Annotated in this window: 222 protein-coding genes, 5 tRNA genes, 2 rRNA genes, 1 other RNA gene and 1 pseudogene (2 of these 231 cut by a window edge); 150 read left to right on the plus strand and 81 right to left on the minus strand. The window is 67.4% G+C overall.

Annotated features, from left to right (window positions below):
* Both LVB87_RS06780 and rrf read left to right on the plus strand, forming a co-directional pair.
* Positions 1-1,895: ribosomal RNA gene (locus tag LVB87_RS06780) — 23S ribosomal RNA — on the plus strand (it extends 977 nt beyond the left edge of the window).
* Between the two features lie 141 nt (positions 1,896-2,036).
* A 5S ribosomal RNA gene (rrf, locus tag LVB87_RS06785) occupies positions 2,037-2,149 on the plus strand.
* 63 nt (positions 2,150-2,212) lie between these two features.
* On the opposite strand, the gene LVB87_RS06790 is transcribed toward rrf, so the two are convergent.
* The 10 genes from LVB87_RS06790 to LVB87_RS06835 form a co-directional block, all read right to left on the minus strand.
* Entirely contained in the window at positions 2,213-5,320 is a 3,108-nt protein-coding gene (locus tag LVB87_RS06790) for an error-prone DNA polymerase (RefSeq protein WP_232900127.1), read from the minus strand.
* On the minus strand, positions 5,317-6,735 hold the full coding sequence (locus tag LVB87_RS06795; RefSeq protein ID WP_232900128.1) for a DNA polymerase Y family protein: 1,419 nt from the start codon (positions 6,733-6,735) through the stop codon (positions 5,317-5,319). The genes LVB87_RS06790 and LVB87_RS06795 overlap by 4 nt, the downstream gene beginning before the upstream one ends.
* Before the next feature lie 9 nt (positions 6,736-6,744).
* Positions 6,745-7,374, minus strand: a complete 630-nt coding sequence (imuA, locus tag LVB87_RS06800) for a translesion DNA synthesis-associated protein ImuA (protein WP_232900129.1) — start codon at positions 7,372-7,374, stop codon at positions 6,745-6,747.
* Positions 7,375-7,521: 147 nt separating this feature from the next.
* A complete protein-coding gene (rpiA, locus tag LVB87_RS06805; protein WP_232900130.1) occupies positions 7,522-8,169 on the minus strand; it encodes a ribose-5-phosphate isomerase RpiA in 648 nt (215 codons plus the stop codon).
* Positions 8,166-8,642: an EVE domain-containing protein gene (locus LVB87_RS06810; protein ID WP_232900131.1), complete on the minus strand. Its 477-nt coding sequence runs from the start codon at positions 8,640-8,642 to the stop codon at positions 8,166-8,168. The genes rpiA and LVB87_RS06810 overlap by 4 nt, the downstream gene beginning before the upstream one ends.
* Positions 8,639-9,241 carry a 5-formyltetrahydrofolate cyclo-ligase gene (locus LVB87_RS06815; RefSeq protein WP_232900133.1) on the minus strand — a complete coding sequence of 201 codons (603 nt, stop codon included), beginning with the start codon at positions 9,239-9,241 and terminating at the stop codon, positions 8,639-8,641. Before LVB87_RS06815 ends, LVB87_RS06810 begins: the two co-directional genes overlap by 4 nt.
* A 9-nt stretch (positions 9,242-9,250) precedes the next feature.
* Positions 9,251-9,434: non-coding RNA, 6S RNA (ssrS, locus tag LVB87_RS06820), on the minus strand.
* Between the two features lie 119 nt (positions 9,435-9,553).
* The gene (locus LVB87_RS06825) at positions 9,554-9,862 is read right to left on the minus strand and encodes a cell division protein ZapA (RefSeq protein ID WP_232900134.1); all 309 of its coding nucleotides are present in this window, start codon (positions 9,860-9,862) and stop codon (positions 9,554-9,556) included.
* Entirely contained in the window at positions 9,859-10,080 is a 222-nt protein-coding gene (locus LVB87_RS06830; protein ID WP_232900135.1) for a TIGR02449 family protein, read from the minus strand. The genes LVB87_RS06825 and LVB87_RS06830 overlap by 4 nt, the downstream gene beginning before the upstream one ends.
* Positions 10,081-10,124: 44 nt before the next feature.
* A complete protein-coding gene (locus tag LVB87_RS06835) occupies positions 10,125-14,597 on the minus strand; it encodes an EAL domain-containing protein (RefSeq protein WP_232900136.1) in 4,473 nt (1,490 codons plus the stop codon).
* 203 nt (positions 14,598-14,800) lie between these two features.
* On the opposite strand from LVB87_RS06835, the gene LVB87_RS06840 reads away from it, so the two are divergent.
* Both LVB87_RS06840 and LVB87_RS06845 read left to right on the plus strand, forming a co-directional pair.
* Positions 14,801-15,349, plus strand: a complete 549-nt coding sequence (locus LVB87_RS06840) for a UPF0149 family protein (protein ID WP_232900137.1) — start codon at positions 14,801-14,803, stop codon at positions 15,347-15,349.
* Position 15,350: 1 nt separating this feature from the next.
* Complete coding sequence (locus tag LVB87_RS06845) at positions 15,351-16,682, plus strand: aminopeptidase P N-terminal domain-containing protein (RefSeq protein ID WP_232900139.1); 1,332 nt, start codon at positions 15,351-15,353, stop codon at positions 16,680-16,682.
* A gap of 10 nt (positions 16,683-16,692) precedes the next feature.
* On the opposite strand, the gene pepQ is transcribed toward LVB87_RS06845, so the two are convergent.
* The 6 genes from pepQ to rph form a co-directional block, all read right to left on the minus strand.
* Complete coding sequence (pepQ, locus tag LVB87_RS06850; RefSeq protein WP_232900140.1) at positions 16,693-18,012, minus strand: Xaa-Pro dipeptidase; 1,320 nt, start codon at positions 18,010-18,012, stop codon at positions 16,693-16,695.
* 54 nt (positions 18,013-18,066) lie between these two features.
* Complete coding sequence (locus LVB87_RS06855; protein ID WP_232900142.1) at positions 18,067-18,417, minus strand: PilZ domain-containing protein; 351 nt, start codon at positions 18,415-18,417, stop codon at positions 18,067-18,069.
* Entirely contained in the window at positions 18,414-20,882 is a 2,469-nt protein-coding gene (locus tag LVB87_RS06860; protein ID WP_232900143.1) for a DUF1631 domain-containing protein, read from the minus strand. Before LVB87_RS06860 ends, LVB87_RS06855 begins: the two co-directional genes overlap by 4 nt.
* 185 nt (positions 20,883-21,067) lie before the next feature.
* Positions 21,068-22,228, minus strand: coding sequence for a radical SAM family heme chaperone HemW (gene hemW, locus LVB87_RS06865; RefSeq protein ID WP_232900145.1), 1,161 nt, complete (start codon positions 22,226-22,228; stop codon positions 21,068-21,070).
* A gap of 7 nt (positions 22,229-22,235) precedes the next feature.
* Positions 22,236-22,832: an RdgB/HAM1 family non-canonical purine NTP pyrophosphatase gene (gene rdgB / locus LVB87_RS06870; protein WP_232900146.1), complete on the minus strand. Its 597-nt coding sequence runs from the start codon at positions 22,830-22,832 to the stop codon at positions 22,236-22,238.
* Positions 22,832-23,560 carry a ribonuclease PH gene (rph, locus tag LVB87_RS06875; RefSeq protein ID WP_232900147.1) on the minus strand — a complete coding sequence of 243 codons (729 nt, stop codon included), beginning with the start codon at positions 23,558-23,560 and terminating at the stop codon, positions 22,832-22,834. Before rph ends, rdgB begins: the two co-directional genes overlap by 1 nt.
* A 69-nt stretch (positions 23,561-23,629) precedes the next feature.
* Here rph and LVB87_RS06880 point away from each other — a divergent pair, with 69 nt between their 5' ends.
* From LVB87_RS06880 to rpoZ, 3 genes are all read left to right on the plus strand, one after another.
* A complete protein-coding gene (locus LVB87_RS06880; protein ID WP_232900148.1) occupies positions 23,630-24,490 on the plus strand; it encodes a YicC/YloC family endoribonuclease in 861 nt (286 codons plus the stop codon).
* A 25-nt stretch (positions 24,491-24,515) separates the two neighbouring features.
* Positions 24,516-25,130, plus strand: a complete 615-nt coding sequence (gene gmk / locus LVB87_RS06885) for a guanylate kinase (RefSeq protein WP_232900503.1) — start codon at positions 24,516-24,518, stop codon at positions 25,128-25,130.
* A gap of 117 nt (positions 25,131-25,247) precedes the next feature.
* Entirely contained in the window at positions 25,248-25,547 is a 300-nt protein-coding gene (gene rpoZ, locus LVB87_RS06890) for a DNA-directed RNA polymerase subunit omega (protein WP_232900149.1), read from the plus strand.
* A 66-nt stretch (positions 25,548-25,613) separates the two neighbouring features.
* Here the strand turns inward: rpoZ and LVB87_RS06895 are convergent, their stop codons facing one another.
* Complete coding sequence (locus LVB87_RS06895; RefSeq protein WP_232900151.1) at positions 25,614-26,021, minus strand: VOC family protein; 408 nt, start codon at positions 26,019-26,021, stop codon at positions 25,614-25,616.
* Positions 26,022-26,113: 92 nt separating this feature from the next.
* On the opposite strand from LVB87_RS06895, the gene LVB87_RS06900 reads away from it, so the two are divergent.
* The 6 genes from LVB87_RS06900 to LVB87_RS06925 all read left to right on the plus strand — a co-directional run bounded on the left by LVB87_RS06900 (position 26,114) and on the right by LVB87_RS06925 (position 33,794).
* Complete coding sequence (locus LVB87_RS06900; RefSeq protein WP_232900152.1) at positions 26,114-28,306, plus strand: bifunctional (p)ppGpp synthetase/guanosine-3',5'-bis(diphosphate) 3'-pyrophosphohydrolase; 2,193 nt, start codon at positions 26,114-26,116, stop codon at positions 28,304-28,306.
* A 36-nt stretch (positions 28,307-28,342) separates the two neighbouring features.
* Positions 28,343-28,726 carry a RidA family protein gene (locus tag LVB87_RS06905; protein ID WP_232900153.1) on the plus strand — a complete coding sequence of 128 codons (384 nt, stop codon included), beginning with the start codon at positions 28,343-28,345 and terminating at the stop codon, positions 28,724-28,726.
* A gap of 3 nt (positions 28,727-28,729) precedes the next feature.
* Positions 28,730-30,844 carry an ATP-dependent DNA helicase RecG gene (gene recG, locus LVB87_RS06910; protein WP_232900154.1) on the plus strand — a complete coding sequence of 705 codons (2,115 nt, stop codon included), beginning with the start codon at positions 28,730-28,732 and terminating at the stop codon, positions 30,842-30,844.
* Positions 30,845-30,869: 25 nt separating this feature from the next.
* On the plus strand, positions 30,870-31,817 hold the full coding sequence (locus LVB87_RS06915) for a nucleoside hydrolase (RefSeq protein ID WP_232900155.1): 948 nt from the start codon (positions 30,870-30,872) through the stop codon (positions 31,815-31,817).
* A gap of 166 nt (positions 31,818-31,983) precedes the next feature.
* Positions 31,984-32,232: a type B 50S ribosomal protein L31 gene (locus tag LVB87_RS06920; RefSeq protein ID WP_232900156.1), complete on the plus strand. Its 249-nt coding sequence runs from the start codon at positions 31,984-31,986 to the stop codon at positions 32,230-32,232.
* A 272-nt stretch (positions 32,233-32,504) separates the two neighbouring features.
* Positions 32,505-33,794 carry a citrate synthase gene (locus LVB87_RS06925; protein ID WP_232900158.1) on the plus strand — a complete coding sequence of 430 codons (1,290 nt, stop codon included), beginning with the start codon at positions 32,505-32,507 and terminating at the stop codon, positions 33,792-33,794.
* Between the two features lie 641 nt (positions 33,795-34,435).
* On the opposite strand, the gene LVB87_RS06930 is transcribed toward LVB87_RS06925, so the two are convergent.
* Positions 34,436-35,083: a hypothetical protein gene (locus tag LVB87_RS06930; RefSeq protein ID WP_232900164.1), complete on the minus strand. Its 648-nt coding sequence runs from the start codon at positions 35,081-35,083 to the stop codon at positions 34,436-34,438.
* A 70-nt stretch (positions 35,084-35,153) separates the two neighbouring features.
* Positions 35,154-37,649, minus strand: a complete 2,496-nt coding sequence (locus LVB87_RS06935) for a penicillin-binding protein 1A (protein WP_232900165.1) — start codon at positions 37,647-37,649, stop codon at positions 35,154-35,156.
* A 231-nt stretch (positions 37,650-37,880) separates the two neighbouring features.
* On the opposite strand from LVB87_RS06935, the gene LVB87_RS06940 reads away from it, so the two are divergent.
* The 13 genes from LVB87_RS06940 (at position 37,881) to tkt (ending at position 53,247) form a co-directional block, all read left to right on the plus strand.
* Positions 37,881-38,939: a pilus assembly protein PilM gene (locus tag LVB87_RS06940; RefSeq protein WP_232900167.1), complete on the plus strand. Its 1,059-nt coding sequence runs from the start codon at positions 37,881-37,883 to the stop codon at positions 38,937-38,939.
* Positions 38,939-39,670, plus strand: a complete 732-nt coding sequence (locus LVB87_RS06945) for a PilN domain-containing protein (RefSeq protein ID WP_232900168.1) — start codon at positions 38,939-38,941, stop codon at positions 39,668-39,670. Before LVB87_RS06940 ends, LVB87_RS06945 begins: the two co-directional genes overlap by 1 nt.
* On the plus strand, positions 39,667-40,353 hold the full coding sequence (gene pilO, locus LVB87_RS06950) for a type 4a pilus biogenesis protein PilO (RefSeq protein ID WP_232900170.1): 687 nt from the start codon (positions 39,667-39,669) through the stop codon (positions 40,351-40,353). Before LVB87_RS06945 ends, pilO begins: the two co-directional genes overlap by 4 nt.
* Complete coding sequence (locus tag LVB87_RS06955; protein WP_232900171.1) at positions 40,353-40,889, plus strand: pilus assembly protein PilP; 537 nt, start codon at positions 40,353-40,355, stop codon at positions 40,887-40,889. Before pilO ends, LVB87_RS06955 begins: the two co-directional genes overlap by 1 nt.
* 10 nt (positions 40,890-40,899) lie before the next feature.
* The gene (locus tag LVB87_RS06960) at positions 40,900-42,834 is read left to right on the plus strand and encodes a type IV pilus secretin PilQ family protein (RefSeq protein ID WP_232900173.1); all 1,935 of its coding nucleotides are present in this window, start codon (positions 40,900-40,902) and stop codon (positions 42,832-42,834) included.
* Positions 42,835-42,955: 121 nt separating this feature from the next.
* Positions 42,956-43,948 (plus strand): MoxR family ATPase, encoded by a 993-nt coding sequence (locus LVB87_RS06965; protein WP_232900174.1) that lies wholly within the window; start codon positions 42,956-42,958, stop codon positions 43,946-43,948.
* A 2-nt stretch (positions 43,949-43,950) separates the two neighbouring features.
* Positions 43,951-44,844, plus strand: coding sequence for a DUF58 domain-containing protein (locus LVB87_RS06970; RefSeq protein WP_232900176.1), 894 nt, complete (start codon positions 43,951-43,953; stop codon positions 44,842-44,844).
* Position 44,845: 1 nt separating this feature from the next.
* Positions 44,846-45,304 carry a DUF4381 family protein gene (locus LVB87_RS06975; protein ID WP_232900177.1) on the plus strand — a complete coding sequence of 153 codons (459 nt, stop codon included), beginning with the start codon at positions 44,846-44,848 and terminating at the stop codon, positions 45,302-45,304.
* Positions 45,301-46,320: a VWA domain-containing protein gene (locus tag LVB87_RS06980; protein ID WP_232900178.1), complete on the plus strand. Its 1,020-nt coding sequence runs from the start codon at positions 45,301-45,303 to the stop codon at positions 46,318-46,320. The genes LVB87_RS06975 and LVB87_RS06980 overlap by 4 nt, the downstream gene beginning before the upstream one ends.
* A complete protein-coding gene (locus tag LVB87_RS06985; RefSeq protein WP_232900180.1) occupies positions 46,317-48,122 on the plus strand; it encodes a VWA domain-containing protein in 1,806 nt (601 codons plus the stop codon). The genes LVB87_RS06980 and LVB87_RS06985 overlap by 4 nt, the downstream gene beginning before the upstream one ends.
* A complete protein-coding gene (locus LVB87_RS06990; protein ID WP_232900181.1) occupies positions 48,122-49,795 on the plus strand; it encodes a BatD family protein in 1,674 nt (557 codons plus the stop codon). The genes LVB87_RS06985 and LVB87_RS06990 overlap by 1 nt, the downstream gene beginning before the upstream one ends.
* Before the next feature lie 75 nt (positions 49,796-49,870).
* Positions 49,871-51,184: a dicarboxylate/amino acid:cation symporter gene (locus tag LVB87_RS06995; protein ID WP_232900183.1), complete on the plus strand. Its 1,314-nt coding sequence runs from the start codon at positions 49,871-49,873 to the stop codon at positions 51,182-51,184.
* Between the two features lie 71 nt (positions 51,185-51,255).
* Positions 51,256-53,247: a transketolase gene (tkt, locus tag LVB87_RS07000; RefSeq protein ID WP_232900184.1), complete on the plus strand. Its 1,992-nt coding sequence runs from the start codon at positions 51,256-51,258 to the stop codon at positions 53,245-53,247.
* Positions 53,248-53,250: 3 nt separating this feature from the next.
* Here the strand turns inward: tkt and LVB87_RS07005 are convergent, their stop codons facing one another.
* The 6 genes from LVB87_RS07005 to LVB87_RS07030 are packed head-to-tail and all read right to left on the minus strand — an operon-like array spanning position 53,251 to position 57,571.
* On the minus strand, positions 53,251-53,868 hold the full coding sequence (locus LVB87_RS07005) for an ATP-binding cassette domain-containing protein (protein ID WP_232900504.1): 618 nt from the start codon (positions 53,866-53,868) through the stop codon (positions 53,251-53,253).
* 8 nt (positions 53,869-53,876) lie between these two features.
* Positions 53,877-54,569, minus strand: coding sequence for a molybdate ABC transporter permease subunit (gene modB, locus LVB87_RS07010; RefSeq protein WP_232900185.1), 693 nt, complete (start codon positions 54,567-54,569; stop codon positions 53,877-53,879).
* Between the two features lie 3 nt (positions 54,570-54,572).
* Complete coding sequence (gene modA / locus LVB87_RS07015; protein WP_232900187.1) at positions 54,573-55,352, minus strand: molybdate ABC transporter substrate-binding protein; 780 nt, start codon at positions 55,350-55,352, stop codon at positions 54,573-54,575.
* Positions 55,349-55,801, minus strand: coding sequence for a hypothetical protein (locus LVB87_RS07020; RefSeq protein WP_232900189.1), 453 nt, complete (start codon positions 55,799-55,801; stop codon positions 55,349-55,351). The genes modA and LVB87_RS07020 overlap by 4 nt, the downstream gene beginning before the upstream one ends.
* A 1-nt stretch (position 55,802) precedes the next feature.
* Entirely contained in the window at positions 55,803-56,666 is an 864-nt protein-coding gene (locus LVB87_RS07025) for an MBL fold metallo-hydrolase (RefSeq protein ID WP_232900190.1), read from the minus strand.
* Between the two features lie 17 nt (positions 56,667-56,683).
* Positions 56,684-57,571 (minus strand): S1/P1 nuclease, encoded by an 888-nt coding sequence (locus tag LVB87_RS07030; RefSeq protein ID WP_232900191.1) that lies wholly within the window; start codon positions 57,569-57,571, stop codon positions 56,684-56,686.
* Positions 57,572-57,667: 96 nt separating this feature from the next.
* Between LVB87_RS07030 and gap the strand changes: the two genes are divergently transcribed.
* The 5 genes from gap (at position 57,668) to LVB87_RS07055 (ending at position 66,218) form a co-directional block, all read left to right on the plus strand.
* A complete protein-coding gene (gene gap / locus LVB87_RS07035; RefSeq protein WP_232900192.1) occupies positions 57,668-58,669 on the plus strand; it encodes a type I glyceraldehyde-3-phosphate dehydrogenase in 1,002 nt (333 codons plus the stop codon).
* Positions 58,670-58,844: 175 nt separating this feature from the next.
* Positions 58,845-60,551, plus strand: coding sequence for a sensor domain-containing diguanylate cyclase (locus LVB87_RS07040; protein WP_232900193.1), 1,707 nt, complete (start codon positions 58,845-58,847; stop codon positions 60,549-60,551).
* A 59-nt stretch (positions 60,552-60,610) separates the two neighbouring features.
* The gene (locus LVB87_RS07045) at positions 60,611-61,786 is read left to right on the plus strand and encodes a phosphoglycerate kinase (RefSeq protein WP_232900195.1); all 1,176 of its coding nucleotides are present in this window, start codon (positions 60,611-60,613) and stop codon (positions 61,784-61,786) included.
* 86 nt (positions 61,787-61,872) lie between these two features.
* On the plus strand, positions 61,873-63,939 hold the full coding sequence (locus tag LVB87_RS07050) for a DUF3857 domain-containing transglutaminase family protein (RefSeq protein ID WP_232900196.1): 2,067 nt from the start codon (positions 61,873-61,875) through the stop codon (positions 63,937-63,939).
* Complete coding sequence (locus LVB87_RS07055) at positions 63,936-66,218, plus strand: tetratricopeptide repeat protein (RefSeq protein WP_232900198.1); 2,283 nt, start codon at positions 63,936-63,938, stop codon at positions 66,216-66,218. The genes LVB87_RS07050 and LVB87_RS07055 overlap by 4 nt, the downstream gene beginning before the upstream one ends.
* On the opposite strand, the gene LVB87_RS07060 is transcribed toward LVB87_RS07055, so the two are convergent.
* Positions 66,188-66,664 carry a GNAT family N-acetyltransferase gene (locus LVB87_RS07060; protein WP_232900199.1) on the minus strand — a complete coding sequence of 159 codons (477 nt, stop codon included), beginning with the start codon at positions 66,662-66,664 and terminating at the stop codon, positions 66,188-66,190. The two genes, LVB87_RS07055 and LVB87_RS07060, sit on opposite strands and share 31 nt — an antisense overlap.
* A 50-nt stretch (positions 66,665-66,714) precedes the next feature.
* Between LVB87_RS07060 and pyk the strand changes: the two genes are divergently transcribed.
* From pyk to LVB87_RS07080, 4 genes are all read left to right on the plus strand, one after another.
* The gene (pyk, locus tag LVB87_RS07065; protein WP_232900200.1) at positions 66,715-68,193 is read left to right on the plus strand and encodes a pyruvate kinase; all 1,479 of its coding nucleotides are present in this window, start codon (positions 66,715-66,717) and stop codon (positions 68,191-68,193) included.
* A 115-nt stretch (positions 68,194-68,308) separates the two neighbouring features.
* Positions 68,309-68,905: an energy transducer TonB gene (locus LVB87_RS07070; RefSeq protein ID WP_232900201.1), complete on the plus strand. Its 597-nt coding sequence runs from the start codon at positions 68,309-68,311 to the stop codon at positions 68,903-68,905.
* A gap of 77 nt (positions 68,906-68,982) precedes the next feature.
* Entirely contained in the window at positions 68,983-69,594 is a 612-nt protein-coding gene (locus tag LVB87_RS07075; RefSeq protein WP_232900202.1) for a hypothetical protein, read from the plus strand.
* Between the two features lie 69 nt (positions 69,595-69,663).
* Positions 69,664-70,674: a class I fructose-bisphosphate aldolase gene (locus LVB87_RS07080; RefSeq protein WP_232900203.1), complete on the plus strand. Its 1,011-nt coding sequence runs from the start codon at positions 69,664-69,666 to the stop codon at positions 70,672-70,674.
* Positions 70,675-70,729: 55 nt separating this feature from the next.
* Here LVB87_RS07080 and LVB87_RS07085 read toward each other — a convergent pair whose 3' ends face one another.
* Positions 70,730-71,341 (minus strand): DUF6498-containing protein, encoded by a 612-nt coding sequence (locus tag LVB87_RS07085; protein WP_232900204.1) that lies wholly within the window; start codon positions 71,339-71,341, stop codon positions 70,730-70,732.
* Complete coding sequence (locus LVB87_RS07090) at positions 71,338-71,853, minus strand: O-acetyl-ADP-ribose deacetylase (RefSeq protein ID WP_232900205.1); 516 nt, start codon at positions 71,851-71,853, stop codon at positions 71,338-71,340. The genes LVB87_RS07085 and LVB87_RS07090 overlap by 4 nt, the downstream gene beginning before the upstream one ends.
* Before the next feature lie 107 nt (positions 71,854-71,960).
* Here LVB87_RS07090 and LVB87_RS07095 point away from each other — a divergent pair, with 107 nt between their 5' ends.
* Positions 71,961-72,500, plus strand: a complete 540-nt coding sequence (locus LVB87_RS07095) for a hypothetical protein (protein ID WP_232900207.1) — start codon at positions 71,961-71,963, stop codon at positions 72,498-72,500.
* A 17-nt stretch (positions 72,501-72,517) separates the two neighbouring features.
* Here LVB87_RS07095 and cysK read toward each other — a convergent pair whose 3' ends face one another.
* On the minus strand, positions 72,518-73,471 hold the full coding sequence (cysK, locus tag LVB87_RS07100; RefSeq protein ID WP_232900208.1) for a cysteine synthase A: 954 nt from the start codon (positions 73,469-73,471) through the stop codon (positions 72,518-72,520).
* A gap of 176 nt (positions 73,472-73,647) precedes the next feature.
* On the opposite strand from cysK, the gene LVB87_RS07105 reads away from it, so the two are divergent.
* The 6 genes from LVB87_RS07105 to LVB87_RS07130 are packed head-to-tail and all read left to right on the plus strand — an operon-like array spanning position 73,648 to position 79,636.
* Complete coding sequence (locus LVB87_RS07105) at positions 73,648-74,760, plus strand: efflux RND transporter periplasmic adaptor subunit (protein ID WP_232900209.1); 1,113 nt, start codon at positions 73,648-73,650, stop codon at positions 74,758-74,760.
* A gap of 1 nt (position 74,761) precedes the next feature.
* On the plus strand, positions 74,762-77,896 hold the full coding sequence (locus LVB87_RS07110) for an efflux RND transporter permease subunit (RefSeq protein WP_232900210.1): 3,135 nt from the start codon (positions 74,762-74,764) through the stop codon (positions 77,894-77,896).
* Positions 77,893-78,840 (plus strand): TrmH family RNA methyltransferase, encoded by a 948-nt coding sequence (locus tag LVB87_RS07115; protein WP_232900211.1) that lies wholly within the window; start codon positions 77,893-77,895, stop codon positions 78,838-78,840. Before LVB87_RS07110 ends, LVB87_RS07115 begins: the two co-directional genes overlap by 4 nt.
* A 3-nt stretch (positions 78,841-78,843) precedes the next feature.
* Positions 78,844-79,149, plus strand: coding sequence for a hypothetical protein (locus tag LVB87_RS07120; protein WP_232900213.1), 306 nt, complete (start codon positions 78,844-78,846; stop codon positions 79,147-79,149).
* The gene (locus LVB87_RS07125) at positions 79,146-79,433 is read left to right on the plus strand and encodes a hypothetical protein (RefSeq protein WP_232900214.1); all 288 of its coding nucleotides are present in this window, start codon (positions 79,146-79,148) and stop codon (positions 79,431-79,433) included. The genes LVB87_RS07120 and LVB87_RS07125 overlap by 4 nt, the downstream gene beginning before the upstream one ends.
* Positions 79,430-79,636: a hypothetical protein gene (locus LVB87_RS07130; RefSeq protein WP_232900216.1), complete on the plus strand. Its 207-nt coding sequence runs from the start codon at positions 79,430-79,432 to the stop codon at positions 79,634-79,636. Before LVB87_RS07125 ends, LVB87_RS07130 begins: the two co-directional genes overlap by 4 nt.
* Before the next feature lie 184 nt (positions 79,637-79,820).
* On the opposite strand, the gene LVB87_RS07135 is transcribed toward LVB87_RS07130, so the two are convergent.
* Positions 79,821-80,165 carry a DMT family protein gene (locus LVB87_RS07135; RefSeq protein WP_232900218.1) on the minus strand — a complete coding sequence of 115 codons (345 nt, stop codon included), beginning with the start codon at positions 80,163-80,165 and terminating at the stop codon, positions 79,821-79,823.
* 123 nt (positions 80,166-80,288) lie between these two features.
* On the opposite strand from LVB87_RS07135, the gene LVB87_RS07140 reads away from it, so the two are divergent.
* From LVB87_RS07140 to LVB87_RS07170, 7 genes are all read left to right on the plus strand, one after another.
* Positions 80,289-81,002: a response regulator transcription factor gene (locus LVB87_RS07140; RefSeq protein WP_232900219.1), complete on the plus strand. Its 714-nt coding sequence runs from the start codon at positions 80,289-80,291 to the stop codon at positions 81,000-81,002.
* 8 nt (positions 81,003-81,010) lie between these two features.
* On the plus strand, positions 81,011-82,282 hold the full coding sequence (locus LVB87_RS07145) for a HAMP domain-containing sensor histidine kinase (RefSeq protein WP_232900221.1): 1,272 nt from the start codon (positions 81,011-81,013) through the stop codon (positions 82,280-82,282).
* Positions 82,283-82,368: 86 nt separating this feature from the next.
* The gene (locus LVB87_RS07150) at positions 82,369-83,904 is read left to right on the plus strand and encodes an efflux RND transporter periplasmic adaptor subunit (RefSeq protein ID WP_232900223.1); all 1,536 of its coding nucleotides are present in this window, start codon (positions 82,369-82,371) and stop codon (positions 83,902-83,904) included.
* Positions 83,901-84,617 (plus strand): ABC transporter ATP-binding protein, encoded by a 717-nt coding sequence (locus LVB87_RS07155; RefSeq protein ID WP_232900224.1) that lies wholly within the window; start codon positions 83,901-83,903, stop codon positions 84,615-84,617. The genes LVB87_RS07150 and LVB87_RS07155 overlap by 4 nt, the downstream gene beginning before the upstream one ends.
* Positions 84,614-85,849, plus strand: a complete 1,236-nt coding sequence (locus LVB87_RS07160) for an ABC transporter permease (protein WP_232900225.1) — start codon at positions 84,614-84,616, stop codon at positions 85,847-85,849. The genes LVB87_RS07155 and LVB87_RS07160 overlap by 4 nt, the downstream gene beginning before the upstream one ends.
* Positions 85,850-85,997: 148 nt before the next feature.
* Positions 85,998-87,389: a glycosyltransferase family 39 protein gene (locus LVB87_RS07165; protein ID WP_232900226.1), complete on the plus strand. Its 1,392-nt coding sequence runs from the start codon at positions 85,998-86,000 to the stop codon at positions 87,387-87,389.
* Between the two features lie 83 nt (positions 87,390-87,472).
* Entirely contained in the window at positions 87,473-88,450 is a 978-nt protein-coding gene (locus tag LVB87_RS07170) for an isoaspartyl peptidase/L-asparaginase (protein WP_232900505.1), read from the plus strand.
* Between the two features lie 19 nt (positions 88,451-88,469).
* On the opposite strand, the gene LVB87_RS07175 is transcribed toward LVB87_RS07170, so the two are convergent.
* Positions 88,470-88,952 carry a VOC family protein gene (locus LVB87_RS07175; RefSeq protein ID WP_232900227.1) on the minus strand — a complete coding sequence of 161 codons (483 nt, stop codon included), beginning with the start codon at positions 88,950-88,952 and terminating at the stop codon, positions 88,470-88,472.
* A gap of 150 nt (positions 88,953-89,102) precedes the next feature.
* On the opposite strand from LVB87_RS07175, the gene LVB87_RS07180 reads away from it, so the two are divergent.
* The 8 genes from LVB87_RS07180 to LVB87_RS07215 all read left to right on the plus strand — a co-directional run bounded on the left by LVB87_RS07180 (position 89,103) and on the right by LVB87_RS07215 (position 94,965).
* A complete protein-coding gene (locus LVB87_RS07180; RefSeq protein ID WP_232900229.1) occupies positions 89,103-89,483 on the plus strand; it encodes a diacylglycerol kinase in 381 nt (126 codons plus the stop codon).
* A gap of 70 nt (positions 89,484-89,553) precedes the next feature.
* Positions 89,554-90,297: a TerC family protein gene (locus tag LVB87_RS07185; protein WP_232900230.1), complete on the plus strand. Its 744-nt coding sequence runs from the start codon at positions 89,554-89,556 to the stop codon at positions 90,295-90,297.
* Between the two features lie 99 nt (positions 90,298-90,396).
* On the plus strand, positions 90,397-91,068 hold the full coding sequence (locus tag LVB87_RS07190) for a LemA family protein (RefSeq protein WP_232900231.1): 672 nt from the start codon (positions 90,397-90,399) through the stop codon (positions 91,066-91,068).
* Between the two features lie 10 nt (positions 91,069-91,078).
* Complete coding sequence (locus LVB87_RS07195; protein WP_232900232.1) at positions 91,079-91,987, plus strand: TPM domain-containing protein; 909 nt, start codon at positions 91,079-91,081, stop codon at positions 91,985-91,987.
* A gap of 2 nt (positions 91,988-91,989) precedes the next feature.
* Positions 91,990-92,475 carry a TPM domain-containing protein gene (locus LVB87_RS07200; protein ID WP_232900233.1) on the plus strand — a complete coding sequence of 162 codons (486 nt, stop codon included), beginning with the start codon at positions 91,990-91,992 and terminating at the stop codon, positions 92,473-92,475.
* Positions 92,476-92,543: 68 nt separating this feature from the next.
* Positions 92,544-93,413: a prolipoprotein diacylglyceryl transferase gene (lgt, locus tag LVB87_RS07205; RefSeq protein ID WP_232900506.1), complete on the plus strand. Its 870-nt coding sequence runs from the start codon at positions 92,544-92,546 to the stop codon at positions 93,411-93,413.
* A 22-nt stretch (positions 93,414-93,435) separates the two neighbouring features.
* Positions 93,436-94,269 carry a thymidylate synthase gene (gene thyA, locus LVB87_RS07210; protein ID WP_232900235.1) on the plus strand — a complete coding sequence of 278 codons (834 nt, stop codon included), beginning with the start codon at positions 93,436-93,438 and terminating at the stop codon, positions 94,267-94,269.
* Positions 94,270-94,338: 69 nt separating this feature from the next.
* Entirely contained in the window at positions 94,339-94,965 is a 627-nt protein-coding gene (locus tag LVB87_RS07215; RefSeq protein ID WP_232900236.1) for a response regulator transcription factor, read from the plus strand.
* Here the strand turns inward: LVB87_RS07215 and LVB87_RS07220 are convergent.
* On the minus strand, positions 94,950-95,618 hold the full coding sequence (locus tag LVB87_RS07220) for a response regulator (RefSeq protein WP_232900237.1): 669 nt from the start codon (positions 95,616-95,618) through the stop codon (positions 94,950-94,952). The genes LVB87_RS07215 and LVB87_RS07220 overlap by 16 nt on opposite strands.
* A 230-nt stretch (positions 95,619-95,848) precedes the next feature.
* Between LVB87_RS07220 and LVB87_RS07225 the strand changes: the two genes are divergently transcribed.
* Positions 95,849-96,508 (plus strand): response regulator, encoded by a 660-nt coding sequence (locus LVB87_RS07225; RefSeq protein WP_232900239.1) that lies wholly within the window; start codon positions 95,849-95,851, stop codon positions 96,506-96,508.
* A gap of 136 nt (positions 96,509-96,644) precedes the next feature.
* Positions 96,645-97,256, plus strand: a complete 612-nt coding sequence (locus tag LVB87_RS07230) for a response regulator transcription factor (RefSeq protein WP_232900241.1) — start codon at positions 96,645-96,647, stop codon at positions 97,254-97,256.
* Positions 97,257-97,268: 12 nt separating this feature from the next.
* On the opposite strand, the gene LVB87_RS07235 is transcribed toward LVB87_RS07230, so the two are convergent.
* On the minus strand, positions 97,269-99,056 hold the full coding sequence (locus tag LVB87_RS07235; protein ID WP_232900242.1) for a sensor histidine kinase: 1,788 nt from the start codon (positions 99,054-99,056) through the stop codon (positions 97,269-97,271).
* Positions 99,057-99,289: 233 nt separating this feature from the next.
* Between LVB87_RS07235 and LVB87_RS07240 the strand changes: the two genes are divergently transcribed.
* The 5 genes from LVB87_RS07240 to LVB87_RS07260 are packed head-to-tail and all read left to right on the plus strand — an operon-like array spanning position 99,290 to position 104,649.
* Positions 99,290-99,832: a DUF4136 domain-containing protein gene (locus LVB87_RS07240; protein WP_232900243.1), complete on the plus strand. Its 543-nt coding sequence runs from the start codon at positions 99,290-99,292 to the stop codon at positions 99,830-99,832.
* Positions 99,833-99,838: 6 nt separating this feature from the next.
* Positions 99,839-101,023, plus strand: a complete 1,185-nt coding sequence (locus tag LVB87_RS07245) for a hypothetical protein (protein ID WP_232900245.1) — start codon at positions 99,839-99,841, stop codon at positions 101,021-101,023.
* 31 nt (positions 101,024-101,054) lie between these two features.
* Positions 101,055-101,798: a hypothetical protein gene (locus tag LVB87_RS07250; RefSeq protein ID WP_232900247.1), complete on the plus strand. Its 744-nt coding sequence runs from the start codon at positions 101,055-101,057 to the stop codon at positions 101,796-101,798.
* Positions 101,799-101,818: 20 nt separating this feature from the next.
* A complete protein-coding gene (locus LVB87_RS07255) occupies positions 101,819-104,134 on the plus strand; it encodes a patatin-like phospholipase family protein (RefSeq protein ID WP_232900248.1) in 2,316 nt (771 codons plus the stop codon).
* Between the two features lie 17 nt (positions 104,135-104,151).
* On the plus strand, positions 104,152-104,649 hold the full coding sequence (locus tag LVB87_RS07260; RefSeq protein WP_232900250.1) for a dihydrofolate reductase: 498 nt from the start codon (positions 104,152-104,154) through the stop codon (positions 104,647-104,649).
* Here the strand turns inward: LVB87_RS07260 and LVB87_RS07265 are convergent.
* The 6 genes from LVB87_RS07265 to lptD are packed head-to-tail and all read right to left on the minus strand — an operon-like array spanning position 104,636 to position 111,508.
* Positions 104,636-105,529, minus strand: coding sequence for a symmetrical bis(5'-nucleosyl)-tetraphosphatase (locus tag LVB87_RS07265; RefSeq protein ID WP_232900251.1), 894 nt, complete (start codon positions 105,527-105,529; stop codon positions 104,636-104,638). The genes LVB87_RS07260 and LVB87_RS07265 overlap by 14 nt on opposite strands.
* A gap of 12 nt (positions 105,530-105,541) precedes the next feature.
* A complete protein-coding gene (gene apaG, locus LVB87_RS07270; RefSeq protein ID WP_232900253.1) occupies positions 105,542-105,952 on the minus strand; it encodes a Co2+/Mg2+ efflux protein ApaG in 411 nt (136 codons plus the stop codon).
* A gap of 31 nt (positions 105,953-105,983) precedes the next feature.
* On the minus strand, positions 105,984-106,793 hold the full coding sequence (rsmA, locus tag LVB87_RS07275) for a 16S rRNA (adenine(1518)-N(6)/adenine(1519)-N(6))-dimethyltransferase RsmA (RefSeq protein WP_232900254.1): 810 nt from the start codon (positions 106,791-106,793) through the stop codon (positions 105,984-105,986).
* Entirely contained in the window at positions 106,790-107,770 is a 981-nt protein-coding gene (gene pdxA / locus LVB87_RS07280) for a 4-hydroxythreonine-4-phosphate dehydrogenase PdxA (RefSeq protein ID WP_232900255.1), read from the minus strand. Before pdxA ends, rsmA begins: the two co-directional genes overlap by 4 nt.
* A 1-nt stretch (position 107,771) precedes the next feature.
* Entirely contained in the window at positions 107,772-109,166 is a 1,395-nt protein-coding gene (locus tag LVB87_RS07285; protein WP_232900507.1) for a peptidylprolyl isomerase, read from the minus strand.
* A 5-nt stretch (positions 109,167-109,171) separates the two neighbouring features.
* Positions 109,172-111,508, minus strand: coding sequence for an LPS-assembly protein LptD (gene lptD / locus LVB87_RS07290; protein WP_232900256.1), 2,337 nt, complete (start codon positions 111,506-111,508; stop codon positions 109,172-109,174).
* Positions 111,509-111,659: 151 nt separating this feature from the next.
* On the opposite strand from lptD, the gene msrB reads away from it, so the two are divergent.
* The gene (gene msrB, locus LVB87_RS07295) at positions 111,660-112,100 is read left to right on the plus strand and encodes a peptide-methionine (R)-S-oxide reductase MsrB (RefSeq protein ID WP_232900258.1); all 441 of its coding nucleotides are present in this window, start codon (positions 111,660-111,662) and stop codon (positions 112,098-112,100) included.
* Positions 112,101-112,103: 3 nt separating this feature from the next.
* Here the strand turns inward: msrB and LVB87_RS07300 are convergent, their stop codons facing one another.
* The 3 genes from LVB87_RS07300 to LVB87_RS07310 are packed head-to-tail and all read right to left on the minus strand — an operon-like array spanning position 112,104 to position 114,179.
* Positions 112,104-113,018 carry a histone deacetylase family protein gene (locus LVB87_RS07300; RefSeq protein WP_232900260.1) on the minus strand — a complete coding sequence of 305 codons (915 nt, stop codon included), beginning with the start codon at positions 113,016-113,018 and terminating at the stop codon, positions 112,104-112,106.
* A gap of 31 nt (positions 113,019-113,049) precedes the next feature.
* Positions 113,050-113,613, minus strand: a complete 564-nt coding sequence (locus tag LVB87_RS07305) for a cob(I)yrinic acid a,c-diamide adenosyltransferase (protein ID WP_232900261.1) — start codon at positions 113,611-113,613, stop codon at positions 113,050-113,052.
* Positions 113,613-114,179, minus strand: coding sequence for a DUF6580 family putative transport protein (locus LVB87_RS07310; protein ID WP_232900262.1), 567 nt, complete (start codon positions 114,177-114,179; stop codon positions 113,613-113,615). Before LVB87_RS07310 ends, LVB87_RS07305 begins: the two co-directional genes overlap by 1 nt.
* A 73-nt stretch (positions 114,180-114,252) precedes the next feature.
* On the opposite strand from LVB87_RS07310, the gene ubiH reads away from it, so the two are divergent.
* Together ubiH and LVB87_RS07320 are read left to right on the plus strand one after the other, a co-directional pair.
* On the plus strand, positions 114,253-115,461 hold the full coding sequence (ubiH, locus tag LVB87_RS07315; protein WP_232900264.1) for a 2-octaprenyl-6-methoxyphenyl hydroxylase: 1,209 nt from the start codon (positions 114,253-114,255) through the stop codon (positions 115,459-115,461).
* The gene (locus LVB87_RS07320) at positions 115,458-116,651 is read left to right on the plus strand and encodes an FAD-dependent oxidoreductase (RefSeq protein WP_232900265.1); all 1,194 of its coding nucleotides are present in this window, start codon (positions 115,458-115,460) and stop codon (positions 116,649-116,651) included. The genes ubiH and LVB87_RS07320 overlap by 4 nt, the downstream gene beginning before the upstream one ends.
* 51 nt (positions 116,652-116,702) lie before the next feature.
* On the opposite strand, the gene LVB87_RS07325 is transcribed toward LVB87_RS07320, so the two are convergent.
* The 5 genes from LVB87_RS07325 to LVB87_RS07345 all read right to left on the minus strand — a co-directional run bounded on the left by LVB87_RS07325 (position 116,703) and on the right by LVB87_RS07345 (position 120,987).
* Positions 116,703-117,212, minus strand: coding sequence for an EF-hand domain-containing protein (locus LVB87_RS07325; protein ID WP_232900267.1), 510 nt, complete (start codon positions 117,210-117,212; stop codon positions 116,703-116,705).
* A gap of 119 nt (positions 117,213-117,331) precedes the next feature.
* On the minus strand, positions 117,332-118,396 hold the full coding sequence (gene rlmM / locus LVB87_RS07330; RefSeq protein WP_232900269.1) for a 23S rRNA (cytidine(2498)-2'-O)-methyltransferase RlmM: 1,065 nt from the start codon (positions 118,394-118,396) through the stop codon (positions 117,332-117,334).
* A 7-nt stretch (positions 118,397-118,403) separates the two neighbouring features.
* On the minus strand, positions 118,404-118,979 hold the full coding sequence (locus tag LVB87_RS07335) for a nucleoside deaminase (RefSeq protein WP_232900270.1): 576 nt from the start codon (positions 118,977-118,979) through the stop codon (positions 118,404-118,406).
* Entirely contained in the window at positions 118,979-119,275 is a 297-nt protein-coding gene (locus LVB87_RS07340) for a hypothetical protein (protein WP_232900272.1), read from the minus strand. The genes LVB87_RS07335 and LVB87_RS07340 overlap by 1 nt, the downstream gene beginning before the upstream one ends.
* Positions 119,272-120,987, minus strand: a complete 1,716-nt coding sequence (locus tag LVB87_RS07345; protein ID WP_232900508.1) for a glutamine--tRNA ligase/YqeY domain fusion protein — start codon at positions 120,985-120,987, stop codon at positions 119,272-119,274. The genes LVB87_RS07340 and LVB87_RS07345 overlap by 4 nt, the downstream gene beginning before the upstream one ends.
* 392 nt (positions 120,988-121,379) lie before the next feature.
* On the opposite strand from LVB87_RS07345, the gene LVB87_RS07350 reads away from it, so the two are divergent.
* From LVB87_RS07350 to LVB87_RS07360, 3 genes are read left to right on the plus strand one after another with little or no spacing between them, the layout of a single operon-like run.
* Positions 121,380-123,467 carry a diguanylate cyclase gene (locus LVB87_RS07350; RefSeq protein WP_232900273.1) on the plus strand — a complete coding sequence of 696 codons (2,088 nt, stop codon included), beginning with the start codon at positions 121,380-121,382 and terminating at the stop codon, positions 123,465-123,467.
* 33 nt (positions 123,468-123,500) lie between these two features.
* Positions 123,501-124,157, plus strand: a complete 657-nt coding sequence (locus tag LVB87_RS07355; RefSeq protein WP_232900275.1) for a glutathione S-transferase family protein — start codon at positions 123,501-123,503, stop codon at positions 124,155-124,157.
* The gene (locus tag LVB87_RS07360; protein WP_232900276.1) at positions 124,150-125,064 is read left to right on the plus strand and encodes a DMT family transporter; all 915 of its coding nucleotides are present in this window, start codon (positions 124,150-124,152) and stop codon (positions 125,062-125,064) included. Before LVB87_RS07355 ends, LVB87_RS07360 begins: the two co-directional genes overlap by 8 nt.
* 1 nt (position 125,065) lies before the next feature.
* Here LVB87_RS07360 and LVB87_RS07365 read toward each other — a convergent pair whose 3' ends face one another.
* Both LVB87_RS07365 and oxyR read right to left on the minus strand, forming a co-directional pair.
* Positions 125,066-125,698, minus strand: coding sequence for a hypothetical protein (locus tag LVB87_RS07365; protein WP_232900278.1), 633 nt, complete (start codon positions 125,696-125,698; stop codon positions 125,066-125,068).
* Positions 125,695-126,663: a DNA-binding transcriptional regulator OxyR gene (gene oxyR / locus LVB87_RS07370; RefSeq protein ID WP_232900279.1), complete on the minus strand. Its 969-nt coding sequence runs from the start codon at positions 126,661-126,663 to the stop codon at positions 125,695-125,697. Before oxyR ends, LVB87_RS07365 begins: the two co-directional genes overlap by 4 nt.
* A 157-nt stretch (positions 126,664-126,820) precedes the next feature.
* Between oxyR and LVB87_RS07375 the strand changes: the two genes are divergently transcribed.
* The 6 genes from LVB87_RS07375 (at position 126,821) to pip (ending at position 135,938) form a co-directional block, all read left to right on the plus strand.
* Positions 126,821-127,357, plus strand: coding sequence for a peroxiredoxin (locus tag LVB87_RS07375; RefSeq protein WP_232900281.1), 537 nt, complete (start codon positions 126,821-126,823; stop codon positions 127,355-127,357).
* Between the two features lie 128 nt (positions 127,358-127,485).
* Positions 127,486-128,013, plus strand: coding sequence for a carboxymuconolactone decarboxylase family protein (locus LVB87_RS07380; RefSeq protein WP_232900282.1), 528 nt, complete (start codon positions 127,486-127,488; stop codon positions 128,011-128,013).
* Between the two features lie 154 nt (positions 128,014-128,167).
* Positions 128,168-131,041, plus strand: coding sequence for a TonB-dependent receptor (locus LVB87_RS07385; RefSeq protein ID WP_232900284.1), 2,874 nt, complete (start codon positions 128,168-128,170; stop codon positions 131,039-131,041).
* A gap of 283 nt (positions 131,042-131,324) precedes the next feature.
* Positions 131,325-134,027, plus strand: coding sequence for a M1 family metallopeptidase (locus tag LVB87_RS07390; RefSeq protein ID WP_232900286.1), 2,703 nt, complete (start codon positions 131,325-131,327; stop codon positions 134,025-134,027).
* A gap of 38 nt (positions 134,028-134,065) precedes the next feature.
* Positions 134,066-134,911 (plus strand): peptide chain release factor N(5)-glutamine methyltransferase, encoded by an 846-nt coding sequence (prmC, locus tag LVB87_RS07395; protein ID WP_232900287.1) that lies wholly within the window; start codon positions 134,066-134,068, stop codon positions 134,909-134,911.
* Between the two features lie 85 nt (positions 134,912-134,996).
* Entirely contained in the window at positions 134,997-135,938 is a 942-nt protein-coding gene (gene pip, locus LVB87_RS07400; RefSeq protein WP_232900509.1) for a prolyl aminopeptidase, read from the plus strand.
* Positions 135,939-136,523: 585 nt separating this feature from the next.
* Here pip and LVB87_RS07405 read toward each other — a convergent pair.
* From LVB87_RS07405 to LVB87_RS07415, 3 genes are read right to left on the minus strand one after another with little or no spacing between them, the layout of a single operon-like run.
* On the minus strand, positions 136,524-137,078 hold the full coding sequence (locus LVB87_RS07405) for an NUDIX hydrolase (RefSeq protein ID WP_232900288.1): 555 nt from the start codon (positions 137,076-137,078) through the stop codon (positions 136,524-136,526).
* Between the two features lie 10 nt (positions 137,079-137,088).
* On the minus strand, positions 137,089-138,018 hold the full coding sequence (locus LVB87_RS07410) for a 5'-3' exonuclease H3TH domain-containing protein (RefSeq protein ID WP_232900289.1): 930 nt from the start codon (positions 138,016-138,018) through the stop codon (positions 137,089-137,091).
* Positions 138,015-138,608, minus strand: coding sequence for a nitroreductase (locus LVB87_RS07415; protein ID WP_232900290.1), 594 nt, complete (start codon positions 138,606-138,608; stop codon positions 138,015-138,017). Before LVB87_RS07415 ends, LVB87_RS07410 begins: the two co-directional genes overlap by 4 nt.
* A 105-nt stretch (positions 138,609-138,713) precedes the next feature.
* On the opposite strand from LVB87_RS07415, the gene LVB87_RS07420 reads away from it, so the two are divergent.
* Complete coding sequence (locus LVB87_RS07420; RefSeq protein ID WP_232900292.1) at positions 138,714-140,894, plus strand: DUF1631 family protein; 2,181 nt, start codon at positions 138,714-138,716, stop codon at positions 140,892-140,894.
* Between the two features lie 64 nt (positions 140,895-140,958).
* A complete protein-coding gene (locus LVB87_RS07425) occupies positions 140,959-142,056 on the plus strand; it encodes an NAD(P) transhydrogenase subunit alpha (protein ID WP_232900293.1) in 1,098 nt (365 codons plus the stop codon).
* Between the two features lie 10 nt (positions 142,057-142,066).
* Here the strand turns inward: LVB87_RS07425 and LVB87_RS07430 are convergent, their stop codons facing one another.
* Genes LVB87_RS07430 through LVB87_RS07440 form a run of 3 tightly spaced genes read right to left on the minus strand, consistent with a single transcriptional unit; the run spans position 142,067 to position 143,498 of the window.
* Positions 142,067-142,525 (minus strand): DUF3106 domain-containing protein, encoded by a 459-nt coding sequence (locus LVB87_RS07430; RefSeq protein ID WP_232900295.1) that lies wholly within the window; start codon positions 142,523-142,525, stop codon positions 142,067-142,069.
* Positions 142,526-142,530: 5 nt separating this feature from the next.
* Positions 142,531-142,941, minus strand: a complete 411-nt coding sequence (locus LVB87_RS07435) for a hypothetical protein (RefSeq protein ID WP_232900297.1) — start codon at positions 142,939-142,941, stop codon at positions 142,531-142,533.
* On the minus strand, positions 142,938-143,498 hold the full coding sequence (locus LVB87_RS07440; RefSeq protein WP_232900510.1) for an RNA polymerase sigma factor: 561 nt from the start codon (positions 143,496-143,498) through the stop codon (positions 142,938-142,940). The genes LVB87_RS07435 and LVB87_RS07440 overlap by 4 nt, the downstream gene beginning before the upstream one ends.
* Positions 143,499-143,646: 148 nt before the next feature.
* On the opposite strand from LVB87_RS07440, the gene LVB87_RS07445 reads away from it, so the two are divergent.
* The gene (locus LVB87_RS07445; protein ID WP_232900299.1) at positions 143,647-143,946 is read left to right on the plus strand and encodes an NAD(P) transhydrogenase subunit alpha; all 300 of its coding nucleotides are present in this window, start codon (positions 143,647-143,649) and stop codon (positions 143,944-143,946) included.
* A complete protein-coding gene (locus LVB87_RS07450; protein ID WP_232900301.1) occupies positions 143,946-145,376 on the plus strand; it encodes an NAD(P)(+) transhydrogenase (Re/Si-specific) subunit beta in 1,431 nt (476 codons plus the stop codon). The genes LVB87_RS07445 and LVB87_RS07450 overlap by 1 nt, the downstream gene beginning before the upstream one ends.
* Here LVB87_RS07450 and LVB87_RS07455 read toward each other — a convergent pair.
* From LVB87_RS07455 to LVB87_RS07465, 3 genes are all read right to left on the minus strand, one after another.
* Complete coding sequence (locus tag LVB87_RS07455; protein ID WP_232900302.1) at positions 145,370-145,852, minus strand: hypothetical protein; 483 nt, start codon at positions 145,850-145,852, stop codon at positions 145,370-145,372. The genes LVB87_RS07450 and LVB87_RS07455 overlap by 7 nt on opposite strands.
* A complete protein-coding gene (locus LVB87_RS07460; RefSeq protein WP_232900304.1) occupies positions 145,849-146,304 on the minus strand; it encodes a hypothetical protein in 456 nt (151 codons plus the stop codon). The genes LVB87_RS07455 and LVB87_RS07460 overlap by 4 nt, the downstream gene beginning before the upstream one ends.
* Positions 146,305-146,405: 101 nt before the next feature.
* A complete protein-coding gene (locus LVB87_RS07465; protein ID WP_232900305.1) occupies positions 146,406-146,918 on the minus strand; it encodes a hypothetical protein in 513 nt (170 codons plus the stop codon).
* A gap of 116 nt (positions 146,919-147,034) precedes the next feature.
* On the opposite strand from LVB87_RS07465, the gene LVB87_RS07470 reads away from it, so the two are divergent.
* Positions 147,035-148,474, plus strand: a complete 1,440-nt coding sequence (locus LVB87_RS07470) for a PLP-dependent aminotransferase family protein (RefSeq protein WP_232900306.1) — start codon at positions 147,035-147,037, stop codon at positions 148,472-148,474.
* Here LVB87_RS07470 and LVB87_RS07475 read toward each other — a convergent pair.
* Positions 148,471-148,908: a hypothetical protein gene (locus LVB87_RS07475; RefSeq protein WP_232900308.1), complete on the minus strand. Its 438-nt coding sequence runs from the start codon at positions 148,906-148,908 to the stop codon at positions 148,471-148,473. The genes LVB87_RS07470 and LVB87_RS07475 overlap by 4 nt on opposite strands.
* 95 nt (positions 148,909-149,003) lie before the next feature.
* Between LVB87_RS07475 and sufT the strand changes: the two genes are divergently transcribed.
* Positions 149,004-149,555 (plus strand): putative Fe-S cluster assembly protein SufT, encoded by a 552-nt coding sequence (gene sufT, locus LVB87_RS07480; protein WP_232900310.1) that lies wholly within the window; start codon positions 149,004-149,006, stop codon positions 149,553-149,555.
* Here sufT and LVB87_RS07485 read toward each other — a convergent pair.
* Genes LVB87_RS07485 through wrbA form a run of 3 tightly spaced genes read right to left on the minus strand, consistent with a single transcriptional unit; the run spans position 149,552 to position 150,971 of the window.
* Positions 149,552-150,037 (minus strand): asparaginase domain-containing protein, encoded by a 486-nt coding sequence (locus LVB87_RS07485; protein WP_232900311.1) that lies wholly within the window; start codon positions 150,035-150,037, stop codon positions 149,552-149,554. The two genes, sufT and LVB87_RS07485, sit on opposite strands and share 4 nt — an antisense overlap.
* Positions 150,038-150,057: 20 nt before the next feature.
* Positions 150,058-150,384: a DUF2069 domain-containing protein gene (locus LVB87_RS07490; RefSeq protein WP_232900313.1), complete on the minus strand. Its 327-nt coding sequence runs from the start codon at positions 150,382-150,384 to the stop codon at positions 150,058-150,060.
* Positions 150,381-150,971, minus strand: a complete 591-nt coding sequence (gene wrbA / locus LVB87_RS07495; protein ID WP_232900314.1) for an NAD(P)H:quinone oxidoreductase — start codon at positions 150,969-150,971, stop codon at positions 150,381-150,383. The genes LVB87_RS07490 and wrbA overlap by 4 nt, the downstream gene beginning before the upstream one ends.
* 58 nt (positions 150,972-151,029) lie before the next feature.
* Between wrbA and LVB87_RS07500 the strand changes: the two genes are divergently transcribed.
* Genes LVB87_RS07500 through yccX form a run of 3 tightly spaced genes read left to right on the plus strand, consistent with a single transcriptional unit; the run spans position 151,030 to position 153,144 of the window.
* On the plus strand, positions 151,030-152,295 hold the full coding sequence (locus LVB87_RS07500) for a YihY family inner membrane protein (protein WP_232900316.1): 1,266 nt from the start codon (positions 151,030-151,032) through the stop codon (positions 152,293-152,295).
* Positions 152,295-152,873: a redoxin family protein gene (locus tag LVB87_RS07505; protein ID WP_343223420.1), complete on the plus strand. Its 579-nt coding sequence runs from the start codon at positions 152,295-152,297 to the stop codon at positions 152,871-152,873. The genes LVB87_RS07500 and LVB87_RS07505 overlap by 1 nt, the downstream gene beginning before the upstream one ends.
* A 1-nt stretch (position 152,874) precedes the next feature.
* Entirely contained in the window at positions 152,875-153,144 is a 270-nt protein-coding gene (gene yccX, locus LVB87_RS07510) for an acylphosphatase (protein ID WP_232900317.1), read from the plus strand.
* Here yccX and ppk2 read toward each other — a convergent pair.
* The 6 genes from ppk2 to hemA are packed head-to-tail and all read right to left on the minus strand — an operon-like array spanning position 153,141 to position 157,618.
* Positions 153,141-153,917, minus strand: a complete 777-nt coding sequence (gene ppk2 / locus LVB87_RS07515) for a polyphosphate kinase 2 (RefSeq protein WP_232900319.1) — start codon at positions 153,915-153,917, stop codon at positions 153,141-153,143. The genes yccX and ppk2 overlap by 4 nt on opposite strands.
* Entirely contained in the window at positions 153,914-154,264 is a 351-nt protein-coding gene (locus LVB87_RS07520; protein WP_232900321.1) for a helix-turn-helix domain-containing protein, read from the minus strand. Before LVB87_RS07520 ends, ppk2 begins: the two co-directional genes overlap by 4 nt.
* Before the next feature lie 6 nt (positions 154,265-154,270).
* Entirely contained in the window at positions 154,271-154,789 is a 519-nt protein-coding gene (moaB, locus tag LVB87_RS07525) for a molybdenum cofactor biosynthesis protein B (protein ID WP_232900322.1), read from the minus strand.
* Positions 154,790-154,804: 15 nt separating this feature from the next.
* Positions 154,805-155,248, minus strand: coding sequence for a GNAT family N-acetyltransferase (locus LVB87_RS07530; protein ID WP_232900324.1), 444 nt, complete (start codon positions 155,246-155,248; stop codon positions 154,805-154,807).
* 4 nt (positions 155,249-155,252) lie between these two features.
* Complete coding sequence (gene prfA / locus LVB87_RS07535) at positions 155,253-156,338, minus strand: peptide chain release factor 1 (protein WP_232900325.1); 1,086 nt, start codon at positions 156,336-156,338, stop codon at positions 155,253-155,255.
* Positions 156,335-157,618, minus strand: a complete 1,284-nt coding sequence (gene hemA / locus LVB87_RS07540) for a glutamyl-tRNA reductase (RefSeq protein WP_232900327.1) — start codon at positions 157,616-157,618, stop codon at positions 156,335-156,337. The genes prfA and hemA overlap by 4 nt, the downstream gene beginning before the upstream one ends.
* A 68-nt stretch (positions 157,619-157,686) precedes the next feature.
* Between hemA and LVB87_RS07545 the strand changes: the two genes are divergently transcribed.
* From LVB87_RS07545 to LVB87_RS07815, 55 genes are all read left to right on the plus strand, one after another.
* Positions 157,687-159,381, plus strand: a complete 1,695-nt coding sequence (locus tag LVB87_RS07545; RefSeq protein ID WP_232900511.1) for a tetratricopeptide repeat protein — start codon at positions 157,687-157,689, stop codon at positions 159,379-159,381.
* Positions 159,378-159,989 (plus strand): lipoprotein insertase outer membrane protein LolB, encoded by a 612-nt coding sequence (gene lolB / locus LVB87_RS07550; RefSeq protein WP_232900328.1) that lies wholly within the window; start codon positions 159,378-159,380, stop codon positions 159,987-159,989. Before LVB87_RS07545 ends, lolB begins: the two co-directional genes overlap by 4 nt.
* The gene (gene ispE, locus LVB87_RS07555) at positions 159,986-160,864 is read left to right on the plus strand and encodes a 4-(cytidine 5'-diphospho)-2-C-methyl-D-erythritol kinase (protein WP_232900329.1); all 879 of its coding nucleotides are present in this window, start codon (positions 159,986-159,988) and stop codon (positions 160,862-160,864) included. The genes lolB and ispE overlap by 4 nt, the downstream gene beginning before the upstream one ends.
* Positions 160,842-160,919, plus strand: a tRNA-Gln gene (locus tag LVB87_RS07560). Before ispE ends, LVB87_RS07560 begins: the two co-directional genes overlap by 23 nt.
* A gap of 51 nt (positions 160,920-160,970) precedes the next feature.
* Positions 160,971-161,930, plus strand: a complete 960-nt coding sequence (locus tag LVB87_RS07565; RefSeq protein WP_232900331.1) for a ribose-phosphate diphosphokinase — start codon at positions 160,971-160,973, stop codon at positions 161,928-161,930.
* 60 nt (positions 161,931-161,990) lie between these two features.
* On the plus strand, positions 161,991-162,656 hold the full coding sequence (locus LVB87_RS07570; RefSeq protein WP_232900333.1) for a 50S ribosomal protein L25/general stress protein Ctc: 666 nt from the start codon (positions 161,991-161,993) through the stop codon (positions 162,654-162,656).
* Positions 162,657-162,707: 51 nt separating this feature from the next.
* A complete protein-coding gene (gene pth / locus LVB87_RS07575; protein WP_232900512.1) occupies positions 162,708-163,295 on the plus strand; it encodes an aminoacyl-tRNA hydrolase in 588 nt (195 codons plus the stop codon).
* Positions 163,296-163,311: 16 nt separating this feature from the next.
* On the plus strand, positions 163,312-164,403 hold the full coding sequence (ychF, locus tag LVB87_RS07580) for a redox-regulated ATPase YchF (protein WP_232900334.1): 1,092 nt from the start codon (positions 163,312-163,314) through the stop codon (positions 164,401-164,403).
* Positions 164,404-164,461: 58 nt separating this feature from the next.
* Positions 164,462-164,547, plus strand: a tRNA-Tyr gene (locus LVB87_RS07585).
* Between the two features lie 75 nt (positions 164,548-164,622).
* A tRNA-Gly gene (locus LVB87_RS07590) sits at positions 164,623-164,696 on the plus strand.
* Between the two features lie 35 nt (positions 164,697-164,731).
* Positions 164,732-164,807, plus strand: a tRNA-Thr gene (locus LVB87_RS07595).
* Positions 164,808-164,862: 55 nt separating this feature from the next.
* Positions 164,863-166,053: an elongation factor Tu gene (gene tuf / locus LVB87_RS07600; RefSeq protein ID WP_232900336.1), complete on the plus strand. Its 1,191-nt coding sequence runs from the start codon at positions 164,863-164,865 to the stop codon at positions 166,051-166,053.
* 93 nt (positions 166,054-166,146) lie between these two features.
* Positions 166,147-166,222, plus strand: a tRNA-Trp gene (locus LVB87_RS07605).
* 36 nt (positions 166,223-166,258) lie between these two features.
* Positions 166,259-166,636 carry a preprotein translocase subunit SecE gene (secE, locus tag LVB87_RS07610; protein ID WP_232900338.1) on the plus strand — a complete coding sequence of 126 codons (378 nt, stop codon included), beginning with the start codon at positions 166,259-166,261 and terminating at the stop codon, positions 166,634-166,636.
* A 12-nt stretch (positions 166,637-166,648) separates the two neighbouring features.
* Positions 166,649-167,221: a transcription termination/antitermination protein NusG gene (nusG, locus tag LVB87_RS07615; protein WP_232900339.1), complete on the plus strand. Its 573-nt coding sequence runs from the start codon at positions 166,649-166,651 to the stop codon at positions 167,219-167,221.
* 80 nt (positions 167,222-167,301) lie between these two features.
* Complete coding sequence (gene rplK / locus LVB87_RS07620) at positions 167,302-167,730, plus strand: 50S ribosomal protein L11 (RefSeq protein WP_036167791.1); 429 nt, start codon at positions 167,302-167,304, stop codon at positions 167,728-167,730.
* A 3-nt stretch (positions 167,731-167,733) separates the two neighbouring features.
* Complete coding sequence (gene rplA / locus LVB87_RS07625; RefSeq protein WP_232900341.1) at positions 167,734-168,432, plus strand: 50S ribosomal protein L1; 699 nt, start codon at positions 167,734-167,736, stop codon at positions 168,430-168,432.
* A 327-nt stretch (positions 168,433-168,759) separates the two neighbouring features.
* Positions 168,760-169,290: a 50S ribosomal protein L10 gene (gene rplJ, locus LVB87_RS07630; protein WP_232900342.1), complete on the plus strand. Its 531-nt coding sequence runs from the start codon at positions 168,760-168,762 to the stop codon at positions 169,288-169,290.
* Between the two features lie 39 nt (positions 169,291-169,329).
* Positions 169,330-169,704 carry a 50S ribosomal protein L7/L12 gene (gene rplL, locus LVB87_RS07635; RefSeq protein WP_232900344.1) on the plus strand — a complete coding sequence of 125 codons (375 nt, stop codon included), beginning with the start codon at positions 169,330-169,332 and terminating at the stop codon, positions 169,702-169,704.
* Positions 169,705-169,931: 227 nt separating this feature from the next.
* The gene (gene rpoB, locus LVB87_RS07640) at positions 169,932-174,104 is read left to right on the plus strand and encodes a DNA-directed RNA polymerase subunit beta (protein ID WP_232900345.1); all 4,173 of its coding nucleotides are present in this window, start codon (positions 169,932-169,934) and stop codon (positions 174,102-174,104) included.
* Positions 174,105-174,131: 27 nt separating this feature from the next.
* Positions 174,132-178,367: a DNA-directed RNA polymerase subunit beta' gene (gene rpoC / locus LVB87_RS07645; protein WP_232900347.1), complete on the plus strand. Its 4,236-nt coding sequence runs from the start codon at positions 174,132-174,134 to the stop codon at positions 178,365-178,367.
* A 255-nt stretch (positions 178,368-178,622) separates the two neighbouring features.
* Positions 178,623-178,997 carry a 30S ribosomal protein S12 gene (gene rpsL, locus LVB87_RS07650; RefSeq protein WP_230525945.1) on the plus strand — a complete coding sequence of 125 codons (375 nt, stop codon included), beginning with the start codon at positions 178,623-178,625 and terminating at the stop codon, positions 178,995-178,997.
* Positions 178,998-179,014: 17 nt separating this feature from the next.
* Positions 179,015-179,482, plus strand: a complete 468-nt coding sequence (rpsG, locus tag LVB87_RS07655; protein ID WP_232900348.1) for a 30S ribosomal protein S7 — start codon at positions 179,015-179,017, stop codon at positions 179,480-179,482.
* Between the two features lie 119 nt (positions 179,483-179,601).
* Positions 179,602-181,692 carry an elongation factor G gene (fusA, locus tag LVB87_RS07660; RefSeq protein WP_232900350.1) on the plus strand — a complete coding sequence of 697 codons (2,091 nt, stop codon included), beginning with the start codon at positions 179,602-179,604 and terminating at the stop codon, positions 181,690-181,692.
* A 28-nt stretch (positions 181,693-181,720) separates the two neighbouring features.
* On the plus strand, positions 181,721-182,911 hold the full coding sequence (gene tuf / locus LVB87_RS07665) for an elongation factor Tu (RefSeq protein ID WP_232900336.1): 1,191 nt from the start codon (positions 181,721-181,723) through the stop codon (positions 182,909-182,911).
* 358 nt (positions 182,912-183,269) lie between these two features.
* Positions 183,270-183,581, plus strand: a complete 312-nt coding sequence (gene rpsJ / locus LVB87_RS07670; RefSeq protein WP_027082406.1) for a 30S ribosomal protein S10 — start codon at positions 183,270-183,272, stop codon at positions 183,579-183,581.
* 10 nt (positions 183,582-183,591) lie between these two features.
* Positions 183,592-184,248: a 50S ribosomal protein L3 gene (rplC, locus tag LVB87_RS07675; RefSeq protein WP_232900352.1), complete on the plus strand. Its 657-nt coding sequence runs from the start codon at positions 183,592-183,594 to the stop codon at positions 184,246-184,248.
* 5 nt (positions 184,249-184,253) lie between these two features.
* Positions 184,254-184,859: a 50S ribosomal protein L4 gene (gene rplD, locus LVB87_RS07680; RefSeq protein ID WP_232900353.1), complete on the plus strand. Its 606-nt coding sequence runs from the start codon at positions 184,254-184,256 to the stop codon at positions 184,857-184,859.
* Positions 184,856-185,158, plus strand: a complete 303-nt coding sequence (gene rplW / locus LVB87_RS07685) for a 50S ribosomal protein L23 (protein ID WP_232900355.1) — start codon at positions 184,856-184,858, stop codon at positions 185,156-185,158. The genes rplD and rplW overlap by 4 nt, the downstream gene beginning before the upstream one ends.
* A 10-nt stretch (positions 185,159-185,168) precedes the next feature.
* A complete protein-coding gene (gene rplB / locus LVB87_RS07690; protein ID WP_232900356.1) occupies positions 185,169-185,996 on the plus strand; it encodes a 50S ribosomal protein L2 in 828 nt (275 codons plus the stop codon).
* Between the two features lie 6 nt (positions 185,997-186,002).
* Entirely contained in the window at positions 186,003-186,272 is a 270-nt protein-coding gene (rpsS, locus tag LVB87_RS07695; protein ID WP_232900358.1) for a 30S ribosomal protein S19, read from the plus strand.
* 10 nt (positions 186,273-186,282) lie between these two features.
* Positions 186,283-186,618, plus strand: coding sequence for a 50S ribosomal protein L22 (rplV, locus tag LVB87_RS07700; protein ID WP_232900360.1), 336 nt, complete (start codon positions 186,283-186,285; stop codon positions 186,616-186,618).
* Positions 186,619-186,633: 15 nt separating this feature from the next.
* Positions 186,634-187,377, plus strand: a complete 744-nt coding sequence (rpsC, locus tag LVB87_RS07705) for a 30S ribosomal protein S3 (RefSeq protein WP_232900362.1) — start codon at positions 186,634-186,636, stop codon at positions 187,375-187,377.
* A gap of 2 nt (positions 187,378-187,379) precedes the next feature.
* Positions 187,380-187,793 (plus strand): 50S ribosomal protein L16, encoded by a 414-nt coding sequence (gene rplP / locus LVB87_RS07710; RefSeq protein WP_232900364.1) that lies wholly within the window; start codon positions 187,380-187,382, stop codon positions 187,791-187,793.
* Positions 187,793-187,984 (plus strand): 50S ribosomal protein L29, encoded by a 192-nt coding sequence (rpmC, locus tag LVB87_RS07715; protein ID WP_232900365.1) that lies wholly within the window; start codon positions 187,793-187,795, stop codon positions 187,982-187,984. Before rplP ends, rpmC begins: the two co-directional genes overlap by 1 nt.
* 12 nt (positions 187,985-187,996) lie before the next feature.
* Positions 187,997-188,260 (plus strand): 30S ribosomal protein S17, encoded by a 264-nt coding sequence (rpsQ, locus tag LVB87_RS07720; RefSeq protein ID WP_232900367.1) that lies wholly within the window; start codon positions 187,997-187,999, stop codon positions 188,258-188,260.
* A gap of 12 nt (positions 188,261-188,272) precedes the next feature.
* The gene (rplN, locus tag LVB87_RS07725; protein ID WP_036167737.1) at positions 188,273-188,641 is read left to right on the plus strand and encodes a 50S ribosomal protein L14; all 369 of its coding nucleotides are present in this window, start codon (positions 188,273-188,275) and stop codon (positions 188,639-188,641) included.
* A gap of 16 nt (positions 188,642-188,657) precedes the next feature.
* Complete coding sequence (gene rplX, locus LVB87_RS07730; protein WP_232900368.1) at positions 188,658-188,972, plus strand: 50S ribosomal protein L24; 315 nt, start codon at positions 188,658-188,660, stop codon at positions 188,970-188,972.
* Between the two features lie 20 nt (positions 188,973-188,992).
* Positions 188,993-189,532: a 50S ribosomal protein L5 gene (rplE, locus tag LVB87_RS07735; protein ID WP_232900369.1), complete on the plus strand. Its 540-nt coding sequence runs from the start codon at positions 188,993-188,995 to the stop codon at positions 189,530-189,532.
* 11 nt (positions 189,533-189,543) lie between these two features.
* Positions 189,544-189,849 (plus strand): 30S ribosomal protein S14, encoded by a 306-nt coding sequence (gene rpsN / locus LVB87_RS07740; RefSeq protein WP_232900371.1) that lies wholly within the window; start codon positions 189,544-189,546, stop codon positions 189,847-189,849.
* Between the two features lie 72 nt (positions 189,850-189,921).
* Entirely contained in the window at positions 189,922-190,317 is a 396-nt protein-coding gene (gene rpsH, locus LVB87_RS07745; RefSeq protein WP_232900373.1) for a 30S ribosomal protein S8, read from the plus strand.
* Between the two features lie 14 nt (positions 190,318-190,331).
* Positions 190,332-190,859, plus strand: a complete 528-nt coding sequence (gene rplF, locus LVB87_RS07750) for a 50S ribosomal protein L6 (RefSeq protein ID WP_232900374.1) — start codon at positions 190,332-190,334, stop codon at positions 190,857-190,859.
* Positions 190,860-190,887: 28 nt separating this feature from the next.
* Positions 190,888-191,241, plus strand: coding sequence for a 50S ribosomal protein L18 (rplR, locus tag LVB87_RS07755; RefSeq protein WP_232900376.1), 354 nt, complete (start codon positions 190,888-190,890; stop codon positions 191,239-191,241).
* 158 nt (positions 191,242-191,399) lie between these two features.
* Entirely contained in the window at positions 191,400-191,942 is a 543-nt protein-coding gene (gene rpsE, locus LVB87_RS07760; protein WP_232900377.1) for a 30S ribosomal protein S5, read from the plus strand.
* Positions 191,935-192,141: a 50S ribosomal protein L30 gene (rpmD, locus tag LVB87_RS07765; protein WP_232900379.1), complete on the plus strand. Its 207-nt coding sequence runs from the start codon at positions 191,935-191,937 to the stop codon at positions 192,139-192,141. The genes rpsE and rpmD overlap by 8 nt, the downstream gene beginning before the upstream one ends.
* A 4-nt stretch (positions 192,142-192,145) precedes the next feature.
* Positions 192,146-192,583, plus strand: coding sequence for a 50S ribosomal protein L15 (rplO, locus tag LVB87_RS07770; protein WP_232900381.1), 438 nt, complete (start codon positions 192,146-192,148; stop codon positions 192,581-192,583).
* Positions 192,584-192,590: 7 nt separating this feature from the next.
* Entirely contained in the window at positions 192,591-193,955 is a 1,365-nt protein-coding gene (gene secY / locus LVB87_RS07775) for a preprotein translocase subunit SecY (RefSeq protein WP_232900382.1), read from the plus strand.
* A 329-nt stretch (positions 193,956-194,284) separates the two neighbouring features.
* Entirely contained in the window at positions 194,285-194,641 is a 357-nt protein-coding gene (gene rpsM, locus LVB87_RS07780; protein WP_232900384.1) for a 30S ribosomal protein S13, read from the plus strand.
* Positions 194,642-194,653: 12 nt separating this feature from the next.
* A complete protein-coding gene (gene rpsK, locus LVB87_RS07785) occupies positions 194,654-195,049 on the plus strand; it encodes a 30S ribosomal protein S11 (RefSeq protein ID WP_036167714.1) in 396 nt (131 codons plus the stop codon).
* Between the two features lie 14 nt (positions 195,050-195,063).
* Entirely contained in the window at positions 195,064-195,693 is a 630-nt protein-coding gene (gene rpsD / locus LVB87_RS07790) for a 30S ribosomal protein S4 (protein ID WP_036167712.1), read from the plus strand.
* Positions 195,694-195,754: 61 nt separating this feature from the next.
* Entirely contained in the window at positions 195,755-196,753 is a 999-nt protein-coding gene (gene rpoA / locus LVB87_RS07795; protein ID WP_232900386.1) for a DNA-directed RNA polymerase subunit alpha, read from the plus strand.
* A gap of 177 nt (positions 196,754-196,930) precedes the next feature.
* A complete protein-coding gene (gene rplQ, locus LVB87_RS07800; RefSeq protein ID WP_232900387.1) occupies positions 196,931-197,305 on the plus strand; it encodes a 50S ribosomal protein L17 in 375 nt (124 codons plus the stop codon).
* A 120-nt stretch (positions 197,306-197,425) separates the two neighbouring features.
* Positions 197,426-197,932, plus strand: coding sequence for a disulfide bond formation protein B (locus LVB87_RS07805; RefSeq protein WP_232900389.1), 507 nt, complete (start codon positions 197,426-197,428; stop codon positions 197,930-197,932).
* Between the two features lie 78 nt (positions 197,933-198,010).
* Positions 198,011-199,405, plus strand: coding sequence for a 3-deoxy-7-phosphoheptulonate synthase class II (locus tag LVB87_RS07810; RefSeq protein ID WP_232900391.1), 1,395 nt, complete (start codon positions 198,011-198,013; stop codon positions 199,403-199,405).
* Complete coding sequence (locus LVB87_RS07815; protein ID WP_232900392.1) at positions 199,402-200,451, plus strand: hypothetical protein; 1,050 nt, start codon at positions 199,402-199,404, stop codon at positions 200,449-200,451. Before LVB87_RS07810 ends, LVB87_RS07815 begins: the two co-directional genes overlap by 4 nt.
* Positions 200,452-200,575: 124 nt before the next feature.
* Here LVB87_RS07815 and LVB87_RS07820 read toward each other — a convergent pair.
* The 3 genes and pseudogenes from LVB87_RS07820 to typA form a co-directional block, all read right to left on the minus strand.
* Positions 200,576-202,153: pseudogene (locus LVB87_RS07820) on the minus strand (amidase); the annotation flags it as partial.
* A 78-nt stretch (positions 202,154-202,231) separates the two neighbouring features.
* Positions 202,232-202,711: a DUF2127 domain-containing protein gene (locus tag LVB87_RS07825; RefSeq protein ID WP_232897431.1), complete on the minus strand. Its 480-nt coding sequence runs from the start codon at positions 202,709-202,711 to the stop codon at positions 202,232-202,234.
* A 16-nt stretch (positions 202,712-202,727) separates the two neighbouring features.
* Positions 202,728-204,587 (minus strand): translational GTPase TypA, encoded by a 1,860-nt coding sequence (typA, locus tag LVB87_RS07830; RefSeq protein WP_232897432.1) that lies wholly within the window; start codon positions 204,585-204,587, stop codon positions 202,728-202,730.
* A 124-nt stretch (positions 204,588-204,711) separates the two neighbouring features.
* On the opposite strand from typA, the gene LVB87_RS07835 reads away from it, so the two are divergent.
* Complete coding sequence (locus LVB87_RS07835; protein WP_232897433.1) at positions 204,712-205,206, plus strand: peptidylprolyl isomerase; 495 nt, start codon at positions 204,712-204,714, stop codon at positions 205,204-205,206.
* A 6-nt stretch (positions 205,207-205,212) separates the two neighbouring features.
* Here the strand turns inward: LVB87_RS07835 and LVB87_RS07840 are convergent, their stop codons facing one another.
* The 3 genes from LVB87_RS07840 to LVB87_RS07850 are packed head-to-tail and all read right to left on the minus strand — an operon-like array spanning position 205,213 to position 207,607.
* Complete coding sequence (locus tag LVB87_RS07840) at positions 205,213-205,794, minus strand: hypothetical protein (protein ID WP_232897434.1); 582 nt, start codon at positions 205,792-205,794, stop codon at positions 205,213-205,215.
* The gene (locus LVB87_RS07845) at positions 205,794-206,963 is read right to left on the minus strand and encodes a M48 family metallopeptidase (protein ID WP_232897435.1); all 1,170 of its coding nucleotides are present in this window, start codon (positions 206,961-206,963) and stop codon (positions 205,794-205,796) included. Before LVB87_RS07845 ends, LVB87_RS07840 begins: the two co-directional genes overlap by 1 nt.
* Entirely contained in the window at positions 206,960-207,607 is a 648-nt protein-coding gene (locus LVB87_RS07850; protein WP_232897436.1) for a hypothetical protein, read from the minus strand. Before LVB87_RS07850 ends, LVB87_RS07845 begins: the two co-directional genes overlap by 4 nt.
* Before the next feature lie 210 nt (positions 207,608-207,817).
* Here LVB87_RS07850 and LVB87_RS07855 point away from each other — a divergent pair, with 210 nt between their 5' ends.
* Genes LVB87_RS07855 through prpC form a run of 5 tightly spaced genes read left to right on the plus strand, consistent with a single transcriptional unit; the run spans position 207,818 to position 212,662 of the window.
* Complete coding sequence (locus LVB87_RS07855; RefSeq protein ID WP_232897437.1) at positions 207,818-208,975, plus strand: aminotransferase class I/II-fold pyridoxal phosphate-dependent enzyme; 1,158 nt, start codon at positions 207,818-207,820, stop codon at positions 208,973-208,975.
* A 40-nt stretch (positions 208,976-209,015) separates the two neighbouring features.
* The gene (locus tag LVB87_RS07860) at positions 209,016-209,999 is read left to right on the plus strand and encodes a malate dehydrogenase (protein ID WP_232897438.1); all 984 of its coding nucleotides are present in this window, start codon (positions 209,016-209,018) and stop codon (positions 209,997-209,999) included.
* A 52-nt stretch (positions 210,000-210,051) separates the two neighbouring features.
* Positions 210,052-210,936 (plus strand): methylisocitrate lyase, encoded by an 885-nt coding sequence (gene prpB, locus LVB87_RS07865; RefSeq protein ID WP_232897439.1) that lies wholly within the window; start codon positions 210,052-210,054, stop codon positions 210,934-210,936.
* A complete protein-coding gene (locus LVB87_RS07870) occupies positions 210,933-211,484 on the plus strand; it encodes a hypothetical protein (RefSeq protein WP_232897440.1) in 552 nt (183 codons plus the stop codon). The genes prpB and LVB87_RS07870 overlap by 4 nt, the downstream gene beginning before the upstream one ends.
* A gap of 23 nt (positions 211,485-211,507) precedes the next feature.
* Entirely contained in the window at positions 211,508-212,662 is a 1,155-nt protein-coding gene (gene prpC, locus LVB87_RS07875) for a 2-methylcitrate synthase (protein WP_232897441.1), read from the plus strand.
* Between the two features lie 48 nt (positions 212,663-212,710).
* Here the strand turns inward: prpC and LVB87_RS07880 are convergent, their stop codons facing one another.
* From LVB87_RS07880 to LVB87_RS07900, 5 genes are all read right to left on the minus strand, one after another.
* Entirely contained in the window at positions 212,711-213,319 is a 609-nt protein-coding gene (locus tag LVB87_RS07880) for a glutathione S-transferase N-terminal domain-containing protein (protein WP_232897442.1), read from the minus strand.
* An 87-nt stretch (positions 213,320-213,406) separates the two neighbouring features.
* Complete coding sequence (locus tag LVB87_RS07885; protein ID WP_232897443.1) at positions 213,407-213,865, minus strand: cell wall hydrolase; 459 nt, start codon at positions 213,863-213,865, stop codon at positions 213,407-213,409.
* A gap of 238 nt (positions 213,866-214,103) precedes the next feature.
* A complete protein-coding gene (locus LVB87_RS07890; protein WP_232897444.1) occupies positions 214,104-214,463 on the minus strand; it encodes a DUF1428 domain-containing protein in 360 nt (119 codons plus the stop codon).
* A 48-nt stretch (positions 214,464-214,511) separates the two neighbouring features.
* Positions 214,512-216,572: an NADPH-dependent 2,4-dienoyl-CoA reductase gene (locus tag LVB87_RS07895; RefSeq protein WP_232897445.1), complete on the minus strand. Its 2,061-nt coding sequence runs from the start codon at positions 216,570-216,572 to the stop codon at positions 214,512-214,514.
* Positions 216,573-216,649: 77 nt separating this feature from the next.
* The gene (locus LVB87_RS07900) at positions 216,650-217,423 is read right to left on the minus strand and encodes a class III extradiol ring-cleavage dioxygenase (protein ID WP_232897446.1); all 774 of its coding nucleotides are present in this window, start codon (positions 217,421-217,423) and stop codon (positions 216,650-216,652) included.
* A 158-nt stretch (positions 217,424-217,581) separates the two neighbouring features.
* On the opposite strand from LVB87_RS07900, the gene LVB87_RS07905 reads away from it, so the two are divergent.
* The 4 genes from LVB87_RS07905 (at position 217,582) to LVB87_RS07920 (ending at position 221,797) form a co-directional block, all read left to right on the plus strand.
* A complete protein-coding gene (locus LVB87_RS07905) occupies positions 217,582-219,036 on the plus strand; it encodes a bifunctional 2-methylcitrate dehydratase/aconitate hydratase (RefSeq protein WP_232897447.1) in 1,455 nt (484 codons plus the stop codon).
* Between the two features lie 166 nt (positions 219,037-219,202).
* Positions 219,203-220,312: an OmpA family protein gene (locus LVB87_RS07910; RefSeq protein ID WP_232897448.1), complete on the plus strand. Its 1,110-nt coding sequence runs from the start codon at positions 219,203-219,205 to the stop codon at positions 220,310-220,312.
* A gap of 166 nt (positions 220,313-220,478) precedes the next feature.
* On the plus strand, positions 220,479-221,069 hold the full coding sequence (locus tag LVB87_RS07915; RefSeq protein ID WP_232897449.1) for a hypothetical protein: 591 nt from the start codon (positions 220,479-220,481) through the stop codon (positions 221,067-221,069).
* Complete coding sequence (locus LVB87_RS07920) at positions 221,069-221,797, plus strand: pseudouridine synthase (RefSeq protein ID WP_343223425.1); 729 nt, start codon at positions 221,069-221,071, stop codon at positions 221,795-221,797. Before LVB87_RS07915 ends, LVB87_RS07920 begins: the two co-directional genes overlap by 1 nt.
* A gap of 7 nt (positions 221,798-221,804) precedes the next feature.
* On the opposite strand, the gene kbl is transcribed toward LVB87_RS07920, so the two are convergent.
* Together kbl and tdh are read right to left on the minus strand one after the other, a co-directional pair.
* Positions 221,805-223,004: a glycine C-acetyltransferase gene (kbl, locus tag LVB87_RS07925; protein WP_232897450.1), complete on the minus strand. Its 1,200-nt coding sequence runs from the start codon at positions 223,002-223,004 to the stop codon at positions 221,805-221,807.
* Between the two features lie 4 nt (positions 223,005-223,008).
* Positions 223,009-223,776: the 3' portion of an L-threonine 3-dehydrogenase gene (gene tdh / locus LVB87_RS07930; RefSeq protein WP_232900513.1), read on the minus strand. 255 nt of this gene lie beyond the right edge of the window; only the last 768 of its 1,023 coding nucleotides appear in the window; the start codon falls outside the window, past its right edge — the gene reads right to left on this strand; it ends in the stop codon at positions 223,009-223,011.

Raw genomic sequence — 223,776 nt, forward strand, 5'->3', positions numbered from 1 at the left:
TAAGGTCCCAAATTCATCGCTCAGTGGTGAACGATGTGGAAAGGCACAGACAGCCAGGAGGTTGGCTTAGAAGCAGCCACCCTTTAAAGAAAGCGTAATAGCTCACTGGTCGAGTCGGTCTGCGCGGAAGATTTAACGGGGCTAAGCGATGAACCGAAGCTTGGGGTGCACAGCAATGTGCGCGGTAGAGGAGCGTTCCGTAAGCCGATGAAGGTGGATTGAGAAGTCCGCTGGAGGTATCGGAAGTGCGAATGCTGACATGAGTAACGATAATGGGGGTGAAAAGCCTCCACGCCGAAAGCCCAAGGTTTCCTTGCGCAACGTTCATCGGCGCAGGGTGAGTCGGCCCCTAAGGCGAGGCAGAAATGCGTAGTCGATGGGAAGCTGGTTAATATTCCAGCACCTCGCGTCAGTGCGATGGGGGGACGGAGAAGGGTAGGTGTACCGGGCGTTGGTTGTCCCGGGGAAAGCAGGTAGGTGGATCCTCTTGGCAAATCCGGAGGGTCAACACCGAGCAGCGAGACCAGGCCATTTGGCTGAAGTCACTAATCCCACGCTTCCAGGAAAAGCCCCTAAGCTTCAGCTGACGCAGACCGTACCGTAATCCGACACAGGTGGGCAGGATGAGAATTCTCAGGCGCTTGAGAGAACTCGGGTGAAGGAACTAGGCAACATGGCACCGTAACTTCGGGAGAAGGTGCACCGCTTCTGGTGGCCCATGCGGGCTATAGCTGGGAGCGGTCGCAGAAACCAGGCCGCTGCGACTGTTTATCAAAAACACAGCACTCTGCAAACACGAAAGTGGACGTATAGGGTGTGACGCCTGCCCGGTGCTGGAAGGTTAATTGATGGGGTCAGCCGCAAGGCGAAGCTCTTGATCGAAGCCCCAGTAAACGGCGGCCGTAACTATAACGGTCCTAAGGTAGCGAAATTCCTTGTCGGGTAAGTTCCGACCTGCACGAATGGCGTAACGACAGCGGCGCTGTCTCCACCCGAGACTCAGTGAAATTGAAATCGCTGTGAAGATGCAGCGTTCCCGCGGCAAGACGGAAAGACCCCGTGAACCTTTACTACAGCTTTACACTGAACGTTGAGTTCGTCTGTGTAGGATAGGTGGGAGCCTGTGAAACCGAGGCGCTAGCTTCGGTGGAGGCAACCTTGAAATACCACCCTGATGTGCTTGACGTTCTAACCTGGGCCCGTGATCCGGGTCGGGGACCGTGTATGGTGGGTAGTTTGACTGGGGCGGTCTCCTCCCAAAGTGTAACGGAGGAGCACGAAGGTACGCTCAGCGCGGTCGGACATCGCGCACTGTGTGCAAAGGCATAAGCGTGCTTGACTGCAAGATCGACGGATCAAGCAGGTACGAAAGTAGGTCTTAGTGATCCGGTGGTTCTGTATGGAAGGGCCATCGCTCAACGGATAAAAGGTACTCCGGGGATAACAGGCTGATACCGCCCAAGAGTTCATATCGACGGCGGTGTTTGGCACCTCGATGTCGGCTCATCACATCCTGGGGCTGTAGTCGGTCCCAAGGGTATGGCTGTTCGCCATTTAAAGTGGTACGCGAGCTGGGTTCAGAACGTCGTGAGACAGTTCGGTCCCTATCTGTCGTGGGCGTTGGAGATTTGAGAGGGGCTGCTCCTAGTACGAGAGGACCGGAGTGGACGAACCCCTGGTGTTCCGGTTGTCACGCCAGTGGCATTGCCGGGTAGCTACGTTCGGAAGCGATAACCGCTGAAAGCATCTAAGCGGGAAGCGCGCCTCAAGATGAGATCTCCCGGGACTTTAGTCCCCTGAAGGAACCATCAAGACCAGGTGGTTGATAGGCACGGTGTGTAAGCAGGGCAACCTGTTGAGCTAACGTGTACTAATGATCCGTGTGGCTTGACCATATCACCTCAAGTGGCCTTATCCTCGACAACACGTCGATGGCATTCGCCCCAAGCTTCGCAAGAAGCAACTCGCTACTTCCCACCCTCTGAGAGCGTGAGCGCGACCAATCCATCGATTGGACCGCGACCCTCCACCCTCTCCCTGGTGACAATAGCGCTGTGGCACCACCCGATCCCATTCCGAACTCGGAAGTGAAACGCAGCCGCGCCGATGGTAGTGTGCATCCGCATGCGAGAGTAGGTCATCGCCAGGGCCTTACAACAAAACCCCGCCGGACTTCCGGCGGGGTTTTTCTTTGCGCCATGGAATGGGTTAGTCAGCGAAAGTCGCGCGACTCCGCCACCAGCGGCCCGAGCATCGTCGACAGGTTCGACAAGCGTCGCGCGATCAGGTGTTGCACGCCGTCCTTCGATTCCAGCCGGCCTTCCACGGCCAGCAATCGCGACTCGAGCAGGGGGCGCCGTTGTTCGTCGGCCACCTGGCGCCAGACGACCACGTTGACCAATCCGTCCTCGTCTTCGAGCGTGAGGAAAGTGACACCGCTTGCCGTTTGCGGGCGCTGCCGCAAGGTCACGAGCCCTGCGAATGCGACATCGCGCCCATGCGGCATCGCGCGCAATTCCGAAGACCGGCGAAACCGCCGCGCCCGGAGCCGCGATCGCAACAAGTGCAAAGGATGTCGACCGAGCGTCAGCCCTGTCGTCGCGTAATCCGTGCGGACTTCGTCTTCCGCCGTCGGCAGCGGCAACGCCACCGCGTCTTCCACCGTCGCCCCCACCGCATCGAACAACGGTCGCTGCGCTTCGACACCTGCCGCCGCCCATCGTGCCTTGTGTCGATGGCCCGCCAATCCACGCAGCGCACCGGCATCGGCGAGCAACCCGCGTGCACGCGCATCGAGCTGCGCACGAACGCAAACGTCGGTGACATCGACGAACGCATGGGCCGCCCGCGCCGCCGACAACCGCTCCGCATCTCCCTGCCGGAATCCATCCACCAAGCGCAGTCCCATGCGCAACGCAGGCTGACGATCCGCACCCAGCGATTCCAACGTGCAATCCCAATCGCTGAATCGCACATCGACGGGCCGCACCAGCACGCCATGGCGCCGCACGTCCTGCACGATCTGGCTCGGCGCATAGAAGCCCATCGGCTGCGAGTTGATCAACGCCGCCGCGAACGCCGCTGGCTCGTGGCATTTCAGCCAACTGCTCGAATACGCGATCAACGCAAAGCTCGCCGCATGTGACTCCGGGAACCCGTAACTGCCGAATCCTTTGATCTGCTCGAAGATCTGCTCGGCGAATGCCGTCGTATACCCATTGCGCAACATGCCGGCGATGATCTTTTGGCGGTGGTGCTCCATGCCGCCATAGCGCTTCCATGCCGCCATCGAGCGCCGCAACTGATCGGCCTCGCCCGGCGTGTAATCCGCCGCGACGATCGCCAGTTGCATCACCTGCTCCTGGAACAAAGGCACGCCGAGCGTGCGCTTGAAGACCTCGCGCAACGCATCCGAGGGATACGTCACCGGTTCTTCGCCATTCCGGCGGCGCAGGTAGGGATGGACCATGTCGCCCTGGATCGGGCCGGGCCGTACGATCGCCACCTGGACGACCAGGTCGTAGAACACCCGCGGTTTCAATCGCGGCAGCATCGCCATCTGCGCACGCGATTCAATCTGGAACGTGCCGACCGTATCCGCCTTGCGGATCATCGCGTAGGTCGCATCGTCGCCGGGCGGAATATCGTCGAGGCCGATGTCGCGACGCCCGTTGGTGCGCAGCAAGTCGAAGGTCTTGCGCACACACGTCAGCATGCCCAGCGCGAGGCAATCGACCTTCAACAGCTTCATGACATCGAGGTCGTCCTTGTCCCACTGGATCACGGTGCGATCGTCCATCGCCGCGTTCTCCACCGGCACCAGCGTCGACAAGGGATGCTCGGAGATGACAAACCCGCCGGGATGCTGCGACAAATGCCGCGGGAACCCGAGCAATTCGTCCGAGATCGCAAGCACGCGCCGCAACAGCGGCGATTCGGGATCGAAGCCATGCTCGCGCAGGTGGTCGGGCATCGGCACATCGCTGCTCCACCGGTCCATGGTCTTCGCGAGCTCATCCACCTGGTCCGGCGGCAGGCCCAATGCGCGCGCGACGTCGCGCACCGCGCTGCGCCCGCGATACCGGATCACCACCGCCGCCAGTGCCGCCCGCTCGCGTCCATAACGCCCGAACACGTACTGCAGCACTTCCTCGCGCCGCTCATGTTCGAAGTCGACATCGATGTCGGGCGGCTCGTTGCGCTCCTCCGACACGAAACGCTCGAACAACATCTCCATTTCGCCCGGTTGCAGCTCGGTGATGCCCAGCGCATAGCACACCGCCGAATTGGCGGCGGAACCGCGCCCCTGGCACAGGATTGCCTGGCTGCGCGCGAAGCGCACGATGTCGTGCACGGTGAGGAAATACGACTCGTAGCCCAGCCGCGCGATGATCGCCAGTTCCTTCTCGATCAGTTCGCGCGCCTTCGCACGTTCCTTCTCGCCCGACTTCGCCTTCGCCCAGCGCGCGTGGATGCCGTCCTCCACCAGTTGGCGCAGCCATTGCGCCGACGTCATGCCGTCCGGCACGAGCTCGCGCGGATAGGCATACGCGATCTGGCGCAACCCGAATCGACAACGCGCCGCGACCAGCACCGACTCGGCCAGCCATTCGGCCGGATGGATCGCCTGCAAGGCCTGGCGCGTGCGCAGGTGCCGTTCGCCGTTCGGGAACAACGCACGTCCCGCTTCCGACAGCGTGGTATGCAATCGGATCGCCGTCATCGTGTCCTGCAGCGCGCGTCGCTTGCGCACATGCATGTGCACATCGCCGCACGCAACGACGGGAAAACCGAAACGCCCGGATAACGCCGACAACTGCGCCCGTCGCGCCGCATCGTCCGGCCCGCGATGCAGGTGCGCTGCCACCCAGGCGCGTTGCGGGAACGTCGCGCCGATCCAGGCAGCTTCGGCTTCATCGCGTCCCGCATCGCCCCGCGGCATCCACAATGCGAGCAGCCCATCGAGCGGGCGTTCGAAATCCGCGCGCAACGCGCGATACGCCCCCTTGCCTGCGCGCCGCCGTGCCGTCGTGACCAGCTCGCACAACGCGCGATATCCCGCCTGCGTCTCCACCAGCAACACTAGCTTCGGCCCGTCCTCGAGCGCGATCTCGCTGCCTACGATCAAGGGCACGCCCGTGGCTTCCGACGCTTCCAACGCACGCACGATGCCGGCGAGGGAACACTCGTCGGTGATCGCGAGTGCCGAATAGCCTTGCTGCTTCGCGCGTTCGAACAACTCCTGTGCGCTCGAGGCTCCGCGCTGGAAGCTGAAGTTCGACAGGCAGTGCAGTTCCGCGTAGGCAGGCAGGCCGCTCATGCGAACCACCCATGCAACATGAAATACGAAGGCCCCTGCATCGCGACCGGCTCGCCCGCGGGGCAGAAGGCCCACGCCCGTTGCCCCATCGAAGTCTCGACGACGTAGTAATCGCGCCGCACGTCCCCGCCGTCCCACCATCCGCTTTCGATGCGTTCGGGTCCGGCGAGCACGCGCATCGCGTGATCGCGCAGCGGCACCACGTGCGGCAACAACCAACCCGGGCGCGGCCGCGCTTCCGGCACCGGCTTGCCCGCCATTGCCACGCGTTCGGGCCGATGTTCCGGCGCATGTCCGATGCCATGCACCGCCTCGTCGCCCAACCGCGCACGCAGGCGCTCGCGCAATTGAGGCCAAGGCACGTCCTGCTGCGCGCGTGTTTCGAACAGATCCCGCGCCGCCGGCACGAACGGCGGCAACTCGCGCGCCACCAAACGGAAGCCGCGCACCGGCGCTGGCAATCGCGCCTGCTCCAGACGCCCGCGCCCCAGTTCGAACAACATGTTCGCGTCGCGTTGCGGCGTGAGCAGGCCCACTTGCACCTCGCTGTCCTCGCAGCGCTCGTGTTCGAGCACGAGCGTGTAGCGCTGCACGCCGCCATCGCGCCCCGCCAGGAACGCCGCGAGATCCTGCGAAAGCCGACGCAAAGGGAACAGCAATGCCTGGCTGGATTCGACCTCGCCTTCGAACTCGATCCGCCCTTCGAAATGATCCGGCGGCACATAGCAGCGCAGGGGCGGCACCAATCCGCCGCGCAATGCATCCAGATGGTCGAGCACCGCCGGCGGAAACCGGCGCGTCAACGCATCGCGCGGCAACGCGAACACCTGCCGCAACTTGCGCACTCCCATGCGCGAGAGCGCGAAGGCGACCTCGCGCGGCAACCCCGCGCGTTCCAGCGGCAATTGACCGAGCGCATTGCCCAAGGTGTGGTGATCGTAGGCGTACCCGTCGTGCACGTTGGCGAGCACGCGGGCCGCATGCGGATTGGGGGCGGCCACGATGCGATGGCGGAACCCGAGCGCGCGCAACTCCTCGCGCATGCGTGCTTCCAGTCGCGGCCACGGACCGAACAGACGCAGGCTGTGCCCGACTTCGAGCGACAACGCATGCGGCAGGTCGGTGCTCACCTGCGAGCTGAAGCGATACGCCCACGCGGCCAGCAATGCACGCCAGCGTTCGACGTCAGCCGGGTCGAGTTCGACCGCCTTGAATCGCGTACTCAGCGCCTGCGCTGCCGCAAGCGACAAACCGGGACGCAACCCGAGCGCACGCGCCGCGGGCGTCACCGCATGCAACACGCGACGTTGCACCGGGCCTTCCACCAACGCGATCGCCGCATCGGTCGAAGTCTCCAGGCGACGGAGGACACCATCCATCGCCAACTGCGGCAACAACACGCAAGCCCACTGCATGGCAATGCCTCATCCGGGCTGCGCGACGGCAGGGAAGGGCAGCGGCGCAGGCGGGACCAACGCGCCGCGACACTTCAGGACGCGCAGGCGATGCGGCGCGGTGTCGATCGCGATGCGCAAAGGCGCTGGCGAAGGATTCGTCGCCGCCTGCACGGGACGGAATGCGAACCCCGGCGTGCGCCCGGTTTCCGCTGCGACCTGCAGGCGACGCAACGCGCGATCGTCCGCTTTCTGCGGCCAACACAAGACCGCGCTGCACGCACCCGAGCGCAAGCATTGCTCGGTGGCCCACAAGGCATCGCGCGGATTGGCGTCGATCACCTGCAGCGCGGCATGGCGCAAGCCCGCGGCCAGCCACGCCGGCGCATAAGGCCGATAAGGCGGCGCGACCACGGCGATCACGCCCTCGCCCTGCGCCAGGCGTGCGAGCGCAGGCCACACCAGGCGCAGTTCGCCGACACCGTCGGCCGGCAACAGGATTTCGCTCAACGCACCCTGCGGCCACCCGCCACCGGGCAGCACCGCATCGAGCGCTTCCCATCCGGTGGCGATCGCATCGGACGGCGCCTGCCTTGCAGGCTGTCCGCGCCACAGTCGGCGCGTCGCCAGCAGGCCGTCGAGGGCGACGACCGTGCTCATGCGCGAGCCCGCGTTGCGAACGAGGGAAGGAAGACCGGAATGAAAGGGAAGCGTCGCATGTTAGTAGCAATACTAACACCGCGACGGCGAGACGGAAGTGGGGGCTAGCTCAGCCGTTCCCTCAACTGAATCAAGCGCTTGCGCGGATCAGAGCACCAACGGCGGCTCGCCGCCGACGATCACCACATCCGCCGCGCGACGTGCGAACAGCCCCACGCACACCACGCCCGGGATCTGTGCCAGTTCCCGCTCCAGCCCCACCGGATCGACGATCGACAACCCGTGCACGTCGAGGATCCAGTTGCCGTTGTCGGTGGTCACGCCATCGCGCCACACCGGCTGGCCGCCCGTGCGCGCGAGGATCTCGCGCGCCACCAGGCTGCGCGCCATCGGGATCACTTCGACCGGCAGCGGGAACTTGCCCAGCACGTCCACGCGCTTGGCCGGATCGACGATGCAGATGAAGCGCTTGCTCGCCTCGGCGATGATCTTCTCGCGCGTCAGCGCGCCGCCGCCGCCCTTGATCAGGCGCTTGTGCGGATCGCATTCGTCGGCGCCGTCCACGTACAACGACAACGCACCGGTGGCATTGAGGTCGAGCACCTCGATGCCGTGCGCGCGCAGGCGCTGCGAGCTCTGCTCCGAACTGGACACCGTGCCCGCGATGCGGTCGCGGATGCGCGCGAGCGCATCGATGAAGTAGGCGACGGTCGATCCCGTGCCCACGCCCACGATCATTCCATCCTCGACGTAATCGATGGCCTTTTCCGCGGCCAGGCGCTTGGCTTCGCTCATCGCTTCTTTTCCAGCTTCAAGAGGGTCTTCCACTGCGCGGCGGTCACCGGCAGCACGGACAGCCGATTGCCGCGGCGGATGAGCGCGAATTCCTCGCCCAGTGCGTCGGCATGCTGTTTGATCTCATCGAGCGTGATCACGTCCGCGAGCTTGCGATCGAACTTCACGTCGACGAGCGACCAGCGCGGATCCTCGCGATTGCTTTTCTCGTCGTAGTAGTCGGACTTGCGATCGAACTGCGTCGGATCCGGATACGCCTCGCTCGCCACCGTCGCCAGCCCCGCGATGCCGGGCACCGGGCAGCTGGAGTGATAGAGGAACACGCCGTCGCCGGGCTGCATCGCGCGCATGTGGTTGCGCGCCTGGTAGTTGCGCACGCCGTTCCAGGGTTCGGTGCCGACGCGCTCCAGATCGTCGATCGAGAACGTATCCGGCTCGGTCTTCATCAACCAATAGCGTCGCGGGGGGCTCATGGCGTGGCTTCGAACAGGTGCGTGTCGGATTCGGTGCACAGTGCGTCGAGCGGCATGTCCCAGGATTCGGGGAACACCGATTCGACTTGCTGCGCCGCGAAGGCCGCGCCTACGAGCTGTGGCGGCGCCGCGCGGTCGCGGCGGAATGCGAAGGTGCGATCGTACCAGCCGCCCCCCATGCCGAGGCGATGCCCCCGTGCATCGAAGGCGACGAGCGGCGCAACGACGAAGGCCATCGCCTCCGCGGGCAGCAATGCAGAGGCAGGCACGTCGGGTTCGGGAATGCCGAAACGGTTGGTCGCCAACGCTGCGCCCGCGCGCCAGGGCGCGAAACGCAATCGTCCGTCTTCATGCAGCACCGGCAGGCAATACGTGCATTCGCGGGGCAAGCGCATTTGCCAGACATGCAAGGCCATCTCGCCATCCATCGCCCAATAGCCCGCGACCGGCCCGGACACCGGCGCGAACGGCAACGTCAGCAAGCGCGAAGCGAGCGCTTCGGCGGCGGCGATGCGGGTGGCGGCGGGAAGGGCGCGACGCTTCGCGCGGAGCTCGCGTCGCAGTGTGTCGCGTGCGTGCGAGTCGGGGGAGGGATTCATCGAAAAAAAACATCCTCCGCCGTGACGATGCGCGCGAAACGACCTTGAACCCGGGGTTCAAGTGGGAATGCTTGGTGACCATCGGGCTTCCCGCTCATGGCGGACCTGCACACCCGGTTTCCGTCGCATCCCCGTGGTCGTCTGTAAGGGACAAGGCGAATGTTTGCGCGCGCCGTCGGCACAGCAGAGGACGCCGACGAAGTATAGCGCCGCCTTCCGAAAGCGATAGTCCGTTCGTCGGTCGTGGCGCAGGTCCGATTCAGCACTGCATGCATTCCGTGCACGCGCATCGCGCAATGCTTTCGTGCCGCGTCACGCCTGGGGCGTTTCGAAAAGATCGTCGAGTTTGCGCTGCATGGCGCCGACGGTGCGCGCGAGTTCGCGGTCGCGGCGTTCGCCTTCGGTGCGCGCCTGCTGCAATTCATGTGCGAGGTTCAGCGCCGCCAGCACGGCCACGCGGTCGAGCGCGGCCATGCGGTTGCCGCCACGCACTTCACGCATCTTCGAATCGAGCAGCTTCGCCGCCGCCATCAGTCCGTCGCGTTCGTCGGGCTCGCAACCCACGGTGTATTCGCGATCAAGGATGCGGATGTTGACCGGTTCGCTGGCGGGCTTGCTCACGTGTGCTGCTCCAGCGACTTGAGCCGGGTGATCATCGCTTCCACGCGCGAGCGCGCCTGTTCGTTCTTGGCGAGCAACTGCGCGCGTTCGCCGGCCAGCTGTTCCTGCTGCAGGCGCAGGCTGCGGTTTTCTTCGGTCAGGCGCTGCGCAAGCGCAGCGAGCTGGTCGATTCGCGCGGCCAGGGCCTGCAGCTGGGCGAGGGAGTCGGCCGGATCCATGCGCTGAGGTTAGGAGCCGCCCGGGGGGCGGTCAAGGCATGCGTTCATGGTACGACCGCCGCATCGAGGTCCGGCGCCCACGTGCGGATCAGGCTAAGGCAGCGGTGTGCGTCGAGCGGGGGCGAGAGCCAGTAGCCCTGGATCTCATCGCAGCGGTGCGCGCGCAGGAACAGCACCTGCGCCTCTTCCTCCACGCCTTCGGCCACCACGTTCAGGCCGAGGGAGTGCGCCATCGTGATCACCGTGCTGGTGATGGCCTCGTCGTCCGCATCGCGCGTGAGGTCGCCGATGAACTCCTTGTCGATCTTCAGCGTGGTGATCGGCAGGCGCTTGAGGTAGGCCAGCGAGGAGTAGCCGGTGCCGAAGTCGTCGATCGCCAGCTGCACGCCCAATTCGCGGAAGGCCTGCAGCGTCGCGGCGGTCTGGCTGGCGTTGGACATGACCACGCTTTCGGTCAGCTCCAGCTCCAGGTATTCGGCCGGCACGCCGGTTTCCTCCAGCACGCGCGCCACGGTGCCGGGCAGGTCGCCGCGCAGCAGCTGCAGCGCCGAGACATTCACCGCCATCGTCAGGCGATCCAGCCCGTGCGCACGCCAGCGCTGCAAGGTGCGGCACGCCTCGCGCAGCACCCAATCGCCGATCTCGAGGATGAGGCCGCTTTCTTCGGCGAGCGGGATGAACTGCGTCGGCGGGATGTCGCCGTATTCCGGGCTCGTCCAGCGCAGCAAGGCTTCCACGCCCGTGATGCGCGCCTGCGGCAGCGACAGTTTCGGCTGGAACACCAGGCGCAGTTCGTTGCGGTCCAGCACCTTGCGCAGCGCCGCGGAAATCGTGGCGCGGCGGCGGATCGCCACCTCCATCGCATCCGTGTAACGCATGTAGATGCGCCGGCCCGCGGCCTTGGCCTGGTACATCGCGGTATCGGCGTGCTTGAGCAGGTCGGTCGGCACCTGCGCGTTGTCGGGGTAGATGCTGATGCCGATCGAAGGCGTGATCGCGACATCCTGGTGGTCGTCCACGTCCAACGGCGCTTCGAATGCCGTGATGATCTCGCGCGCGATCTTCTCCGCCTCGTCCGCGGTGTCGAGGTTCTCGAGCACCACGGTGAACTCGTCGCCGCCCAGGCGTGCCACGGTGTGCTGCGGCCCCACGGTCTGCTGCAGGCGCGCCGCGGTGGCGCGCAGGATGCGATCGCCCGCCGCGTGGCCAAGCGAATCGTTGATGTCCTTGAAGCGGTCCAGGTCGAGGAAGAGCACGCCGATGCGGCTCTCCTGCCGGCGCGCGCGCACGATGGCGCGCGACAGGCGCTCGGACAGCAGCGCGCGGTTGGGCAGGCTGGTCAGCGTGTCGTAGTTGGCCAGGTAACGCAGTTCCTGCTCGGCGCGCTTCTTGTCGGTGATGTCGGTGAACACCGCGACGTAGTGGCTGCGTTGCCCCACCGCATCGAGCACCGCGCTGCTCTCGATCCAGCACAGGAACTCTTCGCCATCCTTGCGCTGCTGCCACATCTCGCCGGACCAGCGCCCGTTGCGTTCCAGTTCGGCGCGCACCTGCCGATAGAAATCCGGATCGTGCTGCGCGCTGTCGAGCAGGCTCGCCGACTTGCCGATGACCTCGGTGTCGCCGTATCCGCTGATGCGGCTGAAGGCCGGGTTCACGGACACGAAGCGGAAGTCGCGATCGAGCACCGCCACGGCTTCGGCCATGCTGCGCAGCACTTCGCTGGCGATGCGGCGTTCGCGCTCTGCCGTGCGGCTGCCGGAGATGTCGCGCGCCGTGCCGGCCACTCGGATCGCCCGCCCTTCCGTGTTGCGCTCGACCACGCGCCCGCGTGCGCGCACCCACGTCCACGCACCGCGCAACCCGCGCACGCGATGCTCGGAGAGGAACAGCGGCGTCTCGCCACGCACGTGCGCCTTCAGGCGTTCGAGCACGCGCGGCAGGTCGTCCTCGTGGATCTCGTGCGCTTCCTCGACGTCGTTGCGGATCTCGATGTCCGGTCGCGCCTGGTCGCCTTCCTGCGTGCGCATGCTGCGCAATTCGCGACGCGCCAGGTCGTAGTCCCAGAACAACTCGCCGGATGCCCACAGCGCGAGCTTGAGGCGTTCTTCGCGTTCGCGCAGTTGCTCGAAATGATCGCGTTCGCGCCGGCGGCGCTGCACGAACATCCAGGCCAGCGCACAAGCGAGCGCCAGCAGCGCCAGCACGTAGCCTGCGATCGCGAGCGGATGCCGCCACAGCGGCGCCGCGATGTGCACCGGGACGCGCAGCTCTTCCGGATTCCACACGCCATCGCGATTCGTGGCCTGCGCGCGGAACGTGTAGTGGCCCGGCGGCAGGCGCGTGTAGGTCACTTCCGATTGCGTGCCATTGTCGATCCAGTCCGGATCGAAGCCCTCGAGTCGATAGCGGTAACGGATGTCGCCCACGTCGGCGAAATCCAGCGCGCCCACGCGCAGGCGCAGCATGCCGGCGTCGGCGGGCACGTCCACTTGTCCCGGTTCCCACGCCACGCGATCCACGTTCGCGGCGGTGGCGCCGGAGCGCGCGGACAACAGGCGCACCGGTGGCATGTACTGGCTGTCGCGCACGTCGCGCGGGTCGAACACATTGATGCCGCGTACGCCGCCGAGCGCCAGCCGCCCATCGCGCAGGCGCATCGCGGCGCCGCCGTTAAATTCGGGATCCTGCAGGCCATCGCGCATGCCGTAGATGCGGACCTGCGCATGGATGGAATCGAAGCGCATCACGCCCGCGTCGGTGCCCAGCCAGAGCAGGCCCGGCGGCGATTCGGCGATCGAGAACACCACGGGCGCGGGTCGCGTGCCGAGCGCGTTCGCGAGCGGGTGATCGAAATGGACCGCATCGCCGGATTCGCGCACGCGGCTCAGGCCGCTGTGCGTGCCGATCCACAACGTGCCATCCGCCGCTTCGTGGATCGCGCGCACGAGGTTGCCGACGATCGAATGTGCATCGTCGGCCGAGTGTCGGAGGAAGCGCAGGCGGCCGATCGCCGGTTCGTAGAGCTGCAATCCATCGCTCGTGCCGGCCCACACGCGGCCGCGGCGATCGACGGTGATCGCGTGCACGGCCACCGGGTCGCGCGGCGCGATGGCGAGTGCGTGGTTGGTGCGCGGATCGAACATCACCATGCCCATCGCCTGCGTGCCCAGCCATAGGCGGCCATCGGAACCGCGCGCGATGCTGCGCAGGGACACGCCCGGGAATCCGGGCACCGCCACCGGCGTGACCGTGCCTGCCTGCAGGTCCAGCGACGCCAGCCCGCGCGTGGTCGCGATCCACGCATGTCCGGCGTCCGCGGGGGCGAAGGCCATCGCGCGCAACAGGATCGCGCCTTGCGGCAATGCCTCGCGGAATCCTTCGACTTCGTTCCAGTGGTCGCCCTGCGCGTCGGCGCGATACAGCGCGCCTCCGTCGGTGCCGATCCACCACTGGCCCGTGCCGTCCTCCATCAGCGCGCGCACGCTTTCGCCGCCGATGTCGGGGCGCTGCGCTTGTTGCGTTGCGTTGCCGGTGAGGTAATGGAAGCGCGTGCCGATCGGATCGACGATCGACGGCCCGCGGAACAAGCCGCCCACCCACAGCGCGCCGCTGCGGTCGACCAGCAATTCCCCGATCGAGTTTTCCGCCAGGCCGCCCTTCACCGCGGATTCGCGCAGCGCGTCTGCCTCGCCGTTCGCAGGATCGAAACGCCGCAGGCCATCGCCATAGACCGAGAACCACAGGCGGCGATCGGGCGTCTGCGCGATGGCGCGCACGTCGGTGCTCGGTTCGCTCGCACCGTCCGCCGGCCACGCACGCAGCAATGCACGACCATCGTCGCGCAGGCGGAACAGGCCATCGGGGCGCCCGACCCACAACTTGCCGTTGCGATCGAAGGCGAGCGCGCGCACCGGACCGTCCGACATGCGCTCTGCGCCGCCGCCTGCGCCGAATCGATACAAGCCCGCCGCACTCGCGTACCACACTGCATTATCGCGATCGCGCAACAGCGTTTGCTGCGGCGAGGGCACGACCAGGCGCGGATCGATCGACAGCAGCACTTCGCTGTGGCCGGTGCGCGGATCGAACCGCAGCAAGCCGCCCCAGGTGCCGACGTACAACTTGCCATCGACCGGCAACACGGCCGCGACCTGCTTGCGCGGCGACGTCGACGTGCTGCCGTCGTCCGCGCCGGGGAAGCGACGGATGCGGCCGTCGTGCAGGTCCAGGCGGGCGATGAATTCGCCGTAGGTGCCGATCCACAACGCATCCTTGCCTTCGACCGCCAACGCGGTGACATAGCTGTCGGGCAGCGTGTTCGGATCGCCGGGATCGTGGCGGAACAAGTGGTAGCGCTGCCCGTCGTAACGATGCAGCCCGCCCTGCGTGCCGACCCAGACGAAGCCTTGCGGGTCTTCGGCGAACGCCGTCACCGTGTTCTGCGCCAGGCCCCGGTCGCCGCCCAGCGGAAGGAAATAGAAATCGCGTTGCGCCGCCCACGCGCAAGTGGCCATCGAGACGAAGGCCAGGAGCAGGGCGAAAGTCGCGACTGCACCGCGCACCCCAGCGCGGTGGGCCGATCGTGGATCGCGGTCGGAACGCACGGGCTCCGCATCCCATGGCGGTAACCGCAGTGTAGGCCACGGCCGCGACGGCGCAAGCTAAAGTCCGGGGCGGCCACCGGTTACACTTCGACCGTTCGCCGAGGAGCCCCGTCGTGCCGGATGTCGAATTGCCCAGCTGGTCCGCGGTCGAAGATGCCATCGCCCGGCACTCGCTCGCGCTTTCGCCCTCGGAATTGCATGGTGCGCTGAGCGGCTGGTTCGCCGGCGGCGGTGCGGATACCCCGGACTGGTTGGCCCAGGTCATGGCCGATGCGGCACTGCCGCAAATCCCGGCCGGCTCGCCGTTGGATACTTTGCGCGCGGCGAGCCTCGCGCAATTGGGGGATCGCGGTTTCGCGTTCGAGCTGCTGCTTCCCGAAGGCGATGCCTCCCTGGGCGAGCGCAGCGGCGCGCTGTTCGACTGGTGCCGCGGTTTCCTTGGTGCGTTCGGGCTCGCGGCCGGTGCCAACCCGCCGTTGTCGGAGGAGGGCAACGAAGCCCTGCACGACCTGGCCGGGCTCGCGACGGCCACCGCCCAGGACGATGGCGACGAAGAAGACGAAGACGCTTTGGCGGAGATCGAAGAGTTCGTCCGCGTCGCGGTCCTGCTGCTGCACGGCGACTGCGTGCTCGCGCCCGGCCACCGCCGCCAGTTCAACTGACATGCCCGCCGCGCCGCGTCCCCTTTCGCTGCCGACGTCCGCATACGTCCGCCGGCGCAAGCAGCTGATGCGCATGGCCGGCGAGGACGCGATCCTCGTGCTGCCCGCCGCGCCCGAACGCATCCGCAGCCGCGATACGCATTACCCGTTCCGGCAGGATTCGGACTTCTGGTACCTCACCGGTTTCCCGGAACCCGAGGCCGTGCTCGTCCTCGTGCCCGGCCGCGCGCACGGCGAGGCGATCCTGTTCTGCCGCGAGCGCGACCCCGACCGCGAAGCCTGGGACGGCCCGCGCGCCGGCCAGGACGGCGCCGTCGCCGACTTCGGCATGGACGATGCGTACCCCATCGCCGACCTCGACGACATCCTCCCGGGCCTGCTCGAAGGCCGCTCTCGGGTGTACTACCACTTCGGGCGCGACGCGGAATTCGACCTCAAGTTGATCGGCTGGCTCAACCGCGTGCGTGCGCAGGTGCGCATGGGCGCGCAGCCGCCGCACGAATTCCTCGAACTCGGGCACTTGCTCGACGAGATGCGGCTGTTCAAATCGGCCGACGAACTCAAGCTGATGCAGCGCGCCGCCGACATCAGCGTGCACGCGCACCAGGCCGCGATGCGCGCATCGCGCGCGGGCGTGCGCGAGTACGAACTGCAGGCCGAACTCGAACGCGTGTTCCGCGCCAACGACGCCGAAGCCGCGTACGGCAGCATCGTCGGCGCCGGCGCGAACGCCTGCGTGCTGCATTACCGCGCGAACAACGCCACCGCGCGCGCCGGCGACCTCGTGCTGATCGATTCGGGCGCCGAATACCGCAACTACGCCTCCGACATCACGCGCACCTTCCCGGTGGACGGGCGCTTTTCGAAGGAACAACGCGCGCTGCACGACCTGGTCGGCGATGCGCAACGCGCCGCGCTCGCGCAGGCGCGCCCCGGCGTGCCCTACGACGCGGGACACCAGGCCGCGGTGGAAACGCTCACCGAAGGCCTGCTGCGCCTGGGCCTGTTGAAGGGCAAGTTGGAAAAGGCGATCGCCGACGGCGCCTATCGCCGTTTCTATCGCCACAAGACCGGCCACTGGATCGGGCTCGACGTGCACGACGTGGGCGAGTACCGGCTCGATGGCGAATCGCGCCTGCTCGAGCCGGGCATGGTCTTCACCATCGAGCCCGGGCTTTACGTCGCGCCCGACGACACGACCGTCGCGGCAAAGTGGCGCGGCATCGGCATCCGCACGGAAGACGATGTCGCGATCACCGCCGACGGACATCGCGTCCTGACCGACGCGCTGGTGCGCGACGCGGACGCGATCGAAGACTTCATGGGGCGATAGCGCCCCGTCGTTACGCCGCGAACGCCTCGCGCGTCAGGTTCAAGGGCGCATCGTCGGTGCACACCACGTCGTCCTCGATGCGGATGCCGCCGAACGGGCGGAATGCGTCCACGCGCGCCCAATCCACGCTCGGGCCGAGCCCGCGGTCCTTGAGCTGCTCCAGCAGCATGTCGATGAAGTACAGGCCCGGTTCGATGGTCACGGCCATGCCCGGTGCGAGCGTGCGCGTCAGGCGCAGGTAGGGATGGCCTTCGGGCTTGGGCAGCGTGCCGCCGCGATCGGATTCGGCAAAGCCGGCGACGTCGTGCACCTGCAAGCCGATGCCGTGGCCGATGCCGTGCGGGAAGAACGCCGAGCTCACGCCCGTTTCCACCGCCACTTCCGGCGACACGGTGATCAGCCCGAAATCCTTGAGGATGCGCGACAGCGACAGATGCGCATCCAGGTGCAGCTGGCGATAGTCGAAGCCGTTGCGCACCTGGTCGCACATGCGCAGCTGCGCGGCGTCGACGGCGTCGATCAGGGCCTGGAATTCATCGCCGGTGTCCTGCGAATACGTGCGCGTGATGTCGCACGCGTAACCGACATGGCTGGCGCCGGCGTCGATCAGGAAGCTGCGCACCGGCTTGGGCGGCAGGCGGTCGCGATCGGTGTAGTGCAGCACCGCGCCGTGTTCGTTGAGCGCGACGATGTTGTTGTAGGGCAGGTCGTTCGCGTCCTGGCCCGCGGCTTGGCAATAGGCCAGGTGGATGCCGAATTCGCTGGCGCCGGCGCGGAAGGCGCGTTCGGCGGCGCGATGCGCGCGCACGCCGATGCGGCTGGCGGCGCGCATCATCTCGATCTCGTAGGGCGTCTTGAACGCGCGCTGGAATTCCAGGTACGCCACCACCGCCTGCGGATTGTTCGGCACGAAATCGCCGAGCGCACTCTGCGGCTCGCCGAGGATCGCGCACTTCGATGCATCCTTCGGCAGGTGCTGCAGGGCTTCTTCCGGCGTGCGGATGATCGCCACGTCCATGTGCTCGACCCAGTCGCCCGACGGCGCCTTCGGCACCACGTGCCAGTAGTCGAAGGGCTGCAGGTAGACCACCTTCGGTCGCTCGCCGGGCACGTACACGAGCCAGCTGTCGGGCACGCGCGTGAGCGGCACCCACGCCTTGAACTGCGGATTCACCGCGTAGGGGTAATCGCGGTCGTCGAACACCTGGTAATGCAGGCGGCCGCTCGGAACGACGAGCGCATCGAAGCCCCCGCGCGACAGCGCTTCGTCCGCGCGCTGCTTCAGCGTGGCGAGGTGGTCGGCGTAGAGCTGGGACAGGTCGGCGGGCATGGGCGGGCTCGTGGTACTCGGAGACCCTGCATTGTGCCAAACCCGCCGACGGGGTTATTCGAACTGGCCCCCGGGGCCGTCGATCCATTCACGGAGCTGCCGCATCTGCTCATCCGGCACCGTGATGAAGCGGAACCCAGTCCAGCGCTGGCCCGAGGCGTGCGCCGCGTCCTGCCACAGCAGGTGGGCGCCGACTTCGATCGGGTTTTCGCGCCCGTGCGGGTCGTTGAGGTTGAAGCGGAACTGGTACAGCGCGTCCTCGTTCATCGGCACGTTGGCCATCAGCAGCATGCCCGTTTCGGACAGGTTGCCCAGGCGTCCGATGACGCCGTCGATCATCGTGTCGATCACGATCACCGTGTCGGCGACCTTGCGCCGCCGCGCGCGGCGAAATTCGTCGATCATGCCGTGCCCTCCTGCGGGGTGTTGCCGCCGCCGGCGAAACTGCGCAGCGCGTTCAGGGCGCCGTGCCAGGCGCGATCCACCAGGCGGCCCTTGTCGGCCGTGACCACGTGCGCCTGCCCGATCGCCATCATGCGCGCGAGGCTGTCCAGCGATTGCTCGCCGACGCGCTGGCCGCGCTGGTTGACGAACAAGGCGTTGTCGGTGACGGGGCTGAACCACGACAGGCGCCGGCGGACGCGATCGCCCTGCTGGTTGCTGACGAATTCGAACCAGGTGCCGAAGGGCAGGGTGCGCAGGTGTTCGTACGCGGCCTGTTCTTCCTTGTTGCGCGGCGCCAGCTTCGGGCGCGGCGATTCGGTGTCTTCGCCCAGGCGCCCGCGCGCCTTGAGCTTCATCGCAAGTTCGGTGCGCGACGCCGGATCGTCTTCTTCTTCGGCCAGGCCCGTGGTGAGGCGGCGCGCGATCGCCGCCGCTTCATCGATGTGGTAACCGACCTGGACCAGCGAGCCTTCGATCTGTTCGGTGAGCTTCGGATCCGTGGCCGTCGTGCCGCCCTTGCCGGTCGTCGTCGCCACGATGTGGCGCGTGGCTTCGAGCTGGCTTCGCCACTCGTCGGAGTCCTCGCCGTGGCGCAGCAGCGTGAGCGTGAGCACGTCGGCCCAGGCCTGGTTGAGCAGCGCGCGCACGAACTTCGGCAGGCGCTGGTCGCGCACCGACTGCTCGATCACCTCGCCGGCGCGGCGCTTGGCCAGCTCCAGCTTTTCCTTGCCGCGCGCGGCCTCGACATGCCGGCGTTCGGCGACTTCGGCCTTGCGCGCGAGCTGCTGCAGGCTCGTCTGCAGCTCCTGGTTGGCCGACTCGAACGCCGTCGGGTGTTCCTTGAAATTCTGGACGACGTGTTCCACCGCATTGCGCAGCGAATGCACGAGTTGCGGATCGACGTCCTCGTCGCCCAGCCAGTTCGCGCCCGATTCGGCGACGGCATTGAGCAGCTGGCGTGCCGGGTGTTGCTGGCGCACGAAGAACGCACGGTCCTGCAAGGCCACGCGCAGCAGCGGCACCTGCAGGCGGCCGAGCAGGCCGACCGCGGGCGTGTCGCGCCGCACTTCGCGCTCGATCTGGGTGTACAGCATGCCCAGCAATTCGAAGGCATCGCTGTCTTCGCGCGACAACTGCGCGGCCTTGCCGTGCAACTGCCGCGATTGGGCGAGCAGGGTCTGCTTGATGTCGAGCAGGCTGCGCTGGCTGCCGGTGGGCGAGGCCGCCGTGGTCGGCATGCCATCGAGCGCACCGAGCAGATCCGTGGTGCTGAGTTCCTGGCGTTGCTTCTCTTCCCGGCCGGGACGGAGCTTGCCGATCAGGTCGCGTCGGCCGGAGAGCAATTGCTGCAGCAGGGCGAACGCCGCGCCTTCGTCGAAGCCGCCATCGTCGAGATCGGATTCGCCCATCCATGCGGTATGCGGGCGCGGGGCATTGGGTGCGTTGTCGCCCGCCCGGCGTCCACCGGCCTGGGACCTGCCGCCGCCACCATGGCCGCGACCGCTGCTGCCCTCGTCGGTTTGTGCCGTGGCAGCACCACTCCCGCCGCCACTTCCACTCCCGCCGCCGCCACCTGCGCCGCCACCGCCGCCCCCGGCACCGCCGCCGGCATGGCCATCGCCTTGGCCGGTCGTGCCGGCGCCGTGGTGCGACGTGCCACCCGCCGCAAGCCCGAAGCTTTCCGGATCGGCGGCGCGGGCCGTGCCGCGCGTCTCCCGGGTGCGCTGCGGCTTGGCCGCCGGCGCCTTGGGGTTCTGCAACACGGGGCGCACGCGAATGGGCACGTAGGCCAGGCTCGGGAGGATGCCGTCGCGCTCGAGCAGCGCGTTCATCGTCTCGGCCATCTGCGTGTAGTGCGACATCACCACGCGATCGAAGGTGCGGAACAGCAGCAGGCGCGCTTCCAGGCCGATCTGCAGCGAGTTGCACGCATCGCGCAGCACCCGGCCGAGGATCTGCGGGCCCACGGGCAGGCGCTCGGCATCGAAGGCCGGCTGCCCGGCGAGCACGCCGAAGCGCTGGCCGAGCAGGTGCAGCGCCAGGCTGGCGCGCGATTCGTGGCGCAGCGCGATGTCGCGCAGCACCGAGTCCTCGTCCATCGACTCGTCGTCGACCAGGCTGAGGTTGCGGAAAGATGGCGTGTGCGTGCCGGTCACGCCCAGCTTGGTCGGCGTCCTGGGATCGCGGACGACCGCGAGCGCCGATTCCAGGCCGATCAGGTAACGGGGCACCAGGTCCGCGCGGTTCAGGCGCAGCGTGCGCAGCGTTTCCATGTGCTGGGCCTGCAGGCCCGGATTGCGCGCATGGTCGGCGAGGCGGAAGAGCTGTTGTTCCAGCTCGTTGAGCATCTGCGAGAGATGCCGCGCCATCTCGTCGGAGACCAGGCTGAGCAGGTGTTCGAGGACGCGCCGAACCCTCCGCGGCAAATTCGCGGATGCGAGCGTGGGCGGGGGAGTATGGGTACCGGGCAAATCGAACGAGACGGGCATGGTCGCTCGTACGTGGTTTTGTGCTTCTTATCACGCCATACGGATTGCGGCCACCCCTGCGGCCGCTTGGCCGGCCGAGCGGTGCCAAGCGGTGGACGAAGCACCCGCGCCGGGTGGCCCGTTCAGTCCGCCAGGAACAGTTCGACCACGTCGTTGGTGAAGCGTCGCCCGAGTTCGGTCGGCGTTGCGTGGCCGGCGTCGTCGACCTCGATCCAGCCGCGCGCGACTGCCGCATCCAGCTGGGGCGCGATGGCCGCGCGCGGCAGTCCGGTGCGGGCTTCGAAGGACGCGAGCGCGAAGCCTTCGTGCAGTCGCAGCAGATTGAGCATGTAATCGAAGGGGATGCGTTCGGGCGCCAGCGTTTCGTCGCCGCCGATCGCCGCGGGCGTGCCCGCCTTCACCAGGTACTCGGCCGGGTGCTTGACCTTCCAGCGCCGCAGGATGGATTGCGACGCCCCCTGCGTCAGCTTGCCGTGCGCGCCGGCCCCGATCCCCAGGTAATCGCCGAACCGCCAGTAATTGAGGTTGTGCGCGCACTGCCGTCCCGGCTTTGCGTAGGACGAGACTTCGTAGTGCCCGAAGCCCGCTTCGGCGATCCGTGCCTGGCAGGCCTCCTGGATGTCCCAGCTCTGGTCGATGTCCGGGATGCCCTGCGGCGGGCGCGCGGCGAACACCGTGTTGGGTTCGAGCGTGAGCTGGTAATGCGACAGGTGCGCCGGCTGCAGGGCGATCGCGCGCTCGACGTCGCGCACCGCCATCTCCAGCGTCTGGCCGGGCAGGGCGTACATCAGGTCGAGGTTGATGTTGTCGAAGCCGGCGTCCTGCGCGAGCTTCACCGCGGCATCGGCTTCGCGGCTGTCGTGGATGCGGCCCAGGCGCTTGAGGCAATCGTCGTCGAAGCTCTGGATGCCGAAGCTCAGGCGATTCACGCCTGCATCGCGATAGCCCTCGAAGCGCCCATGTTCCGCGGTGCCCGGATTGGTTTCCAGCGTGATCTCCAGCCCCGGCGCGAAACGCAGCCGCGCGCTGGCCTGCTGCAGGAACGCGTCAATAGCGTCGGCCGGGAACAGCGACGGCGTGCCGCCACCGAAGAACACCGAATGCACCACGCGCCCCCAGGCGAGCGGCAGGTCCTGGTCGAGGTCGGCGATCAGCGCATCGACATACGCGGCGAACGGCAGCGCGCCCTTCTGCTCATGCGAATTGAAATCGCAGTACGGGCATTTGCGCACGCACCACGGCAGGTGGACGTACAGCGACAACGGTGGCGTGACCAGGGACATCGGAAGATCAGAGTTCGTGCAGGCGTTCGCGCAGCGCGGCGAGCGCCAGGCCGCGGTGGCTGCGCGCGTGCTTGGTTGCGGCATCCAATTCTGCGGCGGAGCGGTTCAATTGCATGTCGAGGAAGACCGGGTCGTAGCCGAAACCGCCGTTGCCGCGCGGCGCATGAAGGATGCGGCCGGGCCAGCGGCCCTCGGCGATGATCGGCTGCGGGTCGTCCGGCGTGCGCAACAGCACGACGACGGCATGGAAATGCGCGGTGCGCGCGTTGTCGGGCACTTCGCGCAGCGCGTCCAGCAACTTCGCGATGTTGGCCTGCGCATCGCCATGGCCACCCGCGTACCGCGCGGAATACAAACCGGGCGCACCGCCGAGCGCGTCGACGCACAGGCCAGAGTCGTCGCCCAGCGCGGGCAAGCCGGTGGCCTGCGCCGCGTGCCGTGCCTTCAGCAATGCGTTCTCGACGAAGGTCAGCCCGGTCTCGTCGATATCGTGCACGCCGAATTCCGATTGCGCGTGCAGCGCATAACCGGCATCGGCAAGCAGCTCGCGCAATTCGACGAGCTTGCCGGCGTTGCCGCTCGCCAGGACCAGGCGCCTGTCCATCAACCCGCCGCCAACGCCTCGCGCTGCGCAGCGAGCAGTTGCACGATGCCGCCCTCGGCGAGGCCGAGCAACGCATCGAGCTCATCGCGACGGAATGCATGGCCCTCGGCGGTGCCCTGCAGCTCGATGAAGCCGCCGCCGTCGTTCATCACGATGTTCATGTCGGTATCGCAGCCGCTGTCCTCGGCGTAGTCGAGGTCGAGCACCGGCACGCCCTTGAAGATGCCGACGGACACGGCGGCCACGGCGCCGAGGATCGGATCGCGCGTGATTTCCTTGCGCGCCTGCAGCCAGCGCACGGCATCGACCAGCGCAACGTAGGCACCGGTGATGGCGGCGGTGCGCGTGCCGCCGTCGGCCTGCAGCACATCGCAGTCGAGCGTGATGGTGCGTTCGCCCAGTGCGGAACGATTGACGCACGCGCGCAGCGCGCGGCCGATCAGGCGTTGGATTTCGAGCGTGCGGCCGCCTTGCTTGCCGCGCGCGGCCTCGCGGTCGCTGCGCGAATGCGTGGCGCGCGGGAGCATGCCGTATTCGGCCGTCACCCAGCCCTCGCCCTTGCCGCGCAGGAACGGAGGCACCTTGTTGTCGACGCTCGCGGTGCACAGCACGCGCGTGTCGCCGAAGGACACGAGCACCGAGCCCTCCGCGTGGCGGGTGTAGTTCCGCTGGAGGCCGACCGCGCGCAGCTGATCGGGCATGCGGCCGCTGGGGCGCACGAGGCTCATGGGGAGATCCGGAAAATCGGGGGCACGTAGATTACCATCCGCCCTTCCTCGACCCGCCCTGGACCCGACGTGATCCGCAGCATGACCGCCTTCGCCTCCGGCGAACGCTCCACGCCCTGGGGCACGCTGTCGTGCGAGCTGCGCTCGGTGAACCATCGTTTCCTCGAGATCGGCACGCGCCTGCCCGAAGAGTTGCGCGCGCTGGAGCCCGCCATGCGCGAGCGCCTGTCCGCGCGCATCTCGCGCGGCAAGCTCGAACTCGGCATGCGCCTGCGTGTGCCGGAAGGCGGCGACGCGCTGCGCGTGGATCCGGCGATGGTCGACCAGCTCGCCGGCATCGCGCGCGAGTTGCAGTCGCGCTTCCCGACGATGCAGATCGGCTTCACGGACCTGCTGGGCTTCCCCGGCGTGCTCGGCGCACGCGCGGGCGATCCGGCGGCCCTGCAGGCCGAAGCGATGTCGCTGCTGGACGCGGTGCTGGGCGAGTTCGTCGCCTCGCGTGAACGCGAAGGCAAGAACCTCGCCGCCGTCATCAGCGAACGTGTCGATGGCATCGCGCGCATCGCCACGGAAGTACGCACGCTCGTGCCGGAGATCCGCGTGGCGCTGCGCCAGAAACTCCAGGCCCGCCTGGCCGACCTCGCGCAGCCCGTGGACCCGGGCCGCTTCGAACAGGAACTGGTGATCGGCCTGCAGAAGCTCGACGTCGACGAGGAACTCGATCGCCTCGACAGCCACGTCGTCGAAGTGCGTCGCGTACTCACGCAACGCGAACCGGTCGGCCGGCGCCTCGATTTCCTGCTGCAGGAATTCAACCGCGAAGCGAACACGCTGGGCAGCAAGTCGGTCGATGCGCGCACGTCGGCCGCGTCCGTCGAGCTGAAGGTGCTCATCGACCAGATCCGCGAACAGATCAACAACATCGAATGAGCGGGGACATCGCATGACCAGCACGATGCGCGGAACGCTCTTCATCGTCGCGGCCCCGTCGGGCGCCGGCAAATCGAGCATCGTGAACGCGTGCCTGGCACGCGATCCGAACATCGCGCTGTCGATCTCCTTCACCTCGCGCGCCCCGCGCCCGGGCGAACGCCACGCCGAGCACTACCACTTCGTCTCCGCCGACGAATTCCAGCGCATGGTCGCCAACGGCGATTTCTTCGAACACGCGCTCGTGCACGGCGACCTCAAGGGCACGGCCAGGCAATCGGTCGAGCCGCAACTGGCGCAGGGCAAGGACGTGCTGCTGGAAATCGACTGGCAGGGCGCGCTGCAGGTGCGCGACCAGGTGCCGGAGGCGGTGGCGGTCTTCATCCTGCCGCCTTCGAAGGAAGCGCTCGAGCACCGCATGCAGAAGCGCGCGCAGGACAGCGACGAGACGATCCGCCGTCGCCTCGCGGCCGCGCGCGAGGAGATGTCGCACTACGCCGACTTCGACTACGTGATCGTCAACGAACACTTCGACACGGCGGTCGGGGAGATGTGCGCGATCTTCACGGCCAGCCGCCTGCGGCGGGCCGCCCAGGAGGTCCGCCACGCCGGCCTCATCCGGGCCCTGCTGGCCGAATAGGGCCCCTCGGGCGAAGCTAAACGATTGATTCACAAGGTTTGGCTTGCGCCGCGCACCCACGGCCGCCTACAATCGCGCCCCTTGTTTTCGCAGATCGGCCGAAAGGCCCGGAGCCCCATGGCCCGCATTACCGTTGAAGATTGCCTGGAAGTGGTCGACAACCGCTTCGAACTCGTGATGTTGGCCGCCAAGCGCGCGCGCCAGCTCGCCAACGGCGTCGAGCCGCGCCTGGACAACTCCGAAGCCAACGACAAGCCGACGGTGCTGGCCCTGCGCGAAATCGCCGCACGCCAGATCAATTCGGAATACATCGATGCCGTCGACAAGTCCGAGCGCGAGCGCAAGGAGCGCGAGGCGCTGGAATGGGCCGCCGCGGAAGTGGTCGCCGACGACGACATGACCAAGGGCGACGACTGATCCTTCGTCCCCACGCTGCATACGAAAGGCCTCGCTCACGCGGGGCCTTTCTTTTTTACGGGCGGCTCACTGCACCGGCCACTGGAAGCACAACGCGTAGCCGTCGGGGTCGTGCAGGGTGAGTTGCTTCATGCCGTAGGGCGCGACCTCCGGGGGGTCGAGCGTGAGGCCTTTGGCGCGAAGGGCGGCGTAGGTCCCGTCGACATCCGGGCAGCCGAAGTAGATGCAGGTGTCCCCGTGTGCGGCCATGCGTGCCGGATCCGGCGCGGCGGGGCGATGTTCCGCCTCGTAGGCCGTGTTGAGCATGACGTTCGCACCGCCGAGCCGCAGCCAGCCCCAGTCGAAGGTATCGCCGTCGCGATCCGACGAGGCGTTCACGATCTCGAACCCGAGGACGTCCCGGTAGAAGCGGACCGACGCCGGCATGTCGAACACCTGCAGCAAGGCGCAGGCGTAGTCCAGTTCGATGGCCATTGCGTACCTCCGGTCGATCGCGGCGATGGGCGCAGGCTACGCCCGAATCCCCCATGTTTGCCGCTGTTCCCGCGCGCGCGTAAGGTGATCGCATGACGCCCTCCGAGCCCGCGCATACGTTGCTCGAACCGCCGGTCACCCCGGTGGTGCCCGAGTACGTGCTCGTGCTCGAAAAAGCCGCCGCCTACCTGCCGGCGGACCAGCACGCCCTGTTGCGCCGGGCCTGGATGGTCGGGGCCGCCGCCCACGTGGGCCAGACCCGCAAGTCCGGCGAGCCGTACATCACGCACCCGGTGGCGGTGGCCACGGTCCTGGCCGAAGAACGCCTGGACGTCGAAACACTGATCGCCGCCATCCTCCACGACACCATCGAAGACACGCCGCTCACCCGCGCGGCCATCGCCAAGGAATTCGGCGAAACGGTGGCCGACCTGGTCGACGGCGTCACCAAGCTGGACAAGCTGCACTTCCGCGATCGACAGGAAGCCGCCGCCGAAAGCTTCCGCAAGATGTTGCTGGCGATGGCGCGCGACCTGCGCGTGATCCTGATCAAGCTCGCCGACCGCCTGCACAACATGCGCACGCTCGGCGCGCAGAGCCCGGACGCACGCCGCCGCATCGCGACCGAAACGCTGGAGATCTACGCACCGATTGCGCAGCGCCTCGGCATGAACCTGATAAAGGCCGAGCTGCAGGACCTGGGCTTCCGCAACCTGCATCCGTGGCGCCATGCGGTGATCGAAAAGCGCATCCGCATGCAGCCGGTCGTGCGGCGCGAGGCGCTGACGCAGATCGAAGCGCGCCTGGCGCAGCGACTCACGAAGGAAGGCTTCTCGTATCGCCTCGTGGGCCGGATCAAGTCGCCGTGGAGCATCTACAGCAAGATGCGCGCGGAACAGAAATCGCTCGACCAGGTGATGGACGTGTTCGGTTTCCGCATCGTGGTGCGGACGGTGCCCGAGTGTTACCACGCCCTCGGCGTCGTGCACACGGCGTTCAAGCCGCTCGACGGGCGCTTCCGCGATTTCGTCGCGATCCCCAAAGCGAACGGCTACCAGTCGCTGCACACGGTGTTGTTCGGTCCTTACGGCTCGCCGATCGAAGTGCAGATCCGCACCGAAGAGATGGACCTGGTCGCCGAGCGCGGCATCGCGGCGCACTGGTCGTACAAGCATGGCGGCGATTCGCCGACGAGCGCGCAGAGCCGCGCGCACCAATGGATCGCCAACCTCGTCGAATCGCAGCGCGCCACCGGCTCGTCGCTGGAGTTCCTCGAAAACGTCAAGGTCGACCTGTTCCCGGACGAGGTCTACCTGTTCACGCCGAAGGGCGCGATCCTCTCGCTGCCGCGCAACGCCACCGTGCTCGACTTCGCGTATGCGGTGCATACCGACGTGGGCAACAAGGCCGTCGCCGCGCGCGTGGATCGCACGCTGGTGCCGCTGCGCACCAAGCTGGTGAGCGGCCAGACGGTGGAGATCATCACCGCGAAGTCCTCGGCGCCGAAGCCGCAGTGGCTGGAGTTCGTCGTCTCCGGCAAGGCGCGCACCGCGATCCGCCACCAGCTCAAGCACCTGGAACACGAGGATGCGGTGCAGCTGGGCCATCGCATGCTGGATCGCGCGCTGGAAGGGCTGGGCACTTCGCTGGATCGCTTGCCGCAACAGCACCTGGACAGCTACCTCGCCGAGCATCGCTATCCGCGCCTGGAAGCGCTGCTCGCCGACATCGCGCTCGGCAACCGCATGCCGTCGCACGTGGCCAAGGTGCTGGCGCGCCGCACGCCGGACGTCGCCGATACCGGCATCGACGACCTGCTCGATGCCTCGGGCCTGCGCCCGGCGACCGACAAGATCCTGATCACCGGCAGCGAGCGAGGCGTCATCACCTTCGCCAACTGCTGCCTGCCCATTCCCGGCGACGAGATCATGGGCTACCACACTGCCGGCCGCGGCATCGTGGTGCATCGCATGGAATGTCCCAACGTCGCTGAGCTGCGCAAGTCGCCGGAACGCTGGGTGCCGGTGGACTGGGACCGCGAAGTCACCGGCGATTACCAGGCCGCGCTCAAGATCGAAGTCGACAACCGCCCGGGCGTGCTGGCACAGGTGGCGGCGGCGATCGCGCAGGCCGAGTCGAACATCGACCGCGTGGAATACGTCGAGCGCGACAGCAACGTCAGCGCCATCCGCTTCTCGATCGACGTGCACGACCGCAAGCATCTCGCGGACGTGATCCGCCGCGTGCGCCGCCTGGGCGTCGTGCACGGGGTCGAGCGGCTCTGACGTAAACTCGCGGCATCGCTTTCGAAGGAGCCTTCCATGCCGCGCCAACCCGTCCATACCGATCGTGCGCCCGCCGCCATCGGGCCGTATTCGCAGGCCGTGCAGCGCAACGGCATGGTGTTCCTGTCGGGGCAGATTCCCCTGGACCCCGCGACCGGGCTGATCGTGGAAGGCGACATCGAGGCGCAGGCGCGCCGCGCCTTCGACAACCTGCGCGCGGTGTGCGAAGCCGCGGGCGGCACGCTCGACGACGTGGTCCGCCTCGGGCTCTACCTCACCGACCTCGGCCAGTTCGCGCAGGTGAACCAGGTGATGTCCGAATACTTCGCAGCCCCGTACCCGGCGCGCTCGACGATCGGTGTCGCGTCGCTGCCGCGCGGCGCGCAGTTCGAGGTCGACGCGATTTTGATGCTCGACTGACGCTTGGCTCGCGTCGCACGTCCGCTGCCTGCCTTCGCCGTCGTCGGCGACACGCCGTTGTCGTCGTTGCCCGGCGTCGGTCCGCGCGTGGCGGAAAAGCTCGCGACACGCGGGCTGCTCACGCTGCAGGACCTGTGGTTGCACCTTCCGCGGCAATACGAAGACCGCACGTCGATCACGCACATCCGCGACCTGCGGCCGGGCGTTGCGGCGCAAGTGGAAGGTGTTGTCGAAGCCGTCGATCGCGGCTTCCGTTTCCGGCCTTCCTTGCGCGTGGCCATCGGCGACGAATCGCAGGGAACGCTGGTGCTGCGCTTCTTCCATTTCCGCGCGCAGCAGGCGGCGCAGTTCTCGCCGGGCACGCGCGTGCGTTGCTACGGCATGCCGCGCATGGGCGGGAAGGGCGGCATGGAGATGGTGCATCCGAGTTATCGCGTCGTCGGCGAAGCGGGCGATGAAGCGCTCAACGAACGCCTCGATCCGGTGTATCCGGCCATCGAAGGCATCGGGCCCGCGGCGCTGCGCAAGATGATCGGGCAAGCCCTGGATCGCTTGCCGGAGGCCGAAGCGCTCGAGTTGTTGCCTGAAGCGATGCGCGACGAACTGCAACTGCCGTCCTTGCGCGAGGCCTTGCTGACGATGCATCGTCCGCCGCGCGATGCCGACGTCGCCGCGTTGCTCGCCGGCACGCATCCGGCCCAGCAGCGCCTGGCGCTGGAAGAACTGCTCGCGCACCACCTGAGCCTGCGTCGCCAGCGCATCGCCCTGCAGGCGCATCGCGCACCGGCGTTGGCGGGGAAGGGCGCGTTGGCGCAACGCTTGCGCAAGCAATTGCCCTTCGCGCTGACCGGCGCGCAGGAACGCGTGTATGCGCAGATCCGCCACGACCTCGCACAGCCGCATCCGATGCTGCGCCTGGTGCAGGGCGACGTGGGCAGCGGCAAGACGGTGGTCGCGGCGATGGCGGCGATGCTGGCCGTGGAGTCCGGTCGCCAGGTGGCGCTCATGGCGCCGACCGAACTGCTCGCCGAACAACACCTGGCCAACCTGCGCGCCTGGCTCGAGCCGCTCGGCGTGCGCGTGGCCTGGCTCGCGGGCAAGGTGACGGGTCGGGCGCGCACGCAGGTGCTGGCGGCCGTCGCTTCGGGCGAAGCGCAGATGGTGGTCGGTACGCACGCGCTGATGCAGGAACACGTGGCGTTCGACGATCTCGCCCTGGCCATCGTGGACGAGCAGCATCGCTTCGGCGTGCACCAGCGCCTCGCCCTGCGCGACAAGGGCGCGGGTGGCGATCGCGTGCCGCACCAGTTGGTGATGACCGCCACGCCCATTCCACGCACGCTGGCGATGGCGGCCTACGCGGACCTGGACGTCTCGGCGATCGACGAACTGCCGCCGGGCCGCACGCCGGTGCAGACGGTGGCGATCAGCGCGGACAAGCGGCCCGGATTGGTCGAACGCATTCGCGCGGCGTGTGCGGAGGGTCGCCAGGCGTATTGGGTCTGCACGCTCATCGACGACAGCGACGAAGTCGTCGCGCAGGCCGCGCAGAGCACGTTCGATGCACTCTCCGCCGCGTTGCCGGAAGTGCGGGTGGGCCTCGTGCACGGGCGCATGAAGGCAGCGGAGAAGCAGGCGACGATGCGCGCGTTCAAGGACGGCACGCTGGGCTTGCTGGTCGCCACGACCGTGATCGAAGTCGGCGTCGATGTTCCGAACGCATCGCTCATGGTCGTGGAAAATGCCGAGCGCCTCGGCCTGTCGCAGCTGCACCAGTTGCGCGGGCGCGTGGGGCGGGGCAGTGCCGCCTCCAGTTGCGTGCTGCTCTACCAGTCGCCCTTGTCGCAGATGGCCAAGCAGCGCCTGGAAACCATGCGCGAGACGAACGATGGGTTCGTCATCGCCGAGAAGGACCTGCAATTGCGCGGACCCGGCGAATTGCTCGGCACGCGCCAGACGGGGCTTGCGGCCTTCCGCGTGGCGGACCTGGTCCGCGATGCCGCGCTGCTGCCGCGCGTGCGCACACTCGCCGATCGCCTGCTGGCCGACGATGCTGCGCTCGCCGATCGCGTCGTGCAGCGCTGGGTCGGCGGCGCCGCGCGTTACGCTTCCGCCTGATCCCAATTCGAATCCGGGAATACCCATGGACCGCATTCCGCTGCTCATCGATACCGACCCCGGCGTCGACGACGCCCTCGCGCTGCTGATGGCCTTCAATTCGCCGCACCACCAGGTCGTCGGACTGACGATCCCCGCGGGCAACGTGGGCCTGGTGCACACGGTGCGCAATGCACTGAAGCTGTGCGACGTGGTGGGCAGCAACGCGCCGGTGTTCGCCGGCGCGGATTCGCCCTTGCTGCATCCGGCGCGTGATGCGGCCTACGTCCACGGGCGCGACGGATTCGGCGACACGGAATACGAAACCGCCGCGCGCCTGGCCGAAGGCGAGCACGCCGCGCTCGCACTCCTGCGCCTGTCGCACGCGCACGCCGGGCAATTGGTCGTGGTGGCGCTCGGGCCGCTGACCAACATCGCCCTCGCGTTGAAGCTCGATCCGACCCTGGTGCGCCGCGTCGCGCGGCTGGTGGTCATGGGCGGCGCCGTGACGGCGCACGGCAATATCACGGCGGCAGCGGAGTTCAACATCGCCTTCGATCCGGAAGCGGCGCACATCGTGTTCTCTTCCTTCCCTTGCACCGAACTCGCGGACTGGGAAGTGGTGATGGCGCACGGGTTCCCGCATGCGGAGTTCGAGCGCTGGCTCGCGGCGCCGTCGCGGCGTGCGCGCTTCTACGACGCGATCTCGCGGCGCACGCGCGAGTGGGCGTCGGAACGGCGCGGCGACCACTGGCACTCGGCCGACGCGCTGGCGATGGCGCTCGCGCTGCACCCGACCGGCGCAATCGAAATGGTCGAACGCCCGTTGGTGGTCGAACTCGAAGGACGGCACGCGCGCGGCGCGACCATCGTCGACTGGCGCCGCGAAGAAGGGCGCCCGGACAACGTCCGCATCCTGCGTCGCTACCACCAGCCGACCTTCGAGCACCTCATCGAAGCGGCGCTCGCCTCGGACCGATCCCCCGAGGCCTGAGTCTCGCCCTCCCATCGGCCCCGGCCCGCGCCATCGCCCGATGTCCCCGGGTCGGGCGGTGCCTGGCGGCCACACCCTCCCAAACGCGATGGCTCAGCAGGGTTGCGCCGGACTCAGCTGGCCGGCTAGAATGCCGCTCTTTCCTCGCACAGATTTGGTGGCAGCCATGAAGGCCGGCATCCATCCCGAATATCGTCCCGTCGTCTTCCACGACGTGACCTCCGATTTCAAGATCCTCACCCGCTCGACGCTTTCCTCCAAGGAAACCGTGAAGTGGGAAGACGGGCAGGAGTATCCGCTCGTGAAGGTCGAAATTTCCTCCGCGACGCACCCGTTCTACACGGGCAAGAACAAGGTGATCGACACCAGCGGCCGCGTGGACAAGTTCCGCAAGCGCTACGGCGCGCAGAAGTAAGCATTCCACCGGCAGCGTGCCTCGCACGCATGTCGATGACGAGACGGCCACCCATCGGTGGCCGTTTTCGTTTGCGCGTTCGTTGCTGTCGAGTGAAGAGTTTTAGTGCATTCCTTCAGTTCCGGCACAACGCACCCACCTCGGCCATAGGTCGAAAGTCCGGGCGCTCCATACCGCCGGCCATGCAATAATTCCGGCCCTCCGCGGCACGCCCGCGGCTGTGTTCGCCGCCCCGCGCGCGCTGGGCGCACAGAATTCCCAAGGAGTGCCTTGTGTCCAAACTCGACCAGGTGACGCTGACCGCTGGCGACAAGAACGTCGCGCTTCCGGTGCAGCATCCCGTGCTCGGCCAGCCGTGCATCGACATCGCGAAGCTGCCGAAGGAAACCGGTTGCTTCACCTACGATCCGGGCTTCACCGCCACTGCCGCGTGCAAGTCGGCGATCACCTATATCGACGGCGATGCCGGCGTGCTGCTGTACCGCGGCTACCCGATCGAACAGCTCGCGAAGCATTCGAGCTTCCTCGAAGTCGCGTACCTGCTGATGAACGGCGAGCTGCCGTCGAAGACGCAGTTCGATTCGTTCGAGCACGAAGTCACGCATCACACGATGATGCACGAGGCGTTCCGCACCTTCCTGTACGGCTTCCGCCACGACGCGCATCCGATGGCGATGATGGTCGGCATGCTCGGTTCGATGGCGAGCTTCTACCACGGCTCCCTCGACCTGGACGACGCCGAACAGCGCCGCCTCGCCGCGATCCGCCTGATCGCGAAGGTGCCGACGATCGCGGCCGCGTGCTACCGCTATTCGATCGGCTGGCCGATCCGCTACCCGAAGAACAACCTCGAATACACGACGCGCTTCCTGCACATGATGAAGGAAGTGCCGAGCGAGCCGCTGGAGCTCAGCCCGACCGCCGCGAAGGCGCTGGACCTGCTCTTCATCCTGCACGCCGACCACGAACAGAACGCGTCGACCTCGACCGTCCGCCTCGTCGGTTCCACCGGCGCCAACCCCTACGCGTGCGTCGCCGCCGGCGTCGCCGCGCTGTGGGGGCCCGCGCATGGTGGTGCGAACGAAGCCGTGCTCAAGATGCTCGAGGAAATCGGCCGTCCGGAGAACGTCGGTTCCGCCGTCGCGAAGGCGAAGGACAAGGAATCGGGCTTCCGCCTGATGGGCTTCGGCCATCGCGTGTACAAGAACTTCGACCCGCGCGCGAAGATCATCCGCGAGATGACCTACAAGGTGCTGGACGAGCTGGGCGTGAGCGATCCGCTGCTCGACGTGGCGGTGAAGCTGGAAGAGGCGGCGCTGAAGGACGAGTACTTCGTGCAGCGCAAGCTCTATCCGAACGTCGATTTCTATTCGGGCATCATCTACAAGGCGCTGGGCATTCCGACCGAGATGTTCACCGTGATGTTCGCGATTGCGCGCACGGCGGGTTGGGTGTCGCATTGGCTGGAGCAGCAGACGGATCCGGAATTCAAGATCGGCCGTCCGCGCCAGATCTACACCGGGTACGCGGAACGCGACTACGTGGATCTCGGCAAGCGCTGATTGCGCGACGCTGCTGGAAACAAACGAAGCCCTGCGGAAGCGGGGCTTTCGTTTTTTGGTTCGCCGCTCCACAAGACGGGCGTTCCGCCGCGAGCCGTCGCGTGCTCCTCGCCGCTCACATACAGCAAGCTCCCGTCGAGGAGCACACGGCATCTCACGTCGGCCCGCTTCGCGACTTGATGCCCTCGCGGAGCGTCTGGAGTCGTGGGCGCGCCGCGATTGGATCGCGTGCGCCAACACCGTAGCTTCGGATCGTCGGCCCGTCGCCCACCTCGGCGCTGCGCCGTCGCGTGCGTCACCTTCGGCAGGCAACGTGCCTAGCGAGATTTGTGGGCACGCGCCCCTTCGGACCGAAGGGTGCGTCCCCTGAATTGATATCTAGGCACCTTGCCCTCCGAAGCGGGACGCACATGCCGATGCAGCGAGCGAGGGGGCAAAGTGCCGACCTTCCGCAGCCGGAAGTTGGCGCAGGCGATCGCATCGCGGTGGCACGCGGCTTCCAGACGCTCCGCGCAAACATCGGATCGCGAGCGGGCCGACGTGAGATGTCGTGTGCTCCTCGACGGGAGCTTGCTGTATGTGAGCGGCGAGGAGCACACGGCAGCTCGCGGCGGAACGCCCCTCTTGTGGAGGCGACGGACTCAACCGCCAGCTTCGTACCCAGCGATCTCGTCGTCGAGCATCAACGCCCGCAGCTGCACCGCCGAAGCCCGCTTCATCGGCTTCTCGTCGATCGAAGACAGCGGCGCCTGCCGCAGCGCATCGCGCGGCAAGACCGTGAGATCGAAGGTCAGGTCTTCCGCACTGAAGACCCACACCGTCACGTCCCCCGCGCGCTCCCGATCGAAGCGGACGCGGCGCGAACGCGCCTCCGCGGGAATCGCATGCTGGTCCAGGTGGCGCGCCACCGCATCCACCTCGTCGGTGTACAGATGCAAGGCCACCGGCGAATGACGATCCGCCGTGCCGTCGAGCACCGGCCCGACCAGGCGCGCATCGAAAGCCGCGAAGAACTCCAGCGCACGCAAGGCCGCTTCGCGCCTCTGGCGCAAACCGCTCGCCTGCGCGTCGCCCTGGAACAAGCGCTGGTACTCGCGCAGCGCATCTTCGATTTCGCGATTGCGCGGCAACGACGCATCGTCGTGGATGCCCAGCCGGTCGGCGGCCTTGAGCTTGGCCTGGTGGTAGTCGCGGATGCCGCCTTCGGCCATGAGCCGCGCGGCCTCGTGGGCGAGGCGGCGGCGACGTTCGTTGGTGCGGGTCTGCGCGTGCTGGCGGGCGTGGTGCATGGCGCGCTCCTGAGGCAAGACCCGGGCCGACTGTAACGCATCGGCCCGGCGCCCCGGCGTCACCGGGGCATCAGAAAATGTCGAAGGTCTCTTCGCTCGGCGCCTGGTCCTGCGGGCCGTAGTCCACGTAGGTTTCCATCTTCTCGAGGTCTTCGGTCTTGACCCATTCGACGATGCCGCCGTTCCCTTCCGGGATCAGCTGGCCGCCGGCGCCGACCGACACCTGGACCATGCCCTCCGGCGGATCGTTGGTCATCACCGGGCGGCCCTTGAGCGCCACGCGCATGTAGTCGATCCAGATCGGCAACGCGGCCTTGCCGCCGTATTCCCTGTAGCCGAGCGACTTGAAGTCGTCGCGGCCGACCCAGACGGTGGTGACCACGCCGCCGCCGAAGCCCGAGAACCAGGCGTCGCGATGGTCGTTCGTCGAACCGGTCTTGCCGCCGACGTCTTCACGCTCCAGCACCTTCGCGGGCGTGCCGGTGCCGCGCTGCACGACGTCGCGCATCATCGACACCAGCTGGTAGGCCACGCGCGCATCGATCGCCGGCTGCGCGAGCACCGCGTCGGCGGGCGGCCTGGTCGGCGCGGCGACCTTCTCGGGCGACTTCGCGGTGGAGGCGACCGTCGGCGCGTTGCCGAGGTCGAAGCCGTCGACGACGTTCGACTGGATTTCCTGGCCCACGCGCACACCGCAACCGTGGCACGCGATCGCCGGCTTTTCCTTGAAGATCATCTTGCCGTTGCGGTCCTTCACCTCGTCGACGAACCACGGCGTGATCAGGTAACCCCCGTTGGCGAAGGCGGCGTAACCACGCGCGACCGAGATCGGCGAGAGCGAGGCGGTGCCGAGCGACATCGACAGGTTCGGCGGCAGGTCGGCTTCGTTGAAGCCGAAGTGCGCGATGTACTTGCGCGCGTAATCCACGCCGATTGCATCGAGCAGCCGCACCGACACGAGGTTGCGCGATTGCACGAGCGCCTCGCGCAGGCGCATGGGGCCGGCGAAGTTGCCGGTGTCGTTCTGCGGGCGCCAGATGTGGCCGCGGCGATCCTTGAACACCACCGGGGCGTCGAGCACGATCGAGGCCGGATTGAAGCCGCGTTCGAAGGCCGCGGCATACAGGAACGGCTTGAAGCTCGAACCCGGCTGGCGGCGCGCCTGCGTGGCGCGGTTGAACTTGTTGGCGGCGAAGCTGAAACCACCCGCGAGCGCGCGCAGTGCGCCGGTGTCCGCTTCGAGCGAGACGAGCGCCGACTGCGCGCCCGGCAACTGACCCAGCGTCCACTTCGGCGTTGCGTCGACGACGGGCTTCGGCGCTTCGCCTTCCTTCACCGGCGCCACCTGCGGCAGGTCGCGCCGCACGCGCACGATGTCGCCGCGCTTGAGCAACGCCGCCGGCGTCCGGCCGGTCCACTGGCTCGTGGACGGGCCGAGGTCGACGTGGGTGCCGTCGGCCAGCACGACGTTCGCGTCGCTGCCGCTCGTGTCCGTCACGATCGCCGGCATCAGTGCACCCTGCGTGACCATGCCGCGCATGTGTGCAAGCAGCGCCGCATCGTTTTCATCCGGCTGCAGTTCGAGGTGCTTTTCCGCGCCGCGCCAGCCATGGCGATGGTCGTAGGTTTCCAGGCCGTCGCGGATCGCCTGGTCGGCGGCCGCCTGCAGCGCCGGATCGATCGTCGTGGTGACGTGGTAACCCTTGGTGAGCACGTCGCCGCCGAAGCGCGCCACCATCTCCTGGCGCACCATCTCCGCGACATACGGCGCATACACCTCGATCGGACGTTCGTGCGGCGCGGCGTGCATCGGCGCGGCCACCGCCATCTGTTCGTCGGAGGCGGGGATGAAGCCGAGCTCGCGCATGCGCTGCAGCACGTAATCGCGACGCGCCTTCGCCCGCTCGGGATTGGTGATCGGGTTGCCGCTGGACGGGAACTTCGGGATCGACGCGAGCGAGGCCATCTCGTCGAGCGTGAGCTGGTCGACGGTCTTGCCGTAGTAGAACTCGGCCGCCGCGGCCACGCCGTAGGCGCGATTGCCGAAGAAACTCTTGTTGAGATAGAGCTCGAAGATCTCGTCCTTCGTCAGCTCGTTCTCCATGCGCATCGCCAGCATCATTTCGGCGAGCTTGCGCGTGTAGCTGTACTCGGAGCTCAGGAAGAACTGGCGCGCGACCTGCTGGGTGATCGTCGAACCGCCGGGCACGCGCTTGTCGTTGGTGGTGGCCAGCAGCCACACCGCGCGCGCGACGCCCTTGTAGTCCACGCCGTGGTGCTCGTAGAAGCGCGAGTCCTCGATGGCGATGAAGGCCTGCTTCAGGCGCGGCGGCACCTTTTCGATATCGATGGGGTAGCGGCGCGTCTCCCCGAACAGGGCCATCAGGCGCCCGTCGCGCGAATAGACGTACAGGGGCTCCTGGAGCTCGACGGTCCGGAGCTGGTCGACGTCGGGCAGCTTGGGGGCGATCAGGAAGTAGAGGAAGGCCAGCCCCAGCGCACCCAGGACCGCCACACCGAGGAACGCGAGGAGCCCCCAGCGCAGCAAACGACGAAAACGTGACATCAAACGGGTCCGATTGCGGGTGTCGTGGCCCCGGAGTATAGAGGAGCTGTGCATGCGTCCCGAGACGTCCTGAAAGGGCTCTCCATCACGTTCATGCAGGGGAGTGCCGGGGAAATGCAGGACTTGTGACCGCCGCCCGGGAGAGGGGTGGTTGCCAGAACGTTTAAAGTCCGTTATCTAATGCACTGGGGCACGAAGTGCGCGTAAGCGCCCGTGAATAGGGGAGAAATCGTGGGACTGATCACAAATAGTCAGCCGCCGCTGATTGGCGTCGACATCAGCTCGACCGCCGTAAAGCTGCTGCAGCTCTCCCGTGCCGGGAATCGCTACCGCGTGGAGCATTACGCGGTCGAGCCGCTGCCGCCCAATGCGGTCGTGGAAAAGAACATCGTCGAGGTCGAGGCCGTCGGCGAGGCCATCAAGCGGGCGGTCGCCCGCTCCGGGGCCCGGGCGCGGCATGCCGCGGCGGCCGTGGCGGGGTCGGCGGTGATCACCAAGATCATCCCGATGCCGGCGGACCTGGACGAGGACGACCTGGAATCCCAGGTCGAGCTCGAGGCCGTCAACTACATCCCGTACCCGATCGAGGAAGTGAATCTCGACTTCGAGGTCCTCGGGGCCATGCCCGGCAACGCGGAAATGGTGCAGGTGCTGCTCGCAGCCTCGCGCACCGAGAACGTGGACGCCCGGGTCTCCGCGCTGGAGCTCGGCGGACTGACCGCGAAGGTCATGGACGTCGAAGCCTTCGCCATCGAGAACGCCTTCTCGCTGCTGGCCGACGGGTTGTCGGCGCCGCGCGACGGGATCGTCGCGATGGTCGATACCGGCGCGACCATGACCACGCTCAACATCCTGCGCAACGGTCGCAGCCTGTACAGCCGAGAGCAGGTCTTCGGCGGCAAGCAGCTCACCGACGAAGTCATGCGCCGCTACGGCCTGAGCTACGAAGAAGCCGGCCTTGCCAAGCGCCAGGGCGGCCTGCCTGAAAGCTACGACATCGAAGTCCTCGAGCCCTTCAAGGAAGCGATGGTCCAGCAGGTCAGCCGACTCCTGCAGTTCTTCTACGCGGGCAGTGAATTCAACCGCGTCGACCAGATCGTCCTCGCCGGCGGCTGCGCGTCCATCCCCGGCATCGCCGCGATGGTCGAGGAGCAGCTCGGCGTGCCGACCGTGGTCGCCAACCCGCTGGCGCAGATGACGCTCGGGCCGCGCGTGCAGGCACATGCCCTCGCACAGGACGCCCCCGCGCTGATGATCGCGTGCGGCCTCGCCCTGAGGAGCTTCGACTGATGGCACGGATCAATCTCCTCCCGTGGCGCGCAGAGCGCCGCCGCGTCCGCCAGAAGGAATTCATGGCGATGCTGGGCGCCTCGGCAGTGGCCGCGGCCGTCGTCTCGTTCCTGATCTTCATGTTCTACAACGGCCTGATCAGCGGCGAGAAGGAACGCAACGACTACCTGCGCGAGCAGATCACGCAGGTCGACGCCAAGATCAAGGAAATCGAAGCGCTCGACGAGAAGAAGCAGAAGCTCCTGGCGCGCAAGGAAGTCATCGAGAAGCTGCAGGCGAACCGCTCGCAGATGGTGCACCTGTTCGATTCGCTGGTGCGCACCATCCCCGACGGCGTAACGCTCACGACCATCCAGCAGGATGGCGAGCAGCTCACGCTGAAGGGTCGCTCGCAGTCCAACGCGCGCGTCAGTACCTACATGCGCAACCTGGAAAGCTCGGGCTGGATGACCAACCCGGAGCTGTCGGTCATCGAAGCGCGCGGCACCAACAAGGGGCTGCCCTACGAGTTCGACCTGACCGTCAAGCTCGCGAACCCGAATGCACCGGTGGACACCGACGGTGACGGCGTGCCCGACGCGGCCCCGGCCGTGGCGCCCGCTGCCGCGCCCAACGCCACGGCACCGGCGGCCCCGTCGACCGCCGCCGCACCCGCGGCGCCGGCCACGACCGCCAAGCCGCACAACCCCGCCGACGCCGTTGCCGCCCCTTCGATCGGAGCCGCGCCATGACCCAGAAAAAAATGGCGCTGAAAGACCTCAGCCTGAACAACACCGCGGTCTGGCCGCAGCAGTACAAGATCGCCCTGTGCGCGGTCGTCGCCGCCGCGATCATCGGCCTGGTCTGGTACTTCTTCGTCACCGGCCAGCGCGAGGAACTGCAGAAGCTCGAGTCCGAAGAAGCCGGCCTGCGCCAGGACTTCGAAACCAAGCAGGGTCGCGCCGCGAACCTCGAGCCGCTCAAGCAACAGCTCGCGCAGATGGAACAGCAGCTCCAGCAGATGCTGCGCCAGTTGCCGAGCAAGACCGAGATGCCGGACCTGATCATCGACATCTCGCAGACCGCGCTCGCCACGGGCATCACCAACGAGCTCTTCCAGCCGGGACCGGAAGCGCCGAAGGAGTTCTACGCCGAGAAGCCGATCCAGCTGCGCATGGTGGGCACGTACCACCAGTTCGGCGCGTTCGTCAGCGGCGTGGCCTCGCTGCCCCGCGTGGTGATCATGACGATGCACAACATCGTGCTGACGCCGCGCAACCCGACGCCGGGCGCCAAGATCGGCCCGAACAGCATCCTGCAGCTCGCCGGCACGGTGAAGACCTACCGTTACCTCGACGACAGCGAAACCGCCGCCGCGCAGCCTGGCGCCAAGCCGGCCGCGCCTGCGCCGAATAAGCAGGGAGGGGCAAAGTGATGGCCACCTGGCAATCCATGCGCGCATTCGCCGTCGTCGCAATGGTCCTCGCGCTCGCGGGCTGCGGTCGCAGCATCACGAGCAAATACGACGAGGCGCCCAACCTTGAAACGTGGGTCGCCGAAGTCAAGGCGCGCCCGGCACCTCCGCTCGACCCGCTGCCCGTGATGCAGCAGTTCGAGACTTTCGAATACGCCGCGCAGGCCCTGCGCGACCCCTTCAGCGAGGCCTTCACGGACATCAGCGGGGGCAGTGGCCCCCGCCCGGATCCGAACCGCCCGAAGCAGGTCCTCGAGCAATTCCCGCTCGACAGCCTGGACATGGTGGGGACGCTCGGCCGGGGAGGCGACCTGGTCGCGTTGGTCATGGCACCGGACAAGGTGACCTACCGCGTGCGACCCGGCGTGTACATGGGGCAGAGCGACGGTCGGGTGACCGCCGTCTATGAAGACCGCATCGAACTGGTGGAATTGGTGCCGGATGGCGCGGGTGGCTGGCTGGAGCGACCCGCTTCGGTCGCACTCGAAGATCAATAAGGGGATAGAGATGACCGTACTCAACGCCAAACGGATGCGGCCGGCACGGCGCCCCTACCTCCGGGCCGGGGCCCTCGGGCTCGCCATCGGGCTCATCGCGGCCGTCGGCGCCGTGGATGCCGCCCAGGGCGCGCAGACACCCGCGGCCCAGGCGCCTGCAAGCGCGCCGAAGCCCAACCTCGATCCGTCCAAGCAGGCACCCGGGCAGATCAGCGTTTCCAACATCGACTTCAAGCGTGGCGACGGCGGCTCGGGTCGGCTTGCACTCCGCTTCTCCGGCGGCGGCGCGATGCCCGACATGCGCAACGAAGGCTCGCGCGTGATCATCGACGTGGGTAACGCCAAGCTCCCGTCCACGTTGCAGAAGCCGATCGACGTGGTCGACTTCGCGACGCCCGTCCAGCGCATCGACGCGCGCGCCGACGGTGCAGGCACCAAGCTCGTGCTGGCCACCAACGGCAACTTCGAGTCGATGGCCTACCAGACCGGCAACGAATACGTCGTGGAGATCGTGCCCCGCGCGGTCGCCAAGGGCGTGGGCGCGACGGCGGCGGGACAGTCCACGACGATCGCGGCCCCGGTGCGTGCCTACAGTGGCCGCCCGGTGACCTTCAACTTCCAGGACGTGCCGGTGCGCACCGTCCTGCAGCTGATCGCCGAGGAATCCAACCTCAACGTCGTCGCCTCCGACACCGTCGCGGGCAACGTCACGCTGCGCCTGATCAACGTGCCGTGGGACCAGGCGCTGGACATCGTCCTGCGCGCCAAGGGTCTCGACAAGCGCCGCGACGGCAACGTGGTGTGGGTCGCGCCGCAGGATGAAATCGCCAAGTACGAACAGGCGAAGGAAGACGCGCGCATCGCGATCGAAAACCGCGCCGAGATGATCACCGAGTACATGCCGGTGAACTACGGCAACGCCGAAGACATCGCCAAGGTGCTGACCGAAGAGAGCAAGAACAGCGGCGGCGGCGGTGGTGCCGGTAGTGGCTCGCGCGGCTTCCTCTCGCCTCGCGGCAGCATCAGCTTCGATCGCCGCACCAACACGCTGCTGGTCATCGACATCCCGGCCAAGGTGTCGGAAGTCCGCCGCCTCGTGTCGATGCTCGACAAGCCGGTCGACCAGGTGCTGATCGAAGCGCGCATCGTCATCGCGACCGAATCCTTCGCCCGCGAACTCGGTGCCAAATTCGGCATCGCCGGCAAGCAGGAAAACGTCCTGTACAACGGCAGCGTCGACGCGAACACCGCCACGGCCAACTCGATCTCGGCCGCCGACCGCGCCAACTCCGCCGTGCCGCCGCCGATCCCGGCCGCGGTGCCGACGCTGACCAAGGCCCTCAACGTGAACCTGCCCGCGGTCAACGCCGCCGGCGCGCTCGCGCTGTCGATCATCAACGCCGGCTACGTGCTCGACATGGAACTCTCGGCCCTCCAGCAGGAAGGCCGCGGCGAGGTGATCTCCAACCCGCGCATCGTCACCAGCAACCAGAAGGAAGCGGTGATCCGCCAGGGCCAGGAAGTCGGCTACGTGACGATCTCGCAGCAGCAGGGCGCCGGCGCCGCCGCGATCCCGAACGTCCAGTTCAAGGACGTGCTGCTCGAGCTCAAGGTCACCCCGACCATCACCAACGACGGCCGCGTGTTCCTCAACATGGCCGTGAAGAAGGACGAAATCGAAGGCTTCGTGTCCTCGGGCATCGGTGACGTCCCGCAGATCAACAAGCGCGAGATCAACACCGCGGTGCTGATCGACAACGGCCAGACGGTGGTGATCGGCGGCGTGTACGAGTTCCGCGACCGCGCCGACGTGACCAAGGTGCCGTGGCTCGGTGACCTCCCGGTGATCGGCAACCTCTTCAAGAAGAAGGGCCGCACCAAGGAGAAGGCCGAACTGCTGATCTTCGTGACCCCGAAGGTGATGCAGGTCGCCCAGCGCAATTGATGTTCGCCAGCAATAGATGAATGCAACGGGGCCGAAAGGCCCCGTTGTCGTTTGGGCGGTGAACCAACGCGCGCAAGGTCAGTCAAACTGCGCCCATCCCCCCACCGGGCGCCATCCGCGAATGGATACCCGCAGCGATTCCACCTCACATCTCCACCGCGCGTTCGACGCCCTGCGCGAACAGCTCTCCGCCGAGATCGTCGGCCAGGGCGAGCTGATCGAACGCCTCCTCATCGCCCTGCTCGCCGACGGCCACCTGCTCGTCGAAGGCGCGCCGGGCCTGGCCAAGACCAGCGCCATCCGTGCGCTCGCCGCCCGACTGGACGCCGAGTTCGCGCGCGTGCAGTTCACTCCGGACCTGCTGCCCGCCGACCTCACGGGCACCGAAGTCTGGCGCCCGCAGGACGGCCGATTCGAATTCCAGCCCGGCCCGATCTTCCATCCCCTGCTGCTGGCCGACGAGATCAACCGCGCGCCCGCGAAAGTCCAGTCCGCCTTGCTGGAGGCGATGGGCGAGCGCCAGGTCACCGTGGGCCGCCAGACCTATCCGTTGCCGCCCCTGTTCCTGGTGATGGCCACGCAGAACCCGATCGAACAGGAAGGCACTTTCCCTCTGCCCGAAGCGCAGCTCGATCGCTTCCTGATGTACATCCGCATCGGCTACCCCGCGAGTGCGGCGGAAACCGAAATCCTGCGCCTGGCGCGCGAGCGCGCGCGCAACGTGCTGCAACCGGTCACCGAGGCGATCCAGCGCATGCCGGTGCAGGACGTGTTCGACGCGCGCGCCGCGGTCCTCGACTTGCATGTCGCCCCGCCGGTGGAGCGTTACCTCGTCGAACTGGTCCTCGCCTCGCGCGATGCCGCGCGTTACGACGCCGCGCTCGCCCGCCGCATCGCCTGGGGCGCGAGCCCGCGTGGCTCGATCGCGCTGGAGCGTTGCGCACGCGCGCGTGCCTGGCTCGCGGGCCGCGACTTCGTCACGCCCGAAGACGTCCGCGCCATCGCGCCGGACGTGCTGCGCCATCGCGTGTTGCCGAGTTACGAGGCCACCGCCGAAGGCTGGGACGGCGACCGTCTCGTGCACGCCCTGCTCGACAAGGTGCCGCTGCCCTGAGCATGGACGGCATCACGCCGACGCTGCAGGAACTCGTGGGGCTGCGCGCGCTTGCGTTCGGAAGGCGCGCGGCGAAGCGTGGTCGCCATGGCCTGTCCGGCCATGCGCTCTCACCCTTGCGCGGGCGCGGCATGGAGTACGCGGAGTCGCGCGAATATGCGATCGGCGACGACGCGCGCCACATCGACTGGCGCCTCACCGCGCGCAGCGGCCGCCCGCACACCAAGTTGTTCCAGGCCGAGCGCGAGCGACTCACGCTGGTCGTCGCGGATACATCGCCTGCGTTGTATTTCGGTACGCGCACGCGCTTCAAGTCCGTGCAGGCCGCGCGCGCGGGTGCGATTGCCGCATGGGCGGCCTTGCGCGACGGCGACCGCCTCGCCGCGCTGCGCGGCTCCGCGCGCGAAGCGCCCATTCCTCCCGCGGGCGGCCCGCGCGGTGCGCTGCGCGTACTCGATGCACTCGTGCGTTGGTATGCGAAACGCCCCGAAGACGATGCCGGCCTCGGCGTGGCGCTCGACCACGCAGCACGCGTGCTGCGCCCAGGTTCGCGCCTGCTGATCCTCGCCGACCCCGCGAGCATCGCCGGCATCGATCCGCATCGCTGGCCCGCGTTTTCGCTGCACCACGACACGACGGTGCTGCTGCTCGTGGATCCGCTGGAGCGCAATCCGCCGAAGGCTGCGCTGCCCTTCGCGACGGCGCAGCATCGCGTCGAGCTGGACCTCGCCACGGCCGCGCAACGCCAGCGCTGGCGCAATGAATTCGTCGCGCCGCTCGATGCGGCCTTGCAGGCCTTGCCCGCGCGCGGCGTGCGCGTGCACGTGTTGTCGACCGATGCGCCGAGCGATGCATGGCTCGGTGCCTGGGGAAGGACGCAAGCGAGCGTGGCCTGACATGCACCTGAGCTCACCGCCCGACCTGGTCCTGCGCGATGTCCACGCCGCTGCCGCGACGCCCTGGTGGCCGCCGGCGCCTGGCTGGTGGCTCGTGTTCGCGGCGCTCGCCATCGCGATCGGCGCGTACGCGTTCTTCGCCCGGCGCAGGCGCATGCGTCGACGCGCGATCGCACGCCTGTTCGACGACACACTCGCAGGGGCGCCATCGCCGACGGCGCAGGTCGCCGCGATGTCCGAACTCCTGCGCCGCGCCGCCCGTGTGCGCAATCCCGCGGCCGATCGCTACGCGGGGGATGCGTGGCGCGACTACCTGGACGCGGGCGCGAAGCAGCGCCTGTTCGACGACGACACCGGCGCGCTGCTGATCGACGGCGCGTTCCGTCGCGATGTCGACGAAGTCACCGTCGCCGCACTGCGCGAGCGCGCACGTCGTCGCTACCTGGAGTGGATGCGGTGAACGCGTTGCAGCCCTTGCTCGCGTGGTTCGATGCCTTCGCATGGCCGCTTGCGCTGTGCGCCTTGCCGTTGCCGCTGCTCGCGCGCTGGTTGCTGCCGCGTCGCCGTTCCGCCTCCGCCGCGCTGCGCGTGCCTTACGGTGAACGCATCGACCACGTCGCCGACGCGGGTGCCGGCCATGCCTTGCGCGGTCGCGGCCCGGGCGTGCTCGCCTGGCTCGCGTGGGCCGCGTTGTGCATCGCCGCGGCGCGTCCGCAGGTGCTCGGCCCGCCGATCGCACCGCCGCAGGTCGGGCGCGACCTCATGCTCGCCGTCGATCTGTCCGGCAGCATGAGCGAGGAAGACATGGAGCTCGGCGGGCAACCCGTCGATCGCCTCACGGCAGCGAAAGCCGTGCTCGCGGATTTCCTCGATCGACGCGCGGGCGATCGCGTGGGCCTGCTCGTGTTCGGCCAACGTGCCTATGCGCTGACGCCGCTCACGCTGGACCTGACCACTGTGCGCCAGCAACTCGACGACAGCGTCGTCGGCCTGGCCGGCCGCGAAACCGCACTGGGCGATGCGCTCGCCCTGGCCACCAAGCGCCTGCAATCGCAACCGAGCGACCAGCGCGTGGTGGTGCTGCTCACCGATGGCGTGAACACCGCGGGCGTGCTCGACCCCGACAAGGCTGCCGAACTCGCGCGCGATGCACACGTGCGCGTGCACACGGTGGCCTTCGGCGGCGAAGGCGGCATGTCGGTGTTCGGTTTCCACCTGCCGATGCCGGGCGGCGACGATCCGATCGACGAAGCCGGCCTGCAGCGCATCGCGCAGGCCACGGGCGGCCGCTTCTTCCGCGCGCGCGACACCGAATCGCTCGCCGGCATCTACAGCGAAATCGATCGCATCGAACCCATCCGCCGCCCCGGCCAGGCCGTGCGCCCGCGCCTGGAGCGTTACCCGTGGCCGCTCGGCATCGCGCTTGCACTCGCGACGCTCGCAGCGGCCTCCGTTCCCATGCGGAGGCGCGGATGAGCGCGTTCGCCTTCGAAGGCCTGCATTTCCTGCGCCCGCTGTGGTTGTGGGGCTTGCTCGCGCTACCCGCGATCGCGTGGCTGTGGACGCGCCGCTTGCGTCGCGACGACGCGTGGCGCGCATCTGTCGATGCGCATCTTCTGCCGCATCTGCTCGAACCCGCATCGAACCTGCGCACGCGCGGTTCGCTCGCGGTGGTGCTGCTGGCGTGCACGCTCGCGCTGCTCGCGCTCGCCGGGCCGGCATGGAAGCAGATTCCGCAACCTTCCTGGCAATCCCGCACGCCGCTGGTGATCGCCGTCGACCTGTCCAGCGCCACCGCGGCCGCGGATCTTCCGCCGTCGCGCCTGCTGCAGGCACGCGCGAAGATCGGCACGCTCCTGCACGAGCGCGATGGCGGACAAGTCGGCCTGATTGCCTTCGCCGACGATGCGTACACGGTCGCGCCACTCACCGACGATGCGGCGAACGTCGCCTTGTTCCTCGACAGCCTCGCACCGGACGTGATGCCCGTGGACGGGCACCGCCCGGATCGCGCCATCCGCCGTTCGGTCGCGTTGTTGCAGCAGGCCGGCTTCGACCATGGCGACATCGTGGTGTTGACCGACCACGGCGACGCAGCGGCCAACGCGGCGGCGCAGGAAGCAGCGCGCAAGGGCATGCGGGTGTCCGTCCTCGGCCTGGGCGGCACGCAGCCGGTGAAGGTGCAGGCGGCGGACGGCAGCGTGTCGAGCGTGTCGCTCGATGTCGCGTCGCTGCGTTCACTCGCGTCGGCGGGCGATGGTGCGTTCGCACCGATCGCGATGGACGATGGCGACCTGCGCACGCTCGGCATCCTCAACGCGCGCGGCGCGGAGGCCGTGTCGACGCAAGGCCGCGCCGGACGCAGTTGGAAGGACGAAGGCTATTGGCTGTTGCCGCCGCTGATGTTGCTGGCCTTGTTCGCGTTCCGCCGCGGGTCGGGCGTTGCGGTGTTGTGCCTGGCGATGCTGATGCCCGTTAGTTTTGCGCGTGCGCAAGACGCGCAGGCGCCGCAGGGCACGCTGTGGCGCCGCGCGGACCAGGAGGCGGCGCGGCGCATGGACACGGGGCAGGAGGCGTATCGCGCGGGCGCGTTCGCGCAGGCGGCCAAGCATTACGACGGTCTGCCCGGTGCCGATGCGCACTACAACCTCGGCAATGCGCTCGCGAAGCAGGGCCGCTACGACGAAGCGATCGCCGCTTACGATGCCGCGCTGCGCGCACAGCCCGGCATGCCCGATGCGCTCGCGAACAAGCGCGCCGTCGAAGCTGCGAAGAAGCGCAAGCCGCCGCAGGGCAAGAACAGCAAGAACAACGATCCGCGTGCGCAGGGCCAGCAGGGCGGGAAGTCCACTTCAGATTCGCAGGACGGCGACCTCTCGCCGCAACAGGCGCAACAACAGAGGGGGCAGGGCTCGCCTACCTCCGCGCAGTCGCAATCGCAGGACAAACCCGCGCAGGGTCAGCAACAGCAGCAACAGGGCCAGGGCTCGCAATCGAAACCCGAAGCGCCCAAGCCCGGCGCCGCGCAGTCGCAACAGGCCGCGGACGCCGCGCAACGCGAGCGCATGCAAAAGGCACTCGCAGCGCAGCAGGCGAAGCAGGGCGGCCAGGACAAGAAAGCGGGCCAGGCGCAGAAGCAGAACGAAACGCCGGAGGAACGCGAACGTCGCCTCGCCAACGAAGCCTGGATGCGCCGCGTGCCGGATGATCCGGGCGGGTTGCTGCGCGCCAAGTTCCGCCTCGAATACGAACGTCGCCAAATGGAAGGACAAGACTGATGCGCGTGCGTTCGCTCCGCGTTTTCCTCGGCGCCTGCCTCGCCCTGCTGTGCATGGCGACGACCGCGCAGGCGCAGGTGCGCGCGTGGCTGGACCGCGACCGCATCGAATCGGGCGAATCCACCACGCTCAACATCGCCGCCGAATCGCTCACCACCGCGCCCGACTACGCGCCGCTCCAGCGCGACTTCGAACTCAGCGGACATGCGAGCCAGCGCAGCGCGAGCATCGTCAACGGCACCACGTCGATGCATGTGCAGTACTCCGTCGAACTGACGCCGCGGCGCGACGGCGTCATCACGATCCCGTCGCTGCGCGTCGGCAACCAGACCTCGCCGCCGCTCACGCTCACCGTCGCCCCTGCGAGCCGCGTGCCTGCGCAGGCGGGCGACATCGCGTTCATAGAATCGGTCGTCGACGACGCCAACCCCTACGTGCAGCAAGCCGTCGGCCTCAAGCTGCGCCTGTATTACGCGGTGCCGCTGGTCTCCGGGCAACTCGACCAGCCTTCGCCCGATGGCGCGACCTTGCGCAAGGTCGGCCAGGACGTGCAGTTCCAGCAGGAGTTGCAGGGTCGGCGCTACAACGTCGTGGAGCGCCACTTCCTGCTCATAGGCGAACACAGCGGCCGCATCGTGCTGCCCGGCGCGCGCTTCCGCGGGCAGGGCGTCGGCGGATTCATCGACGACCTGTTCGGCGACGGGCGTCGTCCGCTCGCGGCCGATGCGCCGCCGCGCACCATCGACATCAAGCCGATCCCCGCGAATGCGCCGCAACCCTGGTTGCCGCTCAACGACCTGCGCCTGCGTTACACGACGCTGCCGCAATCCGCGCGCGCGGGGCAGTCGGCGACGGTCGCGATCGAAGCCGTGGCCGATGGCGCAGTCGGATCGCAGCTTCCCGAACTGCAATTGGCCAGCGGCGCGGGCGCACAGGTGTTCCCCGCGGCGTCGCAGTCGGACGAAACCTTCGACGACGGCCGTCCGCGCACGACGCTCACGCGCACGTTCTCGATCGTGCCGACCCGCGCGGGCGGGTTGCGCGTGGAAGCACCGCGGATCGAATGGTGGGATGTGCGCGCAGGCGTCGCACGCACCGCCACCTTGCCGCCGATCGTGTTGCAGGCTGCGCCGGGCACGGCAAGCGCACAGGCACCGAGCGCCGGCAATGCAGTGGCGAGCGCGGTGCCGCAACAGGAGGATCCTGCTGGTGAGGAAGGCCGCATCCGCATCCCGGGCATCCAGGGCCAAATCCTGCCGTGGGCAGCGGCCGCCGCGTTGTTCGCGGTGTTGTGGCTCGTGACCTTGTTGTGGGCGCTGGAACACCGCCACCCGCCGGCGCGCGCCGTGGCCGGCGACACGATGCCGTCGCCGCCCGCGCCGCAGGCGCCCGACCTCAGGCGTGCCTTGCATGACGGCGACCTCGCCGACATCACCGATGCCTTGTGCGCATCGGTGAACCCGCCCGCGCACGACATCGACGCTCTGCACGCACGCCTGGACGATGCCGCGCAGCGCGATGCCCTGCGCCTGCTGCAACGCGCGCGCTGGTCCGACGGCGACCCGCGCGTGGCGCGAGATGCCCTGCGCCGCGCCTTCGCGCACGGCCCGTCGCTGGCGAAGGACACCGCGCCCGTGCGCGCGGTGCTGCCGCCGCTGTATCCCCCGGCCTGAGGTATCCGGCGGTCCGGGATACCGGCTACAGTGCGCCCGTTCCGCGGGTGTCCGCGGTAGTACCGGGACCCCGCGATGACTGACGAGCACAAGGCCGGCAAGGGCCTGCCCCTCCACTGGAAGATGGCGATCGGCTTCGCGGCCGGCCTCCTGCTCGGACTGACGGCGCATTACGTCTCCGGCGCCGATGCCACGTGGGTGCAATGGCTCACGACCTGGGTGACGCAGCCGGCTGCCACCTTGTTCCTGCGCCTGATCTTCATGCTCGTCATCCCGCTGCTGTTCTCCGCGCTCGTCGTGGGCGTGGCGGAAATGGGCGACGTGCGTTCGCTCGGCCGCATCGGCTGGCGCACGCTCGGCTACACGGTGGTGGTCTCGGCGATCGCGGTCGCGCTGGGCCTGTTCCTGGTGAACCTGTTCCGCCCGGGCGACGGCGTGGATCCGGCGCAGGCGCAGCAACTCCTGCAGCAGGGCAGCGCACGCGCGCATGCGATCGTCAGCAGCACGACGGTGCAGCCCAAGGGCCTCGACATGCTCATGTCGATCGTGCCCGACAACGTGATCAAGGCAGCGGCCGAGAACACGATCCTGGCGGTGATGTTCTTCGCGCTGATGCTCGGCATCGGCCTGGTGCTCACGCGCAGCGAGAACGCGTCCATCCTCAAGCGCGGCATCGAAGGCCTGTTCGAGGTCTCGATGACGCTCATCGGCATCGTGATCCGCCTCGCCCCGTACGCGGTGTTCTGCATGATGTTCAACCTGGCCGCGCTGTTCGGCTGGGACCTGATGGCCAAGCTGGGCGCTTACGTGGGCGTGGTCGTGCTCGCACTGGCGATCCACCAGTTCGTCATTTATTCGCTGGTGCTGAAGTTCGTCGGCGGCTATTCGCCGGTGCGCTTCTTCAAGGGCATCCAGGAAGCGATGGTGATGGCCTTCTCCACCGCTTCGAGCAACGCCACGCTGCCGACCTCGCTGCGCGTGGCCGACGAAGAACTCGGCCTGCCGCGCCGCGTTTCGCGCTTCGTGCTCACGGTGGGCGCCACGGCCAACCAGAACGGCACCGCCCTGTTCGAAGGCGTGACGGTGCTCTTCCTCGCGCAGTTCTTCGGCGTGGACCTCAGCCTCACGCAGCAGGCCACGGTGATGTTCGTGTGCATCCTCGGCGGCATCGGCACGGCCGGCGTGCCGGCGGGCTCACTGCCGGTGGTCGCGCTCATCTGCACCATGGTCGGCGTCCCGGCCGAGGGCATCGGCCTGATCCTCGGTGTCGACCGCTTCCTCGACATGTGCCGCACCACGCTCAACGTGACCGGCGACCTCATGCTCGCGACCGTCGTGTCGGCGGGCGAGCCGGCCGACGCCCCCGCTGCAGAGCCCGTCGCGGGCTGATCGGCGTCAAGGGGAACGGAGGGCGCGGGTTACAATCCGCGCCGCCCGCCGCCTTTCCCCCCGATGCCCACATGACGACGCCCAGCCGCCGCGACCTCGCCAACGCCATCCGTTTCCTCGCCATCGATGCAGTGGAGGCCGCGAAGTCCGGCCATCCGGGCATGCCCATGGGCATGGCGGACATCGCCGAGGTGCTCTGGAACGATTACCTGCGGCACAACCCGAACAACCCGAACTGGTTCAACCGCGATCGCTTCGTGCTGTCCAACGGCCACGGTTCGATGCTGCAGTACGCGCTGCTGCACCTGTCGGGTTACGACCTGTCGATCGACGACCTGAAGAATTTCCGCCAGCTCGAGTCGAAGACGCCGGGCCACCCGGAAAACTTCATGACCCCGGGCGTGGAAACCACGACCGGTCCGCTCGGCCAGGGCTTCGCGAACGCAGTGGGCATGGCGCTGGCGGAAAAGCTGCTCGCGCAACGCTTCAACCGCCCCGAATTCGAAGTCGTCGACCACCACACCTGGGTGTTCATGGGCGATGGCTGCCTGATGGAAGGCATCTCGCATGAAGCTGCGTCGCTTGCCGGCACCTGGGGCCTCAACAAGCTGATCGCGCTGTGGGACGACAACCACATCTCGATCGACGGCAATGTGCAGGGCTGGTTCACCGACGACACGCCGAAGCGCTTCGAAGCCTACGGCTGGAACGTGATCCGCAACGTCGACGGCCACGACGCCGACGAGATCAAGCGCGCGATCGACACCGCGCTGTCCTCCACCGACCGCCCCACGTTGATCTGCTGCCGCACGACGATCGGTTTCGGTTCGCCGAACAAGGCGGGCAAGGAGTCCTCGCACGGTGCGCCGCTGGGCAAGGATGAAGTGGCCAACACGCGCGAAGCGCTCGGCTGGTCGTTCGCCCCGTTCGAAATCCCGCAGGCCATCCGCGACGGTTGGCGCGCAGGCAACGCGGGCCTGGTGCGCGAAGACCAGTGGAACCGTTTGTTCGACGGCTATGCCGCGCGCCATCCCGAACTCGCCGACGAACTCGTGCGCCGCGCGCGCAACGAGCTGCCGGAGAACTGGGCGGCCGAGGCCGACGCCTACATCCGCAAGCTGCAGGCCGACGGCCCGGTCGTCGCCTCGCGCAAGGCGTCGCAGATGGCGCTGGAAGCTTACGGCCCGCTGCTGCCGGAACTGATCGGCGGCTCGGCGGACCTGGCGCATTCCAACCTGACCTTGTGGAAGGGCAGCAAGTCCGTCACCAGCGACGACGCGAATGCCAACTACGTGTACTACGGCGTGCGCGAGTTCGCGATGACCGCGATCAGCAACGGCATGGGCCTGCACGAATGCTTCATCCCGTACGACGCCACCTTCCTGGTCTTCAGCGACTACGCACGCAACGCCGTGCGCATGAGCGCGCTGATGGGCGCGCATGCGATCCACGTCTACACGCACGACTCCATCGGCCTCGGTGAAGACGGCCCGACGCACCAGCCCATCGAACACGTCGCCACGCTGCGCTACATCCCGGGCAACGATGTGTGGCGCCCGTGCGATGCCGTTGAATCCGCGGTGGCCTGGCGCGCTGCGATCGAACAGCACGATGGTCCGTCCTGCCTGGTGTTCACGCGCCAGAACCTGGCGCACCAGGCGCGCACCGATGAGCAGGTGCAGGCCATCCGTCGCGGCGGCTACATCCTGCGCGACAGCAAGGGTGCGCCGCAGACGATCCTCATCGCCACGGGTTCGGAAGTGGAACTCGCGATGAAGGCCGCCGACCAGCTCGGCGATGGCGTGCGCGTGGTGTCGATGCCTTCGACCGACGTGTTCGACCGCCAGGACGCGGCTTACCGCGAATCGGTGCTGCCGAATGCCTGTCGCCGCCGCGTGGCGATCGAAGCGGGCGTCACCGATTTCTGGCGCAAGTACGTGGGCCTGGATGGCGCGGTGATCGGCATCGATCGTTTCGGCGCGAGCGCGCCGGCCGAAGCGCTGTTCCCGCATTTCGGCTTCACGGTCGAGAACGTGGTGAAGGCCGCCAAGGCCCTCGCGTAAAACTCAGGCGAGCTCGAACACGGCATCCGCAAGGCGTGCCGTGTCTTCGGGCGAGTGGCTGACCCACACCATCGGCAGCGCGACTTCGTCGCGCACGCGCTGCAGCCAAGGCAGCAGTTCGTCCTTGCGTGCGCGATCGAGCATCGACAAGGGTTCATCGAGCAACAGCAAGGCCGGTTGCGAGAGCAGGGCGCGGGCGATGGCGATGCGTTGCGCTTCGCCGCCGGACAGCCCATCGGTGCGACGGTGGAGCAGGCCACCGATGCCGAGCAGTTCGACGATCGCCTCCATCGCGAAACGCGGTGTCGCCTCGCGACGCGGCGCGCCGTAGAGCAGGTTGGCGCGCACATCCAGGTGCGGGAACAGGCGCGCGTCCTGGAACACGTAGCCGATGTGGCGATGGTGCGCCGGTTCGTCCACGCCGGTGTTGGCATCGAAGAGCGTGCGGCCATCGATCGAAATGCGTCCGCGCGTCGGCCGCACCAGCCCCGCGATGGCATGCAGCACCGAGGTCTTGCCTGCGCCCGATGCGCCCACGAGCGCGATCGCGCGCTGCGTGCTTTCGATGCGCACGCTGCTGCGGAACGCGCCGCGCGCCACGTCGATGTCGATCGAGAACAGCGGGTGCGTCACGACACCTCTCCGCGTCGCTGCCGTTGCACCAGCCACTCCGAGCAGAACACCGCGGCGAAGGAAATCGCGACGGCAACGATCGCCAAGCGCCACAAGCCAGACTCGCCCCCGGGCACCTGCATCATTCCGTACATCAGCGCCGACAGCGTCTGCGTTTCGCCCGGGATGGCGGACACGAAGGTGATCGTTGCGCCGAACTCACCGAGCGCCTTCGCGAAGGCGAGCATCGCGCCGGCGACGATGCCGGGCCACGCGAGCGGCAGGGAGACGGTGAGGAACACGCGCCACGGCGGTGCACCGAGCGTGGAAGCCGCCTGTTCCAGGCGCACGTCGACCGCTTCGATCGCCACGCGGATCGCACGCACCATCAAGGGAAATCCCATGATGCCGCTCGCGAGCGCCGCGCCCGTCCAGCGGAACGCGAACACGATGCCGAAGTTGTCGCGCAGGAACATGCCGATCGGGCCCCGCGTGCCGAAGGCCATCAACAGCACGAAGCCCGTGACGACCGGCGGCATCACCAGCGGCAGCACGAGCAGCGTGTCGAGCAGCAACTTGCCGGGAAAGCGCTTGCGCGCGAGCAACCAACCGAAAGCGATGCCGAAGGGCAGGCTGCACGCCACCGCGGTGAGCGCGACCTTCAGGCTGAGCGCGATGGCCTGGTATTCGGCGGTGCCCAGCCCGGCCATGCGTCAGAGCAGCCGGAAACCATGCCGCGCGAAGATCGCGCGCGCCGCCGGCGTCTGCAGCCAGTGCACGAAGGCCTTCGCCTGCGGATGCGTGCTCGCGGCGATGCGGGCGACGGGATACACGATCGGTGCGTGCGAATCGGCGGGGAACGTGCCGACCACGCGGACTTTCGGTTCGGCCATCGCATCGCTGCCGTACACGATGCCGAGCGGCGCTTCGCCGCGCGAAACCAGCAGCAGCGCCGCGCGCACGTTTTCCGCTTCCGCGGTGCGCGCCTTCACGCCGTCCCATGCGCCGAGCTTCGTGAGCGATTGTTTCGCGTACTTGCCGGCCGGCACGCTGTTGGTGAGTGCGACGGCGAGGCGGCCGTCCGTGCCCAGCAGCGGCACGAGGTCGAGGCCGGGTTTCAGCGCGACGTCTTTCACCGACGAAGTGCTCGGTGCAACGAGCACCAGCGTGTTGCCCAGCAGGTTGCGGCGCGTCGCGGGATCGATGAGCTTCTGCTTCTGGAGTTCGTCCATCCAATCCAGGTCGGCCGAAATGAAGACATCGGCAGGCGCGCCCTGATCGATCTGCCGCGCGAGGGCGGAACTCGCTGCGTACGACACGCGCACCGGTGCGCCGCCTTCGTGTTCGTAGGCCTTGGCCGCTTCGTCCATCGATTCCTTCAGGCTCGCCGCGGCGAAGACCGTGAGCGGCGCAGGCTTGTCCGGGGGCGTTGCACCGGCGATGCAGGCGAAGGCGGCGAGCAGAGTTGCGAGAACGGTCGAACGCCAGGTCATGGCACATCCTCCACGTGGATCGATTGGACCTGGCGCGCCGCTCGGGCAGGGCGCGTGTCATCGGGGACCAACAGGCGCAGCGGGCCTTCCTTGTCGTCGATCGCCTTTCCGTCGCAGCGATCGACGAGGTAGACCGCGCGTCCACCGAGCGATGCATCCAACTCGCCCAGCGAGAACACCACGCGATAACCGTCGCGCGCCGTCACCACTGCGACGCGCGCCAGGTGGGCGCCGCGCAGCGGTGTCGTCGGCATGGCGTTCGCGGCGCGCAGCAGGTCGACCAAGGCCACGCCTTCACAATGCAACGCGCGCTCGTGGATCTTCATCTCCACCGGATGGCGCGGCAGCGGCGCGAGGTGCGCCGCATCCAGTGGCACCTGCACGGGTTCGGCGGCGAAGGCGGGGACGAACGTGAGCGCGCCGAGCAGCGCGCAGGCGAGGGTCCGCATGTCAGATCCTGTCCAGGGGAATGCGCAAGTATCGCGTACCGTCCGCCGCCGGCGCCGGCAGCGCGCCGCCGCGCAGGTTGACCTGCAGCGATTGGAGGATCAGCGCGGGCATCGGCAGGGTGGCGTCGCGCGCCTTCCGCATCGCGACGTAATCGCCTTCGGTGGTGTCGCCGCGCAGGTGCGTGTTCTCGCGCTTCTGCGCGCCGATCGTGGTTTCGCAGGCGGCCTCGCGGCCGTTCGGGCTGTAGTCGTGGCACACGAACACGCGGGTGGTGTCGGGCAGCGTGTAGAAACGCTGGATCGTGCGGTACAGCGTGGCCGCGTCCGCGTTCGGGAAATCGGTGCGCGCGGTGCCCGAGTCGGGCATGAACAAGGTATCGCCGCAGAACAACGCATCGCCCACGAGATACGCGACGCAATCGGCCGTATGCCCGGGTGCCGCGATGACGAGCCCTTCCATGTCGCCGATGGAGAAGCGTTCGTCTGCGTCGAACAGATGGTCGAACTGCGAGCCATCCGAAGGCACGTCGTCGCCGAATCCGAACACCGGCGCGAAGCTGCGCTGCGTCTGGCGGATGCCGTTGCCGATGGCGACCTGCGCACCTGGAAAACATTCGCGCAGCCATTGCGCTGCGGAAAGATGATCCGCGTGCGCGTGCGTTTCCAGCAGCCATTGCACGCGCAGGCCGTTTGCGCGGACGTACTCGAGCAGCTTGCCTGCCGAGTCGTGCGAGGTGCGCGCGGACTTCGCGTCGAAATCCAGCACCGGGTCGAGGATCGCCGCGGCGCGCGTCGCCGGGTCGACGATCACATGGCTCCATGTGCCCGTGGCGGGATCGTGGAAGGACGCGACCTCGGCTGCCATGGCGATGCCCTCGCGGGTCAGGGGGTGGGTGTGCCGAGCGTGTCGTCCAGCAGTTTCGCCAGTCGCCACGCGGCCTGTCGCACGCGTTGTTCGGCGAGCGGGCGCATGGCGTCGAGATAGCTGCGATCCATCACGTGGCCCTGCGGATAAAGCGAACGTGCATCGACGAGGCGGCAGGACTCCGAGGCCCACGCGAGCGGTGCGCTCAGGGCACCGGCTTCCGGCGGCCACGGCAGCGCATCGAGGCGATCGGCGTAGCCCTTCATCCCGAGGCCCGGATGCCCGGGCTTGTCCACGCCGACCTCGCCGAGGATGTAGTAGTCCCAGATGGAATGCAGGTTGGTGCCCATCACGCCGTCGATGTACTTCGAGCGTGCGTAGGCTTCCGGTTCCAGCTTGGTGCGCAGGCTGATCTGGTAATCGTTGCCGCCCTTGTCCGGGTGGTTGCTCGCATGCATCGGCTGGTGCACGTCGCCGACGAAATGGACGAGGAACTTGAGCGCGTCGCGGCGCACCGCCAGCGGCTGCGAACGGTCGGCCAGCAACTTGCGCTGCGCTTCGATCGCGCCCACCACGCACTGGCCGTCCGGGCAGTCGCGTGCCATGACGAAGTGGCAGGTCCCGTCGGTCGTATTCACGTAATGCCAGCGCGAGGTGGCCTTGAAGCGATCCGGGTCGGTGTTGCGCAGGTCGTCGGCCCAGGTGGCCACGCCGCCGAGGGTCGGGTCCGGCTCACCGGCCAGCAGCTTGTCGATCTCCGCGCGGGTGGCCGGCTGCACGTGCCGCGCCGCCAGTTCCCCCACCATCCGGTGCCCCAGGCCGCTCCAGGCATGGGCGGGCGAGGCGGCGAAGAGGGCGGCGAGGGCGCCTGCGAGGTAGGCGAGGGTGGGGCGGAATGCGGGCATCACGGGCGCCGGGGCTGTGGGGTCCGTTAAAATACCGGGCTTTCCCGGGCGCGGGCCACCGCGCCGAACCGTCTCTCCCTCGCTCCAGGAGCTTCCATGGCGATCAAGGTTGGTATCAATGGCTTCGGCCGCATCGGCCGCAATGTGCTGCGCGCCGCCGTGCAGAATTTCAGCGACATCGAAATCGTCGCGATCAACGACCTGCTGGAGCCGGACTACCTGGCCTACATGCTGTCCTACGACTCGGTCCACGGGCGCTTCAAGGGCGACGTGAAGATCGACAACGGCATGCTGGTCGTGAACGGCAAGAAGATCCGCCTCACCCAGGAACGCGACCCCGCCAACCTGAAGTGGAACGAAGTCGGCGCCGACATCGTCATCGAATCCACCGGCCTGTTCCTCGACAAGGCCACTGCGCAGAAGCACCTCGACGCGGGCGCGAAGAAGGTCCTGCTCTCGGCCCCGTCGAAGGACGACACGCCGATGTTCGTCTACGGCGTGAACCACGCCAAGTACAACGGCGAGGCGGTCATCTCCAACGCTTCGTGCACCACCAACTGCCTGGCGCCGATCGCCAAGGTGCTCAACGACAAGTGGGGCATCAAGCGCGGCCTGATGACCACCGTGCACGCCGCTACCGCGACGCAGAAGACCGTCGACGGCCCGTCCAACAAGGACTGGCGCGGCGGTCGCGGCATCCTCGAGAACATCATCCCCTCGAGCACGGGCGCGGCGAAGGCCGTGGGCGTGGTGATCCCCGAGTTGAACAAGAAGCTCACGGGCATGTCTTTCCGCATCCCGACCTCCGACGTCTCGGTGGTCGACCTGACGGTCGAACTCGACAAGCCGGCGACCTACGCCGAGATCTGCGCCGAAATGAAGGCGCAGTCGGAAGGCGCGCTGAAGGGCGTGCTGGGCTACACCGAAGACAAGGTCGTGGCCACGGACTTCCGCGGCGACGCGCGCACGTCGATCTTCGACGCCGACGCCGGCATCGCCCTCGACCCGACCTTCGTCAAGCTGGTGAGCTGGTACGACAACGAATGGGGCTACTCGAACAAGTGCCTGGAGATGGTCCGGGTCATGTCGTCCAAGTAAGTGGCAGGCTGACGCGCCGCAGCAACTTTGCGGACGCGGTCACGGCAGCGACGTCCCTTCGCAACCCCGCTTCGGCGGGGTTGTGTCGTTTTGGGACCCAAGGCTCCGGAGCGTGACGGATTTCCGGTTGTGCGGGCCCCGGGGCCCCGGTAGCGTGCGAAGCATGGCAACGGCGGTGTCCCTCGGTCTCCGGTCGGCAGCGCCCGAGTGGGCCCTGCGGCGCGATTTCGCGCGCCTGCTGGTCGTCGCCGTCGTGTTGCCCGCGCTGATCCTGTGCGCGCTGCTCGCCTGGAGCGAAGCGTCGTCGCAACGCCGCAATGCCTCCACGCAATTGCGTTCGGTGGCCGAGTCCACGGCGCACGGTCTCGAAGAATTCCTGCAGGTGCACACGGCGGTGACCGGCGTGGTCGCCGATCGTCGCAGCGCCGAGCGCACGCTCAACGACCGCGCGCGCTGGAGCGACGATCTCGCGCGCCTGCGCACCAACTACCCTGCGTTCTCCACCATGCGCGTGCTCGATGCGCAGGGCCGCTTGCTCGCCGCCTCGCCCGCGACCGAAGGCGCGGACTTCGCTTCTCCCTGTTTCGCGGAAGTCGCCAAGGCGAATGCGCCGGTCGTGTCCGGTGTCTACGGCCAGGACGCGGCTTTCATCTGCACCGGCGCGCCGCTGAAGGCGAACGGCAACTTCGCGGGGATCGCCGAAGGCGTGCTGCCGGTGGCGTCCTTCGCGCACATGCGTGCGACCTGGTTGCGCGGATACGGCTACGAAGCGGTGCTGCTCGACAACCGCGGCACGGTGGCCTACGCCAGCGAAGGCGTGCCGCTCGCGCCGGGTACCGCGCTGCCCGACGGCGATGCGTCCCTGCGCGGCGTGGCGCTCGGTGCGCCGGAGGGCATGGTGCGCGTGGATGGCGTCCTGCGCGACGCCAAGGACGCCTACGCCGTGGCGATGCCGCTCGAGGAAGGCTGGCGCCTGCTCGTGCTGTTGCCGAAGGAGACGCTCGCCACGCAACTGCTGCGCACCATCGGCATGATGGTCGGGCTGCTCGTCGCCGTCGCCGCCGGCGTGCTGGGCATCGCGTGGTGGCAGATGCGGCGGCTGTCGTTGAGCGTGCACAAGCTGCTCGTGCAGATGCAGCGCTTCGCGCTCGAGCATGCGTCGCAACCGATCGCACCGGAGTCGATGCCGCAGGAACTCGCGCCGCTCGCCGACGCGATGAACCAGCTCAGCGATCGCATGGCCGACGCGTATCGCGCCACCAGCCGCAGCCTGGAAGAACAACGACGCCTGCGCGCATCGCTGGAGCAAGTGGTCGACCAGCGCGAGCGCGAGATCGCGCAGCGCACTGCGGAACTGCGCAATGCGGTGTCCGAGCTGGATCGCCTCAGCCGCACCGACGCGCTCACCGGCTGCCTGAACTATCGCGGCTTCCGCGAAGTCGCCGCGGGCCTGTGGCGCGAGGCGCGCGAGAACGGCACCTTGCTGTCCGCGCTCGCCCTCGACATCGACCACTTCAAGGCCTACAACGACCGTTACGGCCATCCGCGCGGCGACCAGGCGCTCAAGCGTTTCGCGGGCGCGGTGCGCAGCGCGCTCTACCACCGCGAAGACGTCGTGGTCCGCCCCGGCGGCGAAGAATTCATCGTGTTCCTGCCCGACACCACGCTCGAGCAGGCCATCCGCGTCGGCGAGCGCATCTGCGCCAGCGTGCTCCACGCCGACATCGCGCACGCCGGTTCGCCGATGGGCGTGCTCACGGTCAGCATCGGCGTGGCCACCAACCTCCCTGAGGACGGCGACGACCCCGAGGTCATGCTCGCCCGCGCCGACGCGGCCCTGTATCGGGCGAAGAACGCAGGCCGCCACCGGGTTTCGCTGTAGCGCCACGGCGTTTCGGGCGAAAATGGGGGTCCCCAAGACCTCGACCCAAAGGCCCCCTCATGCCCATCGTCCGCATGACCGACCTCGACCTGCACGGCAAGCGCGTGCTCATCCGCGAAGACCTCAACGTGCCGATCAAGGACGGCCAGGTGACCTCGGAGCAGCGCATCCTCGCCGCGCTCCCGACCCTTGCCCACGCCCTCGACCAGGGCGCCGCCGTGATGGTGATGTCGCACCTGGGCCGCCCGACCGAAGGCCACTTCACCGAAGCCGATTCCCTCAAGCCCGTCGCCGAACGCCTCAGCCACCACCTCGGCCGCGACGTGCGCCTGGTGCGCGACTGGCTCAGCGCCGATTTCAGCGTGAAGCCCGGCGAGATCGTCCTGCTCGAGAACTGCCGCATGAACATGGGCGAGGGCAAGGACGACGACTCGCTGTCGCAGAAGTACGCCGCGTTGTGCGACGTGTTCGTCATGGACGCCTTCGGCACCGCGCATCGCGCGCAGGCCTCCACGCATGGCGTCATCAAGTTCGCGAAGGTCGCCGCGGGCGGCCCGCTGCTCATGGCCGAACTCGATGCGCTGGCGCGCGCGCTGGACAACCCGAAGCGCCCGCTGCTCGCGATCGTCGCCGGCAGCAAGGTGTCGACCAAGCTCGAACTGCTCGGCTCGCTCGTCTCCAAGGTGGACCAGCTGATCGTCGGCGGCGGCATCGCCAACACCTTCCTCGCCGCCACGGGCCACCCGGTCGGCAAGTCGCTGTACGAACCGGACCTGGTGGACACGGCGCGCAAGATCCTCGCCGATGCGAAGGCCCGCGGCGCCGACATCCCGCTGCCGAGCGACGTGGTCGTCGCCCCCGCCTTCGCCGCCGATGCGCCCGCCACCGTGAAGCCGGTGGACGCGGTGACCGCCGACGACATGATCCTCGACATCGGCCCCGACACCGCCAAGCGTTACGCCGAGCTCGTCATGCAGGCCGGCACGGTGGTGTGGAACGGCCCCGTCGGCGTGTTCGAGTTCGACGCCTTCGGCAAGGGTACCGAAGCGCTGGCCCGGGCGATCGCGGAGTCCAACGCGTTCTCCATCGCCGGCGGCGGCGACACGCTCGCGGCCGTGGACAAGTACGGCATCGCGAAGAGCGTGGGCTACATCTCCACCGGCGGCGGTGCCTTCCTCGAGTTCCTGGAAGGCAAGACGTTACCGGCGGTAGCGGCCCTGCAGGCACGCGGCTGACCTGCGAAGAATTCCCGGTGCGCGCCCGTTGCGGCGCGCATTGCGTCGTGTAGGCTCTTCCGAAGGGGACGGAGAGAGCAGGACGCATGAAGCGCTGGAGCGCGGTGGGGCTGTGGGTGTGTTTGGGGTGCATGGCGATGGGTTCGGTGGATGCGGCAACGCCCGCATCGCAGGACACCCAATACCAGCGTGGCGAATTCCATTTCTCCGTAGGGCCGCCACGCGCGTTCGTGCAGGTGCGGACGATTCCCGCGCAATGGGATCCGCGCGCGCCGGGTGCGAACGACGATAGCTGGCGTTTCTGGTTGCTCGACAGCCAGATCGATCGGCGCACGGGCGCCGACCACGAATACTTCGACTACGCCTACGAGGCCCGCACCGCTGCGAACCTCGGCGATGCCGGCCGCGTGCAGGTCGAATTCAACCCCGAGTACCAGCAGCTCGTCGTGCATCGCGTCGAACTGCGACGCGACGGCGTGTGGCAGGACCGTCTCGCACCCGATCGCATCACGCTCGCGCGACGCGAGAGCAACTTCGAGAAGGACGTGTCCGACGGACGCGTGACCGCGCTGATCGTGCTCGACGACGTGCGCAAGGACGACGTCGTGCGCGTGTCGTACACGATCACCGGCAGCAATCCGATCCTGGCCGGCCAGTTGTACGACGGCCGCCGCCTGGGCTGGACCAGTCCGATCCTCGATTCCCACCTGCGCGTGCAATACGACCCCGGCACGAAGGTGCGCACGCAGGCCGACAACGGCGCGCAAGCGGCGCAGGTGCGCACGGTGCCCGGCGCGGTGGAAGTCAGCTTCGACGCCCACGCGCAGCGTCCCGTCGTCGACGAACAGAGTTATCCCGCGTGGTATCGCCCGTTCCCGCGCGTGGAGGTCGGTCCCGACCGCAGCTGGGCGGACGTGGTGAATTGGGCGTTGCCCCTGTTCCCGGCCGTGCGCACGTTGCCGCCCGACCTCGAAGCACGCATCGCCGAATGGTCGAAGCTGCCCGATCCGACCGCGCGCCTGAACGCCGCGCTGCGCGTCGTGCAGGACGACATCCGCTACTTCGGCGTCGAAATCGGCGACAGCACGCATCGCCCCGCCGATCCGTCGGTCACGTGGCAACGGCGTTACGGCGACTGCAAGGACAAGGCCTACCTGCTGGCGACGGTGCTCAATCGCATGGGCATCGCCGCGGTGCCCGCGCTGGTGTCGACCGATCGCGGGCGTGGGGTGCGCGACGACTTGCCCGCGGCCTCGGCGTTCAACCACGCAATCGTGCGCGCGACGATCGACGGCGCGGCGCTGTACGTCGACCCGACGATCCCGCAGCAGGGCGGCGATCCGCGCGAGGGCGATCTCGTCGACTACGGCGCGGCACTCCCGGTGGCGCCCGGTACGCGCGCACTGGAGACGATCACGCCCGTTCGCATGCCCAAGGCCGGCATCACCTCGATCGAACGCTTGCAGCCCTCCGACGACGGCAGCGTGCGGATGGACATCGAGACGACCTTCAGCGGTGACTCGGCGGACGACATCCGCAGGATGATCGCGCAGGCGCGCATCGACGACCTGCAGCGCCGCAAGGCCGACTATTACCGGCAGCGCTACGGCCCGGTCGACGTCAACGGCACGATGCAGGTCCGCGACGACCGCGCTTCGAATCGCCTGGCGATCACCGAATCGTACGTGCTGAAGTCGCCCTGGCTCACCGAGAACGGCGCGCGCTCGCTCGATGTGTTCGCCGAAGCGCTCGACGAAGCCAGCGCCCTGCCGCCGTCGATGGCGCGCACCGGTCCGCTGGCGATCGGCACGCCGGGCGAATACCGGCACGAGGTCCACGTGACCCTGCCCGCCGGCTGGAAGTCGCTGCTGGCGAAGGAAAACGAAGCGTTCTCCTCCAGTGCGTTCGGCTACACGCGCGAGCTGTCGCCCTCGGCGGAAAAGCTGGACCTGGTGTACGCGCTGCAGGTGAAGCAACGCGAACTCGACGCCACCGCCGCGACCGCGCACCTGGGCGAATTGCGCCGCATGCGCGACACGCTCGGCGCGCGCCTGCGTTTCGCCGCACCGCCGGTGCGCATCGAATCGCGCGAACGCGATGCGCGACTGAAAGCGCTGCTGCGCGACGTGATGGACAACGGAGGTTCGAAATGAGGTTGACGCTCCTTGCCACGGCGACGCTGATGCTGGGCCATGTCGCGCACGCAGCGACGCCTGCGCCGGATGTCGCGACCGATCCGGCCGGCGCGTGGACCGCATTCCTCGACACGGCCGATTTCGAGAAGGTCTATGCGAGCTTCGGCGTGCTGGACAAGATCGGATACGGCGGCGCCGGCGTGGATGCGGACGCCTGCAAGGCCAACGCGGCCGCGCTCCGCACTGCGGTGGACGTCGTGCCCGTGAGCATCGTGTTGCGACGCGCTTCGATGTTGTGCGCCGAAGCCACCCACGACGATGCACTGGCCGAGCGCGAAACGAAGGCCCTGGGTGCGCTCGCAAAGCATGCGCTTGCGTCCGCCGTCGAATCCGCGAACGCAGCGCCCATCCGCGTCGTGCGCCAGGACGATGCGTACGCGTTGCTGGCCGCGGCTGGCCTGGAGCATCGCTACGAGTATTACCAGGACACCACCAACCGCAGCTTCCCGCTGGTGGTGGCCGCGTGGGATCCCGAACGCAAGCTCGAGCGCCATCTGCGTTTCGACTACCTCGACACCGGCGCGCGCATCACGCGCGAGGGCGAAGGGCACCGCTTCCTGCTGCAACGCGTCGCGCTCGTGCGCGGCATGATGGAAGGCAACGCACAGCAACCTGCGGTCATCGACCTGCAGGCGAAGGCCGAGGCGAACGACATCGCCGATCCGGCGCGGAAGATTGCGAAATTGCGCGCCGGCACCGCCGCCGGCGGCATCCGCTCGGCGCAGGCATGGATCGCGTTCTGCCGATCGAAGGATGCGCCGCGGGGATGTGCCGATGGCATGGTCGATGCCTTGCTCCCCTACGCGGAGAAGCAATGGGCCGAACCGATGGCGCTGCTCGCCTTCGCCTACGACAGCGGACTGGGCGTCAAGCGCGATGCCGCCGCTGCGGACGCATTGCTCGAAGCCGCGGACGCGCGCTGGGCGCACCACGGCGCGACGCTCGAGTTCGTGGATCTCTGGCTCTCCAAGGACAAGGCTTCGACGCTTCCGCGCGAACTTCGCCAGCGCATCGATCGTGCCCTTGCCGACGGCAACGAGAACGCGCGGATGATGGTGATGTACGACGAATTCATGCACCGCCAGCGCGACCTGATGAAGCCCTTGCCGGCGGACGATGTCGCCTTCCTCTCGAGCCCGCAGCAGAACGGCGAGGGGCAGGGCTTCAAGATGCTGGAAGCCTTTGCGAACGTGCGGGGCGACAAGGCCGATGCGCTGCGCTGGCAGAAGCGCGCGGCGGACGCGGGCTCGCCCGATGCGCAGGCGACATTGGGCTTCGCCATGCTCTACGGCCGCGATGGCGTTGCCAAGGACAAGCCGGGCGGTGAGCAGATGCTCGAACAGGCGGCCATTGGTGGCAACACCGAGGCGGCCCAGCACCTGGCCGACGAGGCCATCGGTCGACGCGAGTACGCGCTCGCGGAAAAATTCATCGCAGCGCCGGCGTCCTTCGGCGACCGCAGTGCGGTGATGACGCTTGCCTCGTTGTACGAATACGCGCGCCCCGGCGTCAGTGAAGGGCCCGAGGCAGCGATCCGCATCTATCAATCCCTGGCCGACACCGGGGACGCCTACGGCCGCCGGCGCCTCGCCGACATGGCGTTCGCGGGCCGCGGCATGCCGAAGGACAGCGAAAAGGCAAGGAAGTGGCTGCTCCAGGATGCGGAAACCGGCGACGCCTGGTCCGAAGCACGCCTGTCGCGCGCCTACCTGGGCGGGGAATTCGGTGCCGTCGACGAGCGTGAAGGCATGCGCTGGGGCGAACGCTCAGTGGAGCACGATGTCACCGTCGGCGCGTCCACTTATGGCCACTGGCTGTACTACACGAAGGCGACGCCCGATGCGCGCGGCAAGGCGATCGGCATGTGGCGCAAGGCCGTGGCGCACCGCGACGCGGATGCCGCGAACAACCTTGCCTGGGTGCGTTGCACGTCGAGGTTCGACGACGAGCGTGATCCGAAGGAAGGTTTGAAGGCGCTCGCCGTGATGGGGACCAACACCGATGATCTCGATCCCGCGGAGATCGACACGGCGGCCGCCTGCCAGGCGGCGAACGGACAATTCGACCAGGCAAAGAAGTTGCAGGCGGTGGCGATGCAATCGCTTGCGCGCAACATCTCGCGCAAGGATCCGCCCGGCGTCGTCGCGGAGGATGACGACTACAAGGACTACGGCAGCCGACTGGCCTTGTATTCGAGCGGCAAGGCTTATCGCGAGCCGGAGACGAAGCGCGATTGATCGTCCGGGTGGCGCGCGAAGCCCAGGCGCGCCAGGACCCGTTCGGATGCGTGGTTCCCGGGGTCGACGTCTGCTTCGAACCGGGTCACGCCCAACACGCGCGTCGCCCACGCCATCGCCTGCGCCGCCGCCTCCGTCGCGAAACCCTGCCCGCGCTGCGCCGGATGCAGCGCATATCCGATCTCCGCGCACCGACCGCGCAGGTCGATGTGGTGCAAGGTGCAGGTCCCGATCGCATCGTCGTTGCGACGCGTCGTGACGATCCAGTCGATCCGGTCGCCTTGCGCGAGGAATTCGACGCACTCGGCGAGATAGCCCGCGGGATCGGCGACCACGCCTTCCAGCAACGCGGCATCGCCCTCGCGCGGCGCGCGCAGGCGCGTGCGACGGCCCGTGAGTTCGGGAAACCCTGGCAGCGCTTTCATCGAATACGTATGCAGTGGCATGGCCGCTTCGCCGGCCTGTGGTAGAACAGACCGATCCCGAGCACTTTGCCATGACCAACCCAACGCATCCGCAACGCCGCCGCACCCGCATCGTCGCCACCCTCGGCCCCGCCACCGATCCGCCGGGCGTGCTCGACGCGCTGTTGCAGGCGGGGGTGGACGTGGTGCGCCTGAACTTCTCGCACGGCGATCCCGCCGGGCAGCAGGCGCGCGCGCTCGCGGTGCGCGAAGCCGCCGCACGCCTGGGCGTGGAGGTCGGCATCCTCGCGGACCTGCCGGGCCCGAAGCTGCGCATCGAAAAGTTCGCCGACGGCCGCGTGCAACTGAAGGCCGGCGATCGCTTCGACCTGGTCGCGCGCGCCGACGCCGCACCGGGCACCGTGCGCGAAGTCGGCATCAGCTACCTCGGCCTGCCTTCGGACGTGAAGCCGGGCGACACGCTGTTGCTCGACGACGGCCTGATGCAGTTGCGCGTGGAATCGGTCGAAGGCGACCGCATCGCGACGACCGTGCTCAACGACGGTGCGCTCTCCGATCGCAAGGGCCTGAACCGGCTCGGCGGCGGTTTGTCGCTGGGCGCGCTGACCGATCGCGACCGCGAACTCATCCGCGTCGCCGCCGAGCTCGACGTCGATTTCATCGCCGTCTCCTTCTGCCGCAATGCCGCCGACATGGAAGAAGCGCGCGCACTCGCGCGTGCCGCCGGCAGCGACGCCGCACTCGTGTCGAAGATCGAACGCGCCGAAGCCATCGAGAACCTCGGCGAAATCGTCGATGCGAGCGACGTGGTGATGGTGGCGCGCGGCGACCTGGGCGTGGAGATCGGCGACGCCGAATTGCCCGGCCTGCAGAAGAAGATCATCCGCGAGTCGCTGTTGCGCAACAAAGTGGTGATCACCGCCACGCAGATGCTGCAGTCGATGGTCGACAACCCCATCCCGACGCGCGCCGAAGTCCTCGACGTCGCCAACGCGGTGATCGACGGCACCGACGCGGTGATGCTCTCGCAGGAAACCGCCGCGGGCAGTTATCCCGTGCGCGCGGTGGAAGCGATGGCGCGCATCTGCCTGGGCGCCGAGCGCCAGTTCGAGATGGACACCGATTTCGAGAAGGCGCCGCGCAACCTGGAACGCGTGGACCAGGCGATCGCGATGGCCTCGATGTTCCTCTCCGAGCACATCGGCGTGCGCGCGATCATCGCGATGACCGAATCCGGCGGCACCGCGCGCTTCCTGTCGCGCTTCCGCTCCTCGGTGCCGATCTATGGCCTGTCGCGCTACGCCGGCGCGCGCCGGCGCATGGCGCTGATGCGCGATGTGTTCCCGATCGACTTCGACAGCCGCGGCCTGGCCGCGCGCGATGCGGCGCGCGAAGCCCTCAAGGTGCTCCACGCCAAGCAATGCCTGGACGTCGGCGACCGCGTCATGTTCACCAGCGGCGACCACATGGAGCACCACGGCGCGACCAACACCCTGCGCATCCTCCAGGTCGGGCCGGAAGGGCGTGCCGAGGGCCTGGGCGATCTCTGAATTGGCCCCTGCCTGACCTGCGCGAAACTGCCGACAAGCGGCCGTTGATCGCCACGCGTGCCGGTGCTATTCCGGCATTGCGATTTCTCCGCGCCCACGGCGCGAGGAGGGCGACATGCGATCCCTGCGATCCGGCCTGTGCGCAATGGGCTGGGCCTTGCTGTGCGTGCTCGCGTTCGCGCCGCACGCGCAGGCAGGCCAAGGCATCACCGTGGTGAACGAAGGTGGCATCAAGGACAAGTGGATGCTCGCCGAAGGCGTGCCCCTGGCCGTGCCGCAATACCCGCCGCAATTCGTGCGTCGCCACGACACGGTCTGCATCGGCCTGGGCTACCTGCTCAATCCCGACGGCACGACCTCGGACTTCGCGTTGGTGAAAGCCTGGACCAGCGCAGGCACGTCGGAACCGGAAGAGGGGTACTGGGGCAGCTTCGCCGAATCGGCGGCTTCCGCCCTCAAGCAATGGCGCTTCAAGCCGCGCCCCGAAGTCGCGCAGGCCCAACCCGTCTACACGATCGCCACGTTCGTGTTCGGCGGCACGGGAGCGGCGAACGAGTTCCGCTCCCGCTGCGCCGTGCCCAAGCTCGCCCTGCGCCTGCGCGAGCTGCGCGCCACCAAGGACCGGCGCGTGACGACCAACATCCTCGACCGGCTCGACCTCGAGGACGTCGCCGCGACCAACGCCGCCGACACGCGACGCCCGATGAACTGACGCGTGGCCCATGCGGCCCGGCCGGTTCGGCGCTAGGATCGGCCGGTCGCCAAACCACGTCTCCAAAGGGGAGTCCCATGTCGCGTCGCAATGCCCGCAGTGCCCTCGTCGCCTTGTCGCTGTGCTGCCTCGCCCTGGGTGCGCACGCCGCCGATCGCAGTCGCGTCGTCAACGAAGGTGGCATCCGCGACCAGTGGATGCTCGCCGACGGCGTCAAGCTCGCGGCGCCCGGGTTCACGCCCGAAATGAAGGACGCCGGCAACAGCGTCTGCGTCGCGATCGGCTATTCGATCAGCCCCGAAGGCAAGACCGGCGATTTCACGGTGCTCAGGACCTGGACCAGCCAGCAGGGCAAGATCCCCGAGGGTTACTACGACCAGTACACGGCCTCCGCCGCCGGTGCGCTGTCGCAGTGGGCGTTCAAGCCGCGCCCGGAAGTCGAAAAGGCCCAGCGCACCGTCACCGTCGCCACGATGACGTTCGTCGGCAAGGACGCCATGGACCGCTCGGCGCTCGCCAGCAATTGCAAGATCGCCGACCTGGCGGCCGCGCTCCAGGAGGCCGGCCACAAGAACGTCGACCGCGACCAGCTGCGCCGCGAGCTGGAGCGCTCCAACCGGGCGTCGACCGCCAATAACTCCATGATCTCGAACCCGGCCCAGTCCCTCAGCAGCAGCCCGGTCCGCTGACCGGCCTGGGGGCGTGACGGGGCGAGGGCGGTATAATTCCGCCCTTTCCCCACGCCCTTCAGGACGCCAATGAGCATCGAACAGCTTGCCGAAACCGCCCAGGCCATGGTCGCCGCGGGCAAGGGCATCATCGCGATCGACGAATCCACCGCCACCATCGCCAAGCGCTTCCAGGGCGTGGGCGTCGAGAACTCGGAAGAGAACCGTCGCGCCTATCGCGAAATGCTGCTGACCACGCCCCGCCTCGGCGAGCACATCTCCGGCGCCATCCTTTTCGACGAAACCCTCCGCCAGTCCACCAAGGCCGGCGTGCCCTTCACCAAGGTCATGATGGAGAACGGGATCATCCCGGGCATCAAGGTCGACAAGGGCACCTTCCCGCTCGCCGGCTTCCAGGGCGAAGTCGTCACCGAGGGCCTCGATGGCCTGCGCGCGCGCCTGGAGGAGTACTACAAGCTCGGCGCCCGCTTCGCGAAGTGGCGCGCGGTGATCAACATCGGCGAAGACATCCCGTCGGGCACCTGCATCGAAGCCAACTCGCACGCGCTGGCGCGCTACGCCGCGCTGTGCCAGGAACAGGGCCTGGTGCCGATGGTGGAGCCGGAAGTGATCATGGACGGCGACCACGACATCCAGACCTGCTACGAAGTCACCGAAGTCGTGCTGCGTTCGCTGTTCGACGCGCTGTACAACCAGAACGTCATGCTCGAGGGCACCATCCTGAAGGCCTCGATGGTCGTGCCGGGCAAGACCAGCGGCGAGCGCGTATCCGTTGAAGACGTCGCCGAGAACACCCTGATGTGCCTGAAGACCGCCGTGCCGGCGATCCTGCCGGGCATCGTGTTCCTCTCCGGCGGCCAGAGCGACGAAGACGCCACCGCGCACCTGGACGCGATGAACCGCATGGGCCCGCACCCGTGGCCGCTGTCGTTCTCCTACGGCCGCGCCATGCAGTCGGCCGCGCTGAAGATCTGGGGCCAGGACATCGTGGCCAACATCGCCAAGGCGCAGCAGATGGTGTTCGAGCGTGCGCGCGACAACGGCCTCGCCGCGCTGGGCCAGTGGAAGAAGGCGGCGTAAGTTTCGCTGCGGATCGTTCGACGGAAACGCCGGCCTCGTGCCGGCGTTTTTCGTTTCAGTCGATGGCGGTCGCGGTGCGGTCCGCGTGCTTTTCCGCCATGCGCCGGTCGATCGTATCCAGCGCCACGTCGCTCGCGGTCTTGAGGACGGTGAAGAAGATCATCGCCGCCACGCCCGGCATCGCCGAACCGATGATGATCGCCAGGTGCATCGGCACCACGCGCAGGTAGGGCGTGAACATCATCGCGCCGAGGTTCGGTTTGCCGCGCAGGTCGGCGGCGTGCTGCACCTCGTAGGTTTGCCGCTGCGAGAGCACGAACGACGCACCGCACGCGACGAGGATCAACAGGTCCCAGCGCGCATGCAGCGGATGTTCCGCGCACAGGAAGCCGAAGTAGAACAGGTGGAACAGGCCGTAGTGCAGCGCGAAGAAATTCGCGGTCGAGCGCTTGCCGTCGTCGTTCTCCGGCACGGGCTGGTCGTTGGAGGTGAAGCCTTCGGTGCTGAAGTTGCGCAGGCCCAGCATGCGCTGGCGCGCGTACCAGCCGATCACCACGCTCTGGATCCAGTACGGCCACAGCATCCAACCCGGCGGCCACTGCAGCGCGATCGCTGCGATCAGCGTCGCTGCATTGGAGAGGAGCAGGTGGCGCGTCGAAGGATTCACAGCACGAGCATCGCACGGTAGCGGCTGGCCATCGCGCCATCGAAACAACAGAAGACGACCTTGCCGGGGCGCGTCTTGGACCACGCGCGCACGGTGCGCACGGCGATCGGGACGGCCAGCTCGATCGGATACCCGAACACGCCACAACTGATGGCGGGGAAGGCGACCGACGCCACGCTGTGCGAGGCGGCCAGGGTCAACGCATTCCGATAGCAGGCCTCCAGCAGCTCCGGCTCCCCCTGGCGTCCGCCGTGCCAGACCGGCCCGACGGTGTGGATCACGAAGCGCGCCTTCAGGTCGTAGCCGCCGGTGATGCGGGCCTCGCCGGTCGGGCAGCGGACTCCGGGCGAGGTCTCGGGCAGCGCGCGGCAGGCCTCCAGCAACCGCGGCCCCGCCGCGCGATGGATGGCTCCATCGACGCCGCCCCCGCCCAGCAGGGCGCCGTTGGCCGCATTGACGATCGCGTCCACCGGCAGTGAGGTGATGTCGCCTTCGATGACCTCGATCTTCACGACTGCCATCCCAAAGCCCGCGATCCAAACGCTTTCCCGCCCGCCGCATTCATCGGGGGCGCGTGAAAACATGGTGAAATTGCCTCGTCCATTCCGCTCAGCCGTCCATGAAAGCCCGTATTTCCCTCGGCAACGTCGACCGCCTGCAGAAGAAAGTCGACGCCGCTGCCCGCCTGCATCGCCTCGGTCTCGTTCTCTTCGTCCTCGCCTGCACCTGCGTGACGCTGCCGCACGCGGGCCTGCCTGCGTGGATCCCGCTCGCCGGTCTCGGCGCGACGATCCTCGGCTTCGCCATCAAGGCCGCGGCGACGATGAAGGAAATCCGCATCGCCGATGCGCTGCGCACCGTGATGGGCCTGCCCTATCGCCATGGTTTCCGCGCGCACGGGCTCGACCACAACGCGTGGTCGGCGATCCGCTCCTACATCCTCGTGTCGGTCGCGCTCACCGTGGCCGCCGCGCTCGCGCCGAGCATGCTCGCGCAGACCGGCGAAACGGCGCTCGCGAACCTCACCGTCGCCATCAGCATGGCCGCGCTCGCGATCCAGTCCTTCGACAATCCGCGTCGCATGCGCAATCGCATCATGGCCATCTGCCATGGCCGCATGGACCCGCACGCCAACGACGGCCAGACCCTCGTCGCCTGACCGTCGGCGGGCTCTGCTCAGAGCCCGCCCAGCCAATCGTCGTCCGAGCCTTCGTTGACGCCTTCGAAGAGGATCGTCGAGAAGTAGCGCTCGCCCGTGTCGGGCAGCATCGCCAGGATCACGTCGCCTTCCTTCGCGTTCTTCGCGACTTCCAGCGCGCCGGCCACCGTGCCGCCTGCGGAAAGGCCCACGAAAATGCCTTCTTCGGTCGCGAGCCTGCGCGCGGTGTCGCGTGCGGCGATCTCGTCGATCTTCAGCAGCGTGCCCGCGACATCGCGATTGAGCACTTCGGGGATGAAGTCGGGCGTCCAGCCCTGGATCTTGTGCGGAACGAATTCCGCACCCTGCAGCAGCGCCGCGCCCGCGGGCTCGCACGTGGTGATCTTCACTTCCGGACGCGCGACACGCAGCACTTCGCCCACGCCGGTGAGCGTGCCGCCGGTGCCCCAACCGGTGACGAAATGATCGAGGCGATCGCCTGCGAAGTCGCGCAGGATTTCCGCCGCGGTCGTCTGCCGGTGATAGGCCGGGTTGGCCGGGTTGGTGAACTGGCGCGCGAGGAACCAACCGTGCTCCTTCGCCAGTTCCTCCGCGCGACGCACCATGCCGCTGCCGCGTTCGGCCGCGGGCGTCAGGATCACTTTCGCGCCGTAGGCACGCATCAGCTTGCGGCGTTCGATGGAGAAGGTTTCCGCCATCGTCGCGACGAATTTGTAACCGCGCGCGGCACACACCATGGCAAGCGCGACACCGGTGTTGCCTGACGTGGCTTCGACCACCGTATCGCCGGGCTTCAACAAGCCCTTCTGTTCCGCGTCGAGGATGATGGCGATCGCGAGGCGATCCTTCACCGAACCGCCGGGATTGAAGGACTCGACCTTCGCGTACATCGTCACGTGCTTCGGGGCGATGCGATGCAGGCGGACGACGGGCGTGCCGCCGATGGTGTCGAGGATGCTGTCGTAGCGCATGTGCGGACTCTCCGGGGGAATGGACAGGAGAACGGAGCGACGAGCCTGCGGAGGCCGCGGCCCCCGCCAGCGCCAATGTCATTGGTCATGGCGACCAACGTCAACCGGGGCGCCTGCGGGGGCGTTCCGTGCAGGTGGTAACCGAACCCTCGCGCCGGACGGCCTAGAATCCACGCATGACGTATTTCCCCCGCTCCCAGCCTCTCAAGGCCCTCCTCACCGTCCTCGCGCTCGGCGCCGGCATCGCCGGCTGCAGCCGCGACCAAGCTGCCGCTTCCAACCGCGGCAAGGACGCTTCCAACGCACCCGTCGTGGTGACCACCACGGTGCTGTCGCCCAAGACCTTCGCCGACTCGATCGTCGCCATCGGCACCGCGCACGCACGCGACTCGATCACCGTCACCGCGAAGGTGAGCGAGATCGTGCAGGCGGTGCACTTCGACAGCGGCGATGAAGTCGCCAAGGGCCAGGTGCTCGTCACGCTGAGCGGGCAGCAACAGCAGGCCGCGCTCGTGCAGGCCGAAGCCGCGTCGAACGAAGCGCAGCAGATGTACAAGCGCCAGGAAGAACTCGCGCGGCAGCAACTGATCGCCAGCTCGCAGCTCGACACGCAACGCGCCACGCGCGACCAGACGCAGGCGCAGGTGAACCAGGTGCGCGCGCAGCTGGCCGATCGTTTGATCCGTGCGCCCTTCGGCGGCGTGATGGGCATCCGCCAGATCAGCCCCGGCACGCTGATCACGCCGGGCACGGCGATCGCCACGCTCGACGATCTCTCGCACATGTACGTCGACTTCCCCGTGCCCGAAGGCATGCTCGCGCAACTCGCGAACGGCCAGCACGTCGCCGGCCGGACCGCGGCGTATCCGGACAAGCGCCTGGTCGGCACCGTCGCCACGGTGGATGCGCGCGTGGATCCCAACACGCGCTCGGTCACCGTGCGCGCCGACTTCCCGAATCCCGACCACAAGCTGCGCCCCGGCATGCTGGTCAACGTCGAACTGCAGCAGGCGCAGCGCACCGCGTTGCTGCTGCCCGAGATCGCGGTGGTGCAGGTCGGCGATCGCACGTTCGTGTATCGCGTGAAGCCCGACGGCAGCGTCGAACAGATCGACGTGCAGGTCGGCACGCGCACCGATGGGCAGGCCGAAATCCTCAAGGGCGTGAGTGCGGGCGACCGCATCGTCGTGGACGGCACCGGCAAGTTGCGTCCGGGCCAGAAGATCGCCGACGCGGGCAAGCCCAGCGCGGGCCAGGATACGGCCGCCGCTCCGGTCGCGAAGGACTGACATGCGCCTGTCGGATCTGTCCATCCAGCGCCCGGTCTTCGCGACCGTCCTCAGCCTGCTTCTCATCGTGCTCGGCATCATGGCGTTCACCCGCCTGACGCTGCGCGAGCTGCCTGCCATCGACCCGCCGGTCGTTTCGGTGGAAGTGAACTACACCGGCGCGTCGGCGCAAGTGGTCGAAACGCGCATCACGCAGGTGCTCGAAGACGCCTTGTCGGGCATCGAAGGCGTGGAGACGATCCAGTCCAACAGCGTCAACGGGCGCTCGTCGGTCACCATCGAGTTCACCCTGTCGCGCGACATCGAAGGCGCGGCCAACGACGTGCGCGGCGCCGTGGCGCGCGTGGCCAACCGCCTGCCGGAGGAAGCCGACCCGCCGCAGATCAGCAAGGTGGAAAGCGATTCGGATCCGATCATCTGGCTCAACATGAGCTCGACGGGGATGGATTCGCTGCAGCTCTCCGACTATGCCGAGCGCTATGTCACCGACCGCTTGTCGAGCATCGACGGCGTAGCGGCGGTGCGCATCGGCGGCCAGCAGCGCTATGCGATGCGCATCTGGCTGGATCGCGATGCGCTCGCGGCGCGCGCGATGACGGTCGACGATGTCGAGAACGCCTTGCGCGCCGAGAACGTGGAGCTGCCCGCCGGCCGCATCGAATCGGCCGAACGCGACTTCACGCTGCGCGTGGCGCGTGAGTACCAGACGCCCGAACAGTTCGCGCAGGTGCCGCTGGGCAAGGGCCCGGATGGCTACGTCGTGCGCCTTGGCGACGTAGCGAAGGTGGAACTCGCGTCCGCCGAACGCCGCGCGTACTACCACTCCAACGGCGAGAACAACATCGGCCTGGGCGTGGCGAAGACCTCGACGGCGAACGCGCTGGACGTTGCGCGCGCCGTGCGCGAGGAAGCCGACCGCATCCGTCCCTCGCTGCCCGCGGGCACGAAGATCTTCGTCGCCTTCGACACCACCACCTTCATCGACGCCGCCGTCGAGCGCGTGTACCACACGCTGATCGAAGCGATCGTGCTGGTGCTCATCGTGATCTGGATGTTCCTCGGCAGCGTCCGCGCCGCGCTCATCCCCGCGGTGACGGTGCCGGTGTGCCTCATCGCCGCGTTCCTGCCGCTGTACCTGTTCGGGTATTCGATCAACCTGCTGACGTTGTTGGCGTTGGTCTTGTGTATCGGCCTGGTGGTCGATGACGCGATCGTGGTGCTGGAGAACATCCAGCGTCGCGCGGACCTCGGCGAACCCAAGCTCGTCGCCGCCGCGCGCGGCACGCGCCAGGTGGCCTTCGCGGTGATCGCGACCACGGCCGTGCTCGTCGCCGTGTTCCTGCCGATCGGCTTCATGCAGGGCAACACCGGCCGCCTGTTCCGCGAGTTGTCGGTCGCGCTCGCCGGCGCCGTTGCGTTGTCGGCCTTCGTCGCGCTGACGCTCACGCCGATGCTCTCGTCCAAGCTCGTGCGTCCGCATTCGGAAGACAAGGGCAACCCGGTCCATCGCTTCGTGAACAAGCGGCTGGATGCGATCACCACGCGCTACAAGCGCTTCCTCGAACGCACCGTGGATCGCCCGCTGATGTTCGGCGCGGTGATGCTGGTGGCACTCGGCGCGAGCTTCCTGCTGTTCAAGTTCGTCCCCTCCGAACTCGCACCGCCGGAAGACCGCGGCAACTTCCAGGTCAGCCTCACCGGCCCGGAAGGCGCGGGCTACGACTACACCGTGCAGCAGGTGCAGCAGGCCGAGAAGATCATCGCGCCGGAAATCGGCCATGGCCCGATCGAACGCGCCAACGCGCGCGTGCCCGGCGGCTTCGGCGCGAGCGAGGAAATGCACACCGCGCGCTTCAGCGTGTTCCTGAAGGATTGGACGGAGCGCAAGGAAAACACCGGTGACGTGGCGCAGGAGCTGAAGAAGAAGCTCGACGTGATGCCCGGCATGAAGGTCTCCACGCAGGTCAGCGGTGGCCTGGTGCGCACGCGCGGGCAGCCGGTGCAGATCGTGATCGGCGGCCCCGACTACGCGGAACTCGCCAAGTGGCGCGACCGCCTGCTCGAACGCATCGAAACCAACCCGGGCCTCGTCGGCGCCGACAGCGACTACAAGGAAACGCGTCCGCAGATGCGCGTGCAGATCGACCGCCAGCGCGCCGCCGACCTCGGCGTGAGCGTGGAAGCGATCGGCCATGCGCTGGAAACGATGATGGGCTCGCGCAAGGTCACCACGTTCGTGCGCGGCGGCGAGGAATACGACGTGGTCGTGCAGTCCACGAAGTCCGGCCGCGCCACGCCCGCCGACCTCTCCGCCATCCAGGTGCGCGGCCGCGACAACGCACTGATCCCGCTCTCCAACCTTGTCACCCTGCAGGACGTGGCCGAAGCCGGCAGCCTCAACCGCTTCAACCGCCTGCGCGCGATCACGATCAGCATGGGCCTCGCGCCCGGCTACCGCATGGGCGACGCGATCACCTGGCTCAACAAGACCGTCGCCGAAGAACTGCCCGAGCAGGCGCAGATCGACTGGAAGGGCGAATCGCGCGAATACCAGCAGGCCGGCGGCGCCGTGCTGCTGACCTTCGCACTCGCCTTGCTCGTCGTGTACCTCGTGCTCGCCGCGCAGTTCGAAAGCTTCATCCATCCGTTCGTGATCATGCTGACGGTGCCGTTGGGCGTGCTCGGTGCGTTGATCGGCTTGTGGATCACGGGCGGCACGCTGAACCTCTTCAGCCAGATCGGCATCGTGATGCTGGTGGGCCTGGCGGCGAAGAACGGCATCCTGATCGTCGAATTCGCGAACCAGTTGCGCGACGAAGGCCGCACCGTGCACCAGGCCATCGTCGAATCCGCCGGCGTGCGCTTGCGCCCGATCCTGATGACCTCGATTGCCACGATGGTGGGCGCCGTGCCGCTGGTGCTCGCCGGCGGCCCCGGCTCCGCGAGCCGCGCGACGATCGGTGTCGTGGTGATCTTCGGCGTGGGCTTCTCGACGTTCCTTTCGTTGTTCGTCGTCCCCGCGTTCTACGCGTTGCTCGCCCCCTACACGCGCTCGCCGGAAGCGGTGGCGCATGAGTTGAAGGAACTGGAAGCCACCGTGCGCCCGGCCGGTGATCACGTGGGAGACCACGCGTGAGCGAACGCGACTCGCCTTGGTCGAAGGGCCCGCGCAAGCCACCTGCGCGGACGCCTGATGCGCCGAGGCGTGACACGCGTGCGCCCGACGCGCGGCGGCCGGATACACGCACGCACGAGGCGAAGCCGCACCACCACAAACCCTCGCGCCAACCATCCCCGCGCGACATCGCCACGCAAGACCACCAGCACGTGCGCGAACATCGCGAAACCGAGCTGCGCCTGTATGGCGTCAATGCGGTGAAGGCCGCGTTCCATCGCCGCCCTGATGCGCTGCGCAAGCTATACCTGGTGAACGACCGCATTCCGCAACTGCAACCGATGCTGCGCTGGTGCGTCGCGCATCGCATCGGCTATCGCGTGGTGGAGGACGAAGCGGATCTCCAGCGCCTTGCCGCGAGCACGCATCACGAAGGCGTGGTTGCGGACTTCGCGCGCGAACAACAGGACACACTGACGCATTGGCTGCAGCACCTGCACGAAGGCCCCGCGTGCCTGTTGTGGCTGGACGGCGTGGGCAACCCGCACAACATCGGCGCGATCCTGCGCTCGGCCGCGCACTTCGGCGTGCGCGCGATTTTGTTGCCGAAGCATTCGCAGATTGCGTTGTCGGGTGCAGCGGCGCGCGTGGCGGAGGGCGGCGCGGAAGCCGTCCCGTTCGTACGCCTCGGCCGAGATGACAACGCGATTGCGCAATTGCGCGGAGCGGGGTTCCAGCTTGCGGCGACGGTCGTGCGCGATGGAACGCCGTTGTTCAAAGCGCAGCTTCCGCCGCGCCTGGTCTACGTACTGGGTGCAGAAGGCGAGGGGATGTCGCCCGATCTTGCCGCCGCGTGCGATCAACGCGTCTCTATTCCCGGCAGCGGCAAAGTGGAAAGTCTAAACGTCGCAGCCGCGACGGCAGTGCTACTTGCAGAGTGGGCGCGCGCGAATCAGGGATTTTGAGCTTTGCCCCAGATCACTGAAGAAGCCAAGGAAACGCGCCGCTTCATCCTGCGGACGAATATCTGGGGGTGTTCAGCCCTGATGGCTGTAGCGGCCTTTGTCCCGATCTACGTGCTGATCCACCATGGATTTGCGTACGGCGACATCCATGATCGAGCTGGGCACGTCATCGTGCGAGTTCGACAAATCTATGCCGCCTTGGCCTTCTGTCTTTTCATGTTTGCAATCGGCGGCCTTCTCATCAGCTGGTCGCTTTGGACGCTTCGAAAAGATCGCGAGGCCGCCGATCAAGGGGTAGTAGAGAGATGAGCGTGAAGCGCGCGCTCTTGAGCCTGTCATTGGGCGTTGGGACTTGCCTCGCAATTTCCTGGCTGAGCTATCTGCCTTTCAGTGCCGCAAGGGATGCGGTCAATGACGCGCTGGCGATGCCGGGAGCAGTGATTGCCTCCGTCATCTGGCCGGAAGGCATTCACACGGGAAACGGTGCGCCAGGATGGGCCATCGCCGCTGTACTCGCCAACGTCGTGGTCTACGCATTGGCGTGGTACCTGATCCTTCGCATTAGCCAGTCACGCGGAGGAGGGCGGACTTGAACAACGACCATCACCTTGCATGGGGCTTCAGCTTCGCACTGGAGAGCGGGGACGGTAGGCAGTTGTCCCGCGACACCGCCGATGAACTCTTCGACGTGATCATTGCTTGGGCAGAGGCCCGCGGTCATCAGATTGGCGGCGGATATCGAGGCGTCGATAACGATGCATCGACAGAGGATGTCTTCCCGCTGCGAGAGGAATAGGCCGCCCCCACGTCCCGCGCAGAGGACCGACACGCAGTCCGTTGTCGCGACTGCAGGGCGGCCATGGATGGCCACCCGGGCGGAGCTCCGGTTGCATGGATGCGGCTTGAAGGCGCTCCGACAGGCGCGACAACGGACTGCGTGGCGGTCCGTCGCTCTCGTGTCGCAGCAGCAGCCCCAAGCTCTACGGCTCCATGAAGATCAGCCAAGCCGCCACCACGATCAGCGCAAACCCCGCCCAGTGATTCCACCTCAGCGGCTGCCCCAGGTACCAAAGCGAGAACCCGGCGAAGACCACCAAGGTAATGACCTCCTGCATCCCCTTGAGCTGAGGCGCCGAGTACACCGCGCTCCCCCAGCGATTCGCCGGCACCATCAACATGTACTCGAAGAACGCGATCCCCCAACTGGCCACGATCGCCAGCCACAAGGGCGCCGCCTTGTACTTGAGGTGCCCGTACCAGGCAAAGGTCATGAAAACGTTCGAACACAGCAGCAGCAAAATCGGCACAAAACGGTCGAAAGCCATACGGCACCCCTGATCAGACAAACGGCTGGCCCGAATCTTGACGCCTTCACACGCCTTCACGGAGCCTCCACCCCCGGATCGGCACCTTCACGAAGCTGAAGAACCCCGACAGGAGCAGCCTCCATGCGCAGCAACGAAGAACCCGCCGGCCTTGTCCTCATCGTCGAGGACAACCGGAATATTTCCGAGATGGTCGGCGAGTACCTCGAAGGACGTGGATTCGAGGTCGACTACGCCTCCGATGGCCTCGACGGCTACCGGCTTGCGGCAGAGAACAGCTACGACGTGATCGTCCTCGACCTCATGCTCCCCCGCCTGGACGGCCTGGAAGTCTGCAAGCGCCTCCGCGAGGAAGCCCGCAAGTCGACCCCCGTCCTCATGCTCACCGCCCGGGACACCCTGGACGAGAAGCTCACGGGCCTGGGCGCCGGCGCCGACGACTACCTCACCAAACCCTTCGCCATCCAGGAGCTCGAAGCCCGGCTGCGCGCCCTGATCCGCCGCGAACGCCGCCAGGTGGGCGCCGAGGTCCTCAAGGTCGCCGACCTGGTCCTCGACCCGGCCTCGTTGCGCGCCACCCGCGCCGGCAGCGAACTCCAGCTCTCGCCGATCGGCCTGAAGCTGCTCACCATCCTCATGCGCGAGTCCCCGCGCGTGGTGAGCCGCCAGGAAATCGAGCGCGAGATCTGGGGCAACGGCCTGCCCGACTCCGACACCCTGCGCAGCCATCTCTACAATCTGCGCAAGACCATCGACAAGCCGTTCGAGAAGCCGCTGCTGCACACCGTGCAGAGCGCCGGCTACCGGATCGCCGACATCGAACAACCGCCTGCCTGAGAAACCCGGTGCCCCAAGGGTTGCCCCGCAAGATCCGGATCGCCTTCATCCTGCAGGTGGTGATGGTCGGGCTCGCCGTGATTGCGGCGGGCTGGCTGGTGTCCCTCGTCATCCGGATGGGCCTGATGCGCGCCGCCTCGGAATCCGAGGCGAAGGATTTCTTCGTGCGCCTGTCGCACGACGCGAACTATGGGCTCCCGCACGGACGCAACTTCACCAGTTGGTATGTGCCCGCCGGTCAGCCGGCGACCAATGTGCCCGGGGAATTCGCGCATCTCTCGCCGGGCTACCACGACCTCGACTCGCGCGGCCTGCACGTGCGCGTCGAGCGGCAGCCCGCGGGCACGCTGTACCTGGCCTACGACACGCAGCGCATCGACCGGCTGATGTACGCCTTCGCGGTGTTGCCGATGGCCCTCGGGCTCATCGGTGTGGTGGCGGTGTCCTTCCTCACGTATCGCGTGTCCAAGCGCCTGGTGACGCCGGTGAACTGGCTCGCGCGCCAGGTCGCCGCGTGGGATCCGCGCCGGCCCGATATCGATGTGCTTGCGCCGCATCGCCTGCCGGCCGACATCGGCAGCGGCGAAGCGCGGCAGCTCGCGCAGGCGTTGCATACGCTGGGCGAACGCGTGGAGGCATTCGTTGCAAGAGAACGCAACTTCACCCGCGATGCGAGCCATGAGCTGCGCACACCGCTCACCGTGATCCGCGTAGCGGCCGACCTGCTGGAGTCGGAAGCGCTCAGTGCCCGCGGCCAACGCTCGCTGCAACGCGTCCAACGCGCGAGCCGTGACATGGAAGCGGTGATCGACGCCTTCCTCATCCTCGCCAGGGAGGCCGACATCGAACCGCAGCGCGAGCACTTCGCCGTCTCGGACATCGTGGCCGAGGAAGTGGACAAGGTGGCGCCGCTGCTGGAAGGCAAGCCCGTGGAACTGCGCGTGGTCAAGCGCGCGGAGCCGGAACTGCATGCGCCCTCGCGCGTGCTCGCGGTGATGGTGGGCAACCTGCTCAGCAATGCCTGCCAATACACCGACGAGGGCGACATCGAGGTCCGCATCGAAGAAGACCGCGTCAGCGTGCGCGACACCGGCATCGGCATGACGCGCGAAACCCTGCAGCGGGCATTCGACCCGTTCTATCGCGCCGATCAGGACATCGGCGGCATGGGCTTGGGCCTGTCGGTGGTGCGCCGCTTGGGCGAACGCTTCGGCTGGCCCGTCGTGCTCGAGAGCGTGCCCGGAAGCGGGACCTTGGCCACGATTCAATTCGTTCGCTGAACGAAGTTCCCCGCGGGCGGTCAACGAGGCGACGATGCGCGCGTTTGCGGCATCTTCGTCCCCTTTCCTCGACTCGCTCCCCTCGAATGGCCTCGACCGCACGCAAGTCCCGCCTTCCCATCGCGCCGCGCACCGCCGCGATCGTCCTGGCCCTCGTCGTCCTGGGGGCCGCCGGTTGGTGGTGGTCCGCGCGCAAAGCGGCCGCGGCCGAAGGCGGGTTCCGCACGGCCGCCGTGGAGCGTGGCGATATCCGCGTCGCCATCTCCGCCACGGGCACGCTTGCGGCGATCTCGACGGTCGATGTCGGCAGCCAGATCTCGGGCCAGGTCACCGACGTGCTGGTCGACTTCAACGACCAGGTGCACAAGGGGCAGGTGATCGCGCGCATCGACCCGAGCACCTACCAGGCGCAGATCGCGCAGGGCGATGCGCAGATCGCGACGGCGCGCGCCAACCTCGCCACCGCGCAGGCCACGCTCAAGAACGCCGAAGCCGATTACGACCGCAAGGTGCCGCTCGCCGGCCAGCAGTTGATCGCGAAGGGCGACCTCGACCTGGCGCGCGCCGCGCGCGACCAGGCCCGCGCGCAGGTCAACGCCGCGCAGGCGCAGATCACGCAGCAGCAGGCCTCCACGCAGACCACGCAGCTCAACCTGCAGCGCACGGTGATTCGTTCGCCGGTGGATGGCGTGGTGCTCACGCGCACCATCGAGCCGGGCCAGACGGTCGCGGCCAGCTTGCAGGCGCCTGTGTTGTTCCAGATCGCCGAAGACCTGTCGAAGATGGAAATCCTGCTGCAGATCGACGAGGCCGACATCGGCCAGGTCAAGGCGGGACAGGGCGTGAACTTCACCGTCGATGCGTTCCCCGAGCGCAGCTTCCGCGGCAACGTGCAGCAGGTGCGCTTGTCGGCGACCAACACGAACAACGTGATCACGTATCCGGTGGTCGTCACCGTCGACAACAAGGACGGCGTGTTGCTGCCGGGCATGACGGTGAACGCGGAGATCGAAGTCAGCCGCCGCGATGACGTGCTGAAGATTCCGAATGCGGCCTTGCGCTTCAAGCCGGCGGATGACAACAGCGGTGCGGGCGCGGGTGGGCCGCAACGCGGCGGCATGTCGGGAGAATTGCCGAAGCTCGCGCAGACGCTGGCCTTGAACACCACGCAGCAGGCCGCCTTCGACGACGCGCTCGCGCAGATGAAGCAGCGCATGGCCGCGCGCCAGGCGCCGCAGGGTGCGCAGCAAAGCGGTGGCAGTGCGTTGTTCGGTCGTCCGCCGGGTGGTGGGCAGGGCGGCGGCAATGCGAACGCGGGCGGCGGCAATGCGAGCGGTGCGATGCGCCAGAAAATGCAGGAGCGCTTCAACCAGCAGTTCGCCGCGTTCCGCGCCACGCTCGACGACACGCAGAAGAACAAGTGGGACGCCGGCATCACCGCGCTGGTGAGCGCGCGCCGTGCGCCGATCTACAAGCTCGTCGACGGCAAGCCGCAGCCGGCCATGGTGCGCATCGGCGTGACCGACGGGACGAACACCGAAGTGATGGGCAGCGACGTGAAAGCGGGCGATGCCATCATCGTCGGCGCCGAGCGCTCGTCGAAGGACAAGTCCACGCAATGAACGCCGTCGCCAAGCCGCGGGAAGATCGCGCGGCCGTCATCGAGACGCGCCGGTTGGGCAAGGTCTATTCCGAAGGCAGCGAGGCGGAGGTCGTCGCGCTGCGCGCGGTGGACCTGCGCATCGGGCGCGGCGAATTCGTCGCGATCATGGGGCCGTCGGGCTCGGGCAAGTCGACGCTGATGAACCTGCTCGGCTGCCTGGATACGCCCAGCTCGGGCACGTATCACTGCGATGGTGTCGATGTCGCTTCGCTCGACGCCGAAGGCCGCGCGGAACTGCGCCTGGAGAAGATCGGTTTCGTCTTCCAGGGCTTCAACCTGCTGCCCCGCATGAACGCGCTGGAGAACGTCGCGATGCCGATGGGCTACGCGAACGTGCACCGCGAAGAGCGCATGCGCCGCGCGCGCGAAGCGCTTTCCGCGGTGGGCCTGGGCAATCGCGAATCGCATCGGCCCAGCGAGATGTCCGGCGGCCAGCAGCAGCGCGTCGCCATTGCGCGCGCGCTGATCAATCGCCCGCCGATCCTCCTGGCCGACGAACCCACCGGCGCGCTGGATTCGAAGACCGGCGAGGAAATCCTCGCGCTGTTCAAGCGCCTGCAGCAGGAAGACCACACCGTCGTGCTCATCACCCACGATCCGGACGTCGCGCAGCACTGCGACCGCATCTTCATGATGCGCGACGGCCACCTGAGCGAGGAGGCGAGCGCATGAATCCCATGGAAGTCCTGCACACCGCGTTCTACGCGTTGCGCGGCAACTGGATGCGCAGTGCGTTGACCTCGCTCGGCGTGATCATCGGCATCGCGGCGGTGATCGTCATGGTGTCGGTGGGGCAGGGCACGCAGGCGGAAATCGACAAGCTGGTGTCGGGCCTGGGCTCCAATCGCCTCGACATCAGCCCGGGTTCGGGGCGCGGTTTCGGCGGCATCCGCATCGCCGGCGCCAACAACTTCACGCTGAAGCAGGACGACGCGGACGCGATCCGCGCCGAAATCCCGGAGGTGCAGTACGTCGCCTCCAGCCTGCGCGGCAACAGCCAGGTTGTGTACGCGGAGAACAACTGGTCCACGAGTTGGCAGGGCGTGCAGCCGGATTGGTTCGAGATCAATGGCTGGACGCTGGCCTCGGGCGATGGCTTCGATGCGCGCGCGTATACCGGCGCGGCGAAGACCGTGATCCTGGGCGAAACGGTGCGCCGCGAATTGTTCGGCGACGACGATCCGCTGGGCCAGACGGTCCGCATCGGGCGCGTGCCCTTCACCGTGGTCGGCACGCTCAACCCGAAGGGGCAGGGCGGCTTCGGCCAGGACCAGGACGACATCATGGTGGTGCCGCTGGAAACCGCGCGCCGCCGTTTGATGGGCGCGATGGGCCTGCCGCCGGGTGCGGTGATGCAGATCGCGCTCGGCGTGGCCAACGCCAACGACCTCGATTACGTGCAGGGCGAAGTGGAAGGCCTGCTGCGCCAGCGCCACAAGCTGCAGCCCGGCGCGGAGGACGACTTCAACGTGCGCAACATCGCCGAGATCATCGCCACGCGCACGGCGACGACCAACCTGATGTCCAAGCTGCTCGGCGCGGTAGCGACGATCTGCCTGGTCATCGGCGGCATCGGGATCATGAACATCATGCTGGTGTCGGTGACCGAGCGCATCCGCGAGATCGGCCTGCGCATGGCGGTGGGCGCGGGGCCGCGTGATGTGCGCCGGCAGTTCCTCGCCGAGGCGATGCTGATCTCGATGATCGGTGGCGTCATCGGCATCGCGATCGGCATCGTGGGGGCGCTGCTGGTCGGCAAGTTCAGCGATTTGCCCGTGCAGGTGAACGCGAACGTGGTGGGGCTCGCGGCGACGTTCTCCATCGCGACCGGCTTGTTCTTCGGGTACTACCCGGCGCGCAAGGCCTCGTTGCTGGATCCGATCGAGGCATTGCGTCAGCAATAGAGATTTCGACAGCGCATTGAGGCATTTGCGCGGGGAGTGGACGGCGGCGCTTTTGTAGCGTCGCCGCATGTGCGCACTCCCCTTTTTTTCTTCCCGTGGCCTGGCCGTGGCAGGCCTCGCCGTCTTGCTGGCCTTTGCATTCCTCGGGATGCGCGGGATCTTCGAGCCCGATGAAGGCCGCTACACCAACGTCGCGCTGATGATGCTCGACCGGGGCGATTGGCTCACGCCGATGCGCAACGAGATCACCGGGCATTGGACCAAGCCGCCCATGACGTATTGGCTCATCGCGGCGAGCGTGTGGGCGTTCGGACAGGAGGCGTGGGCGGCGCGCTTGCCGATCGCCTTCTCGTTCCTGGTGTGTGTCGCATGCGTCGGGTGGATCGCGCGGCACTGCGCGCCGGGGCGCGAGGCGAAGGCGATGTTGGTGTTCGCGACCATGCTGGCGCCTTGCCTTGCGGCGCAGTTGGTGACGACCGACTTTCCGTTGTCGGCGGCCGAAGCGGTGGCGATGGCGATGTTCGTGCAGGCGCGGTTCGGCCATGCGCGATGGCGGAGCGCGGCGTGGATCGGCATGTGGGCGGCGTTCGGGGTCGCGTTCCTGATCAAGGGGCCGCCGGGGGTGTTGCCCTTGTTGGCAGTGCTCGCGCATGCAGGGTTCGTGCGCGGGGCGTCCGTGGGTGTGCGGTGGCATGTCGCGGGCCTGGCGGTGTTCTTCGCGATTGCCTTGCCTTGGTACGCGGCGGTCGTCGCGCGCCATGAAGGGTTGCTCGCCTATTTCCTCGGCGCCGAAGTGCTGGACCGAGTGGCGAGCGATCGATTCGACCGCAACGGCGGATGGTTCGGATGGGCGCGGGTCTACGCGCCGATGTTGCTGCTGGGAAGCCTGCCGTGGACGTTCTCGTTCTGGCGCTGGCTGCGCGATGTGGCGGGTCGCATGCGTGCATGGCGCGATGTGCGCGAACGCACGCGCGATGCGTCGCGCCTGCTGCTCGCGTTGTGGTTCACGCTGCCGCTGTTCGTGTTCTGCCTCGCACAGTCGCGCCTGCCGCTGTATGTGCTGCCCTTGTTCGTGCCGATCGCCGTCGCGGTGTCCACCGTCGATGCGCGTTGGCCGAAGTGGCCATCGCTTGCCGCGTGGGCCGCATGCCTGCTTGCGTTGCGCGTGATCGCCGCGCACTGGCCCGCGCCGTTGGACAGCGCGCGTTGGGCGCAGGAGATCGCAGCGCGCGCGGAAGGGCCGGTGCGCAAGGTCGTGTTCGTGCAGGACACGCCGCGCTGGGGCTTGCACCTGCACCTGGATGCGCAGGTGGAACGGCATTCGCACGCGCCGGTGGAGGAGCCGCGCTTCGGTCGCCGCTACGACGCGGATTTCGCGAGCGCGCTCGCCACCGGCAGCATGCCCGGCACCGTGTATGTCGCCCCGGTCGCGTTGTGGCCCGGGTTGCGGGCGATCTCCGTCACCGCGGGCTACGTCGCGCGGCCGCTCGGTGCGGTGCATCACGGTCGGCAGGTGTTCGAACTGCGGCCTTCGCCATGATCGGGCTATGCTCCGCGGCATGACCCTCGGAGATCGCCATGCGCCCGCTCTTGCTCGCCCTCGCGTTGTCCTGCGCCTTCGCCATGCCCGTCCACGCTGCTGATCCGCCGAAGCACAAGACCGCGCTCGTCATCCACGGCGGCGCGGGCGTCATCGAGCGCGGTTCGATGACCGCGGAAGAAGAGAAGGGCGTGCGCGCCGACCTCAACGCGGCGCTCGATGCGGGCAACGCGGTGCTGTCGAAGGGTGGCCCCGCGCTCGACGCCGTCGTCGCCGCGATCCGCGTGCTGGAGGAATCGCCGCGCTTCAACGCCGGCAAGGGCGCGGTGTTCAACGCCGAAGGCAAGCACGAACTCGACGCTTCGATCATGGAAGGGCACACGCAGCGCGCCGGCGCGGTCGCGGGCGTGATGACGGTGCGCAGCCCGATCCTGCTCGCGCGCGCGGTGATGGAGCGCTCCGAGCACGTGATGCTCGCGGGCCAGGGCGCGGAGAAGTTCGCCGATTCGCTGCCCGACATCGAACGCGTGCCGAATTCCTGGTTCGACACCGATCGTCGCCGCAAGCAGCTCGAAGAGGCGCAGGCGAAGGAAAAGGCGCAGGCTGGCGTGCATGTGAAGGGCAGCTATTTCGGCACCGTTGGCGTGGTCGCGCTCGACCAGCAGGGCCACATCGCCGCGGGCACGAGCACCGGCGGCATGACCAACAAGCGTTACGGCCGCGTCGGCGATTCGCCGATCATCGGCGCCGGCACCTGGGCCGATGCGCGTTGCGGCGTGTCGGGCACGGGCTGGGGCGAGTTCTACATCCGCGCCGCGGTCGCGCACGACATCTGCATGCGCGTGGCCTACAAGGGCGACAGCCTGGCGACGGCCGCGGAAGAAGTCGTCGACAAGATCGTCCCGGCGATGGGCGGCGACGGTGGCGCGATCGCGCTCGACAAGGACGGCAACATCGCGATGCCGTTCAACACCGCGGGCATGTACCGGGCATGGATGAAGCCCGACGGCACGCGCGGCACGGCGATCTACAACGACGAGAAGGAAACCCCGGCGCACTGAGTGCGCCCGGGCCGGGCGCTCACACCGTGGTGTCCGGGTTCGCGCGTTTCATGCGATCGGCGAGTTCCTCGGGCCGCACATCCTCGATGTGCGTGCCCAGCGTCCACTTGTGGCCGAAGGGGTCGCGCACCGTGCCCATGCGGTCGCCCCAGAACTGGTCGGCCACCGCCTTCTCGACCGTCGCGCCGGCGCGCACCGCGCGTGCGAAGGCGGCGTCGCAGTCAGGCCCGTAGATGACGAAGCCGACGGTGCTGCCGCCGCGTTTGTTCGGCCCGAGGTAACCCATGTCGGGCCATTCGTCCGAGAGCATGAGGATCGTGTCGCCGATCCGAGTCTCGGCATGCCCGATCCGTTCCTTGCCGTCGGCCCCCTGCATCGGCAGCCGGTAGAGCTCCTTCGCTCCGAACGCCTCCGTATAGAACGCCAATGCCCGGGCCGCGTCCTCCACGACCAGGTAGGAAGTCACGGTGTGGTACCCCTCGGGCACGGGACTGACGGCCATGGCGGGACTCGGGATCGTTGCAAAAAGGAACGCGCAACGTGCGCCGCGAGACGTTAGCCCCCGGTGACCGGGGGCAAGCCGTCGCCGCCCGCCCGCGCGGCGTGGCAGAATCCCGGCTTCTTGCGGCAAGCCGCGCCCTCACCTCGGTCCATGGCGGACGAAACCGGACACCTTCCCCGCCGCCCCGGGCGCATCCTCAAGGCGGCGCAGTGGTCGCTGCAGGGCCTGCGTGCGGCCTGGCTGCACGAATCCTCGTTCCGCCTGGAGGTCTACCTCTTCGTCGTGCTCGGGCCCCTCGGGTTCTGGCTCGGCAAGGACGGCGTGGAGCGCGTGCTGCTGATCGGCAGCTGCCTGCTGGTGCTGTCGATGGAGTTGCTGAACTCCGCGGTCGAGGCGGTGATCGAGCGCTACGGCGCGGAATTCCACGAGCTCGCCGGCCGTGCGAAGGACATGGGTTCGGCTGCGGTGTTCGTGTTGATGCTCAACGTCCTGTTGACGTGGGGCCTGATCGTGGGGCCGCGCTGGTTCTGAACACCCGGTTCTGAACAACGTGTTCTGACCCGGCGCTGCCAACAAAGAACGTAACGAGGAAGTGTTGTCGATGGTTGAAGTGTTCTCCTGGATCGCCGATCCCCAAGCGTGGCTCACCCTGGTGACCCTCAGCGCGATCGAGATCGTGCTCGGCATCGACAACCTGGTGTTCATCTCGATCGCGGTCAGCAAGCTGCCGCACGAGAACCGCGAGCGCGCGCGCAAGTTCGGCATCGCGGTGGCGTGCATCACGCGTATCGGCCTCCTGCTCACGCTGGCCTGGCTCGCGGGCCTGACCTCCGACCTGTTCCGCCTCTTCGGCCAGGGCATCTCGGTGCGCGACCTGGTGCTGATCCTCGGTGGCGTGTTCCTGGTGGTGAAGGGCGTCATGGAGATCCGCGACCTGCTCGCCGGCGAGTCCGAGGAAGAGGACGTCCACACCAAACCTATGGCCTCCTTCGGCATGGTGATCGCGCAGATCGCCATCATCGACATCGTGTTCTCGCTCGACTCGGTGATCGCAGCCGTCGGCATGGCGCAGCACACGACGATCATGGTGTGCGCCATCCTGCTGGCGGTCGGCGTGATGCTGCTGGCGGCCACGCCGCTCGGCCACTTCATCGAGCGCAACCCGACGATCAAGATGCTGGCGCTCGCCTTCATCGTGCTGATCGGCGCCTACCTGCTGCTCGACGGCTTCGAGATCCACATCCCGAAGGGCTACCTCTACGGCGCGATGGGCTTCTCGGCCGGCGTGGAGTGCCTGAACCTCTGGGCCCGCAAGCGGGCCAACGGCCGCCGGCTCGCCCCCTGAGTCGTGGCGGGGCTCGGCCGGGCGTCCGGCCGGGCTTCATTGCGCGCTAGCGCCGCCAATGCTGGAATGCGCCGCGACCCCCATTGCGGAGCCACCGTCATGCGTCCGTCCCTGCGCGCTGCCTTCCTCCTGTTCCTGATCACCCTGCTGTCCGGCTGTGGCTACAACCAGATCCAGCAGAAGGACGAGGCCACCAAGGCGGCCTGGTCGGAAGTGCTCAACCAGTACAAGCGCCGCGCCGACCTCATCCCGAACCTCGTGAACACGGTGAAGGGCTATGCCGCGCAGGAGCGCGACGTGCTCATCCGCGTGACCGAAGCGCGCGCGAAGGTCGGGCAGATCCAGGTGAACGCGAACGACGCGGAATCGCTCGCGAAGTTCCAGGCCGCGCAGGGTGAACTCTCCGGCGCGCTCTCGCGCCTGATGGTCGTCACCGAGAACTACCCGAACCTCAAGTCCGACCAGTCCTTCCGCGACCTGCAGGCGCAACTCGAAGGCACGGAAAACCGCATCACCGTCGCGCGCGGTCGTTACATCACGACGGTGCAGGACTACAACGCGTACATCCGCTCCTTCCCGCAGAACCTGACAGCGATGATGTTCGGCGCCAAGCAGAAGCCGAACTTCACGGTGGAGAACGAGAAGCAGATTTCCGAAGCGCCGTCGGTCGACTTCGGGGCCGCCAATCCGTCGCCGCCGCCGGCCGCACCCGCCGCGCCGACGGCTCCCACCGCGCCGGCTCCGGCGTCGACCGCCGCGCCGGCGTACTGACGGAATCGCGATGGCGCTTCGCCTCGCGCCTCTGCGCCGGGTCGCGTGCGCGCTGCTCGCCTGCGCGTGGCTCGTGTGCGCGACGGCGTTGGCGCAGGACCTGGCGCCGATTCCGAAACTCGACAACCCGGTGGTGGACACCACCGGCACGCTCGATGCCACGCAAAAGAGCACGCTCGAGCAACAGGCCCTTGCGTTGCAGAAGCGCAAGGGCAGCCAACTGCAGGTGCTGATGGTGCCGACGACGCAGCCGGAAACCATCGAGCAGTACACGGTGCGCGCATTCGAGCAGTACAAGCTCGGGCGCAAGAAGGTCGATGACGGCGTGCTCGTGGTCGTGGCGAAGGACGACCATCGCGTGCGCATCGAACCGGGTTACGGCCTGGAAGGCGCGATCCCCGATGCGATCGCCAACCGCATCATCCAGGAATACCTCGTTCCGAAATTCCGCAGCGGCGATTACGGCGGCGGCCTGATCGACGGCACCGCGGCGATCGTGAAACTGATCGACGGCGAACCCTTGCCCGAGCCGATGGCCGACAACACGGGACCCGGCAAGGGCGATGCGGGGCGCAACTGGATCTTCCCGTTGTTCGTCGCGTTCATCGTGGCCAACTTCGCGCGCGGGATCTTCCGTTGGTTGCCGGCGGGGCTGCGCGGATTGGCCGGCGGCGCCGCGGCCGGCGGGATCGCATGGCTGTTGTCGTCGGCGTTGCTGGTCGGCGGGATCGGCGCCTTCCTCGGTCTCGTCATCGGCTTGTCCGCGGCGCCGAGCGGGCGCTTTGCGCGGCACGGCGGATGGGGCGGCGGCGGGTTCGGTGGCGGTGGATTCGGCGGGGGCGGCTTCGGCGGCGGAGGTGGCGGCTGGGGCGGTGGCGGTGGCATGAGCGGGGGCGGCGGCGCCTCGGGGAGCTGGTGACGATGCGCCTGTTGCGCCACTTGTTTGCACCCTCGGCCCACGGATGGTTTCCGCCGGAGGCGATGGCGCGCATTACCGCCGCGATTGACGCCGGCGAGCTGCGCCATTCCGGCGAGATCTGCTTCGCGGTCGACCCGGCGCTGCACTGGCTCGACGTCCTGCGCGGCGAGGAACCCCGAGCGCATGCCGAGGACGCTTTCGCACGCCTGCGCGTGTGGGACACCGAGGGCAACACGGGCGTGCTGCTCTACCTCCTGCTGGCCGACCATCGCATCGAGATCGTCGCCGACCGCGGCCTGCGCGGCGTGGACCCCGCGCGCTGGCGCGCGATCTGCGACGACATCCAGGCCGGCCTGCGCGGCGGCCCGCCCGCCGACGCGATCGTGCGGGGCATCGAGGCGCTGTCGGACCTGCTCGCCGAACACGCACCGCTCGTGCCCGGCCGCGAGGACCGTGACGAACTCCCGAACGCCCCGCGCATCCTCTGAGTCCTTGCGCCCGGCGTGATGCACAATGCGGTTTGGCCGCGCCGACCGGGACGACCCCTTTGCACGACTTGATCTATTTGCACGACATCGACCCGATCGCGCTCGCGTTGGGTCCGCTCAAGATCCACTGGTACGGCCTGATGTACCTGCTCGGCTTCGGCATTGCGTGGTGGCTCGGCCGCCGTCGCATCAATGCCGGACGCCTGCCCGGCGTCGACGAGCATGGTTACGGCGACCTGATGTTCTACGCGATGGTGGGCGTGGTGCTCGGCGGCCGCCTCGGTTACATCCTCTTCTACGACCTGCACACCTACCTGGCGCATCCGCTGCAGATGCTGAAGGTGTGGGAAGGCGGCATGAGCTTCCACGGCGGGCTGCTCGGCGTCGTGGCCGCGGTGTGGTGGTGGTCGCGCCGGCGCGGTTTGCACGTGATGGACACGCTGGAGTTCGTCGCGCCGCTCGTGCCGCCGGGCCTGGGCTTCGGTCGCATCGGCAATTTCATCAACGGCGAACTGTGGGGCAAGGTGACGCACGCCGATTGGGGCGTGGTGTTTCCTGCATCGCTGCCGCAGCCCTACGCGTCGATGGATGCCGCGACCCTGCGCGCGCACTTCCAGAGCGGTGCGCTGGATGCGTTCGCGCGCCATCCCTCGCAGCTGTACCAGGCCTTCCTCGAAGGGCTCGTCCTGTTCACCGTGTTGTGGATCTATTCGCGCAAGCCGCGACCGCGCTATTCGGTGGCGGGGCTGTTCGTGCTGCTCTACGGCGTGTTCCGCTTCCTCGTGGAATTCGTGCGCGTGCCCGACCAGCAGCTCGATTACCTCGCCTTCGGTTGGCTCACGATGGGCCAGTTGCTGAGCGTGCCGCTGATCCTGCTCGGCCTGGCGTGGCTGTGGTGTTCGCGCAGCGCGCCGACGCTGCAGCCGCGCGTCGCCTGATCGATCGCACCGGGAGCCTGCGATGAAGCAATACCTCGACCTGATGCGCGAGATCCTCGAGCAGGGCACGCCCAAGGGCGACCGCACGGGCACGGGGACGCTGAGCGTGTTCGGACGCATGATGCGCTTCGACCTGCAGCAAGGCTTTCCGCTGGTCACGACGAAGAAGCTGCACCTGAAGTCGGTGATCCACGAATTGCTGTGGTTCCTCCAGGGCGACACCAACGTGCGCTACCTGCAGGAGCGCGGCGTCACGATCTGGGACGAATGGGCGACCGAAGATGGCAGCCTCGGCCCGCTCTATGGCGCGCAGTGGCGCAGCTGGCCCACGCGCGACGGCGGCACGATCGACCAGGTGTCCGCGCTGATCGAAGGCCTGAAGAAGAAGCCGAACTCGCGCCGCCATATCGTCAGCGCCTGGAACGTCGAATACCTGCCCGACGAGGCGCTCCGCCCGCAGGAGAACGTGCGCAACGGCCGCATGGCCCTCGCCGCGTGCCACACGCTGTTCCAGTTCTACGTCGCCGACGGCCGACTGTCGTGCATGCTGATGGCGCGCAGCCAGGATTTCCTGCTCGGCACGCCCTTCAACATCGCCAGCTACGCACTGCTGGTGCACATGATCGCGCAGCAGTGCGAGCTGGAAGTCGGCGAGTTCGTCTGGGTGGGCGGCGACGTGCACCTGTACAACAACCACCTGGAACAGGCCCGCCTGCAGCTCACGCGCGAGCCGCGCCCGCTGCCGCGCCTGGTGATCCACCGCCGGCCGGCGTCGATCTTCGAGTACCGCTTCGAGGATTTCGAGATCGTCGGCTACGAGCCGCACGCGGCGATCAAGGCGCCCATCGCGGTCTGATTCCACCGCGATTTGACCGGTCACGCCGCCGGCGTATCCTCGCCCCAAGCGAAGCCGCAGGGGCGCGCCGTGAAGGTCCTCATCGCCGACGACCATCCGATCATCTGCGTTGCGTTGACGGAGCTGCTCAAGACCGCCTTCGCCGGCCGCCTGGCGTCGGTGGAGACGGTGAGCGACAGCAACGCGCTGCTCGCGCACCTGCCGACGGCCGACGTCGATTACCTCGTCCTCGACCTGTTCATGCCGGGCGCATCGAACAGCATCCCCTTGCTCGAACGCGTCGTCGCGCTGCGGCCCGAGGTGCGCGTGGTCACCTACACCGGCGCGGACCAGCCGATGCTGGCGCTGCATGCACTGGACGCCGGCGCGCAGGCCTTCGTATCGAAATCGAGCGGACCCGACGTGGCCATCGAAGCGATCCGCGCGCTGTCCGTCGGTGATCGCTTCATCGACCCGCGCATCGACCTGGATGCCGCACGCCGCCATCCCTGGCAAACGCTCACGCCGGGCGAACGCGCCGTGCTCGTCGCGCTCGCCGGCGGCCAGCACCTGCACGCCATCGCGCTGGACAGCGACCGCAGCTACAAGACGGTGACCGCGCACAAGTACAACGCGCTGCGCAAACTCTCGCTCGGCTCCAAGACCGACCTCAAGCATTACCTCTCGCAACTCGGGCTCGGTTACCTGCTCGCCTGAAAGCGCGCCTGCGCGGCGTCGAGCCGCGCGTGGACTTCGTCGATGGCGGCGGACAGGCGATCGTGTTGCCACGCTGCCACCGCGGCTTCCCCCGCCTTGCACGCATCGGCGATCGCGGTGGCGCCGATCATGGCTGCGGCGCCCTTGATGCGGTGGAAGGCGGTGCGCAGCGCGACGGGATCGCGTTGTGCGAGGGCGACGCGCGCGTCGTGCAGGTCTTCGCGCGATGCGCGCGCGAACAACGGCCAGTGCGCGAGCCGGATCGGGTCTTCGCCGCGCACCGGAAGCAACCGGCGCAGGACTTCGCCCAGCACGTGCGTGGCAGGAGACGTGGGGATGCACGCGCGCATGCCGCATTGCGCCGCGAGCGTGGTGTCGACGGCGACGTTGTCGCTGCATCCCACCACCGCCACCGGCGCGACACCGATGTGCGCGGCGTCGTCGCGCACGCGCGATGCGAGTGCGAAGCCATCCACGCCGGGCATGCGGCACGCGGCGAGGACGAGGTCGAACGGCTCCGCCGCCAGGCGTGCCAACGCGGCATCCGCATCGCCCACGCAGGTGCATGCATGGCCGAGCGTTGCGAGTTGCTGGGCCATCACCACGCGATTGAGCGTGTGCGGTTCGACGACGAGGATGCGGTGCGAGTCCATCGACGGGAGCTTCGTTCCCGCGTGCCGATCGGTGCAAGACCGAAACTGCGGCCAAGGTCGATTCGCGTCCGATCCGGGGACTTTTCCCAATGGATCGTTCCGCTCCCTCGCGCGTAGCTTTCCCACGCCGAACCACGAAGATGCGATCCGCGGGGAATCCAATGCGAAGTGCGAACAACCGCCAACAGCCGGTCCCTCATCGGACGCAAGGCAGGTGCCCAATGAACATGATGAATGCCGTGGCCCTCGTGCCACCCCCCGTCGCGACGAGTCCCGCCGTCGTGCACGTCGTCGATGCCGATGCAGCGGTGCGCGAATCGCTGCGCCTCGTGCTCGAGATCGCGGGACATCCCGTGCGCTGCCACGCATCGGCCGCCGACTTCCTGCTGGCCTGGCCCATCGACGTGCCGGCCTGCGTGCTGCTCGACGTGCGCATGCCCGGCCCGTCGGGCATGGACCTGCAGCTCGCCCTCGCGCAGCGCAACGATGCACCGCCCGTCGTGCTCATGAGCGGGCCGGACGATATCCCGATGAGCGTGCTCGCGATCCGGCGCGGCGCCGTCGATCTCCTCGCCAAGCCCGTCGAGCGCGATCCGTTGCTTGCCGCGGTCGGCAGCGCGATCCAGCGCAGCCACGCGCAGCAGGCCGTGCGCCATCGTCGTCGCGCGGTGCGCGAGCGGTTCGCATTGCTGACCACCCGCGAGCGCACCGTGTTTGAACAGGTGGCCGCGGGCCGCCTCAACAAGCAGATCGCCGCGACGCTCTGCATGTGCGAGCGCACGGTCAAGGCGCATCGCGCCAACGTGATGCACAAGATGCAGGCGCACTCGGTGGCCGAACTGGTGCGCATCGCGATCCAGTTGGAAGCCGACGCCGAAGTCGCGAACTAAGAAATCGCGAACGCACGACGCGCGATTTCCCAAAGTGGATGTGGCGCGATGCCGACGTTGTCGATTGAGTGCACCGAAGTTGCGTGGCTAACCTTCCCGTTGTGCGCGATCCGCGCGCGATGCCACGGGGCAGGCCATGCACCGACTCGTCGTCGCCGACGACCATCCCATCGTGTCACTCGCCTTGCGTCGGGCGATGCCGGCGCGCAACCATCGCATCGTCGCGGTGTGCCACGACGGCCACGCGGCGCTGGAAGCGGTTCGCCGGTTCCGGCCGAACCTGCTGGTCCTCGACCTCCATCTTCCGGGACTCGACGGCATCGCGGTGCTGCGCCAGCTGCGCGCCGAACGCTTCCCCGTCAATGTGCTCGTGCTCTCGTGCGAGGACGATGCCTACGGCGCGGCGCGCGCCCTGCGGGCCGGCGCCGACGGCTATGCCTGCAAGCGCAGTTCGCTCGCCGACCTGCGCCTGGCCATCGCCACGGTGGCGCAGGGACGTCGTTTCTTCCGCACGGCGCTGCCGCCCGCGGGCGTCGTCGTCGACGATGATGCGTTGCTCGGCAGCCTCACCGAGCGCGAGTTCGAGATGCTCAAGGGGCTCGCCGCCGGAAGCACCAACCTGGAGATCGGCGCCGCGCTCGCGCTGTCGCCGAAGGTGGTCAGCGCCTATCGCCGGAAGCTGATGCGCAAGCTTGGCGTGACGAACCTGCGGGACCTGATCGAGTTCGCCCGCGCCAACGGGATCTGAGCTGCGCGGTCGTCATCCCATCGCGGCGGCGGTCTGGCTTGCGCGCGCCACGCCGGCTTGCAGGAGGTCGCGCGCTGTCGCATGCAATCCTCCCCACGCCTCGCTGCGGCCGACACGCGAGGCCACTTCCAGCGCGACCAGTGCTTCGGCGGCTTCGCGCTCTTCGAGGTGGCGCGCGACCGAGAGCAGCCGATGCGCATACAGCGCGATGTCGACGGCGGCGTTCGAACCGATGGCGGTCTCGAGCGACGCGAGGTCGCCCTGCGCCTGTTCGCAGCACGCCCGCAGCAACATGGCCACGCGCGCGGGATCGCCACCGCACGCCTCATGCAGGAAGGGATACGGCGGTGGCGCTGCAGCCACGGGCAGGAGATCGGCGAGCGCTGCGTCCAGGTCCGGCAACTGCAGCGGCTTGGTGAGGTAGGCATCCATGCCGAGCGCGAGGCATCGTTCCCGCTCGCCCTGCAGGGCATTCGCCGTCAGCGCGAGCACGGGAAGCCGCGTGCGGCCGTGCGCGGCTTCATGCGCACGCAGGCGCCGGACAAGGTCGTATCCATCCAGGCGCGGCATGTGGCAATCGGTGATGAGCAGCGCGTAGTCCCCCAGGCGCGCGTCGTCGCGCAGTACGTCCCATGCGGCCTCGCCATCCTCGGTGCAGTCGCACGACCATCCGAGCTTCGCGAGTTGCGCCTGGATCAGTTCGCGGTTGACCGGATGGTCTTCCGCCAGCAACGCGCGCAGGCCGCGCGGCGCGCGGAAGGGCAAGGACGCGGGAAGATCGGCCGGCTCCTCGACGGCGGGATGCCAGGTGTCCATCGGCAGGCGCACTTCGAACGTGCTCCCCACGCCGGGCGTGCTCCGGCACCCGACCTCGCCGCCCATGAGGGTCACCAGGTCCCTGACGATGCTCAGCCCGAGCCCGGTGCCGCCGAACTTGCGCGTCGTCGCCGCATCGGCCTGCTGGAAGGGGCGGAACAACCTGTGCAGCGCCTCCGGCGCGATGCCGACGCCCGTGTCGGTGACGCGCATGCAGAACATCCCACCGTCCTCGAGGCCGACGTGGACGTCGACCTGCCCGTCCTCGGTGAACTTCACCGCGTTGCCCACCAGGTTGGTCAACACCTGTCGCAGCCGCAACGCATCGCCGGCGATGTACGGCGGCACCGCAGGGTCCACGGTCCAGCACAGTTGGACGCGCCGTCGCTGCGCCAGCGGCATGAGCGTGCCGCACACCGCATCCACGAGCCGATGCAGCGACACGGCACGCCGTTCGAGTTCGAGCTTGCCGGCGTCGATCTTCGAAAAGTCGAGCAGGTCGTCCATCAATCGCAGCGTGACGAGCGATGCGTCGCGACTGCGCGCGAGCAGGCGGCGCTGCCCGGCATCCAGCGGCGTGTCGGCCAGCAGGTCGATCATGCCCAGCACGGCATTCATCGGCGTGCGGATCTCGTGGCTCATCGCCGCGAGGAACCGGCTCTCCGCATCGCGCGCCACGCATGCTTCCTCCGCCCGGATGCGCGCCTCCGCGCGCGAGCGCTGCAGGGCGCGCCGGCGCCGCAGGTCGATGACGGAGAAAAGCACGAGGCAGGCCATGCCGATCGAGGTCCAAAGCCGCTCGTGCCAGTGCTGGGAGGTGAACCACAGGGCCACCGCCATGCAGCACAGCATCAGGAGGGAGGGCAGTCCGGAATCGAGCTGCCGGCGCAGCGTGTCGCGAAAGGTGGGCATGCGCGTGAGCATTGCATCGCCGCCCCGCGCCAACGCGCGGAAACGCCGCTGCCCGATGGGGAAAATGTCCACGCCCACCTTCGCTTCGTCTTCACGGCGGCACAGGGCAACCCGGCGGTATGTTCACCGGCAGGGCGGGGCGGCGCTTCGCCGGGCCCGCCTGCGACGGCCGCGTTGCCCCGAAGGCCAATGGCGCGGACGGTCGCGATCACCAGAATCCACCCAAAGCGGGGAGAGGCGCCATGAACACACAAGCGCAAACCAAACGATGTTGGTCCCGATGCCTGGCATTGGCGGCTGCCGTGATGTTGGCAGCCTGCACCACCACGCCCGACGTGCGGGCCACCTATGACCAGGCCGTCAACTTCGCCCAGTACCGCACCTTCGGTTTCTGGCAGGAGCCCAGCACCGACGGCGCAGGCTACGAAAGCCTGACCACCCAACGCCTGAAGGCCGCCACGCGGCGCGAAATGGAAGCGCGCGGCTACGCGTATGCAGCGCAGGACGCCGACCTGCTCGTGAACTTCGGCACCAACGTCGCGCAACGCACGCGCGTGCACTCCTACCCCGGTGGCTATTACGGCTATCCGTGGGGGTGGGGCGGCGGTTGGTACGGCTACGGTTGTTGCGGCTGGGGCGCGTGGGGCGGTTGGCAGACCTACGTGGACCAGTACGACGAAGGCACGCTCAACATCGACGTCGTCGACGCAAAGCGCCGGCAACTCGTGTGGGCCGGCACGGCGACCGCACGCATCTCCGACAAGATGCGCGACAACCAGGCGCAGGCCCTCGACGATGCCGTGCGCGAGATCTTCGTGAAGTATCCCTTCCGCGCCGGCGGCGGCTGATCCGGCGTGGCGCGGCGGGACGCAGCGCAGGACGAAGATTTCTCGCTGATCCTCGGCGGGCCGTTGTACCAGCTCTATCTGCGCACCCGCATGGCGCAGCCGCCGCTGCGCCTGCTGCGCCGTCGCATGATCGTGCTGGCGGCGCTGTTGTGGCTGCCGATGTTCGCGCTCGCCGTGTACGAGGGCGTCGCGTGGAGCGGCACGGCGCTGCCCTTCCTCAACGACATTTCGATGTACGCGAGTTTCCTCGTCGCAGTGCCGCTGCTGGTGCTCGCCGAGCCGACGGTGCATATCGGATTGCGCACGATCGCGCGCAACTTCGTGGACGCCGACCTCGTTCCGGACAACGCGTTGCCCGACTTCCGCGCGTCCATCAACGGCGTGATCCGCCTTCGCAACAGCGCGTGGATCGAAGTGGCGCTGCTGGCGCTCGTCTTCATCGCGGGTCCATGGATCTGGCGGCAAGCCAACGCCTCCGTGGCCATCGATGCCTGGTGGATGGCGAACGACGGCTCGGGGCTCAACACCGCCGGGTGGTGGTTCGAACACATCAGCGCGCCGCTGCTCCAGTTCCTGCTGTTGCGTTGGTACTACCGGATCGGCCTGTGGTGGTACTGGTTGTGGCGCGTGTCGCGCCTGCCGCTGACCTTGCGCGCCACGCATCCGGATCGCGCCGGCGGCATCGGCTTCCTGACGACGAGCGTGGCGAGCTTCGTGCTCGTGCTGCTGGCGCAGGGCGCGGTGGTGGCCGGCAAGATCGCCCGCGAAGTCCTCCGCGGTGCCGCGACGCTGAACGACCACGTGCCGGCGATGGTCGTGATGGGCGCGCTGCTGGTGCTCGCCGTTGTCGGGCCGCTGTTCTTCTTTTCGCCGAGCATGGTGCAGGCGCGCCGCCTGGAGTTGCAGCGCTTCGGCGCGCTCGCCGCCGACTACGTCATGGTCTTCGAGCGCCGCTGGCTGGCGCGGCGCAATGCCGACAAGGATCCCGAGCTGCTCGGCTCCGCGGATTTTTCGGGCCTGGCCGACATCGGCGGTTCGATGGGCGCAGTCACCGACATGCGCCCCGTGCCCCTCGATCGCCGCACCCTGGTGATGCTCGTGATCGCGGTGGCGGCGCCGTTCGCGCCCCTCGTCTTCACCGTGGCGTCGTTCCGCGAGCTCCTGTCGAAGGTGCTCGGCATGTTGTTGTAAGTCCTTCGTCCTCCACTACGAGTATCGAAACATGACATTGCGCGTTCGCTTGCTTGCCTTCGCTTCGTTGTTGTCCCTCGCCGCCACCGCACAGGCCGCGCCGTCATCCGGCGGATGGGACTGGCTGGTCGCTCCCTATGGTTGGGGCGCGAGCGTCGGCACCGACCTGACCACCAACATCCCGCCGTCTTCCTCCAGTTCGGACGTGAAGTTCCAGGACCTCGTCGATCATTTCGACGGCGTGGGCGAGATCCATGTCGAAGGGCAGGGCGATGGCTTCGGATTCTTCGCGGACTTCACCTACCTCGGGCTCGCCGACGAAAGCGAGCAACCGAACTTCCGCGCCACGGCCGACCTCGACACGCGCCTGTTCGAAGCCGCCGCGGTCTACAGCCCGGGCAACGAGCGCTTCACGGGCGTGGAGACCTTCGCCGGCCTGCGCGTGATCGACGTCGACTTCAACACCACGCTCACGCCACGCGACCCGGCCTACCCGCCCGTGATCGTCGACACCGGGGACACCCTGACCGACTTCATGCTCGGCGTGCGTTACACCTTTGCGTTCTCGCACAACTGGGGCCTGACCCTGCGGGGCGATGGCTCCTGGGGCGACACCGAGGGCACGTGGAATGCCAGCGCGATGGGGCAGTACCACACGCAGCACGGGTCCTGGGCCTTCGGTTACCGTTATCTCGACGTCGACCTGAAACCAAACGGCAATCGCGTCAGCATCAACATGAGCGGACCGATCATCGGGTACGCATTCCGCTTCTGAGCTGAGCGTGGGAGGGGCGCATGGACGGTTCCCGGAACAGGCGTGCAGGACGCCGCTACGGCCTGGCCGCAGCGGCGTCTTGCTGCATGGCGCTCTGGGTCGCGGGTGCGCACCCCGCCTTCGCACAAGCGACCGCGCCTACGTCGCCGCCGGGCGTGGTCAACATGCCCGTCGGCGAAAACCATTGCGGCACGCGCCAGCCCGGCGACACCCGCCCGCGCATCGGTCTGGCGCTCGGCGGCGGCGGTGCGCGCGGTGTTGCGCACATCAGCGTACTGCGCGAAATCGAAGCGCTGCACATCCCGATCGACTGCGTCGCGGGCACGAGCATGGGCTCGCTCGTCGGCGGCCTGTACGCCGCCGGCGTGTCGGTGGACGACATGGAGCAGCTCGTGCGCTCCACCGACTGGAAGCAATTGTTCGACGACAAGCTCGCACGCCCCGAGCGTTCGTATCGGCGCAAACAGGACGACCGCGTCGGCCTGGCCACCGTCGGCCTCGGCATCAGCGGCGGCAAGGTGCGCGTGTCACCCGGCCTGCTGCAGGGCGAGCGCATCCTCGGCATGTTCGAAAAGGAAACGCTCGGCGTGAGCGCGATCGACGACTTCAACAAGTTGCCGATTCCCTATCGCGCCGTCGCCACCGACCTCAACACGGGCGAGGCGGTGATCCTCGACCACGGCAGCCTGGCGATGGCGATGCGCGCGAGCATGTCGCTGCCCGGCGTGTTCCAGCCCGCGCAGCTCCAGGGCCGCGTGCTGCTCGACGGTGGCGTCGCCAACCAGGTGCCGATCGATGTCGTGCGCGGGATGGGCGCGGACATCGTCATCGCGGTGGATGTGGGCACGCCGCTCGAAAAACTCGACGCCGATGCCAGCATCCTGCAGGTCGTCTCGCAGATCAGCGGCATGCTCACCGTCGGCAACACCAAGCGCATGTTGGCCACGCTCGGGCCGAACGATGTGCTGATCACGCCGGAGCTCGGTTCGCAGGTCACGACGTCGGATTTCTCCAAGGCGCCCGAAGCGCTGGAGATCGGCCGCGTGGCGGCGGAAAAGGCGCGTCCGGCATTGGCGCGCTTCGGCGAATCGGCCGCGCTGTACGACGCGGCGGTGGCCGCGCGGCCGCAGCCGTCGAAGGAACCGCCGATCATCCACTTCGTCCGCCTGGACAACCAGACCCAGTACGCAGACGACTACATCCTCGGGCGCCTCGACGTGCCCTTGAACGAACCGCTCGACACCGCGCGCGTCGGCGATCGCGTGTTGAAGGTGTACAGCGTCGGCACGTTCGCGAGCGTCACCTACGAGGTCATCGAGGAGCAGGGGCAAACCGGATTGCTCGTGCATGCGCGCGCAAAACCGCACGGCCCGAACTACCTGCAGCTCGGCCTGCTGGTCAGCGCCGACCTCAACGGCAGTTACACCAGCAGCTTGCGCGGCGCGATCCTCATCTCGCCGCTGTCGCCTTACGGCGCGGAAGCGCGCGTCGGTGTGTCGCTGGGCAACGAGCCCTCGCTGTGGGGCGAGTATTACCATCCCTTCGACGTGGCCAACCGCTGGCTCGGCTACCTGCGCCTGGGTTACGACAATCCGAACATCAACGTCTTCGACGACGACGCGCACCTGACGGCCACCTACGACGTGCGGACCTACGGCCTGACGGCGCGTTTCGGCCGCGAGTACGGCAACTACGGCGCGGCGGGCATCGGCTACGACTACGCGATGGGGCACGCGGACGTGCAGGTCGGTGATCCTTCGTTGCCGACCTACGATTTCAACACCGGTCGCCTGTTCCTGTTCGCGGACGTCGATCGCCTCGACAGCCTGTACTTCCCGCGCAACGGTTATGGCGGCACGATCAACTACAAGGTGGCGCGCGAAGCCTTCGGCAGCGACACGGACTATTCGCAGTTCGAGGTCGACTTCATCGGCGCCAGGGCGCTCGGCGACACCCCGCATGCCTTCCAGGTCGGCGGGTCGTACCACATCACGCTGGAAGGCACGCTGCCGGTGCAGGACCGCTACCGCCTGGGCGGGCGCGGGCACCTCGTCGGCTTCCGCCAGAACGAGCTGACGGGGCAGGACTACGCCGTCGTGTTCCTCGGCTACACCTACCAGCTCGCGGAAGTGTTCGGTCGCTCCGCGCTGGTCGGCGGCACGCTGGAATACGGCAACGCGTGGGAAAACCGCAGCGACATGTCCTGGAGCGACGGCATCTGGAACGCCAGCATGTACATCGGCTTCGACTCGTGGGTCGGGCCGATGATGTTCGGCTACGGCTGGCGCGAAGGCGGGGACGGCGTGGTGTTCATCGAGATCGGCAAGACCTTCTGATCGGCGATACTGCGGCGATGACGACGCTCTCGCTCATCGCCGCACTCGACCGCCGCAACGCCATCGGCAAGGGCAACGCCCTGCCTTGGCACCTGCCCGCCGACCTGAAGCGCTTCAAGGCGCTCACGCTGGGCAAGCCCGTGCTGATGGGACGCAAGACAGCCGAATCCATCGGCCGCGCGCTGCCGGGCCGGCGTAACCTGGTGCTGACGCGCAGCGGGAAGGTGCCGTTCGAAGGGATGGACGCGGTGGGATCGATCGACGATGCGCTCGCGTTCGCGCAGGAGGCCGGCGAGCTGTGCGTGATCGGCGGTGGCGAGGTGTACGCGTTGTGCCTGCCGCGCGCCACGCACCTGCACCTCACGCACGTGGACACGATCGTCGACGGGGCCGATGCGTTCTTCCCGGCATTCGATGCGGCGCGGTGGCGCGTCGTGGCGCGCGAAGCGCACGCGCCGGACGCGAAGCATGCGTTCGCGTTCGAGTTCGTGGATTACGCGCTCACGAGTCCGTAGGCGCGCGCTGCTGCCGCACCGGCCGGTGGTACGGCGGCCGCGGCTGCGGCGGATTCGCCGGCACGTCGCGCCCGGCGACCTGCACGATGCGCAGTTCATCCGTATCCAGTTGCAGCGCGGTGAGCTTGCCGCCCCACACTGCACCGGTGTCGATCGCATGCACGCCGTGGCCGATGAACAGGCCGAGCGTGGACCAATGCCCGCACACGATCTTCAGGTCGCGCTCCACGCGGCCCGGCACTTCGTACCAGGGATACAGGCCCGCCTGCTGCGTGCCCGGCGCGCCCTTTTCTTCGAACGCGATGCGACCGCGCGGCGAGCAATACCGCAGGCGCGTGAACACGTTGATGATCGCGCGCTCGCGTTCGATGCCCGTCAGGCGCGGCGACCATGCGGGCTTGTCGCCGTACATGTTCTTGAGCAGCTTGCCGTAGCCCTCGCCACGCAACTTGCGTTCGATTTCGCCGGCGTGCTTTTCCGCGAGCGCCGTCGTCCACTTCGGGGCCAGGCCCGCGTGCACCATCATCCAGCCGAGCGTGCGATCGGCATGCAGCAGCGGTTGCATGCGTAGCCAGTCGAGCAGCGTGCGCGCATCGTCGGCGAGCAGCACGCGCTGCAGGTCCGGGTTGACCTTGCGCTGTTCTTCCGGGCGCCGCTCGCCGATGGCGAGCAGCGACAGGTCATGGTTGCCGAGCACCACGATGCTGTGCTCGCGGAGCGAATGCACGAGCCGCAGCGTTTCCAGCGATTGCCCGCCGCGGTTGACCAGGTCGCCGCAGAACCAGAGCTTGTCCTGCGCAGGGTCGAAGCGGATGCGTTCGAGCAGCCGCTGCAGCGGATCCAAGCACCCTTGCAGATCGCCGATGGCCCAGGTCGCCATGATCGTCGTCCCTTAGTGCAGCGTGCGCGGGACGGTGAGGGTGAAGGCGGGAATCGGTGCGGCGAAACGCGTGCCGTCGTCGGCGAGCATGTCGTAGCTGCCGCGCATCGTCCCGAGGCTCGTTTCCAGGATGGTGCCGGAGGTGTACTCGAAATCCTCGCCGGGGCGCAGCCACGGCTGTTCGCCGACCACGCCTTCGCCGACGACTTCCTCCACCTTGCCGTTCGCATCCGTGATCACCCAATGGCGCCCGAGCAGGCGCGCGGGCACGGTGCCGCGATTGCGGATGTGGATGGTGTAGGCGAACACGAAGCGCCCTTCGTCCGGCGCGGATTCTCCGTCGAGGAAGCGGGTGTCGACATCGATGTCGAACGCGTAATCCCCGGTCCCGTGCCTGCTTTGTTCCTGCGTGCGGTCCTTCATGCCGACAGTGTAGCGGCCCCAAGTGTGAATGCTAGGCGGCTGGAAGGTTGGCCAACCGCACGAATCCGGCCACGTCGATCTGTTCGGCGCGTGCATCCGGCCGTAGGCCCGCAGCCTCGATCATGGTCGAATCCGCCACGCCATTCAGCGCGTTGCGCAAGGTCTTGCGGCGCTGGCCGAACGCCGCGCGCACGACATGCGCGAAGCGCTTCGGGTCCTGGACGCCGATCTCACCGGGCGCGCGCGGCACCATCCGCACCACGGCCGAATCGACCTTCGGCGGCGGCCGGAATGCACCGGGCGGCACCTTGAACAGCGGCACGACGCGGCAGTAGGCCTGCAACATCACGCTCAGGCGCCCGTAGACCTTGCTGCCCGGTTCGGCCGCCATGCGGTCCACCACTTCCTTCTGCAGCATGAAGTGCATGTCGCGGATCGCCGCGGCGTGGTCGAGGGCGTGGAAAAGAATCGGCGAGGACAGGTTGTACGGCAGGTTGCCGACCAGGCGGATCTTGCCGTCCTGCGCATGCATGCCTGCGGCCAGGGCCGTGAAATCCACTTCGAGCACGTCGCTGTGCACGATGGTGAGTGCGCCATGCGCCTTCGACGCCGCGGTGAGCGGCGCGATGAGGTCGCGGTCGAATTCGATGACGGTGAGCGCGCCGTGGCGATCGAGCAGCGGGAAGGTGATCGCGCCCTGGCCGGGGCCGATCTCCACGAGCCGATCGCCGGGCTTCGGATCCACCGCCTGCACGATCTTCCCGATGATGCCCTTCTCGTGCAGGAAGTGCTGGCCGAGGTGTTTCTTCGCCCCGGACTGGAAGTGCTCGTCGTCGCTCATGCCGCAATCTCGCTGCGTGCCAATCGCGCGCACGTCGCAACGGCGGCGAACAAACTCGAGGGATCCGCGATGCCTTTCCCCGCGATATCCAGCGCCGTGCCGTGGTCCACCGCCACGCGCGGATAGGGCAGGCCGAGCGTGAGGTTCACCGCATGTTCGAAGCCGCTGAACTTGAGCACCGGCAGTCCCTGGTCGTGGTACATCGCGAGCACGGCGTCGACCTCGCGCAGCTTCGCCGGCAGGAAGGCCGTGTCCGCCGGCAGCGGGCCGCGCAGGTCCATGCCTTGCGCACGCAGCACTTCGAGCACCGGCGTGATCACGTCGATCTCTTCGCGCCCCATGTGGCCGTCTTCGCCGGCATGCGGGTTCAGGCCGAGCACGGCGATGCGCGGTGCATCGATGCCGAAGGGGCCGCGCATGGCCTCGTGCAGGATGCGCAGCGTGCGTTCGAGCGACGCGGGTTGGATCGCATCGGCGACCGCGCGCAAGGGCAGGTGCGTGGTGGCGAGCGCGACGCGTACGGTCTCGTTCGCCAGCATCATCACCACGTCCGTGCCGGCCTGCGTGGCGAGCAGTTCCGTCGTGCCGGTGTAGGCGATGCCGCCGGCGTTGATGGTGGCCTTGTGTACGGGGCCGGTGACCAGGCCGTCGAACGCGCCGTCGAGGCAGGCGCGCGCCGCCGTTTGCAGGGCGTCGACGACCGGCTGCGCGTTGCGCGGATCGGTGCGTCCGAAATGCACGGGCGCCGCGTTGCGCACCACATGCACGCACAAGTCGCCGGCGGCATGTGCGCGCGCATCTTCAGGAAGGATGCGCAGCGGCAGGCCAAGCGTGGCGGCCGCCGTGGTCAGTGTGTCGGGGTCGGCGAAGGCGACGAGCGTGCAGTCCTCGCGCGGCTTCTGTGCGAGCCGCGCGACGAGTTCGGGGCCGATGCCGGCCGGTTCACCCGGCACCAGCGCCAGCCGCGGATGTTGCATGTCAGCCGCCGGATTTCGCGGGCGGCGGCGGAGGCGCGGGCTGTTCGGCGGCCGGCGCGGCCGGGGCCGCCGCAGGTTCCGCCTTGCCCGACGCATCGCGAAGTTCGACGAACGCCTCGCCACGCATTTCGCGCAGGAAGCGGTTGTATTCGTCTTCGAGCTTGCGGCGGCCGATGGCTTCGCGCATCGCCGTGCGGCGGCTGCTGTCGCCTTCGGCCTGGCGTGCACCGAGACGCTGCACGATGTGCCAGCCCGCGTCGGTACGGAAGGGCTTGGAGATGCCGTTGTCGGCGAGCGCAGCGACCTGGCTGCCGAAGTTGGTGCCGAAGCGATCCGACGGGAACCAGCCGAGGTCGCCGCCTTCGGACTGCGTGTTCTCGTCTTCCGAGTCGGACTTGGCGAGCGCTTCGAAATCCGCGCCGCCGGCCAGACGGGCGGCCAGCGTGTCGATCTTGGCGCGCGCTGCGGCTTCGGGATGCTTGTCGTCGACGCGCGCGAGGATGTGGCGCGCGTGGAATTCGGTGATCTGCGCCGCTTCGGCGCCGGCTTCGCGCATTTCGATCAGCTTCACCAGCTGGAAACCGCTCGGGCCGCGGATCGGGCCGATCACCTGGCCGGCTTCCATCGTGCGGATCACGTTGGCGAAGGTCGGCGGGATTTCGTCGAGGCCGCGCCAGCCCAGGTCGCCGCCTTCCAGCGCGTTCTGCGCGTCGGAATAACGCACGGCCGCGGCGGCGAAATCCATCTCGCCCTTGTCGATCAGCGCCTTCACGCCTTCGATCTTCTTTTCGCCGGTCGCGATCTGGTCCGCGGTGGCGCCGTCGGGCAGGCCGACGAGCAGGTTGGCGAGGTGGTACTGCGTGTTGTTGGCCTGCGAGGCGAGGGCAGCGTCGACTTCCGAGTCGCTGACCTGGATGCGGCCCTGCGCGTAGCTCTGGCGCATCTGCTGGATCATCATTTCGTCGCGGATCGAGCGACGGAAGCTGTCCCAGCTCTGGCCGGTCTGGGCGACCTGCGCGCGCAGCTGGTCCTGCGTGAGGTTGTTGCCCTGCGCGATGCGGTCGATCGCGGCGTCGACGTCCTGGTCGGTGGCCTTGATGCCGCTGGATTCGGCGCGCGCGACCTGCAGCTTGTTGAGGATCAGGCGCTCGAGCACCTGCTTCTTCAGCACGTCTTCCGGCGGCAGCTGGTCGGGGCGGCTGGCGTACTGGCCGCGGATGTTGGCGATCGCCGCATCCAGCTCGCTCTGCAGCACCACGTCTTCGTCGACGATGGCGACCGGACGGTCGATCGGGGTGAGGGCCTGCGCGATCGCCGCCAGCGGCGCGGCGAGCGACGCGATGAGGAGGACGGCAGCGAGTCCGCCGGCAGCGCGGCGGCCGGCATTGCGAAACATTGGGGTCATAGCTGGGTATCCGGATCCGTTGGGGGCTGGCCCGTGGTCTGTTCCGGCGGCACCAGGTAAAGATCGCCACGATTGTAGCCAAGGATGGACCGCCGCAGCGTCTTGCGCGTGTCCTGGCCGGCGGAGCCGAGCCCCTTGAGTTCGATTTCGAGCAGGATGCCGCGACTCAAGTTCCCCTCGCGATTCTCCACGTACCGGCGCCCGACAAGCCGAATGGCGATGCAACAGCTGTCCCACTGGACGCCCAGGATCTGCTCGAGGGGCTTGGAGTCCATGATCGAGTAGTAGTGCCGGCCGACCACGCTCCAGGAGTCGTTGACCGGATACAGGAAACTGAAGTCCGCCTGTTCGGACACATCGCGGCGGAAACGGTAGGTGAGGTTGACGATGCCGTCGTTGGGCATCAGGTACCGGCCGCGCAGGCTGACCAGGTCCTTTTCGCGCAGCTTGGGGTTCCACTGGTAGGAGGCGCCGACGGTCCAGCGGTCGCTCGGTGCCCAGGAAGCGTCGGCCACCCACGCCGAGCGGCCCTGTTCGATCGGCAACTCGCGCGGCAGGGTCACCAGCGAATCGTCGAAATAGCGGATCTGGCCGATGCTGGCCGACAGGCGTTCGCGGCCGTCGGACTCGCGCAGCAGGCGCGTGGTGAGCGCCAGCGTGAGCTGGTTGGCGTCGGCCTGGCGGTCGGCGCCGGAATAGCGGTTGTCGCGGAACAGCTGGCCCCAGCTGAACGTGAGGGCGCTGGTGTCGAAGACCGGGAACCGGCTCTGGTCGCGGTACGGCGAGTACAGGTAGAACACGCGCGGCTCGAGCGTCTGCAGGTAGGACCTGCCGCCCAACGACGCGGCGCGGTCGAAATACAGGCCGGCATCGACGCTGGCGATGGGCACGGCGCGCGTGGGCGATTTCTCCACGCCCGCGAGCCGCACGAGTTCCTGGTCGACCTGGTAGGTCGTGTAGCGGTAGGCCAGCGTGGGTCGCAGGAACCAGCTCGCGCCTTCCAGCGGCATCGAGATCCACGGCTTGATGTCCAGGCGGTTGCCGCCGGAGGCCAGGGTCTGGCGCGTCACCGGATCGACGACCGCTTCGTTCTTGTGGAACCGCACCGCTTCGCCGTCCACGCCGGCGGCGAACCACTTGCCCCACGCGCCTTCCCAGCTCGCGGCGGCGCGCGGGACGCGGTCGAAGGGCAGGCTGCGCTCGGTCAGCGTGTAGTCGGCGAGCTGGTTGTGGTCGGCGCTGAAGATCGCGCTCCAGCCGTGGCCTCGTCCGTTGAGGCTCGCGATGCTGTACGCGTTGTACATCGCGATGCCGTTGATGCTGTTGTTGAAGTCTTCGAAGTAGCGCGTGTCGCTGATGTGGATCAGGTTCGCGCGCGCCTGCCAGTTGCGGCTGAGGTTCTGGAATGCGTTGTACGAGAAGTGCCCGCGCGAGCCGTAGCCGGGCTCGTCGGCGCGCAGGTCGTCGTGCGGCATGTACGCGGCGGTGAACGTGCCGCGGCCGCGCAAGTTGAGGTACCGGAACTCGCCGCCGAGCATCTCGCCGCGGTCCGTCATGATGCGCGGGTGCAGCGTCATGTCGTAGTTCGGCGCCAGGTTGAGGTAGATCGGCTGCCGGTAGTCGATGCCGTTGCGGCTGGACGACGCCAGCGACGGGAACAGCAGGCCGGTGCGGCGGCGATCGTCGATGGGGAACATGAACCACGGCACGTACAACACCGGCACCTTGCCGATGTGGAGCACCGCGTTGTGCGCCACCGCCATGCCCTCGGCGGAATCCACGTCGATCCGCTTGGCCCGCAGTTCCCAGCGGCGATCGTTGGGATCGCATGTGGAATACGTCGAGCCGTGCAGCTCGCCCTGCGCGCCGTGCAGTTCGATGCGGTCGGACTCGCCGTTGCCGCGTCGCGAGACGAGCTGGTACTTGAGGTCGTCGATCTCGTGTTCGTCCGTGCCCTGGTTGCCCTGCGCATGCTTGGCGATCAGCCGCATGCTGGTGTCCTGGTAACGGATGTTGCCGTCGGCGACGTAGGTCTGCTTCTCGCTGTCGTAGACGAGCTTGTCCGCGCCGAGGAACTGGTCGCCGCGATTGAGCGCGACGTTGCCTTCGAACTGCGGCGCGACGTCCGTGCCCGAGAGCGTGTCGCCTTCGATGTCGGTCGGCTGCGTCGCGCGGTCGCCGGGGTGCAGGCCGTTGGCGGGGGCGTCGTGGAAAGGCGGGATCGCGTCCGTGACGGGGCACAGGCTGAAGTCGTCCGGCATGCTCTGCGCGTGCGCCGAGAGCGACAGACCGATGCACAAGGCCAGGGGGGTGAGGCGGAGTGCTGTGCGCACGCGGACGTCCGGGTCGGCAATCAATGGCCGGCAGGATGCCGGAAAGGGGCCCGCACCGGCAACGCGAGCGCGCGTTTCACCGGGCCTGAACACTCCTTTCGCGCGGGACGGCCACACTAGGCGCCTGGGTTGGAAAGCGAAGAGGCCCCCCATGCGCGAAACCCCCATGCCGACGCCCGAGGGCAATCCCGCGGGGAAGAGCGACGCCGAATGGCGCGCGCACCTGACGCCCGAGCAGTACGCGATCTGCCGTTGCTCGGCCACCGAACGTGCGTTCACCGGCAAGTACTGGGACCACAAGGCCGACGGCGTGTACACCTGCATCGCCTGCGGGACGCCGCTGTTCCTGTCGGACGCCAAGTACGACTCGGGCAGCGGGTGGCCGAGTTACTTCGAACCGGTCTCGCCCAGCGCCGTGACCGAGCACGTCGACGAAAGCCACGGCATGCGGCGCGTCGAGATCCGCTGCGCCAGTTGCGACTCGCACCTGGGGCACGTCTTCCCCGATGGTCCGCCGCCGACCGGCCTGCGCTACTGCATCAATTCGGCGGCGCTGGACTTCCACCCGGTGGCGGAAGTCGGGGGCGGCTGACCGTCAGTCCGCGATCAGCGCCGCGACATGCGCGACGCTGGATTCGCGCAACGCGTCCAGGTCGTAGCCGCCTTCGAGCATCGACACGATCCGTCCCCGGGCGTGGCGCTCGGCGATGGCGACGATTTCGTCGGTGACCCACGCGTAGTCCTCGGCCTGCAGCTGCAGTTGCGCCAGCGGGTCGCGCCAATGCGCATCGAACCCGGCGGAGACCAGCACGAGCTGCGGGCGGAAGGCGTCGAGTTCGGGCAGCAGCACGTCGCGCCACGTGGCACGGAAGGCGTCGCCGCCGGCGCCGGGCCGCAGCATCGCGTTGTGGATGTTCCCGTCGCCGCGTTCCTCGGGATAGCCCGTGTCGGGATACAGCGGCGACTGGTGCGAACTGAGGAACAGCACGCGCGGGTCGTGTTCGAAGATCGCCTGCGTGCCGTTGCCGTGGTGCACGTCGAAATCGACGATGGCCACGCGTTCGAGCCCGCCTTCGTCGCAGGCGTGCGCGGCCGCGACCGCGATGCTGTCGAACAGGCAGAAGCCCATCGCGATGTCGCGCGTGGCGTGGTGCCCCGGCGGGCGCACCGCGCAGAAGGCGCGCTGCGTGCGCCCGTGCAGCACCGCTTCGGTCGCTGCGACCGCGGCGCCTGCGGCGCGCAGGGCGGCTTCGGCCGAGGCAGGCGAGAGCACCGTGTCGGCATCCACGTGCACGCGGTTCGGCGAGTGCGTGTCGAGCACGGTGGCGAGCAGGCTTGCATCGTGCACGCGCAGCAACTGGCCGCGCGTGGCGCGCGGGGCTTCGCGCCAAGGCACGTCGGGGAAGGCGTCGCGCAAGGCTTCGCAGACGGCGATCAGGCGCTCGGGACGTTCGGGATGGCCGGGGCCGGTGTCGTGCAGGAGGCAGGCGTCGTGGGACCAGAATTCCATGCGGGCCTGCTCCTTGTGTCTCTCCGACGGATTACTTGCGCCGCTCGTGCTTCCACAACACTTCGCCGTTGCCCGAATCGCGGGCGAGCACGCGCGCGAGCACGAACAACAGGTCGGAGAGGCGGTTGAGGTAGCGGATCGCTTCGGGGCGCACCGAGTCGTGGTGCGAGAGCGTCACCGTTTCGCGTTCGGCGCGGCGCACGATGGTGCGCGCCAGGTGGCAGCGCGCCGCGGCCTCGCCACCGCCGGGGAGGATGAAATCCTTCAGCGGCGGCAACGGATCGTTGAACGCGTCCAGCTGCGCTTCGAGCGCGGTGACGTCGGTGTCCTGGATCGCGGCATGGCCGGGGATGCAGAGCTCCCCGCCAAGGTCGAACAACTGGTGCTGGATCGTCGTCAGCAGCGTCGCGATCGCGTCGGCCTGCGGGCCGGGCAGCGGGGTGGCGAGCAACAGGCCGATCGCGGAGTTCGCCTCGTCGACGGTGCCGTAGGCCGACACGCGCGCCGAATCCTTCGCCACGCGCGTCCCGTCGCCGAGACCTGTCGTCCCGTCGTCGCCGGTCTTCGTATAGATCCGGCTGAGGCGGTTGCCCATCAGACCGTCTGGGCGCGCAGGGCCGGCACGTTGCGACGGAGCAGCGCGAAGCCGCCGAACAGCACCGCCGAATAGAACAGCGTGCCCAGCACCGTCCACTGGAAGAACGGGATGCCCGCCACGTACGCCGCCATCAGGCCCTGCGCGTTGTGCGGATACATCGTGCCGGTCGCCCAGGTGCCGAAGTTGGTGACCAGGAAGAACAGCACCGAGCCTGCGAGCGAGTAACCCAGCACGCGCGCGCCGGTGACGCGGCCGCGCAGGTTGAAGCCCAGCAGCGTCGACAGCGCGATGCACGCGTAGACCAGCCAGAAGCTGGCGTGCGTGAAGTACTCGAAGTAGGTGCCGCCGTTGACGACCCCGAGCACCATGTCCGAAACGAACATGCCGACCAGCGGGACGACCAGCGCCCAGGCGCGCGAGGCGAAATACGCGCCGCCGAACAGCGCGATGGCCTCCACCGGCGAGAAATTCGGCGGATGCGGCAACAGGCGCGTGAGCGCGGCGAGGACGATGAGGCCGGCGAGGGCCAGCGGACCGGGCGCGAAGGGCGAGGCGGGCTTCATGTGGGCAAAAGGGGCATCAGGTCGAGCGGGCCGCTAGCATACTCCACCCGTCTCCCCGGCCTGGTCATCACGCATGCAGCAGCCACGACACGACGTCGCGATCATCGGGGGCGGCCTCGTCGGCGCCAGCCTTGCGATCGCGCTCGACCGCATCGGGCGGGACGTCGCGCTGATCGAGGCCGCGCCGCCCGGCGCGTTGCCCGCGGTGTTCGACGAGCGCAACCTCAGCTTCGCCGAAGCCACCGTGCACGGCTTGCGTGCCCTGGGCGTGCTGCAGAAGCTACGCGCCCCCGCCGGGCCGATCCGTCGCATCCATGTCACCCGTGCCGGCGACTTCGGCCGCGTCGTGCTCGATGCGGCCGAGCATGGGCGTGAACAGTTCGGCCAGGTCGTGGTCGCGCGCGATTTCGGCGAAGCGCTCGAAGCGCGCCTGTCCGAATGCACGCGCGTGACGCGCTATCGGCCGATGCGCTTCGAAGGCGCGACGCAGGGCGACGGCGTTCGCACGCTGCAGTTGCGTGATGGGCAAGGTGCCGAACACAGGATCGATGCGCGCCTGCTCGTCGGCGCCGACGGCACCCGCAGTGGCGTGCGCGATGCGCTGGGCATCGGCGCGGACGAACACGACTTCGGGCAGACGCTCTTCGTCGCGCGCCTGCGCGCCGAGCGCGCGCCGGACGGCACCGCATACGAACGTTTCGGCCCGCACGGCCCCACGGCTTTGCTGCCGCGCGGCGATGGGCATTTCGGCATCGTGCATGGCGTGGCGCGAGACGAGGCCGACGCAGTGGCGGCGCTCGACGAGCGTGGTTTCCTCGCGCGCGTGCAGGACGCCTTCGGTTGGCGCGTGGGCCGTTTCGTGGCCTGCGGGCCGCGCAGCGCGTATCCGATCGTCCAGGTCGTGGCGCGCGCGCTGGTCGGCGAACGCGCGGCGCTCGTGGGCAATGCCGCGCAGACGCTGCATCCGATCGGCGCGCAGGGTTTCAACCTCGGGCTGCGCGATGCGTTGACGCTCGCGGAGTTGATCGAAGCCGCAGACGACCCGGGCGACGCGGCACTGCTCGCCGAACACGCACGGCGACGCCGCGACGATCGCGACGCCACGCTGCAATTCTCCGGCGGCCTCGCGCGCCTGACGGCCAACGCCGGCGAAGGCCTGCGGCCCTTGCGCAGCCTGGGATTCGCCGCGATCGAACGCTTGCCGGCCTTGCGCGCGCAACTCGTCGGCGGCGCGCTGGGCTATCGCGGCGAAGTGCCGCGCCTATGCCGGGGGAACGCATGAGCCGCCGCAAGCCGCTGGACGTGCTGGTCGTCGGAGGCGGCGTCGTCGGTTGCGCCGCGGCGCTTGCGTTGGCGAAGGAAGGGTTGGAGGTCGCGCTGCTCGAAGCGCAGGTGCCGCCGCCGTGGAATGCGGAAAAACGTGACCTGCGCGTGTATGCCTTCGCGCCCGACAACGCGGCGCTGCTGGATCGCATCGGTGCGTGGCCTTCGATCCGCGATGCGCGCGCGCAACCCTATCGCCACATGCGCGTGTGGGACGCCGCCGGCGGCGACGAACTGCGTTTCGACGCCGACACGCTCGCGCGCCGCGAACTCGGTTGGATCGTCGAACACGGCTTGCTCGTCGATCGCCTCTGGCATGCGCTGCCGCGCGCCGGCGTGCGCGTGCATGCACCGGTGCGTGCCGAAGCGATCGAGCACACCGACGATGGCGTCCGCGTGCGCTTGTCGGACGGCGTGTCGCTCGACGCGCGCCTGGTGCTCGCGGCCGATGGCGCGGAATCGGCCGTGCGCGCACTCGCGGGCATCGAAGTCGACCGCACGGATTACGAACAGAAGGGCGTGGTCGCCTACATCGCGAGCGAACGTCCGCACGAAGACACGACGTGGCAACGCTTCCTGCCGACCGGCCCGCTCGCCTTCCTGCCGTGCACGGCAGGGGCGAGCGGCGAACACCTCAACTCGATCGTGTGGACCTTGCCAAATGCGGAGGCCGATCGCGTGCTGGCGTTGCCGGCCGCGGAATTCGAAGGCGAACTGACGCGCGCGTTCGAGTCGCGCCTGGGCGCGCTGACGCTGCAGTCCAATCGCGTCGCGTTCCCGCTGCGCCGGCAACTCGCGCGCGAATATGCCAAGGGCCGCGTGCTGCTGCTCGGCGACGCGGCGCACGTCGTGCATCCGCTGGCGGGGCAGGGCGTGAACCTGGGCTTGCGCGATGTCGCTGCGTTGGTGGCTTCGGTGACGCAGGCGCAGGCCAGGCGCGCCGATTTCGCGAGCGCGCAACGCATCGCGCGCTGGGCGCGCACGCAACGCAGCGAGAACGCCACGAACGCACACGCCTTCAGCGCGATCAATGCATTGTTCTCGAACGATGCGGTCGCGCCGACCTTGTTGCGAGGGCCCTTGCTCGGCTTGGCCGGCAAGCTGCCGCCGCTCGCGCATGCACTCTGGCGGCATGCGGCTGGCCGATAGAACGATGGGGCCGGCGCCAGGCACCGACCCCATCGGGTGACACCCGGGCGATCAGTCCATCCAGCCCTTCAATTCGTCCTTGGACAGCCGGCCGTTGTGGTTGTTGTCCACGGCCTTGAACTCGCGCATCAGGTCGTCGTTGCCGCTGGCCTTCACTTCGGCGCGGCTGAGGCTGCCGTCGTGGTTCTTGTCCAGGGCATCGAAATCGATGTGGTAGTTGGACGAGATCGAATCCGGCGGCACCGAACGCACGGTGGCACCCGTCGGCGCGCTCGCGGGCATCGCACTCGTCGCGGGCGCGGCTTCCGGCGCCGGCATGGGGGCCATCGGTGCCATCGGTGCCATCGGTGCCATCGGTTCCGGCGGCATCGGCGTCGGCGGTTCCGGCGGAACGGGGGGCGTCGGCGGGGTCGGAGGCGTCGGTGGCATCTGCGCCTGCGGTGCCTGCTGTGGTGTCGCCGAATACGGATCCTGCGCGAACGCAGCACTCATCGCGAACAACGCGCCGGTCGCGACCAGCGCGCGCATGAGCGGTGAAACCGTGGGGAAACGATGGGTCATGTCAGGGCACTCCCTCCATTGGAGGTCCCGACCGTAGGAGCGCCGGCATCAACCAACCGTCAATTCACGGTGCCGTCCGTCGTCGCCGATTTGCGCGATTCAAGGAAGTGAGCGTCACGTCAGTGCGGCGCGACCATGGCGAACACCGTGATCTCTTCGCGATCGTGATAGAGCTGCTTGGCGCGGATGCGCAGCGGCCGCTGCGATTGTGCTTCGAACAAGGCCAGGCAGTCGCGCGTTTCGTCCCAGCGCTTCTTCATCGGCAGCTTGAGGTTGAAGATCGCGTGGCGGCACCAGCCTTCGCGGAACCATTCCGCCATGCGCGATGCGACGCGCTTGGGCGACTCGACCATGTCGCACACCATCCAGTCGAGCGGTTTGGCCGGCGACCAGCGGAAACCATCGGCGCGCAGGTGTTCGACCAGGCCCGTATCGAGCACGTGTTCGCGCAGCGGCCCGTTGTCGATCGCGGTGACGTGCAAGCCGTTGCGTGCGAGCACCCACGTCCAACCGCCCGGTGCGGCGCCGAGGTCCGCCGCGCGCATGCCGGGTTGCAGCCAGCGCGCACGCTCGTCTGGCGTGAGCAGCACGAGCAGCGCTTCGTCGAGTTTCAGCGCGGAACGCGAGGGCGCATCGGGCGGGGTGCGCAGGCGCGGAATGCCGGCAGGCCAAGGTGAGGCATCGCGCGGATGGCCCGTGGCGAGCAAGGCGTGGTCGCCGGTGAGGAAGCACACGTGCAGGCGTGGCTGGTCCGCGTCGACCGTCGGCGTGAGCAGGCCGGCCTTGCGCAGCGCCGGGCGCAACGCGTTGCCGAAACTGCGCGCGAGGCCCGCGAGCGGTCGCGCTTCATCCGAATCGGGATGTTCGACCACCAGGTCGCCGAATGCAGCGCGCTCGAACAAGGCCGCAATGATCGGCGTGATCCGGTCCTTCGCATCGAGCCCGCGCAGCTCCGCGAGCAGGCGGAGTTTCTGGCGCGCGAAAATCAGATCGCGCAAGGGCAGGGCTTGTGCAAGCGCATGCCCTTGGCCGGTGAAGAACTGGACGAAGCCGGTGTTGCGCTCGGCGCGCGCCCAGCCGGCGTCGCCCGCGTTCGCCGCGCGTTCGCCGAGTTCGGCGGCGAGCTCGGGTTCGAATCCCGGGCGGCAATAGCACAGCAATCCGTTGGCGCGTGCGTCTTCCAAGCGGGGCTCAGTAGAACGTGCCGCCGGCGGCGCCGTATTCGCGCAACACCTCGCAGGCGGCGTCGCGGTGCAGGTCGCGCGTGACGGCGATGCCGCGGCGTTCGAGTTCGCCCACCCAGTCCTGCGGCAGCGGGCCTTCGTCGAATTCGGTCAGGCGCATCACGTCTTCCGAGCGCGCGCCGATCAGCAACGCATCGACGCCCGCCCAGAACGTGGCGCCGTAGCACTGGCAGCACGGTTGCGCCGACGTGGCGATCACGATCGGACCGACGCGTTCGCCGGGTGCCGATTCGTTGAGGCGCGGACGCTGCGTGCGTTGCTGCGCGAGCATGTAGGCCATCGTTTCGGCGTGCGCGAGCGAGCAGGCATGCGGCAGGACGCGGTTCACGCCCACGGCGATGATGCGATCGTCCGGACCGAACACGGCGGCACCGAACGGGCCGCCCGTGCGCGCGTCGATGTTGCGGCGCGAGAGGTCGATCGCGAGCAGCACCTTGTCTTCGTCCGCGGTATAGGCGCGGCTGGTGTCGACGGCGTCGTGCACCCAGGCAGGCAATGTGAGATGCAGTTGCGCGTACAACATCAGGTCACCGGCGGCGGTGGCGGCACCGGATCGGTGACCGGTTCGGGATTGCGCACGGACTGCACGCACTTGTCTTCGACGCAGCGGCATTCGACATCGCCGGCGCAGGCGCGCTTGGACTTGCAGTCCGACTGCACCTTGCAGCGCAGGTCTTCGACGCGTTCCGGCGGCAACGGCCCGCCGGTGCGCAGCGGCTTCGTCGGTTTCGTCGAAGCCGGCGCCTGCGGCGCGGCACCCACGCAGGCCGACAGCGCGAACGCGATCAGCATTGCACAGGCGCCGCGGGCGAAGGTCATGCCTTCGCGCTCCACGTATCGCGCAAGGTCACGCTGCGGTTGAACACCGGCGTGGTGCTGCGATGGTCCTTGCGATCGGCGACGAAGTAGCCGAGGCGTTCGAACTGGAAGCTCTGCTCGGGCACGGCATCGGCGGCCGCCGGCTCCACGTACGCGCGCACGACCTGGCGCGAATCGGGATTCAGATGATCGCGGTAGGTCTTGCCTTCCGCTTCGCTGTCCGGATTGGCGACGCTGAAGAGGCGATCGTACAAACGCACTTCGGCCGGCACCGCGTGGCGCGCGCTGACCCAGTGGATCGTGCCCTTCACCTTGCGGTCGGCGCCTTCCATGCCGGGGCGCGATTCGGGATCGAGCCAGCCGCGGAGTTCGACGATCTCGCCGTTCGCGTCCTTGACGACCTCATCGCAACGCACGATGCCCGCGCCGCGCAGGCGCACTTCGCCGCCCGGCACCAGGCGCTTCCAGCCCTTCGGCGGGACTTCGGCGAAATCGTCGCGCTCGATCCACAGCTCTCGCGAGAACGGGATGTTGCGTTCGCCCTGCGCTTCGTCCTTCGGATGGTTCGCGAAGCGCAGCGTCTCCTCGTGCTTCTCGTCGAGGTTGGTGAGCACGAACTTGAGTGGCGCGAGCACGGCCATGCGGCGCGGCGCGTGCGCGTCGAGGTCTTCGCGCAGCGTGTTCTCGAGCACCGAGAAGTCGATCAGCGAGTTCTGCTTCGACAGGCCCAGGCGCTGCACGAAGGTCTTCAGCGCAGAAGGCGTGTAACCACGGCGGCGGATGCCCTGCAGGCTCGGCATGCGCGGATCGTCCCAACCATCGACCAGGCCGTCGTTGACCAGCGCCATCAGCTTGCGCTTGCTCATCACGGTGTAGTTGAGGTTCAGGCGTGAGAACTCGATCTGGCGCGGCTTGCTCGCCTCGAACGGCAGGCCTTTGTCGAGCAGCGGCGCGATCAGTTCCGGGTGGCGCGCGAGATCGACCTTGTCCACGCACCAGTCGTACAGCGGGCGGTGGTCCTCGAACTCCAGCGTGCACAGCGAGTGCGTGATGCCTTCCACCGCGTCGCTCAGCGAGTGCGCGTAGTCGTACATCGGGTAGATCGGCCACGCGTCGCCCGTGTTCTGGTGCGCCACGTGCTTGATGCGGTACAGCGCGGGGTCGCGCAGGTTGATGTTGCCGCTGGCCATGTCGATCTTCGCGCGCAGCGTGCGCGCGCCGTCGGGGAACTCACCCTGGCGCATGCGGTGGAACAGGTCGAGGTTCTCCTCGACGCTGCGGTTGCGGAACGGCGAGTTGCGGCCCGGTTCGGTCAGCGTGCCGCGGTATTCGCGCACCTGTTCGGCGGTGAGGTCGCACACGAAGGCGTCGCCCTGGCGAATGAGCTTCTCGGCCGCGAGGTAGAACACCTCGAAGTAGTCCGAGGCGTGGCGCAGGTCGTGCCATTCGTAGCCAAGCCAGCGCACGTCGTCCTGGATGGCGGCGACGTACTCGGGGTCTTCCTTCGCCGGGTTGGTGTCGTCCAGGCGCAGGTTGCACACGCCGCCGAACTCGGCGGCGATGCCGAAGTCGGTCCAGATCGCACGCGTATGCCCGAGGTGCAGGTAGCCGTTGGGCTCGGGCGGGAAGCGCGTCTTGATGGACGCATGGCGGCCGGCCGCGAGGTCGTCGCGGACGATCTGGCGGATGAAGTCCTGGGTGGCGGGCCGCAGGGCGGTCTCGGCGGCCGTTTCGGCCGGGGTGGGGGTCTCGATGGACACGACGCTTCGGGGGAAAGCCACAGGCGGGACGCGAGTTTAGCCGAGCGGCCTGTGCAGGCGCCGGATTCCGTAATGGATGGCATGGAAGTTGCGTCACGTGACGTAGAGCACGGCACGCAGGGGACGCAAACCACGGTTTCACCAGGGGTCCGCGCAATGCAACGGGGTGGCAAGCGGGGGGAAGGGGGAGTCGGAGCGCATCGGACGCGGCCAGTTCCAGGGGCCGTGACCTGAGCGCGCGAACTCCCCGGTCGGAGCGGAAGGCCGCGGCGATTGCGGCCCCGGGCTCCGTTCGCCTGCGGCCGTGGCTGCTGGTGGGCTTCCTCCTGGCCTGGATGGCCGGCATGGCGGTCTGGTCCGAAGGCGCGGCCGCGCTCGCCCAGCGCTTGTCCGCGCCGCGGCGCGTCGCCGAGGGGGACGCGGTCCACGTGCCGGCATCCGAAGCGCCCGTCCGGATCCACCTTGCGCTCCAGCGCCGAAGCGACGCCGCGAGTCACTTGTGGCTGCAGCGGGCCATGGTCGACGAGATTTGGCTCGAACGCGGGAAGTGGCGCAGCGCGTCGCAATCCTTCTTCCACCCCGATCCGGACGGCCCGGCGTTCCCGGCCGGCTACGTGTTGGAGCTTCCGCCGGGCGACGCCGACGCTGCCTTCGAAGGTCGCGACGTCGACCTGTTGGTGCGCAGCCACACCTCGGTCGTGCTGCGCCCGCAGGCGCGGACCGACGATGAGATCGAACTGGCGCGCCAGCGCACAGGCGTCCTGGCCGGGGCGCTCTACGCGAGCCTCGGCGTGTTGGCGATCGTCGCCCTGTCGTTGTTCGCTGCGGTGCGCGATCGCGTGTATTTGGCGCTGCTCGCGTTCGCTGCGAGTGCGCTCGCCTGGCTCACCGCCTCCAATGGACATCTGTATGCGTGGCCGGGCCTGGGCTGGCTCGCCTTCTGGGGCGCGCAGGGCGTGTGGGCGCTGGCCTTGCTGCACTGCGCCGCCGGGACCTGGTTGGCGCAGCGCTATGCGGAACTCGACATCGCCGCGCCACGCGTCAATCGCGCGGCCGATTGGCTGCGGATGGGCGCGCTCGGTATCGCCGCGGTGTCGGTGTTGCGCATCGACGTCCTCGCCGGTGCAGTGCACTGGACCACGATGGTGTTCGGCGCGGCGACGCTCGGCGTCGGCATCGCGAGTGCGTATTCCGCCGTGCGGCAGCGCATCTGGAACAGCCTCTCGGTGTTCACGATGGTGCTGGTGCTCGCCGGTGCCTGCGCGTTGCGCGGCTTCACGGTGCTCGGGCTGGCGGGCTTCTGGGTGCGCTACGGACCGCAGCTCGCGCTGACCGTGTGCGTGCTGCTGTTGACCATCGGCATGATCGGGCGCGTGGCCCACGTGCGCGACGAACGCGATCGCGAGCGCCTGGCGCGCGGCGACAGCGAACGCCGCCTCGAACGCGAAGCCGCGCGCGCCGAGCTCGTGCAGCAACTGCAGCGACGCCTGCGCGAACTGCCCGCGGGCGACCTGGAGTGGGCGGCGTTCCGCACCGTGTTCGAACGCCTGCTGCCGCTGCTGCGCCTGGATTCGGCGGCGCTCGTCGCCTACGGCTTCCACGGATTCGACCTGCTGCTCGCCGAACCGATCACGCGCAAGCCGCACTACACCGAACTGGTGTCCTCGCGCGTGGGCATGATGAAAGGCCTGGCGCGCATGCAGGCGCCGGTGCAGTTGCAGTTGGGCAACGGCGACAACGACGCGTCGCACTGCCTGTACGCCGTCGTGTCCTTGCCGATCCGCGCACCGGGCTGGGGCGCGATGTTGCTGCAACGCATGGACGGTTCGAGCTTCAGCGACGAAGAGCTCGCGCTGGCCAGCGAGTTCGGGCGCCTGGCCGTGCAGCACGCCGACGAAGCCGCGGCCGCGCTCAACCTGCGCCGCTCGGCCGAACTCGATGCGCTCACCGGGGCGTTCAACCGCCGCACGATCGACCTGTGGCTCTCGCGCTGCTTCGCCGAAGCGCATCGCGACGACGCGCTGCTGTCGGTGTTGTTCGTCGACATCGACCATTTCAAATCGATCAACGACTCGCACGGACACGCCGCGGGCGATGCCTGCCTGCGCCAGGTGTCCGACGTGCTGCGCAAGGAATTGCACGTCACTGACCTGCTGGGCCGCTACGGCGGCGAGGAATTCGTGATCGTGCTGCCCGGGCGCAACGGCGACGGGGCGCGCCAGCTCGGCGAGCGCATCCGCGCGGCGATCGAACTGCTGCGCCTGGATTACGAAGGCAAGCCGATCCGCCTGACGGTCAGCGTCGGCGTCGCCACGCGTTTGCCGCGCGAGTCCGATCCGGCCGCCGCCGTGGCCCGCGCCGACCAGGCCCTGTATGCGGCCAAGCGGGCCGGCCGCAATCGCGTCAACGTGGCCCCGGCGGTGTTCAGCTGAGAGAATCGCGGTCCCACACCCGGATCGTGCGCCATGCTGACCCTCGTCATCGGCAACAAGAACTACTCCTCCTGGTCGCTGCGCGCCTGGCTGGTCCTCACCGAATTCGGCGTGCGTTTCGACGAAGTGCGCCTGCTCATGGACACGCCGGAATTCGCGGACGTGATCCAGCGCTGGGCCCCCAACCGCCGCGTGCCCGCGTTGCACGACAACGATCTGGTCGTCTGGGATTCGCTGGCCATCTGCGAATACGTGAACGAGCGTTTCCTCGATGGCCGCGGCTGGCCGCGCGACGTCGCCGCCCGCGCGCATGCGCGCTCGGCCGCGGCGGAAATGCATTCGGGCTTCATGGCCGTGCGCAAGCAGATGCCGATGAACATGCGCCGCACGCCGGACAACTATCGCTGGGACGCGGAGGCGGACAAGGACATCGCGCGCATCCAGCAGATCTGGCGCGACCTGCGCCACCAGCACGGCCAGGGCGGTCCGTTCCTGTGCGGTGAGTTCTCGATCGTCGATGCGATGTATGCGCCGGTGGTCTCGCGCTTCCTGTCCTACGGCGTGGAGATGGACGACAACGCGCGCGCGTTCGCCGATGCCATCCAGTCGCTCGAAGGTTGGAAGGCGTGGCGCGCGGCGGGCGAGGTCGAAACGGAATACCTGGAAGACACCGAGAAATTCCGTGCGTGACGATGGTTCGGGCGTGACCCACATGGCCGCGCCGCGCGGCCCGCTGCTCGCCATGCTGCTGGGCGCAGTGCTGATCAGCACCTCGGCGGTGTTCGTGAAGTGGGTGCACATCGGGCCGACGGCGTCGGCGTTCTGGCGCATGGCGCTCGCGGCGGGAATGCTCGTGCCGTTCGTGGTCGTCGCGGTGCGGCGCGGCGGCGGCGCGTGGAAGCCGACGCCGCGCGTGCTGGCGCTGGTCGCCATCGCGGCCGCGTTCTTCTCGCTCGACCTGTGGATGTGGCACCGGAGCATCCTGTACGTCGGCGTCGGCATGGCCACGCTGCTCGGCAACTTCCAGGTGTTCGCGCTCGCCAGTTACGGCGCGTGGGTGCTCGGCGAACGTGGCGGCTGGCATTTGTGGGTCGGCTTGCTGCTGGCGCTGGGCGGCCTTGCGCTGATGCTCGTGCCCGGTTGGGAGGGCTTCGACGCGCGCTTCCATGCGGGCGTCGGTTTCGGACTGGGCACCGCGGCGGCCTACGCGGGATTCCTCATCGCCTTTCGCAAGGCGCAGGCGACGCGAGGCACGGCGCCGAACGAAACATTGCTCCTGTGGATGTCCGCCATCACCGCGCTGCTGTTGTTGCCGATGGTCCTCGTCGGCGGCGAAGCCTTGCCGCCGCAGGGCGGCGCCGATTGGGGCGCGCTGGTCGCTTATGCCTTCATCGCGCAGGTCTGCGGTTGGCTCGTGATCGGCCGTGCGATGCCGCGGTTGTCGGCGGGCGTGCTCGGCTTGTGCCTGCTGCTGCAGCCTTTGCTCGCTTACGTGTGGGACATGCTGCTGTTCGGCACGCGGCTGGATGGCCTGGGCTGGATCGGCCTGGCGCTTTCGCTGATCGGCATCTTCCTCGGCCTGACGCGCCGCGCGTGATTCATTCGCGCGCGATCGAACACACGTAGACCACTTCGCACGCGCCGCCGCCGCTGTCCTCGCGCGAGAGCGAACTGCGCCAGTGCCAGCCATCGGGTGCGTCGGCCTCCACCAGCCAACCGTCGATGCGCACCTTGTCGCCGGCGCGCACGCGCCCGAGTTCCTTCGCGGTCGCCGCGTTGGCCGGGATCATGTGCATGTTCGCGCTGGAGTTGATGATTTCCGACAGGGGAATCGGCGGCGCGCCCTGCCAGCGATAGTGGTACCAGCGATTGGATTGATCGATGTCCAGGCGCGAGAGCACGGCGTCGTCGCGCATGCGGCCCCAGCCGAGGGCGAGGTCGGTCGGCGAGAGATCGGATTCGCGGCCGAGGCTGTAGTCCTCGCGCGACAGTACGCGCGCTTCGAGGCTGAAACCGGCGAGCGGTTGCAAGGTGGCGGCGGCCAGCCGGACTTCGCGGAAATCGCCGGGCACGGGCGACTGCAGGGGCGGATCACCCGCGAGCACGCCCGGCGGTGCCGGGCAACGCACCGTCGCACCACCGGCGGCAGCGGGCGCGCCGGGCGAGCGCGTCGTCCACCACCCGATGGTCCCGACGACCAGGCACAGCGCCACCCAACCGCGAAGGCTCATGCGCGCTTTCCTTTTCCTGCAACGCTCTTCTTCTTTGGGGCGGCGGGCGTCGCCAGGTCAGCCGTTGGCGTGAACAACTCCTGCGGCAGTTGCCGGAATACATCCGCCAGTTGCATCAGGAATCCGCCCATCGCCGAACTGCGTCGCCACACCATCGCGATCTGCCGGGACGGCCGCGAATCGCGGAAGCCCAACAGGTGGATGTCCTTCGAACGCGCCACGGGCGGTTTGACGGCCAGTGTCGGCAGCAACGTCACGCCGACGTTGGCGGCCACCATCTGTCGCAACGTTTCCAGGCTCGTGGCCTGGAAGTCGCGCATTTCGCCCGCGCCCGCGAGCTGGCAGACGTCGAGCGCCTGGTCGCGCAGGCAGTGGCCGTCCTCGAGCAGCAACAGGCGCTGGTCGGCGAGATCCTTCAGCGAAAGCGAATCGCGCTTTGCGAAGGGATGCGTTTCCGGCACCGCGAGCAGGAAGGGTTCTTCGAACAGGAATTCGGTGTGCAACTGATCGTCGTGGATCGGCAGCGCAAGCAGGCCGGCATCCAGGCGTCCGTCGCGCAGGCGCGACAGGATGACGTCGCTCTTCTCCTCGACCAGCAGCAGTTCGAGTTTCGGAAAGCGCGCGCGGATGCCCGGCACCACGTGCGGCAAGAGGTAGGGGCCCAGCGTGGGGAACAGGCCGAGGCGCACCGTGCCGGCTTCGGGGTCCTGCGAGCGGCGCGCGGCTTCGCGCATCTGCTCCACTTCCGCGACGATGCGCCGCGCACGTTCGGCGATGTCGCGGCCGGCCGGCGTCAGCATCACCTTGCGCGGCGCGCGTTCGACCAGCGCGACGCCGAGTTCGTCCTCGAGCTTGCGGATCTGCGTGGACAAGGTCGGCTGGCTCACGAAGCTGGCCGCGGCGGCGCGGCCGAAATGCTTGTGGTCGGCGAGGGCGACGAGATAGCGGAGGTCGCGCAGGTTCACGGGCGGGCTCCATCAGCTGAACCGATAGCCTACTCCTATGGGTTGAATCGAAACAATCGACTTGTTGAATCCGTCCCGGCCGCCCACACTTCGTCGTCTACGCAGGGCAACGCCCCTGCGGCCCCCCTTTCCAAACCACCCATCGGAGTTCTCCCGAATGCTGACCGTCGGCGACAAGTTCCCGCAGTTCAACCTCAAGGCCACCGTCTCGAACGACCTGTCCACGGCGTTCGTCGACATCGACAACAACACCTACAAGGGCAAGTGGCTGGTCGTGTTCTTCTACCCGAAGGACTTCACCTTCGTGTGCCCGACGGAAATCACCGGCTTCGCCAAGCTCGACCAGGCGTTCAAGGACCGCGATGCGCAGTTGCTGACCGGCTCGACCGACAGCGAGTTCGTGCACCACGCCTGGCGCACGCACCACAAGGACCTCAACAGCCTGCCGTTCCCGATGCTGGCCGACATCAAGCGCGAGCTCACCTCGGCGCTGGGCATCCTCGGTTCGGACGGCGTGGCGCAGCGCGCGACGTTCATCGTCGACCCGAACGGCGAGATCCAGTTCGTCTACGTGACCGCCGGCAGCGTCGGCCGCAATCCGGAAGAAGTGCTGCGCGTGCTCGATGCGCTGCAGACCGACGAGCTGTGCCCGTGCAACTGGAAGCAGGGCGAGCAGACCCTCAAGGTCGCCTGATCCCGATCGCTTTCGCTTTGGCCCCGCGCGCGCCGCAGACTCCCCCTCTCGCGCCGCGCTCCCTCCCCCGGTAACGCGGGGCCCTCGTGGCCGGGTCTTCCCGGCCACGTTCTTTTTCGGAGACTGGAATGAGTTTGCAAGACCTGCGCAACGCGCTGCCCGACTACGCCAAGGACATGAAGCTCAACCTGGACTCGGTGTTGAGCGAAGGCGGCTCGCCGGGCCTCACCCCGAAGCAGATCCGCGCCATCGCGCTGTCGTGCGCGATCGCCTCGCGATACGCACCGCTCGTGGCGGCGATCCAGGAATTCGCCGCCGAGCAGTTGTCCGCCGAAGAGATCAACGGCGCGAAGTCCGCCGCCGCGATCATGGCGATGAACAACATCTACTACCGCGCGACGCACATGATCCACAACGACGAGTACGGCCAGCTCCGCGCGGGCCTGCGCATGAACATCATGGCGAACCCGGGCATCGACAAGATGACGTTCGAACTCGCCTCGCTCGCCGTGTCGGCCATCAACGGCTGCGGCGCGTGCATGGATTCGCACGAGCGCACGCTGCGCCAGCACGAGATCAGCGCGCAGGGCGTGCAGAGCGCGCTGAAGATCGCGGCAGTCGTGCATGCGGTGGCGGTGACACTCGAGCAGGCGTGAGGTTCATCGTCGCGGCCTGCGACATTTCCATTTGCATGTGTGAAAGCTCGGAGAGAACTCCGGGCTCTTGCTTCCCCCTGTAGGACATTCCCGACAGTAGTTTCCGGTCACCGCGTCAAACGCGGCTGAGTCCCCCCGACCGGAGTACTGTTCGATGAAGCATTCGTTGTTGCGCGACGCGATCCGTCGCGCGCTATTCGCCGGCGCCGTCGTCGCGCTCGCCTTGCCCTTGCATGCACAGGAGGGCACGGGCACCACCGAGGCCGGGACTGCCGCGCCGAAGGAACTAGAGACCGTCACGGTCACCGGCTCGCGCATCGCGCGCGCGGTGGACCTGGAAACGGTGCAGCCCGTCGGTGTCATCACCCGCGAGGAGATCCTGCGCTCCGGCTTCCAGTCCGTCGCCGATGTCCTGCAGGCCTCCGTCACGATGGGCTCGCCCGCGATCAGTCGTGCCGACGCGCTTGCATCCGGCGAAAACGTGGGCGGTGCGTTCGTATCGATGCGCAACCTCGGCGCCGCCCGCACGCTGGTGCTCGTCAACGGCCAGCGCCTGGGCATCACCACCGGCGGGCTCGCCGACGTCAGCCAGATCCCCACCTCGGCGGTGGAACGCATCGAGATCCTGAAGGACGGCGCATCGGCGATTTACGGCTCCGACGCCATCGCCGGTGTCGTCAACATCATCACGCGCCGCCACGTCGACGGCGGCGAAGCCAACGTGTACTTCGGCCAGTACGACCAGGGCGACGGCGCGAAACAGCAATACGACCTCACGCTCGGCATGAGCGACGACGACGGTTGGCTCACCGCAAGCGTGCAGTACGCGAAGGAAGATCCGGTGTGGGCGAAGGATCGCGCGTTCAGCGCGAGCGGCAACGGGCCGTTGCATCCCTACGATGGCCGCAGCGGCATCAGCGAGAAGGGCGTCTTGTTCGTCGGCGGCAAGCGCTACACGCTGAAGGACGGCGGCGATCCGACGAAGTTCGCCGATTTCCGCCTCTACGATCCGCTGCTCGACAACTCAAATCCGAACGAGCAGATGACGCTGATGACGGGGCAGGAGCGTCGCGCGCTCTACCTCAACGCGGGCCGCGACCTCACCGACGCGCTGACGCTCGAAATCGACGCGCTGTACAACCAGCGCGACACGATGCAGCAGATCGCCGGTTATCCGTATCGCTCGAATGCCTGGGGCGAATGGAGCGCGCCGCTGGATGCGGACAGCGCCTACAACCCGCTTCCAGGCGAAACGCTCACCTACTTCCGCCGCACCTGGGAGGTGCCGCGCGTCACCATGAACAAGGCGACGACCCATCGCCTGGGCGCGAAGCTCGTCGGCCGGTTCGACCTGGGCGCGCAGCCGTGGCATTGGGACGCGGGCTTCTTCCAGAGCCAGTTCCGCACGGCGAAGGACGGGACCGGCAACCTGTTGTTGCCCGCGGCGCAGCGGGCCACCGGACCTTCGTGGTTCAACCCGACGACGCAACGCGTGGAATGCGGCTCGGCGGCGAGCCCGATCCCCTACGGCCCGAGCTTCGGCAATGGCGAATGCATCCCGTGGAATCCGCTCGTGCCCGCGGGCGTCGACGCGCCCGGTTCGCTCGCCGATCCGGCCCTGCAGGCCTACCTGTTCCCCGTCGGCCACGACATCGGCCAGACGGAAACCAATGCGTACTTCGCCAACGTTTCCGGCGTCCTCGCCGAACTCGCTGCCGGCGACCTCGCGATCGCGATGGGCTACGAACATCGGCAGGAGAAGGGATCGTTCTCGCCCGATGCGCTGCGCCAGTCCGGCCTGTCGACCGACCTCGGCTCCGGCAACACCGGAGGGCAGTACCACCTGGACGAGGTCTACGCGGAACTGCAGCTCCCGTTGCTGCGCGACAAGCCGTTCGCGCGCGCCCTGTCGCTCAACCTGGCGTCGCGCTATTCGAACTACAGCACCTTCGGTGCGGAAACGCGCAGCAAGGCGAGCGTGGAGTGGCGGCCGATCGACGACCTGATGGTGCGCGGCACGTGGGGCCAGGGCCTGCGTGCGCCGACGATTTCCGACCTGTACGGGCCGCAGAACCAGTCCTTCGAGTTCTACACCGATCCATGCGACACGCTGTTCGGCCCCGCGCGCGGCACCGCGGCGTGCCTTGCCGACGTTCCGGCCGGCTTCCGCCAGCCGATGTCGGGCGGCCTGCCGGCCCCGGGACCGAACGCGCAGTCCGACGTGCCGTTCCTGTCGGGCGCCAATCCGAACCTCGGTCCGGAGACCTCGCGCAACCTGACGTTCGGCTTCGTCTACAGCCCGCAGCAGGTGGAAGGCCTGAGCGTATCGCTCGATTGGTGGAAGCTGCGCGTGGAGGACGCGATCGTCTCCGACTCGCCCAACACCGTGCTCGCCGATTGCTACCTGCGCGGCGAAGCGGCGCGCTGCGCACAGTTCACGCGCGATCCGGTCACCGGCGCGATCCAGACGCTGTCGTTCAACATCAAGAACTTCGGCTACGTGGAAACCGCGGGTTACGACCTGCTGGCGTCGTACCACCTGCCGACGCAGCCGTGGGGCAACCTGGCCTTCGTGTGGGACAGCACGTACGTGGATTACTACGAGACGAAGTTCGACCCGGCGGCGGTGTACGCGGTGCAGTACACCGGCGTGGGTTCCACCTTCCGCGTGCGTTCCAACCTGTCGGCGGACTGGAGCCTGGGCGATTTCGGCGTGCGCTGGACGGCGCGCCATTTCTCCTCGATGCGCGAAAGCTGCGTCTACCTGGCCGAGTGCAACATGCCGGAGTTCCGCGCGCCGTACACCAACGACATCGTCGTGCCGCGCAACCGCGTGGGGTCCAACACGTTCAACGATGTGCAGTTCCGTTATTCGACGCCGTGGAATTCGACCGTGTCGCTCGGCGTGAACAACGTCTTCGACAAGGTCGGCCCCACGATGTACTCGCGACCGAACAGCAGCTTCCCGTACTACGGCGGCTTCGACATCGGGCGCTTCCTATACGTGCAGTACGCGCAGAAGTTCTGATCCCCGAGGAAGGGCGGCCTTCGTGGCCGCCCTTTTGCGCAAGGTGAAAAATGCGAACCACGAATCCACGCACCGGCTCCGCGTTGGACGACCTCCTGGCCGAGGAAGGCTTGCTTGAGGAAGTCCGCGCCATTTCACTCAGGCGCATGAATGACTGGCGGCTCGAACGCCTCCATTCGCCATCGCATGGACGCCGCATCCCCATTCACCATGACCTTTGCCCTAGACCCAAGGGGCAAGCTGAGCCGTAAGCTCGGGAAATTCGTCCATGGAGTTTCCCTCGATGCCTGTGCTTCGCCGCAGTCTGCTCGCCACCGCCCTGTTCGCCACGCTCGGCGCCGCCCATGCCGCCGACAGCGGCAACGATGTGCCGAAGGGTCCGCTTTCGCGCAACGTCGTGCCTTCGCTGGTGCAGCTCGAGCTCAAGCTCGATCCGAAGCAGGCCAACTTCACGGGCAGCACGCGCATCCAGGCCAAGGTCGCCGAAGCGACCGACGTCATCTGGATGCACGGACAGGGCCTGAAGATTTCGAAGGCCGAAGCCATCGTCGGCAAGAAGCGCATCGCGCTGACGCCGACCGAAGCCGACGTCTCCGGCGTGCTGAAGATGACCGCCGCCCAGAAGATCCCGGCCGGCGACGCGGTGATCGAGATCGCGTACGAAGCGCCGTTCGGCGAACTGCAGGGCGCCTACCGCGTGAAGCCGGATGGCAACGACTACGTCATCACGCAGATGGAGCCGCTCGGCGCGCGCCACACGTTCCCGGGCTTCGACGAGCCGAGCTTCAAGCAGCCCTGGGACATCACGCTGATCGTTCCGGAGAACGACGCGGCCATCGCGAACACGCACGAAGCGAAGACCGAGAAGCTCCCGGGCGGCTGGAAGAAGGTCACCTTCAACCGCACCGAAGCGTTGCCGAGCTACCTGGTGTCCTTCGCCGTCGGTCCGTGGGACGTGCCGCAGGGCCCGGACATCGCGCCGAACGGCAGCCGCACCACGCCGATCCCGCTGCGCGGCGTCGCCGCGAAGGGGCAGGGCCCTCGCATGAAGTACTCGCTGGCGAACACGCCGGCGATCGTCACGGCGCTGGAGAACTACTTCGGCGTGCCGTATCCCTTCGAGAAGCTCGACAACGTCGCCGCCCCCGACTTCTGGGCGGGCGCGATGGAAAACGCGGGCATGATCGTCTACCGCGACAGCCTCATGTTCCCCGACGAGAATTCTTCGGTGAGCCAGCGCCAGTCGTTCTGGGGCACGAGTGCGCACGAACTCGCGCACCAGTGGTTCGGCGACCTGGTCACCATGCGCTGGTGGGACGACCTGTGGCTCAACGAAGCCTTCGCCACCTGGATGGGCAACAAGATCCACGGCCAGCTGCGTCCGGAAGCGCATACCGACCGCGGCATCCTGGAAGGCGGCATCGGTGCGATGGGTGCCGACAGCCTGTCCAGCACGCGCCGCATCCATGAGCCGATCCACGACTTCACGCAGATCCAGTCGGCCTTCGACGGCATCACCTACCAGAAGGGCGGTGCGGTGCTGCGCATGTTCGAGCAGTACATCGGCGAGGACAATTTCCGCACGGGCATCCGCAATTACATCAAGGCGCACGCGCGCGGCAACGCGACGAGCGGCGACCTGATCGCGGCGGTCGCGGCGCAGAGCAACGATCCGGTCGCCGTCGACGCGGCGTTCAAGAGCTTCATCGACCAGCCGGGCGTGCCGTTCGTCAGCATCGACGTGCAGTGCGGCGCGGGCAAGCCGACGCTCGTCGTCACGCAACAGCGTTACCTGCCCTTGGGTTCCACCGCGAGCGCGGCGCAGACCTGGGGCATTCCGCTGAGCGTGCGCTACTCCGACAACGGCACGATCCGCGAAGAGAAGGGCATCGTCACCGGCAACACCGCGCGCTTCGAACTCAAGCAGGCGCAATCCTGCCCGGCGTGGGTGATGCCGAACGCGCACGGCGCCGGCTACTACCGCTTCGCGCTCGCGCCGAAGTACCAGCAGTCGTTGTCGGGTGCGTTCGCGCAGCTCGACGAACTCGAACAGCGCGTCTACGCCGACTCGGTCACCGCGGCCTACGGCGCCGGCAAGATGACGCCGTCGGAATTCATCGCCACGCTGCCACAGTTCGCGTCGGCCTCTGTGCGCCAGACCGTCACCGCGGGCATGGGCTCGCTGGCATGGATGGACGACAACCTGCTGCACACCGAAGCCGAGCGTGCCGCGTTCCGTGCGAAGGCCGCCGACATCTACCGCCCGCGCCTGGACCAGCTCGGCCTGTCGCCGAAGGCCGGCGAGCCGGACGACGACCGCATCCTGCGCACGACGCTCGTCCGCATGTTCGCCGGCTTCTTCAAGGACCCGGCCGTGCGCGCGGAGATGAACAAGCAGGGCCGCACCGTGCTGGGCCTGGGCGGCGACGGTGCACTGCATGCCGACGCCGTGTCGAAGGACCTGCGCGCCATCGCCCTCGGCGTGGCCGTGCAGGAAGGCGGCAAGGAGGCCTTCGACGCCGCCGAGAAGCACTTCCGCGCCAGCCAGGACGCGACGATCCGCAGCCAGTTGCTCGGTGCCATGGGCGACACGCAGGACCCGGCGCTGGCCGACCGCGCGCGTGCCCTGGTCTTCGAGAAGGACCTGCTCCGCCGCAACGAGATTTTCCCGGTGGTCGGTGGCCAGTCCGATGAAGAGAAGATGCGCCCGGCCCTGCGCCAGTGGGTCGACGCGCACTTCACCGAGCTCGAGGCGCGCCTGGCCCCGGCCGGCGCCGCACTCGTGGGCCTGTACTCGGCCGGCATGTGCAGCAACGAGCAGGCCACGGACGTGCAGGCCCGCTTCGAAGACCGCATGAAGAACATCGAAGGCGGCCCGCTGGAGCTGAAGCAGACGGTGGAAGGCATCCGCCTGTGCTCGGCGCAGAAGGAGGCCCGCAAGGACCTCGTGCCGACCTTCGCTTCGAAGCAAGGGGTCGCGAAGTAAGCGACGAAAACGGGGGCGCATCGGCTACGATGCGCCCCATGTCCCCCGTGTCCCCCGCACGCATCGACGAAGTGCTTCGCGATGCGCGCGCGCGCGTCGTCCGGGCCGGGCTGGAACACGCGGACGCCGAGTTGCTGCTCGCGCACACGCTGGGCAAGTCGCGCAGCTGGCTCTACGCGCATGGCGAGGACGTGCTGCCCGACGAACCCGCGCAACGCTACGCCGCCTTCCTCGATCGCCGCATCGCCGGCGAACCGCTCGCCTATCTCACCGGTCGCAAGGGCTTCTGGCGTTTCGAATTGAACGTCACGCCCGACACGCTGATCCCGCGCCCGGAAACCGAACTGCTCGTCGAACTCGCGCTCGCGCACCTGCCGCGCGATCGCCCCGTGCGCGTGGCCGACCTCGGCACGGGCAGCGGTGCCATCGCATTGGCGATCGCCTACGAACGCCCGCGCGCACACGTGGTGGCGATCGACGCCAGCGTCGCCGCGCTTGAAGTCGCCCGCGAGAACGCGAAGGCCCTGCGGCTGACCAATGTCGAGTTCCGCCTCGGCGACTGGTGCGCGCCGCTGGCCGACGACACCTTCGATGTCATCGCCAGCAACCCGCCGTACATCGCGCTCGGCGACCTGCACCTGGAAGACTTGCGTTACGAACCGGCGTCCGCGCTGACCTCGGGCCACGACGGCCTGGATGCGATCCGCGCCATCCTGCGCGATGCGGCTTCGCACCTGGCGCCGGGCGGCGCCCTGTTCGTCGAACACGGCTACCGCCAGGGCGCGAAAGTGCGTGCCCTGTTCGACGCGGCCCGGCTGCGCGACGTGGAGACCGCGAACGACGTGGAAAAGCGCGAGCGCGTGACCTCGGGCGTGAAGGGCTGACGGCCTCGGCACGCCGGCCCGTCGGCTAAACTGCGCCTCCCCATGAGCCCGCAGGATGTTCGCGATGCGCGACCAGGCCACTGCTTTGCGCGACCTCTATCCGGACATCCAGCCTTTCGATTCGGGCACGCTGAAGCTCGACGGTCGGCACGTCATGTACTACGAGCAGTGCGGCAATCCGAACGGCAAGCCCGTCGTGATGTTGCACGGCGGCCCCGGCGGCGGCTGCAGCGACCGCATGCGGCGTTTCCACGATCCGGCGAAGTACCGCATCGTGCTGTTCGACCAGCGCGGCAGCGGGCGTTCGACGCCGCATGCGGATCTCGTGGACAACACGACGTGGCACCTGGTGGCGGACATCGAAACGCTGCGCAAGCACTTGGGCATCGAGCGGTGGCAGGTGTTCGGCGGATCCTGGGGTTCGACGCTGGCGCTCGCGTATGCGGAGAAGCATCCGGAGCGCGTGACCGAGATGGTGTTGCGCGGCATCTTCATGTTGCGCCGGTGGGAGCTGGAGTGGTTCTACCAGGAAGGGGCTTCGCGTTTGTTCCCGGATGTGTGGGAGCAGTACCTGGCGCCGATTCCGTTGGTGGAGCGTTTCGACCTGATGAGTGCGTACCACCGTCGGCTCACGAGCGACGATGAGGCGACGCGGTTGGCGGCGGCGCGGGCGTGGAGCGTATGGGAGGGGGCGACGAGTTTCCTGCGCATGGATCCGGAGTTCATCCACGGGCACGACGAGGCGCAGTTTGCGTTGGCGTTTGCGCGCATCGAGAACCACTATTTCGTCAATGGGGGGTTCTTCGAGGTCGAGGATCAGTTGTTGCGCGATGCGCATCGGATCGGGTCGATCCCCGGGGTGATCGTGCACGGGCGTTACGATGTGGTGTGTCCGATCGCGAATGCGTGGGAGTTGAAGAAGGCGTGGCCGATGGCGGAGTTGGTGATCTCGCCGACATCGGGGCATTCGGCGTTCGAGCCTGAGAATGTGGATGCGTTGGTGCGGGCGACTGACAAGTTCGCTTGAGGGGCTCCACAAGATCGGCGGATCGCCGTGAGGTGTCGTGTGTGTCTTGTCCACTCCATACGACAAGTCGCGGCCAAGACACGCACGACACCTCACGTCGCTCCGCTCGCGACTTGATGCCCTCGCGGAGCGTCTGGGGTTGTGGGCGCGTCGCAATCCACCGCTTACGCGCCTACACCGTAAATTCTGAGGGACGGCACGTCGCCCACCTCGGCGCGTGACGAGCTACGCGCGCAAGCGTCGCCTCTGGCAGGCAACGTGCCTAGCGAGGTTTGTGGGCACGCGCCCCTTCGGACCGAAGGTGCGTCCCCAAAAATTGATATCTAGGCACCTTGCCCTCCGAAGCGGGACGCACATGCCGATGCAGCGAGCGAGGGGGCAAAGTGCCGACCGTCCGCAGCCAGAAGTTGGCGCACGCGTTCGCATCGCGGTGGACCTCGGCTCCCAGACGCTCCGCGCAAACATCAGATCGCGAGCGGAGCGACGCGAGCCGTCGTGTGTGTCTTGGCCGCGACTTGTCGTATGGAGTGGACAAGACACACACGACGGCTCGTGGCGATCCGCCCGTCTTGTGGAATCGCCAGGTTACCCGCGCAAAGTCCCGTCGGGTTCACGCTCCAGCATCCACAGCCCGCCCCAGAGCTTGAGGTCGAGCTCGTAGCCTTCGCGCTGCTTCGCAAGCAACCACGCAGCCGCCTCCTTGCGAGGCACCGCGTGCACGATGATGTCCTCGCCATCGACGCCACCGCCATGGCCGGTCTTCACCAGACCTTCGGCGCGCACGAACGCAATGCGCTCGTTGCTCATGCCCGCCGACGTCGGCCCGATCAGCAACACCTGCACGCGCGAGGGACGCCAACCGGTTTCTTCTTCGAGTTCGCGGATCGCCGCAGCTTCGAGCGTGTCGTCATCGGATTGATCGCCGACGAGCCCAGCCGGCATCTCGATCGTCTTCGCGCCCAAAGGAACACGGTATTGCTCGACGAACAACACCTCGTCATCCGGCGTCGCGGCGATGATGATCACCGCCATGCCCTTGCCATGCGTGCGCTCGCACGATTCCCAATGACCACGGCGCACCAGGCGCAACCACTGGCCTTCGTGGAGAACGTGCGGGGTCAGGTCTTCGTTGGGGTCCATGGGCCCGATGCTAGCCCGCAATCGTGGCAGCCGTCTGCACGCCGGCCGCTTCGTGGAGACGACGACGCGTGAGGGGGCCGAAGCGGAGTGCATCGCAGAGGGCGACCAACGATTCGGCATCGCCACGGCCGCGCGGGAAGTCCGTCGTCGATTCCAACGGTGCGTCGAGTGCGATGGTGGTGAGCCTGCGCCACAGCAAGGCCTGCTCGCGATTCTCGCGCAGCTTCGCCGCGATGCCGGCCGCGCCGCGCACGCGCAGGAACGGCACCTCCTCCACGCGCGCCAGCAGCGCATCGAGGCTGCCGAAATGCGCAAGCAACACCGCCGCGGTCTTCGGCCCCACGCCCGGCACGCCCGGGATGTTGTCGACGGCATCGCCTGTGAGGGCGAGATAGTCGGCGATCTGGTGCGCGTCCACGCCGTGGCGGGCCTTCACGCCGGCGCTGGTCCAGCGCTGGCCGCGTGCGAAGTCCCATTGTTCGTCTGGGCCGACCAGCAACTGCGAGAGGTCCTTGTCGGCGGACACGATGACGCCGCGATGGCCATGTGCGCGCGCGGTATGCAGGGCGCTGCCGATCAGGTCGTCGGCTTCGTAGTCGCCGTGCGCGAGCACGGGCAGGCCGAGTGCGATGCACAGCGCCTTGCAATGCACGAACTGGCGCTTGAGCTCTTCCGGCGCGGATTCGCGGTTGGCCTTGTAGGCGGGGTAGAGCGTGTTGCGGAAGCAGGAGTCCAGGGCTTCGTCGAAGGCCACCGCGATGTGGCGCGGGCGTTCCTTCTCCAGCAGCTCGAGCAGGAAGCGCGCGAAGCCGTGGACGGCGTTGGTCGGCCAGCCGTCGGTGTCGTGGAATTCGTTCGGCATCGAATGCCAGGCGCGGAAGACGTACATGCTCGCGTCGACGAGGTAGAGCGTCGGTTGCGGGCGCGCGGGCAGGTTCATGCGGGGGTCCAGTCGGTGAGCAGGGCGCGCGGGTCGGGGCGCTCGCGCTCGGGGGCGTCGAGTTTCGGCGTGCCGATGTGGAGGAAGCCGACGACGCATTCCTCTTCGCCCACGCCAAGCATGCGCAGGATCGGGGTGTCGTAGGCCGGCCAGCCCGTCAGCCATTGCGCGCCGAAGCCGCAGGCCTGCGCGGCCTGCAGCAGCGCAAAGCACACGCACGAGGCGGCGCTGAAGCGTTCGGAGGCGGGGATCTTCTCGTCGGGGCCCAGTTTCGCAATGACTGCGATCACCAGCGGCGCGTGGGAGAAGCGCAGTCGGTCCTTTTCGATCGCAGCGTCGCCCGCGTTCGGATCGCGTTCCAGGGCGCGCGCCACCAGGCGTTCGCCGAGCACTTGGCGCGCGTCGCCGCGGATCCGCAGGAAGCGGAAGGGCACGCGCTTGCCGTGGTCGGGCACGCGCACGGCGGCCGCCAGCATGCGGTCGAGGGTGGCTTCGTCGGGGGCCGGTTCACCCAATTGCTTGGCGGGAACCGACCGTCGGCTGTTCAGCATTTGCAGTTCGTCGGACAGATCGGGTTCGGAGCGGGACATGGTTCACAGATCAGAAAAGTCGGGGATTGATTGACACACAGCGGCACTATGCTGCCGCTCAGTGTCGCATTTGGTCACATGACGTCGCGATCGGGGAGCATGGAGATGTCAGGGAATCCGTTCGGTCATCCCTTGGGGCTCGGCGAGCAGGAACGCGCCAACCCTGTCGGTGTCCTGGAAGAAATGAAGCGACTGGCCGTCGAACAGCTCGGCGGCGTGCCCAGCGCATTGTACGCACCGGTCGGCGAAGCCCTCGACGACATCGCGCGTCGTGCCGGCCTGTCGCAGATCCGGCGCAGCGACCACATCGCGCTGATCAACCTGCGCCAGCGCAATGCCGGTTACGTCATGCGCTTCCGGCAGCAGATCGCGCAGGGCTTCGAGGACTTCCGCGCCTCGCGCGTGCGTCCCCGCGGCCAGGGGCACGCCCCACTGGGCCTGGTCCAGGAAGGCGAGCTCGATTTCCACTTCGGCGGCCAGAAGCTCGTCGAGGACCTCGGCCAGCGGTATGCCCGCCAGCTCGAAATGCTGGACGGTCGCCTGGAAGCCCTGGCCATCGAACTCGGCGTGCCGACCGGTTCCAACCCGCTGGGCGCCAGCCGCCTGGCCGGTGCGTTCCTGGCGACCTACCACGATGCGGACCTGTCGGACACGCTGCGTCCGCTGATCTTCCGCCAATACGAACTCGAACTCTCGCGTGTGCTCGGCGACCTCTATGGCCGCATGAACACCCTGCTCGCGGCCGCCGGTTACGGCGTGAAGTCCGCGGCGGGCACGACGGCGAAGCCGCCGGTCGACGCCACGCAATACCAGCCCGCCTCGCATTCCCCCGCTGCCGAGGACGTCGATGCCATGGAGCGGTTCGGTGAACTGCGCCAGATGCTGCACACCTGGCGCGAAGGCAGCATCCCCGCGCGTCCCGTGCCGAAGGATCGCGCACCGTCGGGTCCGCACATCGCGCCGCGCCGCGAACTGCGCACCGCCGAAGTGGTGAGCGTCGCCTCGCTCCTGCAGCGCGACGGACCGGAACCGTATGCGCGTGCGCTGGCCGGTGCCGGCAGCCTCTCCGACGCGATCCGCGAGCAGTTGACCGATGGCGCGCGCCGCCTCGGCCTCGATCCGGACCAGACCGAGCTCGGCCCGCAGGAAAACGACGCGATCGATCTCGTCGGCCTGCTGTTCGAATCGCTGTTCCAGACCCACGCGATGCTCGACCGCGCGCGCCGCGTGTATGCGCGCCTGGTGCTGCCGTATGTCCGCGTCGCGCTGAACGACGATGGCATCTTCATGCGTCGCGATCATCCTGCGCGCCGCCTGTTCGACGTCATCACCGAAGCCTGCGAAGGCAACGATGGTTCGACGCCGCAGGATCGCGAACTGCTGGAGCGCGCCGCCGGCGTCGCCCAGCGCATCGTGGCCGACTACAACGAAGACCTCGAGATCTTCGCGGTGTGCACCGCGGAACTCGAATCGCTGCTCGAACAGCAGCGCAAGCGCGTGGACGTGCTGGAAAAGCGTGCCGCCGAATCGGTGCACGGCAAGGAACGCCTGCTGCAGGCCCGCCTGCAGGCCGGTGCCGCGCTCCAGTTGCGCCTGGCCAAGGCACCGCTCACGCAGACCGTCGCCGATTTCCTGGTCGAGCACTGGCAGCACCACCTGGTGCAGACACTGCTGCGCGAAGGCCGCGAATCGCCGAAGCATGCGGACGTGCTCGCGCTGGCCGATGCGCTGGTCGCGGTGGACGGCATCGCGGCGCAGGGCCGCGGCCGCGTCGTCGCCGATCGCCTCATCGCGTTGCAGCCTGCCATCACCGAATGCCTGGTCGCCTGCGGCCTGGACGAACACGGTGCCCACGATTGGCTGGCCGGCGTGGTGCGTGCACTTGCGCAGCCGGACCTCCCCCGCTCGCTGCGCAAGCTGCCGCCGCCGGTCGTGGCGGACGACGAAACCGACCAGGGTCCGCTGCGCGTCGTCGGCGGCCATGCCGGCCTCGACTTCGATCCGCAGATCGCCGCGCGCATGAAGCTCCTCGCCCCGGGCGAATGGCTGCGCTTGCTGGACGCGCAGGGCGAACACGTAGCCGCCAAGGTCGCGTGGATCAGCCCGCTCAGCGGCCGCTTCCTGCTGGTGAACCGCCGCGGCGTCCGCGTGCTGGTCGCATCGGCCGAACAGTTGGCGGCGCTGGTCGCCGAAGGCCGCCTGGTCGTCGGCACCGAGCAGGCGCCGTTCGACGAAGCGATGCGCCAGATGCGCAATCGCCTGGGTCGCGCCGTCGGCCAGAACTGACGCCCACGCGCGTCGGGCCACGGTCGCGCGTTAGGATGCGGCCGGGCCCACAGGAAATCACCGAATGGCGGTCACGATCGGGATCGCGCGGGAAACCGCGCCGGGCGAACGGCGCGTCGCGCTCACGCCGGAAACGTGCAAGAAGTTCATCAAGGCCGGGGCGCAGGTCCGCGTCGAACGCGGCGCGGGCACCGCGGCCGGACTGACCGATGCGGCCTATGCCGAAGCAGGTGCGCAGATCGTCGACGACGCGGATGCCGCGCTCGGCGATGCCGATCTCGTCGCCTGCGTGCAATCGCCCGACGCGTCGCGCATCGCGCGCCTGAAACCCGGCGCCGTGCTCGTGGGCCTGCTGCAACCGCAGGCCGACGTGGCGCGCGGCGAGGCGATCACCGCGCATGGCGTGGTCGCATTCCCGCTCGAACGCCTTCCGCGCACCACGCGTGCGCAGGCCATGGACGTGCTCAGCTCGCAGGCGGGCATGGCCGGTTACAAGGCGACGCTGATCGCCGCGCAACTCGCGCCGCGCTTCTTCCCGATGCTGACCACCGCCGCGGGCACCATCCGTCCTTCGCGCGTGCTCATCGTCGGTGCGGGCGTCGCGGGCCTGCAGGCCATCGCGACGGCCAAGCGCCTGGGCGCGCAGGTCGAAGGCTTCGACGTGCGCCCGGAAACGCGCGAACAGATCGAGTCGCTCGGCGGCAAGTTCCTCGACCTCGGCGTGAGCGCCGCGGGCGAGGGCGGTTACGCGCGCCAGCTCACGGAGGAGGAACGCGCCGAACAGCAGCGTCGCCTCGCCGAACACCTGAAGAACATCGACGTGGTGGTGTGCACCGCGGCCGTGCCCGGTCGTCCCGCGCCGAAGATCCTGACGGCCGCGATGGTCGCGGGCATGCGGCCCGGCAGCGTCATCGTGGATCTCGCTGCGGAAACCGGCGGCAACTGCGAACTCACGCAGCGCGGCGAAACCATCGACAGCAACGGCGTGATCATCAGCGGCCCGCTGGACCTGGCCAGCATGGGCGCGCTGCACGCGAGCGAGATGTATGCGCGCAACGTCTTCAACTTTGCGTCCTTGCTGGTGAAGGACGGCGCGCTGACCTTCGACTGGGGCGACGAGTTGCTCGCGCGCACCGTGTGGCCGGAGCGCGCGGCAGGCTGAGCCGCGCGCGTTATTGCGGCTTCGTGCTCGGCGGCACGGGGTGCGCGTCGAGCCAGGCCTTGCGTTCGTCCGGCGTCATCGAGCGCCACTGGTCGTGCAGCGCGCGACGCTGGTCCGGATCCATCGTGCGCATCTGTTCGAACAGCGCCTTGGCGTGTTCGCGCTGTTCCGGCGAGAGGTTGTCCCAGCGGCGCATGCCGTCGTGCGCGGCGCGGCGCTGTTCCGGCGTCATCGTGCGCCATTCGCGTGCATGGGCGAGCATGCGCTGGCGCTTGTCGGCGTCGGCGGTGTTCCAGCGATCGCGCAGCGGGGCGATGAGCGTTTCGCGATCTGCGGCGGACAGCTGATCCCAGGCTGCCGGCGCGGGCTGCGTGGGCGCAGCCGGTGCAGGCTTCTGCTGCGCGAAGGCCGGTAGTGCGATCAGCGCCAGCGCGAGGAGCGAAGGCGTGAAGAGCGAAAGGCGGATCATCGTCGTCACTCCATGGCCAGGGTGGCGCCGTCGGACGCCAGCCACACGTACAGGTCGGGGGATTCGTCGAGCGAGGCGTAGTCGGTGCTCGCAGCATCGCCGCTCGCGGCGGTGGCATGGGCGAGCACGGCGGAGACGGACGGGGCGGGCAAGGTGGTCGCGACCTGCGGCGTCGAAGGCGACTCCGACGTGCGGAAGTGCATGCCGATCACGATCACGCCGACCGCGGCGGCCGCGGCCAGGGGCAAGGCGAAGCGCCAGGCGCGCGAGCCTTCGCGCTTGCCTGCCGATGCGCTGCGACGCCGCTGCTGCAACTGCGCACGCACGCGCGAGGACACATGTTCGAGCGACTGCGCATGGACTGCGCGGATCGCTTCATCAAAATGCTTGTTGGCAGCCGGATCTTCGGTGCTCATCGGAATTCCTCCAGCTTCGCCTGCAAGGTCTCGCGGGCGCGGAACAAATGGGTCTTGACCGAACCTTCGCTGCAGCCCATCACGCGCGCGGTCGTCGCGACGTCGAGCTGTTCCAGCACGCGCAACGTGAAGGCTTCACGCTGGCGGGCGGGCAGGGCGGCCAGTGCAGCGGCGATGCGCGCATAGGCCTCCCGGTTTTCGTGGCTGCGCGCGGGGTCGCTGCCGGGGTGCACCGAGGGCGCGACTTCGGTCCAGTCGATCGCGTCTTCGTCCTCGTGCGCCATCTGCGGGCGCAGCCAGCGCAGTCGGAACGTGCGCCGCCGCTGCACGTCGATGACGCGGCTGCGCAGGATGCTCCAGAACAGCGGCGTCCATTCCGCCGCCGGCCGGTCGCGGTAGCCGAGCATCTTCAGCATCGCGTCCTGGACGGCGTCCAGCGCATCCTCGCGATGGCGCAGGCCGAGCTCGGCGAAGCGGAACGCGCGCGGGCCGATCCCGTCGAGGAAGGCGTCCAGCGTCGAGGGCCCCACGCCCGCCAGGGACGATGCGGCTTCCAGCGCTGGGCTGGCCTGCGGCGGGGCGTCGGTGTCGGTCACGCGCTGGAGCATAGCCGGGAGGAACGCGTCCCCGCGGCCCGGGTTGACCGCCCGCCCGCAGGATTCATCAATCGTTATGATGCGGGGACACGACTTCAGGGACGGGCGCATGGCGGACGGGTTCGTGGTGCTCTACATCTTCATGCTGGCGGCCATCGCGGGCCACGTGATCATTTCCCGGGTCCCGGTGATCCTGCACACGCCCCTGATGTCGGGCTCCAACTTCATCCACGGCATCGTGCTCATCGGTGCGATGGTGGTGCTCGGGCACGCCGACACCACGCTGGAGAAGGCCATCGGCTTCGTCGCGGTGCTGCTCGGCGCCGGCAACGCCGCCGGCGGCTACGTGGTGACCGAACGCATGCTCGAAATGTTCAAGTCGAGCCGCAAGCCGGGGGCGAAGTCGTGATGCCGGCGAACATCGCGGTCCTCATCGCCGCCACCAGTTACTTCGTCGCCGCCACGCTGTTCCTGCTGGGCCTGCAGCGCATGGCCTCGCCGGTCACCGCGCGCAGCGGCATCCAGTGGGCGGGCATCGGCATGGTGCTCGCGACCGTCGCAACCTTCGTGTTGCCCGGGCTGCAGAACATGGCGCTGATCGTCGTCGCGCTCGTCATCGGCGTCGCCGGTGCCTGGGTGTGGGGCAAGAAGGTCGCCATCACCGACATGCCGCAGATGGTCGCGCTGTTCAACGGCATGGGCGGTGGTTCGGCCGCGGCGATCGGTGCGGTGGAACTGCTGCGGCTCAATGGCGGGATGGAGCAGGCTTCGACCCTGCACGTCGGCCTCGCCGTCGTCGGTGCGTTGATCGGCGCGGTCTCGCTCACCGGTTCGGTGATCGCGTGGGCGAAGCTCGACGGGCGCATGGACAAGCGCTACACCTTCCCCGCGCAACAGGCGGTCAATGCCCTGGTGTTCGTCGCCGCCGTGGTGCTCGGCGCGATCGCCGTGTACGCCTTGGTGACGCCGGGTGCGATGACCTTGCAGGCGACGACGGTAGCAATAGTCGCGTTCTTCGCCGCCGCGCTCCTGCTCGGCGTGCTCATGACCCTGCCCATCGGTGGCGCGGACATGCCCGTCGTCATCTCGCTCTACAACGCGTTCACCGGCCTGGCCGTCGCCTTCGAAGGCTACGTGCTCGGCAACCAGGCGCTGATCATCGCCGGCACCATGGTCGGCGCGGCCGGCATGTTGCTCACGCGCCTGATGGCCAAGGCGATGAACCGCAAGATCACCAACGTGCTGTTCTCCAACTTCGGGGGCGGTGGCCAGTCGGCGCAGGAAATCGCGGGGACGCAGAAGCCGATCGAAGCCGGTGATGTCGCCGCGATGATGGCCTTCGCCGAACGCGTGGTGATCGTGCCCGGCTACGGCATGGCCGTCGCGCAGGCGCAGCACAAGATCTGGGAACTCACGCAACGGCTGATGGAGCGGGGCGTGAAGGTGAAGTTCGCGATCCATCCGGTCGCGGGCCGCATGCCCGGCCACATGAACGTGCTGCTCGCCGAAGCCGGCGTGCCCTACGACCTCATCGCCGACATGGACGACATCAACCCCGAGTTCCCCAATACCGACGTCTCGCTGGTCATCGGCGCGAACGACGTGGTGAACCCGGTGGCGAAGACCGATCCGGCCTCACCGATCTACGGAATGCCGATCCTCGACGTGAACCAGAGCAAGCACACCATCGTGATCAAGCGCGGCAAGGGCACGGGGTTTGCGGGCATCGAGAATGCACTCTTCTACGCCGACAACACCCGCATGCTCTACGGCGACGGCGCGGAGATGGCGAGCGCGCTGGTGAGCGAGCTGAAGGCGCTGGACGGCGGCGGTCACTGAAGCCGTAGCGCACGCCGCGCGAAGAACGCGCAGGCGATGCCGATGAGCACGTGCACCACGAGACTCGCCATCGCCCAGGCCAGGTGGAACTTCGATGGCCCGCCTGCGGCCGAGAGCGGCACCACGACGTAGGTCATCACGCAGTAAAGGAAGAACCCGTACAGCGCGCCCCAGCGCCACGGCTCCCGAACCAGCGTCGGCAGCCGCGTCGAAACCAGCGCGTACGCCAGCACGAAGCACGTGGCGATGAAGTAATGCGCAATGCCGCCGATGGCGGCGCTGCGCAAGCCGCCTTCGAAACTCGCTTCGCCCAACAGCCCCGATCCGATCGACTGGAAGATGCGGATCGGCGGCACGTGGGCGGCGATGGCCCACCACGTGCAGGCGAAGACGAGATCGAAGGTGCCCACCGCGACCCCGCCCATGAGCACGTGGGGAAGACGGAGCCGCGGTGGGGAGAACGTCGTTGCATTCATGGCAGGCACAAGGTTCCCGTGACGGAGGTGGTGACGATGCCCGGCACGCGCACGCCGTTGACGAAGAAGTCGCCCGTGGCGCCCGCATACTCCCCGGTGCCTTCGACGACGTGCTGGTGCGCGGTCACCATGTTCGGCACGTTCATGCCGGTTTCGCGCATCGAGATCGTGCCGGTGGGCAGGCGGTACTGGAACGGGCCGCTGTAGGGCAACGAACCCGGCGAGGTCGGCAGCGCGGTGCCCACGCTGTCGGCCTTGAAGTGCGTGGTGCCGCGCAGGCCGTGGTTGCCGTCGACCACGCCGAGGAAGCAGAAGGACTCACCGGCGTCGCAGCCTTCGGTCACGCGCATCTCGACCATGTCGGCGTGGATGGATTTGCAGTTGTCCGCGTGCGCGCCCAGCGAGAGCGAAGCGAGCGGCAAGGCGAGCAACAAGGAACGGACAAGCGTCATGTCGATCTCCCGATCCGGCGGTGGGGTCGCCGGTGGAAGGCATGCTCGTGAGGGGATCGGTCGCACGCGAGCGCCGCTTGCGTGCAACGTGATGGAACCAATCAGCGCAAAGCGGTCCGTGCGCGTGCGATCGCCGCGCAGCCCAGGCCGATGCCTGCGTACGCTGCCAGGCACGCGATCGTCCACGACAAGGGTGCTTGCGTCGGCAGCGAGGCCGCGGAGAAATTCGGCAACACGACTTTGAACAACAGCGCGTACATCACGAGGCCATAGGCGATGCCGGCGATCAACACGTGCGCGTGCAGTCGCGGCCAGCGCGTCGTCAACCGCAAGTAACCGGCGACCATCGCGGAGACGATGGCGGCATACAACGCAAGCCCGGCGAGTGCGGTCGCGATGCCACCGGCGCGCGCTTCCTGCGAGCCCAGCACCCAACCGGCAATGCCCTGCGCGATGCGGATCGGCGGCAGGCCGCTGTGCAGCGACCAATACAGCGCCGCGAAGGCCAGGTCCGCGAACCCGAGCGCGATACCGCCGCCGGCGACCCAGGCCCAGGCGGGGAGCGGGCGTGCCACGGGCCGCGGATGGGCGTTGGCATGGGCGAGCACGTGCATCGGAACCTCCGGGCAGCGCAGGATTGGCCTCATCAAACGCCCGCGGATTGGCACTGGCAAGGGCCAATCGAGGTGGGCGGAATAGGGCCAATCGCTGCAGCCCCTGGAGAGACGCGATGCACCTGCAACTCGATGGCCGCGGGCCGCTGCATGCCCAGCTCACCCGCGCGCTGAAGGTCGCGCTGGCGCACGGCCGCGCCGGGCAAGGCGCCAAACTGCCGCCGACCCGCGCTCTGGCCCGCGACCTGGGGCTGTCGCGCAACACCGTGCTCACCGCCTACGAGCAATTGCGCGCGGAAGGGTTCATGGAAGCGCGCGTGGGTTCGGGCAGCTTCGTGACCTCGCCGCTGCTGGCCGAAGCGGCGAACGACGCGCAACCCATGGTCGCGCCGCCCCAGACGGCCTATGCGCGACGGGCCCGCGAGATCCACGATCCCGCATGGTTGGGCCGCAGCCAGCCGGCCGGGATCCGCTATTCCTTCCAATACGGCCTGCCGCTGGTGAATCCCGCGCTGACCACCGCGTGGGCGCGCGAACTCGCGCGCGCGGCGGCCTACACCGCGCCCAACTATCCGGATGCACAAGGCTTGCCCGCCTTGCGCGAAGCGATCTGCGATTACCTGGCGCGCCGCCGCGGCGTGCAGGCCGCGCCCGAGGATGTGCTGATCGTGTCGGGCACGCAGCAGGCGGTGTCCTTGTCGGCGCGCGTCCTGCTCGAGCCCGGCGACCTTGCGGTGGTGGAAGAACCGCAGTATTTCGCGCTGCGCCAGATCCTGCAGATCCACGGCGCGCGCGTGCATGGTGTGGATGTCGACAACGACGGCCTGCTGCCCGACCGCATGCCGAAGGAATCGCCGCGCATGGTGTGCGTGACGCCCTCGCACCAGTTCCCGAGCGGCGCCGTGCTGTCGCTGCAACGTCGCCTGGAGTTGCTGCAGTACGCGCGTCGCCACGACACCTGGATCCTCGAGGACGACTACGACGGCGAATTCCGCTACGACAGCAAACCGCTCGCGGCGCTGCGTTCGCTCGATCGCGACGGACGCGTGCTGTATGTCGGCACGTTCTCGAAAACCTTGTTCCCGTCCTTGCGCCTGGGTTACGTGGTCATGCCCACCGCGCTGCGCCGCGATCTCGTGACCGCGAAGTGGGCGCAGGACTTCGGCAGCTCAGCGATCGAACAAGCTGCGCTCGCGCACTTCATGCAATCCGGCGGATTCGAACGCCACCTGCGGCGCAGTGCGCGCACGCTGTTGGAGCGTCGCGCAGCCTTGCTCGAAGGCCTGCATGCCATCAGCCAGGGGCGCCTGGAGATCGCCGACTCGCACGCCGGGATGCACCTGGTGGTGTGGCTGCGCGGGAAGAAGAACGCCGACCTCGATGCGATCCTCGCGTTTGCGCAGCGCCTCGGCCTCGGCTTGCACACAATCCGGCCGCATTACCTGCGCACGCCGGAACGCGCGGGATTGTTGATGGGGTATTGCGGCCTGTCCGTTGCGCAGATCCGCGAAGCGATGCCCTTGTTCGCGCGCGTGCTAGACGCGGCGCACGCCTAGCGCGAGGCGAAGGCCGCCACGACAAGACCGAGGAAGAGCATCGCCAGGTCGGTCGTCGTATTCGCCAGCGCACTGAGGGTCCACGCCAGCGAAGGCCCCAGGCGCATCGCGGTTTCGACGAAGCCCATGCCCATCATCCCGGCCAGGTGCGCGGACACGATGCCCCAGTGCGCGAGCGCGATCGCCGCTGCGGCGGCGCACACGCCCGCCGCCATCCGCAGGCCGCCGCGCGGGGCGCCCGCCAGCCGGAGCAGCCAGGCCGCATCGAGCCCGGCGACCAGCGACATCCAGGCGCACTGCGAGCCCGTGACCATCGAGACCGCCACCCAGGCCGCGGCCACGCCGGTGCTCCCCAGCAGGAGGAGGAGGACGGCGAACCACGGAAACGAGCGGCCATCCTGCGGCACGCCGGGTGGCATCGGGGGCTGCGACATCGGGGGCTCCCTGCGGGGTCGCACAGCATACCGGGGCCCGTGCCCGTAAAATGCGCGGACTTGCGACGCTACGCGCGCGCCCCCACTTCCCACGCATGTATTCCCGCAGCAGCGAACCCGTCCGCTTCGAACGCGATTGCGACGTCGTCCTCGTCCCGCAGGGCGAGGCCGTGACCTTGCCCGCGGGCAGCATCGGCTACATCACCCAGGCCCTCGGTGGCAGTTACACCGTGTTCGTCGAAGGCAACCTGTTCCGCGTCGCGGGCAAGGATGCGGACGCGATCGGCAAGGAACCGCCGGAGCCGCTCGAGTTGTCGGCCGGCGCCAGCGACGAAGAAGTCGAGAAGCTGGTGTGGAAGCAGTTGCGCACGTGCTTCGACCCCGAGATCCCGATCAACGTCGTCGACCTCGGCCTGGTGTACGAGGCGTCGGTGAAGAAGCGCGAGGACGGCACGCGTGAAGTCGAAGTGCGCATGACGCTCACGGCGCCTGCGTGCGGCATGGGCGACATCCTCGTCGACGACGTGCGCAGCAAGCTGGAACTGATTCCGACGGTGACCGAAGCCGACGTCGAACTCGTGTTCGACCCGCCATGGAACCGCATGATGATGTCCGAGGCCGCGCGCCTCGAAACCGGGATGCTTTAAGTCTCTTCGAACCGGTTTGCGTGCACGTTCTTGCGCACCTTGTGGATGTCCCACACCCGCCCGTTCATCGCGATGTAGACACCCGGCGGCAGGCATTGCACCGCGCCCACCGCCGTGCCGACATTGAATTCCGCATCCGACCCGCGGAAGCGCGCGGGACTCAGCGCGCCCGTGAGCACGATGGTGCGATCGGTCAGCGATTCGAGCACGAGCGCGGTTTCCACCATCGTGTCGGTGCCGTGCGTCACCAGCACGTGCTTGGCAGGCTGCGCGGCGATCGTGGCGCGGATCAACTCGCGGTCTTCGGCCGTGATGTGCAGCGAATCCTTGCGGATGATCGGGATCACGTTGAACTGGAAGGCGACGCCGAGTTCGCGGAGGATCCCGCCGATCTGCGGCTCGCCGATCTGGTAGTCCGACTTGTCGTCGAAGTAGATCTTGTCGATCGTGCCGCCGGTGGTGACGATGCAGAGCTGGTCCATGGGCGCGGATTATAAGTGCGCTAGCGCTTCGCGCCGAAGCGGGCCCGAAGGCCCGGCAGGCTGACGGCCAGCACGATCAGCAGCGACAGCGCGATTTCGATCAGGGCCAGCTCGCGTTCAAGCGGGCGCGACCAGGCCACCATCACGCCATGGGAGAACCACGCCAGCGCGAACAGGCCGGCCCAGAACGCGGGCTTCTGCCCGCCGTTCCAACCGAATGCCGCGAGCAGGAGCGGCGGGCCGCAGAAGATCGCGATCGCATGCCACCCCTCGTGGCCGAACCAGAAGGCAAACAGCGCGGCCAGGCCAAACAGGCCGGCCAGCATCAGGCGCGTGGTCAGGGTCATGCGAGCTTCCTGGCGAGGGTGGAGACGCGGCGGCCGAGTGCGCGCGCGAGTTGGGCTTCTTCTTCGCTCGGGCGCGGATCGTCCTGCATCCCGGCGTGGTGGCTCGCGCCGTAGGGCGTGCCGCCCGTGCGCGTCGTGTTGAGGCCCGGCTCGGTGTAGGGCAGGCCGGTGATCACGCAACCGTGGTGCAGCAAGGGCAGCATCATCGACAGCAGCGTGGCTTCCTGTCCGCCGTGCAACGTGGCGGTGGAGGTGAACACCGCCGCAGGCTTGCCCACCAGCGTGCCGCTCGCCCATTCCGCACCGAGGCCGTCGATGAAGTGCTTGAGCGGCGCGGCCATGATCCCGAAGCGCGTCGGGCTGCCGAGCACGAGGCCGGCGCATTCGGCGAGGTCGCTGCGTTGCACGTAGGGCGCGCCTTCGTCAGGCACGGGCGGTGCTGCCGTTTCGGTGACCGGCGCGACCGGCGGCACGCAGCGCAGGCGCGCGACCATGCCCTCGACTTCCTCGACGCCGCGCGCCACCTGGCGCGCCAGGCGTGCGACGGATCCGCCGCGGCTGTAATACAGGACGAGTACTTCGGGCATGCAACACCTCCGGCCGCGCAGGATACCCGTAGACAGGCCTTGGGTTAGGCTTTGCCGGATGGAGCCCCTGGACACCGTCAATCGCTGGCTGGCACACATGCGCGATCGCCATCGCGTGGCCACCTTCCTGCGCTACCTGTGGAAGCGCTTCCTGGACGACAACCTGTTCCAGGCCGCGGGCGCGCTGTCGTACACCACGGTGTTCGCGCTGGTGCCGCTGTCGATGGTGGTGTTCGGCGTGCTGTCGGCCTTTCCCGTGTTCGATCGCTGGAGCGACCAGCTCAGCGACTACGTGTTCTCCAACTTCGTCCCCAGTTCGGCGCGCGCGGTGGAAACCTACCTGCGCCAGTTCTCGCTCAATGCCGGGCAGCTCACTGCCGCGGGCATCGTGGCGCTGGTGTTCTCGCTGCTGGTCACGCTCAACAGCGTGGAGACGACGTTCAACCGCATCTGGCGCGTGCCGACGGCGCGGCCGAAGGTGGCGCGTTTCCTGGTGTACTGGACGGTGTTCACCTTGGGCGCGCTCGTGGCGGCGACCAGCCTGGCCTTGTCCACGCGTTTTTTTGCGATGGCGATCTTCGAAACCGAGCCGGGGCAGTGGCTCGAGAACACGATGGTGCGCCTGACGCCGTTCACCATCGAGCTCATTTCCTTCGCGGCCGTGTTCAAGGTGGTCCCGCATCGCACGGTGCTGTGGCGCCATGCCTTCGGCGGGGCCTTGCTGGCCGCGTTGCTGTTCGAAGGCGGGAAGTGGTCGCTCGCGTTCTTCATCGGCGGCTTCAGCAGTTACGGCAAGGTGTACGGCACGCTCGCGTTCGCGCCGATCTTCCTGGTGTGGATCTACCTTGGTTGGACGGCCATCCTGCTCGGCGCTTCGTTCGCCGCATCGATGTCCGCGTTCCGCTACCAGCCGGTGTCGATGCGCCTGCCGCCGGGCTACGAGTTCTACGGGCTGCTGCGCCTGCTGGGGCGCTTCGCGCAGGCGCGCGCGAAGGGACTCGGCCTGCACAGCCAGGACATCCACCACATGGAACCGATGCTCACCGACGCGCTCGTGCAGCAGATGCTCTCGCAGCTGAGCAGCATCGGCCTGGTGAGCCGCGCCGAAAGCGGCGAGTGGCTGCTCGCGCGCGACCTGGATACCCTCACCGTCGGCGAGTTGTACGAAGCCTGCCAACTGCGCGTGCCCATTGCCGAGGCGCACCTGCCTTGCCGCGACGATCCGCTGGGCCAGGCAGCCGCGCAGGCCCTGGATGAATTGCGCCTGCCGCTGCGCGAACTGCTCAAGCGACGCGTCTCGTCGATCTACGAACACCTGGAGTAATGCAAATGCGTTCCCGCCTGTCCCCCGTCGCACTCGCGTGCGTGCTCGCCTTGTCGGCTTGCAACGCGCCGAAGCCGCCTGCCAACGAAAGCACCACGCCTGCCGCCGCTGCAACGCCGCCCAAGGCCGCCGAAGCCGCGCCTTCGGCCACGCAGGATTTCCCCACACTGGCCATCGATACCGTCGATGGCAAGCGCTTCGACCTCGCCCAACATCGCGGCAAGTGGGTCGTCGTGAATTTCTGGGCAACGTGGTGCTCGCCGTGCCTGAAGGAAATGCCGGCGCTGTCCGCGCTCGACACGATGCGCGAACACATCGACGTCGTCGGCCTGGCCTACGAGGACACGACGCTCAAGGAAATGCAGGCCTTCCTGAAAAAGCACCCGGTGTCGTATCCAATCGCGCTCGTCGATGTGTATTCGCCGCCGAAGGATTTCGAAACACCTGCAGGCCTGCCGACGACCTGGCTGATCGCGCCGGACGGCAAGGTGACCAAGCGCTTCATCGGCCCGGTGGAAGTGCACGACATCGAAGCGGCGATCGCCGCCGCCGGCGGGCCGAAGCCAGGCGCCGGCTGACATGGCCGCCGCGCGCTTCTTCGTCGGTGGGCACGTGCAGGGCGTGTTCTTCCGTGCGTCCACCCGCGAGCAGGCGCTGCACCTGGGATTGCGCGGTTATGCGCGCAACCTGCACGACGGGCGGGTGGAAGTGCTCGCGGTCGGCGACGTGCAGGCGGTGGAACGCCTGGGCGAATGGTTGAAGGAAGGGCCGCCGCGTGCGCGCGTGGAGCACCTGGAACGCATCGCGGCGGACGACGACGAAGCCGGTCCGACGTTCGAAACCGCCTAGGTCTCGAACGGCGCGATCGGTTGCAGCACGCCGTAGCGTTCCTGCTTCGGCTTGCCCTTCAGCTTCGGGAACGTGAATTTCTTTTCCGGCACGTGCGTGTCGGGGATGCGGGAGAGCAGGTCGCGGATCAGCGTGAGGCGGCCACGGCGCTGGTCGTTGAAGTCGACCAGCGTCCACGGCGCGTGTTCGGTGTGCGTGGCGCGCAACATGTCTTCGCGCGCCTTCGTGTAGTCGGCGTAGTGCGCGCGCGCGGCGATGTCGATGGGCGAGAGCTTCCAGCGCTTGAGCGGATCGGCCTCGCGTTCGGCGAATCGCTGTTCCTGTTCAACCTGGTCGCAGCACAGCCAATACTTGAACAGCAGGATGCCGTCGTCGACGAGTTGCTTCTCGAAGATCGGGGCCTGCACGAGGAATTGCTTCACCTGCGCGGGCGTGGCGAAGCCCATCACCCGCTCCACGCCGGCGCGGTTGTACCAGCTGCGATCGAACAGCACGGTCTCGCCGGCGGCAGGCAGCCACGGCACGTAGCGCTGGAAATACCACTGCGTCTGTTCGCGTTCGTTGGGCTTCTGCAGTGCAGCGACCCGGCAACTGCGCGGGTTCATGTGCATGCGGATCGCATCGATGGTGCCGCCCTTGCCGGCGGTGTCGCGGCCTTCGACCACCACGACCAGGCGCTTGCCATTCGCCTGCAGCCAACGCTCCATCGCCACGAGCTCGAGCTGCAACGGCTCGAGCGCGGCTTCGTAATCCTTGCGCTTGAGTGTCTTCATTTCTTCCTCGGCGCGCGACGCGTGGCAGGTTTGTCGGCGAGGCCGCGCGCGATTTCCAGCAGCGCGCCCTGTTGACGCGTGCTCATCAATCGGTACGCAGCGAGCAGCTCGTGTTCGCCCTGGGTACGCGCCGGATCGAGCGTGTTGGCCAGTTCGGCGAGCAATGCGCCCGCGGGCACGCCCAGCGTACGGGCGAGGGCATCGAGTTGTTGCTTGCCCGGCATCTTCTCGCCGCGCATCCACGCCGACACGGTCTCCACGCCCGCGCGCGGAATGGCGGTGGCGAGGTCGGTGGCGGTCATGCCGCGGGCCTTGGCGAGCAATCGCAACGTGGTGGCGAGCGGCATCGGGCGTCACTCCCTCAGGCGTGGGCGAAGCGTGGCGAGGTTGCAGGGTTTGGTGCGCGAATCCAGTTGTGCGCGCAGGATCTTGTCCCACGCCGTGCGGCAAGCCGATGTGGAGCCGGGCAGGGCGAACAGGAAGGTGCCGTTCGCCATGCCCGCGAAGGCGCGCGATTGCAGCGACGACGTGCCGATCTCTTCGATGCTCACGGCACGGAACATTTCACCGAAGCCGGGCATCTGCTTGTCGAGCAGGGGCAGCAGCGCTTCGGGCGTGGAATCGCGTCCGGTGAAGCCGGTGCCGCCGGTGACGAGGATGCCGTCGACCTTGTCGTCGGCAATCCACTGCGACACGCACGCGCGCAGCTTGTAGCGATCGTCCGGCAGCAGCGCGCGTTCGACGACGCGATGGCCCGCATCGGTCAGCGCCTGCACGAGGTAATCGCCCGAGGTGTCGTTCTCGCGCGTGCGCGTGTCGGACACGGTCAGCACGCAGAGCGAGAGGGGGAGGAAGTCGGTGGCCTGGCTCATGGCGCGCAGCCTAGCTCAGGTGAATGACAGGGAGTACCACTGCGTGTCGTCTTCGTGCCAGCCCGCCGCGCGGTAGAGCGCGCGGGCCGGGGCGTTGTCGCGCATGGTTTCGAGCATCAGGCCCGCGGCGCCCTGTTCGCGTGCGAACGCGGCCGCGGCATCGAGCAGCGCGTGCCCCACGCCGAAGCGGCGCGCGTGTTCGGCGACGAACAGGTCGTTGAGGACCCACAGCCGCGCCGTGCGTACCGAAGAGAACATCGGGTACAGCTGCGTGAAGCCCGCGGCCTGGCCGTCGCGCATCGCGAGCAGGATCGTGGATTCCTTGCGCTCCAGGCGTTCGCGGAGGAAGGCCTGCGCACGCGGGAGGTCGGACGGCTGTTGGTAGTAGCGCCGATAACCGTCGAACAGCGGCGCGATGAGATCGAGGTCGTCCAGGGTCGCGCGGCGGATCTCGGTCATGGGTTTATCCGTTGCCTGTGAGTCTTGCCAGTTCGTCCGCCTGGTGCTCGCGCTGCAGGCGTTCGACGAGCGCATCCAGCGCGCCTTCCAGCACGTTGGGCAGGTCGTACAGCGTGAGCCCGTCGACGCGATGGTCCGTGATGCGGCCCTGCGGGAAGTTGTACGTGCGAATGCGCTGGCTGCGGTCGCCGCTGCCGACCTGCAACTTGCGGTCCTGCGCCTGCGCAGCTTCGCGGCGTGCAATGTCGGCTTCCACCAGCATCGCCTTCAGGCGTTTCATCGCTTTGTCGCGGTTCGCGTGCTGCGAGCGTTCGGTCTGCGACTCGACCACGATGCCGCTGGGCACGTGCGTGATGCGGATCGCCGATTCGGTCTTGTTGACGTGCTGGCCGCCGGCGCCGGAGGAACGGAAGGTGTCGACCTTCAGGTCCGCCGGATTCACTTCGATCGGCACGCCCGGCGCTTCCTCCGCGATGATCGCGACGGTGGCGGCGGAGGTGTGGATGCGGCCCTGCGATTCGGTTTCCGGCACGCGCTGCACGCGGTGCGTGCCGGATTCGAACTTGAGCTTCGAATAGGCGCCGCGGCCTTCCACGCGCGCAACGATTTCGCGGTAGCCGCCGTGCTCGCCCGGGTTCGCAGATTCCACTTCCACGCGCCAGCCCTGCCGTTCCGCGTAACGCGCGTACATGCGATACAAGTCGCCGGCGAAGATCGCGGCTTCGTCGCCGCCGGTGCCGGCGCGTACTTCGAGATAGAGATTGCCTTCGTCGCGCGCGTCGCGCGGGACGAGTTGCGCGAGCAGTTCGCCTTCGAGTTCGGCCAGGCGCGCGGTGGCGGCGGCGATTTCCTCGTCGGCGAGTTCGCGCAGTTCCGCATCGCCGCGCATCGCTTCGGCGGCGGCGAGGTCGCGGCGCGCCTGCGCTTCTGCGTTCAGCGCATTGGCGACGGGTTCGAGTTGCGAGAATTCACGCGAGAGGTCGCGGAAGCGTTCGGCGTCGCCGATCACGCCCGGGTCGGACAACAGGCGCTCGACTTCCTCGCGTCGCTCCAGCAGCGCTTCGAGTTTGCGACGCAGGCTGGGGATCATGCGTCGGCGTCGTCGTCGTTCGAGGCGGCATCGCCCTCGGGCAGCGGCGGGAAGAGCTTGTCGGTCGCGCGCGCCAGGTCGCCGTCGCCGGTGAGCGCGGCTTCGCGCAGGGCCACGGTGGGAGCGTGCAACAGGCGATTGACCAGCGTGTGTGCGAGCAGATCGAGGACTTCGTGCGGGTCGCGGCCGGCGGCGAGCTGCGCGCGGGCTTTTTCCAGCGCGACCTTGCGCGAGTGGAGGCCATGCGCGCGCAGGCGCTTGAGCGGTTCGTGGCGCGTGCTGGCCTGCACCGCTTCGACGTAGCGCGCGGTCTGCAGGTCGATGATCGCTTCGGCTTCGCGCGCGGCTTCGCGGCGGGAGCGGCGGTTGTCTTCGATCGCGCGCTCGAGGTCGTCGACGGTGTAGAGGAAGACGTCGGGCAGCGTGGCCACGTCGGCGGCGATGTCGCGCGGCACGGCGAGGTCGAGCAACAGCATCGGGCGGTGCTTGCGCTTGGACAGCGCTTCAGCCACTTGCGTGCGGCGGACGATGGGATCGCGACTCGCCGTGGCGGACACCACGATGTCGGCCTCGGCCAGGTGGCGGTCCAGTTCGGTCAGCGGCAAGGCCACGCCGCCATGGCGCGTGGCGAGGTCCTGCGCATGCGCGAGCGTGCGGTTGGCGACCAGCAGCCGCTTCGCCTTGCCTTCGACCAGATGTCGCGCGGCGAGCTCGATGGTTTCGCCGGCGCCGATCAGCAGCACTGTCGAATCCTCCAGTCGTGCGAAGGATTCCTGGGCAAGGCGGACCGCCGCGGAGGCGACCGACACCGGATTCGCGCCGATGCGCGTGTCGGTGCGCGCGCGCTTGGCGGTGGTGAAGGCGTGCTGGAACAGTCGGTCCAGGTGTTGGCCGAGCGTGCCCGCGCTGCGGGCGACGGCCCAGGCTTCCTTCACCTGGCCGAGGATCTGCGGTTCGCCGAGCACGAGCGAGTCGAGGCCGGCGGCGACGCGGAACAGGTGGCGCACCGCGTCCGCGTCGCTGTGGCGATACAGGTAGGCGTGCAGGTCGCCGGAATCCGGGTGGCTGGCGAGCCAGTCGGCCAGCGCGTCGCCGGTGTCGTCGGCGAGCGCGTACAGCTCGGTGCGGTTGCAGGTCGAGAGCAGCGCCACCTCGCGCACGGAGGGCATCGCGCGCAGCTCGGCGAGCGCGCGCGGCATCGCATCGGCGCCGAACGCAACGCGCTCGCGGAGGCCGACCGGTGCGGTCTGGTGGTTGATGCCGAGGACGATGAGGCTCATGGGGTCGTTCGGGCGCGTGCGATAAGCTCGCGGAACAGTCCGCACATTCTAGCGGTCTGTCTTTCCGGATACCCCACACGGACCCCCGAATGCAGCGTTCCCTCCCATGGATCACCACCCTCACGTTCGTCGCCCTGGCGCTCTTCGGCCCGGGCGCGGAGGCCGCGCGCAAGACCCCGGTCCCGGAAACCCCGGCCCTGGAAGGCACGATGGCCGGCGAATTCGCGCTGCAGGCGGGCGATCTGCAGAACGCCGCCCGGTGGTACCTGGAAGCCGCGAAATCCACCGACGACCCGGGCCTGGCCGAGCGCGCGACCCGAATCGCGCTGCTCGCCAACGATGACGCCCGCGCCGCCGAGGGCCTGAAGCTGTGGCGCGCCCGCACCCCGGATTCCCTGGCGATGCACGCGGCCGAGGCCACGCTGGCCCTGCGCCGCAACGACGCGCGGCTGGCCCGTCGCGAGCTGGGCGTCCTGCTCTCCGACCGGGGCGACATCGGCTGGCGCCACGCGCTCGCCGCGCTGGGCAGCGGCGGCAAGGATCCGGCGCTGGCCGCCCGCCTGCTCGGCGAACTGGTCGACGACCGCGCGATCCCCGACCGGCTGCAGCCGTGGCTCGCCTTCGGCGGCCTTGCGCAGCGGCTGGAGCAGCCACAGCTGGCCGACCGCATCATCGACGAGATCGTCCATCGCTTCCCCCAGGAGCCGCGCGTGGCCCTGCTGCGTGCGAGCCAGCTGCGCGAATCGGGCAAGAACGAAGATGCCCGCAAGGTGCTGGCCGGCATCGCCGCCAGCGCGTACGCCGACGAAGACATGCGCATGTCGATCGCGGCGGAGTACGACGCGATGGGCGATTCGGCCTCGGCCGCGTCCGTGCTGGCGCGCGGGCCGCAGGACGATCGCAGCTTCGCGTTGCGCGCGGCCCTGCTGGCGCGCGCCGACGACAAGGTCGCGCTGGGGCAGTTGTACGACGAGCTGAAGAAGGATTCGACGAAGCCGAACCCCGAGCGCCGGCTGCTGCTCGGCCAGGTGGCCGAACTGCTCGAACGCCACGAAGAAGCACTGGCCTGGTACCGCGGCGTGCCCGGCGGCGAAGCGCGTTACGTCGCGCGCCTGCGCGAAACCAACGTGCTGCATTCGCTCGGCCGCAAGGACGAGGCCTACGATTCGCTGCGCAAGCTGCAGTCCGATGCGACGGTGGATGAAGACACGCGCCGCGATGCGTACCTGCTCGAAGCGGAACTGCGCCAGAAGGATTCGCAACCCGTCGACGAACTCGACGCCTTCGCGCGCGGCCTGGCGGCGTATCCCGACGATCCGGCGCTGCTGTACGCACGCGCCCTGACCTGGGAGCGTCGCGACGACATCCCGCGCGCGGAAGCCGATTTCCGCCGCATCCTCGTCGCCGAACCCGACAACGTGACTGCGCTGAACGCGTTGGGCTACACGCTCGCCGACCGCACCACGCGCTACGCCGAAGCCCTTGCGCTCATCGATCGCGCGCGCGCCGCCGAGCCGGGCAGCGCAGCGATCATCGACAGCTACGGTTGGGTGCTCTATCGCCTGGGCCGCAACGCCGAAGCGCTGGTGGAACTGCGCCGCGCGTATGCGCTGCAGAAGGATCCGGAAATCGCATCGCACATCGGCGAAGTGCTGTGGGTGCTTGGGCAGAAGGACGAAGCGCGGCGCTATTTCGACGAAGCGCGCAAGCTCGATCCCGACAACCGCTCGCTCAAGCGCGCGCTGGAGAAGACGGGCGCATGAAGATCGCGAACGCTTGGGTCGCGGTGCTGGCCATCGCGTTGTCGGCGTGCGCCTCGCGTCCCGTGCATGAAGCGCTGGCGCCGATCGAAGGTTCGCCGCAGGCGCACCAGGCGCAGCGCGAGTCGATGCTCGCCACGCAACCGGATTGGACGCTCACCGGACGCGTGGCGCTCGCCAACGGCAAGGACGGCGGCAGCGGGCGGCTGGAGTGGACGCAATCCGGCGCGCACTTCGATGTGTCGCTCAGTGCGCCGGTGACGCGACAGAGTTGGCGCGTCGTCGGTGGCGATGGGGAAGCGCGCCTGGAAGGCATGGCAGGCGGAACGCGCACGGGCCCCGATGCGGAAGCGCTTGTTTTCGAAGCGACGCGCTGGCGCATTCCGGTGGATGCCCTGGTGCGCTGGGTGCGCGGGCGCGCCTCGCCGGGCGCGACCCTGGAGTACGCCGCCGATGGTCGCCTGCAGCGCCTCAACGAGGCCGGTTGGGTCGTCGATTACGCCGACTGGCATGCCGTCGACGGCATTGAATTGCCCGGTCGCATCGAGGCACGCCAGGGCGAGGCCCGCGTCCGGCTGGTCGTGGACCAGTGGTCCGGCGGCGCCCAATGAACGGCTGGAGCGAGTGGCCGGCCCCGGCCAAGCTCAACCTGTTCCTCCACATCACCGGCCGGCGGCCGGACGGCTACCACGCCCTGCAGTCGGTGTTCCGCCTGCTCGACTGGGGCGACAGCGTCCGCCTGCGCCTGCGTGAAGACGGGCAGATCCGGCGGATCGGCCCGTCAGCGCCGGGCGTTCCGGAAGCCGACGACCTCATGGTCCGCGCGGGTAAAATCCTGCAAGCGACGACGAACACGCGCGTTGGCGCCGACATCGCCGTCGAAAAGCGCATTCCGTCCGGCGGCGGTTTCGGCGGCGGTTCCTCCGATGCGGCCACCGTCCTGGTTGCGCTCGACCAGCTCTGGGGCACGTCCCTCGGCCCCGATCGCCTCGCCGACATCGGCCTCGGCCTGGGCGCCGACGTGCCGGTCTTCGTGCACGGCGACAACGCCTGGGCCGAAGGCGTGGGCGAGATCCTCACACCGATCGCGCTTCCGCCGGCGTGGTACCTGCTCGCCGACCCCGGCGTCCACGTGCCAACCGCCGCTTTGTTCCAAACCCCTGAATTGACGCGCGATTCTCCTCCCGCGACAATGCACGACTTCGTTTCGGGAGCAGGGCTCGGCAATGCGTTCGAGCCGGTGCTGCGTCATCGCGAACCGGCCGTCGAGGCTGCCTTCGCGGTGTTGGCGCAGGTCGGCACGCCGCGATTGACGGGTACGGGCAGCGGTTGTTTCGTCGAATTCGCAGACCGCGGATCCGCCGAGGCGGCCTTGCTCCGCGTGCATTCGGGAGCGCCGCATCTCCGGGCCTGGCTGGCCGAAGGCGCGTCCGTTTCTCCCTTGCGCACGGCGCTCGATCGACAGGGGCGTCGCCAAGAGGCCTAAGGCACCGGGTTTTGATCCCGGCATTTCGTAGGTTCGAATCCTACCGCCCCTGCCAACCGGCAGGACGTGGTCACCGCAACGGTCAGAGCGCAGCGGAGCAATGCAGATGCAAGACGAACGTAACCTGCTGGTGTTCACCGGCAACGCCAACCGCCCCCTCGCAGAGGCGGTGTGCAAGGAACTCGGTATCCGCCCGGGCAAGGCCCTGGTGAGCCGTTTCTCCGACGGTGAAGTGCAGGTGGAAATCGAAGAGAACGTCCGCCGGCAGGAAGTGTTCGTCATGCAGCCGACGTGCGCGCCCAGTGCGGAAAACCTCGTGGAGCTGCTGGTGCTGATCGACGCGCTCAAGCGCGCATCGGTCTCCAGCGTCACCGCGGTGGTGCCGTACTTCGGTTACGCGCGCCAGGATCGTCGCCCGCGTTCGGCGCGCGTGCCGATCACGGCGAAGGTCGCGGCGAAGATGTTCAGCGCGGTCGGCACCGACCGCGTGCTCACCGTCGACCTGCACGCCGACCAGATCCAGGGTTTCTTCGACCTCCCGGTCGACAACGTGTACGCCTCGCCGCTGCTGCTCGCCGATATCTGGCGCGCGCACGGCACGGACAACCTGATCGTGGTGTCGCCGGACGTCGGCGGCGTGGTGCGTGCGCGAGCGATCGCCAAGCGCCTCGACGACGCGGACCTGGCGATCATCGACAAGCGCCGTCCGCGCGCGAACGTGGCCACGGTGATGAACATCATCGGCGACGTGAGCGGCAAGACCTGCGTGCTCGTCGACGACATCGTGGACACCGCGGGCACGCTGTGCGCGGCGGCCGCGGCGCTGAAAGCGCAGGGCGCGACCAAGGTGGTCGCGTACTGCACGCATCCCGTGCTCTCGGGCGCGGCGATCGACAATTTGACCAAATCGCAGCTCGACGAGCTGGTGGTGACCGACACCATCCCGCTCAGCGCAGCTGCCAAGGCCTGCGGCCGGATCCGCCAGCTCAGCGTCGCCGAGCTGCTCGCGGAAACCATCCGACGCATCGCCTTCGGTGAATCCGTCAGTTCGCTTTACGTGGACTGACATCCTTCGTCCACCTGGTCGCGGGTGGGCGGTTACAACAACGTGAGTGAGTAAATAACCATGGCAACCGAACACAAGATCTCGGCCACTGGCCGCAAGGACGAAGGCAAGGGTGCGAGCCGCCGCCTCCGTCTCAAGGCGCAGATCCCGGCCATCCTCTACGGCGGCACCGCCGCTCCGCAGAGCATCCAGCTCGAGCACGAGAAGACCTGGCTCGCCAGCCAGAACGAGTGGTTCTACTCGTCGATCCTCGACCTCGACCTCGACGGCAAGGTGCAGAAGGTGCTGCTGCGTGACATGCAGCGCCATCCGTACAAGCAGATCATCATGCACCTGGACTTCCAGCGCGTTGATGAAAACCAGGCGATCCGCGTCGCCGTGCCGCTGCACTTCCTCAACGAAGAGAAGTCGCCGGCCGGCAAGTCGGCGGACGTCGTCGTCACGCACGAGCTCAACGAAGTCGAAGTGAGCTGCTTGCCGAAGAACCTGCCGGAGTTCATCGAAATCGATCTGTCCGACCTCAAGGTCGGCGACATCGTCCACCTGTCGGAGATCAAGCTCCCGGCGGGCGTCGAGATCCCCGAGCTGAAGCTCGGCAAGGAACACGACGTCGCGATCGTCATCGCCAAGCACGGCAGGGAAGAGGTCGAGGAACCGACCGAAGCCCCGGCCGCGGCCGAAGTGCCGGCGGCGAAGGTCGCCAAGAAGGACGAAGAGAAGAAGTAAGCCCCTGCGTTCGCGCCGGCCTGCGTGGCCGGCGCGGCGCGGCGCGTCCGCATGGCTGGCTTGCGACTCATCGTCGGACTGGGCAACCCCGGTCCCGAACACGCCCGGACCCGGCACAACGCCGGGTTCTGGTTTGTTGACGCCCTTGCGGACCGTTTGGGCGGCCGCTTCGGGCTGGAATCCAAGTTGTTCGGCGAGACGGCCAAGGTCGACATCGGCGGGCAGCCGGTCTGGCTGCTCAAGCCTGCGACCTTCATGAACCTCAGCGGCAAGTCGGTCACCGCCGCGATGCGCTACTGGAAGATCGAGCCGGAAGAGGCGCTGCTGGCGCACGACGAGCTCGACCTCCCGCCGGGCACCGCCCGCCTCAAGTTCGATGGCGGCCACGGGGGCCAGAACGGTTTGCGCGACACCATGCGCCTGCTGGGCCATGGCAAGTTCCACCGGCTGCGGATCGGCATCGGCCATCCGGGCCACAAGGACAAGGTCACGCCGTGGGTGCTGGGCAAGCCCGGCCGCGACGACGAGGCCGCCATTCTCCGCTCGATCGACGACGCCCTGGCGGTCCTGCCGCTGGCGGTCGCGGGCGACATCAACGAGGCGACCAAGCGCCTCAACACCGGTCCGGCTGCGCGCTGACCGGCCAGGAGACACCATGGGCATCAAATGCGGGATCGTCGGCCTGCCGAACGTCGGCAAGTCGACCCTGTTCAACGCGCTGACCAAGGCGGGCATCGCCGCGGCCAATTTCCCCTTCTGCACGATCGAGCCCAACGTAGGCATCGTGCCGGTGCCGGATCCGCGCCTCAACGCGCTGTCGGACATCGTCAAACCGCAGAAGGTGATCCCGACTGCGGTGGAATTCGTCGATATCGCGGGCCTGGTGGCCGGCGCGGCCAGCGGCGAGGGCCTGGGCAACAAGTTCCTGGCCCACATCCGCGAAGTCGATGCGATCACGCACGTCGTGCGCTGCTTCGAGCACGGCGACATCGTCCACGTGACCGGCAAGGTCGACCCGATCTCCGATATCGAGACCATCGACACCGAGCTGGCGCTGGCGGACCTGGATTCGGTCGAAAAGGCCCTGAACCGCGCCGAGCGCTCGGCGAAGACCGGCGACAAGGACGCCAAGGCGCGCGCCGAGGTGCTCGGGCGCCTGCGCGCCGGCCTGGATTCCGGCAAGCCGGCCCGCGCGCTGGGCCTGTCGGACGAGGACAGGGCGCAGGTCCGCGACCTGTTCCTGCTGACCCTGAAGCCGGTGATGTACGTCGCCAACGTCCTGGAGGACGGCTTCGAGAACAACCCGCACCTGGACGCCGTCCGGGCCCGGGCGGCGGGCGAGGGCGCCGAAGTGGTGCCGGTCTCGGCCGCCATCGAGGAGGAACTGAGCCAGCTCGACGACGCCGACCGCGACACCTTCCTGCACGACCTGGGCCTGGACGAGCCGGGCCTGAACCGCGTGATCCGGGCCGCCTACAAGCTCCTGGGGCTGCAGACCTACTTCACCGCGGGCGTGAAGGAAGTGAGGGCCTGGACCGTCCGCGCCGGTTCGACCGCACCGCAGGCCGCCGCCGTGATCCACACGGATTTCGAAAAGGGCTTCATCCGCGCCGAAACCATCGGCTACGACGACTACATCAAATATCGCGGCGAATCCGGCGCCCGCGATGCCGGCCGCTTGCGGCTGGAGGGCAAGGAGTACCGCGTGCAGGAAGGCGACGTCCTCCACTTCCGGTTCAACGTCTGAGGGTCGCAACGAAACGTTGACTTCCCCGCCGAGCCACGCCAGAATTTCGGGCTCTTTTGGAGGGATACCCAAGCGGCCAACGGGGGCAGACTGTAAATCTGCTGGCTTACGCCTTCGGTGGTTCGAATCCACCTCCCTCCACCAGTGCTTCAAACCGTCGGCGTCACCAACCGGCGGTGCAAGACCCAAGCAGGTTCAAGTCGGCGCAAGTCGACCGGCGCGGGAGTAGTTCAATGGTAGAACCTCAGCCTTCCAAGCTGATGGTGCGGGTTCGATTCCCGTCTCCCGCTCCATTGACGCCGCGACGCAGGACCCGCTGGAACAACTTGCTCACGTAGCTCAGTCGGTAGAGCACCTCCTTGGTAAGGAGGAGGTCGCTGGTTCGATTCCAGTCGTGAGCACCACATCGCAACACGCACCACCGACAACGCACACCACTGCAACCCATCGAGAAGAGCCATGGCCAAGGGTAAGTTCGAGCGCACCAAGCCCCACGTGAACGTGGGCACGATCGGTCACGTTGACCACGGCAAGACGACGCTGACGGCGGCGCTGACGAAGGTGGGCGCGGAACGTTTCGGCGGCGAATTCAAGGCATACGACGCGATCGACGCGGCGCCGGAAGAGAAGGCGCGCGGCATCACGATCTCGACGGCGCACGTGGAATACGAATCGGCCACGCGCCACTACGCGCACGTGGACTGCCCGGGCCACGCCGACTACGTGAAGAACATGATCACGGGTGCGGCGCAGATGGACGGCGCGATCCTGGTGTGCTCGGCCGCGGACGGCCCGATGCCGCAGACGCGCGAACACATCCTGCTGTCGCGCCAGGTGGGCGTGCCGTACATCGTCGTGTTCCTGAACAAGGCCGACATGGTGGACGACGCCGAACTGCTCGAGCTGGTCGAGATGGAAGTGCGCGAGCTGCTGACCAAGTACGAATTCCCGGGCGACGACACCCCGATCATCAAGGGTTCGGCGCGCCTGGCGCTGGAAGGCGACCAGTCGGAAATCGGCGTGCCGTCGATCCTGAAGCTGGTGGACGCGCTGGACACGTTCATCCCGCAGCCGGAGCGCGCGATCGACAAGCCGTTCCTGATGCCGGTGGAAGACGTGTTCTCGATCTCGGGCCGCGGCACCGTGGTGACCGGCCGCATCGAGCGCGGCATCATCAAGGTTGGTGACGAAATCGAAATCGTCGGCATCCGTCCGACGCAGAAGACGACGGTCACGGGCGTTGAAATGTTCCGCAAGCTGCTGGACCAGGGCCAGGCGGGCGACAACGCGGGCCTGCTGCTGCGCGGCACCAAGCGTGACGACGTGGAGCGTGGCCAAGTGCTGGCCAAGCCGGGTTCGATCACGCCGCACACGACGTTCGAAGCCGAGGTGTACGTGCTGTCGAAGGACGAAGGCGGCCGCCACACGCCGTTCTTCAAGGGCTACCGCCCGCAGTTCTACTTCCGCACGACCGACATCACGGGCGCCGTGACCCTGCCGGAAGGCGTGGAAATGGTCATGCCGGGCGACAACATCAAGATGGTGGTCGAGCTGATCAACCCGGTGGCGATGGACGATGGCCTGCGCTTCGCGATCCGCGAAGGCGGCCGTACGGTCGGCGCCGGCGTCGTGGCGAAGATCCTCAAGTAACAAACGTCCCGGGACGCGGTCAAAGCCGCGTTCCGGAACGAGTTGGAAAGGCGTGGCGGCGCAAGCCGCCGTTGCCTTTTTCGGAACTCACGTACGCCAGTAGCTCAATTGGCAGAGCAGCGGTCTCCAAAACCGCAGGTTGGGGGTTCGAGTCCCTCCTGGCGTGCCACTTCGGACGTGCATCACCGTGCGTCGGACGGAACGGATGAACAGCAAGGTCGAACAACCCAGGGCCGCCTCGTCGGGCGACATCGTCAAGTACGCGCTGGCCTTGCTGCTGGTGGCGGCTGGCGTGTTCGCGTTCTACTGGTTCTCCGAGTGGCCGTCCGGGATGCGTTCGCTGGCCGTCATCGGGGGCCTGCTCGCGGGCGCCGGCGTGTTCCTCACGAGCCTGAAGGGCGTGCAGACGCGCGAGTTCCTCTCCGAATCGCGATTCGAGTTGCGCAAGGTCGTGTGGCCGACCCGCCAGGAAGCGGGCCGCGCGACGATGATGATCATCATCGCCGTCACCGTGATCAGCCTGATCCTCGCCGCGTTCGATTTTTTCATCCAGCTGGGCGTCAAGTTCCTGCTGGGCACCTGAGGTAACAGATTCGTGGAAGAAAACGTCGACAAGCGCTGGTACGTGGTCCACGCCTACTCCGGCTTCGAGAAGTCGGTGGCGCAGGCGTTGCGTGACCGCATCGCGCGCACGGGCATGCAGGATCGCTTCGGCGACGTGCTCGTGCCGACGGAAGAAGTCATCGAGATGCGCTCCGGCCAGAAGCGCCGTTCCGAGCGCAAGTTCTTCCCCGGCTACGTGCTGGTGCAGATCGCCACGCACGACGAAGGCGGCATCCCGCGCATGGACAGCGAAAGCTGGCACCTGGTGAAGGAAACGCCGAAGGTCATGGGCTTCATCGGCGGCACCGCCGACCGTCCGCTGCCGATCCGCGACGAAGAGGCTGCGGCCATCCTCGACCGCGTGCAGGAAGGCGTGGAGAAGCCGAAGCCGAAGGTGTTGTTCGAAGCCGGCGAAATGGTGCGCGTCACCGACGGCCCGTTCAACGACTTCAACGGCGTCGTGGAAGAAGTGAATTACGAGAAGAGCCGCCTGCGCGTCGCAGTGCTGATCTTCGGTCGTTCCACCCCGGTGGAACTGGAATTCGGGCAGGTCGAGAAGGCCTGACCCAAGGATCGGAACGAGTGGTTCGTTCCGGCCAATAAGCGAGGAGCCGAACAGGCGTCCGCACTCGCAGGAGCAAAGCAATGGCAAAGAAAGTCGTTGGTTACATCAAGTTGCAGGTCAAGGCCGGCCAGGCCAATCCGTCGCCGCCCGTGGGTCCCGCCCTCGGCCAGCGCGGCCTGAACATCATGGAATTCTGCAAGGCGTTCAATGCCGCCACGCAGAAGCTGGAACCGGGTCTCCCGATTCCGGTGGTCATCACCGCGTACTCGGACCGCACCTTCACCTTCATCACGAAGACGCCGCCGGCGTCGATCCTGCTGAAGAAGGCCGCGGGCATCCAGTCCGGTTCCAAGCGCCCGAACACCGAGAAGGTGGGCAAGGTCACCCGCAAGCAGGTCGAGGAAATCGCGAAGGCGAAGGAACCCGACCTGACCGCAGCCGACCTGGAAGCGGCGGTGCGCACGATTGCGGGCTCGGCCCGTTCCATGGGTCTCGTGGTGGAGGGCTAAGCAATGGCGATGACCAAGCGACAGAAGACGATCAAGACCGCGGTCGAAGCGGGCAAGGCCTACGCGATCGACGAAGCACTGAAGATCGTCCAGACCAACAGCAAGGCGAAGTTCAACGAAGCCGTTGACGTCGCCGTGCGCCTCGGCGTGGATGCGAAGAAGTCCGACCAGCAGGTGCGCGGTTCCACCGTGTTGCCGGCCGGTACCGGCAAGTCGGTGCGCGTGGCGGTGTTCGCCCCCGCCGGCGCCAAGGCCGAAGAAGCCCGCGCCGCAGGCGCCGAGGCCGTCGGCATGGACGACCTCGCCGAAGCGATGCAGAACGGCGACCTGAACTACGACGTCGTCATCGCGACGCCGGATGCGATGCGCGTGGTCGGCAAGCTCGGCCAGGTGCTCGGTCCGCGCGGCCTGATGCCGAACCCGAAGGTCGGCACCGTTTCGCCGAACCCGGCCGAAGCCGTGAAGAACGCGAAGGCGGGCCAGGTGCGTTACCGCACCGACAAGGCCGGCATCATCCACTGCACCATCGGCAAGGCCAGCTTCGAAGCCGAAGCGCTCAAGGGCAACCTGCACGCGCTGCTGCTCGACCTGATCAAGGCCAAGCCGTCGACGGCGAAGGGCATGTACCTGCAGAAGATCTCGCTGAGCTCGACCATGGGCCCGGGCGTGATCGTCGACCAGGCGTCGCTCTCGCTGAAGTAATGCAAGACGCATCCGCCGAAAGCGGATGCGGCAACACCGTTTGAGGGCATCGCGCCGCGAGGCGCGACGCCGTCAAAGACCGCAGGTGCGGTCTGCGCAATGCGAATACGGGCAGGAAGCTCGGTACGGCATGGAGTCGTGTTCGCAAAGGCGGGATCGCTTAATCCAGCGCGCAAGCGCCGGCCTGCGTAGATGGTGCCGCCCCCTCTGGATGTTTTAGGGAAGGGCCACCACCGGGACGCGCGAGCGTCCCCGACGCCAACGGAAGGCGTCGCTCAGGACCGCAAACGGCAGGAGCCGGGCGCGGAGTTCATTAGGAGGAGTGCAATGGCTCTCAATCTGTCCCAGAAGCAGGAAGTTGTCGCCGAGCTGGCAGACGTGGCCTCGAAGGCTCACTCCCTGGTCGCAGCCGAATACGCAGGCATCACGGTCTCGCAGATGACCGCGATGCGCAAGAAGGCCCGCGAAACCGGCGTGTACTTGAAGGTTGTCAAGAACACGCTTGCGTCGCGCGCCGTCGTCGGCACCGAGTTCGAGGTCGTCAAGGACGCCCTGACCGGTCCGCTGCTGTATGCGTTCTCGACCGAGGAACCCGGCGCTGCCGGTCGCCTCATCAAGGAGTTCGCCAAGGGCAACGACAAGCTCAAGGCCAAGGTCGTGTCGGTGGAAGGCAAGTTGCTTCCCGCCGCGCACGTCGAGGTCCTGGCTTCGCTGCCGACCCGTGAGCAGGCGCTTGCCATGCTCGCCCGCGTGCTCGCCGAGCCCGCTGCGATGTTCGCCCGTGCCGTCAAGGCCGTGGCCGACAAGCAGGGCGGTGGCGATGCCCCCGCGGAGGCGCAGGCCGAAGCTTCGGCCTGATCCCTACGTCACCCATTCAATTATCCAGAGGTAATCACCATGTCCCTTTCCAACGAGCAGATCGTTGACGCCATCGCCGCGAAGTCGCTGATGGAAGTGATGGAGCTGGTCAAGGCCATCGAAGACAAGTTCGGCGTTTCCGCCGCTGCCCCGGTCATGGCCGCTGCCGGCCCGGCCGCCGCCGCCGCCCCGGTCGAAGAGCAGACCGAATTCACCGTCGTCCTGAAGGCCGCCGGCGAGAAGAAGGTCGAAGTGATCAAGGCCGTCCGCGCGATCACCGGCCTGGGCCTGAAGGAAGCGAAGGACCTCGTCGAAGGCGCCCCGCAGACCGTCAAGGAAGCCGTGTCGAAGGACGACGCCGCGAAGTTCAAGAAGGAACTCGAGGCCGCTGGCGCTGCCGTCGAAGTCAAGTAATCGCAATTGCGTCGCCGGTGACATTGGCGACCACCCAAGGCTGGGGACGAAAGTCCCCGGCCTTTGGCCGTTCCTGAGCAAGCCGCAACACATTCACCGAGTTGGCAGTTGGAAGTAGCGGGAGAAGGCGTGCTGGTGCCGGCAATACCAGCGACTCCCAACTGGCAATTTGACGTTCCCCTCGGCCACCGCGCGTGGCCGGACAGCAGCGAGGCGACAGCATCATCATGACCACTGCGACGAATTATTCGTTCACCGAGAAGAAGCGCATCCGCAAGGACTTCGGCAAGCGCCGTTCGATCCTCGAAGTGCCCTTCCTCCTGGCCATCCAGGTCGACTCCTACCGCGAGTTCCTGCAGGAACACGCAGAACCCTCCAAGCGCGACGACAAGGGCCTGCACGCCGCCCTCAAGTCCGTCTTCCCGATCACCAGCTACAGCGGCAACGCTGCGCTCGAATACGTCGGTTACCGCCTCGGCGACCCCGCGTTCGACGAGCGCGAATGCCGCAACCGTGGCCTGTCCTACGGCGCGCCGCTGCGCGTGACCGTGCGCCTGGTCATCTACGACCGCGAGTCGTCGACCAAGGCCATCAAGTACGTGAAGGAGCAGGAGGTCTACATGGGCGAGATCCCGCTCATGACCGACAACGGCACCTTCATCGTCAACGGCACCGAGCGCGTCATCGTCTCGCAGCTGCACCGTTCGCCGGGCGTGTTCTTCGACCACGACCGTGGCAAGACGCACAGCTCGGGCAAGCTGCTGTACTCCGCGCGCATCATTCCTTACCGCGGCTCGTGGCTCGACTTCGAGTTCGACCCCAAGGACGCGCTGTTCACCCGCATCGACCGCCGCCGCAAGCTGCCGGTCTCGGTGCTGCTGCGCGCGCTCGGCTACAACAACGAAGAAATGCTCCGCGCGTTCTTCGAGATCAACACCTTCCACATCGAACCCGAAGGCGTGCAGCTGGAGCTCGTGCCGGAGCGCCTGCGCGGCGAAACGCTCGACTTCGACCTGGCCGACGGCGACCGCGTCATCGTCGAAGCCGGCAAGCGCATCACCGCCCGCCACGTCAAGCAGCTCGAACAGGCGGGTGTCGCCGCGCTGGCCGTGCCGGATGCCTACCTCGTGGGCCGCATCCTCGCGCACGACGTCGTCGATCCGAAGACGGGCGAACTGCTCGCCGTCGCGAACGACGAGATCAACGACGACCAGCTGGCGAAGTTCCGCAAGACGGGCATCGAATCGGTCGGCACCATCTGGGTGAACGACCTGGATCGTGGTCCGTACCTGTCGAACACGCTGCGCATCGACTCCACGCGCACCAAGCTCGAAGCGCTGGTCGAGATCTACCGCATGATGCGTCCGGGCGAACCGCCCACCAAGGACGCCGCCGAAAACCTGTTCCACAACCTGTTCTTCACCTTCGAGCGCTACGACGTCTCCGGCGTCGGCCGCATGAAGTTCAACCGCCGCATCGGCCGCAAGGAAGTGACGGGTCCGTCCGTCCTCTACGACCGCAAGTACTTCGGCGACTACAAGAACGGCAAGGACGAGGAAGCGCAGCGCCTGGTCGCCGCGCAGGGCGACACGTCGGACATCCTCGACGTCATCCGCGTGCTGACCGAGATCCGCAACGGCCGTGGCGTGGTGGATGACATCGACCACCTGGGCAATCGTCGCGTGCGTTCGGTCGGTGAAATGGCCGAGAACGTGTTCCGCGTGGGCCTGGTCCGCGTCGAGCGCGCGGTCAAGGAACGCCTGTCGATGGCCGAGTCCGAAGGCCTGACGCCGCAGGAACTGATCAACGCCAAGCCGGTGGCCGCCGCGATCAAGGAGTTCTTCGGCTCCTCGCAGCTGTCGCAGTTCATGGACCAGAACAACCCGCTGTCGGAAGTCACGCACAAGCGTCGCGTGTCGGCCCTCGGTCCGGGCGGCCTGACGCGCGAGCGCGCGGGCTTCGAAGTCCGCGACGTGCATCCCACGCACTACGGCCGCGTCTGCACCATCGAGACGCCGGAAGGCCCGAACATCGGCCTGATCAACTCGCTCGCCGTGTTCGCGCGCACCAACCGCTACGGCTTCCTCGAGACGCCGTACCGCAAGGTCGTCAACGGCAAGGTCACCGACGACGTCGAGTTCCTCTCGGCGATCGAGGAGAACGAGTACGTCATCGCCCAGGCCAACGCGCCGCAGGACGAGAAGGGCACGATCACCTCGCAGTTCGTGGCGTGCCGCTACCAGGGCGAGTCGCTGCTGAAGCCGCCGAGCGAGATCCACTTCATGGACGTCTCGCCGATGCAGACCGTGTCGGTCGCGGCCGCGCTCGTGCCGTTCCTCGAGCACGACGACGCGAACCGCGCGCTGATGGGCGCGAACATGCAGCGCCAGGCCGTCCCGACGCTGAAGTCGCAGAAGCCGCTGGTGGGCACCGGCATCGAGCGCGCCGTGGCGCGCGACTCGGGCGTGACGGTGAACGCGCGCCGCGGTGGCGTGATCGAACAGATCGACGCCGGCCGCATCGTGGTCAAGGTCAATGAAGCCGAAATCGGCGGCGGCACCGACGCCGGCGTCGACATCTACACCCTGATCAAGTACACGCGCTCCAACCAGAACACCTGCATCAACCAGACCCCGCTGGTGAACGTGGGCGACCGCGTGGCCCGCGGCGACGTGCTGGCCGACGGTCCCTCGACCGACATCGGCGAGCTCGCGCTCGGCCAGAACATGCTGGTCGCGTTCATGCCGTGGAACGGCTACAACTTCGAAGACTCCATCCTGCTCTCCGAGCGCGTGGTGGAAGAGGATCGCTACACCACGATCCACATCGAAGAGCTGACCTGCGTCGCGCGCGACACCAAGCTGGGTCCGGAGGAAATCTCCGCCGACATCCCGAACGTTTCGGAGCAGGCGCTCAACCGCCTCGACGAATCGGGCGTGGTGTACATCGGCGCCGAAGTCCGCGCCGGCGACATCATGGTCGGCAAGGTCACGCCGAAGGGCGAATCGCAGCTGACGCCGGAAGAGAAGCTCCTCCGCGCGATCTTCGGCGAGAAGGCCTCCGATGTTAAGGACAGCTCGCTCCGCGTTCCGCCGGGCATGGACGGCACCGTCATCGACGTGCAGGTCTTCACCCGCGACGGCATCGAGAAGGACAAGCGCGCCCGCCAGATCGAAGAGTCGGAAATCCGTCGCGTCAAGAAGGACTTCGACGACCAGTTCCGCATCCTCGAAGGTGCGATCTATGCCCGCCTGCGCACGCAGCTGCTCGGCAAGGTCGCCAACGGCGGCGCGAACAACCTCAAGAAGGGCGATGCGATCACCAACGAGTACCTCGACGGCCTGAAGAAGGCCGAGTGGTTCCAGTTGCGCATGAAGGACGACGACGCCAACGACGCCATCGAACGCGCGCAGAAGCAGATCGACGCGCACGAGAAGGAATTCGAACACCGCTTCGCCGACAAGCGCGGCAAGATCACGCAGGGCGACGACCTCGCCCCGGGCGTGCTCAAGATGGTGAAGGTGTTCCTCGCCGTGAAGCGCCGCATCCAGCCGGGCGACAAGATGGCCGGCCGCCACGGCAACAAGGGTGTCGTGTCGACCATCGTGCCGGTCGAAGACATGCCGTACATGGCCGACGGTTCGTCCGTCGACATCGTGCTGAACCCGCTGGGCGTGCCGAGCCGTATGAACATCGGCCAGATCCTCGAGACGCACCTTGGCTGGGCCGCGAAGGGCCTGGGCCAGAAGATCGACCGCATGCTCAAGGCGCAGGCGGCGGTCGCGGAACTGCGCAAGTTCCTCGACCAGATCTACAACCACGACAACGCGATGGTCGGCCAGCGCGTGGACCTGACGCAGTTCACCGATGAGGAACTGCTGCGCCTGGCCCGCAACCTGACCGACGGCGTGCCGATGGCGACCCCGGTGTTCGACGGCGCGGCCGAATTCGAGATCAAGAAGATGCTCGAACTCGCCGAGCTCCCGCTGAGCGGGCAGACCGTGCTGCACGACGGTCGCACCGGCGAAGCGTTCGAACGCCCGGTCACCGTGGGTTACATGCACATGCTGAAGCTCAACCACCTGGTCGACGACAAGATGCACGCGCGTTCGACCGGTCCGTACTCGCTCGTCACCCAGCAGCCGCTGGGCGGCAAGGCGCAGTTCGGCGGCCAGCGCTTCGGCGAAATGGAAGTCTGGGCGCTGGAAGCCTACGGCGCGGCCTACACCCTGCAGGAAATGCTGACGGTGAAGTCCGACGACGTGCAGGGCCGCAACCAGATGTACAAGAACATCGTCGACGGCGAACACGAGATGGTCGCGGGCATGCCGGAGTCCTTCAACGTGTTGGTGAAGGAAATCCGCTCGCTCGCCATCAACATGGAACTCGAAGAGCACTAAGCCGCCGCCGCCGACCAGGAGACACCCATGAAAGACTTGCTCAATCTGTTCAACCAGCAGCGGCCGACCCTCGACTTCGACGCGATCAAGATCGCGTTGGCGTCGCCGGACCTCATCCGCTCGTGGTCCTACGGCGAAGTGAAGAAGCCGGAGACCATCAACTACCGCACGTTCAAGCCGGAACGCGACGGCCTGTTCTGCGCCGCGATCTTCGGTCCGATCAAGGACTACGAGTGCCTGTGCGGCAAGTACAAGCGCATGAAGCACCGCGGCGTGGTCTGCGAGAAGTGCGGCACGGAAGTGACGCTGGCCAAGGTGCGCCGCGAGCGCATGGGCCACATCGACCTCGCCTCGCCGGTCGCGCACATCTGGTTCCTGAAGTCGCTCCCGTCGCGCATCGGCCTGATGCTCGACATGACGCTGCGCGACATCGAACGCATCCTGTACTTCGAAGCCTACGTCGTCACCGAGCCGGGCCTGACCCCGCTCGAGCGCGGCAACCTGCTGACCGAAGAACAGTTCATGCAGGCGCGCCAGGAACACGGCGACGACTTCGACGCCGCGATGGGCGCCGAGGCGGTCTATGAACTGCTGCGCACGATCGACCTGCAGTCGGAGATGCTCCGCCTGAAGGAAGAGATCGCCGCCACCAACTCCGAGACCAAGCTCAAGCGCCTCACCAAGCGCATCAAGCTGATCGAGGCGTTCCTCGACTCCGGCAACCGCCCGGAGTGGATGGTCATGACCGTGCTGCCGGTGCTGCCGCCGGACCTGCGTCCGCTGGTTCCGCTGGACGGCGGCCGCTTCGCGACCTCCGACCTCAACGACCTGTACCGCCGCGTCATCAACCGCAACAACCGCCTCAAGCGCCTGCTCGAGCTCAATGCGCCGGACATCATCGTGCGCAACGAGAAGCGCATGCTGCAGGAGTCGGTGGACGCGCTGATGGACAACGGCCGTCGCGGCCGTGCCATCACCGGCACCAACAAGCGCCCGCTCAAGTCGCTCGCCGACATGATCAAGGGCAAGCAGGGTCGCTTCCGCCAGAACCTGCTCGGCAAGCGCGTCGACTACTCGGGCCGTTCGGTCATCGTGGTCGGCCCGACGCTGCGCCTGCACGAGTGCGGCCTGCCGAAGAAGATGGCGCTGGAACTGTTCAAGCCCTTCATCTTCGCGAAGCTGCAGCGCCGTGGCCTGGCCACGACGATCAAGGCCGCGAAGAAGCTCGTCGAGCGTGAAGAAGCGGAAGTCTGGGACATCCTCGAGGAAGTCATCCGCGAGCACCCGGTGCTGCTCAACCGCGCCCCGACGCTGCACCGCCTCGGCATCCAGGCCTTCGAGCCGGTGCTGATCGAAGGCAAGGCGATCCAGCTGCATCCGCTCGTGTGTACCGCGTTCAACGCGGACTTCGACGGTGACCAGATGGCCGTGCACGTCCCGCTGTCGCTGGAAGCGCAGCTGGAAGCGCGCGCGCTGATGATGGCGTCGAACAACATCCTGTCGCCGGCGAACGGCGAGCCGATCATCGTGCCGTCGCAGGACGTCGTGCTCGGCCTGTACTACATGACCCGCGCCCTTGAGAACAAGAAGGGCGAAGGCATGGCGTTCGCGAACGTCGCCGAGGTCAAGCGCGCCTACGACAACCGCGCCGTCGAGCTGCACGCCAAGGTCAAGGTGCGCATCACGCAGACGGTCATCGACGAAGACGGTTCGCGTTCGAAGCAGACCTCGATCATCGACACCACCGTCGGCCGCTCGCTCCTGCAGGAAATCCTGCCGGAAGGCCTGCCGTACGCGCTGGCCAACGTCGAGCTGACCAAGAAGAACATCTCGCGCCTGATCAACTCGTGCTACCGCATGCTCGGCCTGAAGGACACGGTCGTGTTCGCCGACAAGCTGATGTACACCGGCTTCGCGTACGCCACGCGCGCCGGCGTGTCGATCGGCATCGACGACATGATCATCCCGGGCGAGAAGAAGGGCATCCTCGACGAGGCCGAGACCGAAGTGCTGGAAATCCAGCAGCAGTACCAGTCGGGCCTGGTCACCTCGGGCGAGCGCTACAACAAGGTCGTCGACATCTGGTCGCGCACCAATGAACGCGTCGCCAAGGCGATGATGGACGCCATCGGCACCGACACGGTCGTCAACGCCAAGGGCGAGACGGTTCCGCAGAAGTCGATGAACTCGATCTACATCATGGCCGACTCCGGCGCGCGTGGTTCGCAGGCGCAGATCCGCCAGCTGGCCGGCATGCGCGGCCTGATGGCCAAGCCGGACGGCTCGATCATCGAGACGCCGATCACCGCGAACTTCCGCGAAGGCCTGAACGTCCTCCAGTACTTCATCTCCACCCACGGTGCCCGTAAGGGTCTCGCGGATACGGCGCTGAAGACGGCGAACTCCGGTTACCTGACGCGTCGACTCGTCGACGTCGCGCAGGACGTGGTGATCACCGAAACCGACTGCGGCACGTTCGACGGCCTCACCATGACGCCGATCGTCGAAGGCGGCGATGTCGTCGAACCGCTGCGCGACCGCGTGCTGGGCCGCATCGTGGCCGAAGACGTGTTCCTGCCGGGCAACGACGAAGATCCGTTCGTCACGCGCAACACGCTGCTCGACGAGCAGTGGGTGCAGAGCCTGGAAGACGCCGGCGTGCAGGCCATCAAGGTCCGCTCGACGATCACCTGCACCAGCTCGTTCGGCGTGTGCTCGCACTGCTACGGTCGCGACCTCGGCCGCGGCCACCTGGTCAACCACGGCGAAGCGGTCGGCGTCGTCGCCGCGCAGTCGATCGGCGAGCCCGGCACGCAGCTGACCATGCGTACGTTCCACATCGGTGGTGCGGCGTCGCGTGCGGCGGCGATCGACAACGTGACGGTCAAGACGACCGGTACGGTCAAGTTCAACAACCTCAAGCACGTCGACCACGCCGCGGGCCACCTCGTCGCGGTCTCGCGCTCGGGTGAACTGTCGGTGCTCGACGGCCACGGCCGCGAGCGCGAGCGCTACAAGCTGCCGTACGGCGCCACCATCCACGTCAAGGACGGCGCGGCCATCAAGGCCGGCCAGACCGTGGCGAACTGGGATCCGCACAACCACCCGATCGTGTCGGAAGTGGCGGGCTTCATGCGCTTCATCGACTTCATCGACGGCGTCACCGTCATCGAGAAGACCGACGAACTGACCGGCCTTGCCTCGCGCGAGATCACCGATCCGAAGCGTCGCGGTTCGCAGGGCAAGGACCTGCGTCCGATCGTCCGCATCGTCGACAAGAACGGCAAGGACCTGACCATCCCGGGGACCGACCTGCCGGCGCAGTACCTGCTGCCGCCGCGCTCGATCGTGAACCTGCAGGACGGTGCCGCGGTTGGCGTGGGCGACGTGGTCGCCAAGATCCCGCAGGAAGCGTCGAAGACCCGCGACATCACCGGTGGTCTGCCGCGCGTGGCCGACCTGTTCGAAGCGCGCAAGCCGAAGGACCCGGCGATCCTCGCCGAAGTCTCGGGCATCGTCAGCTTCGGCAAGGACACCAAGGGCAAGCAGCGCCTGATCATCAAGCAGGTCGACGGCAGCGAGCACGAAGAGCTGATCCCGAAGTACCGCCAGATCATCGTGTTCGAAGGCGAACACGTGGAGAAGGGCGAGACGGTCGTGGACGGCGAACCGAGCCCGCAGGACATCCTGCGTCTGCTCGGCGTCGAGCCGCTGGCGGTCTACCTCACCAAGGAAATCCAGGACGTCTATCGCCTCCAGGGCGTGAAGATCAACGACAAGCACATCGAGGTGATCGTTCGCCAGATGCTGCGCAAGGTCGAAGTGCTGGATGCAGGCGACACCAAGTTCCTGCACGGTGAGCAGGTCGAGCGCCAGCGCATGGTCGAAGCGAACGCGGCAGCCGCGGCGAAGGGCGAGATCCTCGCCAAGTACGACCCGGTGCTGCTCGGCATCACCAAGGCGTCGCTGGCGACCGAGTCCTTCATCTCCGCGGCTTCCTTCCAGGAGACCACCCGCGTGCTGACCGAGGCGGCCGTGCGCGGTACGCGCGACAGCCTGCGCGGCCTCAAGGAAAACGTGATCGTCGGCCGCCTGATCCCGGCGGGTACCGGCCTTGCCTACCACTCCGCGCGCCGCCGCACCGCCTCGGGCCTCACCGAGTCGGAGCTGGAAGCGCTGTCGGGTTCGGTGGTGGCGGAGGTCGTTGCCCAGGAGCCGGAATCGGCCGCTTCCGAAGCAGGCGAGGAGTCCAGCGCCAGCTAAACCGTTCAAGCGACGGCCTCCAGGGCCGTCCCAGACCACGAAATGAGGCGCAGGGAGCGCCTCGTCTTCGGCCCAGGATGGGCGGGAACAATGGGGCAGGGCGACGCCAGGCTTGGCGACGCCCATGCTTTCCACACCATGGCCTGCGTTGACGGTAACCGTCCGCGCTGGCTATACTTTTCCGTCTATGCAGGCCGGGAATGCGGCCTGCTTCGTTTTCACGCAAGGACTTCGGTCCCTTCAAAAGAGCCCCAAATGGCAACGATCAACCAGCTGGTGCGTAAGGCGCGCAGCCCGGAAACCTACAAGAGCACTTCGCCCGCGCTGGCGAACTGCCCGCAGCGCCGCGGCGTCTGCACCCGCGTCTACACGACCACCCCGAAGAAGCCGAACTCGGCGCTTCGCAAGGTCGCGAAGGTCCGTTTGACCAATGGCTACGAGGTCATCTCGTACATCGGCGGCGAAGGCCACAACCTGCAGGAGCACTCGGTCGTGCTCATCCGCGGCGGCCGCGTCAAGGATCTTCCGGGCGTGCGTTACCACACCGTGCGCGGTTCGCTCGACGCCGCCGGCGTCAGCAAGCGTCGCCAGGGTCGTTCCAAGTACGGCGCCAAGCGCCCGAAGTCCTGATCTAGGGGTTATCGAAAATGTCGCGTAAAGGTTCCACTCCGCAGCGCACCGTCCTGCCCGACCCGAAGCACGGGAGCGAGACGATCGCCCGCTTCATCAACATGGTCATGCAGAGCGGCAAGAAGTCGGTCGCCGAAAAGATCGTGTACGGCGCGATGGACGTGATTGGCGAAAAGAACGCCAACGCGCTCGAGCTCGTCGAAAAGGCGCTCGGCAACGTGTCGCCGTCGGTCGAGGTCAAGTCGCGTCGCGTCGGCGGCGCCACGTACCAGGTTCCCGTTGAAGTCCGCTCGTCGCGCCGCATGGCGCTGGCGATGCGCTGGCTGATCGAGTCCGCCCGCAAGCGCGGCGAGAACAGCATGCCGCGCAAGCTCGCCGGCGAGCTGGTCGACGCCTCGGAAAACCGCGGCGGCGCGATCAAGAAGCGCGAAGAAACGCACCGCATGGCGGAAGCGAACAAGGCGTTCGCGCACTACCGCTGGTAAGACACGCGGGCCCGCGCAGCGCGGGCCCGTAGCGGCACAGACCGCCGCATCCGTCGAGCCGCCTTCAGGGCGGCTTCGGCCTTCCGGACATTTCGTCCGCACAGAAACGAGAGATTCCCGTGGCTCGCACCACTCCCATCGAGCGTTACCGCAACTTCGGCATCATGGCCCACATCGATGCCGGCAAGACCACGACGACCGAACGCATCCTGTTCTACACCGGCGTCAACCACAAGATCGGCGAGGTGCACGAAGGCGCCGCGACGATGGACTGGATGGAGCAGGAGCAGGAACGCGGCATCACCATCACGTCGGCTGCGACCACGGCGTTCTGGAAGGGCATGGACATGTCCTTCCCGGAATACCGCTTCAACATCATCGACACCCCCGGGCACGTCGACTTCACGATCGAAGTCGAGCGTTCGCTGCGCGTGCTCGACGGTGCGGTGTTCGTGCTCTGCGCGGTCGGCGGCGTGCAGCCGCAGTCCGAGACGGTGTGGCGCCAGGCCAACAAATACAACGTGCCGCGCCTTGCGTTCGTCAACAAGATGGACCGCACCGGCGCCAACTTCTCGAAGGTCGTCGAGCAGCTGAAGTCGCGCCTTGGCGCGTACCCGGTGCCGATGCAGGTGCCGATCGGCGCCGAAGACAACTTCGAAGGCGTCGTCGATCTCCTCAAGATGAAGGCGATCGTGTGGGACATGGAGTCCAAGGGCACCAAGTTCGAATACGCCGACATTCCGGCGCACCTGGCCGACGAGTGCGCGAGCGCGCGCGCGTTCATGGTCGAGGCTGCCGCCGAGGCGTCCGAAGAGCTCATGGACAAGTACCTCAACGAAGGTGAGCTGTCGGAAGACGAGATCATCGCGGGCATCCGCGAGCGCACGCTGAAGTGCGAGATCATCCCGGCGCTGTGCGGCACCGCGTTCAAGAACAAGGGCGTCCAGGCGATGCTCGACGCGGTCATCCGCTACCTGCCGTCCCCGTCCGATCGTCCGCCGGTGGCCGGCGTCGACGAGAACGACAAGGAAGACAGCCGCAACGCGACGGACACCGATCCGTTCTCCGCGCTCGCGTTCAAGATCATGACCGACCCGTTCGTGGGTTCGCTCACGTTCTTCCGCGTCTACTCGGGCACGCTCAACTCCGGCGACCAGGTCTACAACCCGATCAAGTCGCGCAAGGAACGCGTGGGCCGCATCCTGCAGATGCACGCCAACAACCGCGACGAAATCAAGGAAGTGCGCGCGGGCGACATCGCCGCGGCCGTCGGCCTGAAGGACGTGACCACCGGCGACACGCTGTGCGCGCAGGACCACGTCATCACGCTCGAGCGCATGGTGTTCCCGGAGCCCGTCATCTCGATGGCGGTCGAGCCGAAGACCAAGTCGGACCAGGAAAAGATGGGCCTTGCGCTGGGTCGCCTCGCGCAGGAAGACCCCTCGTTCCGCGTGCGCACGGATGAAGAATCCGGCCAGACGATCATCTCGGGCATGGGCGAGCTCCACCTCGAAATCCTCGTCGACCGCATGAAGCGCGAGTTCAACGTCGAAGCGAACGTCGGCAAGCCGCAGGTCGCCTACCGCGAAACCATCCGCAAGGCGGTCAAGTCGGAAGGCAAGTTCGTGCGCCAGTCGGGCGGCAAGGGTCAGTTCGGCCACGTGTGGCTCGAGATCTCGCCGAACGAACAGGGCAAGGGCTACGAGTTCGAAAACGCGATCGTCGGCGGCGTGATTCCGAAGGAATACATCCCCGCGGTCGACAAGGGCATCCAGGAAGCGGTCGCGAACGGCATCATGGCCGGCTTCCCGATCGTCGACGTCAAGGTGCGCCTGATCGACGGCTCGTACCACGAAGTCGACTCGTCCGAAATGGCGTTCAAGATCGCCGGCTCGATGGGCTTCAAGGAAGGCTTCCACAAGGCCAATCCCGCGCTGCTCGAGCCGATGATGAAGGTCGAGATCGTCACGCCCGAGGATTACCTCGGCGACGTGATGGGCGACGTGAGCCGCCGCCGCGGCATCCTGCAGGGCCAGGACGACAGCCCGTCGGGCAAGATCATCGACGCGATGATCCCGCTGGGCGAGATGTTCGGCTACGCGACGACGCTGCGTTCGATGTCGCAGGGCCGCGCCACCTTCACGATGGAATTCGATCACTACGCGGAAGCGCCGGCGAACATCGCCGAGGCCGTGATCAAGAAGTCCTGATCAACACACACATTCGAGGTAAACAGTCATGGCAAAGGGTAAGTTCGAGCGCACCAAGCCCCACGTGAACGTGGGCACGATCGGTCACGTTGACCACGGCAAGACGACGCTGACGGCGGCGCTGACGAAGGTGGGCGCGGAACGTTTCGGCGGCGAATTCAAGGCATACGACGCGATCGACGCGGCGCCGGAAGAGAAGGCGCGCGGCATCACGATCTCGACGGCGCACGTGGAATACGAATCGGCCACGCGCCACTACGCGCACGTGGACTGCCCGGGCCACGCCGACTACGTGAAGAACATGATCACGGGTGCGGCGCAGATGGACGGCGCGATCCTGGTGTGCTCGGCCGCGGACGGCCCGATGCCGCAGACGCGCGAACACATCCTGCTGTCGCGCCAGGTGGGCGTGCCGTACATCGTCGTGTTCCTGAACAAGGCCGACATGGTGGACGACGCCGAACTGCTCGAGCTGGTCGAGATGGAAGTGCGCGAGCTGCTGACCAAGTACGAATTCCCGGGCGACGACACCCCGATCATCAAGGGTTCGGCGCGCCTGGCGCTGGAAGGCGACCAGTCGGAAATCGGCGTGCCGTCGATCCTGAAGCTGGTGGACGCGCTGGACACGTTCATCCCGCAGCCGGAGCGCGCGATCGACAAGCCGTTCCTGATGCCGGTGGAAGACGTGTTCTCGATCTCGGGCCGCGGCACCGTGGTGACCGGCCGCATCGAGCGCGGCATCATCAAGGTTGGTGACGAAATCGAAATCGTCGGCATCCGTCCGACGCAGAAGACGACGGTCACGGGCGTTGAAATGTTCCGCAAGCTGCTGGACCAGGGCCAGGCGGGCGACAACGCGGGCCTGCTGCTGCGCGGCACCAAGCGTGACGACGTGGAGCGTGGCCAGGTGCTGGCCAAGCCGGGTTCGATCACGCCGCACACGACGTTCGAAGCCGAGGTGTACGTGCTGTCGAAGGACGAAGGCGGCCGCCACACGCCGTTCTTCAAGGGCTACCGCCCGCAGTTCTACTTCCGCACGACCGACATCACGGGCGCCGTGACCCTGCCGGAAGGCGTGGAAATGGTCATGCCGGGCGACAACATCAAGATGGTGGTCGAGCTGATCAACCCGGTGGCGATGGACGATGGCCTGCGCTTCGCGATCCGCGAAGGCGGCCGTACGGTCGGCGCCGGCGTCGTGGCGAAGATCCTCAAGTAATAAAGCAAAGAAAATCAGGTGGTTTCGGGGGGAATGGGTTGCCATTCCCCTCCGGGACCCCCTAGAATGCACGACCCCGCAGCCAGACCTGAAAAGGGACGGCCGCGGGACCAGCGAAATGAAGGACAGGACGTACTTCGTTTTCGCCCGACAGGGATATGTCGCGCGGTAGCGCTCCGCCCGTTCCGAAGGTCTTCGGAGCACATATGGCGGGGCCGCTCGCGCGTTCACGATTCCGTCTGGGCGGGCCGGGAAACCGGGCCCGCTTTGTTTTTGAAGGACGCTCCATCGTTCCAAGAAACCCGGGGTCGGCACACCCAGAGGCCGACCCTCCGCTCTTTCCAGAGGAATTCCCGTCATGGCGGACCAGAAGATCCGGATTCGGCTGAAGGCATACGATCATCGTCTGATCGACCGCTCGGCCAGCGAGATCGTCGAGACGGCCAAGCGGACCGGCGCGCAAGTGCGCGGCCCGATCCCGCTGCCGACCAAGCTCGAGCGCTACACCATTCTCACGTCGCCGCACGCCGACAAGGACGCGCGCGACCAGTACGAAACCCGCACGCACAAGCGCGTGCTCGACATCGTCGACCCGAACGACAAGACCGTGGACGCGCTGATGAAGCTCGAACTCGCGGCTGGCGTCGACGTGCAGATCAAGCTGACCTGAGGCCCCTACCATGACCGCGAAGAAGCATTCGTTGGGCATCGTCGGCCGCAAGGCCGGCATGAGCCGCGTGTTTACCGAAGATGGCAAGTCCATCCCGGTGACCCTGATTGAAGCCACCCCGAACCGCATCACCCAGGTGAAGACGGTCGAGACCGACGGCTACAGCGCCGTGCAGGTCACCGTCGGCGTCAAGCGCGCCGCGCTGATCAACAAGCCGGAAGCCGGCCACCTCGCCAAGGCGAAGGTGGAAGCTGGTCGCGGCCTGTGGGAACTGCGCGTTGCCGACGACAAGATCACCGACTTCCAGGTCGGCGGCGAAATCCGCGCCGACATCTTCGAAGTCGGCCAGGCCGTCGACGTCCAGGGCATCACCAAGGGCAAGGGCTTCCAGGGCACGATCAAGCGCTGGAACTTCACCATGGGCGACGCGACGCACGGCAACTCGCTGTCGCACCGTTCGCCGGGTTCGATCGGCCAGCGCCAGACGCCGGGCCGCGTGTTCCCGGGCAAGAAGATGTCGGGCCACATGGGTGCCGAAACCCAGACGACGCAGAACCTGAAGGTCGTCAAGGTCGACGCCGAACGCGGCCTGATCGCCGTGCGCGGTGCCGTGCCGGGCGCGCCGGGTGGCGACGTGATCGTGCGTCCGACGAGCAAGGGAGTCTGAGGACCATGGAACTCGCCATCAACAACAGCAAGAACACGCTGTCCGTTTCGGACGCGGTGTTCGGCCGTGAATTCTCGGAAGACCTGGTCCACCAGGTCGTCGTCGCCTACCGCAACGCGGGTCGCGCCGGCACCAAGGCGCAGAAGACGCGCTCGGAAGTCAACGGCACCACCAAGAAGTCGAAGAAGCAGAAGGGCGGCGGTGCGCGTCATGGCGCGCTGACGGCTCCGATCTTCGTCGGCGGCGGCGTGACCTTCGCGGCGAAGCCGCGCAGCTTCGCGCAGAAGGTCAACCGCAAGATGTATCGCGCCGCGATGGCCGCGATCCTGTCGGAACTCAACCGCCAGGGCCGCATCATGGTCGTCGACTCGTTCGATATCGACGCGCCGAAGACCAAGGGCCTGATCGCCAAGCTCAAGGGCCTCGAAGTCGGCCAGCGTCCGCTGATCGTCACCGAGGAAGCGTCGGAATCGCTGTACCTGTCCGCGCGCAACCTGCCGTATGTCGAAGTGCGCGACGTGCAGGGCCTCGACCCGGTCGCCCTCGTCGGCGCCGACACGGTCGTGGTCACCACCGACGCGGTGAAGAAGATCGAGGAGTGGCTCGCATGAGCACGATCAGCAACGTGTACGAAGTGATCCGTGCGCCGCGCGTGTCCGAAAAGACCGCGCGCCTGCAGGAAGTGTCGAATCAGTACGTCTTCGAAGTCGCGAAGGACGCCACCAAGGCCGATGTGAAGGCCGCGGTCGAGCAGATCTTCGACGTCAAGGTCGAGGCGGTGAACGTGGTGAACGTGAAGGGCAAGAACAAGTCCTTCAAGTTTCGCCAAGGCAAGCGCGGCGACTGGCGCAAGGCGTACGTGAAGCTGGCCGAAGGCCAGTCGATCGACGTGATGATGGCCAAGGCCTGAGGACAGACCCATGGCATTGATGACTTTCAAGCCCACCTCGCCCGGCCGCCGCAGCGCGGTCCGTGTCGTGACGCCGGACCTCCACAAGGGGGCGCCGTTCGCCGCGCTGGTCGAGAAGAAGAGCAAGACCGGTGGTCGTAACCACCACGGTCGCATCACCACCCGCCACATCGGTGGTGGCCACAAGCAGAACTACCGCATCATCGACTTCAAGCGCGACAAGGAAGGCATTCCGGCGCGCGTGGAGCGGATCGAATACGATCCCAACCGCACCGCGCACATCGCGCTGCTGTGCTACGTCGATGGCGAGCGTCGCTACATCATCGCCCCGAAGGGCCTGAAGAGCGGCGACCAGGTCATCGCGGGTCGCGACGCCCCGATCAAGGTCGGCAACACGCTGCCGCTGCGCAACATCCCCGTCGGCTCCACGGTGCATTGCATCGAGATGAAGCCGGGCAAGGGTGCGCAGCTCGCTCGTGCCGCCGGCGCCGGCGTGCAGCTCATCGCACGCGAATCCGGTTACGCCACGCTGCGTCTTCGCTCCGGCGAAATGCGCAAGGTGCCGGCCGAGTGCCGCGCCACCGTCGGTGAAGTCGGCAACGTCGAGCACAACCTCGAAAAGCTGGGCAAGGCCGGTGCGAAGCGTTGGCGCGGCATCAAGCCGACCGTTCGCGGCGCCGCCATGAACCCGGTGGACCACCCGCACGGTGGTGGCGAGGCGAAGGCCGGCCAGGGCAACCCGCATCCGGTCACCCCGTGGGGTGTCCCGACGAAGGGTTACAAGACGCGCAAGAACAAGCGCACCACGCAATTCATCGTGCGCGATCGCAGGGGTTAATCGGCCATGGCACGTTCACTGAAGAAGGGTCCGTTCGTCGACCACCACCTGATGAAGAAGGTGGAGACCGCGGGCAACAACAAGAAGCCGATCAAGACCTGGTCGCGTCGTTCGATGGTCATGCCGGAAATGGTGGGTTTCACCATCGCCGTGCACAACGGCAAGAACCACATCCCGGTCCTGGTCAACGAAAACATGGTTGGCCACAAGCTTGGCGAGTTCGCCCTGACCCGTACGTTCAAGGGTCATGGCGGCGACAAGAAGGCCGGGAAGTAAGGAGATGACCATGGAAGCGAAAGCCATCCTGCGCTCTGCGCGCATCTCTGCCCAGAAGGCCCGTCTCGTCGCCGACCAGGTGCGCGGCATGCCCGTGGACCGCGCGCTCGCGCTGCTGAAGTTCTCGGACAAGAAGGCCGCCGGCATGATCTACAAGATCGTGTATTCGGCCGCCTCCAACGCCGAGAACAACTACGGCGCCGACGCCGACGACCTGAAGGTCAAGACCATCATGGTCGACGAAGGCCCCACGCTGAAGCGCTTCATGGCGCGTGCGAAGGGCCGCGGCACCCGGATCCTCAAGCGCACCAGCCACATCACTGTGGTTGTCGGTGCCGGCAAGTAACGGCGGAGATCAGACATGGGTCATAAAGTTCATCCGACCGGCATCCGCCTGGGCATCGCCAAGGACTGGAATTCCAAGTGGTTCGCCGGCAAGAAGCATTACGCTGACTACCTGGTCGCCGACCTGAAGGTCCGCGACATGCTGCGCAAGAAGCTCGCGCAGGCCGGCATCTCGAAGATCCTGATCGAGCGTCCCGCCAACAACGCGCGCGTCACGATCCACACCGCCCGTCCGGGCGTGGTGATCGGCAAGCGTGGCGAGGACATCGAGAAGCTGCGCAAGGACGTCAGCGACCTGATGGGCGTCCCGGCGCACATCAACGTCACCGAAGTCCGCAAGCCGGAACTCGACGCGCAGCTGGTTGCCGAATCGATCGCGCAGCAGCTCGAGCGCCGCATCATGTTCCGCCGCGCGATGAAGCGCGCCGTCGGCAACGCGATGCGCCTCGGCGCGCTGGGCATCAAGGTCAACGTGGCCGGCCGCCTCAACGGCGCGGAAATCGCCCGTTCGGAGTGGTACCGCGAAGGCCGCGTGCCGCTGCACACCCTGCGCGCCGACATCGACTACGGCTTTGCCGAAGCGAAGACGACGTACGGGATCATCGGCATCAAGGTGTGGGTCTACAAGGGCGAAGTCTTCGACTTCAGCCAGGTCGGCCAGGAAAAGCAGGACGACACGCCGCGCGCCGAGCGTGGTGAGCGCGGCGATCGCGCCGACCGTCCGCGTGGTCCGCGCCGTGAGCGCGAGGCGAGGGATTAATCATGTTGCAACCGAAGCGAACCAAATATCGCAAGATGCACAAGGGCCGCAACGACAGCCTGAGCTGGAGCGGCAACGCCGTTTCGTTCGGCGAGTTCGGCCTGAAGTCCACTGCCTTCGGCCAGCTGACCGCGCGCCAGATCGAAGCGGCCCGCCGCTCGATCAGCCGCTACGTCAAGCGCGGCGGCAAGATGTGGATCCGCGTGTTCCCCGACAAGCCGATCACCAAGAAGCCCATCGAAGTCCGAATGGGTTCTGGTAAGGGCAACGTGGAGTACTGGGTCGCGCAGATCCAGCCGGGCCGCATGATCTATGAGATCGAGGGCGTCAGCGAGGAAGTGGCACGCGAGGCATTCCGCCTGGCCGCCGCCAAGCTGTCGGTGACCACCACTTTCGTGACCCGGACGGTGCGCTGATGGAACTCAAGCAACTGCGTTCGAAGAACGCCGCCGAGCTCAAGGCCCACCTCGTGGACCTGCAGAAGGAGCAGTTCGCGCTCCGCATGCAGAAGGCCACGGGCCAGCTGGCCAAGACCCACGAAGCCCGCCGTGTCCGCCGCGAAATCGCGCGCGTGAACATGCTGCTGGGCGACGCGGCCAAGAAGTAAGGAATGGCGACGATGAACGACACTCAAAAGAAGCTGCACACGGTCGAAGGCCGCGTTGTCAGCAACAAGATGGACAAGACCATCACCGTGCTCGTCGAGCGCCAGGTCAAGCACGCGCTGTACGGCAAGTACATCCGCCGCTCGACCAAGCTGCACGCGCATGACGCCGAAAACGCCTGCAAGGAAGGCGATTTCGTGCGCATCGCGGAATGCGCGCCGATGTCGAAGACCAAGAACTGGCGCGTCGTCGAAATCCTGACGCGTGCGGCCGAGTAAGGAGAGACAGCCATGATCCAGATGCAGAGCTATCTCGACGCCGCCGACAACTCGGGTGCCAAGGAACTGATGTGCATCAAGGTGCTCGGTGGTTCGAAGCGCCGCTATGCCCACATCGGCGACATCATCAAGGTGACCGTCAAGGACGCGATCCCGCGCGGCAAGGTCAAGAAGGGCGACGTCTACGACGCCGTCGTGGTCCGTACCCGCAAGGGTGTGCGCCGCGCCGACGGTTCGCTGATCCGCTTCGATGGCAACGCCGCCGTGTTGCTCAACAACAAGCATGAGCCGATCGGCACGCGCATCTTCGGGCCTGTGACCCGCGAGCTGCGCTCCGAGAAGTTCATGAAGATCGTCTCGCTCGCGCCTGAAGTGCTCTGAGCGGAAAGGAACAGACATGAACCGTATCCGCAAGGGCGACCAGGTGGTCGTCATCTCCGGCAAGGACAAGGGCAAGCGTGGTGACGTGGTGCGCGTGGCCGGCGACAAGATCGTCGTCTCCAACATCAACGTCATCAAGCGCCACACCAAGCCGAACCCGCAGGCCGGCCAGCCCGGCGGCGTGATCGAGCGCGAAGCGCCGATCCATATCTCGAACGTGATGCTCTTCAACCCGGCGACGGGCAAGGGCGAACGCGTCGGCTTCAAGGTCCTGGAGGATGGACGCAAATTGCGTGTGTTCCGCTCCAGTGGTGAATCGATCGACGGTTGATGCCGTCGGAGGAAGATGCAATGACCCGGCTTGAAACGTTTTACAAGGAAGAAGTGGTGCCGAAGCTGATGCAGCAGTTCGGCTACACCAATCCGATGCAGGTGCCGAAGCTCGTCAAGATCACGCTCAACATGGGCGTGGGCGAAGCGGCGGCCAACAAGAAGATCCTCGAGAACGCGGTGGCCGACATGGCCAAGATCAGCGGCCAGAAGCCGCTCGTCACCAAGTCGCGCATCTCGGTGGCCTCGTTCAAGATCCGCGACGGTTGGCCGATCGGTTGCAAGGTCACCTTGCGCCGCGCCCACATGTTCGAGTTCCTGGACCGCCTGATCAACATCTCGCTGCCGCGCGTCCGCGACTTCCGCGGCGTGTCGGGTCGTTCGTTCGACGGCCGCGGCAACTACAACATGGGCGTCAAGGAACAGATCATCTTCCCGGAGATCGATTTCGACCAGGTCGACGCCATGCGCGGCATGGACATCGCGATCACCACCACGGCGAAGAGCGACGCAGAGGCCAAGGCCCTGCTCGAAGCCTTCCGCTTCCCGTTCCGTAATTAAGGGCTGACACCATGGCCAAGACCTCGATGGTCAACCGCGAAGTCAAGCGCGCCAAGCTCGCCAAGCAGCACGGCGGCAAGCGCGAAGCGCTGAAGAAGATCATCTCCAGCCAGACCGCGTCGTACGAAGAAAAGATGGAAGCCGTGGTCAAGCTGCAGAAGCTGCCGCGTGACTCGTCGGAATGCCGCCAGCGCAACCGTTGCGCCATCACCGGCCGTCCGCGCGGCGTCTACCAGAAGTTCGGCCTGGCGCGAAACATGCTGCGCAAGGCGACGATGAACGGCGACGTCCCGGGCCTCCGCAAGGCGTCCTGGTAAACACCCCGCAACACCCACGCAAGAAGCTATTCGCAATTCCGCGGATATCGGTGCACTCAAAGGTATTACTCAATGAGCATGACTGATCCCATCGCCGACATGCTGGTCCGCATCAAGAATGCGGCCGCCGTCGGCAAGCCGACGGTGTCGATGCCGTCGTCGAAGATCAAGGTCGCGATCGCCAAGGTCCTCCAGGACGAGGGCTACATCGCGTCGTCGCGCGTGACCAAGGACGGCGCCAAGTCGGTCCTGGAAATCGCGCTGAAGTACTACGAAGGCAAGCCGGTCATCGAGCGCCTGCAGCGCGTTTCGCGCTCCAGCCTGCGCCAGTACCGCGGCAAGGATGAACTGCCCAAGGTCCTCGGTGGCCTCGGCGTTGCGATCATCTCCACCTCGAAGGGCATCATGACCGACTCGCAGGCGCGCCAGCAGGGCGTCGGCGGTGAAGTCCTGTGCTTCGTGGCCTAAGGGAGTAACGACACATGTCCCGCGTCGCCAAGAAGCCGATCGCCCTCGCCAAGGGCATCGAATTTAACGTCCAGCCGGAATCCGTGAGCGTCAAGGGCCCGAAGGGCACCCTGTCGATCGCCAAGCCGGCCGGCATCGCCGTCCAGATCGAGAACGACACCGCCAACGTGTCGGCCAACGATCCCTCGCTCGTGCCGCTCGCCGGTACGCTGCGCGCCATCCTCGCGAACATGGTCCTGGGCGTCAGCCAGGGCTTCGAGCGCAAGCTTGAGCTCGTCGGCGTCGGTTACCGTGCCGCGATGCAGGGCAAGGACCTGAACCTGTCGCTGGGTTTCTCGCACCCGGTGCTGTTCACGGCCCCGGAAGGCATCACCATCGCCACTCCGACCCAGACGGAAATCGTCGTGTCGGGCGCCGACAAGCAGCGCGTCGGCGAAGTCGCCGCCAAGATCCGTGGCTTCCGTCCGCCGGAGCCCTACAAGGGCAAGGGCGTGAAGTACGCCGGCGAGAACATCATCCGCAAGGAAGCCAAGAAGGCCTAAGCGGCTTTCAGCTTTCGGAGACCAGAGCATGAACAAGAAACCCGCCCGCCTGCGCCGCGCCAAGTCGACCCGTGCGCACATCCGCGAACTCGGCGTGCCGCGCCTGTCGGTGCTGCGCACCGGCCAGCACCTGTACGCGCAGGTGTTCAGCGCCGACGGCTCGAAGGTCCTGGCTTCGGCCTCGACCGTGCAGTCGGAAGTGAAGGAAGGTTTGAAGAACGGCAAGAACGCCGACGCCGCCGCCAAGGTCGGTCGCGCGATCGCCGAGAAGGCCAAGGCCGCCGGCGTCGAGAAGGTCGCCTTCGACCGTTCGGGCTACCGCTACCACGGTCGCATCAAGGCGCTCGCCGATGCCGCCCGCGAAGGTGGCTTGCAGTTCTAAGGCTTGAAGGCGTGGGGCTTCGGCCCCATGCCGTGTGTCCCGCCTGCATGGGCCATGCAGGACGCGCAACGGAGTTCTCCGCTGCGCGGTGCACCCGATCCACCCAACAACTCTAAGCGGCCACGAGCCGTACATACTTCAACTACCGAGACACACACATGGCAGAACAACAGCGTGAATCGCGGGGCCGCGATCGCAATCGCGATCGCGAAGAAGTCGATGACGGCATGATCGAGAAGCTGATCGCGGTCAACCGCGTCAGCAAGACGGTCAAGGGCGGTCGCCAGTTCACCTTCACCGCACTGACGGTGGTGGGCGACGGCAACGGCAAGGTCGGTTTTGGTTACGGCAAGGCGCGCGAAGTGCCGGTCGCCATCCAGAAGTCGATGGAATACGCCCGCAAGAGCTTCATCAACGTGGACCTCAACAACGGCACGCTGTGGCATGCCGTGAAGTCGGGCCACGGCGCCGCGCGCGTCTTCATGCAGCCGGCTTCCGAAGGTACCGGCGTGATCGCCGGCGGCGCGATGCGCGCCGTGCTCGAAGCGGTCGGCGTCAAGAACGTGCTGGCGAAGGCCGTCGGCTCGCGCAACCCGATCAACCTGGTGCGCGCCACGCTGCGCGGCCTCGGTGAGATGCATTCGCCGGCGAAGATCGCGGCCAAGCGCGGCAAGAAGGTCGAGGAGCTGTCCCATGGCTAAGTCCAAGGCTCCCGCCACCAACACGGGCACCGTCAAGGTGCGCCTCGTCAAGGGTCTTCGCGGCACGCAGGCGCGTCATCGCCTGTCGGTGCGCGCGCTCGGCCTGAACAAGCTCAACGATGTGCGCGAGCTGAAGGACAGCCCGCAGGTGCGTGGCCTGATCACGCAGCTGCACTACCTCGTTCGCGTGGAGGACTGATCACATGCGCCTCAATTCTCTCAAGCCCGCCGACGGTGCCCGCAAGGAGCGCGTCCGCGTTGGTCGTGGTATCGGTTCGGGCCTCGGCAAGACCGCGGGCCGCGGCCACAAGGGTTCTTTCGCGCGTAGCGGCAAGGGCAAGATCAAGGCCGGCTTCGAAGGCGGCCAGATGCCCATGCAGCGTCGCCTGCCGAAGATCGGTTTCCGGTCGAAGATGCAGAAGGACGCCGCCGAAGTGCTGCTGTACCAGCTGGACAAGCTGGACGCCGGCACGATCGACGTCGCCGCGCTGCGCGCCGCCAAGCTGATCCCGGCGGCCGCGAAGAAGGTCAAGATCGTCAAGAAGGGCGAAGTGACCAAGAAGTTCATCCTGTCCGGCCTGATGGCCACGGCAGGTGCCAAGGCCGCGATCGAAGCGGCCGGCGGCAAGGTCGGGGAGTAACCGACGCATGGCGCGAGGCGCAGCGGCGTCCCTGGGTGGCGGGCTCGGTAAGTTCACCGAGCTTCGCCAACGCCTGATGTTCGTGGTGGGCGCGTTGATCGTCTATCGCATCGGTTGCTACATCCCGGTGCCGGGCGTCAACCCGCAAGCGATGCTGCAGCTCATGGAGTCGCAGAAGGGCACCATCGTGGACATGTTCAACATGTTCTCGGGTGGTGCGCTCCAGCGCTTCAGCCTGTTCGCGCTCAACGTCGTGCCCTACATCTCGGCATCGATCGTCGTCCAGCTGATGACGCAGATCCTGCCCAGCTGGAAGGCGATGTCGAAGGAAGGCGAGTCCGGTCGCCGCAAGATCACCCAGTACTCGCGCGTCGGCGCGGTGGGCCTGGCGATCTTCCAGGCCGCCGGCATCGCGATGGCGCTGCAGGGTTCGGGCGCGCAGAGCGGGATCCCCGTGGTGTACAACCCGGGCCCGGGCTTCGTCATGACGGCCGTCGTCGCGCTCACCGCGGGCACGATGTTCCTCATGTGGCTCGGCGAGCAGGTCACCGAGCGCGGCATCGGCAACGGTGTGTCGCTGATCATCTTCGCCGGCATCGTGGCCGGCCTGCCGGGCGCGGTCCTGACCACGCTGGAACAGGCCCGCAACGGCGACATGAGTGCGCTGCAGGTGATGGCGATCGTCGCGATCGTCCTGGTCTTCACGTTCTTCGTCGTGTTCGTCGAACGCGGCCAGCGCCGGGTGACGGTGAACTACGCGCGCCGCCAGGGCGGTCGCAACGCGTACATGAACCAGACCTCGTTCCTGCCGCTCAAGCTCAACATGGCCGGCGTGATCCCGCCGATCTTCGCCTCGAGCCTGATCATGTTCCCGGCGACCGCCTCCACCTGGTTCGGCCAGAGCGGGCAGGGCACCGGCTTCCAGCGTTTCCTCCAGCAGGCGGCGCAGTCGCTGGCCCCGGGCGAACCGCTGCACATGATCCTGTTCGCGTCCCTGATCATCGGCTTCGCGTTCTTCTACACGGCGCTGGTGTTCAACTCGCAGGAAACGGCCGACAACCTCAAGAAGTCGGGCGCGCTCATCCCGGGCATCCGTCCGGGCAAGGCGACGGCGGATTACATCGACGGCGTGCTGACCCGACTGACGGGCGCCGGCGCGATCTACCTGGTGCTGGTCTGCCTGCTCCCGGAGATCATGCGCACCAAGATCGGCGCTTCGTTCTACTTCGGCGGCACCTCGCTGCTGATCGTGGTGGTGGTGGTGATGGATTTCATGGCGCAGATCCAGGCGCACCTGACCTCGCACCAGTACGAAAGCCTGTTGAAGAAGGCGAACCTCAAGGGTTCGCGCCCCGGCCTCACCGGCCGTTGATAGACACCGCGGGGCGGCCACGGCCGCTTCCGCACCCCGGCCCGGGTTTCGCCCGGGTCGACCAGGGCGACTCGCCCCACGGTCCCGTGGGCGGGTGGGTCCGGACCAGACCGCGCGCCGGAGTAGCGCGCGGGGCAAGGCCCAGGCGGGGTTCGCCGCAGGGGTCGGGCAGTCCGGATACCGTCGCCGGAGCATGGGCACACTCCCCATGCCGGGTTTCGGACCATTTTGGTCCGGGACTTCCAAGTTCCACGGGACCCAGCTAAAATTTCGTGTTCCCTCGCCGGATCGAACAGTCCGGCCGCCACCAAAGTTTTGGAGATCGCGTCATGGCGCGTATTGCGGGCGTCAACCTGCCTGCCCAGAAGCATGTCTGGGTCGGGCTGCAAAGCATCTACGGCATCGGCCGTACCCGTTCGAAGAAGGTCTGCGACGCCGCCGGCGTTGCGTCCAACACCAAGATCCGCGACCTGTCCGAGCCGGAAGTCGAGCGCCTGCGCTCGGAAGTCGGCAAGTACGTCGTGGAAGGTGACCTGCGCCGCGAAATCGGCATGGCCATCAAGCGCCTCATGGACCTGGCCTGCTATCGCGGCCTGCGTCACCGCCGCGGTCTTCCGCTGCGCGGCCAGCGCACCCGGACCAATGCCCGTACCCGCAAGGGTCCGCGCAAGGCCATCAAGAAGTAAGGAACCCACACCATGGCCAAGCCGGCAGCTGCCGCAAAAACGAAGAAGAAGATCAAGCGCGTCGTCACCGACGGCGTCGCCCACGTCCACGCTTCGTTCAACAACACCATCGTCACGATCACCGACCGCCAGGGCAACGCGCTGTCGTGGGCGACTTCGGGCGGCGCGGGTTTCCGCGGTTCGCGCAAGTCGACCCCGTTCGCCGCGCAGGTCGCCGCCGAAAAGGCCGGGCGCGCTGCGCTCGACTACGGTGTCAAGTCGCTCGAGGTCCGCATCAAGGGCCCGGGTCCCGGTCGTGAATCCGCCGTGCGTTCGCTGAACAACGTCGGCTACAAGATCACCAACATCATCGACGTGACGCCTATCCCGCACAACGGGTGCCGTCCGCCGAAGAAGCGCCGCGTCTGAGGAGCTGAAGAACCATGGCTCGTTACATTGGTCCCACCTGTAAGCTCGCCCGTCGCGAAGGCGCCGATCTCGGCCTCAAGTCGCCCGCGCGCGCGCTCGATTCGAAGTGCAAGCTGGAGCAGAAGCCCGGCCAGCACGGCGCCACCGCCCGCAAGGGCAAGCTGTCCGACTACGCCACCCAGCTGCGCGAAAAGCAGAAGGTCAAGCGTATCTACGGTCTGCTGGAGCGTCAGTTCCGCAACTACTACAAGAAGGCCTCGACGAAGAAGGGCAACACGGGTGAAAACCTGCTGCAGCTCCTCGAGACCCGCCTGGACAACGTCGTCTACCGCATGGGCTTCGCCGTCACCCGCCCGGCCGCGCGCCAGCTGGTGTCGCACCGTGGCGTCACGGTGAACGGCAAGCCGGTGAACCTGCCGTCCTACGCCGTCAAGGCGGGCGATGCGATCGCCCTGTCCGAGCGCGCGCAGAAGCAGCTTCGCGTGCAGGAATCGGTCACCGTCGCGCAGCAGATGGATCTGTCGCCGGCGTGGGTCGAAGTCGACGCGAAGAAGTTCGCTGGCGTGTTCAAGGCCGTGCCGGATCGTGCCGAACTTCCGGCCGACATCAACGAAGCGCTGATCGTCGAGCTTTACTCGAAGTAACCGACTGCCGTTTGAAACAACCATCGCCCGACGGGGCGATGGTCACTGGAGACACCGAAACATGACGGTTACCGCCAACCAAGTCCTGCGCCCCCGTGGCCCGCAGATCGAGCGCATCGCCGAAAACCGCGCAAAGGTCGTGATCGAACCGCTGGAGCGCGGTTACGGCCACACGCTCGGCAATGCACTGCGTCGCGTGTTGCTCTCCTCGATCCCCGGCTTCGCCATCACGGAAGTCGAGATCGACGGCGTGCTGCACGAATACACGACGGTCGAAGGCCTGCAGGAAGACGTGCTCGAGGTGTTGTTGAACCTCAAGGACGTCGCGATCCGCATGCACACCGGTGATTCGGCGACCCTGAGCCTGGCCAAGCAGGGCCCGGGCGTCGTCACCGCCGGCGACATCCGCACCGACCACAACGTCGAGATCCTGAATCCGGCGCACGTGATCGCGCACCTCACCAAGGACACGGCGCTGAACATGCGCCTGAAGATCGAGCGTGGGTTCGGCTACCAGCCGGCCGCCGCCCGTCGTCGTCCGGACGAAGAGACCCGCGCGATCGGCCGCCTGATGCTGGACGCCTCGTTCTCGCCGGTCCGCCGCGTTGCGTACGCCGTTGAAGCGGCGCGCGTGGAGCAGCGCACCGACCTGGACAAGCTGGTCCTGGACATCGAAACCAACGGCACGATCGACGCCGAGGAAGCCGTGCGCACCGCCGCCGACATCCTCAGCGACCAGCTGTCGGTGTTCGGCGACTTCACGCACCGCGACCGCGGCGCGGCGAAGCCGCAGGCGAGCGGCGTGGATCCGGTCCTGCTGCGTCCGATCGACGACCTCGAGCTGACCGTGCGTTCGGCCAACTGCCTCAAGGCCGAGAGCATCTACTACATCGGCGACCTGATCCAGAAGACGGAAGTCGAACTGCTCAAGACGCCGAACCTCGGCAAGAAGTCGCTCACCGAGATCAAGGAAGTCCTCGCGCAGCGTGGCCTTTCGCTCGGCATGAAGCTCGAAAACTGGCCGCCGGCGGGCATCGCCTCGCACGGGATGATGGGCTAAGCAACACATTGCGCACGCGCGGCCTGCCGCGCGTGCGCAAGTTTCAACCCCGACGCGACTGAAGTCGCGCGGTACGCCGCCCACGGAGGGTCGGCGAGGGCCAGCGCAGTCCAAGTTGCAACGCCAGGAAGGCGACAGCGAAATCCAACGACACAAGATTCATAAGGAAACCTACCCATGCGCCACCAGAAAGCCGGCCGCAAGTTCAGCCGCACCAGCGCCCATCGCGACGCGATGTTCAGCAACATGGCTGCTTCGCTGTTCAAGCACGAATTGATCCGCACCACGCTCCCGAAGGCGAAGGAACTCCGTCGCGTCGCCGAGCCGCTGATCACGCTCGCCAAGACCGACGGCGTTGCCAATCGCCGCCTTGCCTTCTCGCGCCTGCGCGACAAGGAAGCCGTGGGCAACCTGTTCACCAAGCTCGGCCCGCGCTACGCCTCCCGCCCGGGCGGCTACCTGCGCATCCTCAAGTGCGGCTTCCGCGCTGGCGACAATGCGCCGATGGCGTACGTCGAACTCGTCGACCGCCCGGACGCGGCCACCGAGTAAGCGATTCGCTGCAAAGCAAGACACCAGGACCCCGGCCTCGCGCCGGGGTTCTTTTTTTCGTGCGCACGAAGGCACGACGAGCACTTCCCAATTGCCGCCGGCTTATGCACGCTGGCGCGCATGAAAAACAACGCCGCCGCCGTCACCTCCTTCCGCCTGCGCTTCCTCCTCGGGTTCCTCGCGTGCGCGGGCCTGATCGGATTCGCGCTGTTCTCGCAGTTCCACTGGTACCTGCAGCCGTGTCCGCTGTGCATCTTCCAGCGCATCGCGTTCGCGGCACTGGGCGTCGTGTTCCTCCTCGGGGGCCTGTTCGCGCCACGCGGCACGACGGGGCGTCGCGCCTGGGGCATCGTCGCGCTCATCCCTGCGCTGGCGGGCATCGGCATTGCCGGTCGCCACGTATGGCTCACGCACCTCCCGCCCGACCAGGTGCCGTCCTGCGGCCCGCCGCTGGAGTTCATGATGGAAGCCAGCCCGCTGGCCGACGTCGTCCGCCAGGTGCTCACCGGTTCGGGCGAATGCGCCAAGGTCGACTGGCATTTCCTCGGCCTGTCGATGCCGGCATGGGCGCTGCTGTGGTTCGTGCTGCTGGCCCTCTGGGCCGCCATCACGGCCTTCCGTCGCTGAACCGCGCGCGCCGGTTGCGACACGCCGGCGCGGGGACGATGATGGGACGACGCACTGCAACATAGATGGCGTCGTCCCATGGCTACCCCCACCGTTCCCCTGCATCCCGTCCATCTGCCGAAAGACTGGTCGCCCGCCAGCTGGCGCACGCGACCCGCGCTGCAGATGCCGACGTATCCCGATCCCATTGCGCTGGAAACCGCGCTCGGTGAACTGCGCGCGCTGCCGCCGCTGGTCACGTCCTGGGAAATCATCGCGCTGAAGCAACACCTCGCCGACGCGCAGGAAGGCAAGCGCTTCCTGTTGCAGGGCGGCGATTGCGCGGAGAGTTTCGCCGAGTGCAGCTCGGACGTGATCTCCAATCGCCTGAAGGTGCTGCTGCAGATGAGCCTCGTGCTCGTGCACGGCCTGCGCGTGCCGGTGGTGCGCGTCGGCCGCTTCGCGGGCCAGTACGCGAAGCCGCGTTCGACCGACGATGAAACGCGCAACGGCGTGACACTTCCGAGCTATCGCGGCGACATCATCAACGCGCCGGAATTCACCGAAGAAGACCGCGTGCCCGATCCGCGCCGCATGATCAAGGCGCACGCGCGCTCTGCGATGACGATGAACTTCGTCCGCGCGCTGATCGACGGCGGCTTCGCCGACCTGCACCATCCCGAATACTGGGACCTGCGTTGGGTCGGCCATTCCTCGCTCGCCGACGAATACCACCGCATGGTCGCGAGCATCGGCGATGCCGTGCGCTTCATGGAAACGCTGTCCGGCGCGCAGGTGCACAACCTCAATCGCGTGGACTTCTACACTTCGCACGAAGCCTTGTTGCTGCCCTACGAAGAAGCGCAGACGCGCCAGGTCCCGCGCCAATGGGGCTGGTTCAACCTCAGCACGCACTTCCCCTGGATCGGCATGCGCACCGCGGCGCTGGAAGGCGCGCACGTCGAGTACTTCCGTGGCATCCGCAACCCGATCGCCGTGAAAGTCGGGCCGAGCGTCGCGCCGGATGCACTGATGCGCCTGGTCGATGCGCTGAATCCGGAAGACGAACCCGGCCGCCTGACGCTCATCCATCGCATGGGCGCGGCGAACATCGCTTCGAAACTCCCCGCGTTGCTCGACGTCGTGCGCCGCGAAGGCCGACGCGTGCTGTGGATCTGCGATCCGATGCACGGCAATACGGAGAGCACGGCGAACGGCTTCAAGACGCGCCGCTTCACCAACATCCGCAGCGAACTCGAACAAGCTTTCGAACTGCACGCGGCCGCGGGCACGCGGCTTGGCGGCGTGCATCTCGAGCTCACCGGCGAGGACGTCACCGAGTGCCTCGGTGGCGCACGCGAGCTCACCGAACGGGATCTCGAACGCGCGTATCGCTCGACGGTCGACCCGCGCCTGAACTACGAACAGGCCCTGGAGATCGCGATGCTGATCGTGCGCAAGCAGGCGCAATTGATGAAGCCGGTGCAGGCGTGAGGCGCGCACTGGCGGCCACGGCGCTGGCGCTCGCCGCGCCGGTGGCCTTCGCGCAGGCGACGGTCACGCCGCAGGACAGCGGCGTGCAGGTGCGGCTGCGCGGCATTTCCGCCGTCGATGCGAACACCGCATGGGCGAGCGGTCGCGAAGGCACGGTGTTGCGCACCCTCGACGGTGGTGCGCACTGGACCAACGTGTCGGTGCCCGATGCGAAGTCGCTCGACTTCCGCGACATCGAAGGCTTCGATGCGGACACCGCCGTGGTGCTGAGCATCGGCCCGGGGGAAGCGTCGCGCGTGTATCGCACCGAGGACGGTGGCAAGACCTGGGCACTGACGTTGAAGAACGACGACGAACGCGCGTTCTTCGATTGCATGGTGTTCGAAGGCGACAAGGGCTGGATGCTTGGCGATCCTGTCGATGGCCGCTATCAGATCCGGGAAACGCAGGACGGCGGTCGCACGTGGGCGCTGCAAGCGAACGGACCGGAAGCACTGAAGGACGAAGCGGCGTTTGCGGCGAGCGGGACATGCATTGCGCGTGCGGATCACCAGCAAGTCTTCATCGCCGGAGGCGGCGCCGCTTCACGCGTACAGTGGTCGACGCCGGAAGGGTGGCACGCGCTCGACACGAAGATGCCGAACCGCATTCCAGCGGCCGGCATCTTCTCGATGGCGAGCCTCGGGGGCGTCGTGTTGCTCGTCGGTGGCGACTTTGAACACGAGGCTGTTGGAAGCGCCGCCTGGGTAAAGCTCGCGGCGCATGGCACGTATGTCGAGCCACTGCCGCCGCCGCGCGGTTATCGCTCTGGCGCGGCGTGCTTCGCCTTCCAGCGCTGCATCGCCGTCGGTCCGACCGGCGTCGATGCACTTGAGCCAGCGCCCAACGCACGCGCGAAGTGGCGACCGCTGTCCGACACCGGCTACGACGCCATCGACATCGCCGATGGCGTCGCCTGGGCGAGCGGCGACAAGGGCCGCATCGCCCGAATTACTGCTTCGCCGGGGCCTTCGCCGTCGACACCGGCGCAGGCTGCGACGCCGTAGAGGCTGCAGCCGGCTGCGCCGCGGTTGACCCGGGCGCAGCCGTCGTCCACACCGGCATCGCGTTGGCATTCTCCGGCAACGCCGTCTTCCCCAAGGTCACCGTCGGCAGGAACTGCGGCGGACGACGCGCCTTGCTGCGCTGTTCGTACGCATTGCCGATCGACAGCAGCTTCGCTTCGCTCCACGCCGGCCCGATGAACACGATCCCGATCGGCAGCCCGTGGCTGTCGCCCATCGGCACCGTCAGGCTCGGATAGCCCGCGACCGCGGCCACGCCATACCCCGCGCCGACGAAGTGGTCGCCGAGCACCTGGTCGGTCGGCCACGCAGGCGACATCGCCGGCGCGATCAGCACGTCCAGGTTGTCCTTCTTCAACGCCGCATCGATGCCATCGGGCCCGGCCAGTCGCTTCGACTTCGCGCGCGCCTCCAGGTACGCCGCTTCACCAAGCGGGCCCTTCGCGTTCGCCTTCTCGAAGAGTTCCTGCGCGAAGTAGGGCATCTCCTGGTCCGCATGCGCCTTGTTGAATTCGATGAGCTGCGCGAGCGTCTTCGGCCCCGCGTCATGCGCCTGCAGGTAATGCTCCACGCCCGCCTTGAATTCGTACAGCAGCACCTGGAATTCCGGGTCGTCCCACTGGCCCTTCGTCGGAATCTCCGCGTCGACCACTTCCGCGCCACCCGACTTCAGCATCGCGATCGCGCGTTCCATCGCCGCATCGACGTCGGGATGGAAGCCCATTTCCTTGCGCAGCACGCCGATGCGCACGCCCTGCAGCGCATTCGGATCCAGGCGCACGTGGTAATCGAACACCGCCTTGCCGACGCTGTTGTCGGTGGCCACGTCGTTGTCGTCGCGGCCGACCATGGCCGCGAGCATCGTCGCCGCATCGGCCACGGTGCGCGTCATCGGGCCCGCCGTGTCCTGCGTGCTGGAAATCGGAATGATGCCGTCGCGGCTCACCAGGCCCACCGTCGGCTTCAATCCGACGAGGCCCGCCACCGACGCAGGACAGATGATGCTGCCGTCGGTTTCCGTGCCGACGCCGACGACCGCGAGGTTCGACGCGATCGCCGTGCCCGTGCCCGAACTCGAACCACAGGGATTGCGATCGAGCGCGTAGGGGTTCTTCGTTTGTCCGCCGCGTCCGCTCCAGCCGGAGCTCGCGCGCGTGGAGCGGAAGTTCGCCCATTCGCTGAGGTTGGTCTTGCCCAGGATCACCGCGCCGGCGGCGCGCAGGCGCTGCACGAGGAAGGCGTCGCGCTTGGGCTTGTTGTCGGCGAGCGCGAGAGAGCCGCCGGAGTTCACCATCGGCGTCGCATCGATGTTGTCCTTCAGCAGCACCGGGATGCCGTGCATCGGGCCGCGCACCTTGCCGGCCTTGCGTTCGGCGTCGAGCGCGTCGGCCTCCTTCAGTGCATCGGGATTGAGTTCGATGACCGAGTTGAGCGTCGGGCCCGCCTTGTCGATCGCCGCAATGCGATCCAGGTAGGCCTGCGCCAATGCGTGGCTCGTGAGTTCGCCGCGCGCCATGCGCGCCTGCAGGCCTGCGATGTCGGCTTCGTCGTAGGCGAAGGCAGCGGGTTTTGCGGGTTCTGCTTTCGATGCAGCGGCCGCTTTGTCGGCGGCGGGCGCGGTGGCTTCGCGCGGTTGGCAGGCCACGGTCGCGAGGACCGCGAGGGAGAGCAAGGCAAGGCGCATGGCGATTCCCCTGGGCGGCGGTTGCCGCAGGGGCGGAGCATTACGCGGCCGCCACCCGGCGGCAATAGGCCGGCGCCGTCAGAGACGGCGCTTGCGCAGGTCGCGTGCGAGCACCCAGACGATGATCACGTTGACGCCCAACACCACCAGGGCGACCCAGCCGGGGTGGCGGATCAGGGCGTAGATGTCGAAGGGCAGGTAGATCGAGGCGGCGATGCAGCCCAGCCACGAGGCCCAGGCCTTGTCGCGCCACAGGCCCCAGGCTTCGATCAGGTGCAGCACGCCGTAGGCGCCGACCGCGGCCGCGGCCAGGTGCACCGAATGGGGATTGATGGCGTTGGCCAGCCAGGCCATTGCGCCGTGCGTGGGCTCGAGCTGGAAGTAGCGGATCAGGTCTTCCGCCCAACGCTTGAGCGGGATGGGGCCGATGATCTCGAGCCCGCTCGCCGCCGACAGCGCGAGCAGGCCCTTGGCGCCTTCGATCAGCGCGATGACCCGCAGGCCCGGGTGGGCCCGCGGATCGTGCACATAAGGCCGTTCGCCGCGGGGTGCGTCCATTCGCGCGGCAGGTCGGTCAGGCAGCTCGCGACGCGCGCTTGCGATCGGTTTCGCTGCGGAACTTCTTGCGCAGGCGAATGGCCTTCGGCGTGATCTCGACGAGTTCGTCGTCGTCGATGAACTCCAGCGCCTGCTCCAGCGAGAACTTGATCGCCGGGATCAGGCCTTCGTCGTCGTCCTTGCCGGAGGCGCGGAAGTTGGTCAGCTGCTTGCCGCGCAAGGCGTTGACGGTGAGGTCGTTGTCCTTGCTGTTGATGCCGACGATCTGGCCTTCGTAGATTTCTTCGCCCGGCTCGATGAAGAGGCGGCCGCGTTCCTGCATCGCGATTTGCGCGTACGCAGGCGAGGGGCCCGTGCCGTTGGAGATCAGCACGCCGTTCTGGCGCTGGCCGATCTGGCCTTCCGACTTCGGGCCGTAATGGTCGAAGACGTGGAAGAGCAGGCCGGTGCCGGCGGTCAGCGTGCGGAACTCGGTCTGGAAACCGATCAGGCCGCGCGCGGGGATCATGTAATCCAGGCGCACGCGTCCCTTGCCGTCGGGTTCCATGTTCGTGAGGATCGCCTTGCGCTCGCCGAGGCGACCCATCACGCCGCCCTGGAACTGTTCTTCCATGTCGCAGACGAGCGATTCGAACGGCTCGGACACCACGCCGTCGATTTCCTTGATGATCACTTCGGGACGCGACACCGCGAGCTCATAGCCTTCGCGGCGCATGTTCTCGATGAGGATCGACAGGTGCAGTTCGCCGCGGCCGCTCACCTTGAACTTGTCGGCGTCGGCCGTGTCCTCGACCTTCAGCGCGACGTTGTGCTGCGTCTCGCGCGTCAGGCGGTCGCGCAGCTGGCGCGAGGTGAGGAACTTGCCGCCGCTGCGATCCTTCACGCCGGCGAACGGCGAATCGTTGACCTGGAAGGTCATCGAGATCGTGGGTTCGTCGACGGTGAGCACGGGCAGCTGTTCGACGGCGCCCGGCTCGCACAGCGTGTCGGAAATACCGAGGCCTTCCACGCCGGAGATCGCGATGATGTCGCCGGCCTGCGCTTCGCCGACTTCCACGCGCTCAAGGCCCATGAAGCCGAGCACCTGCAGCACCTTGCCGTTGCGGGTCTTGCCTTCGCGATCGACGACGGTGACCTGCTGGTTGGTCTTGATCTTGCCGCGCTGGATGCGACCGACGCCGATGATGCCGACGTAGTTGTTGTAGTCCAGCGACGTGATGCGCATCTGGAACGGGCCGGCCGGATCGACCGGCGGGGCAGGCACGTGTTCGCAGATCGCTTCGAACAGCGCGGTCATGTCGCCGTCGCGCACGCTCTCGTCCATGCCGGCGTAGCCCTGCAGGCCCGAGGCGTAGACGGTGGTGAAGTCGAGCTGGTCGTCGGTGGCGCCGAGGCGGTCGAACAGGTCGAAGGTCTGGTCGAGCACCCAGCTGGCGCGCGCGCCGGGGCGGTCGACCTTGTTGACCACGACAATCGGCTTGAAGCCCATCGCGAACGCCTTCTGCGTCACGAAGCGCGTCTGCGGCATCGGGCCGTCCATCGCGTCGACGAGGATCAGCACCGAGTCGACCATCGACAGCACGCGCTCGACCTCGCCGCCGAAGTCGGCGTGGCCCGGGGTGTCGACGATGTTGATGCGCCACACCTCGCCCGTCTTCGGGTTGGTCCAGCGGATCGCGGTGTTCTTCGACAGGATCGTGATGCCACGTTCCTTTTCGAGGTCGTTGCTGTCCATCACGCGGTCCGGGACCACGGCGCGCTCGTTGAGCGTGCCCGACTGCTTGAGCAGCTGGTCGACGAGGGTGGTCTTGCCATGGTCGACGTGGGCGACGATGGCGATATTGCGGAGGCGTTCTACGGAATCGTTGGCGGACATGCTGAATGCGCGCCGGGGAGACGCGTAGGGGGACGTTGAGAAGCCGGCAAGTATACCCGTGGGCGGAGGCGCCACGCTGACTGGCGTATCCTTCCTCGTTTCCCCCAGTCCGGAGGCTCCGCCAATGTCGCTTACTGCCGTTTTCGATACCGCCCGCGGCCCGATCCGCATCGAACTGGCCCCGGACAAGGCGCCCCTGACCGTGGCGAACTTCGTGAACCTGGCCAAGCGCGGCTTCTACGACGGGCTGAACTTCCACCGGGTCATCCCCGATTTCATGGTCCAGGGCGGCTGCCCCGAGGGCTCCGGCCGCGGCGGCCCGGGCTACCGCTTCGAGGACGAGACCGCCAATGGCCTGCGCCATGACCGCGGCGTCCTGTCGATGGCCAACGCCGGCCCGAACACCAACGGCAGCCAGTTCTTCATCACCCACGTGGCCACCCCCTGGCTCGACGGCAAGCACACCGTGTTCGGCAAGGTCGTCGAAGGCCTGGACGTCGTGGACGCGGTGAAGCAGGGCGACAAGATCAACAGCGTGAAGATCGAAGGCGACGCCGATGCGGTGCTGGCGGCGAAGGCCGACCGCGTGGCGGAGTGGAACAGGATCCTCGCGGCCTGACCGCCGTCACTCCCAATGCATGGTGTCGAGCATCCTCGACACCTTCTCTCCGTCCCGCGGGAAGTAGTACTCCCGCGGGGCGATGAAGATCGCGAGCGTCAGCCCCTCGTCGTGTTCGAACGCCGCGACGAGTCCCTGGTAGGCGAGGCCATCGGGGTTCGCCATCGTCACTTCGAAGCGCAAGCCCGCGCGGCCGCCGAAGGTGGCCGGCCGCAGGTTGGTCGCCTGGATGCCGATGAAGCCGGCGCTGGCCAGGCCGTCGGAGATCAGGTCGCGGATTTCGTCTTCGCGCAGGCCATGGTGGTAGTAGGGCCCGTCGGGTCGCCGCTTGCTCTCGCGCTGGCCGAGGAAGATGTATTCGCCCTCCTTCACCGTCGGCACCAGGTAGAGCAGGTTCAGCAGTTCGCCGTCGATCGTCCACATCTGGTAACGCGAACCGGCGGCGCGCGTCCATTCCATTTCGCTCTGGATCGTGAGCTTGCCCGCGCGCTGTGCGCCGGTGGCGACCAGCGGGCTGGTGTTGCCCACGCTGGCGCATCCGCCCAGCGCGATGCACGCACCGAGCAACAACGCATGCATCGTGCGCATCACTGCGTGCCTCCCAGCTTGTCGAGTTCGCGTTGCACGAATGCGCGGTCGTCCGCCTGCGGCGCGACCGACAGGTAACGTTGGAACGCATCGCGCGCGCCGGGTTTGTCGCCCGACTTCGCGAGTGCGAATCCGTGTTCGCGCCATGCCGCTGCCGGCGCACCCGGCATCGCGACGGCCTGCGCGTACAGGCCCGCCGCCTTGTCGCGTTCGCCCGGTGCATCGTGGCGGCGATACGCTTCGGCGAGATAGAACGTCAGCACGCCGCGATCTTCCGGCGGTGCATCGTCGAGCAGTTCCTGGATCACCAGTTGCGAACTCGCATAGCGACGCTGCGCGAGTTCGGCGACGAGCCAACCTTCGAGGAAGGGTCGCGTGGCCGCGCGGAATTGCGTCGCGTTGCGTTTGGTTCCGGGGTTCGGCACCGCGGCTGCGGCGGCGCGCACGTCGTCCAGGCGTTCCTGCGTCGCGGGGTGGGTGGCGAACACGGTGCTGTGGCTGGCGTACTTCGCAGTCTGTTCTTCGCGCAGCATGCGCGCCCACAAGTCGGCGCCGGCCTTCGGGTCGTAGCCTTGCGCCACGATCGCGGCGAAACCGATGTGGTCGGCTTCGCGTTCCATGTCGCGGCTGAACTTGAAGACGGTGGCGTAGATGCCGAGGCTGCCGAGCATCGCGGTGTTCGGCATTCCGTAACCGTAGGCGAGCATCTGGAAGGCGCTGAGGAAGGCGCTCGTGTCCTTCATGCGCCGCCATTGCCGTAGCGTGTGCTGCGCGCGGAAGTGGCCGGCTTCGTGGCCGAGCACGAAGGCGAGTTCGGCTTCGTTGCGCATGCGCAGCAAGGCGCCCGTCCAGACGATCATCGCGCCGTTCGGCGCCATGCTCGCGTTGAAGGCGGGCACGTTCATGATGTAGACGCGCAGGTCCTTGCAGTAATCCTGCGCGGCGGTGCACGCCACGCTGCGCACGTAATCGTTCAATGCCGGGTCGCGCACGCGCATGGGCGAGCGCTTGAGGTCTTCCTCCTCGCGTTCCATCGCGTACCAGAGTTCGGATTCGTCGGTGCCCGCCACGGGCGTGGTGCCGGGCGTGTTCTTGCGCATGGGTTGGCTGCTCGCGCAGGCCGCGAGGGCGAGGCAGGCGGCGACGAGGAGGGCATGGGCGCGCGTCATCGGCGGATGCCCTTGAGCAGGTGGCCCGCGGTTTGCTGCGCACCGGCCGGATTGCGCAGGTCGCCGGTCTGGTCGACCAGCAGGTTGTGCCACACCACCTGGCCGGTGCGCAGGTCGACCAGCGAAGCCAGGCCGGTCTGCATGCCGCCGCCGATGTCGCCGCCGAGCAGCAGGAAGGCGATCACCCGCATCGCCGCACGCCCGCCGCTGGTGTAGCTGTCGCGGATGTAGGTGAACAACGCGTAGTCGGCCCCCGTGGCCTCGCGCAGCGCGGCGACGCCTGGGCCGAGCGTCCAGTCGAACTTGCCGTGCTTGTTGCGCAGCGCGTTTCCGCGGCCGTAGTTGAGGATGCTGATCGAGACGGCCTGGTTCAGCAGCTGGAGCTGGCGCAACGGGTTCTCGGGGCCGGCGTCGTGGGGCAGGGTGAAGTCGGGGCGCAGCGCAATGCCCTGGGCGGCGAGCAACTGGCGGGCAGCGGCCGGGAATTCGCGACGCGCCGCGTCCGACCACTCCTTGCGGGGTTCTTCCATGCCGCCCACGCCCACCGCGGAGAGCTCGATGTCCGGTTCCACGAGGACGATGGTCCCGGTGATCGGGACCGGGTGGCCCGCCGTGTCCTGCGCCTGGCGGACCTGCGTCGACATGCAGCCGCCCAGGGCCAGCAGTGACAGCAGCAGAGCGAGGATCCACCCCGGTGCGGGGTGGCGAACGGGTCCGGCGAATGACGTCCGCTGTGCTAGCATTTCGTGCTTCCCCCGGCTGTCCGTGACAGCCCCGTCGAGCCCGTCCCCAGAGGTCTTTCCCCGATGCCTGCTCTCGCCCGGCGCATGGGTCGCGCCAAGCCTAGCGCAATCATGTTGGTGGCCGAAAAGGCCAAGCGTCTCAAATCCGAAGGCCGCGACATCATCAGCTTTTCGATCGGCGTGCCGAACTTCCTCCCGGGAGACCACGTCTATGCGGCCGCCCGTGACGCACTGGCGAAAGACACCGGCCAGTACGGCAGCAACCGCGGCGCCGATGCGCTCCTGGACGCGTTCATCAAGCACATGGAGCAGGTGGGCCTGAACGGCTACACAAGGAAGAACGTCGCCACCGGGATCGGCGCCAAGCACGTCATCTACAACCTCGCCGAAGCGCTGCTCGACGAAGGCGACACCATCTGCTTCGCGACGCCGTACTGGACCAGCTATTTCGACATCGCCGAAATCGCCGGCGCGAAGATCGACCTGCTGCCGTGCCCGGCCAGCCAGGACTACAAGATGAAGCCCGCGCAGCTCGACGCCGCGCTGGCGAAGAAGCCGAAGGTCTTCCTGTTCAACAACCCGTCCAACCCGACGGGCATGGTGTACACGAAGGAAGAAATCGCCGCGCTCGCCGACGTCGTCGCCAAGTACCCGGAGACCTGGGTCATCACCGACGACATCTACAACCGCATGGTGTTCGACGGCCTGGGCTACCACAACTTCGTGCATTCGCGCCCCGAACTGCGCGACCGCGTGATCTTCATCGATTCGCTGTCCAAGACCTACGGCATGCCCGGATGGCGCGTCGGCTTCATGGCCGGCCCGGAAGTCGTGGCGAATGCCGTGGCGACGATGAACTCCAACCACATCACCAATATCCCGGAAGTCGTGACCGCCGCGGCGATCGCTGCGCTCACGGGTCCGCAGGACGTGCCGGCCGCGAAGAACGCCGAGTTCCAGGCCAAGCGCGACCAAGTGCTGGCCGCGCTCGCGCAGATCCCGGGCATCGTGTGCCCGCGTCCGGAAGGCGCGTTCTACGTGTTCCCGGACGTCAGCGCCTTCTACGGCAAGACGCATGGCCCCACCGGCCTTGCGATCAACAACGACATCGACCTGTGCAACGCGCTGCTCGAAGCCAAGGGCGTGGCGTGCGTGCCGGGTTCGGCCTTCGGCGAACCGCGCGCGATGCGCATCAGCTACACGTGCCCGACGCCGCAGCTCGCGCCGGGCCTGGAACGCATCCAGCAGTTCTTCGCCGAACTGAAGTAAGCCACCTCTCCCTGTAATTCGTTTTGTCGGAGCAATCGCAATGAAGCAACCCGTCCGTGTTGCCGTGACCGGCGCCGCCGGCCAGATCGGCTACGCCCTGCTGTTCCGCATCGCCTCCGGCGAAATGCTCGGCAAGGACCAGCCCGTCATCCTGCAGATGCTGGAACTGCCGCTCGAGAAGGCCCAGGCCGCGCTCAAGGGCGTGATGATGGAACTCGAGGACTGCGCGTTCCCGCTGCTCGCCGGCATGGTCGGCACGGACGATCCGCGCGTCGCGTTCAAGGACGCCGACGTCGCCCTGCTCGTCGGCGCGCGTCCGCGCGGCCCGGGCATGGAGCGCAAGGACCTGCTGCTCGAGAACGCCAAGATCTTCACCGAGCAGGGCAAGGCGCTGAACGATGTCGCCTCGCGCAACGTGAAGGTGCTGGTCGTCGGCAACCCGGCGAACACCAACGCCTACATCGCGATGAAGTCCGCGCCGAACCTGCCGGCGAAGAACTTCACCGCCATGCTGCGCCTGGACCACAACCGCGCGCTGTCGCAGCTGGCCATCAAGGCCGGCGTGCAGGTGGCCGACATCGACAAGCTGGTCGTGTGGGGCAACCACTCGCCCACGATGTATCCGGATTACCGCTTCGCCACCGCCAAGGGCGGCTCGCTGAAGGACAAGATCAACGACGCCGACTGGAACGCCAACGACTTCATCCCGAAGGTCGGCAAGCGCGGCGCGGCGATCATCGAAGCGCGCGGCCTGTCGTCGGCGGCGTCGGCTGCGAATGCGGCCATCGACCACGTGCGCGACTGGGTGCTCGGCAGCAACGGCAAGTGGGTGACGATGGGCATTCCGTCCGACGGCAGCTACGGCATTCCGAAGGACGTGCTCTACGGTTTCCCGGTGACCACCGAGAACGGCGAGTACACGATGATCCGCGACCTGCCGATCGACGACTTCAGCCGCGAGCGGATGGACAAGACGCTGGCCGAGCTCGAGGAAGAGCGCGCCGGCGTGGCGCACCTGCTGTAAGCGACTTACCGAGGCGACCGCAAGGTCGCCTCGTCACTTGTGGATGCATGACATGACGCACCTGACCGCTGGCGCGCGCTTCCGCAGCGCCGTCAAAGAAGAATCCCCGCTGCAGGTGATGGGCGCCATCACCGCGTACGCCGGCCTGATGGCCAAGCGCACGGGCTACAAGGCGCTGTATCTGTCCGGCGGCGGCGTGGCCGCCAATTCGCTCGGCATGCCCGACCTCGGCATCAGCACGATGGAAGACGTGCTGATCGATGCGCGCCGCATCGTGGATGCCGCGCAGATGCCGCTGCTCGTCGACATCGACACGGGCTGGGGCGGCGCCTTCAACATCGCGCGCGCGATCCGCAACTTCACCAACATCGGCGTCGCCGCCGTGCACATGGAAGACCAGGTCGGGCAGAAGCGCTGCGGCCATCGCCCGGGCAAGGAAGTGGTGACCAAGGACGAAATGGTCGACCGCGTGAAAGCCGCGGTGGACGCGCGCACGGACGAAAGCTTCGTGATCATGGCGCGCACCGACGCTGCCGCGGTGGAAGGCATCGATTCGGCGATCGACCGCGCCTGCGCGTACGTCGAAGCCGGCGCGGACATGATCTTCCCCGAGGCGATGAAGACGCTCGAGGACTACAAGCGCTTCAAGGCCGCGGTGAAGGTGCCGATCCTGGCCAACCTCACCGAGTTCGGTTCGACGCCGTTCTTCACCACCGACGAGCTGCGCTCGGCCAACGTGGACATCGCGCTGTACTGCTGCGGTGCGTACCGCGCGATGAACAAGGGCGCGCTGCACTTCTACGAAACCGTGCGCCGCGAAGGCACGCAGAAGAACATCATCGACACGCTGCAGACGCGCGCCGAGCTGTACGACTTCCTGGGTTACCACGCGTACGAGGACAAGCTCGACGCGCTGTTCGCCAAGCCGGCCAAGTGAGCGAAGCGCCCGCCACCCCGCATACCGACTGGGATCGCATCACTGCGATCTCGGCGGTGCTGATCGGCCTGGTGGCCGTGGGCGTGGCGGCATACACCGCGGTCCTGCAGCGCGAGCAGATCCGCGCGCAGGTGTGGCCGCGCGTATTGCTCTACAACGCGGGCTCCCTGGGTGAGTTCCATATCGCCAACAAGGGCGTGGGCCCGGCGGTGATCCAGTCCGTGCGCGTCACCGTGGACGGCAAGCCGGTGCGCAACTGGGGCAAGGCGCTCACGCAGCTCGGCCTGAAGGATCCGGGGCAGAAGTACAGTTCGCTCTCCGGGATGGTGCTCTCGCCCGGCGACGACGTGCCGTACCTGCTGCCGAGCGACGCCAGCCAGTTCGTCGTGCTGCGCCACCACATGGGCGATCGCGTCAAGCTGATGCTGTGCTACTGCTCGGCGTTGAACGAATGCTGGTCCACGAGCAATTACAGCCAGTCCATGGACGATGTCCAACGGCCGGTCGATCGCTGCCCCGCAGCCGGTCCGACCGACTTCGAAAACTGATGGATGCAAGACAGGAGCAAGACATGAGCGACAACACCCCGGCACCGGGCTTCAAGCCCAAGAAGTCCGTCGCGCTGAGCGGCACCGCTGCGGGCAACACCGCGCTGTGCACCGTCGGCCGCAGCGGCAACGACCTGCATTACCGTGGTTACGACATCCACGACCTGGCGACGAAGTCGACCTTCGAGGAAGTCGCGCACCTGCTCGTGCATGGCGTGCTGCCTACCGCCTCGCAGCTGAAGATGTACAAGACCAAGCTTGCGCGCCTGCGCGGCCTGCCGGCGATCGTGCAGGAAGCGCTCGAGCTCGTGCCCGCCAACGCCCACCCGATGGACGTGATGCGCACCGGCTGCTCGGTGCTCGGCACGGTGCTGCCGGAGCGCGAAGGCCATCCGGCCTCCGAAGCGCGTGACCTGGCCGACAAGCTCATCGCGAGCTTCGGTTCGATGCTGCTGTACTGGTGGCACTTCACGCGCAACGGCCGCCGCATCGACGTGGAGACCGACGACGACAACGTCGCCGCCCACTTCCTGCACCTGCTGCACGGCGAGCCGCCGTCGAAGCTGCACGCCGATGCGCTCGACAAGTCGCTCATCCTCTACGCCGAACACGAGTTCAACGCGTCCACCTTCACCGCGCGCGTGATCGCCGGCACCGGGTCGGACATGCATTCGTGCATCACCGGCGCGATCGGCGCGCTGCGCGGCCCGAAGCATGGCGGCGCGAACGAAGTGGCGATGGACATCATCTCGCGCTACGACTCGGCCGATGAAGCCGAAGCCGACATCCGCGCGCGCGTGGAGCGCAAGGAAATCGTCATCGGCTTCGGCCACCCGGTCTACACCGTGGGCGACCCGCGCAATCCGATCATCAAGGAGATCTCGCGCAAGCTGTGCGCCGACGGCGGCAACCAGGTGCTGTTCGACGTGAGCGAGCGCATCGAGACGCTGATGTGGGACATGAAGAAGATGTTCCCGAACCTGGATTGGTACAGCGCCTCGGCCTACCACATGATGGGCATCCCGACGCCGATGTTCACGCCGCTGTTCGTCATCGCGCGCACCACCGGTTGGAGCGCGCACGTGATCGAGCAGCGCGAGGACGGCAAGATCATCCGCCCGAGCGCGAACTACATCGGGCCGGAAGATCGCGCCTACGTGCCGATCGAGAAGCGCTGATCGCTTCGCCGATGCAAAAGGAAAGGCCGCGCACTGCGCGGCCTTTCTTCATTTGAGGCCCTGGGCTTCGAGCGCCTTCCGGACACCGGGATCCGCTTCCATGCGATCGAAGAACGCATGCAGGTGGTCCAGTCCCTTGAGATCGACCTTCAGCGCCCTGGCCCAGCGCAGCACCACGAACAGGTACGGATCGACGATCGAACGCGTGCCCGTCACCCACTGCTTGCCGTCCAGCTGACGGTCGATGCGCTCGAACAGCGTGCGCAACTGCACGCGCGTGTTCGCCTGCACGGTGTCGATGTCGTCCTGGTCGAGGAAGGCGACGCTGCCGAACCACACCTTGAACAAAGGATGCACATCCGAGTTCACCAGCGAGAGCCACTGGTTCACGACGGCGCGTGACTCCGGCGTGCCGTCGCCGCCCAGTTTCGATTCCGGATGCTTGTCGGCGAGGTAGTTCAGGATCGCGACGTTCTGGGTGAGGATCCAGTCGCCGATGATCAGCGCAGGCACCGCGCCCGCTGGATTGATCGCGAGGTAGGCCGGTTGCTTGCGCTCTTCGCGCGAGACCAGTTGGGCGTCGAACGGTTCACCGATCCATTCGAGCGCGATGTGGTCGGCGAGCGCGCACGTGCCCGGCGTGTAATACAACTTCATGCAGCGGCTCCTTTGCGTTGAAGCCGCGATGATCGGCGTGCGGGCGCCGAGCGACAACCGCGCCTGCTGCAACGAATCGTTGTCGGTTCAACCGTGGCGCGGGCGCAGCGACTGCACGCGATAGAAGGTGTGGTCGCCGATCGTGGCCACTTGATACGCGTTGCGCCACGAGGGGCTGGCGATCGCGGATGCGGCGAAGTGGCTCGCGCCCGGCACGATCTCCTTGCGCTGGCCATCGGGCAGGGCCCAGTTGCGTTCGGCCTCCAGCGCGATGGTCACCGCCTGTGCCCACGCTTCGCCGCCGCGCAGGCGCGTGCCTGCTGGAACGAGAGTGGGGGCGAACTGTTTGCGCGCGGTGACCACCGAACACAGGTTGTCGCCCCACAGGCCGCTGTCGCGGCGACGCAGGGCGACTTCGGCGACCGCCTGCTGGCCGATCGCGGACTGGTCGCGCGATTCCAGGTAGACGGTCGTGCTCAGGCACAGCGAGTCTGCAGCCGGCTGCGGCAATACCTGCGACAGCCAGAGGATCCAGGCCAGCTTCATCGTCGGACTCCTTGCTCCGTTGCGCCGTCGGCCAATGGATCGACCGGTGCGGCATGGCGTACTGGGGAGGGCGGCGGCTCTGTCGGCTGCCTTTGCCCGGGGCGCCCGCGAAGGGGCGCCGGGTGAAAAAGTGTGCGCACGGTAACGATCGGTTTCCCAACCGTTCCTGAACGGCTCGCGTAAGCTGCTGAGTTACTTGTGTTTTTTATGTGAATGCGCTACGGCCGGTGCCGGTGCCTCATTCCCACACCATCGGCTTGAAGCCGCCCCAGAACATGCGCTTGCCGTCGAAGGGCAGGTCCTTGGGATTCGTCATCATGGCGGCCAGTCGCGGGTCCTTCATGACCTGCTTGTTGATGCGATTCCGCGCGGCCTTCGTCTTGTAGATGATCCAGGAGAAGACCACGACCTCGCCGGTCTTGCGCTTCACGGCCTGCGGGAAACTGGTGACCTTGCCGGGTTGCACATCGTCTTCGACGCTCTCGACGATCTCGATGGCGCCGTATTCCTTCCATACGGCGGCGGCCTTCTTGGCCATCTTCTTGTAGGCCGCGAGCTTCGCTTTGGGCACGGGCAGGACATAGCCATCGATGTACATGGAGCACCTCCGGGGCGGCTGGGACCGCCAACGGTGCGCTTGCAGGCGTTAAAGCCGTGCGGCGAGACGGGTGCCCTGGTCGATGGCGCGCTTGGCGTCGAGTTCGGCCGCGACATCGGCGCCGCCGATCACGTGGACCTCGCATCGAGCCGCCTGCAAGGGATCGAGCAGCTCGCGTCGCGGTTCCTGGCCTGCGCAGACGACGACGTGGTCGACATCGAGGCATTGCTCGCTGCCGTCGACGCGGATGCGCAGGCCTGCATCGTCGACGCCGAGGTATTCGACACCGCCCAACATGCGCACGCCCTTGGCCTTCAGCGTCGCGCGATGGATCCATCCCGTCGTCTTGCCCAGCCGCGCGCCGGGGCGGCCTTCGGTGCGCTGCAGCAACCACACCGCGCGCGCAGGCGGTTCCGGTCGCGCGACGGCAAGACCGCCGCGCGCCTGGAAGGACGCGTCGATGCCCCATTCGGCCATCCAGCGTTTCGCATCGAGGGAAGGCGAGGGGCCTTCGTGCACGAGGAATTCGGCGACGTCGAAGCCGATGCCCCCCGCGCCGACGATCGCCACGCGCGGCCCGCATGCGACGCGGCCTTCCAACACGTCGAGGTAGGACACGACCTTCGGATGTGTCGCGCCCGCGAACGATACGCCGCGCGGCATGACGCCGGTCGCGAGCACCACCGCGTCGAACCCCTGCAACGTGTCGGCTTCCACGCGGGTACCGAGGCGCAGCTCCACGCCCGTCTCCGCGATGCGATGGCGGAAGTAACGCAGCGTCTCGTGGAATTCCTCCTTGCCCGGAATGCGCTTGGCGAGGTTGAACTGGCCGCCGATGTCGTTCGCCATGTCGAACAAAGCGACGCGATGGCCACGCGCGGCGGCTTCGGTCGCACAGGCCAGGCCCGCGGGACCGGCGCCCACCACTGCGATGCGGCGCGCGGCTTGCACGGGCTTCACGACAAGTTCGGTTTCCGCGCATGCGCGCGGATTCACCAGGCAACTCGCGCGCTTGTTCTCGAATACGTGGTCCAGGCATGCCTGGTTGCACGCGATACAGGTGTTGATCGCGAATGCGCGTCCGGCGCGCGCCTTGTTCGGCCACTGCGGATCGGCCAGCAGCGGGCGCGCCATCGACACCAGGTCCGCGCCGCCCGAAGCGAGCACGCCTTCGGCGACATCCGGCATGTTGATGCGGTTGGTGGCGACCAGCGGCAGGCGCACGTGCGGGCGCAGCTTCGCCGTCACGCCGGTGAACGCGGCGCGCGGCACCGACGTGGCGATCGTCGGAATGCGCGCCTCGTGCCAACCGATGCCGGTGTTGAGGATCGTCGCGCCCGCGGCCTCGATCGCCTGCGCCTGCAGCACGATGTCATTCCAGTCCGAGCCGCCTTCGACCAGGTCGAGCATCGACAGGCGATAGACGATGATGAAATCCGGCCCGCACGCTTCGCGTACGCGCCGCACGATCTCCACCGCGAAGCGCATGCGCTGCGCCGTGTCGCCGCCCCACGCATCGCTGCGCTTGTTGGTGCGCGACACGGTGAACTGGTTGATGAGGTAACCCTCCGAACCCATCACCTCCACGCCGTCGTAGCCCGCTTCGCGCGCGAACTTCGCCGCGTGCGCATAGGCATCGATCTGGCGTTCGACACCACGCGCCGACAAGGCGCGCGGCGTGAACGGATTGATCGGCGCTTTCAGCTTCGACGGCGCGACCGACAGCGGGTGGTAGGCGTAGCGTCCGGCGTGCAGCAACTGCAGGCAGATGTGCGCGCCATGCGCATGCACCGCCTGCGTGACCTGGCGATGCGGCCGCACTTCGTGCCGCCAGGACAACTTGCCGGCGAAGGGCTTCAGCCAGCCCACGATGTTCGGCGCGAAACCGCCGGTGACGATCAGCCCCGCGCCACCTTCGGCACGTTCGGCGAAGTAGGCGGCGAGCTTCGGGAAATCCTTCGCCCGGTCCTCCAGCCCCGTGTGCATCGAGCCCATCAGGATGCGGTTCCGCAGCGTCGCGAAGCCGAGGTCGAGCGGGCGGAACAGGTGGGGGTAGGGCGTGTCGGCGGCGGCGTGCGTGGAGCCAGTCGGTTCGAGAAGGGCAGACATGCGCATACGCCGGCGTACGGGAGCGCGCACGATGCCTGCATTCGCGCCGCCGCTCAAGCAGGCGGCGGTGCGGGGTGTCAGTCGAAGGCGAAGGCGTCCAGCGCCAGCGACCCGAATTCATGCGACTGGTGGAGGTGGCGCATGGTCGGCGCATCGCCCGCGGCGCCGAGGGCGACGAACAAGGGCATCAGGTGCTCGACCGTCGGATGCGCATGGCGGGCGTGCGGTGCGCGTGCATGCCAGTCGGCGAGCGCGTCGACGTCATGCTCGCGCAGGCGCCCGCGCATCCAGTCGGCGAATTCGGCGGCCCAGGGGGCGAGCGGGGCATCCGGATGCTGCCAATCCAGGTCGCCCAGGTTGTGGACGAAGCCGCCCGAGCCGATCACGAGGACGCCGTCCTCGCGCAGGCCGGCCAGCGCGCGACCGAGCGCGATGTGCGCAGCGGCATCGCCGCGCGGATCGACCGACAGGGGCACGACGGGGATGTCGGCGTCCGGATACATGCGTCGCAGAGGCACCCATACGCCGTGATCGAGGCCGTGCTCCGTCGCAGGTCGCACCGTGATGCCCGCGTCCCCGATCCGACGCACGAGGTCGTCGGCGAGCACGGGCAGACCGGCGGCGGGGTATTGCAGGTCGTAGAGCGCGGGCGGAAAGCCGCCGAAATCGTGCACGGTGCGCGGCAACGCGGCGGTACCGACGTGCGTCGGCGCGGCCGTGAAATGCGCCGACGCGACGACGATCGCGCGCGGCCTCGGCAGTTGGCCGCCGAGCGCGTCGAGGAAGCGGCCGGCGGCCGAATCCTGCACGGCGAGCATCGGCGAACCGTGCGAAAGGAAGAGGGTCGGCATCGTGTCCATGCCCGCAAGATGCGCGCGCGGCGGCCGCGGACCAAGCTCGGCAGGCGCACAGGTGCGTTGCATTCGCGCAACGTCGACCGATGGTCGGGACGTCCGCCTCGCCCCCGGTCTGGCAAAATGCGCGGCTTCCCTCCGCCATCGATGCCCGCATGAGCCACCACGACGTCCGTTCCGCAGTCCGCCCGAACCCCGACCAGCCGATGGTCGACATCGCCAACTACGTCGTCGACTACAAGGTCGACTCCCAGGAGGCCTACGACACCGCGCGCTACATGCTGCTCGATTCGCTGGCGTGCGCGATGCTCGCGATGAAGTTCGAAGGCTGCGTGAAGCACCTCGGTCCGATCGTGCCGGGCGCGACCCTGCCGGGCGGCGCGCTCGTGCCGGGCACGTCCTGGGAACTCGACCCGGTCCAGGCCGCCTTCAACATCGGCACGCTCGTGCGCTGGCTCGACTTCAACGACACCTGGCTCGCCGCCGAATGGGGCCATCCGTCGGACAACCTCGGCGCGATCCTCGCCGTCGCCGATTGGATGAACCGCCAGGAATTGCGCGACGGCGGCAAGAAGCCGATCACCGTCCGCGACGTGCTGGGCTGGGCGATCAAGGCCCACGAAATCCAGGGCGTGTACGCGCTGCAGAACTCCTTCAACCGCGTCGGCCTGGACCACGTGATCCTCGTCCGCCTGGCGTCCACTGCCGTGGCCACCGCAATGCTGGGCGGCACCAAGGACGAAATCGTCACCGCCGTTTCGCATTCGTGGATCGACAACGGCGTGCTGCGCACCTACCGCCACGCGCCGAACACCGGCCCGCGCAAGAGCTGGGCCGCCGGCGACGCCTGCCGCCGCGCCGTGACGCACGCGCTGAACGCGGTGAACAAGAAGGTCGTGGGCTATCCGAGCGCGCTGAGCGCGAAGACCTGGGGCTTCTACGACGTGGCGTTCAAGGGCAAGGAGTTCCAGTTCGAGCGCCCCTTCGGCAGCTACGTGATGGAAAACGTCCTGTTCAAGATCTCCTTCCCGGCCGAATTCCACGCGCAAACCGCGGTGGAAGCCGCGATGCAGCTGCACACCCAGGTGAAGGCCCGCATCGGCGACATCGAGCGCATCGAGATCGAAACGCAGGAAGCCGGCGTCCGCATCATCGACAAGACCGGCCCGCTGGCCAACTACGCCGACCGCGACCACTGCATCCAGTACATGGTGGCCGTCCCGCTGATCTTCGGCCGACTCACCGCCGACGATTACAACGACGACGTCGCGGCCGACCCGCGCATCGACGCCCTGCGCGACAAGATGGTCGTGAAGGAAAACCCGCAGTTCACGAAGGACTACTTCGACGCCGAAAAGCGCTACATCGGCAACTCGGTGCAGGTGTTCTTCAAGGACGGCACGAGCACCGACAAGGTGTCCATCGATTTCCCGATCGGCCACCGCAAGCGCCGCGCCGAAGGCATCCCCGTGCTCATGGCGAAGTTCCAGTCGGCGATCCGGGCGCACCTCCCGGGCGCGCAGGCCGAGCGTCTCATGGCCCTGGCGAACAAGCCGGCCGACCTCGAAGCCATGCCCATCTCCGACTTCCTGAACCTTTACCGGGTATAAAATCGTTCCGCCAAACGGGGGTTGGCACTCCCTAAACGTTATGCTAGCGTTAACAAGGCCTTCATGCGGCCCGTCATAGGTTGAGCCTGAAGCCGTGTCGGACATGCGGCCGTCTGAACGAAATGAAAAAGCGTTAAGTTTCTTTACCCTGATCAAGGAGCTGAACATGAACAAGAAACTCCTCTGCGCTGCGCTGCTGGCAGGCATGGGCGTCGCGCAGGCTGCTGCCGCGCAGGACTTCGACGACCGTTGGTACGTCTCGGGTTCCACCGGCGTGAACTTCCAGGACAACGACCGCCACACCGAAGACGCGATCTTCGCGACCCTCGGCGTTGGCAAGTTCTTCACCCCGAACTGGTCGGTCGACGCCGAATTCAACTACCAGAACCCGGACAAGTCCTCCAACCCGAACCTGTGGTGGAGCCAGTACGGCGTGTCGGCTGACGCCCGTTACCACTTCCGTCACGCGGACGCCAAGTGGTGGCCGTATGTCCGCATGGGCCTGGGCTGGCAGCGTCACGAGGAAGAGTTCGTTCGTGATCCGGCTTATGGCACCCCGAACGGTGGCTTCCCGGCGCAGCATTCGGACAACAACGTCGCCCTGAACCTCGGCGCCGGCCTGCAGTTCGACTTCGGTCGCGTCGACCTCCGCACGGAAGTCGGCACCCGCGTCGACTTCGACAGCGAGCAGGCCCGTCCGCCGCAGGACCAGCAGGACTACTTCACCGACCTGCTCGCCTCGGTCGGCCTGACCGTGGCCCTCGGCCCGGAACCGGCTGCCCCGGTTGCCCCGGCTCCGGCGGCCCCGTCGTGCGCCGACATGGACGACGACGGCGACGGCGTGAACAACTGCGACGACAAGTGCCCCGGCTCGCAGGCTGGCCAGACCATCGGTCCGGACGGCTGCCCGGTCCCGGTCACGATCGACCTGAAGGGCGTCAACTTCGACTTCGACAAGTCGACGCTGCGTCCGGACGCGATCCAGATCCTCGGTGAAGCCACCGAAATCCTGAAGCGCTACCCCGACCTGAAGGTTGAAGTCGCCGGTCACACCGATTCCAAGGGTACCGACGAGTACAACCAGAAGCTGTCGGAGCGTCGCGCCAAGGCGGTGTACGACTACCTGACCAGCAACGGCGTCGACGCCGGTCGCCTGGTCGGTCCGGTTGGCTACGGCGAGAGCCGTCCGATCGCGCCGAACACCAACGAAGACGGTTCGGACAATCCGGAAGGCCGTGCGCGCAACCGCCGCACCGAGCTGAACGTCCAGAACTAAGCTCGACGGTAGTTCGTTCCACGTAACACGAAGAAGCCCGGCCTCGCGCCGGGCTTTTTCTTTTGTGCGCTCCGTTCGCACATTCACGGCAAGCTGTGATGCGCTTCGGTTGTTCGCAAGGTGCAGGCGTGCCTACACTCCGGCGCACATGAGGGAGGAACGAACAATGAAGCGCATGCTGACTGCGGTGACCTTGTTGATGTTGGCGGGCGTTGCGCAAGCGCAATCCTCCAACTGCTCGATGCTTGGCACGCCCAACGCGCTGCCCGTGAATCCCACGGTGCTCCCCGCCCTCGCGCCCGAACTCACTGCACCGAGCCACCAGCTCGGCGCGCCCACCGGCGTGCTCGCGCAGGCGTTCGACGAGACGCAGGCGATCGACAACGTCCTGTTCCGCCTCAGGCTCGAAGGTTGCCGCAGCGTCGCCAATGCGCTGCCTGCACCGTCGCCTGGCGCGGCTCCGGCGGCTGCGCCGGGTGCGGCGCCCGCGGGCGGCACCATCATCGATGCGGCGACCTACAAGCCGCAGACGCAGTTCGACAACACGCCGTGGCGGTTCGACATGAACCAGAACGGCAAGCGCATGACCGCCGAAGAATTCGACCAGTGGATGAAGGCGCGCGGCGTGCGCGTGGCCAAAGGCAACGGCACGGCACCTGCAGCGGCGGCAACGCCTGCCGCAACGCCCGCCGGCGCGCCTCCCGGCACGCAGCCTGCGACCACCGAGACGCCGAAGAAGCCCGACGGCAGCAAGTAATCGCCGGCGCCACGCCCCGCCACGGCCTCGCCCGCGCGTTGTCCAAGCGCGGGGTGTGCTCGCGCACGCAAGCCACCGAATGGATCCGCGCCGGGCGCGTGAGCGTCGACGGGCGCATCGTGCGCGATCCTGAATTCCCGACGGTGGCCGGGCGCCACCGCATCGCCGTCGACGGGCGCGACATCGATGCACCGACGCAACGCCTGCACCTGATGCTCAACAAGCCGCGCGGCCTGGTCACCACCGCGCGCGATGAACGCGACCGCGACACCGTGTATCGCTGCTTCGATGGCGCAGGCCTGCCCTGGGTCGCACCGGTCGGGCGCCTGGACAAGGCGAGCGAAGGCCTGCTGCTGTTTTCCAACGATCCGGCCTGGGCCGCACGCATCACCGACCCTGGGACCGGCCCGGACAAGCGTTACCACGTGCAGGTCGATCGCCTGCCCGATGCGGCCATGCTCGCGACGCTGCAAGCGGGCCTGGAGATCGAGGGCGAGCGCTTCCACGCGAAATCCGCCAGCGTGCTGCGCAGCGGCGAACGCACGGCATGGCTCGACATCGTGCTGGACGAGGGGCGCAACCGACAGATCCGCCGCATGCTCGCGGCCCTGGACATCGACGTGCTGCGCCTGGTGCGCGTGGCGATCGGCCCCCTGGAACTCGGCGCCCTGGCCAAGGGCGCGTGGCGCGCCCTGACCGACGACGAGGTCGCCGCGCTCGGCGGCTGACCCCGGTTTACTTCACCACGCCCAGTTCCTTGCCGATGCGCACGAACGCATCGATGGCACGGTCCAGGTGTTCGCGCGTATGCGCCGCGCTCATCTGCGTGCGGATGCGCGCCTGGCCCTTCGGCACGACCGGGAAGAAGAACCCGATCGCATAGATGCCTTCCTCGAGCAGGCGCTGCGCGAACTTCTGCGCCAGCGGTGCGTCGTAGAGCATCACGGGCGCGATGGGATGCACGCCCGGCTTGATGTCGAATCCCGCCTTGGTCATCTCCTCGCGGAAATGGCGCGTGTTGTCGGCCAGCCGCTCCCGCAGCTCGCCCGCGGACGACAGCATCTCGAACGCCTTGATCCCCGCGGCCACCACGTGCGGCGGCAGCGAGTTGGAGAACAGGTAGGGGCGGGAACGCTGGCGCAGCAGTTCGATGACTTCGCGCTTGGCCGTCGTGAAGCCGCCGAGTGCACCGCCCATCGCCTTGCCGAGCGTGCCAGTGAAGATGTCGATCTTGTCCATCACGCCCTTCACCTCGGCCGAGCCGCGGCCCGTCTTCCCGAGGAAACCGGTGGCGTGGCATTCGTCGATGTGCACGAGCGCGCCGTACTTCTTCGCGAGCGCGGTGATCTCGTCGAGCGGCGCGATGAAGCCGTCCATCGAGAACACGCCGTCGGAGGTGATCATGATCGTGCGCGCGCCGTCGGCCTTGGCCTGCTGGAGCTGTTTCTCCAGGTCCGCCATGTCGGAGTTGGCGTAGCGATAGCGCTTGGCCTTGCACAGGCGCACGCCGTCGATGATCGAGGCGTGGTTGAGCGCGTCGGAGATGATCGCGTCGTTCTCGTCCAGCAGCGGTTCGAACAAGCCGCCATTGGCATCGAAGCATGCGGCATAGAGGATCGTGTCCTCCGTGCCGAAGAAGTCCGCGATGGTCTTCTCGAGCTGCTTGTGCAGGTCCTGCGTGCCGCAGATGAAGCGCACGCTCGCCATGCCGAAGCCGTGCGTGTCGAGCGCGTCCTTCGCCGCCGCGATCACGTCGGGATGGTCGGCCAGGCCGAGGTAGTTGTTCGCGCAGAAGTTCAGCACCGTGCGGCCGTCGGCGAGCTTGATCTCCGCCGACTGCGGGCTGGTGATGATGCGCTCGGACTTGAACAGGCCCGCGTCGCGGATCTCGTCGAGCGTCTGCGAATAGCGCGAGGTCAGGCTGGTGTCGTTCATGGCGTCAGTTCCAGGAGAGCACGACCTTGCCGGCCTTGCCCGATTCCATCAGGTCGAAGCCTTCCTGGAACGAATCGATCGGCAACTGGTGCGTGAGCACCTTGCCGAGCGGGAAACCGCCCTGCACCAGCTGCGTCATCTTGTACCAGGTCTCGTACATGCGACGGCCGTAGATGCCGTGGAGCGTGAGGCCCTTGAAGATGATCTTGTCCCAGTCGGCGCCCGCGCCCTTCGGCATGATGCCGAGCATCGCGATCTTGCCGCCGTGGTACATGCAATCGAGCATGTCGTTGAACGCGCGCGGGTTGCCGCTCATCTCCAGGCCCACGTCGAAGCCTTCCATGTGCAGGTCGGCCATCACGTCCTTGAGCGAGGTGTTGGTGACGTTCACCACGCGCGTGGCGCCCATGTCGGCGGCGAGCTTCAGGCGGTAGTCGTTGACGTCGGTGACCACCACGTTGCGTGCGCCGATGTGCTTGCAGATGCCCGCCGCGATGATGCCGATGGGGCCCGCGCCGGTGATCAGCACGTCTTCGCCCACGACGTCGAACTCCAGCGCGCAGTGCGCGGCGTTGCCGTAGGGATCGAAGAATGCCGCGAGCTCGCTCGGGATCTGGTCCGGGATCGGCCACAGGTTGCTGGCCGGCATGACGATGAATTCGGCGAACGCGCCGTCGCGGTTGACGCCGATGCCGACGGTGTTCGGGCACAGGTGCTGGCGGCCGGCGCGGCAGTTGCGGCAATGGCCGCAGACGATGTGGCCCTCGGCCGA

Origin of the sequence: Lysobacter sp. KIS68-7 (assembly GCF_021284745.1) — a bacterium.
GTDB lineage: Bacteria > Pseudomonadota > Gammaproteobacteria > Xanthomonadales > Xanthomonadaceae > Noviluteimonas.

What these genes read in the sequence shown, in the direction of transcription:
- rplB (WP_232900356.1), top strand. Translation starts at nt 185,169, where the DNA reads ATGGCATTGATGACTTTCAAGCCCACCTCGCCCGGCCGCCGCAGCGCG.
- LVB87_RS07505 (WP_343223420.1), top strand. Translation starts at nt 152,295, where the DNA reads ATGCAAATGCGTTCCCGCCTGTCCCCCGTCGCACTCGCGTGCGTGCTC.
- LVB87_RS07170 (WP_232900505.1), top strand. Translation starts at nt 87,473, where the DNA reads ATGCCCGTCCACGCTGCTGATCCGCCGAAGCACAAGACCGCGCTCGTC.
- rplA (WP_232900341.1), top strand. Translation starts at nt 167,734, where the DNA reads ATGGCGATGACCAAGCGACAGAAGACGATCAAGACCGCGGTCGAAGCG.
- LVB87_RS07175 (WP_232900227.1), bottom strand. Translation starts at nt 88,952, where the DNA reads ATGGCCGTCAGTCCCGTGCCCGAGGGGTACCACACCGTGACTTCCTAC.
- LVB87_RS06995 (WP_232900183.1), top strand. Translation starts at nt 49,871, where the DNA reads ATGACTGACGAGCACAAGGCCGGCAAGGGCCTGCCCCTCCACTGGAAG.
- LVB87_RS07030 (WP_232900191.1), bottom strand. Translation starts at nt 57,571, where the DNA reads ATGCCCGCATTCCGCCCCACCCTCGCCTACCTCGCAGGCGCCCTCGCC.
- secE (WP_232900338.1), top strand. Translation starts at nt 166,259, where the DNA reads ATGAACAGCAAGGTCGAACAACCCAGGGCCGCCTCGTCGGGCGACATC.
- LVB87_RS07195 (WP_232900232.1), top strand. Translation starts at nt 91,079, where the DNA reads ATGGCGCTTCGCCTCGCGCCTCTGCGCCGGGTCGCGTGCGCGCTGCTC.
- rpsG (WP_232900348.1), top strand. Translation starts at nt 179,015, where the DNA reads ATGTCGCGTAAAGGTTCCACTCCGCAGCGCACCGTCCTGCCCGACCCG.
- rpoC (WP_232900347.1), top strand. Translation starts at nt 174,132, where the DNA reads ATGAAAGACTTGCTCAATCTGTTCAACCAGCAGCGGCCGACCCTCGAC.
- LVB87_RS07135 (WP_232900218.1), bottom strand. Translation starts at nt 80,165, where the DNA reads ATGGCTTTCGACCGTTTTGTGCCGATTTTGCTGCTGCTGTGTTCGAAC.
- hemA (WP_232900327.1), bottom strand. Translation starts at nt 157,618, where the DNA reads ATGAGCCTCATCGTCCTCGGCATCAACCACCAGACCGCACCGGTCGGC.
- rdgB (WP_232900146.1), bottom strand. Translation starts at nt 22,832, where the DNA reads ATGGACAGGCGCCTGGTCCTGGCGAGCGGCAACGCCGGCAAGCTCGTC.
- LVB87_RS07520 (WP_232900321.1), bottom strand. Translation starts at nt 154,264, where the DNA reads ATGCCGCTCGCCACCACGTTGCGATTGCTCGCCAAGGCCCGCGGCATG.
- LVB87_RS06815 (WP_232900133.1), bottom strand. Translation starts at nt 9,241, where the DNA reads ATGAATCCCTCCCCCGACTCGCACGCACGCGACACACTGCGACGCGAG.
- LVB87_RS06790 (WP_232900127.1), bottom strand. Translation starts at nt 5,320, where the DNA reads ATGAGCGGCCTGCCTGCCTACGCGGAACTGCACTGCCTGTCGAACTTC.
- moaB (WP_232900322.1), bottom strand. Translation starts at nt 154,789, where the DNA reads ATGAGCCAGGCCACCGACTTCCTCCCCCTCTCGCTCTGCGTGCTGACC.
- LVB87_RS06905 (WP_232900153.1), top strand. Translation starts at nt 28,343, where the DNA reads ATGCCGCGCCAACCCGTCCATACCGATCGTGCGCCCGCCGCCATCGGG.
- gap (WP_232900192.1), top strand. Translation starts at nt 57,668, where the DNA reads ATGGCGATCAAGGTTGGTATCAATGGCTTCGGCCGCATCGGCCGCAAT.
- rplP (WP_232900364.1), top strand. Translation starts at nt 187,380, where the DNA reads ATGTTGCAACCGAAGCGAACCAAATATCGCAAGATGCACAAGGGCCGC.
- LVB87_RS07435 (WP_232900297.1), bottom strand. Translation starts at nt 142,941, where the DNA reads ATGAGCACCGAAGATCCGGCTGCCAACAAGCATTTTGATGAAGCGATC.
- LVB87_RS07155 (WP_232900224.1), top strand. Translation starts at nt 83,901, where the DNA reads ATGAACGCCGTCGCCAAGCCGCGGGAAGATCGCGCGGCCGTCATCGAG.
- rpsC (WP_232900362.1), top strand. Translation starts at nt 186,634, where the DNA reads ATGGGTCATAAAGTTCATCCGACCGGCATCCGCCTGGGCATCGCCAAG.
- LVB87_RS07255 (WP_232900248.1), top strand. Translation starts at nt 101,819, where the DNA reads ATGGACGGTTCCCGGAACAGGCGTGCAGGACGCCGCTACGGCCTGGCC.
- LVB87_RS07470 (WP_232900306.1), top strand. Translation starts at nt 147,035, where the DNA reads ATGCACCTGCAACTCGATGGCCGCGGGCCGCTGCATGCCCAGCTCACC.
- rpmD (WP_232900379.1), top strand. Translation starts at nt 191,935, where the DNA reads ATGGCTAAGTCCAAGGCTCCCGCCACCAACACGGGCACCGTCAAGGTG.
- LVB87_RS07390 (WP_232900286.1), top strand. Translation starts at nt 131,325, where the DNA reads ATGCCTGTGCTTCGCCGCAGTCTGCTCGCCACCGCCCTGTTCGCCACG.
- prfA (WP_232900325.1), bottom strand. Translation starts at nt 156,338, where the DNA reads ATGATCCCCAGCCTGCGTCGCAAACTCGAAGCGCTGCTGGAGCGACGC.
- pilO (WP_232900170.1), top strand. Translation starts at nt 39,667, where the DNA reads ATGACCCAGAAAAAAATGGCGCTGAAAGACCTCAGCCTGAACAACACC.
- LVB87_RS07050 (WP_232900196.1), top strand. Translation starts at nt 61,873, where the DNA reads ATGAAGCGCTGGAGCGCGGTGGGGCTGTGGGTGTGTTTGGGGTGCATG.
- LVB87_RS07055 (WP_232900198.1), top strand. Translation starts at nt 63,936, where the DNA reads ATGAGGTTGACGCTCCTTGCCACGGCGACGCTGATGCTGGGCCATGTC.
- imuA (WP_232900129.1), bottom strand. Translation starts at nt 7,374, where the DNA reads ATGAGCACGGTCGTCGCCCTCGACGGCCTGCTGGCGACGCGCCGACTG.
- rpoZ (WP_232900149.1), top strand. Translation starts at nt 25,248, where the DNA reads ATGGCCCGCATTACCGTTGAAGATTGCCTGGAAGTGGTCGACAACCGC.
- LVB87_RS07165 (WP_232900226.1), top strand. Translation starts at nt 85,998, where the DNA reads ATGCGCGGGATCTTCGAGCCCGATGAAGGCCGCTACACCAACGTCGCG.
- LVB87_RS06795 (WP_232900128.1), bottom strand. Translation starts at nt 6,735, where the DNA reads ATGCAGTGGGCTTGCGTGTTGTTGCCGCAGTTGGCGATGGATGGTGTC.
- LVB87_RS07080 (WP_232900203.1), top strand. Translation starts at nt 69,664, where the DNA reads ATGAGCATCGAACAGCTTGCCGAAACCGCCCAGGCCATGGTCGCCGCG.
- ubiH (WP_232900264.1), top strand. Translation starts at nt 114,253, where the DNA reads ATGCAGCAGCCACGACACGACGTCGCGATCATCGGGGGCGGCCTCGTC.
- rplN (WP_036167737.1), top strand. Translation starts at nt 188,273, where the DNA reads ATGATCCAGATGCAGAGCTATCTCGACGCCGCCGACAACTCGGGTGCC.
- LVB87_RS07915 (WP_232897449.1), top strand. Translation starts at nt 220,479, where the DNA reads ATGAAGCGCATGCTGACTGCGGTGACCTTGTTGATGTTGGCGGGCGTT.
- rpsM (WP_232900384.1), top strand. Translation starts at nt 194,285, where the DNA reads ATGGCGCGTATTGCGGGCGTCAACCTGCCTGCCCAGAAGCATGTCTGG.
- LVB87_RS06835 (WP_232900136.1), bottom strand. Translation starts at nt 14,597, where the DNA reads ATGGCCACTTGCGCGTGGGCGGCGCAACGCGATTTCTATTTCCTTCCG.
- modA (WP_232900187.1), bottom strand. Translation starts at nt 55,352, where the DNA reads ATGACCTGGCGTTCGACCGTTCTCGCAACTCTGCTCGCCGCCTTCGCC.
- yccX (WP_232900317.1), top strand. Translation starts at nt 152,875, where the DNA reads ATGGCCGCCGCGCGCTTCTTCGTCGGTGGGCACGTGCAGGGCGTGTTC.
- prpC (WP_232897441.1), top strand. Translation starts at nt 211,508, where the DNA reads ATGAGCGACAACACCCCGGCACCGGGCTTCAAGCCCAAGAAGTCCGTC.
- LVB87_RS06900 (WP_232900152.1), top strand. Translation starts at nt 26,114, where the DNA reads ATGACGCCCTCCGAGCCCGCGCATACGTTGCTCGAACCGCCGGTCACC.
- ychF (WP_232900334.1), top strand. Translation starts at nt 163,312, where the DNA reads ATGGGCATCAAATGCGGGATCGTCGGCCTGCCGAACGTCGGCAAGTCG.
- rplK (WP_036167791.1), top strand. Translation starts at nt 167,302, where the DNA reads ATGGCAAAGAAAGTCGTTGGTTACATCAAGTTGCAGGTCAAGGCCGGC.
- rpsK (WP_036167714.1), top strand. Translation starts at nt 194,654, where the DNA reads ATGGCCAAGCCGGCAGCTGCCGCAAAAACGAAGAAGAAGATCAAGCGC.
- LVB87_RS07450 (WP_232900301.1), top strand. Translation starts at nt 143,946, where the DNA reads ATGCCGGCGAACATCGCGGTCCTCATCGCCGCCACCAGTTACTTCGTC.
- LVB87_RS07895 (WP_232897445.1), bottom strand. Translation starts at nt 216,572, where the DNA reads ATGTCTGCCCTTCTCGAACCGACTGGCTCCACGCACGCCGCCGCCGAC.
- LVB87_RS07335 (WP_232900270.1), bottom strand. Translation starts at nt 118,979, where the DNA reads ATGTTGTACGCGCAACTGCATCTCACATTGCCTGCCTGGGTGCACGAC.
- LVB87_RS07455 (WP_232900302.1), bottom strand. Translation starts at nt 145,852, where the DNA reads ATGAATGCAACGACGTTCTCCCCACCGCGGCTCCGTCTTCCCCACGTG.
- LVB87_RS07460 (WP_232900304.1), bottom strand. Translation starts at nt 146,304, where the DNA reads ATGACGCTTGTCCGTTCCTTGTTGCTCGCCTTGCCGCTCGCTTCGCTC.
- rplF (WP_232900374.1), top strand. Translation starts at nt 190,332, where the DNA reads ATGTCCCGCGTCGCCAAGAAGCCGATCGCCCTCGCCAAGGGCATCGAA.
- LVB87_RS07260 (WP_232900250.1), top strand. Translation starts at nt 104,152, where the DNA reads ATGACGACGCTCTCGCTCATCGCCGCACTCGACCGCCGCAACGCCATC.
- LVB87_RS07025 (WP_232900190.1), bottom strand. Translation starts at nt 56,666, where the DNA reads ATGGCAGCCGAGGTCGCGTCCTTCCACGATCCCGCCACGGGCACATGG.
- LVB87_RS07835 (WP_232897433.1), top strand. Translation starts at nt 204,712, where the DNA reads ATGTCGCTTACTGCCGTTTTCGATACCGCCCGCGGCCCGATCCGCATC.
- rpsQ (WP_232900367.1), top strand. Translation starts at nt 187,997, where the DNA reads ATGAACGACACTCAAAAGAAGCTGCACACGGTCGAAGGCCGCGTTGTC.
- LVB87_RS07180 (WP_232900229.1), top strand. Translation starts at nt 89,103, where the DNA reads ATGGCGGACGAAACCGGACACCTTCCCCGCCGCCCCGGGCGCATCCTC.
- LVB87_RS07105 (WP_232900209.1), top strand. Translation starts at nt 73,648, where the DNA reads ATGACGTATTTCCCCCGCTCCCAGCCTCTCAAGGCCCTCCTCACCGTC.
- thyA (WP_232900235.1), top strand. Translation starts at nt 93,436, where the DNA reads ATGAAGCAATACCTCGACCTGATGCGCGAGATCCTCGAGCAGGGCACG.
- LVB87_RS07365 (WP_232900278.1), bottom strand. Translation starts at nt 125,698, where the DNA reads ATGAGCCTTCGCGGTTGGGTGGCGCTGTGCCTGGTCGTCGGGACCATC.
- rpiA (WP_232900130.1), bottom strand. Translation starts at nt 8,169, where the DNA reads ATGAGCGAAGCCAAGCGCCTGGCCGCGGAAAAGGCCATCGATTACGTC.
- LVB87_RS07350 (WP_232900273.1), top strand. Translation starts at nt 121,380, where the DNA reads ATGGCGGTCTGGTCCGAAGGCGCGGCCGCGCTCGCCCAGCGCTTGTCC.
- prpB (WP_232897439.1), top strand. Translation starts at nt 210,052, where the DNA reads ATGACGCACCTGACCGCTGGCGCGCGCTTCCGCAGCGCCGTCAAAGAA.
- LVB87_RS06830 (WP_232900135.1), bottom strand. Translation starts at nt 10,080, where the DNA reads ATGGATCCGGCCGACTCCCTCGCCCAGCTGCAGGCCCTGGCCGCGCGA.
- LVB87_RS07530 (WP_232900324.1), bottom strand. Translation starts at nt 155,248, where the DNA reads ATGACCGAGATCCGCCGCGCGACCCTGGACGACCTCGATCTCATCGCG.
- LVB87_RS07405 (WP_232900288.1), bottom strand. Translation starts at nt 137,078, where the DNA reads ATGGACCCCAACGAAGACCTGACCCCGCACGTTCTCCACGAAGGCCAG.
- LVB87_RS07905 (WP_232897447.1), top strand. Translation starts at nt 217,582, where the DNA reads ATGAGCCACCACGACGTCCGTTCCGCAGTCCGCCCGAACCCCGACCAG.
- LVB87_RS07890 (WP_232897444.1), bottom strand. Translation starts at nt 214,463, where the DNA reads ATGTACATCGATGGCTATGTCCTGCCCGTGCCCAAAGCGAAGCTCGCG.
- rpsN (WP_232900371.1), top strand. Translation starts at nt 189,544, where the DNA reads ATGGCCAAGACCTCGATGGTCAACCGCGAAGTCAAGCGCGCCAAGCTC.
- LVB87_RS07855 (WP_232897437.1), top strand. Translation starts at nt 207,818, where the DNA reads ATGTTGGTGGCCGAAAAGGCCAAGCGTCTCAAATCCGAAGGCCGCGAC.
- LVB87_RS07840 (WP_232897434.1), bottom strand. Translation starts at nt 205,794, where the DNA reads ATGCGCACGATGCATGCGTTGTTGCTCGGTGCGTGCATCGCGCTGGGC.
- LVB87_RS06920 (WP_232900156.1), top strand. Translation starts at nt 31,984, where the DNA reads ATGAAGGCCGGCATCCATCCCGAATATCGTCCCGTCGTCTTCCACGAC.
- pepQ (WP_232900140.1), bottom strand. Translation starts at nt 18,012, where the DNA reads ATGCCCGCCGACCTGTCCCAGCTCTACGCCGACCACCTCGCCACGCTG.
- LVB87_RS07825 (WP_232897431.1), bottom strand. Translation starts at nt 202,711, where the DNA reads ATGGACGCACCCCGCGGCGAACGGCCTTATGTGCACGATCCGCGGGCC.
- LVB87_RS07150 (WP_232900223.1), top strand. Translation starts at nt 82,369, where the DNA reads ATGGCCTCGACCGCACGCAAGTCCCGCCTTCCCATCGCGCCGCGCACC.
- LVB87_RS07885 (WP_232897443.1), bottom strand. Translation starts at nt 213,865, where the DNA reads ATGAAGCTGGCCTGGATCCTCTGGCTGTCGCAGGTATTGCCGCAGCCG.
- secY (WP_232900382.1), top strand. Translation starts at nt 192,591, where the DNA reads ATGGCGCGAGGCGCAGCGGCGTCCCTGGGTGGCGGGCTCGGTAAGTTC.
- wrbA (WP_232900314.1), bottom strand. Translation starts at nt 150,971, where the DNA reads ATGCCCGAAGTACTCGTCCTGTATTACAGCCGCGGCGGATCCGTCGCA.
- LVB87_RS06965 (WP_232900174.1), top strand. Translation starts at nt 42,956, where the DNA reads ATGGATACCCGCAGCGATTCCACCTCACATCTCCACCGCGCGTTCGAC.
- LVB87_RS07045 (WP_232900195.1), top strand. Translation starts at nt 60,611, where the DNA reads ATGCCCATCGTCCGCATGACCGACCTCGACCTGCACGGCAAGCGCGTG.
- LVB87_RS07140 (WP_232900219.1), top strand. Translation starts at nt 80,289, where the DNA reads ATGCGCAGCAACGAAGAACCCGCCGGCCTTGTCCTCATCGTCGAGGAC.
- typA (WP_232897432.1), bottom strand. Translation starts at nt 204,587, where the DNA reads ATGTCCGCCAACGATTCCGTAGAACGCCTCCGCAATATCGCCATCGTC.
- LVB87_RS07070 (WP_232900201.1), top strand. Translation starts at nt 68,309, where the DNA reads ATGCGATCCCTGCGATCCGGCCTGTGCGCAATGGGCTGGGCCTTGCTG.
- LVB87_RS06985 (WP_232900180.1), top strand. Translation starts at nt 46,317, where the DNA reads ATGAGCGCGTTCGCCTTCGAAGGCCTGCATTTCCTGCGCCCGCTGTGG.
- LVB87_RS07810 (WP_232900391.1), top strand. Translation starts at nt 198,011, where the DNA reads ATGGCTACCCCCACCGTTCCCCTGCATCCCGTCCATCTGCCGAAAGAC.
- LVB87_RS07110 (WP_232900210.1), top strand. Translation starts at nt 74,762, where the DNA reads ATGCGCCTGTCGGATCTGTCCATCCAGCGCCCGGTCTTCGCGACCGTC.
- rpsJ (WP_027082406.1), top strand. Translation starts at nt 183,270, where the DNA reads ATGGCGGACCAGAAGATCCGGATTCGGCTGAAGGCATACGATCATCGT.
- LVB87_RS07415 (WP_232900290.1), bottom strand. Translation starts at nt 138,608, where the DNA reads ATGTCCCGCTCCGAACCCGATCTGTCCGACGAACTGCAAATGCTGAAC.
- rplD (WP_232900353.1), top strand. Translation starts at nt 184,254, where the DNA reads ATGGAACTCGCCATCAACAACAGCAAGAACACGCTGTCCGTTTCGGAC.
- rsmA (WP_232900254.1), bottom strand. Translation starts at nt 106,793, where the DNA reads ATGAGCGACGACGAGCACTTCCAGTCCGGGGCGAAGAAACACCTCGGC.
- LVB87_RS06975 (WP_232900177.1), top strand. Translation starts at nt 44,846, where the DNA reads ATGCACCTGAGCTCACCGCCCGACCTGGTCCTGCGCGATGTCCACGCC.
- pyk (WP_232900200.1), top strand. Translation starts at nt 66,715, where the DNA reads ATGACCAACCCAACGCATCCGCAACGCCGCCGCACCCGCATCGTCGCC.
- ppk2 (WP_232900319.1), bottom strand. Translation starts at nt 153,917, where the DNA reads ATGAAGACACTCAAGCGCAAGGATTACGAAGCCGCGCTCGAGCCGTTG.
- LVB87_RS07465 (WP_232900305.1), bottom strand. Translation starts at nt 146,918, where the DNA reads ATGCACGTGCTCGCCCATGCCAACGCCCATCCGCGGCCCGTGGCACGC.
- rpoA (WP_232900386.1), top strand. Translation starts at nt 195,755, where the DNA reads ATGACGGTTACCGCCAACCAAGTCCTGCGCCCCCGTGGCCCGCAGATC.
- LVB87_RS07250 (WP_232900247.1), top strand. Translation starts at nt 101,055, where the DNA reads ATGACATTGCGCGTTCGCTTGCTTGCCTTCGCTTCGTTGTTGTCCCTC.
- LVB87_RS07060 (WP_232900199.1), bottom strand. Translation starts at nt 66,664, where the DNA reads ATGCCACTGCATACGTATTCGATGAAAGCGCTGCCAGGGTTTCCCGAA.
- hemW (WP_232900145.1), bottom strand. Translation starts at nt 22,228, where the DNA reads ATGTCCCTGGTCACGCCACCGTTGTCGCTGTACGTCCACCTGCCGTGG.
- tuf (WP_232900336.1), top strand. Translation starts at nt 181,721, where the DNA reads ATGGCAAAGGGTAAGTTCGAGCGCACCAAGCCCCACGTGAACGTGGGC.
- rph (WP_232900147.1), bottom strand. Translation starts at nt 23,560, where the DNA reads ATGAGCCTCGTGCGCCCCAGCGGCCGCATGCCCGATCAGCTGCGCGCG.
- rplW (WP_232900355.1), top strand. Translation starts at nt 184,856, where the DNA reads ATGAGCACGATCAGCAACGTGTACGAAGTGATCCGTGCGCCGCGCGTG.
- rplX (WP_232900368.1), top strand. Translation starts at nt 188,658, where the DNA reads ATGAACCGTATCCGCAAGGGCGACCAGGTGGTCGTCATCTCCGGCAAG.
- LVB87_RS07265 (WP_232900251.1), bottom strand. Translation starts at nt 105,529, where the DNA reads ATGGCGACCTGGGCCATCGGCGATCTGCAAGGGTGCTTGGATCCGCTG.
- LVB87_RS07880 (WP_232897442.1), bottom strand. Translation starts at nt 213,319, where the DNA reads ATGAAGTTGTATTACACGCCGGGCACGTGCGCGCTCGCCGACCACATC.
- LVB87_RS06895 (WP_232900151.1), bottom strand. Translation starts at nt 26,021, where the DNA reads ATGGCCATCGAACTGGACTACGCCTGCGCCTTGCTGCAGGTGTTCGAC.
- kbl (WP_232897450.1), bottom strand. Translation starts at nt 223,004, where the DNA reads ATGAACGACACCAGCCTGACCTCGCGCTATTCGCAGACGCTCGACGAG.
- LVB87_RS06990 (WP_232900181.1), top strand. Translation starts at nt 48,122, where the DNA reads ATGCGCGTGCGTTCGCTCCGCGTTTTCCTCGGCGCCTGCCTCGCCCTG.
- LVB87_RS07500 (WP_232900316.1), top strand. Translation starts at nt 151,030, where the DNA reads ATGGAGCCCCTGGACACCGTCAATCGCTGGCTGGCACACATGCGCGAT.
- rplO (WP_232900381.1), top strand. Translation starts at nt 192,146, where the DNA reads ATGCGCCTCAATTCTCTCAAGCCCGCCGACGGTGCCCGCAAGGAGCGC.
- gmk (WP_232900503.1), top strand. Translation starts at nt 24,516, where the DNA reads ATGCGCGGAACGCTCTTCATCGTCGCGGCCCCGTCGGGCGCCGGCAAA.
- LVB87_RS07425 (WP_232900293.1), top strand. Translation starts at nt 140,959, where the DNA reads ATGGCGGTCACGATCGGGATCGCGCGGGAAACCGCGCCGGGCGAACGG.
- rplR (WP_232900376.1), top strand. Translation starts at nt 190,888, where the DNA reads ATGAACAAGAAACCCGCCCGCCTGCGCCGCGCCAAGTCGACCCGTGCG.
- LVB87_RS07240 (WP_232900243.1), top strand. Translation starts at nt 99,290, where the DNA reads ATGTTGGCAGCCTGCACCACCACGCCCGACGTGCGGGCCACCTATGAC.
- LVB87_RS07475 (WP_232900308.1), bottom strand. Translation starts at nt 148,908, where the DNA reads ATGTCGCAGCCCCCGATGCCACCCGGCGTGCCGCAGGATGGCCGCTCG.
- LVB87_RS07305 (WP_232900261.1), bottom strand. Translation starts at nt 113,613, where the DNA reads ATGGGCAACCGCCTCAGCCGGATCTATACGAAGACCGGCGACGACGGG.
- LVB87_RS07420 (WP_232900292.1), top strand. Translation starts at nt 138,714, where the DNA reads ATGTCAGGGAATCCGTTCGGTCATCCCTTGGGGCTCGGCGAGCAGGAA.
- LVB87_RS07190 (WP_232900231.1), top strand. Translation starts at nt 90,397, where the DNA reads ATGCGTCCGTCCCTGCGCGCTGCCTTCCTCCTGTTCCTGATCACCCTG.
- LVB87_RS07375 (WP_232900281.1), top strand. Translation starts at nt 126,821, where the DNA reads ATGCTGACCGTCGGCGACAAGTTCCCGCAGTTCAACCTCAAGGCCACC.
- rplE (WP_232900369.1), top strand. Translation starts at nt 188,993, where the DNA reads ATGACCCGGCTTGAAACGTTTTACAAGGAAGAAGTGGTGCCGAAGCTG.
- LVB87_RS06810 (WP_232900131.1), bottom strand. Translation starts at nt 8,642, where the DNA reads ATGAGCCCCCCGCGACGCTATTGGTTGATGAAGACCGAGCCGGATACG.
- LVB87_RS07445 (WP_232900299.1), top strand. Translation starts at nt 143,647, where the DNA reads ATGGCGGACGGGTTCGTGGTGCTCTACATCTTCATGCTGGCGGCCATC.
- LVB87_RS06935 (WP_232900165.1), bottom strand. Translation starts at nt 37,649, where the DNA reads ATGTCACGTTTTCGTCGTTTGCTGCGCTGGGGGCTCCTCGCGTTCCTC.
- LVB87_RS07020 (WP_232900189.1), bottom strand. Translation starts at nt 55,801, where the DNA reads ATGCGGACCCTCGCCTGCGCGCTGCTCGGCGCGCTCACGTTCGTCCCC.
- LVB87_RS07805 (WP_232900389.1), top strand. Translation starts at nt 197,426, where the DNA reads ATGAAAAACAACGCCGCCGCCGTCACCTCCTTCCGCCTGCGCTTCCTC.
- LVB87_RS07430 (WP_232900295.1), bottom strand. Translation starts at nt 142,525, where the DNA reads ATGATCCGCCTTTCGCTCTTCACGCCTTCGCTCCTCGCGCTGGCGCTG.
- LVB87_RS07230 (WP_232900241.1), top strand. Translation starts at nt 96,645, where the DNA reads ATGCACCGACTCGTCGTCGCCGACGACCATCCCATCGTGTCACTCGCC.
- LVB87_RS07225 (WP_232900239.1), top strand. Translation starts at nt 95,849, where the DNA reads ATGAATGCCGTGGCCCTCGTGCCACCCCCCGTCGCGACGAGTCCCGCC.
- LVB87_RS07910 (WP_232897448.1), top strand. Translation starts at nt 219,203, where the DNA reads ATGAACAAGAAACTCCTCTGCGCTGCGCTGCTGGCAGGCATGGGCGTC.
- LVB87_RS07325 (WP_232900267.1), bottom strand. Translation starts at nt 117,212, where the DNA reads ATGACCCATCGTTTCCCCACGGTTTCACCGCTCATGCGCGCGCTGGTC.
- LVB87_RS06915 (WP_232900155.1), top strand. Translation starts at nt 30,870, where the DNA reads ATGGACCGCATTCCGCTGCTCATCGATACCGACCCCGGCGTCGACGAC.
- LVB87_RS07185 (WP_232900230.1), top strand. Translation starts at nt 89,554, where the DNA reads ATGGTTGAAGTGTTCTCCTGGATCGCCGATCCCCAAGCGTGGCTCACC.
- rpsH (WP_232900373.1), top strand. Translation starts at nt 189,922, where the DNA reads ATGAGCATGACTGATCCCATCGCCGACATGCTGGTCCGCATCAAGAAT.
- LVB87_RS07160 (WP_232900225.1), top strand. Translation starts at nt 84,614, where the DNA reads ATGAATCCCATGGAAGTCCTGCACACCGCGTTCTACGCGTTGCGCGGC.
- rpmC (WP_232900365.1), top strand. Translation starts at nt 187,793, where the DNA reads ATGGAACTCAAGCAACTGCGTTCGAAGAACGCCGCCGAGCTCAAGGCC.
- LVB87_RS07860 (WP_232897438.1), top strand. Translation starts at nt 209,016, where the DNA reads ATGAAGCAACCCGTCCGTGTTGCCGTGACCGGCGCCGCCGGCCAGATC.
- LVB87_RS06970 (WP_232900176.1), top strand. Translation starts at nt 43,951, where the DNA reads ATGGACGGCATCACGCCGACGCTGCAGGAACTCGTGGGGCTGCGCGCG.
- rpsE (WP_232900377.1), top strand. Translation starts at nt 191,400, where the DNA reads ATGGCAGAACAACAGCGTGAATCGCGGGGCCGCGATCGCAATCGCGAT.
- rplV (WP_232900360.1), top strand. Translation starts at nt 186,283, where the DNA reads ATGGAAGCGAAAGCCATCCTGCGCTCTGCGCGCATCTCTGCCCAGAAG.
- LVB87_RS06845 (WP_232900139.1), top strand. Translation starts at nt 15,351, where the DNA reads ATGCCCGCCGCGCCGCGTCCCCTTTCGCTGCCGACGTCCGCATACGTC.
- LVB87_RS07125 (WP_232900214.1), top strand. Translation starts at nt 79,146, where the DNA reads ATGAGCGTGAAGCGCGCGCTCTTGAGCCTGTCATTGGGCGTTGGGACT.
- tuf (WP_232900336.1), top strand. Translation starts at nt 164,863, where the DNA reads ATGGCCAAGGGTAAGTTCGAGCGCACCAAGCCCCACGTGAACGTGGGC.
- LVB87_RS07340 (WP_232900272.1), bottom strand. Translation starts at nt 119,275, where the DNA reads ATGACCTTCGCCCGCGGCGCCTGTGCAATGCTGATCGCGTTCGCGCTG.
- LVB87_RS07570 (WP_232900333.1), top strand. Translation starts at nt 161,991, where the DNA reads ATGGCAACCGAACACAAGATCTCGGCCACTGGCCGCAAGGACGAAGGC.
- LVB87_RS07845 (WP_232897435.1), bottom strand. Translation starts at nt 206,963, where the DNA reads ATGACGCGCGCCCATGCCCTCCTCGTCGCCGCCTGCCTCGCCCTCGCG.
- rplQ (WP_232900387.1), top strand. Translation starts at nt 196,931, where the DNA reads ATGCGCCACCAGAAAGCCGGCCGCAAGTTCAGCCGCACCAGCGCCCAT.
- LVB87_RS07490 (WP_232900313.1), bottom strand. Translation starts at nt 150,384, where the DNA reads ATGACCCTGACCACGCGCCTGATGCTGGCCGGCCTGTTTGGCCTGGCC.
- LVB87_RS07850 (WP_232897436.1), bottom strand. Translation starts at nt 207,607, where the DNA reads ATGTCGACGCAGGTCCGCCAGGCGCAGGACACGGCGGGCCACCCGGTC.
- LVB87_RS07095 (WP_232900207.1), top strand. Translation starts at nt 71,961, where the DNA reads ATGAAAGCCCGTATTTCCCTCGGCAACGTCGACCGCCTGCAGAAGAAA.
- LVB87_RS07410 (WP_232900289.1), bottom strand. Translation starts at nt 138,018, where the DNA reads ATGAACCTGCCCGCGCGCCCGCAACCGACGCTCTACCTCGTCGACGCG.
- LVB87_RS07320 (WP_232900265.1), top strand. Translation starts at nt 115,458, where the DNA reads ATGAGCCGCCGCAAGCCGCTGGACGTGCTGGTCGTCGGAGGCGGCGTC.
- LVB87_RS07565 (WP_232900331.1), top strand. Translation starts at nt 160,971, where the DNA reads ATGCAAGACGAACGTAACCTGCTGGTGTTCACCGGCAACGCCAACCGC.
- prmC (WP_232900287.1), top strand. Translation starts at nt 134,066, where the DNA reads ATGTCCCCCGTGTCCCCCGCACGCATCGACGAAGTGCTTCGCGATGCG.
- LVB87_RS07385 (WP_232900284.1), top strand. Translation starts at nt 128,168, where the DNA reads ATGAAGCATTCGTTGTTGCGCGACGCGATCCGTCGCGCGCTATTCGCC.
- rpoB (WP_232900345.1), top strand. Translation starts at nt 169,932, where the DNA reads ATGACCACTGCGACGAATTATTCGTTCACCGAGAAGAAGCGCATCCGC.
- rplJ (WP_232900342.1), top strand. Translation starts at nt 168,760, where the DNA reads ATGGCTCTCAATCTGTCCCAGAAGCAGGAAGTTGTCGCCGAGCTGGCA.
- LVB87_RS07200 (WP_232900233.1), top strand. Translation starts at nt 91,990, where the DNA reads ATGCGCCTGTTGCGCCACTTGTTTGCACCCTCGGCCCACGGATGGTTT.
- modB (WP_232900185.1), bottom strand. Translation starts at nt 54,569, where the DNA reads ATGGCCGGGCTGGGCACCGCCGAATACCAGGCCATCGCGCTCAGCCTG.
- msrB (WP_232900258.1), top strand. Translation starts at nt 111,660, where the DNA reads ATGCGCGAAACCCCCATGCCGACGCCCGAGGGCAATCCCGCGGGGAAG.
- LVB87_RS07300 (WP_232900260.1), bottom strand. Translation starts at nt 113,018, where the DNA reads ATGGAATTCTGGTCCCACGACGCCTGCCTCCTGCACGACACCGGCCCC.
- LVB87_RS07285 (WP_232900507.1), bottom strand. Translation starts at nt 109,166, where the DNA reads ATGTTTCGCAATGCCGGCCGCCGCGCTGCCGGCGGACTCGCTGCCGTC.
- pth (WP_232900512.1), top strand. Translation starts at nt 162,708, where the DNA reads ATGGCTGGCTTGCGACTCATCGTCGGACTGGGCAACCCCGGTCCCGAA.
- LVB87_RS07355 (WP_232900275.1), top strand. Translation starts at nt 123,501, where the DNA reads ATGCTGACCCTCGTCATCGGCAACAAGAACTACTCCTCCTGGTCGCTG.
- LVB87_RS07900 (WP_232897446.1), bottom strand. Translation starts at nt 217,423, where the DNA reads ATGCCGACCCTCTTCCTTTCGCACGGTTCGCCGATGCTCGCCGTGCAG.
- LVB87_RS06930 (WP_232900164.1), bottom strand. Translation starts at nt 35,083, where the DNA reads ATGCACCACGCCCGCCAGCACGCGCAGACCCGCACCAACGAACGTCGC.
- rpsL (WP_230525945.1), top strand. Translation starts at nt 178,623, where the DNA reads ATGGCAACGATCAACCAGCTGGTGCGTAAGGCGCGCAGCCCGGAAACC.
- rplC (WP_232900352.1), top strand. Translation starts at nt 183,592, where the DNA reads ATGACCGCGAAGAAGCATTCGTTGGGCATCGTCGGCCGCAAGGCCGGC.
- rpsS (WP_232900358.1), top strand. Translation starts at nt 186,003, where the DNA reads ATGGCACGTTCACTGAAGAAGGGTCCGTTCGTCGACCACCACCTGATG.
- LVB87_RS06855 (WP_232900142.1), bottom strand. Translation starts at nt 18,417, where the DNA reads ATGATCGACGAATTTCGCCGCGCGCGGCGGCGCAAGGTCGCCGACACG.
- tkt (WP_232900184.1), top strand. Translation starts at nt 51,256, where the DNA reads ATGACGACGCCCAGCCGCCGCGACCTCGCCAACGCCATCCGTTTCCTC.
- LVB87_RS07075 (WP_232900202.1), top strand. Translation starts at nt 68,983, where the DNA reads ATGTCGCGTCGCAATGCCCGCAGTGCCCTCGTCGCCTTGTCGCTGTGC.
- LVB87_RS07380 (WP_232900282.1), top strand. Translation starts at nt 127,486, where the DNA reads ATGAGTTTGCAAGACCTGCGCAACGCGCTGCCCGACTACGCCAAGGAC.
- LVB87_RS06960 (WP_232900173.1), top strand. Translation starts at nt 40,900, where the DNA reads ATGACCGTACTCAACGCCAAACGGATGCGGCCGGCACGGCGCCCCTAC.
- LVB87_RS07220 (WP_232900237.1), bottom strand. Translation starts at nt 95,618, where the DNA reads ATGGACTCGCACCGCATCCTCGTCGTCGAACCGCACACGCTCAATCGC.
- LVB87_RS07310 (WP_232900262.1), bottom strand. Translation starts at nt 114,179, where the DNA reads ATGAAGCCCGCCTCGCCCTTCGCGCCCGGTCCGCTGGCCCTCGCCGGC.
- LVB87_RS06955 (WP_232900171.1), top strand. Translation starts at nt 40,353, where the DNA reads ATGGCCACCTGGCAATCCATGCGCGCATTCGCCGTCGTCGCAATGGTC.
- sufT (WP_232900310.1), top strand. Translation starts at nt 149,004, where the DNA reads ATGTATTCCCGCAGCAGCGAACCCGTCCGCTTCGAACGCGATTGCGAC.
- pdxA (WP_232900255.1), bottom strand. Translation starts at nt 107,770, where the DNA reads ATGCAACATCCGCGGCTGGCGCTGGTGCCGGGTGAACCGGCCGGCATC.
- cysK (WP_232900208.1), bottom strand. Translation starts at nt 73,471, where the DNA reads ATGCGCTACGACAGCATCCTCGACACCATCGGCGGCACGCCCGTCGTC.
- rplL (WP_232900344.1), top strand. Translation starts at nt 169,330, where the DNA reads ATGTCCCTTTCCAACGAGCAGATCGTTGACGCCATCGCCGCGAAGTCG.
- lolB (WP_232900328.1), top strand. Translation starts at nt 159,378, where the DNA reads ATGAAGATCGCGAACGCTTGGGTCGCGGTGCTGGCCATCGCGTTGTCG.
- LVB87_RS07485 (WP_232900311.1), bottom strand. Translation starts at nt 150,037, where the DNA reads ATGGACCAGCTCTGCATCGTCACCACCGGCGGCACGATCGACAAGATC.
- ispE (WP_232900329.1), top strand. Translation starts at nt 159,986, where the DNA reads ATGAACGGCTGGAGCGAGTGGCCGGCCCCGGCCAAGCTCAACCTGTTC.
- apaG (WP_232900253.1), bottom strand. Translation starts at nt 105,952, where the DNA reads ATGAAGGACCGCACGCAGGAACAAAGCAGGCACGGGACCGGGGATTAC.
- rpsD (WP_036167712.1), top strand. Translation starts at nt 195,064, where the DNA reads ATGGCTCGTTACATTGGTCCCACCTGTAAGCTCGCCCGTCGCGAAGGC.
- LVB87_RS06945 (WP_232900168.1), top strand. Translation starts at nt 38,939, where the DNA reads ATGGCACGGATCAATCTCCTCCCGTGGCGCGCAGAGCGCCGCCGCGTC.